This window comes from Gordonia sp. IEGM753, from assembly GCF_050321825.1.
GTDB lineage: Bacteria > Pseudomonadota > Gammaproteobacteria > Pseudomonadales > Pseudomonadaceae > Aquipseudomonas.
Genome location: NZ_JBNQGB010000001.1, coordinates 1,219,232 through 1,449,917 on the forward strand (window position 1 = coordinate 1,219,232; position 230,686 = coordinate 1,449,917).

Genomic DNA, 230,686 nt, shown 5'->3' on the forward strand with positions numbered 1-230,686 from the left:
TGAATGTTTATGGCGGGTACTGGCCGTGTCGCGAGCAAGTTCGTGCTCACAATTGATCTATGCCGCACACAAATCCCTGTGGGAGAGAGCCTGCTCGCGATGGGGGCGACCTGGTCTTTCGGTCGCTAGCGCGGATGCGCTGCTGCCAACAGTTCCTTGGTGTACGGATGGCTGGGCGCATCGAACACGTCATGGCTGGCACCGCTTTCCACAACCCTGCCGTCCTTGATCACGATCATGTCGTGGGCCAGGGCGCGCACCACCGCCAGGTCGTGACTGATGAACAGATACGTCAGGCCATGTTTCTCCTGCAGCTGTCGGAGCAGGGCGACCACTTGTTTCTGTACGGTGCGGTCCAGCGCCGAGGTCGGTTCGTCGAGCAAAATCAGCGCCGGTTTCAGCACCAGCGCTCGCGCAATGGCGATGCGTTGCCGTTGGCCACCGGAGAATTCATGCGGGTAACGATGACGGCTTTGCGGGTCGAGGCCAACCTCTTGCAATGCCCGAATCACTTCGGCGTTGCATTCCTCAGCCGTTAACTGACTGTGTACTTCCAGGCCTTCACTGATGATTTGCGCCACCGACATTCGTGGGCTGAGGCTACCAAACGGATCCTGGAACACCACCTGCATTTTCTTGCGCCATGGCCGCAGTTGCTTCTGCGTCAGGCCATCCAGTGCTTCACCCTGAAAGCGAATACTGCCGTCGGAGTCGAGCAGGCGCAGGATGGCTTGGCCCAGCGTCGATTTGCCGGAGCCGGATTCGCCGACGATGCCCAGCGTTTTACCGCGCTGTACGGTCAGGCTGATGCCGTCCACCGCGCGCAGGTAGGTTTTACGCTGGAACAGGCCGCCGGTGAGCGGGAACTGCACACTCAAATCGACGACTTCCAACACGTTCTCACGTTCATCCCGGGGCAACGCTTCGCCTTCCGGCTCGGCGTTCAGCAGCTCGCAGCTGTAAGGGTGTTTGGGCTCGGTGAACAGCGTTTCACACGGCGCCTGCTCGACGATTTCGCCGGCCTTCATCACGCAGACGCGCTGGGCGATACTGCGCACCAGATTAAGGTCGTGACTGATCAACAGCAGCGACATGCCGAGACGCTGTTGCAGTGACTTGAGCAGCAACAGAATCTTGCGCTGCACCGTCACGTCCAGTGCGGTGGTTGGTTCGTCGGCGATCAGCAATTCCGGCTCGCAGGCCAGGGCCATGGCGATCATTACGCGCTGGCGTTGACCGCCAGACAGTTGATGCGGATAGGCCTTGAGGCGCTCTTTGGGTTTTTGAATGCCCACCAGATGCAGCAACTCAAGAATGCGTTCCCGTGCGACTTTGCCGGTCAGGCCTTTGTGCAGCAGCAGGGTTTCGCCGATCTGTTTTTCGAGGGTGTGCAGCGGATTAAGGGAGGTCATCGGCTCCTGGAAAATCATCGCTATACGGTTGCCGCGCAGCTCGCGCAGAACCCTGCTGGAGGCGCCGAGCAACTCTTTGTCGCGATAACGAATGCTGCCGGTCGACCGCGTGCCGGTCTCTGGCAGCAATTGCAGGATCGAATGCGCGGTGACCGATTTACCAGAACCCGATTCGCCCACCAGCGCCAGGCATTCCCCGGGCCGAATGTCCAGGCACAGGTTGTGCACCACGGTCTGGCCATTGAAAGCGACGCACAGGTCACGGATTTCGATCAGGTTGTGGCTCATGGGAACACTCCGGTTACTGATCTGAGATCAAGACCTGGGATCAAACGCATCACGTAATGCCTCCCCGATGAACACCAATAAAGAAAGGATCAGCGCCAAGGTAAAAAACGCCGTCAGCCCCAGCCAGGGTGCTTGCAGGTTTTGTTTGCCCTGGCCGATCAGTTCGCCGAGCGATGCGCTGCCGGCGGGCATGCCGAAACCCAGGAAATCCAGGGCCGTGAGCGTGGAAATCGCCCCGGTCAGAATGAACGGCAGGTAGCTCAGTGTTGCGTTCATCGCGTTGGGCAGGATGTGCCGCACGATCACTTTGCGGTCGGTGAGGCCCAGTGCACGGGCAGCCTTGACGTATTCCAGGTTGCGCCCGCGCAAGAACTCGGCGCGCACCACGTCCACCAGTGCCAGCCACGAAAACAAGGCCATGATGCCCAGCAACCACCAGAAATTAGGCTCGACGAACCCCGACAGGATAATCAGCAGGTAAAGCACCGGCAGTCCCGACCAGACTTCCAGCAAGCGCTGGCCAATCAAATCGACCCAACCCCCGTAATAGCCTTGCAGGGCGCCTGCGGCGATGCCGATCAGGGCGCTGACAAACGTCAGCATCAGCGCAAACAGAATGGACACCCGAGCACCAAAAATAACCCGCGCCAAGACGTCTCGTGCCTGGTCATCGGTGCCCAGCCAATTGACCTTCGAGGGCGGGCTCGGTGCCGGTTGATTGAGGTCATAGTTCGGTGTGTCGTCGCTGAATGGAATGGGCGGGAAGAGCATCCAGCCGCCGTCTTTCTGAATCAGCTTTTGCACGTAATCGCTGCGGTAATCGGCCTGGAAGGGCAGTTGGCCGCCGAACGCCTGTTCGGTGTAGCGCTTGAACGCCGGGAAGTACAGCGAGCCGTTGTAGCTGAGCACCAATGGCTTGTCATTGGCAATCAGTTCGCCGCCCAGGGTCAGCAAAAACAGGCCGATGAATAACCACAGCGACCACCAGCCACGGCGGTTTTTCTTGAACCGGTCAAAACGGCGGCGTGCCAACGGCGAAAGCTTGAACATCAGGCATTCCTCGCGGCGAAGTCGATGCGTGGGTCAACGAGGGTGTAGCACAGGTCACCGACGAGTTTTATCAAGAGGCCAAACAGGGTGAAGATAAACAGCGAACCAAACACCACCGGGTAATCCCTTGATACCGCCGCCTCATAGCTCATGCGCCCGAGGCCATCGAGGGAGAAGATCACCTCGATCAGCAGCGAACCGGCAAAAAACACGCTGATGAACGCTTGGGGGATCCCCGACACCACCAGCAGCATGGCGTTACGAAACACGTGGCCATACAGCACCCGGCGTTCGCTCATGCCTTTGGCGCGGGCAGTAACCACGTACTGGCGGGTGATTTCGTTGAGAAAAGAGTTTTTGGTGAGGATGGTCAATGTCGCGAAACCACCAATCACCAGCGACGTTACCGGCAGCACCAGGTGCCAGAAGTAGTCGGCAATTTTGCCGACGGTCGACAGCGATTCGAAGTTGTCGGAAACCAGCCCGCGAACGGGGAGCCAGTTCAGCGAAGTGCCGCCGGCGAACACCACAATCAAGAACATCGCAAACAGGAACGCGGGCATCGCGTAGCCGATGATAATCGCGGTGCTGCTCCAGATATCGAAATGACTGCCGTGGTGCACCGCTTTGCGGATACCCAGCGGGATCGACACCAGATAGGTAATCAGCGTCGCCCAAAGCCCCAGGGAAATGGTGACCGGCATTTTTTCCAGGATCAGGTCGGTGACGGTGGCGCCCCGGAAAAAGCTTTTGCCGAAGTCCAGCCGTGCATAGCTCTTGAGCATCAGCCACAAGCGCTCTGGCGCGGGTTTATCAAAGCCATACTGTTTTTCGATTTCTTTGATCAGTTGCGGGTCCAGGCCGCGACTGGCCCGTGAACTGCCGCTGATGACCTCGCCCGAGCCGCCGCCGACACTGGCGCCGCCGATGCCTTGCAGGTGTGCAATCGCCTGTTCCACCGGGCCACCGGGTGCCGCCTGGACGATCACAAAATTGACCAGCAAGATGATCACCAGCGTCGGAATGATCAGCAGCAAACGCCGCAGTATGTAAGCCCACATCAGTGCGGCCCTCCGGGTCTGCCGCGTTTGATCAATTCGGCAGTCATCTGTTGATTGGTCAGTGGCGTGGGGCTCACTTCCCACCAGCTCTCGATGGCTTCGTCATTGGCCGCTTGCACGCTGGGAATGCCGAAACGGTTCCACCACACGGTTGAACTGCCCGGCGGGTAATAGTTGGGGATCCAGTAGTAATTCCATTGCAGCACCCGGTCCAGGGCATGCGCGTAGTGCAACATGTCAGCTTGAGTCGTGGCGCGTACCAAACCGTGTACCAGTGCGTCGACCGCCGGATTTTTCAACACCATGTAGTTGTTCGAGCCGGGATCGTTGGCGGCTGCCGAGCCGAAGTAGTTGTAAAGTTCGTTGCCTGGCGATGTGCTCACCGGGTAACCGGTGATGATCATGTCGTAGTCGCGGCTCATCAGGCGGTTGACGTATTGCGAGGAGTCGATGCGGCGAATATTCAGGTCGATGCCGATCTGTTTCAGCGTGCGCTTGTACGGCAGCAGCAAGCGATCCAGTCCGTTTTGAGTGACGAGGAAGGTGAAACTCAGTGGGTCGCCTTCGGCATTCACCAATGTGTCGCCTTCAGGTTTCCATCCAGCCTGCTCGAGCAACTGCAAGGCTTGCAGCTGTTTATCGCGGATCACGCCACTGCCATCGGTTTTGGGCGCTTCAAAGACTTTGGTAAAGACTTCGTCCGGGACCTGGCCGCGCAACGGTTCAAGGATTACCAGCTCCGCAGCATCCGGCAGGTTGCGGGCGGCGAGGTCGGTATTGGAAAAAAAGCTCTGCTGGCGGATATACAGGTTGCGCATCATCTGCCGGTTGCTCCATTCAAAGTCCCACAGCATTGCCAACGCCTGGCGTACGCGCCGGTCCTGGAACAATGGATTCTGCAAATTGAACACAAAACCTTGAGCCGCTTGTGGTGCTTCTCGGGCCAGATGAGCCTTTTGCAGGCGACCGTCGCTTAGCGCAGGGCTTTCATAGCCAATGGAGTAGCCCGTGGCAGAAAATTCCCGGTTGTAGTCATAAGCACCGCCGCGCAGCACTTGTCGCGCCACATCGGTATCGCCGAAATATTCGATGCTGAAGTGGTCAAAATTGTAGAGCCCGCGACTGACCGGCAGGTCTTTGCCCCACCAATCCGGGTTGCGCTCGAACGTGATGCTGCGTCCGGAGTCGACTTTGCTCACGCTATACGGGCCGCTACCCAGCGGCGCCTCGTAACCGCCACCTCCGGCGAAATCCCGGGTTTTCCACCAATGTTCCGGAAACACCGGCAATGTGGCGATGTCCAGCGGCAAGGCGCGATTCTCGTTGCTTTTGAAGTCGAATCGAACCGTAAGCGGTGATTCCACCACCACGCCTTTAACGTCGGCGAATTGGGTGCGATAGCGCAGGCTGCCTTGAGTCATCAGCAAATCGAAGGTGTAGCGCACATCGTCGGCGGTGATCGGTTTGCCATCGGCAAAACGTGCTTTGGGGTTCAGATAAAAGCGCAACGACAGGCCGTCCTCGGAGCGCTCCATTGTCTGAGCTACCAGCCCGTATACCGTGTAGGGCTCATCCTGTGAGCGCTGAGCCAACGGCGAATAGATCAAACCGTCGACCTGCGACACGCCGATGCCTTTGTCGATGTAGGGGAGGACGTGGTCGAAGTGGCCGATTTCAATCGCCGAACGGCGCATCGTGCCGCCCTTGGGCGCTTGCGGGTTGGTGTAGGCGAAGTGACTGAAGCCGGCAGGATATTTCGCCGGTTCGCCGTACACGGTCAACGCATGTTGCGGTTCAGCGTTCACACCAGCGGCGCTCAACAGCAGAGCCACGGCAGTGAACAATAAAGAAGGGAAAGCCAGTCGCATTGTCAGCCTTAGAGCCGGGTGATCGATATCCGCAATTTGTACTCTACCGGCGCGTCCCTCGCCAGCCGTATCACATCCCCAAAACACAACGGCCCACCTATAGGCGGGCCGTTATGCTTGAAACTCAGGTGCTGATCAGTCCTGGCGGCTGGTCACTTCCAGCAGGTGATAACCGAACTGGGTCTTGACCGGGCCTTGCACCACGTTGATCGGTGCGCTGAAGACGACGGTGTCGAATTCCTTGACCATCTGGCCTGGGCCGAAGGAACCCAGGTCGCCGCCCTGACGGCTGGAAGGGCAAGTGGAGTTGGCTTTGGCAACTTCGGCGAAATCAGCGCCGCCCTCGATTTGGGTCTTCAGTTCGTTGCACTTGTCTTCGGACGCAACAAGGATGTGACGGGCAGTGGCTTTAGCCATGGTGAAAATCTCCAATCAATGTTCAGTAAAGTGCGAAGCCTACCGGATTCAGTAGCCTATTTCTTCCCAAAGTTCCGCCGCATTACAGGCCTGCATTTCTCAAGCGCTGCGCATGCTGTACATAAAGGTCGATGGGGGCGATGCCTTTGCGCACGCAACCAGTGGTCTGAATGAGGGTTTGCAGATGATCCAGCGGATAATCGGAGCGAATCACCTTGCCGAGGTGTGAGCTGAATCGGCCGACCATGCCGTCGTTCTGATCAGACTCGATGGAGAAGTACTGTGAGAAGGCCCGAGAGAAAGCCTGTAGCGGGTCCAGCCCTTCCTCAAGCACGTTTCCCAGGATGCCGCTCCAGGAGTAGTAGCGCACACCGTTGACCAAGTCGGGTCCTTTGCCGCCCCAGGTTTTGGGCAATCCTTGCGGGTATTTGTTGTTGAAGGCGCCGACGCCTTCGGTGGTGAGGGCGTTTAATGCAGCCACGGCGTTTTGCGGCAGGCTACGGTGACCGCTGAGCAACGACAGGAATTCGGCGAACGAAGTCGCGACCGCTTCTGCGACTTTCTCCGGCAAACGTCCAGGCGTCAGCGCCTTGCGCAGAAAGTCGGCCAGCTCCGAACCGTGGTTGGGACCGCTGACAGAGGTCACGGAAGCAATCAGTTGCGGCGCGATGGCCGCAGCATACCGAGCTGCCAGTGCGCCCTGGCTGTGTCCGATCACATTCACTTTGCCTGCGCCGGTGCCGTCCAGCACGCGCTCGACCTGTGCCAGAAGCTGTTCGCCGCGAGCTTCATTGCTGTGAGTGGCGGAAAGGTGCGGGATGAATACCCTCGCACCGGCAATTCTCAGGGCATGTTTAACGTCATGAAAGAGCTCGATCTTGCCGATTCGGTCAAAGCCGAAGAGCCCATGGACCAGCAGGATCGGATACTCAGTGGTTGCATTCCGTTGCATGTTCATACCTTCTGCGCGTGGTTTCAGGAGTGTGTTTGTTCCTCACTCTAAAACACTCTGATGTTTGCCAGATGTATGAAAAAGCCGCTGTAACATGATGAAAACGGAATAGAAAAGGTACGACGAATCGTTAGGCGATACGCTCAGTAAATTTAGTACGTCGACGTCTTTCGGAGGTGGCACCTGGCAAAGCAGAGCGCTACCTCCGACGCCGCGTCAGTGCTTAGTGCTGTTGCGCGCAAAGTCGGTCTGCCGCCTGGCGCAGCAAGTGCTCAGTGGCGGACCAGCCGAGGCAGCCGTCAGTAATCGACACCCCGTATTGCAGTGCCGGGCTCAATGCCTGGCAACCTTCGACCAGGTGGCTTTCGATCATCATCCCGATCAGCGATCGATCACCTTGCAGCCGTTGCTCAAGCACATCGTCAAACACGGCAGGTTGGCGCAAGGGATCTTTGCCGCTGTTGGCGTGGCTGCAGTCGACCATGATCCTTGTCGGGATGTTCAGTTTGGTCAGGTCTGCATTGACCTGAGCGACACTGGCCCGGTCGAAGTTCGGTCCGCGATGGCCTCCGCGCAACACGACGTGTGTATCCGGGTTGCCCGAGGTCTGAATGATTGCCGGATGCCCCAGGCTATCGACGCCAAAGTGGCGGTGAGGGTGAGCCGCTGAGCGCATCGCATCGCTGGCGACACCCATCCCGCCATCGGTGCCGTTCTTGAAGCCGACCGGTATGCCGAGGCCGCTGGCCATTTCCCGGTGGATCTGCGATTCAGTGGTGCGCGCGCCAATGGCCACCCAACTGAGCAGGTCGTCGAAGTAACCGGCGGCGATTGGCTGCAGCAGTTCTGTGGCGATCGGTAAACCAAGGCTGAGCATTTCACGCATCAGCTCGCGGGACAGGGTCAGGCCCGCCGCCATGTCATCGCTGCCATCCAGGTGCGGATCGTAGGCCAGGCCTTTCCAGCCGACGGTTGTGCGCGGCTTTTCTACGTAGGCCCGCATCACCAACAGCATTTCATCGCTCACGTCGGCGGCGAGTCGGGCGAGATGGGCGGCGTATTCGAGTGCGGATTTTGGGTCGTGAATCGAGCAAGGGCCGACGATGACCAGCAAACGGGAGTCTTCACCGTTGAGGATCGCCCGCACTGCATCACGATGGGCGGCGACTTGCCGGGTTAGGGCGTTGCTGAGAGGGAGTTGCTGTTTGAGTTGCAATGAGCTGGGCAGGCGCAAGGTCAGCGCTTCATTGGCAGGACTCAGGGTGGACAGTGGCAAAGCGGTGGCGGAGGCGTTCATATTCAGGTTTCCTGGGCTGGCGGCGGGTATGTTCCCGCGCGCTCGGCCCTACTGGGGTGTTCGACAATTGGCCGGGTTGGCTACGTGTGTGTGCTTGCAACCTGTGGGTGACCGATCGGAGGCGGCAGGCTGTCCCGAGCGGGGGCTGGTAAATCGCCAGGCGGTAAAACTGTCGTAACGGTAATAAGTGGCGTAGTTCATGTGATAAATCCTCAAAGTGTCTGATGTTGCAAAAAATGTAGGGGCCCGAAAAAAACAAAACCCCCGGTCGGGAGGCCGACCGGGGGTTGAGAATTCTCTGGTGGCGACCCGTTTAAAGTGGGCGCCGTGTGGGTATCAGGCGCGCCAGTGGCTAAACCAATACCCAAAATAAAAGCTGACCGGCGCACAAACATCATTCACCCGGGCAGCTGCAACCGAGCGCATTGCGCTAGCGGTATCAAGCTGAGGACGGGTGTTGAGCATGGTGTGTCTCCGATGGATGCGCCGAGCTTACTAGAGGGCGGTAGGCGGTTTCAATCAGAAAATACTATCGGGCATCAGCGCGGTTTCTATTGCTGGCCAGCGTGAATGGTTGTGACACACTTTGCAGTTGCAAACGGCTGCGTCGATAAGGAAGGGCCAGATGGTATTTGAAATGCGTCCCGCGACCTCCCGGGATCTGGTGTTCGCGCGGGAGCTGACGCGTCGCACGATGTTGCGTTATTACCTCCAGCACGACTTGTTATGGCAAGACGAGGCGTTTGATGTGGCCTGGAACGGGCGTGAAAGCTGGCTGATCGTCCGCGACCATAACGTGCTGGGGTATGTCAGCCTGAGTCGCGACGCCAAAGCGCTATACATTCGAGAATTGCACGTGGTTGAGGCGTTTCAGGGGCAGGGCGCGGGATCCTGGGCAATCGATCAGGTATTGGCCATGGCGCGCACGCAACGATGCCCCGCATTGCGCTTGACCGTTTTTGAAAATAACCCTGCGCAAGCGCTCTATAAGAGAAAAGGCCTCGCAGTGGTCGGGCAGGATCAGTGTTTCCTGAGAATGCAGCACGATATCGACCGCCGGCATCGCTGAAACACGCATAGGGCAAGCCTTTCAAGATGTATTGAAACTTTTTATATGACGCTTGCCGCTAGGTCTGCCAGTTGCTTTTTGCTAAGGTGTCCGGCAACCCATAAGACCATATCGCGAGGTGTCTGCTTGATTAGGGTGCTAGTAGTCGATGACCATGATCTCGTTCGTACAGGCATTACACGAATGCTGGCTGACATCGATGGCCTCCAAGTAGTTGGCCAGGCTGAGTCAGGGGAAGAATCCCTGCTCAAGGCGCGAGAGCTGAAACCTGATGTGGTCCTGATGGACGTCAAGATGCCCGGTATCGGCGGTCTTGAAGCCACGCGCAAACTGCTGCGCAGTCATCCGGATATCAAGGTTGTCGCGGTCACTGTGTGTGAGGACGACCCGTTTCCTACACGGTTGCTGCAAGCGGGTGCCGCCGGTTACCTGACCAAAGGTGCCGGGCTGCCCGAAATGGTCCAGGCCATTCGCCTGGTATTTGCAGGGCAGCGCTATATCAGCCCACAGATAGCTCAGCAATTGGCGATCAAATCATTTCAGCCGACCAACGATTCACCCTTCGACGCCTTGTCCGAGCGTGAAATCCAGATCGCACTGATGATTGTTGGCTGCCAAAAGGTCCAGATTATTTCCGACAAACTTTGCCTGTCGCCGAAAACCGTGAACACCTACCGTTATCGCATATTCGAGAAGCTCTCGATCAGCAGTGATGTCGAGTTGACGCTGTTGGCGGTTCGTCACGGCATGGTTGATGCCAGCCTCTGAAAATGACTGAAGTTTTCGATCCAAGCGCGTTTCTGTCGACAGTCAGTGGTCGCCCCGGTGTGTATCGCATGTTCGACATCGATGCGCGGCTGCTTTACGTCGGCAAGGCCAAGAATCTCAAGAGTCGCCTGTCCAGTTACTTTCGCAAAACCGGCCTGGCCCCCAAGACCGCTGCGCTGGTGGCGCGGATTGCCCAGGTCGAAACAACGATTACGGCCAATGAAACCGAAGCCTTGTTGCTTGAGCAGACGCTGATCAAGGAATGGCGTCCGCCGTACAACATCCTGATGCGCGACGATAAGTCCTATCCGTATGTGTTTCTCTCCGACGGCGAGTTTCCGCGTTTAAGCATCCATCGCGGCGCGAAGAAGGCCAAGGGCAAGTATTTTGGTCCTTATCCCAGCGCTGGCGCGATCCGTGAAAGCCTGAGCCTGTTGCAAAAAACCTTTTTCGTGCGCCAGTGCGAAGACAGCTACTACAAGAATCGCACCCGGCCTTGCCTGCAATACCAGATCAAACGTTGCAAGGCACCTTGTGTGGGGCTGGTCGAGCCCGAAGTCTATGCCGAAGACGTTCGTCACTCGGTGATGTTCCTCGAGGGGCGCAGCAATGCGCTGACAGATGAATTGTCGACCGGCATGGAAGAAGCGGCGATCAACCTCGAGTTTGAACGTGCTGCTGAACTGCGTGACCAGATCTCGCTGTTGCGCCGGGTACAAGACCAGCAAAGCATGGAGGGCGGTACGGGCGATGTCGACGTGATCGCAGCCTTCGTCAATCCGGGCGGTGCCTGTGTTCATCTGATCAGTGTGCGTGGCGGTCGAGTGCTGGGCAGCAAGAATTTTTTTCCTCAAGTGGGTATCGACGAAGACGTCTCGGAGGTGATGGCGGCGTTTTTGGGCCACTACTTCATCAGCAGTCCCGAACGCGACCTGCCGAGCGAATTGATCGTCAACGTGGTTCATGAAGATTTCCCGACGCTGATCGCAGCCCTGGAAGAGCTGCGCGGTCGCGAGTTAAGCATCAGCCATCGGGTTCGTGGTACGCGAGCGCGCTGGCAACAATTGGCGGTGACCAATGCCGAACAAGCGCTGAGCGCTCGCCTGGCTAACCGTCAACACGTTGCGGCACGTTTCGATGCCTTGGCAGAGGTGCTCAAGCTTGACGAGCCACCACAGCGCCTCGAGTGCTACGACATCAGTCACTCCAGCGGCGAAGCCACCGTCGCGTCGTGCGTGGTGTTCGGCCCTGAAGGCCCGATCAAGTCCGATTATCGTCGCTACAACATCGAAGGCGTCACCCCGGGCGATGATTACGCCGCAATGCACCAGGCCTTGACCCGACGCTTCAGCAAGCTTAAGGACGGGGAGGGCAAACTGCCGGACATCTTATTGGTGGACGGTGGTAAAGGTCAGTTGTCCATGGCGCGTGATGTGCTTAACGAATTGGCGGTACCCGACCTCATTTTGCTCGGGGTGGCCAAAGGTGCAACGCGCAAGGCCGGTTTCGAAACCTTGTACCTCAACGACGCCGCCCATGAATTCACCTTGCGCGGCGATTCCCCCGCGCTGCATTTGATTCAGCAAATCCGTGACGAAGCTCACCGTTTTGCAATTACCGGGCACCGCGCGCGTCGTGGCAAAACCCGCCGCACGTCGACCCTTGAAGGTGTTGCCGGGGTAGGCCCTACTCGCCGCCGCGATTTGTTGAAACATTTTGGTGGATTGCAGGAGCTGTCTCGTGCCAGCATCGAAGAGATCGCCAAAGCACCCGGGATCAGTAAAAAGCTCGCAGAGTTGATTTATGCAAATCTGCACAGCGAGTAGAATGCCTTTTCACCTCGTAGCCAGTTGTGCCGATGAATATCCCTAATCTGATTACCGTTCTACGCGTCCTGCTCATTCCGATCTTCATTTTACTGTTCTACCTGCCGTATCAGTGGAGCTACATGGCTTCCGCTTCGGTGTTCGCCTTTGCCGCCGCCACGGACTGGCTGGATGGTTACCTGGCGCGCCGCCTGGAACAAAGCACGCCATTCGGGGCATTCCTTGACCCCGTTGCCGACAAGTTGATGGTGGCGGTCGCGCTTGTGTTGCTGGTGCAAGAACACGGCAACCTGTGGCTCACGCTACCGGCCGCCGTGATCATCGGTCGCGAGATTGTCGTTTCGGCATTGCGCGAGTGGATGGCCGAACTCGGTGCGCGTGCGCACGTCGCCGTATCCAACCTGGGTAAGTGGAAAACTGCAGCACAGATGCTGGCATTGGTGATTTTGCTGGCCAATCCGTCAGACTTCACTTTCTGGGTATTGGTGGGTTATGCCTTGTTGCTGATCTCGGCGGGCCTGACGTTGTGGTCGATGGTCCAGTACTTGCGGGCAGCGTGGCCGCATCTGAAGACCGACGTTGAAAAGAAATAAAACTTTTTTGAATCAAGGGGTTGACGGGGCATCTGGATTCTATAGAATGCGCCACACCAAGACGCGGGAATAGCTCAGTTGGTAGAGCACGACCTTGCCAAGGTCGGGGTCGCGAGTTCGAGTCTCGTTTCCCGCTCCAAGTTTGTACGCATTTGTTGTTGTGCTACTGACAGCAAATGTTTGAGGCCGAGTAGCAAAATGGTTATGCAGTGGATTGCAAATCCACCTACGCCGGTTCGATTCCGACCTCGGCCTCCACTATAAACAAGCTCCGTAGATCTATGATTTACGGAGCTTTTTTATTGCAGTCTGACTGCAAGATTTAGTCTTCAAAAACAGGTTTGCGATCTTGCTTCATGGGGGAGGGATGTATATATTTCCACCTCTGCTGAACAAGGCAGACAGCAACAACGCGCTACCGCCCGAATGGCGAAATTGGTAGACGCATGGGACTTAAAATCCCCCGCTCGTAAGGGCGTGCCGGTTCGATTCCGGCTTCGGGCACCAATCTAAAACAAGGGTTTGCGGGCGAAAGCTGATGCAAGCCCTTGTTTGTTTCTGGCTTACTCGTTCTAGTTAAGCCGCCGTAGTTAGTCATCATCATGGACGATTCGCCCCCGGGCAGGATCGCTCATTGCGTCGCTTCGTCCCGTTGAGTACCTCAATCTCACATTGATTTGGACGAAGACGCCCATGAAACAGCGCGAGTCTCTCCTAAGCACCCACCATGGCCTGCAAGTTTGGCCTGCTCGATAATTGTTTTCAGTAGATGACAAATCGGTGAAATCGGAGGGATTTCGCGCTATTGAAGCGGGCTAAATAATTCAATTGATGCGGTTGGTGCGGGTCAGCGGGAATCGCCGGCAGCTGCGTTCTAGATCATCTGCCGGCGATTTAACTGCGATCAGCTTAAACGAACGGTTGGCCGGTAAAGCCGCGGGGCAGTCTTTGCAAACCGGCTATGGCGGTGAGCCGTTCAACCCAGGCTGCGCGCCAGTCATTGGCGGTATGCGTGACTTTAGCTTTGCGCGCGGCCCGGCGCGCTGCGTTGCGCTGGTCTTTGCGTGCATCTTTGAAAGCATCGGTATTGCGGCAGCTTCGGCACTTCACGCGGGTCAGTTCAGTCGTTGAAACCAGGCTTTTACCCTTGTGACCGCAGGCAAGGTGCCCGCTGACTTTAAAGTGAGTAACCATCAGACGTCTCCTGTTTGACGTGTAAGGTTTTGACCTTTACATGGCGCGGACGTTCGCTAAGGGTGCGTGTGGCAAAAAAAAAGCCCGCATGCGGGCGGGCTAAGGGATTCATCTAAGGAGTGGGTCCACAGTAGGGCGCGGCTTGTGAATGTCTTGTGAAAGGTATGTCGCAAAAAAGAAAACCAGCGCATCGGGCTGGTTTCGGAATGTGACGACAATCAGTCAGGCAAGGACGCGCCCGGCGACGGTGATGCCGCCGATCATGCGTCCTGGATCGGGCCTTACCTGCAATCGATTTATCTGAACCGTGGCAACGGCCGATCAAGCGGCTTTAGCGCGGACAGACTGTTGCGGATCAGGGGAGTGTCCTTCTCGATATCGTTCAGTCGGTCACGGATTCTGAGGGCGGTGGGGTGTCCGCCTTGATGATCGACCCAGTCAGCGATTTCCTTGCACGCCGCCGCCAAACGAGCCTGGCGCGAATCGAGCAGAGTGAGCAGCGTGGTGATGGACTCTTTTTCGGACATGAAACACCTCCGTTGAAGAACCTGGCAGATTGCAGCAAAAAGCCCGCGAGGAGCGAGCTTTCTGCCGTTGGGGTTGCTGTTCCTTCAGCTTTTTCAGTATAGACCCGGACTTCAGCCTTGTCGGGCCGTGACGCTGGAGCGGGCGTTGAGTTGTTGGCAGGCCCGCTGGGCGTCCTCTTCCTGATCGTAGCCGTCACCGATAAAGCCACGTGTGCGGGTATCGGCAATGCGATACCACACGGCGGCATCGGGCGGCTGATGACTGACTTCTCCGGCTCGGCGGCCATGGATAATGATTTTGTTGCAACGCTTCACGACAAAAATGTCTTCCATGGCGCCACCGCAGCAGTTTCTTATTCAGAACAACTATAGAAGCCATTTGCAATCGTGCAAAAAATAGACAGCCCGGTTCGTCGGTTGAGCTCCGGATCAACTCGTTACAGGCTGTAAATGCCAGCCAGAGGGCTGCCACTTCAGCGTGTGTGTCGGTGCCAGTGCGTGCAGGAAGTGCTGATCGTGAGAAGCAACGACGATGGCACCCGGGAAACCGCGCAGCGCTGTTTCGAGTGCCTCCACCGATTCGAGGTCGAGGTGATGGGTGGGTTCATCGAGCAGTAACAACTGCGCGGGTGTTCGCCGCCACAGCGCAACGGCGACGGCTGCTTTCAGACGCTCGCCGCCACTGAGCAAACCGCAAGGTTGGGTCACGCGATGCGCGTTCAGTTGCAACTGGGCCAATTGGCTGCGCAAAGCGCCTTCGCTCAGGGGTGTATCGAGAAGGCCCAGTTGTTCGATAACGCTGCAATCATCGTCGAGTAAAGCGAGTTGCTGATCGAGGAAAGCACTGGGTATGTGTGTGATGCAGCGGCCGCTGGCGGGAGAAACCATGCCGGCGAGCATGCGCAACAGGGTTGATTTACCGCAGCCGTTGGGGCCGCTAACGGCTATCCGCACCGGTCCTGCCATGGAAAGGTTTAGCCGGTCCGATTGCCAGGGAAGTTGTGCGTTAATCAGCGTCAGCACCTGTCGTGTCGCGGGTATTCGCGTCCCTGGCAACGTCATCAGCACCGGTTGCTCGCTCAGCATGTTGGCGCCGGCTTCTCGAACCTGCGCATCAAGTGTGCATTTGCGGGTTTGATGCGCTTGCTGGATTGGGCCCATGGCATCCATCGCGGCACTTTTCATTTTTGAGCGTTCGAAACCGGAAACATTGGCTGATTCGGCTTTTTTACGGGCGTTGGCTGCACGTCTCTGCACGCAATCGTGCTCACGCTGAAGCCTGTTTCGCTCGCGCTTACGCTCGATTCTGGCCTGATCATGCACCGCTAACGCAGCGTCTCGATCAATTTTACGCTGCGCCTGAAAAGCCTCGTAGTGACCGCCGTATATTTTTGGGCCGTGGGCTGTCAGTTCGACAATACGCTGCACGCTGTTCAGCAATTGGCGGTCATGGCTGACCACGATCAAACCGTCGCGCCACTGTGCGAGGTTGCTCATCAGCCATTGACGACCTTCGGTGTCGAGATGATTGGTCGGCTCGTCCAGCACCAAAAGCTGTGCTCGGCCAAGAAACGCGCCGATCAATGCGATACGCGCTCGTTGCCCGCCACTCAATGTGTCAGTCAACGTGTGCGGCCCAATATTCAATAGCCCAGCCTGATCCAGGTGCGAGCGCAGTTGGGTGTCCAGGTCCCAGCGATCATCCACGACCTCAAAGTCCTCGGCGCGAGCGCTGCCAAGATTGATCCGCGCCAATGCGTGCAAGGCCTGATCCGTCCCGGTTGCCTGTGCAACGGTCTGGTCAGGACTGGTGGAAAAGATTTGTGGGACATAAGCCACTTTCGCCTGCACGACCACCGAACCGGAGGTAGGTTGCAGTCGCCCGGCGATCAAACGTGCAAGCACGCTTTTGCCGACGCCATTGCGGCCCACGATAGCGGTGTGAAAGCGATCAAAGTGCAGGTTCAGTGAATCGAAAAGTGTCTCGCCGTTGGCGAATTGAAAGCCAATCTGGTTCAAGGAGACGAGTGCACGCAGACGCGTGACGTGAGTCATCGGCACCTCCGGAAAATGTCGAAAAGCCTAACAAGCGCCGCTGGCGGGCTTGTCACGAAAACATTTTTGGAAGGCTTAGTTATTCACGTCGAAGGGCGTCCGCAGGGAAAGTGGTCGATAGCCTACAAGCTGTGAGGGCATTATGGCAAGTTCGGGGATTGCGCTGCCTGCACCATTTTTTCCAGGTACATCGCCAATCCGACTTCTTCGACCCTCAGCCCTTTGCGCACCCTCGGGCGCGGCAATTGCGCCAATGTTCCCAGTAGAAAACCTTCCAGCACGGCTGGGTGGATGTAGCACTTGCGGCAGACGGCTGGGGTATTGCCCAGCTGTTTGGCGACGTCTTTTACCATTGCCACCACGTGCCGCTTTGCATCCGATTCTGGCTCCCATTGCAGTTCGCGCAACACCGACAATGCCAATGCGCTCCCCGCCCAGGTGCGGTAATCCTTGGCAGTGAAATCGGCGCCGGTCAGGGTTTGCAGGTAGGCATTCACGTCGGAGGAACTGACGGTGTGCCGCTCACCGTTTTCATCGAGGTACTGAAACAGATTTTGCCCGGGAATTTCCAGGCACTGTTTGATGATGCGTGCCAAGCGTCGATCTTTGACCGTTATCTGGTGTTCGACGCCGCTTTTGCCACGGAACTGGAACAGGATTGCACTGCCATTGACCTCAACGTGGCGGCTGCGCAGGGTGGTCAGGCCGTACGAACGATTATCCCGCGCATACTGGGTGTTGCCGACCCGAATCAGCGTTGCATCAAGCAAGGTAATGACGGTGGCCATGACTTTATCGCGGCTGAAACCCGGTGCCGACAGCAGCGTTTCCAGTTGCTTGCGCAACTTGGGCAGGGCCAGTCCGAAGTCCCGCAGGCGCGAATATTTATCGGCATCGCGCACTTCGCGCCAACGCGCGTGATAACGGTACTGTTTACGACCTCGCGCATCGCGGCCGGTCGCTTGCAAGTGGCCACGCGGGTCGGCGCAGATCCACACATCGGTGTAGGCCGGCGGAACGGCGAGGGCGTTGATACGTTTGATCTCATCCGGGTCGGTGATCCGCTGGCCTGTCGGGTCGAAGTAATTGAACTTGCCCCGCAGTTTTTTTCGGCTTATTCCGGGTGCAGTGTCATCGACGTAATGCAGGTCGGGCGGTAGCACGTCGGGCAGGGCAGTGTCGGGCATGGCGGTAGTCCTTGGCGGGGTAATCAGGGCCGTTACAGCCATTGACCGCGCGCCGTTGCAGACGTGCCAGCGGATTTACGCGAGCACCGCTACCGCTTTGATTTGCGCCCACAGTTGCTGGCCCGCATGCACGCCCAACTGGTCTCTCGAGTAACGGGTGATCCGTGCCAGCAGCGGCGTGCCGGCAGCATCCAGGCGAACCAGCACATGAGCGATATTGTCTGCGCCCATCTCGCTGATAACCGTCACCGGTAACCGATTGAGGATGCTGCTGTGATCGCTGCTTTGCAGGCTCAGGCTGACGTCCCTTGCCTGAACCTTGAAGCGCAATGGCTGACCCGCGTCCATCGACGTGTGCGCCACGCGAATGTTCAGGCTCGTGTCGGGCAGTTGCAGGGTCAGCAATTGATAGTTGGCGTCATACGCACTGACACGGCCCTCGATCACCACGCCTGCGTCGTCACCCAGCGCCAGCGGCAGGTCCAACCGGGCCAAGGTTTCGCCGATGGGCCCACTCGCCAGAGCCTTGCCGTCGCTGAGCAGGACAATGTGATCGGCCAGTCGCGCGACTTCATCCTGGGAATGGCTGACGTACAGCACCGGGATGTCCAGTTCATCGTGCAAGCGTTGCAGGTAGGGCAGGATTTCACTTTTGCGGCGAGCATCCAGCGCCGCCAGTGGCTCGTCCATCAGCAACAGTTTGGGACTGGTGAGCAGGGCGCGGGCGATGCCGATGCGCTGGCGTTCGCCACCTGACAATTTTTCCGGGTGGCGATCGAGCAGGTGACCGATTCCCAGCAGTTCGGTGGCATGAGCCATGTCGACTCGACGCGCCTGGCGCGCAATGCGCTTGAGACCGAACTCCAGATTGGCCAGCACCGACAAGTGCGGAAACAGGCTGGCCTCCTGGAACACGTAACCCAGCGCACGTTGGTGCGGTGCGACAAAAATCTTGCGGTCGCTGTCCTGCCACACCTCATCATTGATTTGAACAAAACCCTGCTCGGCCTTTTCCAGGCCGGCGATACAACGCAGGCAGGTGGTTTTTCCCGAGCCGGAGTGCCCATAAAGCGCAGTGACGCCGCGCCCCGGCAGTTCCAGGTCTACATCCAGCGCGAACCCTGGATAGGTCAGTTTCAGGCGCGTGTGTATCATCGATCAGCTCCAGCCCGCTTTGGTTTTGCGGCTGGAGTACAACGCCAGCAACACGGCAAAAGAGAACACTAGCATGGCGCCGGACAGCCAATGCGCCTGGGCGTATTCCATGGCCTCGACGTGATCGTAAATCTGCACGGAGACCACGCGGGTTTTGTCGGGAATATTGCCGCCAATCATCAGCACCACGCCAAATTCACCCACCGTGTGGGCGAAGCCAAGAATCGCAGCGGTGATAAAACCGGGCCGTGCGAGCGGCAGGATCACGCTGAAGAATGTGTCCCAGGGATTGGCGCGTAACGTTGCGGCCACTTCCAGTGGGCGGATGCCTATGGCGGAAAAAGCGTTTTGCAGTGGCTGGACCACAAACGGCATCGAGTAAAGCACCGAACCGATGACCAATCCTGCAAAACTGAAAGTGAGGGTGCCCAGCCCCAGCGATTGGGTGAACTGACCGATGAACCCGTGAGGGCCAAGCGCCAGCAACAGGTAAAAACCAATCACGGTCGGGGGCAGCACCAAGGGCAGGGCGACAATCGCCCCGACCGGGCCGCGCAACCAGGAGCGGGTGCGCGAAAGCCATAATGCAATCGGAGTGCCGATCACCAGCAAAATAACCGTCGTCAGGGACGCGAGTTTCAGGGTCAGCCAGATAGCGGCAAAATCGGCACTCGATAACATCATTTAGAGCTGATAACCGTAGGACTTGATGACAGCCGCTGCTTTTGGACCTTTGAGGTAGTCAACCAGTGCTTTGGCAGCCGGGTTGTCCTTGCCTTTGTTGAGGATCACAGCGTCTTGTTTGATGGCGTCGTGCATCTCGGCCGGAACAATCCACGCCGAACCGCTGGTCACTTTGCCGTCCTTGTAGATCTGCGACAACGCCACGAAACCGAGTTCTGCGTTGCCGGTGGACACGAATTGATAGGCTTGGGTGATGTTTTGCCCTTCGACGATTTTGTCTTTGACCTTATCGGTCAGGCCCAGTTTTGCCAGGACTTGAGTGGCAGCCAGACCATACGGGGCAGCTTTAGGGTTCGCGATGGACAAGTGCTGGTATTGGTTCTTTTTCAGCACATCGCCTTTGGCATCGACGTAGCCGTCCTTGGCCGACCACAGGGCCAGCGTGCCAATGGCGTAGGTGAAGCGCGAACCTTTGACGGTATCGCCTTCGGCTTCAAGTTTTTGCGGGGTGGTGTCATCTGCCGAGAGGAACACTTCGAACGGCGCACCGTTTTTGATCTGGGTATAGAACTGGCCAGTCGCGCCGTAGGAAGCGACCAGTTTATGCCCGGTGTCTTTTTCGAAATCGGCGGCTATTGCCTGGATCGGTGCGGTGAAGTTGGCGGCCACGGCGACCGAGACTTCATCTGCCTGAGCAGAACCGAAGGCGAATACGGCGAGAAGACTGGCCAGGCAAGTAGGGGCAAAACGTGAGGCGCGAATAATCATGAAACGGCTCCGTAATAGGCAAAACAACGAGGGGGTGAACGCTATATAGCGGAATATATAGCGAATTGCCTGCAAACGGAACTTATTGGAACAGATTGTATACAACCCGGCGAGTTTTAGCGGCGATTCAGTCGCTCCAACCCTTCTTGCCCGAGACGTCGGGTCAATTCAGCGGTGGTCAATTCGACGCCCAACGGGAACGCCTGTCCAGCCCACAGGTTGCTGAACTGCGTCTCTGCTTGTGCTCGCAAGGGCATCAACGCGCCCCCCGCCAACGGAAACGCCGGCGCTTTTAAGCTCATGGGTCCCAGTTCGCGCATCACCCGGTTCAGAATTCCCCGCGCCGGGCGCCCGGTGAAAATGTTGGTCAGTGCGGTTTGGCCTTCATTCGCGGTGCGCAATGCCTTGTGATGCGACGCGCTGATGTTGGCTTCCGGGGTGAACAGGTAGGCCGTACCTACTTGCACCGCTGAAGCGCCAAGCATGAACGCTGCCGCAACACCGCGTGCGTCGCTGATGCCGCCCGCTGCAATGACCGGTACTTTTACCGCATCGACGATTTGTGGGACCAAGGCAAACGTACCGACCTGGCTGCTGAGATCGTCGCTGAGGAACATCCCGCGATGGCCTCCGGCTTCACAACCCATCGCGATGATCGCGTCACAACCGCGCTGCTCAAGCCAGAGGGCTTCCTCGACGGTGGTCGCGGATGACAAGACCTTTGCCCCGGTCGCTTTGACTCGATCCAGCAGCGATTTTTCCGGCAGGCCGAAGTGAAAACTCACCACGGCAGGACGCGATTCTTCCAGCACTTCACACGCGGCGTTGTCGAACGGAGCGCGATTGGACACCGGCGTTGGCGCATCGAAGTCGACACCCAGTTCGCGATAGTAAGGCTGCAGCAGGTTTTTCCAGTCACGGGCGCGTTGCTCATCGGCGGCGGGAGACTGATGGCAGAAGAAGTTGACGTTGAAAGGACGCTGGCTGTGTTGGCGGATTGTTTTCAGTTCTTCGCGTAGCTGCTCCGTGGTCAGCATTGCGGCTGGCATCGAGCCCAGGCCACCGGCGTTGCTTGCCGCAATCACCATTGCGGTCCCCGTTGCACCCGCCATTGGCGCCTGGATGATGGGCAGCTCGATACCGAGCAGGTCAATGATGCGGGTGTCTGGCCATGCGCTCATTTACAGGTTCTCCAACGTCAAGTGTGCAGCGCGTTTTGTACCAGCATTGCTTGCAGTTAGGCCAGTCGCGTTTTTACCCGTGCCAGGTTTTCAGCGGCGATGAAAACCACCACCACCACCGCCGTTGAAGGAGCGGTTCATGGCCTGGGAAGATCGCTGATAGTTGTTGTAGCGCTCATTGCCCAGGGAGCGCGCGGATGATTCACGATTCAGATTCTGCACCTGGTTGGTATTGACGGGGGCGGTGCGAGTAGCACCACCCTTGACCATGGATTGCCAGCCATCATCGGTTTTTTTGTAAACGTTCCCGTCATGCCCGGCATAAACATTGTCGCCCACTTTGGCGGCGCTGCTGTTACGCCCGCGAACTCCACTGACAGTGGTGGTGTTGCCGGTATTGGGGTTGTAAACGGCGCCACGTCCGGCAGTAACCTGAGTGCCATTACGGGCATTGCCAGCGGTGATTTGTTGACCGGCAATAGCCCCACCATTAGGGCCTACCGCGACGCCGCTGCGACCTGCGGCGTAGTTGCCGGTGTAGGCGTTGTGAACCGCACCGCGCTGGCCTGCTGCGGCGACTCCGGTGCGCGAGTTGTAGGACGCGCCAACCTGGCCTGCCCAGTGATTGCCGGTCCAGGCGTTGTAACCGCCGCCGTAGCGACTGACGGAGGCGCGGTCGCCCCACTGGCGATAAATGTTGCCGGTGGTGCCGGCCCAGCCGCCGGGTCCCCAGGCGACGGCACCGCCGTGATAACCGTAAGCTGCGCCGCCCCAAGGCAGTGGTGCCGGATACAGGCGAGGTCCCCAGGCGTAACCCCATCCGTAATTGCCCCACCACGGGTAAGCGCCCCAGCCCCAGCCCATGGCGGCGGTGCTGCCACCCCAACTCCAACCGAAGCCGAAGCCAAACGTCCAGCCCGTCCATGGCGTGTAGCGAATGGCTACGCCGAAACCGTACGTTACCGGCGGGCCGTACCACACGCTGCCGACCCACGGCGTGTACGGATAGCCGGTGCCGTACACCACCACGCCGGTATTGGGGTCAATGGTCGAACCCTGATACCCCGGCGTGTACCCCACGACCACGGTGTCGCCTTTGGTTTCGTAGATTTTCACGTAGGTGAGGTAGTGCATGGGTGAGCTGGGCGGAATCGAATAAATGACTGCGGGCACCGACGTAGCGACCGCCCACGGCCCCTTGACCGACGTTGCTGTGAACCAGATGCCATTCTCAACCGCGTACCAGCTATTGGTGTCGACCCTGATGATCGGTGTCGCGCTGTTCACCACGTACTGCAGCGGGGTGTCGTTGATTGCCTTGAGCTGCGGTTCGCCGTCGAACTGCGGCGCAGTCATTTTCACCTGGCTTTTTTTAATGGCTGAGGTTTGCGGGATTGTTGCTGCAATCGCCGCTTCCCTGGCCTGCGGCGTTCCGGCTACGGAGGCTTTCACGTTTTCCTTGGTGCTGTCATCGGGAATGTTGGCGAAATCTGCCGGCAGTTTGTCAGCCGGAGCAAAGGTCCAGGGCCCGTTCATGTCCGACGCACTGAACCAGCGACCGGAAATCAATACGTAACTGTCCTGATCACCGATTTCCTTGAAGATATGCCCGGTGGTATTGGTGACATACAGCAATTGAGTGCCCTGAATCGGCTGCCATTGCGGCGCGCCGTCAGTGACGATCAGCTCGGTGGGGACTGTGGCGATATGGATTTGCGGAGTCGGTGGTGTGGCCAGGGTTGGTTTTTTGTCCTTTGGATCGCTTTGGCCGGTCAGCAGGTCGACCTGGCGACTCTGGATCGCGGCTTTTTTGGCTGTTTCAAGATCAGCGGATGGCGATGGCAGCGGCGCATAAGTCCCGTTCAACTGATCCGCCACCATCCAGCCATCGAACACATGCAGGTAATGTTTGCCTTGTTCATCTTTGAGCAGTAGCGGGCGGGTGTTGATCACCCGCTGCAGCGCAGTGCCCTCGACGGGGCGATAGGCCGGCTCACCATCGATGTACACCAGCAAGGCCGGCACATCCGAAGTGATGATCGTGGGGGGCTTGTTTTCAATGGGCGCGCTGTCGGACTTTTGTTCGGCGGCCATTACCCCGACTGCGGCTTCGAGTTGGTCCAGCGAAATGGTTTTTTTACGGTTGGCCGCGTCTTTCTGCAAAGCGGCAACCCAGGTTTTGGACTGCGCCGCGCTGGACGGAAAATCAGCTTTGATCAGTGTGTACTGATCGAGCATTACCCAGCGCGTGGCTTTGTCCACCAGCGTGTGGGCGCTGAATTGCACGATGCCATAAGTGGATTTTCCGTCGGCCCCGGTTGCTTCTACAGCGGCTCGCGCCTGAAGGGTGTAACCGTCCCAACTGTCGAGTTGCGGTTGATAGATCGTCAGTTTGGTGTCGCCGCTGGTCAACACCTGCGGCCAGGTGGGGCTGGCAGCAGCCTGAGCCTGTGTCGCCGCTGGCGTTTTTGCCGGTGCAGCGTGTGCGCCGGTAAACATGAGCAGACATGACATCATCAAAGCCATAAACGAACGTAGGTGAAACATTGTCTGCTCCCTGTGCAGGACCGGTTCCAAGCGCTTTTCAGGTCTGAGGAAAAAAGCATAGTTGGCGGTGATGGAAATGCCCGCTGTTTTGCTTGCTGGCTTAAAGTCCAGTACGGCAGGATCCTGCGCTGTGTTATTTCAACTGCACCACACCTGATTGATTTCACGAGGAGGCGATGATGTTCAAAGGCATCTTGATCGACAAAGATCAAAACGGTTACCGCGCGACACTGCAGGAAATTGAAGACAATCAACTGCCCGAAGGCGACGTGACGGTGCGGGTGGCCTACAGCACGTTGAACTTCAAGGATGGCCTGGCGATTACGGGCAGCAGTCCGGTCGTACGCAAATTTCCGATGGTGCCGGGGATCGATCTGGCAGGCACCGTCGAAACCAGTGAGCACCCAAACTACAAGGCTGGCGATCAGGTGTTGCTCAACGGTTGGGGTGTGGGTGAGGCGCATTGGGGAGGGTTGGCGCAAAAAGCGCGCGTGAACGGTGACTGGCTTATAGCGTTGCCCAAGCAGTTTACTGCGGCCCAGGCGATGGCAATTGGCACGGCGGGTTACACCGCGATGCTTAGCATCCTGGCGCTGGAACACAACGGTGTGACGCCCGATCAAGGCGACATTCTGGTCACGGGCGCCAATGGTGGCGTCGGCAGTTTTGCCATTGCTTTACTGAGCAAGCTTGGCTTTAAGGTCGTGGCGTCGACGGGCCGCACCGCCGAGCACGATTACCTGAAAAAACTGGGCGCGAGTGAAATCATCGACCGCGCCACATTGTCCGAACCGGGCAAGCCTCTGGCCAAGGAACGCTGGGCTGCGGTGATTGATTCGGTCGGCAGTCACACGCTCGCCAATGCCTGCGCCAGCACCCAAGCCAACGGCACTGTGGCAGCCTGCGGTCTGGCTCAGGGCATGGACTTTCCGGCTTCGGTTGCGCCGTTCATCTTGCGTGGCGTGACCCTCGCCGGGATCAACAGTGTTACCCAGCCGACAGCACGTCGTGTGCTGGCGTGGAATCGTCTGGCCAGTGACCTGGATTTCGCCTTGTTGCCGTTGATCAGCACCGAGATTGGTTTGAGTGAAGCCATCGCAGCTGCACCGCGGTTGCTGGCTGGCCAGTTACGTGGGCGGGTCGTGGTCGACGTGAACCGCTGATTACTGCGTTTCCCGTTCAAGCAACTGCCGTTTGCGTTCCACTCCCCAGCGGTAACCCGACAGGTTGCCGTCGCTGCGCACCACTCGGTGGCACGGAATCGCTACCGCCAGATTGTTCGCTGCGCAGGCTTGCGCCACGGCGCGAAAGGCTTTCGGCGAACCAATCTGGTGTGCGATTTCGGTGTAGCTGGCGGTGCTGCCGACCGGAATATCGCGCAGCGCCTGCCAGACGCGTTCTTGAAACGCGGTGCCCCGTACGTCCAGTGGCAGGTTAAGGCCAATGGCCGGGGTTTCGATAAAACCGACCACTTTGGCGATCAATTGCTCGAAATCATGATCGGCGCCGATCAGGTTGGCACGGCGAAATGTGTCCTGCAGATCGCAGACCAATTGATGCGGGTCATCGCCCAGCAGGATCGCGCACACACCGCGCTCGCTTTGAGCCACCAATATGGCCCCCAGTGAACACTGGCCGACTGCAAATCGGATGTCGTTGTTCTGGCCCGCTGCGCGGTAGTCGCCTGGCTTCATACCCAGCAGATTATCCGAGACTTCATAGAAACGGCTGTTGGAATTGAAACCGGCGTCATACAGCGCGGCGGTCACCGAACCGCCCTGTGCGAGGTGCTCGCGTAGCTTGCGGGAGCGGCGGGCGGTGGCGTAACCCTTGGGCGTGAGTCCGGTAACCGTTTTGAATACTCGATGAAAGTGATAACTGCTGAGACCGGCCGCGTCTGCGAGTTCACTCAGTGCCGGCAGGTCATCGGCAGCTTCGATCTGCCGGCAAGCGGCGGCAACGATAGCGGCATGTTGTGCGGCCAGTTCGCTTTGATCCTTCGCTGCGCGTTTGCTGGGGCGGTAACCGGCGGCTTGCGCTTGCTCAGCAGTGTCGAAGAACTCTACATTCTGTGGCTTTGGCAAGCGCGCATGGCTACTCGGGCGGCAATAGATGCCGGTGGTTTTCACCGCGTACACAAATTGCCCATCGGCCCGGGAGTCGCGCGCAACCACCGAGGCCCAACGAGGATCGTTCTCGACGGCGATTTTTATTGAATGAGGCGTCATGGTTTCAACTCCGTTGACCTGTTTCATTCAGATTAATCAGCCGGCTACAGCCTGGCACTCCGGTGCTTGCGGTTGAACTCGAGCGTTCATCCTGCCGTACGAAAGGTGAAGTTGATCCGTTGGCTGCCCATCCGCGCGTGTTCGCCATCCTTGATCGGCAACACGCCGTGGTAGCGCAAGCGATCAACACCGCCCCACACCACAATATCGCCATGCGCGAGCGGCACGCGCTGACTTTTATCGCTGCGCTCAAAGCCGCCAAACAGGAATATCGCCGGTAAACCCAGCGACACGGAAACGATGGGCGCAGCGTAGGAACCTTCGTCCTTGTCCTGGTGCAATGACATCTTGGCACCTGGGACGTAACGGTTGATCAGGCAGGAATCAGGCACAAAGTCGTCGAATCCCGCCTCGCGTGCCGCCGCTTGAGCCAGCTCGAAGAATACCTGGGGCATCGCCGGCCAGGGCTTGTCGGTTTGCGGGTCATGGCGGGTGTAACGATAACCACGGCGATCGGTGGTCCAGCCCAATGTGCCGCAACTGCTCAAGGCCACCGACATGGTAAAACCGCCGGGTGTGACCATCTGCCGAAACGGGGCGGCACCCAGTACGGCCTGCAATGCAGGCAGCAGCTGATCGAGCAGTGGTAGGGCGAAGCCTCTCAGCACGAAGGATTGTTCGCCAAGTTGTTCGCGCCGGGCTTGCTGCTCGGGCGGCGCATCGGCAAACAGATCCAGGGTGAAGGGGCCGCCCATTGCGTTACAGCGCTTTGCTGACGCTGATGTCGCTGATGACGTCTTCGCTTTGGCCATGTATCGCGTCCAGCGCAGTTCTGGCTTCTGCTTCAGTGCCGTTTTCAAGCTGCGCGAATTCGAAACGGCGTTCGCCGTTGAGCTTGTATTTGATGACGTATTTGGTTGTTTGAGCCACGGTCATTCCTGTTTGTCCTGGTATGAGGCCATTTCTCAGCTGAGTTTAGTGCTGGAGCGGCGGACGATCTTGATCGAGTGCGTCAGTGTCGGCTTACGCGTCACGCTGATGGCTTTGCGGCTGACCATGTCGATGGTGATGTTCCAGAAACCCGTGCTGGGTGCAGTAATCCGCGCCGGGAAGGTGTCGAAAGCACCACCGTGATAGGTGTGACGGCCGCCGTTCTTGAAACTGCGGAAGTTGGCGTCGTTCATCAAGCGAATGTTGCAGGTTTGCGAGCATTGGATGACGACGATGTCGTCTTCGTTGAGGTGCTCGCGCTGGTGAATAAATTTCATGAGGCGCCTCCAGAAGGGCTTTTTCTACAAAATCAAAACGATAGCAAGTCGATTGGCGCAGTTTATCAGCCCGAACAGGTTATTATCCGGTCGTAACGGCCCGGTTTGACAATTAAAAACAGATATTCGGAATTCCATGAGCGATAAACGTAGCGCGCCTCGGAGAAAAACAGCATTTGTGCTGTCGGAGGGTCTTTATCGGAGGTTTTTTATGAAGTGGGGTGTGTGGTTCCTGCCATTGGCATTGGCGGTCGGTGGTTGTGCCAGTGTTGAAGAAATCAATGAGACGTTGCCTACCATGAATGTGATTTCAGGCAAGAAGCCCCATGAGTATGCGCAGTGCCTGACCGAAAAACTCGCCAGTAGCCGTGGCGCCTTGCAAGTCCAGCCGCACAAGGACGGCATGCGGGTCATCGTGCCGCAGAAGTTTTACTCGGGCCCGGCCGCCGTTTTCGATATTGAAGATCGCTCCGGCGGCAGCAGCATCAAGCTGCATGAGCGTATTTCCAATGTTCCATTGCGCCCGCGCGATGTGCGTGATGCCGCCACGGCGTGCATTTCCGGCTGATAGACTAATAGCAGTCAGCACCGATGCCGCCAAAGCAATGCTTTGGCGGCATTGTCATTTCTGGAGTGGAGCATGAAGCGAGAGCAAGTACGGGAGCGGCATGCAGAGGGGCTTATTGCGGCCACCCATGTGATTCAGAACCCGGCAAATCCTGGGGAATGGATCGTTTTTTTCAAGAAGAGCGCCGGGCGTAGCTATTTTCTGGTGGATGACAACGATGAAGTGGAGTCCTTCGGTCGTTTGGACGACTTGATCGAGACCGTACGCGGCCTCGGGATCAAATTCGCCGAAATTCACATGTAGGGCAGGGCGCCTTACTTGCAGACCACCACTACGCTGCGGTTTTTGTAATTGCCGACATCAACGCCCAGGGTTTTGTCGCTTTCCTTGGGCGATGGCGTGCCATCGGTGCCAACGATCCGATAGCCGGTACCGGCACACGAGGCATCGGCTTTTTCGTAGCACGTGGCCCAGGAGTTGGCTTCGCCGGAACAGTCGATGGTCAGACCCTTTTCGCCGTTGTTGAGGTAGGTTGTTTCGGAAGTGGCGCAGCCACTCAGGGCCAATATCGCAAGCAGTGGCAAAAATTTATTCATGTGGTTGTCGTCGTCAGGATGATGGGGCTAAACCTGTGACAGCGCGGGAGTCAAAAGGTTATAGCGAATGGCCACGCCCTGCAGGTAATCACAAAAAAACCCTGCGCGAGGCAGGGCTTGGTCATGGTATTCAGGTTCAGATCAAGTCTTGTCTTTGCCGCGGCGTTTAACGGTTGGGTGTTCCAGCTGCAATACGGATGCCACTTCAATCGCCAGCGCTTCGGTCGGGAACGGCCCGGCGATGTTCTCGCCGCCAGTGTTGTCTACCCACCACTGGCCGTCTTTCGCCTGATTGATCAAAAATCCGTTGACGCTTTTTGCTTCCGACATCATCTGCCTCGTTGGCTGGTTCAATTGCTCAATGATAGCGCCAAATGCCCCCGGAAGGTGCCGATGGGGTATGGTGGTTCGGTTAAATCGACGGTGCAGGTCCGGTGAACTCTGCTATCCCTGTTAAAGCCTTTGGAACTATCCGTGAGAATATTTCTCTATGTTGGCATCGGTTAGCCAGTGCGGGGCATTGTAAGGTGCACGCCGCCTGATTAGACTGCGCCGAAACTCGAACACACAGCCCTTTCAAGGACTTTTATGATCAAGAAATGCTTGTTCCCAGCAGCCGGTTACGGTACTCGCTTCCTGCCAGCGACTAAAGCCATGCCCAAAGAAATGCTGCCGGTGGTGAACAAGCCACTGATCCAGTACGGCGTCGAAGAAGCTCTGGACGCTGGTTTGACTGAAATCTCGATCGTTACCGGTCGCGGCAAACGCGCCCTGGAAGACCACTTCGACATCAGCTACGAGCTGGAAAACCAGATCAAGGGCACCGACAAAGAGAAATACCTGGTCGGTATCCGCAAGCTGCTAGACAACTGCTCCTTCTCCTATACCCGTCAAACCGAAATGAAAGGCTTGGGGCACGCGATTCTGACCGGTCGTCCGCTGATCGGTGACGAACCGTTCGCCGTGGTGCTGGCGGATGACTTGTGCGTCAACCTCGACGGTGACGGCGTTCTGACCCAGATGGTCAAGCTGTACAAGCAGTTCCGTTGCTCGATCGTTGCGATCCAGGAAGTCGATCCGCAAGAAACTCACAAGTACGGCGTGATTGCCGGCGAGATGATTCGCGACGACATTTACCGTGTGCACAGCATGGTCGAGAAGCCAAAGCCTGAAGATGCACCGTCCAACCTCGCCATCATCGGTCGTTACATCCTGACCCCGGACATCTTCGACCTGATCGAACAAACCGAGCCAGGCAAGGGCGGCGAAATCCAGATCACCGACGCCCTGATGAAGCAGGCCCAGAACGGTTGTGTAATGGCCTACAAGTTCAAGGGTCGTCGTTTCGACTGCGGCGGTGCTGAGGGCTACATCGACGCTACCAACTTCTGCTTCGAAAACTTCTACAAGACTGGCAAGGCTTACTGATAGCGTTTGCCCCAGTCGATTTGAAAGCCACCTCCGGGTGGCTTTTTCGTTTGTGCGCCCCCCAATTAACGTGCAGCGCTTGCCCAACGGACGTCTGCGGGTATGCTGTTGGCCTGCCGAGGAGATTTGAAATGGCCTATGATTTTGACCTTTATGTGATTGGCGCCGGTTCTGGCGGTGTGCGGGCCGCGCGGTTTGCCGCTGGCTTTGGCGCAAAAGTGGCAGTGGCCGAAAGCCGTTACCTGGGCGGTACTTGCGTGAACGTCGGCTGCGTGCCGAAAAAACTGCTGGTCTATGGGGCCCACTTTGCCGAAGACTTTGAGCAGTCGTCCGGTTTTGGCTGGACGCTTGGCGAAGCCAAATTCGATTGGGCGACATTGATCGCCAACAAGGATCGCGAGATCAATCGCCTGAATGGCATTTATCGCAATCTGCTGGTCAACAGCGGCGTGACCTTGCATGAAGGTCACGCGAAAATTGTCGACCCGCATACGGTCGAGATCAATGGCGAGCGTCACACCGCCAAAAATATCCTGATTGCCACCGGTGGCTGGCCGCAGATCCCGGAGGTGCCAGGTCACGAGCATGCGATCAGCTCCAATCAGGCGTTTTTCTTAAAAGAGCTGCCCAAACGCGTTCTGGTGGTGGGCGGCGGTTATATCGCGGTTGAATTCGCCGGGATCTTCCATGGCTTGGGCGCTGAAACTACGCTGCTGTATCGCGGTGACCTGTTCCTGCGCGGCTTCGATGGCGCAGTGCGCAAGCATCTGCAGGAAGAGTTGACCAAGCGTGGGATGAACCTGCAATTCAATGCCGACATCGAGCGCATCGAGAAACTGGCGGACGGCAGCCTGAAAGCAACCCTCAAGGATGGCCGTCAGCTGGAAGCAGATTGCGTGTTCTACGCCACCGGCCGGCGTCCGATGCTGGACAATCTGGGGCTGGAAAATACCGACGTCAAACTCGACGCAAAAGGCTTTGTCGAAGTTGATGAGCAGTATCAGACGGCGCAACCGTCGATATTGGCGTTAGGCGATGTGATCGGGCGTGTGCAACTGACGCCGGTGGCGCTGGCTGAGGGCATGGCGATAGCGCGTCGCTTGTTCAAGCCTGAGCAATACCGTCCGGTGGATTACAAAATGATCCCGACCGCGGTTTTCAGTTTGCCCAACATCGGCACCGTCGGCCTGACCGAAGAAGAGGCGCGCGATGCCGGGCATGAGGTGGTGATCTATGAAAGCCGCTTCCGCCCGATGAAGCTGACCCTGACCGATTGCCAGGAGCGCACGCTGATGAAACTGGTGGTGGATGCCAAAACCGACAAGGTGCTGGGTTGCCACATGGTCGGCCCGGACGCGGGTGAGATCGTTCAGGGCCTGGCGATTGCGTTGAAGGCCGGCGCGACCAAGCGCGACTTCGACGAAACCATCGGCGTGCACCCGACAGCCGCCGAAGAGTTCGTCACCATGCGTACGCCAGTCGCCGGCTAATCGGCCTTCGCTGCGCCTGGCGCTGATGCAATGACAGCGGCCAGGCGCACGTTTTCCTCCAGGCTCGCCTGAGTCTTCAGTAAATCAATCTCCAGTGTCTTGTTTGCCTGGGACAGTTCCTCGACGGTCTGTTCCAGCGACTTGCTCTCCAGCAGCGCTGTGCGCAGCCGTTCCTGAAGAAGTGTGCGCTCGCTGTCGATGCGGTTGACCTGTTCCAGTAGCTGATCCTGTCGGCTGTGGGTCTGCTTGAGCTGTTCGTGGGTAAGGTTCAGCTCGCGCAGCGTGCCTCGGTTCTCTGTCAGTAAACGTTCGTTGTCACGGTGCAGTTGGGTGATCTCATCCTGGCGCACCAGTGCGCTTTGCTGTGCCTGGCGCAATTCCATCTGCACCTGCTGCACCTGGCCTTCGTGGCGCCGTTGCTCTTGCTCGCGCTGCTCTTTGACAGCGTTGCGGTAATGCTCGAGTGCATCGCGTGCGTGCAGGTGTTTTTCTTCAAGGGAGCGGATCTGCTCGTCCTTGTCTTTCAAGCGTAATTGGAAGTCGGCCAGCGCCTGGTTCAACCCGGCGTTGCGGGTTTGTTCGGTCTGCAACATCGACAGAGTGTTGTGCAGTGCCTCGGATTCCTGGGTCAGGGCGAGTGTCTGAATTTCGTATTGCTGCTGCAATTCGCTGTGGTTGTCTTGCGCCTCCTTCAATTGCTGTTCCAGCGCTTTTCGTTGCTGATCAAACTGCGTGCGTGCCTGATCTATAGGCTCCTGAGCCTGCTCCTTGAGGCGTTGAGCGAGGCGTGAAACCAATCCGGCCAATTCGTCATCAATCGGCTCGGAGGAGGGCGCAACCGCTTCGACGCCCTCGTCCAGCTCCTTCAAATACCGATGAATCGTTGTTTTCGAGCCGGTATTGCCCATCTCGATCCGTACCGCATCAATGCTCGGGTGTTCGCCGCGAGCAAGAATCGCTTTGCGCGCTGTTTGAACCACTGCTTTGTTAATGCCACCGCGAGCCATGTGTTCTCCTACGATTTCGTACTGTGGTACATACCACTAAAGTACACAATGTACCACGCTACAATAAAAGTTAAAATACGTGAGGTATTAAGGCGGGATATACTGGTATTACCCCATGTGATAGGCGCCATGGCGAGATGTCGCCCGCCAACGCAGTACGCCTTTCGAGACCTGAGCCCATGACCGAGCTGGACCGTTACCTGCAAGCCGCCACTCGCGATAACACGCGTCGCAGCTATCGTGCGGCCATTGAACATTTTGAAGTGAGCTGGGGCGGCTTTCTGCCGGCGACGGCCGACAGCGTTGCGCGGTATCTGGTAGCGCACGCCGGAGTGTTATCGATCAATACGTTGAAGTTGCGCTTGTCGGCGCTGGCCCAGTGGCACAGCAGCCAGGGTTTTGCCGACCCCACCAAAGCGCCCGTGGTGCGCAAAGTGTTCAAGGGTATTCGGGCGTTGCACCCGGCTCAGGAAAAACAGGCCGAACCGTTACAGCTTCAGCACCTGGAGCAAGTGGTGGCTTGGCTTGCGCAAGAGGCAAGCGCCGCGCAGGCACAGCATGATCAGCCTGCACTGTTGCGAGCCAGGCGTGACACCGCACTGATTTTGTTGGGCTTCTGGCGTGGCTTTCGCAGTGATGAGTTGTGCCGTGTGCAGATCGAACACGTGCAAGCCACCGAGGGTTCGGGGATTACGGTTTTCCTGCCGCGAACCAAAAGTGACCGCGACAACCTCGGTCACACCTACCAGACACCGGCGTTGCAGCGCTTGTGCCCGGTGCAGGCGTACATCAACTGGATTCGTGAGGCCGAGCTGGTGCGGGGGCCGGTATTTCGGGGCATTGATCGCTGGGGTAATTTGAGCGATGAGGGCCTGCACGCCAATAGCGTGATCCCATTGTTGCGCCAAGCGCTTGGGCGCGCGGGGATTGCCGCTGAGCACTACACCAGTCACTCGTTGCGGCGCGGCTTTGCGACGTGGGCGCATCAAAGCGGTTGGGACCTCAAATCACTGATGAGTTATGTCGGCTGGAAGGACATGAAGTCCGCCATGCGCTACATCGACGCCAATCCCTTCCTCGGTATGGCGCGCCTCGCCGAAAAACCGCTAGCGCCCTAAATCATCTTTTCTTCTATTAATACTGTCGCCTAATAGCGAAAACCAATCGCAAGCATCAGGTTTGCCAATGAGTCATCGGGCGATTGGATAGGTAGTATTCATTCCATCAACTTCTTAACCCCTGACGGAGAGTCAACGATGCCTATCATCAACAGCCAAGTTAAACCGTTCAAAGCAACCGCGTTCAAAAACGGCGAATTTGTCGATGTGACTGATGCCGACCTGAAAGGCAAATGGTCTGTCGTGTTCTTCTACCCAGCCGACTTCACCTTCGTATGCCCAACTGAACTTGAAGACCTGGCAGACAACTACGCCGAATTCAAGAAACTGGGCGTCGAAATCTACAGCGTTTCAACCGACACCCACTTTGCTCACGCTGCCTGGCACAACACTTCGCCAGCCATCGGCAAAATCAAATACACCATGATCGGCGACCCGACCCTGACCATCTCGCGCAACTTCGACGTACTGATCGAAGAAGCAGGTCTGGCTGACCGTGGCACGTTCGTGATCAACCCTGAAGGCCAGATCAAAATCGTTGAGCTGAACGACGGCGGTGTTGGTCGTGACGCTTCCGAGCTGCTGCGCAAAATCAAGGCTGCTCAGTACGTCGCTGCTCACCCAGGCGAAGTGTGCCCAGCCAAGTGGAAAGAAGGCGAGGCCACTCTGGCTCCGTCGCTGGACCTGGTCGGCAAGATCTAAGTCTGTGAAACACATCAGGGCGGGTCTCCGCACCTAAGTAAGCTGCACCGCCCTCAAAAACGCCCGGGCGAGATTCGCTCGGGCGTTTTTTTTAAATGTTCAAAAGGAAATCGCCCGTATGTTGGAAGCCAATCTTAAAGCCCAGTTGAAGTCATACCTGGAACGGGTCACCCAGCCGATCGAGATCGTTGCATCCCTCGACGACGGTGCGAAATCCCAGGAAATGCTCGAACTCCTGAAAGAAGTTGCCAGTCTTTCTACCCACATTACGTTGCTCGATAACGGTGACGATGCACGCAAACCATCGTTTTCGATCAACCGCCCCGGTGCCGACATCAGCTTGCGTTTTGCCGGTATCCCAATGGGCCATGAATTCACTTCGCTGGTGCTGGCGTTGCTGCAAGTCGGCGGCCACCCCTCGAAGGCCAGTGCTGAAGTGATCGAGCAGATTCGCTCGCTCAAGGGTGAGTTCAGCTTCGAGACTTACTTCTCGCTGTCTTGCCAGAACTGCCCGGACGTGGTCCAGGCACTGAACCTGATGGCCGTGCTGAATCCGAACATTCGGCACGTTGCAATCGACGGCGCATTGTTCCAAGCCGAAGTCGATGAGCGTCAAGTCATGGCCGTGCCCAGTGTTTATCTGAATGGGGTGAACTTCGGTCAGGGCCGCATGGGCCTTGAAGAAATTCTCGCCAAGATCGACACCAGCGGCATTGAGCGTCAGGCCGAGAAGATCAGCGCCAAAGACGCGTTTGATGTGCTGATCGTCGGTGGTGGCCCGGCCGGCGCAGCGGCAGCGATTTATGCTGCTCGTAAAGGCATTCGCACCGGTGTCGCTGCCGAGCGTTTTGGTGGGCAAGTACTTGACACCATGGCCATCGAAAACTTCATTTCGGTTCAGGAAACCGAAGGGCCGAAACTGGCCAGCGCCCTGGAAGAGCACGTCAAGCAGTACGACGTGGACATCATGAACCTGCAGCGCGCCACTGCGCTGATCCCGGCAAAAAATCCTGGTGAGCTGCACGAAGTGCGCTTTGAAAGTGGTGCAAGCCTTAAAACCAAGGCGTTGATTCTGGCCACGGGTGCCCGCTGGCGTGAAATGGGCGTGCCGGGCGAGCAGCAGTACAAAGCCAAAGGCGTTTGTTTCTGTCCGCACTGCGACGGTCCGCTGTTTAAAGGCAAGCGCGTGGCGGTGATTGGCGGCGGTAACTCGGGTGTTGAAGCTGCCATCGACCTGGCCGGTATTGTCAGCCACGTAACGTTGCTGGAGTTTGACAGCAAGCTGCGCGCCGACGCCGTGTTGCAGCGCAAGTTGTTCAGCTTGCCTAACGTAGACGTCATCACCAGCGCACTGACCAGTGAAGTCAAAGGTGATGGTCAGAAAGTCACGGGGCTGGTGTTCAAGGATCGCAATAGCGGCGAGTTCAAGACTGTGGATCTGGAAGGGATTTTTGTGCAGATCGGTTTGTTGCCCAACACCGATTGGCTCAAAGGCACCGTCGAGTTGTCGCCGCGCGGCGAGATCATCGTCGATGCCCGTGGTGAAACGTCACTGCCAGGTATTTTCGCCGCCGGCGACGTGACTACCGTGCCGTACAAGCAAATCGTGATTGCGGTGGGTGAGGGCGCCAAGGCTTCGCTTAGCGCGTTTGATCACCTGATTCGCTCTTCAGCTCCGGCGTAAACACCGACGCTGAAAACACAAAACCCCATGAGCGATCATGGGGTTTTTTGTGCGTGGATCAAAAGATTACAGTGGCGCTGGCTGAATGATCTCGACCCAGTAGGCATCCGGGTCCTTGATGAACGCCAGGCTCTTCATGCGTCCGTCGTTCAAGCGCTTCTGGAAATCACAGCCCAGCGCTTCGAAGCGCTCGCAGGCAGCCACGATGTCCGGCACGGAAATGCAGATGTGACCAAAGCCACGCGGATCGGTATTGCCATTGTGGTAAGCAAAATCTGCGTCGTTCTCGGTGCCGTGGTTGTGGGTCAGTTCCAGAATGCCAGGGATCGACTTCATCCATTCGGTGCGCGCTGCAGCGTCAGCCGGGATCTGGTTTTTGTCGACCAGCGCTAGGAAGTAGAGGCTGAATTCAGCTTCCGGAAAATCACGCTTTTCTACCAGCGAGAAACCGAGGACGCGGGTGTAGAAGTCCAGCGATTTGGTGATGTCCTTAACCCGCAGCATGGTGTGGTTGAACACAAACTTTTGGGTGGCAGTGTCAGGTTGAGCGGTGACGCCCGGGAAGGTATTCAGTTCGTGCAGGCTCATGGGCTCTCCAAAAATGGGTGCGGCTAACGTATGGCAACAATGATACGCAAGGCAGTCGACATCACCAAACCCAAAGCGTCGGCTCTTGCCTGACCAGCGGGCGAGGGTCAGACTTTAGGCGTCAACTCGTGAGTGTTTAGTGCAATGATCCGATTCTGTAAATTGACCTTCGTCCTGCTGGGCGTCCTTTCGGCGGTTAGCTACGCCCGCGCCGATGCGCCCGTCGTGACATGGCCAACGGGCTGGGAAGTCGAAGCGATCCCGCAAGATGACGCCAAGCCTGAAGTGTCCCGGCAGCGGGCGGTAAAAAATGACGAGGGTGGCACACCGGTGATGGTGATGGAGTTGACCATGACGCAAGTGGAAAGCGGCCATCAGGTCAATCTGCAGGGGGTGTTGCTGGAGATGCGCAAGTCCGTGCAGAAGGACTTTTTTCAAGGCGGCTATCAAAGTGTCTGCAACAAAATCCACCCGTCTACCTTAAGCCGATTGGAAGCATTGGAAACTACCTGCACCATCACGCAAAACGGTCGTCATGTGCTTTCGCAAACATTGGTTGCGGCCGTTGATGCCGACAAGGCTTATGTTCTTTCCTACGCGGGGCAGGCTGAGGTGTATAAGGCGAGTCAGGATGAAATAGCCGCTGCCCGTAACAGTTTGAAACTTTAGTTCAGATTTCCGGGTCACGTTTCAGCACACTCGTGCCATTTAGATAGCCAAAGGGATTAAGCCTAAAGTTAGTCGGCAAGTAGAATTCAATCGTTGCATTTAGATGCTATCCAAGAAAAAGCCCTGCATGTGCAGGGCTTTTTTATCAGCGCGATTGCTTAGCCGCGTAACCAGGAATCGACGGTGGCTGCACCGTACTGTTCTTTCCAGGCTTTCAGGCCACGGTGGTTGCCGCCCTTGGTTTCAATCAACTCGCCGGTGTGCGGGTTGTGATAAACCTTGACCACGCGAGCGCGGCGGGTTTTAGGCGCGGATGACTGTTGCAGGCCGGATTTCGACGGGTTCGGATCGAGGATGGCGACGATGTCACGCAGGCTTTTGCCGTAGGTTTTCATCAGCCCCTGGAGCTTTTCTTCGAATTCGATTTCTTTCTTGAGCCCGGCATCGTTCTTCAAGGATTCCAGCTGCTTGAGCTGTTCTTGAAGGGCCTTTTCAGCGGCACGAAATTCAGCGAGTCTGGACAATATCTTTACTCCAATAGTGTGTTTGGCTGATACCAACCGCAAACAAAGCTATAAGCCAAGAGCCTTGAAGCGACTCGGTGATAATGGCTCACCTGTCAATCTTGCACAGGCATGAAAAATTGTAGTAGTTAATTGCCCAAGAGTAAATCCTGTCTTTTTCTTCATGTAACAAGAGCGAGTCTCTTGATGCAATTTGGTGCGCTTCCTGGTGCCCCATCGCTTATGCAGAAAGTTAATGATCACTTAATGCATTAATGAAATCAGCACCCGGCATCGGTCGTCCGAAGAGATAACCTTGCAAGTAGTTCACGCCGTGTGCCGTCAGATAATCACTTTGTTCTACTGTTTCGACACCTTCCGCAACAATGCCCAGGTCAAGCTTGGCCGACAGCTCGATGATGGTGTCCAGAATGTGCCGCGACAGGGCGTCGACCCCGATCATTGCGACAAAGCTTTGGTCGATCTTGAGAAAATCCACGTTGAACTGCCGCAGATAACCCAGGCTGGAATGTCCCGTACCAAAGTCGTCAATCGCGATCAATACGCCAAGCGCATGCAGTTGCTCGAACAATTGGTGGGTGATGGCGGTAGGCTCGATCAGTTGGCGTTCGGTCAGTTCCAGCACCAGGCTGATTCCGCCGGGTGGGAAGGCTTGCAAAAACGTTTGGCAATCCTTCACCAGTTCAAGGTCTTTGCAATGACTGGCGGTAATGTTGAAACCGACATGAAACGGCCCGCCAAACGATGCTGATACCGGCGCCAGCAACGCAGCGGTTTGCTGCATCAGCGAGCGGGTCATTGGCACGATCAGGCCGGAATGTTCAGCAAAAGGAATGAACAGGTCAGGGCGCACCAAGCCTTCCTTCGGGTGGTTCCAGCGCATCAATACTTCAGTGCCGGCCCACTGCTTGCTGTCGCCGTGAACCACCGGCTGAAAGTAGGGGATGAACTCGTTGGCCTCCAGCGCTCGATGCATTTCATGCGTCGGCGACGTCGCACGCTTTTGCAGGTAATGCCCAAGGGAACCGGAAATCACCCCGAAAAACATCAGCAAGCTGAACAACGGCGGGTACTCGTGGCTCATGTAGCGCCAGGTTTCGCCGGCCGGATAACCCGCTTCAACGGAATAGGCAAAGTGCACGGACGCTAGCCTGGTTTGCGCCATCGGCATCGCCGGCAACCCGTCTGCATGGAATTGGCCATCGGCGGATAACCAGCTCGGGCCGACTTGCAATATCAGCAGCGTGTTGCGCCCGATCAGCCTCAACATATTAGTCAGGTGATAGCCGTCGAGGGTGCTCATGGCGCCCTTTTTTCCTGCACTCAATCGATAAATCAGTAGTGCGGTTTCCGGCGTTATCGGATTGCCTTTCATCAGCAGCAACTGGCCTTTGGTGTAATCGCCCGGGCTGATTTTTTCGCGGTAGTTACCGAACAATGAGCTGCAATAGATGGCGTCGTCCCACACCATGTTGGTCGAGCGCACAAACGGGCGACGGGTTACTTGTTCGCGTAAGGCCAATTCGATGTCGTTGCAGTCTTGCCCCGCCAATGGCAGCAGTTCACGCGCCGCCTGAGCGGTGTTTTCCAGCATCAGGTCGAACTGGCGAATGGCCTCTTCTGCAGTCAATTGGCTGCTGTGCTCGAGGGCTCGTTCTGCTTGCACATAAAGAATGGCTAAACCGAGCAGTATCGGCAGTAATCCACTCAACAGGGTCACGGCGATTCTGGCGCCGCGTTTGCGACGATTTTTCACACTCAACGGCATTCGTGGGGCCTGTCAACATTCAGTGGGCTCCTAGTGCAGTCAGGCCGACCAAGCGCCAGGCTTCGCAAAAAGAGTTTGGGTTAAGGCCATCATAGTTGGCTAACGGTGCTTGCGCTGACTAACCATAGGTCATGGCGGTCGCCAGTTTGATAAAGGCCAATGCAGCGGGGGAGGCGTGAGATTTGTCGAGGACGGCCAGGGCGACTTGACGCGTGATCGCTGGCGACAATCTTCTTTTCACGTAACCACTGTCAATGGTGTCAGGCAATGAGCCCTCGGCCACCACCGTCACTGCTTCCCCCCGATTGACGATGTCCAGGGTGCTAAGCAATTGCGAGCACCGAAACCGGATGTTGGGTGTGAGCCGGGCGCTGCTGAACATCCTTGAAACCAGTTCTGAAGAGCCTGCCTCGGTCAGTACGAAAGGATCGTGGCACAACTCGCTCAACCTCACGCTGTCGCGATCGGCCAGCGCATGCCCGGCAGGCACCAGCGCGACCATCTGATCTTCGATCAGGGCGAACGTATCGAAACGCTCTTCGGGCAAGACCACGAATCCAATGTCAATGCGGCGCTCTTCCAGCCATTGAATGACCTGTCGGTCCGGTCCTTCATCAATGTGCACTTCGATGCCGGGGTGAGCAGCCCGATAATGCTGCAGAATCTGCGGCAATAGCCTGGTTGACGACGTCGGACCGAACGAGCCAATGCGCAGCGTACCGCGCTTCATGCCCCGAGCATCCGCCGCTTCCTGGCGCATCGTATTCGCCAACCCCAGCATCGCCCGCGCTCGCAGCAGGAGTTGCTGGCCGATGTCGCTGAGTTCCACTTGCGACGAATGACGGCACAGCAAATCCACACCCAATTCCGACTCCAGCGCCTTGATGGCGTGCGAAACAGCAGATTGCGAAATGCCCAGGCGATTGGCGGCAGCGGTGAAGCCACGCAGTTCGGCAACCAGTGAAAAAATGTCGAGTTGGGTCAGGGTCATGAGTAATTGCTCATTTTACGATGACTAGGCATTAGCTAAATCATACGTCATCTCTTCTGACGTGGTGCCCAACATCCATGATGTCTGATGCGCAATATCCAACTCGCGACCTGCCGGTTTATTTAAAACTGGCGGGTGTCACCATGATTTGGGGCGGCACCTTTGTCGCCGGTCGGTATCTGGCGGACAGTCTCAGCCCACTGCTCGCCGCCAGTTTGCGATTCCTGCTCGCCAGTATGGCGCTGCTGCTTTATGTGTTTTTGGCGCGAGTGCCACTGATATGGCCTCGTCCCAGACAATGGCTGCGGCTGGCGTTGCTGGGTTTTTTCGGGATCTTTTTCTACAACCTGTGTTTCTTCTATGGGCTGCACTACATCAACGCATCCCGCGCCTCGTTGATTGTTGCGCTGAACCCGGCGGCGATCGGATTGGCGTCATGGCTGCTGTTCAAGGAGCGTTTAAGCCGAGCCAAAGTCATCGGTATCGCGTTGTGCATTGCCGGGGCGGGTGTGGTTATCGTCAGTCGCAACCCTCAAGTGCTGCTAGGCAGTAGCGAGGCGTGGATAGGCGACCTGTTGATACTCGGATGTGTGCTCGGCTGGGGTGTTTATTCGCTGTTTTCAAACGACCTGAACCAGTCGTTGGGGCCTTTGCAAACTGTGTTGTATTCAATTTTGCTCGGCACCCTGATGCTTTGGCTGACCTGTGCCATGCGGGGTGAGGTGAGTGCTGCGGCCATACTGGAACTGGGGCCGCGTCAATGGTTGAGTTTGTTGTACCTGGGCGTTTTGGGTTCGGCGGTGGCCTACATTGGTTATTACGACGGGTTGCGCAAAATCGGCGCAACACGCAGCGGCGTGTTCATCGCCCTCAACCCGCTGACCGCAGTCGTATTGGGCGCGGTGTTGCTGGGTGAGCCGCTGACGTTGCCGATGTGCCTGGGTGGCGGATTGATTGTGGCGGGGATCATGTTGAGCAATAAAGCCCTTGCGCGAGTAGGGGCAAAGGGGATTTGATACAGAAGGCGGACAAAAGTATTTACGCTGTGTAGAATCCGGTTACGCATACAAGAATAATCGTCTTCTGGCAGCAGAAGCCTCGCCCGCATCAGCCTTGGGTCGACAATGAAGATTTATGGGTTCCAATTGATCTACGGTGACTTTCTCGCCCGCAGCGTGAGGGGCATCTCCTGCGCGCCACCCGCCGTTCTCAGCATTGCTAGCAACTAACCCTGGTTAATTGATAAAAATGATGAGGCGCCAAAATGGCAGATTTATACGAAAACCCAATGGGCCTGATGGGCTTTGAGTTCATTGAATTCGCATCGCCAACCCCGAACACCCTGGAGCCGATTTTCGAGATCATGGGCTTCACGAAAGTCGCGACCCATCGCTCCAAAGACGTGCATTTGTACCGTCAGGGCGAGATCAACCTGATCCTCAACAACGAACCCAACAGCGTCGCTTCCTATTTCGCGGCCGAACACGGCCCGTCGGTGTGCGGCATGGCGTTCCGGGTCAAGGATTCGCAAAAGGCTTACAAGCGTGCGCTGGAACTCGGTGCGCAGCCGATCCATATCGAAACCGGCCCGATGGAACTGCACTTGCCAGCGATCAAAGGTATCGGTGGCGCGCCGTTGTACCTGATCGACCGCTTCGGCGAAGGCAGTTCCATCTACGACATCGACTTCGTGTTCATCGAGGGTGTTGACCGCAATCCGGCGGGTGCAGGCCTTAAAATCATCGATCACCTGACGCATAACGTGTATCGCGGGCGCATGGCCTACTGGGCCAACTTCTACGAGAAGCTGTTCAATTTCCGCGAGATTCGTTATTTCGACATCAAGGGCGAATACACCGGCCTGACGTCCAAAGCCATGACCGCACCGGATGGCATGATCCGTATCCCGCTGAACGAAGAGTCGTCGAAAGGTGCGGGTCAGATCGAAGAGTTCCTGATGCAGTTCAACGGCGAAGGCATTCAGCACGTCGCTTTCCTGTGCGATGACCTGATCAGCACTTGGGATCGCCTGAAGAAAATCGGCATGCGCTTCATGACGGCACCGCCAGAAACCTATTACGAGATGCTTGAAGGCCGTTTGCCGAACCACGGCGAGCCGGTCGAACAGCTGCAATCGCGGGGCATTTTGCTGGACGGTTCGTCTGAGCCTGGCGACAAGCGTTTGCTGCTGCAGATCTTCTCGGAAACCCTGATGGGCCCGGTGTTCTTCGAGTTCATCCAGCGCAAGGGCGATGACGGGTTTGGCGAAGGCAACTTCAAGGCATTGTTCGAATCGATCGAGCGCGACCAGGTTCGTCGGGGCGTGCTGACCGCCGAATAAGTCGCTTCAAGTGTAGAAAAACCCGGTCAGCAGCAATGCTGGCCGGGTTTTTTCATGTTGCATTCAAACTGATTTTTTTCGCTGCCGAACCAGGTGCTTGAACCCTTCAAACATCAATACGACCACGGCCAGCCATATCGGAATATACGTCAACCACTCCCCGGATTTGATGCTCTCGCCCAGCAGCAACGCAACGCCAAGCAACAGCACCGGTTCGACATAGCTCAACAGCCCGAACAGGCTAAAGGGCAGCAATCGGCTGGCGATGATGTAGACCACCAGCGCCGAGGCGCTGATGACCCCCAGTATCGGGATCAACAGTGACAGCCACGGATGTTGATCAAACACCTGGAAACCTTGCTCGCCACTCTGTACGAACCAGAAGGCCAAGGGCAGCGTCAGTGCCATGTCCAGCCACAAACCGCCCAGGTTATCGGTCACCAGACGTTTGCGCAGAACGAAGTAGGTTGGGTAGCCAATGCACACCAGCAGGGTCGCCCAGGAAAAGCCTCCCACCTGATACAACTCGTTGATGACGCCGAGCGTCGCCAAACCGGCGGCGATCTTTTGGAAGTAGGAGAGGCGCTCACCAAAGGCGATCCGCCCGGTCAGGACCATGGTCAGCGGCAGCAGGAAGTAGCCCAGCGACACATCCAGGCTATAGCCGTTGAGCGGCGCCCACATGAACAGCCAGAGTTGCACGCCGAGCAGGGCAGAGGAGATCACCAGGCCGGCAATCAATTTCGGTTTGGCAGCAAAGCGCCGGATAATCTCGATCACACGTTTCCATTCACCGGAAACCACCATGTAAACGGTCATGCACGGCACCGTCAGCAGCATCCGCCAGCCGAAGATTTCTACGCCGCTCAACGGGGTGAGCAACGAGGTGTAGTAGTACATCACGGCGAACAGCACCGAGGCCGTGACCGATAAAGCGATACCTTTAGACAAGCTGTCCTCGCGAGGTTGAACGTGAAACGGGTGGCGGAGGATACGTGGTTTTTGTGCCTGATATTGACCAATCGATCAACATCCAGCGTTTTCGCGAGCGAGCTCGCTCCCACGTAGAACTATTTCGTGTGGAAGAACAGAGTTGTTCCCCTCATTGAATACATTCCCCTGTGGGAGCGAGCCTGCTCGCGAAAAATCTCAGCCCCTGTGCGGTTTACGCCCCGACACAAAGTGACTGACGTCATTGAACCCCCGGCGTCGACGCATGCCCCGGTGTCACCAGCGAATCAATGAACGCTTCATCCTGCGCCGTGATCTGCACAGCCTGCGCCTTGGTATAAGCGTCCCATTGCTCCTCCGTGCGTGGCCCGACAATGGCCGAGGTCACCGCGCTATTGTTCAACACCCAGGCAATTGCAAACTCGACGATGCCCACGCCGCGACCTTGGGTGTATTGCTGGATCTGCTGGGCGATGCGCAGGGATTCGACGCGCCATTCAGTTTCCAGAATGCGCTTGTCGGCGCGCCCGGCACGGCTGTTGGCGTCGGGCTTGGCATCCGGAGCATATTTGCCGCTGAGCACACCACGCGCCAACGGGCTGTAAGGCACTACGCCAAGGCCATAGCTTTGCGCGGCGGTGATTTGTTCGGTTTCCGCCTGACGGTTGACGATGTTGTACAGCGGCTGACTGATAACGGGCCGGTCGACGCCAAGCTTGTCCGCCACACGTATGACTTCGGCGATGCGCCAGCCGCGATAGTTCGACAGGCCCCAATAGCGAATTTTGCCCTGACGAATCAGGTCGCCGATTGCCGAAACTGTCACCTCCAGTGGTGTGCTGTGGTCTTCGCGGTGCAAGTAATAGATGTCGACATAGTCCGTGCCGAGACGCGTCAGGCTGGCGTCGATGCCATTGAAGATGTGTTTGCGGCTGAGGCCACTGCGGTTTGGCACGCCATCGACCGGACCGAAGCCGACCTTGGTTGCCAGCACCCATTCATGGCGGTTGCCGGCAATCGCCTCGCCGACGATTTCCTCGGAGCGGCCCTGGGTGTAGACGTCGGCGGTGTCGATGAAATTGATACCCTGGTCCCAGGCCTTGTCGATGATCCGTAACGAATCTTCAGTGCTGGTCTGTTCGCCAAACATCATCGTGCCCAACGTCAGCGTGGAAACCTGAAGGCCCGAATCACCCAGCGTGCGGTAGCTCATGACGACATCCTTTTACCGAAGGGAAAGGCTCAATCAAATACCAGAACAACCGCACGTGGCAAACACATTCGCGAGAGGTCTGCCACGAGGCTCAGATAGATTGAACGATTTTGTCGTCAGGCTTTAAATGTTGACGCGGCTGGTGCACTTGGTGTCAGCGCCGGACTTGTCGAAAATAATCTCAACGCGAACCTGCGAATAACGCCACGGGGCTTCTACGTGCAAGTTAATTGCATGCCATTGCCCGTCTTGTTTCATTGAATCCGTCGAGTTGTGTTTCTTGCTGCCTTTGCCATTGAAATCGGCAACGGTCATGTTGACGTTGGCCTGATGACGGTTCGAACCCCCGGTTTTGGTGATTCGGTATTCCTTCAGGTAAACACTTTTGTGAAAACCGTAGTCGTAGAAAATGCCTTTTGCTTCGCCCCGAAAGTCCTCGCTTTTGCAGGACACCGAGAACGGTTTGGCAGCGGATTGGGTAGTATTTGGCGATGCCTCGGGTGTTGCGGCATTGGCCAGAATGGGCAAGCAGCCCAACGTAAAACAGGCTGCATAGTTTAGTACCGAAAGTTTAATCACTGTCCTTCATCCTTGTTGGGTGTGTGATGACCTCTTCGAAGTGGTTTGTTCCAACTTGCGATAGTGGAGGCAACGCCAGACTAGCCGCTCGCCTCGGTGGTTTATGTAGGTGTCGACTACAGGTCAGGTAAGAAACCTCTACTTGCCCTGTAGTCGCGCTAATTAACGTTGTAAACAGCTACACCCTTAACGTGCGAGTCATGCGCAATGCGAGCACGCTGCCGCAAACAATCACGCCTGCCAGCAAGTACAACGCTGCATCGGTCGAGCCCGTGCTGTCCTTGACCCAACCCACCAGATAGGGGCTGAGGAAACCGGCCATTTGCCCCATCGAATTGATCAACGCCAAGCCGCCTGCAGCAGCGCCGGCACTGAGCAGCGCGGTCGGCACGGGCCAGAACATCGGCAAACCGGTGAGGGCGCCCATGGTGGCGATGGTCAGACCGAGGATGGCGATGGCCGGCGTGGTGGCGAAATTCACCGCAATCAGCAGACCGACAGCGCCCATCAACATCGGTACCACCAAATGCCAGCGCCGCTCTTTGCGCAAATCGGCGGAGCGGCCGACCAGCAGCATGAACACCGCCGCCAGCAAATACGGAATCGCACTCAACCAGCCAATCACCAGGTTGTCGCTGAAGCCCAGGTTCTTGATGATCGATGGCAGCCAGAAGTTGATCGCGTACACACCGCTCTGGATGCAGAAGTAGATCAGGCCGAAGGCCCAGATCGCTGGATTCTTGAACACCGCAGTGAGCGAATCAGTGGTGGTTTTTGGTTTGTTGGCCAGGTCTTCTGCCTGATCGGCCTCAAGCACCGAGCGCTCGTGAGGCGTCAGCCACTTGGCATGGGCGAAGCTGTCGCTCAGCAGGAAATAAGCCAACACACCGAGAATGACGGTAGGAATGCCCTGCAGCAGGAACATCCACTGCCAGCCGGCCAGGCCACCTTGCCCCGCTGCGAAGTGGTTGAGGATCCAGCCCGAAAACGGGCTGCCGAGCAGGCCGGACACCGGGATCGCCGACATGAACAACGCCATGATGCGGCCACGGCGGAACGTCGGGAACCACTGCGAGAGGTACAACACCACGCCTGGGAAGAACCCGGCTTCAGCGGCACCGGTGAACAGGCGCAAGGTATAGAACCCGGTCGGCGTGGTGACGAACAGCAGGCAGGTCGACAGCGTGCCCCAGACGATCATCATCAAGGCGATCCAGCGTCGAGGGCCGAATTTGGTCAGCGCCAGGTTGCTGGGTACGCCGCACAGCACGTAGCCGATAAAGAAAATCCCGGCACCGAGGCCGTACACGGTTTCGCTGAACTTCAGCGCGTCGAGCATCTGCAATTTGGCAAAGCCAACGTTCACCCGGTCGAGGTAGTTGAACAGGTAGCAGATAAAGATGAAGGGGATCAAACGCAGGGTAATGCGTTTGTAGACGGCGTTTTTATCGTCAGCGATAGCCTGGATAGCTGCGGCGCTCTGTGACATGGCTGAATCTCTCTTTATTATGATTTTTTGCGATGCAAGGTTAACGTTGATCGCCCAGTGAGTCTCGGCCACTGCCCAGGCCATTGTCTTTGTGCCTGAGCACAGGCTTTTCAGCCAAGGCCTGTGCGGGTGAACAACCTGCTTCATCACGTTCTCAAGGAGCCCTTTATGTTCGAACTCGATCACGACCTGGCGCAGGATATCGTCGACCGGGCGATGGCCATTTTGCCGTACAACGTCAACGTCATGGACAGTCAGGGTTTGATTCTAGGCAGTGGCGAGCCAGAGCGCGTCAACACGCGGCATGAAGGTGCGCAACTGGTATTGGCCAACGGACGTGTGGTGGAGATCGACGCGCAAACTGCCATCCACCTCAAGGGCGTACAGCCCGGCATCAACTTGCCGCTCTTGCTGGACCAGCGCTTGATCGGCGTGCTGGGTATCACCGGCGAGCCCGAACTCTTGCGCACCTACGCTGAGCTGGTGCGCATGACCGCCGAAATGCTGGTAGGCCAGCGCAACCAACAAGCCGAGCAGCAATGGCGACGCCAGCGTTGCGATGATTTGCTGGCGCTGCTGCTGAGCGAAGCGGGGGAGTCGCCGCGGCTGATCGATGAAGCGCAGCAATTGGGCCTCAAGCCGCAGATGACCCGCGTGCCGTACCTGTTTGAACTGGGCACAGAACACGGGCCGGGACAAACCGTCGAGGCACTCAGCGCCTGGCTTACCTCGCGTTATCCGGACAGTTGGTGCGTGAGTTCGGCGAAGTCATCCTTATTGTGGTGCCGACCAGCCAGCCAGGTAATCGAGAATGATCGGCTGTTGGAAAAACTTGATGGTGTGGGCTGGAACATTCTGCGTCTGGCGGTGGGCGGGCAGGCTGATGGGTTGGCCGGGTTGCGTCGCTGCTATCGACGCGTCGGCGACTTGCTGGCGTATGGGCGCGATCTGTTGCCCGGCTCGCGTTTGCTGACGTTGAACCGATATCGGTTGCCGGTGATGCTCTGGCGCCATCGCAACGACGATGCGCTGGACGAATTGCTCAAGCCGCTGCGCAAGGTGATCGCCAAGGACGGTAACGGTCAACTGTTGGCCACGTTGCGCAGTTGGTGTGACCACGACGGCCAAAGCCAGGCCTGCGCGGACGCGTTGGGTATCCATCGCAACAGTTTGCGTTATCGAATGGAGCGGATTGCCGAGCTCAGTGGGGTCGATCCGTTAAGGCTGGACGGCATGTTGGCGCTGTATCTGGGTGTGCAATTGCTGCCGCAAAGTGACGCTCAGCAGGGTTGAGTGTTTCAGGCTTGAAGCAATCGCAATGCTTTGAAATATATTTCAGCTTTACCTGCACAAAATCTAAAGTTCGCCGATAACGTGATCAGGCGCACACAGAGATGATTCAACGGTGACGCCAGGCCCAACTGCAGCGATCACAGCATGGATGCTCGCAGCCTTACCTACTCCGAGAACCGTCCTATGTCACTGCGTAATCTGAACATCGCACCGCGTGCTTTCCTGGGTTTTGCCTTCATCGCTTTGATGGTTATCGTGCTGGGTGTGTTTGCGGTAAACCGCATGTCGATCATTCGCCAAGTGTCGGTCGACATGGAAAGTAACCAATTACCGAGTGTCGGTTTTCTGGGTAACCTGACTGAAAACGTCCTGCGGCTGCGTATTCTCTCGTTTCGGATTCTGACCAACCGCGATGCGGCGAGTTTGCAGGAAGCCGATTCGCGCATTGTCGTGCTGGTGGACAAGGTCAAGCAGGCACAGGCCAGTTACGCCGCATTGCCGGCCGGTAGTGAAGAGGCTGCGCTGTACAAGACGTTCGCCGCCACACTCGACAGCTACCTGCAAGCGCAGCGCGAAATGATGGACCTGTCGCGGCAGAACAAGGTTGATGACATGCGCACCTTGATCAATACACGGATCAAGGACGGCACCGACCGAATGGGCGAGCAACTCAACCAGTTGATCGCCATCAACAAAGCCGATGCCACCGCTGCCGATGAAGAGTCCAGCGATCAATATGCCTTTGCCACCAACGGCATTATCGTGGTCTCGGTAATTGCCGCGCTGGCCACCGTGCTGCTGGCCTGGTTGTTGACACGCAGCATTGTCACCCCGTTGAACCGTGCGGTGCTGGCGGCTGAAACCATTGCTGGCGGCAACCTGACCAAAACTATCGAAATCGACGGTAAAGACGAACCGGCACGGCTGTTGACTGCCTTGTCGGTGATGCAAGGCAACCTGCGTAAAACCATTGAGCAAATCGCAGGTTCTGCCACGCAACTGGGGGCTGCCGCCGAAGAATTGAGCACGGTCACCGAAGAGGCGTCTCGCGGCTTGCAGCAGCAGAACAACGAGATCGAACAGGCTGCCACCGCGGTTAACGAAATGACCGCTGCGGTAGAAGAAGTGGCGCGCAATGCGGTATCGACTTCCGAGGCTTCCAGCCAGTCGACACAGGCTGCTCGCGAAGGGCGTGATCGGGTGGTGGAGACTGTCGGGGCGATCCAGACCATGACCCAAGACGTGCAAGCTACTTCGGTGATGATTGAAGGCTTGGCCGCACAGGGCCGTGACATCGGCAAGGTTCTGGATGTAATTCGGGCCATCGCCGAACAAACCAACCTGTTGGCATTGAACGCTGCGATTGAAGCTGCTCGTGCCGGTGAAGCAGGGCGCGGTTTTGCGGTGGTGGCGGACGAGGTTCGGGCGCTTGCACACCGCACGGCGCAATCGACCCAGGAAATCGAAAAAATGGTCGCCGGTATCCAGAGCGGCACCGGGGACGCCGTGTCGTCGATGCAGCAAAGCAATCAACGCACCCAGTCCACACTGGAAATGGCCCGCGCTGCAGGTGTCGCGCTGGAGCAGATCACCCAGTCGATTCATATGATCAACGAACGTAACCTGGTGATCGCCAGCGCCTCCGAAGAACAGGCCCAGGTGTCGCGCGAAGTGGACCGTAACCTGGTCAATATTCGCGATCTGGCAACCCAGTCTGCCGCAGGTGCCAACCAGACCAGCGCCGCCTCCCACGAACTGTCGCGCCTGGCGGTGGATTTGAATGCGATGGTGTCGCGCTTCGTGATTTAACCGCACTCACCTTCAATCCGTAGGAGGCTGGCATGCCAGCGATGGCGTTTTCAGCATCGCCATCACCGGCAAGCCGGTTTCCTACGGGTTTGCGTTAACGGTATAAATCCGGGAATCACCACCGACCTGTAGGAGCCTGGCTTGCCAGCGATGGCGGCCGCGAGATCGCCATCACCGGCAAGCCGGTTTCCTACAGGTTTGCGTTACGGCATAAATCCGGGATTCACCACCGACCTGTAGGAGCCTGGCTTGCCAGCGATGGCGGCCGCGAGATCGCCATCACCGGCAAGTCAGTTTCCTACGGGTTTGCGTTAACGGTATAAATCTGGGATTCACCGCGAGTCCGTAGGAGCCTGGCTTGCCAGCGATGGCGGCCGCGAGATCGCCATCACCGGCACGCCGGTTTCCTACGGGTTTGCGTTACGGCATAAATCCGGGAATCACCACCGACCTGTAGGAGCCTGGCTTGCCAGCGATGGCGGCCGCGAGATCGCCATCACCGGCACGCCGGTTTCCTACAGGTCTGCTCTAACGCCATCACCGGCACGCCGGTTTCTGTGTGTTTGTGAAAATGAACAATAAACGCCATCGCCGCTTGTGCAGCGGACTGGCGTTATTGTTCATGCCTGCTGGCAGCATGAGGCTATTGGAACTGGAGAATTCGCATGAAAATCGTCATAGCCCCCGATTCGTTCAAGGACAGCCTGAGTGCTCAAGGCGTGGCGGATGCCATTGCCCTCGGGTTGGCTGACGTCTGGCCCGATGCGCAGTTGATCAAATGCCCAATGGCCGATGGTGGGGAAGGGACGGTCGAGGCGATTCTGGCCGCGTGCGATGGCGAACTGCGCCGTAATCACGTGCGCGGGCCGCTGGGCAAAACAGTCGATGCCGCGTGGGGATGGCTGCCCCAAAGCCACACCGCGATCATAGAAATGGCCGAGGCCAGCGGTTTGCAATTGGTGCCGCTCGATCAGCGCGATGCCTGCATCAGCAGCACCTTTGGCACCGGTGAATTGATTCGGGCAGCACTCGATGCCGGTGCGCAGCGAATCATTCTGGCAATTGGCGGCAGTGCCACCAATGACGGCGGTGCAGGGGCGATGCAGGCCTTGGGCGTGACGTTGCTCGATGCTCACGATCAGGTCCTGGCACCCGGTGGACTGGCCTTGGCGCAACTGGCCAAAATTGATCTGTGTGGCATCGATCCGCGCCTGACCCAAGTACGTTTCGACATCGCCGCCGACGTCAACAATCCACTGTGCGGTCCTCACGGTGCGTCGGCTATTTTCGGCCCGCAAAAAGGCGCTTCACCCGAGCAGGTCCAGCAATTGGATCACTCGCTTGGACACTTTGCCGAACACTGCGCGCGAGCCTTGAACAAAGACGTGCGCGATGAACCGGGTAGCGGTGCGGCCGGTGGTTTGGGGTTTGCCGCCAAGGCGTTTCTCGGCGCGCAATTCAAGGCTGGGGTTGAAGTGGTCGCGGAGTTGGTTGGCCTGGACGATGCGATCAAAAATGCCAATCTTGTGATTACCGGTGAAGGTCGTTTCGATTCGCAAACCCTGCGCGGCAAAACGCCATTTGGTGTCGCAACGATCGCTAAACAACATGCGGTTCCGGTCATTGTTATCGCAGGCACCTTGGGGGATGGATACCAGCAGATGTATCAGCATGGCGTCGATGCCGCGTTTGCCCTGACTTCTGGCCCGATGACGCTTGCGCAAGCGTGCGCCGATGCACCACGTCTGTTGCGTGAACGGGCAGGTGATCTGGCGCGAGTCTGGCGAGTTGCTCTCGGAGACTGAGTAAAAATGCCATGTCTTTTTTAGGGGGGGTGGCCACTACTGTATGCACAACCACCTGTCATCTCTGACAGTATCGCGATTCGAATAACTGTTGCTTAATTCGCTCAAGGCCTTAGTGGTCCCGCAGAGCGAGGGGATGAGTGTTGCCGTTCCCGACCGTATCGACCTGCCAACAGACTTGATAGTCATTGAATGTGCAGTGGCTAAAACGATACGAGTTGGAGAGCGATAACATGGCAAGTGACGGCAGAAAACAAAAACTTCCCTCCTGGAGCCAACGGGTACCCGGGCGGGCCGATCCGGGATCGTTTCCCGCTCCGGACATCAGCGCGGTGACACTGCCTGGACTACCGGAAGGATTGTTTCCAAGGGCTGCGCTTGATACTGGGGTCACACTGGAAGTCCCGCGTTGGCAGACTATTCCAACGGATCCAGACGACTATGAAACGATCACGCTCCAATTCGCCGCTCCGGGCGGTGCCAATTATGTAGATGTAGTGAAGGCCGACTACGTCCCTGGTACAACCGATCTTCCCGTCAAAATCACCATTCCCTCCGAATTTTTGTTGAAAGACGAAAATGAAGGCGCATTCAACATGCGCTATGAGCATGAGAACTACCTTGGCACCAAAGGTTATTCCGACGACGTCCTGGTTTTCATCGACAAAGTCCCTCCCAATGGCACTGCTGCGCCTGGGAAGCTCACCTATACGATCACCCCACCCTTTACAGACGCTAATCTGACGGGAACCGATGTCGAATGTGTCGTCCCGGTATGGACCGGTGCAGCGCCAGGCGATTTGGTCGCATTTGCATGGATCAAGGATTCCGTGCCCGAAGATCCCGATGACATCGTGCCCATCGCTGTGGTCACGCTGGGGACTGACCGGGTGGTGAAGATCCCGGTCGCGCTCATCCGGTCATTAGGCGATGGCAACTTCTGCGCTGTTTATACCGTTTTCGACAAGGCCCTGAACCGCAGTCGAATTTCGCAATATGACGTGATTCCGGTCGCAATCGGTGAGTTTCCCCCGATGCCATACCCGGCACTGAACGTGCCCGAGGCGGATGATGGTCAAGTGACCCGAGCCGACGCCCTGCAAGGCGTATTTGTCGAGTTTCAAAGAATTTTGCATGCTAAACCTACCGACCAGATAGCGATCATCTGGGGCGGGAAGGAACTGTCTTACCGCACCCCCGTGGGTTCCAACCCTCCCAGCCGAATGAGCGTTGCAGTCGATTGGGCGCACATGAGGGATGTGTACGGAGCCGCCGTTTTACCAGTCTTAACCTCTGTCGAGTACACGTTGTACCGTGGCTCAGTGGCGTTGGGTGGGGCGTCCGACGATGTCCTCGTCGATTTCTCCATGACAGGCCCGGTGAACCCAAATCCAGAGCCAGGCAACCCGAGCCTTCATCAGCTGGAGGTGCTGGGTGAGAGCGACACGCCAAACGTGTTGATCGCCAGTGATGAGAACAAGCCCATCGTCGCCAAGATCACACTTTATGATCCTCTGACTGCTGGTGATGTCCTCCAGGTGTATTGGAATAAAAAGCCTATCGGAACGCCTTACTCAGTGAAACCGTTGCCCCTGACGAAGTAGAGTTCGAAGCTACGCGTTGGTATGAGTATTTCCTGACATCACAAGATGGGCAGCAGGCGAGTCAAGTGGTGATCGATGTTAAAGGGGTGAAAACAAGAAGCCTTGTCGATGGACTCAGCCGCCCGGTATACGAAGAGCGTCAAGACGCGGACAACCCGTTGCGCGCTGCGCAATACCGGCAAACCTGGTCAGCCCGGTACACCGATGTACTGCAGCAGGTTCAGACGTACACCTATGACACCGCGGGTCGCCTGGAACATACCCGCTTGGGCACCACGTCTTCGAGCTTTACCTTTGATAGCCTCGGGCAGTCGAGCACGATCAACACTCAAGACAGCGCCAGCGGCCAACAGGTGACAATCACTCTGGAACACGATGGATTGGGACGTGAGACAAAACGGACTTTTGACCTGGATGGCGTCGAGCAGGATTTGAATCAGGTCTATAACGAGGTCGATTTACTGGTTCGTCGAACGCTGCGGACGGGCGGGACGTTGTTGCGCGATGAAACCTATGATTACGATCCCCGTGGACGCCTGGTGCTTTATCAATGCCAAGGCAGCCAGCCGCCGGTAGACCCTTATGGCAAGGCCATTGTCAGCCAGCTGTTCAGATTCGATGTGATTGATAACCTGATCCGCGTGACTACCACCTATCGCAGCACGGGCGATACCAACAGTACCAATATCGCTGTCTACAGTTACACGGGGGTCGACCCCGCGCAGCTGACTAAAGTAACCAACTCAGCGTCGGGTGACGGATATCCTGCGGTCATCGAACTCGCGTACAACGCTGACGGCCACATGACTCGGGATGAAGAAAACCGCGTTCTGGAATACGACACCTTGGGCCGCTTGATTCATGTCAGTGCCTCGCCGGGTGGAGAATCGGGGACTTATAACTACGACCCGCTGGACACGTTGTCCGGGCTTGATGACGGTGATGGCGCAGAGCGGCGCTTTTATCGTGATGGCGAACTGGCCAATCAGATCAAAGGGGCTAACAGCAGCACCTTCATGCGTGGCGATGGAGTTGTGCTCGTCGAGCACCAGGCAGGTGCTGACCCAAAGTCGTTGATGCTGGTCAGTGATGCCAGTAGCAGCTTGATCAGTGAAGTCGCCAATGGTGGCGTGAACTCCATCAACTACACGGCCTATGGGCATCGCACGGGTGAACATCCGGTCAACTCGCAGGTGGGCTACAACGGTGAAGTCAAGGAACTCAAGACCAATTGCTACATGCTGGGCAATGGTTATCGGCAGTTCAGTCCGTCGCTGATGGTGTTTTTCAGTCCGGACAGTCTGAGTCCGTTTGGTGTGGGCGGGATCAATGCTTATGCCTATTGCGAGGGGGACCCGATAAATAATGTGGATGAAACGGGGCACATGCCGCGGCGAGTGAGTTTTGTGCCAGCGCAGGCCGCGCCCCTGAGGCCAATTGACGCGCGCTTCGAGGCGATAGCGGAAAACTTAAAGTTCAACCGCCGCGCTGAAGTATCTCCCTCGCAAGCGGCACGCTCGAGGTTAACCAGGGATATTGCCTTGCTAACACCGGGTACCGCTGAGTCAGCCGTTCGTGTACGCCGTAGAGCACCGTCGCCGGCGCCGCAGGAGCCGCCACCGGATTATGATAGTGATACTGGGCCGGCGGCGGTGAAGTCAATCTCAAGCAGGCGCGCAAAAAGTGATCCTGTCGTTCCAGGCGCATCGGGTTCGACAGTCGAGGCCCGACCAGCGAAATCAGGAAGACCGTCGTCCGCCAGAACCCACGTGCCAAAACCACGCGAATTGACCGAAAAAGAAAGGGAAAAAGCTTTAAGCGCCAGGATCGAGGAGATCAGGGCACTTCACGGTAAACGGCTATGAACCGAACATTTTACTGTGTACGCCAGGGTTCTGATTCGTTAACCCGTTAACGCTTGATAATTGCACCCACCTTGCGCCATGGCCAAGTCCGACTTGCCCATGGCGGTTTTCTTTTGCCGACAGATGGTTTTTCACGGCCAAGGTTTGTGCGCAAAGCATTCGCTAATGAAGGGCTGAGTAAACGTCGGCGCTTGTGCGCGGCGTGAAAGGATCGCTTGAGGTCGTTAAGTGCACTGTGGAAGACCGATGACCTCGACCGCGTTCTGAGCCTGAGCAACATTAGGCAGGATGTCGCCGATAGCCATTTAAGAGCTAGTCAGTACCACGGGTGAGGTCGAAGGGTAGTGAATACAGCGTCTATTCCAGCTTCATGAGATTTTTCGACAGGGGGAGCAACGAAGCGCAGGTCGCTGAAGGACGTTGATTCAAGGCGATTCGATCAACCCTTGTTCTTTCGCCATCAACATGGCAATCCAGCGCGACCTCACGCCGAATTTTCGGCGAATATTGCAAAAGTGATAATTCACACCTGCTTCGGTGCAACTGATAATCCGCGCGATTTCCCAGGATGACTTACCCAAGGCGCTCCACTGCAAAATTTCTTTTTCCCGGGCCGTCAGCGATATCGCCACGGATTCTTTCGCCTCGTGCACCGGGTATTCGATCGGGATGGGCCATGGTCGAACTGGAAGGTCGTTGGTGGGGTACATAATTTGATCTCCGATCCATCATCATTGACGGCGGGGGCGCGGCATAATCCTACAATTGCTGTAGGGCATGTGCCGCACCGCCGTCCTGCAGATTCCCGTATCAGGGCTGAAGGTACGATTTCTTATAGCGCGAAACGGCCAGATAAGAACCTGTCACAAATTACAGGTTGCCGACTTTAATAAGACGTTGGAGAAAGCGCACTCGACAAACCATCATTAGCATTGCAGGCGAAATCTCTGAGTTGAATTTTCTGCAATCGATCTGGTAATTATCTGATTGATTTAGGGTTTTATCAGGCATTGATGTGCCCATCACAACACCCGGGCAGCGGTCAGAAGGGTGCTCGAGTCGCTTGGTTTTCTGTGTTTCACAACCGTTTCCGTCCGTCGTTTTTCAAACGGCGCTGGCACGCTGGGTAATTTGAGATACGGTTGAAGCCTGGAACCCGCGCGACTGGAGAAATGCATGCGCTACTCAGCTTTGACCAAACGAATCGCCGGTGACGGAGCGGCGGCGTGGCACATTCATGACCGAGCGCTGCAACTGCGCGAACAGGGTGTCGATGTGTTGCTGCTGTCGATCGGCGATCCGGATTTCGATACACCGAAACCCATCGTCCAGGCAGCCATCGACAGCCTGCTGGCCGGCGATACTCACTACCCTGAAGTACGTGGCAGCCGGGGCTTGCGCGAGAGCATCGCCCGTCGTCACCGGCAACGCAGCGGCCAAGTGGTGGATGCCGAGCATGTGATTATTTTTCCCGGTGCTCAATGCGCGGTGTATTCGGTGGTGCAATGCCTGCTTGATCCGGGGGATGAGGTGATCGTCGCCGAGCCGATGTACGTGACCTATGAAGGTGTGATCGGCGCATGCGGGGCGACAGTGGTGCCAGTGGCGGTTCGCCCGGAAAACGGCTTTCGGGTCGATCCGGCGGATGTAGCGGCATGCATCACTCCCAAGACCCGCGCCATTTTGCTCAACAGTCCGAACAACCCCAGCGGCGCCAATTTGTCGCTGATGATCTGGCAAGAACTCGCATCGCTGTGTATTCACCACGACTTGTGGCTGATCAGCGACGAGGTTTACAGCGATCTGCTGTATGAGGGCGAGCACATCAGCCCGGCGAGCCTGCCAGGCATGGCCGAGCGCACCGCGACCATCAACAGCCTGTCCAAATCCCACGCCATGAGCGGTTGGCGGGTGGGCTGGACGATCGGCCCGAAACCCATGGCCGAGCATTTGGTGCATTTGTCATTGTGCATGCTGTTTGGCATTCCGGATTTCATTCAAAACGCTGCGCAGTTGGCACTGGATGAAGATTTGCCCGAGGTGGCGCTGATGCGCGATGAGTACCGCCAGCGTCGCGACCTTGTATGCGAGAGCTTGAACCACTGTCCGGGCATCCGCGCCATTCGCCCGGACGGTGGCATGTTCGTGATGGTCGATGTGCGTCAGACCGGGTTATCGGCCCAGCAATTCGCCGAGCGATTACTCGACGGGTATGGCGTTTCGGTATTGGCGGGTGAGGCGTTCGGGCCGAGCGCGGCGGGGCACATCCGGCTCGGATTGGTGGTGGATCAACAGAAACTCGCGGATGCCTGTCAACGAATTGTGTTGTGCGCGACGGATTTGCTGGAGGCGCGCCGGGCCTGATTTCTTAAGCCTTCCACGCCTGCGTGTTCACCAAATTCATCGGCCGCTCACCCGCCAGCGCGGCCAGCAAATTGTCCACCGCACAGGTCGCCATCGCCTCACGTGTTTCATGCGTTGCCGAACCGATGTGCGGGGTCGCCACCACATTGCTCAACTGCAACAGAGGCGAATCATGGTTCAGCGGTTCGCGTTCGAATACATCCAGGCCTGCCGCGCGAATCTGTCGTGAACGCAGCGCCTCGATCAGCGCCGCTTCATCAACGACTTTGCCCCGGGAAATGTTGATGAAAATGGTGTCGGGGCGCATCTGGGCAAATTGCTCTGCGCCGATCAAACCTTCGGTTTCTGCGGTGAGCGGCAGGGTCAGGCAAACGAAATCAGCCTGCTGCAACAGGTCGGGCAAGGTCCGATACTGCGCATTGAAGCGCTGCTCTACCGCAGGTTTTGGCGAATGACTGTGGTAGATCACCGGCATGTTGAAACCGAAATGCCCGCGTTGGGCGAGTGCCTCACCGATGCGCCCCATGCCAATAATGCCCAACGTCTTGCCGTGTACATCGCTACCGAAATGCGCGGGGCCAATGTTGCGACTCCACTGACCGCTGCGAACCATGTTCGCCAACTCCACGACTCGCCGGGCCGTTGCCAGGATCAGCGCGAAACCGGTGTCGGCGGTGGTTTCAGTGAGCACATCCGGCGTATTAGTGAGCAAAATCCGGCGCTCGGTCAGGTAGTCGATGTCGTAGTTGTCGACGCCCACCGAGACGCTGGCGATGGCCTCTAGATCAGGCGCCAGATCGAGCAACGTAGCGTCCAGTTTCAGGCTGGCACCCAGCAAGCCGTTAGCACGCGGCAGGGCATCACGTAGTTGCGCCAGGCCTTCGGCATTGAGGTTGTTGATCAACGTGACTTCGGTCTGCTCGTGCAGTCGAGCCATCAACGTCGGCGAGAGTTTTTTGTACAGAACGACCTGCTTTTTCATCGGAGTGATCTCAACATCAATTCATGGGTGGGCCGCGGTGCGACGGTTCAACGCGACGGCGGGACGCTCACGGTCACTGGCGCCAGGCTTGAGGCAAATCGTCAGCACGACCGACAGCATCAACGCGCCGCTCATCAACAAATAGGACGCACCCGGGGATCCGGTGGAGCTGTTCAGGTAACCCACCAGGTACGAACCGCCAAATGAGCCGAGCGCGCCCATGCTGTTGATCAATGCCATGGCGCCACCTGCGACGTTGGCTGGGAGAATCTCCGGGATGATCGCGAAGAAGGGGCCGTATGGCGCGTACATGCAGGCCCCGGCGATCACCAGCAGGGTGTATGACCACCAGAAATGTTCGGCGCCCAGTGCGTAGGAGCCGTAAAAGGCAATCGAGGCGATCAGCAGGGGTGGCCAGACGAAGCGTTTACGTTTTTGCAGCTTGTCCGAGCCCCACGACACCAGCAGCATGCCAATCACCGCTGCCAGATATGGCAGCGCCGACAACCAGCCTGCTTCGACCATGTCCATTTGCGCGCCGGCCTTGAGAATCGACGGCAGCCACAGCACGAAGCCGTAGACGCCAATGCTCCAGCAGAAAAACTGCAAGGCCAGCAGGATCACTTTGGGCGAGCGAAAGGCTTCGGCGTAGTTTTTCACTGCTTTGATGCCGACTTGTTCAGCCGCCAGTGCGCTTTCCAGGTCCTGTTTTTCCTGGTCGGTCAGCCACTTGGCCTGAGCCGGACGATCATCGGCCAGACGCCACCAGATAAACGCCCAGAGCACTGCCGGTAGGCCTTCGATAATAAACATCCAGCGCCAGCTGTAATGCTGCACCAGATAGCCCGACACCACCGACATCCAGAGCATGGTCACCGGGTTCCCGAGGATCAGGAACGTGTTGGCGCGCGAACGTTCGGCGCGGGTGAACCAATGGCACAGGTAGATCAGCATCGCAGGCATCACGGCGGCTTCGACCACGCCGAGCATGAAGCGAATGACGATCAGCCAGTACGCATTGGAGACGATTCCGGTCAATGTCGCCAGGCCACCCCAGAGAATCAGGCTGACGAAAATCAGCTTCTTCACGCTGTGTTTTTGCGCGTAGATCGCGCCCGGCACCTGAAAGAAGAAATAGCCGAGAAAGAACAGTGCGCCAAGCATCGACGACAGGCCCGGCGTGATCATCAGGTCGGCGGCCATTCCGGAAGCGGCTGCAAATCCGTAGTTGGCGCGGTCCAGATACGCCAGGCTGTAGGTGATGAACACGATGGGCATGATGTACCACCAACGGCGGGCGGCGAGTGTTGCAGTTTTCATGAGGATGCTCCTGAGCTTGTTGTTTTTGTCGCAGCAGGTAACGGGTTAGGTCTTCAGTGTCTGGGCGGGTCTCATTGCCAGCAGACTGGCTCCCACACGGGGCGCGGTGGCGCTTTTGTGGAGGCGGGTTTGCTCGCGAAGGGTGGCCTCGAATTCGGCGGCCATTTCAGCCCGGGTCGGCAAACCTTCCATGTCCCCACGGCTCTGCACCGCGCGGCTACCCATCCAGTTGGCGCGTTTCACGGCGTCGGCAAAGCTGTGGTTTTCCAGCAGGGCGCTGATCATGCCGACGGCAAAACCATCGCCAGCACCGACGGTGTCGACCACCGTTGCCACCGGCACGCCTGCCACAAATCCTTGGTCGAGGTGGGTGCGGTAATACGCCCCGTGCGGCCCGAGTTTGATGGCCACCGCTTCGGCACCCTGATCCAGGTAAAACGCCGCAATATCGGCCGGGTCTTCGAAGCCGGTCAGCAAACGTCCTTCACTCAACCCCGGCAGCACCCAGTGGGCGAGGGCGGCGAGGCGGTTGATCTCGCGAATCATCTGTTGCTCGCTGGCCCACAAATTCGGACGCAGGTTTGGATCGAATGAAACGCTGCGCCCGGCATCGCGCATGCGGGTCATCAATTCGAAAGACATCTGCCGTGCGGTTTCAGAGAGCGCCGGGGGAATGCCGGTGGCGTGCAAATGCTTTGCGTTGAGCCATTCGGGAATGATCGAATGCACCGACAAATGACTCGCCGCCGAACCGCGCCGAAAATATTCAACGACGGGGTCGCTGCCATCGTCGGTGCGGGACTTGAACTGAAAACCGGTTGGATGCACAGGGTCGATATCGACGTGGCGGCAATCCAGGCCTTCCTTTTCCAGGCTGTCGACCACGAAACGGCCCAGTGAATCGGCGCCCACCCGGCTCAACCATGCAACGTTGAACCCCAGCCGCGACAAGCCGATGGCGACGTTGCTGTCAGCCCCGGCAATGCGCTTATGGAACCGGGTGACGTCGGCCAGATCGCCGCTCTGCTCAGCAACCAGCATCGCCATGGTTTCACCGAACGACAAAATATCGATGTCAGACATCAGCGCTCTCCAGCCGCGATTGACCCAGGCGGGCGAGGGCAGCAACGTGCTCGGTAGTGAGCTGAACCAGGTCGTCGCCTTGTAGCGGATATTCCGCCGCGCGCATTACCCCTTGGGCCATGTGCCGCAGCAGTTGTTCCCATTCATGCAGGTCACTGGCAGCAGGCGCGATGGCGACCAGTTTGCCGTCGGCGCGGCGCTCAACCGCTTTGCAGTGCACGTAGCCGACGTGACGCCCCAACAATCGCGCGGCGCTGGCGGCAGACTGGTCTTGCCAATGCCAATTGCCGATATCAAACGTCATCTTGATCGGCAGGTTGTGTTGTTCCACTTCAGCGAAAAAGCGCTGAAAGGGTTCGATGCGGCCGCCGTGCAGGGTCTGGTCATTTTCCACCAATAACTGCACTGCACTGTCGCCGATGACCCTGGCCAGGGTTTGCAGGTCGCTGTTGTCGGTGAAGTAACCCAACGACACTTTTAGCCATTTAGCGCCGAACGCCGCTGCGCGTTGCAGCGCGGGGGCCAGTTCAGGATTGGGTTTCGATTGGCCGGCCAGCCATAATTCAAGCGGTGAGGAATACACACTTTCCAGGCCGTGGGTGTGGGTGTCTCTGGCCAGTTGCGCAGGGTCTTCAACGGTCAGCAACTCTTCGCGCCATTCGATGCGCGTGGCGCTGGCGGCGGCGAGTATTTCGATAAACGAGCCTTGGCCACATTGGCGTACGAGGTCTGCGCCGTAGCTGGACAGGCTGATGGAAACGGGTGGTTTATTCATTGTTCTAGACCTCTGAAACCGGTTTCATTTTTGTTCAAAAAAAGTCTGTGGTCTTGAGGGCCTCTGCGCGAGCAAGCCACTTCCACAAGGATCTCTGGGGTACACAACATTTGTGAAGGACACAAACACGGTGGGAGCGGCCTTGATCGCGAGGGGGCCAGACCCGTCACCGAAAACTTCCACGCGTAGACCCTCGCACCACCAACCGCGCCGAAAAATCCAGGGTCCGCATCGCCCCGACATCCCCACGCAGCCGCTTGAGCAAACACTCGAAGGCACTCGCGCCGATCTCGGCCGTCGGCTGGGCGAGGGCTGTGATACCGCTGCCTACCAGCGGGTACCAATCCAGGTCATCGAGGGCGATCAGGCCGATATCCTCAAACAGGTTGCAGTTGAGTTCACGCAATGAATGGGTGCTGGCCAGGGCGGCGATCCCGTTTGCGCAAAACAGTGCTTTCGGGCCGGGGCCGGGTGTATCGAGGAAGGTTTGCAGATTGGCCGTGAGGTCGCTGCCGGTTTCGATGACGGCCCCGTGAAGCGATGGCCGCTGCTCGATTTGGGCCTTGAAACTGCTGACCCGCTCGATCCGAGAACTGGTGCCATCGAACGGTTCGGTGACCAGCAACACATCGCGATACCCGCGCTGCTCAAGGTGATTGAGGGCAATGTCGATGGCTTGCGGGTTGTTCAGCCCCACTCTATCGCTTTCCAGGTGCTCGACCTTGCGGTCCACCGACACCAAGGGCATTTCACGGTGCAGTTCTCGAAGTTCGTCACGGTGATGGCCGAGGGTGTTAACGATCAATCCTTCGATGTTGTATGAGCGCAGTAACGCCAGGTGCTGGCGTTCCTGCTCATCATCGCGGTCGGTGTTGCACACCACCAGGCTGTAGCCGTGCTGACGGCAGGCGGTTTCCACCCCGTGCATCACGGCAATCGAATAAGGGTTGCGGATATCGGCGACCAGCATGCCGATCAGGCGGGTTCGCCCACGTTTCAGGCCGCGCGCCATCTGGTTCGGGCGGTAGCCCAGTTCGGCAATCGCCTGTTCGATGCGCAAAGCAATCGCATCGGAGAGCAGGGCGCGGTCATCGCCGATGAAACGCGACACGCTCGCCTTGGAGACTTTGGCGTGTTCGGCGACATCAAGCATGGTGACGCGGCTGCGCTGGGCGGCGGAAAAATCGTTCACGGTCTGAAACCTTGTTATTGGATTTATAGGGTTGCGTGCATTGCACTGAAACCGGTTTCAGAAGACACCAGAAACGAATCCCTCGTCAAGTACTTGTGTTGATACAGGCCGACCAGCGGTGCTCAAGCCAGCACACTCCACCACGCGCAAACCAGCAGCAACAACGCCATGCACCGATTGAACCGCTGCATCGCGAGCGGTGAGCGCAACCACCGTGAGGAGCCCATGCCGAGCAACGCCCACATGCCCAAGCAGGGCAGCGAGATCAGGAAAAACGCCAGCGACAAATACGCCACGTGCAGCAGTCGCTGTTCACCGCCACCGGCAAATATGCTGACCACTGCCAGCGCCATCATCCAGGTTTTGGGGTTGATCAATTGCAAACTTGCGGCGCCCATCATCCCCAGTTTCGATTCAGGGCCGTGGGTGTCGAGCGCTTCGGCTTGGGCATTGAAAATCTGCCAGGCCAGGTAACTCAGCCAGGTTACGCCGACCCATTGCATGGCCGTTTGCAGAGCCGGCAAGGCAATCAGCGAAGAGCCGGCTCCGGTGCCCACCAACAGCACAATCGTTGCCGCACTGGCACAAGCGCCAAAGATGATCGGAACGGCAGCCGCCAAGCCATATCGAGCGCTGTTGCTCAGCACCAGAATGTTGGTGGGCCCCGGTGTGATCGATGCCACAAAAGCAAACAGGAGAAACGGCAGTAACGTCGGGAAAGTACAGAACATCGCAGGCAAACTCCGCTGAAGATCATTCATTACGATCTTCACAACCCACGGTGTTACCTGTCTGGAAGATTTGAGCAACGCTTGCGATACAGCGCTGGCGTCAGGCCGTAGGCACGCACAAACCAGCGGCCCAAATGGCTCTGGTCGGCAAACCCCAATTGCATGGCGACGGTCGCCGGTTGTTCGCCGCGGGCCAACAACCGGCGTGCGGTGGCCAACCGTAGTTGCACCAGATAGGCGTGAGGTGCCAAACCATAAGCAGCCTTGAACGCACGGGTCAGCCGAAAGCGGTCAACCCCCGCCGCAGCGGCCAGTTGGTCGAGGCCGAGGTCGTGGTGAGCATGGGCATGCAGGTACTCGCGAGCGATGTGTGCCACGCGTGGCAGGCGCGGGTCTTCGCCATAGCGGGCACGCCAATGCAAATGGCTGGTCAGGCGTTCGAGTAAACCGTCGAGGGCGGTCTGACGGACGATTTTCAACTCTGCGTCGTGCAGGGTTTGAAAGGCAACGCTGGTCGCGTGGGCCAGCCGCGCATCGGTCGTCAGGGTGTTGGCAAAACTCAACTGGCTGTTATCGGGCGCGTTATCAAACACGGCGCTGAGTTCGCGTTTCAGCCACTGCGGGTCGAGGTACAGCATGCGATAGGTAAAACCGTCTTCGGTCGGTGCCTCGCCGTCATGAATATCCCCCGGCTCCAGCAAAAACACCTTGCCTGGTGTGCTCTGGTGCTTCGCCCGTCGACAGTTGAACTGCTGAACCCCTTGCTCTGTGACACCCACCAGATAGCTGTCATGCCAATGCGGATCGTAGGCATGCCCTTCGAAATGCGCGCGCAGCGTCTCAATGCCAGTATCGGCGTCCTGGGCCAGATCGATCCAGTTGTGAGTGGTCATGCCGCACCTTTCAGGCTGATTGCGTCGGTATTTAACGTTGGGAAGCAGGCTGTTGAATAGAACGTTTGTGCACGGGCGTTTCACGTAATCATTTTGAATCTACGCCATTGGTATTGCCACTATCAGTTCTGACAGTGGAATTACCGGCTTTGATGGATTCAATATGCCGCACAGCCAATAGGATGTGTGCAACGAGGCAGACCCAATGAGTAATTTGATTCCTGGCAGACCCGGCAAGCCAAATGTTGTACCTGGCGTCGACTCACTGAGAGTCAGTTGGGCGTGGGGCAGCAGTTTCATTCGCTTTGAAGTGGCCTATGCCCGCGACGATCAATGGCCGAATGGCATTCAGAGGGCCTACACCCAATATTTGAATCACAACATTACCGGATTGCAGCCTGAAACCAAGTACTACATTGAGCTTCGGGTGGAGACTGTCGACGGTCAATCGGAGCCAGCGCAAGGCAGCGGCACCACCAGGGCTGGAGCGGCGACGCCTGCTACACCGACCGGACTTACGGCGGCTGCGACAAAAAGCAGTGTGGTATTGACCTGGTATAAGTCCATTCTTGCCGCCGGTTACAAGGTGAGCTACGGGTTTGTGTCCAGTGGCTCGATCATCAATACGATCCCGACGTCGGCCGAGACTTGCAACGTTTCTGGCATGCAGTCGGGCACGGCCTATTTCTTCGACGTTGTGGCCTATAACGCGGCAGGTGATTCACCTCCTGTGCGTACAACGGCTACCACGCTGTTGGTTCCTGCCGCCCCGACCGGTCTAAGTGCCACATCGACGATGCAGTCCATGGACCTGATGTGGACAGCCTCTGCAGGGGCGAACAATTATGTCATCCGCTACGGTATCGAGCCTGGTGGCGCGGCGCAGACTCAAACCTCGACAGCCCCCGGATTAACGCTGACGGGGTTGAGTAAGAACACACAATATTTTATCCAGGTCAGTGCCGCCAACGGTAACGGTGAGTCGTCACCGACGCGCATTGTCAAAGCGACTCTGGACGGGCCGGCATTGCCTTCCAGACCCGGCGCACTGCACATCACTGCTACCCACGCCACTGCCCGTATCAATTGGGGGCCTCCGCAGTCGCCGCAATACAAGGTGAGTTACGGGCTGGACAATGCTGAGCATAAGGTCATCAGAACTGAGACCACGCCACACTTGAACTTCCTGTTTGCGGATTTATTGCCCAGCACCCGGTACTTTTTCGAGGTCCGTGGTACCCATTCCGGCGGCGACTCGGAACCTTCCGTTGGTACTGCCACAACTGCGGTTTTTGCAGCACCGCGCGACCTTGTCATCGGTGACCTCACCGACGAATCGGTCGTTTGGCAGTGGAGTGCAGGCTAAGGTTACTCAGGCGAAATACACTACGAAATTTACCTGGGTGATCAGCATCGGCAGACCATCAGTGGCACTCGCTACGTAGTCCAGGGGTTGATTGAAAACACCCAATACCTGTTCAAAGTTCGTGCAAGGGGCGGTGCAGGGTATGTATCGGGTTTTGCATCGGGCAGCTTCACCACTCGACCGTACCTAGGGCAGATGATCTGTGCCCCGGGTTATATGAGAGGCACTCGCAGCACTGCCACTGCTGCGTTGTTGACGTGGGACGAGCCTTACGCCACCTGCCTGTTATGCCCCAACGCGCAGGGTTATGAAATATCCGGGGCGGGAATCGAGACCTTTGAGGTCGTTCGCCCACCTTGCGAGGTAACAGGTTTGAATGCAGCCCTCGAGTATCACTTAAAGGTTCGTGCGAAAGGTGGAGGCAATAACATTTCGGCTGCAAGCTCAGTGTTTATCAGCCGTGAGCCGGCAGCCAAGTGAGTGCACGTCACCCAAATAATCCGGCCGCAATGTTGATCGAGAACCCAAGTATCGCGGTATTGAACAGGAACCCGATCAGCGACTGCGCCAGCACAATCTTGCGCATGCTGCGGGTTGCCACGCCGACATCCGAGGTCTGTACCGCCACGCTGATGGTGAAAGAGAAGTACAGGAAGTCCCAGTAATTGGGGGTTGTCAGGCCTTCGGCGAAGCGCAGCGCGGTGTCTTTGCCGTCCCAGGTGTAGAACAGCCGGGCGTAATGCACGCTGAATATCATGCCGATGAGTAGCCACGACCCGATGACCGTCAGCGCGGTGAACCCGTAATGCATCAGCTTGCGCGTGGTTTCCAGGTCTTTGGTGCCGGCCAGCTCCAGGGTGATGGTCGCCAGACTGGCGATGGCTGCGATGCACACCACCAACAGCACCAGTCCGGCGTTCTCGTCCTCAACCTCGGCAATGCGCTTTACGTCCGGGGCCTTGGCACGAATGGTCAGCCATAGCATCAACACCAGGTACGTCCAGACTCCGGCGTTCCAGCCAATGAGGATTTTGCTGAGGAGTGTGTCGGCTGGAGCCAGAATGCCAACGGCAATGCCGAGTACTGCAGCGGCAGAGAGGCGAGGGTGGGTGCGGGCGAGAAAGGGCATGGAAGCTCGATGCGTCAGGATGTTGCAATCACCTTAGCCCAGCGTGATCGTGTATGACCACAACTTGAGGAAAATGCAAACCCCTGTCGGGGCGAGCAGGCCCGCGCCTACAGATCGGTAGTGATGCGGCAACTCATGAAGCCGGCGCCAACCCCGTAGGAAATCGGCTTGCCGGTGATCGCTATTTCCGCGAATGCAAACGCTGGCAAGCCTGTTTCCTACAAGGGTTTCGATGCTACTTTTTGCTATGGCGTTTACCGACCAGTTTCATCACCACCACAAAAAACACCGGCACAAACACGATTGCCAGCGTTGCGGTGATCATTCCGCCGATCACCCCGGTGCCGATGGCTTGTTGGCTCGCCGAGCTGGCGCCGGTGGCAATTGCCAGCGGTACCACGCCGAGGATGAACGCCAGCGACGTCATCACAATCGGTCGCAATCGCAGGCGCGCCGCTTGCAGCGTGGCGTCGATCAGGTCATGCCCTTCGTCATACAAACTCTTGGCAAACTCGATGATCAGGATCGCGTTCTTCGCCGACAAACCGATGATGGTGATCAGCCCGACCTTGAAAAACACGTCATTGGGCATGCCACGCAACGTTACGGCCAACACCGCACCGAGCACGCCTAATGGCACCACCAGCAGCACCGAGGTCGGAATCGACCAGCTCTCATACAGCGCGGCCAGGCACAGGAACACGATCAGCAATGACAGCCCGAGCAGAATCGGTGCCTGGCTGCCGGATAACCGCTCTTGCAGCGACAATCCGGTCCATTCCTGACCCAATCCGGCAGGGCCGAGTGCTACCAGACGTTCGATTTCCACCATTGCCTCGCCGGTGCTGTGGCCCACGGCGGGCTCACCGGAAATACTGATCGCGGGGTAACCGTTGTAGCGGGTCAATTGCGCCGGGCCCTGTGTCCATTCGGCCTGAGCGAACGCCGACAACGGCACCATTTTCCCAGCGTTGTTACGCACGTGCATTTTCATCAGATCGGCAACCTGACTGCGTTGATCGCCTTCTGCCTGCACCACCACCCGTTGCATGCGCCCCTGATTGGGGAAGTCATTGACGTAAGTCGAGCCCACGGCTGTGGAGAGCACGTTGCCGACATCGGCAAACGACACGCCTAGCGCATTGGCTTGCTTGCGGTCGACGATGAGTTGCACTTGGGGGGCTTCGGCCAGGGCACTTTCGCGCACGTTCATCAGGATCGGACTTTTCTGCGCAGCCGCCAGCAATTCGCTGCGCGCCTGCATCAACCTGGCGTGGCCGAGGCCGCCACGGTCCTGCAGGCGGAATTCGAAACCGCTGGAGGTGCCCAGGCCATCAACCGGTGGCGGCAACACCGCGAAAGCCACGGCGTCTTTGATCTGGCTCAGGGCGATGTTGGCGCGGTCCGCTATCGAGCCTGCCGAATCCTGGCTGCTGCGTTCGGACCAGTCCTTCAACGTGGTAAATGCCAACGCGGCGTTTTGCCCGCTGCCGGAGAAGCTGAAGCCGAGAATTACCGTACTGTCGCCAACCCCCGGCTCTGTCGCGTTATGCGCTTCAATCTGCTCCACGACCTGCACCGTGCGGTTTTTGCTTGCACCCGGCGGCAATTGAATGTCGGTGATGGTGTAGCCCTGATCTTCCACCGGCAGGAACGAGGAGGGCAGACGACTGAAGCACACAACCAGACCTATCAGCAGCACGCCGTAGATCAGCAGGTAACGACCGCTGCGTTTCAGGGCGTAGGCAACCCAGCCTTCATAGCGTTCGGTGAGTTGCTCGAAGCGTTTGTTGAACCAGCCGAAAAACCCACCCTTGGCGTGATGTTCACCCTTGGCGATCGGTTTAAGCAGCGTTGCGCACAGTGCCGGGGTCAACGTCAGGGCCAGGAACGCCGAGAACAGGATCGAGGTTGCCATCGACAGCGAGAACTGTTGATAAATGACCCCGACCGAACCTTGCATGAACGCCATCGGGATAAACACCGCCACCAGCACCAGCGTGATGCCGATGATTGCCCCGGTGATCTGCTTCATCGCCTTGCGCGTTGCCTCTTTGGGCGAAAGGCCCTCGGTGACCATGATCCGCTCGACGTTTTCCACCACCACAATCGCGTCATCCACCAGGATCCCGATGGCCAGCACCATGCCGAACATGGTCAGCACGTTGATCGAAAACCCCAGCGCCAACATGGTCGCAAAAGTGCCCATCAGCGCCACCGGCACGACAAGCGTCGGGATCAGTGTGTAGCGGATGTTTTGCAGGAACAGGTACATCACTGCAAACACCAGCAGCATTGCCTCGCCAAGGGTGTAAACCACTTTGGTAATCGAGACTTTGACGAAGGGCGACGTGTCGTACGGGATCTTGTATTCGACCCCGGCCGGGAAGTAACGCGACAGTTCATCCATCTTCGCCCGCACCAGCGTCGCGGTGCTTAGCGCGTTGGCGCCGGGTGCCAGTTGCACGCTGACGGCGGTGGATGGCTTACCGTTCAGGCGCGTGCCGAACTGATATTCCTGGCTTCCGATCTCCACGCGCGCGACGTCGCCGATGCGCACCGTGGAACCGTCAGGGTTAGCCTTGAGCACGATGTCGGCGAATTCTTCCGGCGTCGACAATTGGCCTTTGACCAAAATCGTTGCGGTGATTTCCTGGGTGCTGCGCGTCGGTAGATCACCGATGCTGCCCGCTGAAACCTGTGCGTTCTGCGCAACGATGGCGGCGTTGACGTCGGCTGGCGTCAGGTTGAAGCCGATGAGCTTCTGTGGGTCGATCCAGATCCGCATCGCCCGCTCGGCGCCATATAACTGGGCTTTGCCGACCCCGTCCAGGCGCTTGATTTCGTTCATCACGTTGCGCGCCAGGTAATCGCTGAGCGCCACTTCGTCGAGCCTGCCGTCCATGGACGTCAACGTGATCAGCAACAGGAAGCCTGAGGAGACTTTCTCGACCTGCAAACCCTGTTGGTTGACCGCTTGCGGCAAACGCGACTCCACCACTTTCAGGCGGTTTTGCACATCGACCTGCGCCAGTTCCGGATGAGTGCCCGGCTGAAACGTTGCCTTGATGGTCGCGCTGCCCAGGTTGCTTTGGGATTCGAAATACAGCAAATGATCGGCGCCGTTGAGCTCTTCCTCGATCAGGCTGACCACGCTCTCGTCAATGGTCTGCGCTGAAGCGCCGGGATACACGGCATAGATTTCGATTTGCGGCGGCGCGACGTCGGGGTATTGCGCCACCGGCAACTGTGGAATGGCCAGTGCGCCGGCGAGCAGGATGAACAGGGCGACCACCCAGGCGAACACCGGGCGATCGATAAAGAACTGCGGCATAAAAAAGCGTCCTGCTTACTGACCAGAAACCTGGGCAAGTGGAAGAGGGGTGTCGTCGACCTGTACTTTTTCGCCGGGTTTGGCGTGTTGCAGGCCTTCGATAACGATGCGGTCGCCAGGTTTGAGGCCGCCCGTAACGATCCAGCGGTCATCCTGAACAGCGCCGAGCACGACCGGTTGCTGGCCAACACGTTGTTCGGCGTCAAGCAACAACACTTGAGCGACGCCGGCGCTGTCGCGTTGGATGGCACGCTGCGGCACGCTGATGCCTTGCTTGTCGACCGCTTGTTCAAGCCTTACGCGCACAAAACTGCCCGGGAGCAAATCGAGGTCGGGGTTCGGGAATTCGCTGCGCAGGATGATCTGGCCGGTGCCAGGGTCGACAGTGATGTCGGTAAACAGCAACTTGCCCGGTAAAGGGTACAGGCTGCCGTCGTCCTGAATCAGCGTGGCTTTGGCCTGATCCTGGCCCACCTGCTGCAATTGGCCGGAGCGGAAGGCGCGGCGCAATTCGTTCAGCTCGCGGGTCGATTGGGTCAGGTCTGCGTGAATCGGGTTCAGTTGCTGGATCAATGCCAATGGCGTGGTTTCGTTCTGCCCCACCAATGCGCCTTCGGTGACCAGGGCACGACCGATTCGCCCTGAAATCGGCGCGGTCACCGTGGCATATCCAAGGTTGAGTTTCGCGCGTTCGACAGCGGCCTTGTTGGCGGCAACCTCGGCTGCGGTTTGGCGGGCGCTGGCGCGGGCGTTGTCGTAATCCTGGCCGCTGATGGCATTGCCCTCGATCAACTGGGCGTAACGTTGCTCCTGGAGTTTGGCCTGGAACGCATTGGCCTCGGCTTTACGCAGTGAGGCTTCGGCGCTGTCCAGGTCAGCCTTGAACGGCGCGGGATCAATGCGAAACAGCACGTCGCCTTTTTTGACATCACGGCCTTCATGGAACACACGCTGCAACACAACGCCGGCCACGCGGGCGCGGACTTCGGCAACACGTGGTGCAGCAATCCGCCCGCTTAACTCACTGCTGATGGACAGTGGTCGAGCAACGATAGTCTCGATCCTGACGGTGGCCAGCGGCGCTTGTTCTGCGGTGTTCGAGGACTTGTCACAAGCGCTCAGCGTCAATGCCAGTGCTATCAGGCTAAGCTTGGCAAGCAGATTATTCGACATGTAATACCCCAATAATGACCCCAGCATCCTACGGGGAGCGGAAGAGCCTAGCGGTGAAGCTTTGTAGGCGCTGTGTGAAATTGTGTAAGGGTTTTACTCAGGCACGCGTGAGGGCGTATATCCTTCACGCCTTGATTCTTTCAGCGCCCGTAATGTCGTCATCGCTAGCAGGCTAGCTCCCACAGTAGATTGGGGAAGTTCACAAAATCTGCGCTCACATCAAACCCTGTGGGAGCTAGCCTGCTAGCGATGGCCGCATAACCGGCGCCAATGCACTTTCTGGAAACACCCATGCCCAACATCCTCCTGGTCGAAGACGACACCGCGCTCTCCGAACTGATTGCCAGCTACCTGGAACGCAATGGCTATTCGGTCAGCGTTATCAGCCGCGGCGACCACGTGCGCGAGCGTGCACGGCTTAATCCACCGGATCTGGTGATCCTCGACCTCATGCTGCCGGGGCTGGACGGCTTGCAGGTCTGTCGTCTGTTGCGCGCCGATTCGGCAACCTTGCCGATCCTGATGCTGACGGCGCGCGACGACAGCCATGATCAGGTGCTGGGCCTGGAGATGGGCGCCGACGATTACGTCACCAAACCTTGCGAGCCGCGTGTACTGCTGGCCCGTGTACGCACGTTGCTGAGGCGTAGCAGCCTAGGCGAACCGCAAACCGTCAACGACCGGATCCTGATGGGCAATCTGTGCATCGACCTGTCCGAGCGTACCGTGACCTGGCGCGACCAACTGGTGGAGTTGTCCAGCGGCGAATACAACTTGCTGGTGGTGCTGGCCCGGCATGCCGGTGAAGTGCTCAGCCGCGACCAGATTCTGCAACGCCTGCGCGGTATTGAATTCAACGGCACCGACCGCTCGGTTGACGTCGCTATTTCCAAGCTACGCCGCAAATTCGACGACCACGCTGGCGAGGCGCGAAAGATCAAGACTGTTTGGGGCAAAGGCTATCTGTTCAGCCGTTCCGAGTGGGAATGCTGAGCTGATGTTCCGAATTCTGTTTCGCTTGTATCTGGTGACGATCGTTTCGTACAGCGCGGCGATATACCTGGTGCCGGACCTGGTGGTCAAACTCTTCCAGGAGCGTTTTGTCACCTACAACCTGGATTACTCCCGGGGATTGCAAACCCTTATCGTCAAACAGTTTCATGCCGTACCGTCGGAGCAGTGGCCGGCACTGGCGGCGCAAATGGACAAGGATTTCCAGCCGCTGGGCATTTTGTTGGCGCGTAACGACGACGCCGGTTTCACCCTGGATGAACAAGAGCGCCTGCAGCGGGGCGAAAACCTGGTGCGCATCGGGGACTGGGGCTGGCGCACCTTGGCAGTGGCACCGTTGAACCGGCAGATGGTGGTGAAAATGGTCGTGCCACCAGACCCGCTGGACGTCAACCTGTTGTACTGGAGCATCAACGTGCTGATCGGTGCGACCATGCTTGCTTGCCTGCTGCTTTGGTTACGTCCGCACTGGCGCGATCTGGAGCGACTTAAAGGTACGGCTGAACGTTTTGGCAAAGGCCATTTGAGCGAGCGCACGCGAATTTCCCAAAGCTCCAACATCGGCAGCCTGGCCAATGTATTCGACACCATGGCGGGTGACATCGAGAGCCTGCTGAATCAGCAGCGCGATTTGCTCAACGCGGTGTCCCATGAGTTGCGCACGCCGCTGACACGATTGGACTTCGGGCTGGCGCTGGCGCTGTCAGACGATTTGCCCGCCGCCAGTCGCGAACGTTTGCAGGGGTTGGTCGCGCACATTCGCGAGCTTGATGAGCTGGTGCTGGAATTGTTGTCCTATAGCCGCTTGCAAAACCCCGCGCGGTTGCCAGAGCAGGTCGAGGTGTCGCTGGACGAATTCATCGACAGCATTCTGGGCAGTGTCGATGAAGAGCTGGATTCACCGAATATCGTCATCGACGTGTTGCTGCATGGCCAACTCGAACGCTTCAGCCTTGACCCGCGCCTGACGGCTCGCGCGATCCAGAACCTGCTGCGCAATGCGATGCGCTATTGCGAAAACCGGATTCAAATCGGCGTGCAAGTGTGCGCCAAGGGCTGCGAAATATGGGTCGATGACGACGGTATCGGCATTCCGGATGATGAGCGCGAGCGGATATTCGAACCGTTTTATCGGCTGGATCGCAGCCGTGATCGGGCAACGGGCGGGTTCGGCCTGGGCCTGGCAATCAGCCGCCGTGCGCTGGAAGCCCAAGGTGGCACGTTAACCGTCGAAGCTTCACCCCTTGGCGGCGCACGCTTCAGGTTGTGGCTACCCACAACAGCCTGAGGCGTTGCCACACGTTGACCTGTCAAATGTGACAGTAGTCATGAGCCTCACTTGGGTGTTTCATGTCGCTATTCAGGTGGCACTCATCAAGTGCAAGGAGCCAGAGGTGAAACAGTCTGCGGTGACAAGCGTCGGCAAGGGCACCATCGGCGCGATAACAGTGGTTGAGGTGGGGCATACGCCGACTCGATTCGCCATGGTCGTGCCCAGTGGTTGCGTTTCCAAACTCGCGATCAGGATAGGCACTAACCTCACGTGTGCAGGCGAATCCTGCTTCTGCGTGGGAGATGAAGTGCAATACCACGTGATCACCGGCGCGATAGGCGAGCCGCCTCAAATACATAACCTCATGAAACTTGGCTGTAGCAGCGAGTAGAAACTGCCTCGCTATCGAATGCCACCTGAATAAACGCAATCTCTGTGGCGAGGGGGTGCACCCCCATTTGGCTGCGCAGCGGCCCCGGCGTTTCTCATTCAAACGGCGTCGACAGCACTTGTTCCTGCTACAGCATCAGGCATTGAGTCGGTTGCGCAACAGTTTGGCCATCTCATCGAGCTCCGGCACCGGGTTATGCCCGATCAGCATCCAGGCATGCTCATTGTCCGACCAATACACCACGTTCATCTCATGCCGGCGTTCTCGGGCGAAATCATGGCTGCCGCTGTTGGAACGGGTGATGCACAGCGCCAACGGGCCGTGAACCGGGTCGAGGTAGGTGATCTGGGCGATGGGCACGCCGTCGTATTCGAGGATTTGCGCGCGCCGGAAGGCAGGACGTGGCAGTGCCAGTTGGGCCGGCATCAGCTTCAACCCCAGGCGCTCATCGACGATCCGCAACTGGGCGCGTTGCGAGGCTTCGTCGGAGGGCAGTTGTTGCAGGGTTTGTGGCACGTACAGCGACATGTAATCAGCCACTAATCCGCGCCAGTTGTTTTTTTGCTGACTCGATTGCCAGCCAAGGAACAAGCGATCTGCCAATACCCCGCTGACAACCAGGCCGGCCGCCGCCGTCAGGAACCAGCGCCGGTTCATGGAAGGGCGTTCGGGTGAGGGCAGAGTGTCGAGCATGGACTGCAAGCGATCCATCGGCGCTTGCTGGCCCAGTTCGTCATAGGCCTGCTTGAACGGCAGGCTGCTGCGGGCCAGCCATTGCAAGCGCAGGTTGAGCAGCGAATCTTCGGCAAGGGCCAGGTCAATGCGGCGGCGTTGTTCTGTGTCGAGCTGGTCGTCGAGGTAAGCCACCAGTTGCTCATCCGAAGGTGTCGTCGGGCTGGTGCGATCATTCATCGACGTTCTCCAGTTGATGGATTCGGTACGGTTTGCAACGGTGGATACTCGGCCAGTTTCAGGCGGGCAGCGGCGAGGCGGCTCATGACGGTACCGATCGGCACTTGCAGGACCTCAGCGACTTCGCGATACGAGAGCCCTTCTACATAGGCCAGAAATACTGTTTCGCGCTGGGCTTCGGGCAACGCATCGACACGACGGATCACTTGCACGGCAAGCACGTGGGTGTGCGCCGCATATTCGCCGTCATACGACAGCGCCTTATCGGCATCGACCAGCCCCTGGCCTTGTCGCACCCGGCGCGCCCGCACTTCGTTGAGCCAGATAGAGTGCAAAATACTCAACAGCCAGCGATCCATTCGGCTGCCGGGCACAAATTGCCCGGCACGTTCGAGCGCCCGCACGCAGGTTGCCTGCACCAGGTCTTCGGCGACATGCCGTTGCCGGGACAGCAACAGGCCGTAACGCCATAACCGCGCCAGGTGCTGTCCCAGTTCTGCCCGTATTGCCTGATCGCTGGCGATGGCGACCTCCGCGAGTGTTCGATATCAGGTTTTTGATGAGTCGTTGATGGCTTCCGCCAGGTCCTGGTATTCCTCACAGGTGCTGCCGCAGATCGACTTGATGCGCTGCAATTGTTCCTGGGCCAGGTCCATTCGTCCTTTGATCACATAGGCCTCGCCGAGGTATTCGCGAACTTGTGCGTATTGCGGGTCGAGTTTGACCGACTGCAGGTAGTAACCGATGCCTTCGTCGGTTCGCCCCAGTTTACGCGTGGCATAACCGCGATAATTCAGGGCCTTGGCGGTATTCGGGTTTTTCAGGGTGTCGAGCAGTGCCAGCGCTTCTTCGTAGCGACCGTCCTTGGCCAGGCGATAGGCGTAGTCGGTGCGGTCTGCATCCGGTACCAGGCTGCTGGTCTGCATCACGCATTTTTGCGTCTTGGTGTCGAAGACCTGGCCTTTCGGACAGTTGGGTTTGGCAGGGGCGTCGTCATCACCGTTCGCCAGTGCAAGGGAACTGGATAACGCGACGGCCAACAACAGCGGGGCAGTGTAAACAGCGAAACGGGTGTTCATGGGCGGTACTCCACAGGTGTTTACGTTTCAGTTTGAACCACGCCCCGGCAACATGCGGCGCAGGGTGTTATCACGCAGGCCGTAATGGTGAACCAGCGCCATCACGGCATGCAGTCCGGCCAGGATGATGATGGCCCAAGCCACTTGTTCGTGCAGGCCGCCGAACACCGACTTCATGCTTTTATCGAAGGTGATCAGGGTTGGGACATCGAACAATCCGAAAAAGTTGAAAGGTTCGCCCTGAGCCCAGCGAAAAAGAAACCCGAGCACAATCTGAGTCAGCAACAAAACGTACAGCAGCCAGTGCGCAGCCTTTGCCACGATGTTCATCAAGCCGTTATTGACCGGCGGCAAACGACGGCCGCGGGACAGTCGCCAAAGCAGTCGGCCGATGACGATCACCGCCAACAGGATGCCGCAGGAAATGTGCAGCGCTTGCAGTTCCTTGCGCAAAGGCGTGCCTTTGGCCAGGCGTTCCCAGACCTGTGCACTGGCGAACATGCCGATCACCAGCACGGCAGTCAGCCAGTGCAGGCTCATGGTCAGGCGATCGTAGCGGGACGGCGAATCTTGATCTGGATTAGTCACGGTCAATCCTCATGGGCTATGGGGAGTGAACACTACAGCGTAAACATTTATTCATTTCTTTTTGTTGCTGTTTTTTAAGGGGGCACGAACCGAGGCGCTATGCTCGTGGGCATTCGCAGTCGATCTGGAGCATCGCCATGAAAGATCAGGTCCATCACTCTGCCGCGGCGGGCTACAAAACCGGCGCCGATACCTACGTTCGCGGGCGTCCGGATTATCCGCCGCAGGTAGCCGATTGGCTGACGGACACGTTGGGTTTGAACGCCAACGCCACCGTGATCGATTTGGGCGCCGGCACCGGCAAGTTCACGCAACGGTTAATCGCAACCGGAGCACAGGTGATCGCTGTGGAGCCCGTGCCACAGATGCTGGAGAAACTGTCGTCGGCGTTTCCCGAGGTGCTGGCGGTCAGCGGCACGGCAACGGACTTGCCGCTGCCGGACGCTTCAGTTGACGTGGTGATTTGCGCCCAATCCTTTCACTGGTTTGCCAGTGTCGAGGCGTTGACCGAAATTGCCCGGGTCCTGAAGCCCGGCGGCAAACTGGGGCTGATCTGGAACCTGCGCGATACCCAAACCCATTGGGTGCCCAAACTCGATGCCATCGTCAATGCACTGGAGGGCGATACGCCGCGCTATTACACAGGTGCCTGGCGTCGAGCGTTTCCCCATGCTTCGTTCGGTGCATTGCAGACTCAGCAGTTCAGCCATGGACACACCGGGCCGCCGGAAGATGTGATTTTCAACCGCGTGCGTTCCACCAGTTTTGTGGCTGCACTGTCAGCGGTAGAGCGAGCAAAGGTTGATCAGCAGATCAGTGCACTGGTGGCTGACGAGCCCGACCTACGCGGTAAAGAGGTGGTGACGGTGCCGTATGTGACAGCGGCATTTGTGGCGGTGAAGGGCCGTTGAATGCAGCGGTAGTTGGCGCCTGGCTTGCCAGCGATGGCATTTTTGGAATTGCCATCACCGGCAAGCCGGTTTCCTACGGGATTGCGTTAACGCCATCAATGTCGGCATGCACCACCGAACCGCGTTAATGCCATCAATGTCGGCATGCACCACCGAATCGCGTTAATGCCACCAATGTCGGCATTCACCACCGAACCGTAGGAGCCTGGCTTGCCAGCGATGGCGTTTTTGGAATTGCCATCACCGGCAAGCCGGTTTCCTACAGGTCTGCGTTAACGCCATCAATGTCGGCATACACCAGCGAATCGCGTTAATGCCAACTATGTCGGCATGCACCGCCGAACCGTAGGAGCCTGGCTTGCCAGCGATGACGCCTTCGGAATCGCCATCACCGGCAAGCCGGACTATTGCTGATTTGTAGGGGATGCGAACATCAGCTCAGCAGCCGGATCGGCGTCCCGGCGGACCATGCCTGAATATCCTCGATCATCTGCGAAAAAAACTGCTGATAGTTGTGTTGGCTGACGTAACCGACATGAGGCGTTGCCAGTACGTTGTCCAGCGTTCTGAATGGATGATGAGCGGGCAAAGGTTCTTCGTCGAATACGTCCAGCGCCGCGCCTGCCAACCTGCGTTTTTGCAGAGCCTTGATCAACGCCGACTCATCGACAATCGGCCCGCGAGCGGTGTTCACCAGCAGCGCCGTCGGTTTCATCCAGCCCAGGGCCTGTGCATCAACCGTGGCGCGGCTGCGGTCACTGAGCACCAGGTGCACCGAAAGCACGTCGGCTTGTTCAAACAACTGCTGCTTGTCGACATAAGTCACGCCCACCTCTGCGGCACGTTCGGCGGTGAGGTTTTCGCTCCAGGCAATCACCCGCATGCCAAACACCTGGCCGAACTGGGCAACGCGTTTGCCGATGCTGCCCAAACCGAGAATGGCCAGGGTTTTACCGTGCAGGTCGCCGCCCAGGCCTTGTTGCCATTGGCCTGCGCGAACGGCGTTGGCTTGCGCCACCAGGTTACGGGTTGCCGCCATGATCAGCGCCCAGGTCAGTTCTGGCGCTGCATGTTTATAGCTGTCGGTGCCACACACCTGAATGCCCAGCGTGGCGGCCGCTTTCAAGTCCAGTGCGGCATTGCGCATACCGCCGGTCACCAGCAGTTTCAGCTTGGGCAGGCGCCGCAACAGGTCCTCATCAAACCGGGTGCGTTCGCGCATCACGCAAATCACCTCGAAGTCGGCCAGACGTTTCGACAGCGTTGCGTTATCGGCCGGAAAGTCATGCACAAAACTGACGTCGCCGATGGCGTCCAGCATCGACCAGTCCACCACGTTCCGGGCCACGTCCTGCCAATCATCGATCACCGCAATCTGCACCGCCATCAGTCTTTCCTCATCAATGAACCGGGTTGGTTTTGTTCAGCCAGCTCAGCAACGCCTGGTGGAATTGTGCCGGCTCTTCCATCTGCGGCGCGTGGCCCATGTCGGGAAATTCAACCAGTGTCGATTGTGGAATCAATTTTGCGACTTGCTTGCCAAGGACATCGTAGTGGCCAAGTTTCGCCTTGACCTCAGGCGTCGCGATATCACTGCCGATGGCGGTGGTGTCGGAGGTGCCAATCAGCAGCAGGGTCGGCATCTTCAGGTTCTTGAATTCGTAGTACACCGGTTGAGTGAAGATCATGTCGTAGATCAGGGCCGAGTTCCACGCCACGGCTTTGTGTCCGGGGCCTTTGTTGAGGCTGGCAAGCATGTCCACCCAGCGATCGAATTCCGGTTTCCAGCGGCCACCGTAATAGGTATTGCGCTCATAGGTGCGAATGCTGTCGGCAGTCAGTTTCAGCTCTCGTGCATACCATTGATCAACGGTGCGATACGGCACGCCAAGGGCTTTCCAGTCTTCGAGGCCGATGGGATTGACCAGCGCCAGTTGTTCAACCTGTTCCGGGTATTGCAGGGCGTAACGGGTGGCGAGCATGCCGCCCGTGGAGTGACCGAGCACGCTGGCCTTCTGAATGCCGAGGGCTTTCAGCAATTGCTGGGTGTTGGTGGCGAGCTGCTGGAAACTGTACTGATAGTTGTCTGGTTTGCTGGAGGTACAAAACCCGATCTGGTCGGGGGCGATAACGCGGTAACCGGCGTCACTAAGGGCTTTGATCGAGCTGTCCCACGTGGCGCCGCAGAAATTCTTGCCGTGCATCAACACAATGCTGCGCCCGTTGGCCTTGCCATTGGCTGCGACGTCCATGTAACCCATTTGCAAGGATTTACCTTGAGATTGAAAAGAGAAGTGCTTGACCGTGTAGGGGTAGTCGAAACCTTGTAATTCCTGCCCGTATTCCGGACCTTCGGCATGAGCGATCAGGGGCAGTGCGGCAGTCAACAACAGGCCGGGCAACCAACGGGTGAGGGCGAGGGACATGGTGGTACTCCAAAGGTAATCGTCCCATGCTGGATTGGCATGATTAGGACGACATTAAGCACAGGCAATCACCGTGCATGATCGTTCAACCCATCCAGCCCAGGGTCGCCATGGCCAACACGCCATAGCGGGTACCTTTGGCGAAAGTCACGATCAGCAGGAATCGCCACAGCGGTTCGCGCATGACGCCGGCCACCAGTGTCAGCGGATCGCCGATAACCGGCACCCAACTCAGCAGCAATGACCAGTGGCCGAAACGTTGATAGTGCAATCGGGCTTTTTCCAGATTAGCCAGGCTCACTGGAAACCAGCGTTTGTCTTGAAAGCGCTGGATGCCTCGGCCAATCCACCAGTTCACCACCGATCCCAGGACATTGCCTGCCGTGGCCACCGCGAGCAGCGCCCACAGCCAATACCGGTCGCTGACGATCAGCCCCACCAGGACCGCTTCCGATTGCAGCGGCAGTAACGTGGCGGCACCGAATGCCGCAAAAAATAGCCCGAAGAAGGCGCCGAGCATCAATGGGCGGGGTAATCCGCCACCACCACGTCAGTGCCATCCTTTTTCAGGCCGATAACCTGATAGGCGTCGCTCATGCCGTCCATTTCCATGCCGGGTGAGCCCATTGGCATGCCCGGTGCGGCTACGCCCAGCAGGTCGGTACGTTTGCTGAGGGCCAGTACCTGATCCGCCGGGACATGACCTTCCACGAATTTGCCATTGATCAGGGCGGTGTGGCAGGAGGCCAGGCGTGGCGGTACGCCGTGTTGTTGCTTGAATTCACTCATGTTGGCTTCGACGTGATCTTCAACTTTGAAGCCGTTGGCTTCGAGGTGGCTGATCCATTTTTTACAGCAACCACAGTTGGCATCGCGATGGACTTCAATGGGGATCAGGTCCGCCGCCTGAGCCAGCGAGGAGATGAACAGAGCGCTCAGGGCGATCAGACGCAGGTGGGTTCGCATGGGGGGTCTCGTCTTGAGTAGCGGGCAAAAAAAGCATTTTGCCTAGTTTAGCCAACGATACCGGGAGAGTTTGTTTCCAAGTGCTACTGGGTTGATGCGCCTGGAACCGAGCTACGTGGCTTATCTACGCCGCTAAACGCCAGTGAAAACGGGCACTTGGTGCTTTGTATCTAAAATGTACAAGAATTGTAAGATGCTGAAATAATTGTTGGTGGTACGCTTCCGCGCGTCGATACTCAGCGGCACTTAACTCGGTTAAACAAGGAGTTTTTATGGTCGTTTCAAAAGGATTTCGGTCATGACTATCGGTTACACCGGCGGCTGGACCCCAAAAGCGGGTTTGCTGGTTCAGGATACCGGCAGCAGTAGCAAACCTGTTTCCCAGAGTGCCAAGGTCCGGCAGATGCTGGCACTGGTAGGCACCGATCCAAACGCGCTGGACACGGCGAAGATGGACAAGCAGCAGTTGCACAAAAATATCAAAGGCTTCGATCCGTCGAATGTGACGGCCAAATCTTTGGGCAGCCTGAGTACTTTCTTGAAAGATCGCGGTTTGATCAGCGATGTGACCGCGGTGACGTTGAGCAACGCCGGTGACAAGTTCGACCGGTTTGGCATTCCGAATGATCCGGACGCCAAGTTCAATGCGCTTGAGTACTTCGCCACGCAACTGGACAACATCCAGAACAACAACATCAAGGGCAACAAGTACGCCAACTACCTGATCCCCGAGTACAAAAAAGCGATCTACGTGCTGCAGAACCTTCAAAACTACGGTAAGGGCAACGGCACTACGCTGCCGACCGACAAGAATGTTTCCGCCAAAGCATAAATAAATAGCTGTCAGCCCGTTTCGGCAATCGAACGGGCGAGCCGTTGTTTAGCGGTCGAGCAACTTCATGACTTCTTCCGTCTAGCGCGAACCTGCAGTCGCATCGGCCGGGAAGAATGCCTCCAGCGCCTGCCATTCCGCACGGCTGAGTTTCACGTCCAGTGCGGCCACGTTTTCTTCAAAGTATTTGCGTTGCTTGGTCCCTGGAATCGGGATCAGGTAGTCACCCTGTGCAAGCACGATGAGGTGAAACAGGTGCGCTCCGCCACTTTTAGCGGCGGTACGGGAGTTATCGACTGGAGGGCGGAGCGCAACAACCAGCCGATACTGACGACGTCAGAGCAGCGTCAAACCTCTGGTTGCGGGTTATCGATGTTGGTTGTAACCGGGACCGCCATGATCATCATAGCGGTCGTGATGCCATCCACCGCCGTGGGGGAAAAAAAAGCAGCCACTCAAGGACAGAATGGCGAGCAGGGGAATCAGCATTGTGATTCGACGGAACATTTGAAAATCCTCATGGTTAGAGCCGCAATGAAGCCAAAACTCTTCATCGGCTGTAACATGAGACCCCGTGCGCAGCGCCCCATTTCCAGAGAAGGGTAGTGGCTTGGCATGCGTTCAGATACAAGCCGGATACATTTTCAGGTTCAGGAAATTCGCAATGACTCAGTCGCAACGTTTGAAATATTCGATTCTGATCTCGCTGGTGGTATTGGCGATCATGTTTGGCCTTTCCTGGCTGCAAAACACCGGCACCATCAGCGAAAAAATGTTCCAGTACATCGCCATTGGCGTGGCGGTGATCGTGGTGGTGGTCAACGGTGTGATGCGTCGCAAGGTCAAGCCTTAAGCGACGCGCCGGCAGTGCTTATTCGCCGTGCAACGCGGCGAATGCCTGTGGGTTCAGGCTGTAGCTTTTGTCCGGGTTCAAGGTGATGACACCTTCGCTGCACAAGCGTTTCAACACTTCGCGCACGCTGAGAAAGGACAATGGAATATCCAGCTCCAGCAGGTGGCTGTGTACGCCGCGCACGCCGAGACTGCGGTCGCTTTCGGCGGCGGTCAGCAATGCGTCGATGACTTTTAGTCGAATCAGGCTGGTGCGCAGGCCAAAGCTCTTGAGCAAAACCCTGATGCGTTCGTTAACGTGGCGCTCGGTACGCTGATCGAAAACGCCGGAGCCCATGGTATTAGCCATTGGCGCGTTGCTACCGTCCGTTGGTAGTTGCGAGTTGTACATGCAAAAACTCCTTTTCAGAGCTTGATCCGGAAAATGTAATGGCTGCTCTTACACAATAAGACGTATGAGCCGGGCAAATCATGAAGCCTGTGATGTAGAAAATTTGTCGCCAACATGTCGATGCCGGGTCATACGCCGTAAAATCGGTAGTCCAATCCATTAATTTTTTGTCATCTGATTCGTGCCCAGGCAGGCACATTGCGTGCGTTCGTGCAGAATGCCCTTCGTTCTTTCGATCGGGCGCGCGCGTGATTACTCCAGGCCGTTAACCAGGCTAGGCCGTGCAGGTTTGAGGGTTGGCGTTGGTCGCGCTGCAACCGCCCTGAGCCCGCCGGATCAGGCTGCTGCCGGTGGGGTCAGGGAGGCAAGGGCCAGGGCTTTCAGATTTTTGGCGCCAGTTGCGCAATGGAGTTGAGCACCGGGTTGCCGTCCTTGTTACGAGTGACGTACACCGGCAGCACTTTGGGCAGCGTCGCCACCAGGGTGTGGAGCTCTTTGATGTTGTAGATGCCACCGAGCCGGATCGACCCCGTCTTTTGGTCAGCCACCATCACCGGTTTATCAAGGTAACGATTGATCAAGGGCAGGGCGTCGGACAGCGCAAGGTTGTCCAGCACCAGTTTGCCGCTGCGCCAGGCCAGCGAATTATCGTTGGCGTAGGTCTGGCTGATTTGAGGTGCGTAGTCGCCATGTTTGTAGCGAGCCTGCATCGCAGGTTCCAGACGCCAACCATCCCCCGGCAAATCGTTGTTACTGGTGACCAGCACTGATCCTTCAATCAAGTTCACCCGGACTTCATTTTCGTACATCCAGACATTGAACCGGGTCCCGGTAACCCGGATTCTGCCGTCCGCTGCTCGCACAATGAACGGGCGGCTGGTGTCGTGGCTGACGCTGAAAAAAGCTTCGCCTTTATCCAAAGTGACCCGGCGCTGATCTTTGTAATTGCTGAACGTCAACTCACTGCCAAGATTCAGTTCGACCTGACTGCCGTCACCCAGGGTGACTTGGCGCACCGTGTCGCTGGCCTCGAAATGCTGGTAGGCATTGGGCAGCCAGCCCAGGTTCCAGCCGCTGTACGCCGCCAGCGGCAATGCCAGGGCGCACACGGCGGCAGCGATGCCGAACGTGCGCCATGGCGTTACCGGGTTTACTTGCGCAATGGGTGGCGGGCGAGGCAAATCCCCGGCGACGTCCCAGATCTCAAGCATTGCTTCGTACTCGACCGCGTGCAGTGGATGAGCGTCACGCCATTGTGCAAAATCTTGTCGCTCTTGCGCAGTGCAATCAATCGCGTGCAGGCGCATACACCAATGCGCGGCGGCATCGGTGATAGCGTCATCTTCGGCTTGCGAGTGAGGGTTGTCGGTCATTGACTCATCCTGATTTCCTGCATTCTAACCGTTACAGGAAGTCTGCGAGAACAGCGTCATGGCAATTGCCCATCAAACGGAGATCGAAGGTGTTCATTCAGGGTGTGACGACATGCAATCGGCGACCTAATCGGGTAATCAACAAGGTCAGGCTGTCGGCATTTGCCAGTTGTACTGCAAACCTTGCTGTGGAGTTGGACATGAAGTGCGTGCGGGCATCGTCCAACGTTGACTGGCCGGTTAATTGCAGAACACGTTCGGCAACCCGGTCGGTATTTTCGTAAGTGGTTTCGCCAAAATCTTCCCAGACATCGGCAACCGGGTTGTGCATACAAAACAATCGCTCCAGCGGCGTGAAATGCGACAGGCCAGTGGTTTGAACGGTAACCAATTCGTTTTTCAGCGCTTTTGCGTGGGCACTGAACGTCTCGATCAGATCGGTATAGGGCCTGCCTGAGTCCAAGTAGTCTATGTCCTCGGTACTGCTGACAATATGGGTTATTTCATGAATAAGCGTTGTGGCGCGAGCATGGGTATTGATGGGGAAAGCAGGATCTGTCATGTAATTGCGGTAATGGTCTATTAGGGGCAGAAAGAATTTGTCTGCGAGGTAGATTTTCCCCCTCTTGTCACCTGGGACGGTAAAGGCGAACGTTGTTTCTCCATATTGAAGAGCGCGCCCCACGACAAAACGCTTTGAGTTTGCGTGTCTGAGTGTCGGATCCAGCAAGCCTGCAAATACTTCTTCAACTGCCTTTTCGAGCATTTGTACATGTTCGGGTGACAGGTTCTGTACGCCGATAAAATCCATGAGTAATTGATGGACTGGGGTGATCTTGCTTCCAGGGTCTTTAAGAAGTTGCAAGTTGCGAAAGCTGTTCCAGGCGTAAGTTGTCGCAAGATCGAGCGCCTCATCAATCAATCGCGCCTTGACGGGGAACAGCGAACGGATTTCAGGCAGTCCTTTTGCCTCGACGTTCATGCCTCCATTGACCGCAATCGAGATCTTGAGTCGGTTGATCATGCTGTAGCGTGGCGCCGGCATTGGGGGATCTATCCGCCATTGTTTCGAGGTGCTTTGCTCAACATGCGGACCTGTGGAGCTGTTGTCGGCGATACGCCAACGATCCCCTTCTTTTCGCAGCGGATAGACTTTGCCTTCGACGGGTGCATACAGTTTTTTAGTGTCGGGATGGGTAAACAGTCCAATGGCGGGGTTCAATGTCATGGAACTCAAGTCGACATCAGGTTGTTCGCAAGTCTGCAGTTCAGTACGGCGTGGGGCCGTTATATCGACGTCTTGCCACTTGAACCGAGATTTGGTTACTTCTTTGGCTGCCTCACTTGTGTCTGTAGAGAGTGACGGCGGGCCTCCCATGGACTGGCGCAGTGATGCCAGTTGCGCGATGCCGCTCACAAACGCGGTAACGGCCTGCGCCCATTTGTGCGATTGCAAGTCGTCGGCAGAGTGTTTGATTTCCCGGTAGCTGCGCCACACCGTCATTGGATAGGCCAATTTACCCATGCACAACGAGTAAGCCTCGTGCAGGTCTTCGCCCAATACATGCTTGATGGATGCCCATTCACGCGCTGACTTAACGTCTGTTTGGGTGCCCAGCAATCGAGCGAGTAGCGCCACATTGTCTTTGAACAAATGTGTGAGAACGTTCCCCCTGATCGGAGTAGACCCCAAGCTCACCGCAGGCAAGCGATCGTTGGTAGTTGCCATGCGGTTTTCCACTTGAATGCGTGCCGGTTGTGGCAGGTTCATCAGCACCCAATCGTGCAGCTCACTTCGGGTCTTCATTTCGGTCAGCAATTGCTCCGGGTTTTTATATTCCCGAATGCCGTGCTTCGGGCTATACGGAGCAATGAGTACCTGTGGCCCCTCGTTGTAAGGCGTTGCGCCAATCAGGTACATGCCCGGCACCTTGATCGTCGCAAGACCTGGTATTCCTATGAACTCTAACGGTCGGATGATCGCATTAGCCCCGTCAACGGCTTCACGAGCGACGGCATCCGGCATGTTCATGATCTGTCTAATCAAATCAAAAGCCGATTCGCTGAGGCGCTCCTGCAGTTTTTCGGTGTGAGCGTAATGCAGGATTTGCCAAGGCAATTGGCAGGAAAATGTGTATTTTCGATCGGCTATGCCAACGCTGGTATCCGCCAATGCACTGTCGAGTACTGCTTGTTGAAGTTGACCGATGTTCACGCTGCGGACCAGCGTCTTGACGTAGCTTTCGTCCATTCCTTGGGGAATCGGGGTTTCATTCAATGTCTGCAGTTTGATGGGAACAATATCGATGTCCTGAAGCTGACCCAGTGCAAATTCGGTCAGGGTCAGGCTGAAGGTGCCAGACATCAATTTAGGGCTTGTTTTTATCTGGATGTGATCCGGGTCGACGTCGTAACCGTCAGCTTTCAGGCGTTTGTGAAGCTCATCATGTGCAGTGCGCTGCAACGGCTGAATACCGCTCAGATAGTCTTTGTCGTCGCTGACATTGTTCAAGTATTGCTGAAGCAACTCCGCCTGCAGGACCTGATCTTCGACGGATGCCTTTGCCAACCAGGCGGGCAGCATTTGCTGGGTGATCAACGATTGGGCGATAGCGCTCGCGTGGTTTAATCCGGCCTCGGGTTTGCGCAGGGCTACCAGTGAAAGCAGGCTGGACAATAGGGTTGTCGGCATTGGCGATGACAGTGCGTCAATGACGTGAGTCTGATCCAGTTGAACGAAGGGTTTTTGCAAATGGTCCAGAAAGTGCCCGGTCAACAATTTCAGCGGAGCAAGCGTAAATGCCAGTGCAGGCCGGTATTCACTGCCGGCCAGATTCTCCAGCAGAGCGGGGCGTTCATCGTGATTGCCCAAGCGCCTTCCAAGCTCGGTCAGTAACGGTGTCAATGAAGAGAAACTTTCAAAGCCGCGCGCAGGTGTCCACACGATGGTTTTTCCTGAGTGCCAAGGGTCAAGTCCGCCTCGCTCGGTCATGACAAAACAACTTGCCAGTTCCAGCAAGTTGCTGGAGTTGCTCGCGTGGAGGGCGAGGGAAAACACATCGGGAAGAAAGCCATTTAATGCCGACCGTTGCACACGGACGGGACTATCCAGCACAGTTTTGATTATCTCTTGAGCCCTGACGTCAAGTGTGCGGGCAACGCTGTGCAGTGTCAGCTCGCTTCGCAGGGCAGTAGACAACGTGTGAGTAAACATCGACTGCAAAGCCGTCAGCGAGCCCACTATCACGCTTTGCACTAAGGCGGCGGTGCTTGCGGAGGATGGAATCATCGGCAACTGTTCGATCCGTTGTGACAGGGCATCTTCGACGGTTGAAAGGAGTGCCAACTGTTTCTTCGCTGCTTCAGCGCGTACGGTCGCCGGTTGTGCGTTCCAACGCTGGTCAGCTTGCGTGCTCCAGCGTCCTTGAGCCGCAGTGCTCAATAGGCGCTCGTCAATCAACCCGCGTATATCGAGGGCTTTATCGACCAGGGCATCAACGTCCAGGTTGCCCTGGCTTTCACGAAATCGGTCAAGGGCATAACTCAGGTTTTGCAGTTGTTTATCCTGGATGTCATCCATCAACTGCTCAAATACCGGGCCGATAATCGGCTCGCCCGAAATGATTCGTTCGTTGGGTTGCAATGACAGAAATGCACCACGTTCATCCAGCGACAAGAAGTTGAGCAACGTGTCTTCGTGACCCTCACTCTTGAACATGTTCCACACTAGATTGCGAAGTGCAGCCATGTCGTGGGTGACCTCAATGCCTCTGGACGGGGTGTAAAGGTAACCGAGCGTGTTGTTGTTGCCGATCATCAACGTCGACGCCAGTTGCGCTGTGGCCTTGTAAAGGCCACTGACCCGCACTTTTTCTACATGAACCGGATTGCGTTGGGTGGGTAGCGCGGCCGTGCCTGCAAGACCGATGGTTTTAAGCCGCAGGTATTCAGGCGTGGTCAGAATTCCTTGCTGGCGTTTAAGTAACAGGTCAACGTCGAACGCGTCACTCATGCATTGGGCAATAAACGCTGATCGAGACATGCCATTGCTGATTGCGGTATTCCAGAATGTCTTCAGCAAACTTCTGAGGCGCGGCGTGAAACTTTGCGAGATCTTGATGATGGCCGACCTCCACGCCAGGTTGTCGGCGCTGGTTGAGAGGGCGTGTCGAGGGTTGGAGAACACCAGGGTGGCGGTATCTGCATTTGGCCACTGGCTGGTGAGGTAGTGCTGCAGCAAGGCATCGCTTAACGTCACTGAAGATGCATTGGCGCGGTAATGAGCGTCGTCACTTGCCGTCATCAGAGCTTCCATGCGTGTCTGGCCTTGATCCAGTCTTGGGAAGCGTTCGGCCAGAACCTGATTGAGCACCTCCACCAGCATTGTGCGCAGGGTCGGCATCCTCAGCAGTTCAACCGTCATCGCCTGGGCGTTGCGCGCGCGATTAGCTTCTATGATCAATGCCTGATCATCGAATACCGCCCCTTCGATTGCCTGCGCAGTGACCACGACCGAGGGCGCCGCCAGCACGGCATCACGTTGCTCAATGGACAAATAACGCAGCAGCTCACGTTTGCCGGATGCTTGCTCCAGCCATTCATCCATCGCGGTGTGCAGATCGTCCATGTCGGCGAATTTGATCAGGCCTTTCCAGGGTGTATATAACGTGACCTCTCCCGTGTCCGGCCTGCTCATGGCAAATGCCCCGGCCAATACAATATCGACCCCGGCCAAGGTTAATACCACGCGCTCTGCAAACATGGGTGTGTGACTGGTTTCGCGTTCCGAGCGCGTACGCAAATGCACGACGTTCAACCATTTCAGATCATTCAGGGACAGGTTCAGGGCTTTTTCCCGGTCACCGGGTTGCTTTCCATTGGACGCAATGTCTGCTTCGTCGAAAAAATAGGGAATGGTCATGAGGCTCCTCGATGCGCTGCGATCCGTCGCAGATCGTTAATTCGAGGAAAAAGGTAAAGTCAAAGGAAGGTTGAGGTGCGGTACATATTGCTCACTGCCATGTCGCGCTAGAGCCTTGACAGGACGCCGGTGTAACAGCGCTTAATCAGCCCATATTTTAAGGTTGCCGTGCAACCTCGTTTCCCCTGTTGCCCATATTCAACAATAAAACGGGAGCTACAGATGACCGCAACGCCCGAAGTGGCCGTCAGTTCGAACACACAAAAGCTCGATTTTGACGCGCTTGTTTTACTGCTTGAACAGGTTTTCCTGCGCCACGGCACCTCTGCCGATGTCGCCCATACGCTGGCCCTTAACTGCGCCGGCGCCGAGCGCGATGGCGCCCACAGTCACGGCGTGTTTCGTATACCGGGTTACGTGTCGACGCTCAACAGCGGTTGGGTCAATGGACAGGCAGTGCCAGTGGTCGAGGATGTGGCTTCAGGGTTTGTGCGGGTCGATGCCGGTAACGGATTCGCTCAACCGGCCCTTGCGGCCGCCCGGGCGTTACTGGTGGCAAAGGCTCGCAGCGCCGGCATTGCCGTTCTCGCTATTCGTAACTCGCATCACTTCGCAGCGTTATGGCCGGACGTCGAGCCGTTCGCCTATGAGGGGTTGGTGGCGTTGAGTGTGGTCAATAGCATGACCTGCGTCGTACCACACGGCGCCGACCGGCCACTGTTCGGGACCAATCCGATAGCGTTCGCCGCGCCGCGTGCCGACGGTGATCCAATTGTTTTCGACCTGGCGACCAGCGCCATTGCCCACGGTGACGTGCAGCTTGCGGCGCGCAACGGAGAGCGTTTGCCTGTGGGGGTCGGCGTGGACAGCCTGGGTCAGCCGACGCAAGATCCGAAAGCGATTCTGGAAGGTGGCGCATTGCTGCCTTTTGGTGGGCACAAGGGCTCGGCGCTGTCGATGATGGTGGAACTGTTGGCAGCAGCGTTGACCGGCGGCAATTTTTCATTCGAGTTCGACTGGTCGAATCATCCGGGGGCCAAAACGCCCTGGACCGGGCAACTGCTGATCGTGATCGATCCGAGCAAAGCGGCCGGACAAAATTTTGCTGAACGCAGTCAGGAACTGGTCAGGCAAATGCACGGTGTGGGATTAAAGCGTTTGCCGGGTGATCGACGCCATGGTCAGCGCGCCAAAGCGGCTGCCGAGGGCATTGTGCTCGACGCGCAGACGCTTGCGGGTTTGCGAGAACTGGCCGGCCTGTGAAACCGGTCAATCCCTTGCGGGCATGAAAAAGGCGAGCCCGAAGCTCGCCTTTTTCTGTGTGGCGCAGCAGCGCTTATCGCCGGCCCAGCAGCAGGCCGACAACCAAGCCGAAGCCTGCGGAGATCGCCACGGTTTGCCACGGATGACCACCGATGTAGGTTTCGGTCGCTTCAACCGCAGGTTTGGTGCGATCACGCACGCTGGATACCGAATCCAGCGCCTGCTGCAGCTTTTGGGCAATTTGCCCACGCAGGGTTTCCGCTTCCTCTCCAACCAGTGAAGCGCTGCTCTTCAGCAGTTTGTCGGACTCTTCAATCAAAGCCTGTAATTCGCTGAAGGCCTGATCCTTGATCTGATCTTCGACGTTTTGCGCGGCGGTTTTCCGGGCCATTGAGGTACTCCTTACTGATGGATTGACAGTGAACAATGGAGTCCGCCGTCACTGAAAAAGTTGCAGTCATTTTGCGTGAAGACGTCATGCTGCTGAAAAATCCCGCGCAGGACATTTCCTCCTACAGTGTAAGATGTTGCCTAATTTACACAGCAGGTAATTCCATGAGCTTCAATCTGGCCGACAAACCCCTTGCCGAGCGCGCGGCGCTTGAAGATGAAAAATCCCGACTGTTCGATCTGTGGCAATCCAACCTCGGTAAATCCAAAGGTGAGGCCGCACGATTATTTGGCGAGCGTGCCAAGCGCAAGGGTAAATGGGCGGAATGGGTACGTGCCGAACTGGATACGATGTCACCGCCCGAATACGCCAATATGGTGCGCAGTGAAGTCAACCGGCTGATGACTGCCAAGTAAGACAACGGTTGTTCGACACCGTGGGGCTGGACTAGTAGCCGGCCGTCGAACCCGGCAGGCTGAGCGTGCCACTGTCGACGAAACGCATCGTGCCAAACACACCGCCTGCGAGCTTGCCGCGCAAAACGTAGGGCAGGTTATTCAGGCTCTGGGTTTGACTCAGGCCCAACGTTTGACGCAATACCGAGAAAGCCGAGACGCTGACAGGCACGGTCAGCACGGTTTCTGAAAAGCGCGCAATCGACCCCGACTGATCACTGACGCCGGAGGCGAGTGGCTGGCCATTGACCGCCAGGTCCAACGACACACCGCTGTAATCGATAGGCGTTTCGTTGGGGTTTTGCACACGGATTTTCACGGCGAACCGCACTTCCATATCCTGGCTTTGCAGCGGCTCGATCCCGACCACGCTGATGTTCAGCGGATCGCGATTGGGGAAGAGGGCGCATGCACTGAGGCAGAGCAACAGCGCACTGAGGATGACGGCTTGAACACGGCGCATGGGCAGGCTCTCTTGAAATAAAGGGCTGAACCGCGCCGGCTCAACCCTCAAGCCTTTTCAGCGGTTCAATGATGCGACAGTGGACACCGGGGCGGGTTCACCTTTGGCCGGCATGTCCGGGTTTTCCATGACCGTGAGGATCGAGGCCTCGGGGTCAAAGTCGTCCTCTTCCAGCTCAATGAATTCTTCGGGAAGGAAGATATTCAGCACGATAGCGCACAACGCGCCCACGGTGATCGGCGACTCGAAGATGTTGTGCAGCGCCTTCGGCAGCTCGCGCAGGACTTCCGGCACCGCTGCGACGCCCAAACCCATGCCGATGGAAATCGCCACGATCAACATGTTGCGTCGGTGCAGGCCCGCTTCGGCGAGAATCTTGATGCCGGCGACCGCCACGGTGCCGAACATCACCAGTTCCGCGCCACCGAGCACCGGTTTCGGCATCAGTTGCAGCACCGCGCCGATCATCGGGAACAGCCCCAGCAACACCAGCAGGCCGGCAATGAAGAAAGCCACGTAACGGCTGGCGACGCCGGTCAACTGGATGACGCCGTTGTTTTGCGCAAAAGTGACCATCGGCATGCTGTTGAACACTGCCGCCATGGCCGAGTTGAGACCATCGGCGAGCAGCCCGGATTTGATCCGGCGGATGTAAACCGGGCCTTTCACCGGTTGCCGGGAAATCATCGAGTTGGCGGTCAAGTCGCCCGCGGCTTCAAGCGGCGAGACCAGGAAAATCACTGCCACCGGCACAAACGCTACCCAATCGAAGTTGAACCCGTACTTGAACGGCACGGGCACGCTCATCAGCGGCACGTCGGGCATGCCACTGAAATCCACGGTGCCCATCAGCCACGCCACGACATAGCCCAGTGTCAGCCCGATGACGATCGCGCCCAGGCGCAGGAACGGCACGTCGACCCGATTCAGTACCACAATCGTGCCCAATACCAACGCCGCCAACGCCAAGTGGCTGGCCGCACCAAGGTCGGTTGCGCCGAAGCCGCCAGCGATATCGGTCATCGCGACTTTGATCAGTGACAGGCCCATGAGCGTGATGATGGTACCGGTGACCACCGGCGTGATCAGCATCCGCAGTTTGCCGATGAACTGACTCAATACCACTTCGATGAACGCCGCGAAAAAACACACACCGAAGATGGTCGACAAGATCTCGTCGGTGCCGCCGCCGCGTGCCTTCACCATGAAACCGGCGCTGAGAATGACGCTGATAAACGAGAAACTGGTGCCTTGCAGGCATAACAGCCCGGAGCCGATGGGCCCGAAGCGTCGCGCTTGTACGAAAGTGCCCAGCCCCGACACAAACAGCGCCATGCTGATCAGGTAAGGCACTTCGCTTTGCAGGCCAAGGGCGCCGCCCATGATCAGGGTTGGCGTGATGATGCCCACGAAACTGGCGAGTACGTGTTGCAGGGCTGCGAACACTGTGGCGGTTAAATGAGGACGGTCGTTAAGGCCGTAGATCAGGTCGTTGTTGCGCGCAGCGGGGGCTTTTTCAGAGGCGGTCATGATTGTTGGCGTGCCGAAAGGCGGGCCCGGTCAGAAAATGGAGGCGCAGGATGCCAGAAACACTATTTTGTGGCGAGCGCGAGTCACGTCCCCGGTACGAATATCAGGTGAAGGCTGCCAGCAAATCTTCTTCAAACGCCTTTTGCGCATCGCCCGGTACCTGGGCGCGATGCCGCGCGAGGTGGAAGGCGACTTCGAAACTCATATCGGCCGGGCGCACGGCCCTCAACAACCCCTTGTCTTCCCAATGACGGGCAAAGTGCGTGGGCAGGTAACCCACATGTTTGCCCGACAAAATGAAGGCGAGGGTGCCTTCAACCTGTTCCGAGCGCGCTGAACACACCTTGCCTTGGAACGGCTCGTCGGTGCGCAAAAAACGGTAGGGATGGTCCACGCGGTCGTGCGCCTGCAAGGCATGATCATCCGGTGAATCGTGGTTGAACAATGGGTGGCCCGGCGCGCAGTACAAATGTTGCGTTTCGGTAAACAGCTCGCGGTAGTCAAAGGCGCTTTGCACCTGCGAGAAATAGCCAATTGCCAAATCCAGCCGTTGCTGCAACAGCAAACGCTCCATTTCGCCTGGCATCGCACTGATCAACTCAATGCGTACTGACTGGTCGCGCTCGCGAAAACGCCGAATCGCGTCAGCCACCTGTAGCACCACCGATTGATCCAGCGCTTCGGACAAGCCCAGGCGCACTTCACCGATCAGGCGTCCGGCCACGCCGTTGGATTGATGACGAAACAGTTCGATGGATTCGAATAACCCGCGAGTAGCCATTAGCAGCTGCTCGCCCTTGGGCGTGATCTTGAAGCCTCCCTTGCCGCGACTGCATAACCGATACCCCAAGCGAGTTTCAAGTTTGGCCATTTGCTGGCTGATGCTCGATTGGCTCAAGCCCAATTCACCCTGTGCCGCACTGAAGCCGCCGCACTCCACCACATTGATAAACAGCCGCAGCAGTTGCAGGTCCACATCGTGAAGTTGGCCAAGCATCAATCATTACTTCCGGATAATGTCAGGTTAATAAACTATGTATTTTGCCAATGTATCCGATGAAGCATCCTGCAGCCACTCCCTCGGCTCAGGTGTTCGTGATGGCTCCGCTATTCAAGCTCTGTTTACCCGCACTGTTTATCGCAATGGCGTTGCCGGCCCAGGCCGAAGAAAAAATCCTCAATCTGTACAGCTGGCAGGAGTATTTCGCACCCGAAGCCATCCAGCAGTTCGAGCAGGAAACCGGTATCAAGGTGCGTTACGACACCTTTGACAGCTCTGAAGTCCTGGAAACCAAACTGCTTACCGGCCGCAGCGGTTATGACGTGGTCGTGCCGTCCTCCAGTGTTTTGGCACGAGGTATCGCCGCGAACGCGTTGCAGGAGATACCGTTGCAGCGCTTGAAGGGCCACGACAACCTTGACCCCGACTTGCTGAAAAAAGCAGCGGCGATTGATCCCGGCAACCGCTTCGGCGTGCCTTACACCTGGGGCACACTGGGGCTTGGCTTGAACGTCGAAGCCGTGCAAAAACGTCTGCCAGGTGTGCCGTTGAACAGCCTTGACCTGCTGTTCAATCCGCAATACGCCAGCAAACTCAAGGACTGCGGGATCGCCATCATCGATTCCCCTCAGGAAGTGATTGGGCTGGCGTTGCACTACTTGGGTAAAGATCCCTACAGCACTGACAGCAAAGATCTGGCCGCCGCCGAGGCGCTTCTGCATCAGCTGCAGCCCTCTGTGCTCTACGTCGCCACCGGTCGGCAGATCAACGACCTCGCCAACGGCAGTGTGTGCCTGGCATTGACCTACAACGGTGATGCGAGCATGGCAGCGGATCAGGCGCTTAAAGCCAATAAACCGTTTGAGGTGACGTACCGCATTCCGAAAAACGGCACGCTTGTGTGGCAAGACAACCTGGCCATTCCCAAAGACGCACCGCACCCCGAAGCGGCGCGAGCCTTTGTCGAGTTCATGCTGCGCCCTGAATCTGTCGCCGGCCTGACCAACAGTCTGTTTTTCGCCAACGCCAACCAGGCCGCCACGCCATTGGTGGATGAAGCCGTGCGCAACAACCCGGATATCTATCCCGCGCAAGAGATGCGCAGCCAGTTGTACGCAGACAAAAGCATGAGCCTCAAGGACATGCGTCAGCGCACTCGCTTGTGGACGACGTTCCGCAGCCGCCAGTAATCAAGTGCCAGTCCATAACTATAAAGAGGAGAACCTGATGGACGTCCCAGCCCATAACGATCAAGCCATGACCCGTGACAGTCTTTACGGCACCAGCGCCGAAAGCACCTACGCCGGTATCACCAGTTTCATGCGCCGTCGCTACAGTCGCGACCTGCGCGGTGTGGATGTAGCCGTCAGCGGCGTGCCGTTCGATACCGCCACCAGTAACCGCCCGGGCGCGCGTTTCGGGCCGCGAGGGATTCGTGCCGCGTCTGCCGGCATCGCCTGGGAACGTCACTGGCCGTGGACGTTCGACCCGTTCGATCATTTGGCCGTGATCGATTACGGCGATTGCGACTTCGATTACGGTTCGCCGCATTCGGTGCCGGAAGCCATCGAAGCGCATGCCGAGCACATCCTGAGTGCAGGTGCTGCAATGCTGACCTTTGGCGGCGACCACTTCATCACTTATCCGCTACTGAAGGCGCACGCCCGTCAACATGGTGCGCTGTCGCTGATCCACTTTGATGCTCACAGCGACACGTGGCCGGATGAAGAGGGCAAGCGTGTCGATCACGGGACCATGTTCTGGCATGCGGCCAAGGAAGGGTTGGTTGATCCGGCGCGCTCGGTTCAGGTTGGGCTGCGCACCACCAATGATGACCACCAAGGCTTTCAGGTGCTGGATGCGCGCCAGGTTCACCGCCAAGGGGTTGATGCGATTGTCGCAGCGATTCGGGCGCGGGTCGGCGATAACCCGGTGTACCTGACGTTCGACATCGATTGCCTCGACCCGGCGTTCGCGCCCGGCACCGGAACCCCGGTATGCGGTGGTTTGAGCACGGTGCAAGCACTGGAAATCCTGGGCGGCCTGCGTGGCATCAACCTGGTAGGTATGGACGTGGTGGAGGTGGCTCCGGCGTACGACAATGCGGAAATCACCTCACTGGCGGCGGCGACGCTGGCCATGGAAATGCTGTGTTTGTACGCCGCTAAACATAAAGTCGATCAGTAAGGCGTTCTCCAGCGACCGGCTCTGCAGGGCGCTGGGTCGGTGTGCTGGCGTTGGTTTATCACGCGACGGGAATCAACGGCAGGTCCAGCGTTTCAGTGCCGGTATAGCGCGTCATGGAACCGGCAACGGTTTCATGCGGTACTCCCTTCGGCACCGCACTGACCCCGTCCAGCCGCGACAGTTGGTCAGCACTCAATTGCACTTGCAGTGCGCCCAACGTGGCGTCCAGTTGCTCACGCGTGCGCGAGCCCAGAATCGGGATCAGCGCGGTGGTCGAACGTTTGGCCTTTTCTCGAAGCCAGGCAATGGCCACGTGCGTCGGGCTGGCGTCCAGTTCTGCAGCGACGGCGAGCAACGTGTCGAGGAGGGCGGTTTCACGGGCGCTTTTCTCTGCATGGATCAGCATGCCGAGCTTGGCGGCACGGTTGTCGCCATCGTTATTACGGTACTTGCCGGTGAGAAAACCACCCCCCAGCGGCGACCATAATGTGGCGGCCAAACCCAATGCTTCAGCCATGGGCAGTTGTTCGCGTTCGGCAGTACGTTCCGCCAGGCTGTACTCGATCTGGATCGCTGCAATCGGCGAAAATCCGCGAACCTCGGCCAGCACGTCAGCGCGAGCGATGCGCCATGCCGGAAAATTGGACAGTCCTGCGTAGTGAATCTTGCCGGCGCGCACCAGGTCATCGAAGCCGCGCAAGATCTCTTCCATGGGCGTCACGCCGTCACTCATGTGCGCCCAGAACAGGTCGAGGTGGTCTGTATTGAGGCGTTTCAGACTTTCCTCCACGGCGCGCACCATGTTCTTGCGGTTGTTACCGGTGTGAGAAACGCCTGCCGATGGTGTCGTTCCCAAGGTGTATTTGGAGGCGATTACCAGGTGATCACGCTCGGAAGCAATGAACTCGCTGAGCATCACTTCCGACTGTCCGGCCTGATAGCCGTTTGCGGTGTCGATAAAATTGCCGCCTGCTTCCAGGTAGCTGTCAAAGATCCGTTTCCCTTCCTCGCGCTCTGCGCCATGCCCCCAACCGGTGCCAAAATTGCCACCGCCTAGCGCCAGCTCGGAAACCCGCAAACCGGTTTTACGCCCGAAAATTTTGTAGTGCATGGGAATCACTCCTGTAGGAACGCGACGCTTACCATTTAGATGTCTTTCATCATGTATTTAATATGATGTGAGTAATATATTCCGTCAAGGTGTCATTACCGGCGAATCCGCTCAACGGCAGTCATGGCATACTGCCGCGCATGAATCTCGAATCTCCGCTCAGCGCCTGGCAACGGGCCATCGAACAGAAAGGTTTCGTCCAGGACGAAGCCCAGGAACATGCCGTGTGGGCGTTGCAGAAATGCTACGAAGCCTTGCACGAGGGGCGCGCGCCGATCACCGGTGTTTACCTTTGGGGCCCGGTCGGGCGCGGCAAGACCTGGCTCATGGACCAGTTTTATCAAAGCCTGAGGGTCCCGGCCCGACGTCAGCACTTCCATCACTTCATGGGTTGGGTGCATCAGCGGTCGTTTCAGTTGACCGGCACGGCTGACCCGCTGCAGGCCTTGGCCCGCGAGCTGGCCGAAGAAGTGCGGGTGCTGTGTTTCGATGAACTGTTCGTCAACGACATCGGCGACGCGATCATTCTCGGACGCTTGTTTCAGGTGATGTTCGAGCAAGGTGTGGTGGTGGTGTGCACATCCAACCAGCCACCCGATCTGCTGTATGCGGACGGCTTTAACCGGGATCGGTTCGTGCCCGCCATCGAAGCCATCAAAAAACACATGCAAGTGGTCGCCGTGGATGGCGGCGAAGATCACCGACTGCACCCAGGCACAGGCTTGCAACGTTATTGGGTAGCTGAGCCAGGTAAACCCGGGGCGTTGAGCGAGGTATTCAAGACGCTGACGGTTGGCCAATCAGTTGCAAGCGACCCGGTCAAGGTTGGCTATCGCTCGTTGAGCGTGGTGCAAGCCAGCGCAACCGTGCTGTGGACGCGTTATGCCGACCTCTGCGAGCAACCTTTTGCGGCGATGGATTTCATGGCGTTGTGCGACGCTTTCAGCGCTATTCTTTTAAGTGACGTGCCAAACCTCAGCGCGCAAAAGCGTGAAGGGCGCATTGCCCGAGGCACTGAAGACGCGGCCGTACAGGTGGAGGCCGGTGATCGCGAACTGCCGCAGTTGTCGGTGCATGACGACGGCGTTCGGCGGTTTATTGCGCTGGTAGACGAATGCTATGACCGTAAAGTGCCGCTGTACATAGAGGCGCAGGTGCCCATGACTTCGCTTTACACGGACGGTTATCTGGAATTCGCGTTTCGGCGCACCCTGAGCCGGCTACAGGAAATGCAGTTGCAACGTTTTGCCGAGAGTTGAAGTCGGGAGAAGCGCATGACTCACGCTCTGTCGCATCATTTGCTGACCATGGCCTACCAGAATGCCTGGGCCAACCATCGTCTCGCCAAGGCCTGGACGCAGCTCACTGCTGATGAGCTGGCAGCGCCGCGGGTCAGTTTCTTTCCCAGCGTTGGCGCGACTCTCAAGCATATTTTGACCTGCGACTGGTTTTACGTGGATGCACTGGAACGTGAACTGCGCGGGGATGAGCCGCATCCTCATTGCGAGGTTTTTTTCTCCACCGGGCAACCGTGCTCAACCGGCACAGAACTCAAGCGTGAGCAGGCATTGGTCGACCGTCGCCTGATCGCCTATTGCGAGCAAATGCGCGACCCGGACCTGGTAAAAGTCGTCACCATTGCCCGTGAAACGCCGCAGCATGACAGCCGTTTACGCATGCTGTCCCACCTGTTTGAACACCAGATTCACCATCGCGGCCAAGTGCATTCGATGCTGAGCGGTACGTCGGTCAAACCGCCGCAGCTCGATGAGTTTTTCTGTGTCGGCGAGGCCCATTTACGGGCCCAGGACTTTGCCGAGCTGGGTTGGACCGAGGCCTTGATCTGGGGCTCCGGCATTTAGAATTTGCAGCTTGAGCGACCCTCGCGATAGGGTGGACGACCTTACTTTTAGTGTGATCGAGAATGGAAATGGAATCCGCGGACATTCAGGTGTTTCAAGCCAATTACGCCGACCCGGTGCACGCCGAGGCTATCAGCCTGGTGTTGAACCACTATGCCGAAGACCCGATGGGTGGCGGTCACTCTTTGCCTGCTGAGGTGTTGGCACAACTTCCAATCGAGCTGGCCAAACGTCCCCACGCATTTAGCGTGCTGGCCTTTGTCGGAGGTGTGCCTGCGGGGCTGGTCAATTGCTTTGAAGGGTTTTCGACGTTTGCCTGTAAGCCACTGGTCAACGTGCACGATGTGATGGTCGTAAAGTCGTTTCGAGGCTTGGGCCTGAGCCAGCAGATGCTGCAAAAGGTCGAAGAGATCGCCCTTCAGCGTGGGTGCTGCAAGATCACTCTGGAAGTGCTTGAGGGCAATGACGTTGCACAGGCGTCCTACAGCAAGTTTGGTTTCGCTGCCGGCATGTTCGACCCCGCGCACGGCCGAATGCTGTTCTGGACCAAACCCCTGTAGGAAATTACGAAGACGCCATCGCTGGCAAGCCAGACTCCTACGGTTCGGGGGGGATGCTGGGTCAGATGTCTATAGCGCAGAACCCGTAGGAAACCGGCTTGCCGGTGATGGCGATTTCAAAGACGCCATCGCTGGCAAGCCAGGCTCCTACGGTTCGGGGTGATGCTGGGTCAGATGCCTATAGCGCAGAACCCGTAGGAAACCGGCTTGCCGGTGATGGCGATTCCGAAGACGCCATCGCTGGCAACCAGACTCTGCGGGCGCATTTTTCGTCATTACGGTTTGTAGTGTTCTGTCACTTGCGCGGTTTGATCGTTCGGCACGCGGACTTCCGTGGTTTTGCTCGCGCTGGCATTACTTTGTGTGTGCAAGGTCTCGAAGTAATAGTGCATGCGTTCTGCGCCACCCTCGGCGAAAGCAGCGGTCGAGCCCAGCATCATCAGCCCGGCAAGGATCAGCGTCGTACGTTTCATGGTGTGCCTCCAACAACAGATTTCGGGTGCTTGTCGTCCATGCAGCAATGACGAGGCAACATTATCTGCCGAGGCGGTTAACCGGGAATTAACGGTGGTTATGCGCTGACACAGGAAAAGGGGCCGGAACCGGCCCCTTAAGGTATTACTGCTGGACCACGGCGGGCGGCACTTTGGGCTTCATCAAGCTGAAGTCAATCAGTGGGCGTTGCTGGCGCTCGTATGGGTTACCAATCAACAATGGGCGGGCCTTGAAGCTGTCGCTGACCAGGCTTTTGCTGCGGTCGAGCTCATCGAAGCTCAACCCGGCCAGATCAGCCCACGTGTGAATCAACTGCGAACTGCTGTACGGCCGGCTCAAGTCAGCAGCGAAACTCCAGTCGTGGGTTTCGCGCCACTTCGGCGAAGCCCATGCCATGAACGGAATGGTGTACATCGGCGCGGTGGGTTTGTTTTCGTTGCGCCCCAGGGTGTTATGGCCAGCGGAATCGAACACATCTTCACCGTGGTCCGAGAGGTACAGCAGGAAACCGTTCGGATCAGATTTCGAGTAGTCCTTGATCAGGCTCGACACCACGAAATCGTTATACAGCACGGCGTTGTCGTAGCTGTTATAGGTAGGCACCTGATCGTCGCGAACGCCGTCAGGCACGCCTTTGCGATCCTTGAACTTATCGAAGGTGGACGGGTACCGATACTGGTAGCTCATGTGCGTACCCAGCAAGTGCACAACAATCAGTTTGCGCGGTGCGGCGTCGGCCAGGGCCTTGTTGAACGGCTCGATCACATCGCCATCGTATTGGGCAGCGTTCTGGTTACGGTTGTTGTTGAGGTACACCTGCTGATCGGCCTGTTCGGAAAAGGTCGTCAGCATGGTGTTGCGCTTGGTCATGGTCTGTTGATTGGTGATCCAGAAGGTTTTGTAACCTGCCTGTTTCATCATGCTGACCAGTGACGGCGTGGTCAGGTACAAGTCCGGGTTCTCTTCGTCGGCGAACGTCAGTACCTGTTGCAGCGCCTCGATGGTGTAAGGGCGCGGGGTAATGACATTGTCGAAGATCGCCAGTTGGTCCTTGAGTTTGTCGAGTTCGGGCGTGGTCTCGCGTGGGTAGCCGTACAGGCTCATGCGCTGACGGTTGGTCGACTCGCCGATCACCAGTACTAGCGTCGCAGGCTGATTGGCCATCGAATCTTTCAGGTTGTGCAACGGCGGTATCTTGCTCGCGCTGTCGAGCATGTCCTGCATGCCGGCCAACGTATCGAGATAACGATGGTAAGCCACGGCCATTTGCCAAGGCACGGCGGGTTCGATACGGGTTTCGAACTTCTCGAAACCTTGGGCGAAGCTGCCCATGCGCGCGGTTTGTTTGATCAGCGGGTAGCCGATCACGGCAACCAGGATCACCGTGGCGGCAATCAGCGCACGGCCACGAGGCATGTACACCGGGCGCAAACGTGTCCACAGGAAGTAAGCGAACAGGGTGTGAGCGAGGAACGCCGCCACCATCCACCAGGCAAAATACTGGGTCATGTATTCGCCGGCTTCAGAGATGTTCGATTCGAACATGATGAAGATGACGCTTTGCGAAAATTCCTGCTGATAGATGAAGAAGTAGCCAAGGCTGGCCATCGAGCAGGCCCATAACACCACGCCTATCAGTGCGGCCATGACCCGGGTGTGTCTTGGGAACAGCAACATCGGTGCGAGCCAGATCGCGCTCATCACAAAGGCCTGGCGGAACCCGCTGAAACCAGAGGTGCCCGTCAGTTGAATCAGCAGTTGGGTGATTCCGGAGAAGTACCAGAAGAATACAAACAGCCAGATAAACCCGGCCCAATCAAAACCTTTCGCAGACGTATTGCTGCGTTTGAACAAAGCCATTCAGCGCTCCAACCTGATGATCATCAGCCGATGGCACTTCGCATTTTCCCGACGAACGGGCTGAGCGTAGACACCAAACGGCCACAATGAGCCGGAGTATCACCAAATGTGTGTGAAAACTTTGTTAGTTGCAACGAATGTTAAAGCACTGAATCGTAGCGGAAACAGCGGTGCGCTGTTTCCGGTTCGAGCGAGGAGGTGTCAGGCGTGCGGAGCGCGCTGGGTGATCGGCAACGGCTGGGCCTGTTGGCCTTGTGTGAGCTGACGCAGTTGCGCGAGTTCCTGTTTCAGCAGGTCGCGTTCTTCTTTCAACTGGCGTAATTCGTCGCGACGGATCGTGACGTACAGGGTTTGTGCTGGCCGTGCTGCTTGTACTGTACCCATTGCTCACCTCGCAAATGGCGTGTCTCAACTGTAGATCGCTCCCCGACATCGGGCAGTTACCTACTATCGGCGCCAATTTTGATTTCTTTTGCCTGCGAAGGGAACTTTTTTATTTTTCATGGTCGGTGTGTCTTCTCTGCGATAACCGACGTTATCAATCAGGATCGGGCACAATGCCCGGAAACTTCAACCCAGCGCTCTGGACTAACCTTCATTGGTCGCGTTGGGCTATAACCTTTGACACACTTTTTATTTGCAGTAGGGAGCATCAGCACATGCAACTCGGGATTATTGGACTGGGCCGCATGGGCGGCAATATTGCGCGGCGCCTGATGCTCAACGGTCACACCACCGTTGTTTATGATCGCAATGCCGCCTTCGTCGAGACCTTGGGCAAAGAGGGCGCTACCGGCGTCGCCGATTTGCAGGCCCTGGTGGCGGGTCTCGCCAAACCACGCGCAGTGTGGGTAATGCTGCCCGCCGGTGGGCCAACCGAAGACACCATCGACACCCTGAGCACCTTGCTTGACGCCGGCGATACCATCATCGATGGCGGCAACACCTTTTATAAGGACGACATTCGCCGTGCTAAAACCCTGACGGAAAAAGGCCTGCATTATGTTGACGTCGGTACTTCTGGCGGCGTCTGGGGCCTGGAGCGCGGCTACTGCATGATGATCGGCGGTGAAGCCGATGTGGTTAAGCGTCTTGACCCGCTGTTCGAAAGCCTGGCACCGGGCCTGGGCGACATCCCGCGTACCAAGGACCGCCAATCGGCGGATGACCGTGCAGAGCGCGGCTACATCCACGCAGGCCCTGCGGGTTCCGGGCACTTTGTGAAGATGATCCACAACGGCATCGAGTACGGAATGATGCAGGCCTTCGCCGAAGGCTTCGACATTCTGAAAACCAAATCCAGCGAAAACTTGCCGGAAGACCAGCGCTTTGACCTCAACGTCGGCGACATCGCCGAAGTGTGGCGTCGTGGCAGCGTGGTGTCCTCCTGGTTGCTCGACCTGACCGCCGACGCGTTGGCCAGCGACCCTAAACTCGACGGCTATTCCGGTGCTGTGGCAGACAGCGGTGAAGGCCGCTGGACCATTGAAGCGGCCATGGAGCAATCGGTTCCGGTCCCCGTGCTGTCGAATTCGTTGTTCGCCCGTTTCCGTTCCCGTCAGCAAAGTACTTACGGCGATAAATTACTCTCCGCCATGCGCTTCGGCTTCGGCGGCCACGTAGAGACTCCGAAAAAATGACCCAGACGATCCGCAAGAAATCCAAGGTAGAACCCGCTCCACCGACCACGCTGTTTCTGTTCGGTGCCCATGGTGACCTGGTCAAGCGTTTGCTGATGCCGGCGCTGTATAACCTGAGTCGCGACGGTCTGCTGGGCGATGGATTGCGGATCGTCGGCGTTGATCACAACGCCATCAGCGACGAAGCCTTTGCGCAAAAGCTCGAAGATTTCATCCGCACCGAAGCAGCGACCAAAGTGGGCAAGGGCGATACTGCCCTTGACCCGGATTTGTGGGCGCGGCTGGCCAAAGGCATCAGCTACGTCCAGGGCGACTTCCTGGACGACAGCACTTATCAAGCGCTGGCGGCGAAAATTGCCGACAGCGGAACCGGCAATGCCGTGTTTTACCTGGCAACTGCGCCACGTTTTTTCAGCGAAGTGGTACGCCGTCTCGGCGCTGCCGGTTTGCTTCAGGAAACTCCCGAAGCGTTCAGAAGGGTGGTGATCGAAAAGCCATTCGGTTCCGACCTGCAAACGGCCGAAGCCTTGAACGCCTGCTTGCTCAAGGTCATGAGCGAAAACCAGATCTATCGCATCGATCATTATCTGGGCAAGGAGACCGTGCAGAATATTTTGATCAGCCGTTTCTCCAACAGCCTGTTTGAAGCGTTCTGGAATAATCACTACATCGACCACGTGCAAATCACCGCCGCCGAAACCGTTGGCGTGGAAACCCGTGGCAGCTTTTATGAACACACCGGCGCCCTGCGGGACATGGTGCCCAATCACCTGTTCCAATTGTTGGCGATGGTCGCGATGGAGCCGCCGGCAGCGTTTGGCGCCGATGCGGTGCGCGGCGAGAAGGCCAAGGTCGTGGGCGCTATTCGTCCCTGGTCGGTGGATGAAGCACGGGCCAACTCGGTGCGCGGCCAATACGCAGCGGGTGAAGTCGACGGCAAGTCGTTACCCGGTTATCGCCAGGAAGGCAATGTAGCGCCCGACAGCACCACCGAAACGTACGTTGCACTCAAGGTGATGATCGACAACTGGCGTTGGGTCGGCGTGCCATTCTATCTGCGCACCGGTAAGCGCATGAGCGTGCGCGATACCGAGATCGTTATCTGCTTCAAACCCGCGCCGTATGCGCAGTTCCGCGATACCGAAGTCGATGAGTTGCAACCGACTTATCTGCGTATTCAGATTCAACCCAACGAAGGCATGTGGTTCGACCTGCTGGCCAAGCGGCCAGGCCCTGCGCTGAATATGGCCAACATCGAGTTGGGGTTCGCCTACAAGGATTTCTTTGAGATGCAGCCGTCTACCGGCTACGAAACCCTTATCTACGATTGCCTGACCGGTGATCAAACGCTGTTCCAGCGTGCCGACAATATCGAAAACGGTTGGCGTGCCGTGCAGCCGTTCCTCGACGCCTGGCAACAGGATTCGAGTGTGCAAAGTTACCCGGCAGGCGAGGACGGGCCGCAGGCGGGCGAGGACCTGCTGACCCGTGATGGCCGCGTTTGGCATAGCCTCGGATGAGTAACGCTGCGCATCAACCCATCCGTTTTTTGCTGTGTGACATGGACGGCACGTTGCTGTTGCCCGATCACAGTTTGAGCCAGCGCACCATTGACGCTGTTCATGCGTTGCGTAAGGCCGGCGTGCTGTTCAGCCTGGCCACGGGCCGCCCTCCGAAAGCCATGTTGCAGCAGATCGAGGCCTTGGGCGTCGATTTGCCGACCGCAGCGTTCAATGGCGGCACCATCACCAAACCGGATGGCAGCCTGTTGGTCGCGCATTATTTGCCGGCGACCGCAGCCCTGACGGCATTGGCACTATTTGCCGACCGGCCGGACATTGAAATCTGGGTGTTCAGCGGCGGCGACTGGCTGCTCAAGGATCCGCACGGGCCGATGGTTCCCAGAGAGCAACATGGCCTGGGTTATCCGCCGGTGGTGGTGGAGAGTTTTGAACCCTACCTTGAGCGCATCGACAAGATTGTCGCGACCAGCAATAACACCGACCTGTTGATCGAGCTGGAAGCGCTGTTACTGCCAACCGTCGAAGGGCAGGCACAGGTCTCGCGTTCGCAGCCGATTTATCTGGATGTGACCGCGATGCAAGCCAACAAAGGTGCGGCGCTGGCGACACTGGCCGAGTATCTGGGTGTGCCGCTGCACACTACGGCAGCCATGGGTGATGGCGGAAATGACCCGGCCATGTTTCATCGCTCGGGGTTATCGATTGCGATGGGGCAGGCCGAAGAAACGGTGAAACGTCAGGCTGATGTGGTGACCGGCGCTAACACCGAAGACGGCGCGGCTCAGGCAATTGAGCGGTATATCCTGGGCGCGGGTTAGCCGCGTTATGGCGCCGCGTCATGGCCGTTGAGATAGCGCATCACGATTGCGCGGTAGTTTCCGTCCAATGAGTAACCGCCCACCACGATTGCGCCGTCGGCCTGCACCGCTACTGAAGTAGCGGTGTCGAGGCTGCGCCCCAACCGGGTTCGCACCCAGCCATTGCCGTCGCCAAAGCGTTTGTCGAGGTTGCCGTCAGGCAAGTAGCGGGCGATAAGAAAGTCGGCTTCAACGCCGCCAATGGTTGCTCCCACCGTTAACACGCATCCGTCGCTTAAGACTTGGGCAGCGCTCCATTGGCAGCCACTGTGGCCGATTTCCAAAAGCTGCGGCAGACCCGCGTTCCAATGCATATCTGCACGGCCATTGCCGTGTATTTTCAGTGCCATGCAATGCATGGGGTCACGGCTGCTGCCGTAACACAGCAGGTCGCCGTTTTCCTGTTGGGCAATCGCGCTGACCTGGGTGTTGTGTCCATGCGCCTTGAAGGTCATGAAGCCGTCCAGGGCAAAATGATCGTCCAGGCCGCCATCGGACTGATAGCGGGCCAACAGGCCTTCCTCTGGAAAGTTGATCGAGCCGCCCACCAAAATTCGACCGTCAGGCTGCACCAGCAGGCTGCTGAGCCATGTGTTCATCAGCAGATGGCGGACGATCACGAAGCCACGACTGTTGAAGGTGCCGTCGAGCGAGCCGTCTGCATTTAGCCGTATCAGCAGGCCGACATGATCGGCCAGTTCGAAATGATGGTTGGCCAGCAGCACGATTCGATCGTCCTCCTGCACGCAGGCATCACAGGCTTCGGCGCCCGGGACGCCTGGCGGTAACCAGGTGTCGCGTAAGCCCATCGATAAGTCGCCCGCCAGCCGCACCACGCAACACCCATTATTGCCAAAGCCTGCGACTGCGTTTCCCTGTGGGTCGAACATCGCCAGCGCGGGCAATGTTCGACGCGCATTTTCGTAGTGCAGTCCAACCATCAGAATGTGCCCGTTGGGCAATACGATGATTTTGCCTGCGGTGGCTTCAAAGCCCGGCTCGAACTGCCCCAGAACGCTGCCGTGATGACCAAACGAGAGGTCGGCGGATCCGTCTTCAAGCAAGCGGGCAATGCCAAACCAGCTACCGTCAGGCATGCCGACTTTCGCAGCTATCAGCAACTTGCCAAACGAATCCACGGCGATGCCATTCACCAGGCTTGAAGTGCTGCCTGCGAAGTACACCTGAGTGATGCCGTTTCCGGCAAAGGAGGGGTCGAGTTTCCCGGAATTATTCTGGGCTATGGGTAAGGCGAAAACGTTCTGGTTTGACATACACGCATCTCCCTGCGAGTCGTCCATATCCAGTGGCGGGTGGCGACTTTATTAGCAAGCCATTCAATCCCTGAATACCGAAGTACACAACTGACTGAAATAACAGGTGGAGGGTCGTTGTGTGCCAGAACAGTGTCTTTTCGAACCACTGCAAAGCGTGCCAAGTAGTTGGCAGCGTTAACGTACAAATAGCAGGCGTCATCAGTGAAGTAGTAGCGTGGGCTACTGACTAATAACGTCGGGGAGGGCGCGGATTACACGCTAGTAATCCGCACAGAACTTAGTGCGGCATTTTCCACGAGTGCAAGGTGTAACCTTCCTGGCTCAACTCGGCGCGTGCTTGTTCAAGCAGCATCTCAAGTTGTGCGGGATCGGTATAAGCACTGCTCGGGATTTGTGTGCGACCAATGTTGCACTGGGTGCGGTCGATGACGGTCAGGCTGAGTTCGCCGTTACCGTCTTGTGGGGCCCAGGCGACGCATTGGAACGGCAGGAATGCGCGGTCGGCAATCAAAAGAGCTTCGTTGATACGGAGCGGGGCGGTCATGGGGTCTTCTCTCTATATGCCCAATCAAGTGATGTGCCGTCGGTTGGGCTTACCGTTCGGCTGGTTACTTGTACTGATGCCCTCAACCGGGGTTCGGGTCACACTTGGGCAGAAAAAATTTTAACTTTCTTTTATACGTTCAACCGTCGTACAGGGTTTGAAAGCCTGGTGAAAGGAAGAGTCGTTAGGTAACTATCAAAGTCACTTCTTATAACTAGTTAACGCGTAGCCCTATAATCAAACGGTACAAGGCGCTGTCAAATTCTTGCTAATGTTACAGCCAGGTCTGCCAAATGACTGTTTTTAATAATATTTCCCATATTTTGGCGCCAAGGAACAGTCATGATCGAAGCGCCCGCGTTACGACGTCTATTGGTAGTGGATCCTTGCGACGACTGCCATCGCTTGCTGCCGGGTCTGCGCGCTGTTGGATGGGACGTTGACAGCTGTACGCTGGAAAATGCCGCTGACAAAACCTGCGACGTGGGTTTACTGCGCTTACAGCCTTATCACCTGGAACGACCGGATGCGGTCAAGGAGCTGATCAGCCGCAGCGGTACCGAATGGATTGCCGTTTTGAATCAGGAAGTGTTGCGCCTGCAGAACGTCGGGGACTTTGTTTGCGAGTGGTTTTTTGACTTCCATACATTGCCTTTCGATGTCTCCCGGGTGCAAGTCACTCTCGGCCGTGCGTTCGGCATGGCGCGTTTACGCGGGCAAGGAACGGTTCACATCGACCAGCCTGAGCATGAACTGCTCGGCGACAGCAAACCGATTCGGGAACTGCGCAAACTGCTGAGCAAATTGGCGCCCACAGAATCTCCGGTATTGATACGTGGCGAAAGCGGCACCGGCAAAGAGCTGGTTGCACGCACGCTGCACCGCCAGTCTCAACGGCACAGCAAGCCTTTTGTTGCGATTAACTGCGGGGCGATCCCTGAACACTTGATCCAGTCGGAACTGTTCGGCCACGAAAAGGGTGCCTTTACCGGCGCGCACCAGCGCAAGGTCGGAAGGATCGAGGCGGCACATGGCGGAACCCTGTTTCTCGATGAAATCGGTGATCTTCCGCTGGAGTTGCAGGCGAATTTGCTGCGTTTCTTGCAGGAAAAACACATTGAGCGCGTCGGCGGCAGTCAGCCGATCCCGGTGGATGTTCGAGTATTGGCGGCGACTCACGTCGATCTTGAAGCCGCTATCGAGAAGAAACGCTTTCGTGAAGACTTGTACTACCGACTTAACGTCTTGCAGGTAATTACCGCGCCATTACGTGAGCGCCATGGCGATTTGTCGATGCTTGCCAATCATTTTTCGCATTTCTACAGTCATGAAACCGGTCGGCGCCCGCGCAGTTTTAGTGAGGATGCGTTGATTGCGATGGGTAAACATGACTGGCCAGGGAATGTGCGTGAGTTGGCCAACAGGGTTCGTCGTGGCTTGGTGTTGGCTGAAGGACGGCAGATCGAGGCAAGGGACCTTGGCTTGATCAGTCAACAGGCAGTCACCTCGCCGATGGGAACCCTTGAGGACTATAAGACGCGTGCCGAGCGCCAGGCATTGTGTGATGTGCTGAATCGTCACAGTGATAATTTGAGTGTGGCGGCCAGGGTCTTGGGTGTTTCACGGCCCACTTTTTATCGGTTATTGCACAAACATCAAATTCGTTAGCCCTCCCAATCGCCATCACCGGGAAGCCGGTTTCCTGCGGGTTCGCGTTAACGCCATCCATTTCGGCAGGCCGCCGAGGGTTTTCGTTGAAGGCATCAAGCAAAAGACCCGCCACGATTAAAGTCGTGGCGGGTCTTCACTTTGTTAAACGCTTTTAGAAGTAGTAAGGGAATTTCAGGCTGAACGTGAAGTCTGGCGCATCGTCTGTCATGCCGATCGACAAGTTGGGCACAATCGTCAGGTTGTCGGTGGCGGCAATGGTCATCCCGATATTGAAATACCCGGCGTTGGCGTCACTGGACACCACCGACTGCCAATCCCCACCGTCCTGTTTCAACTTGCTTTTGCGCTGCACCAGGTCAGACACCGAGAACGACATACTCATCTTCTCGTTCAGTGCAAACGCAACACCGGCACCGATCTGGAAACTGTCGCCTATGCGCACCTCCCCGGGTGTCTTCTGGTTGACGGTAGAACTGATGTCATCGAACGATTCCTGCAAATTGTGCGTGTAGGAAAGGCTACCGAACAGTACCGCTGGATCGTAGGTTTTAACCAGAGAGATACCCGGCGTGATCGACCACACGCCGTTGCCGGTGGGCAACGTATCGGGCACGAACAGGTTGTTGTTGGAGTCGCTCGCGCGCAGCTTGATACCGAACGGGTCTTTGCCGGTCGGTGCCTTGACGCGCAGAGTGACGACGGCATCCGGCGAGTTGACCGACTCGTCCAGGAATTTGTAAGCGATGCCAAAGTTGACGTCGCCGATGGTCGGGTCTCGCGTGACGTCGTTTTCGGTCGTTACGCCGCTGGCACCACCGTTGCCGCCACCGGATTGATACGTCGAGTCGCGATAAACCACCGGCACGTTCACGTCGAACTGCCAGCGATTGTTGAAGTTGTAGCGGCCCGTGAGGTCAAGCGTCCAGGTATCAGCCTTGATCCGGTCCAGGTTGATGTTGCCCAGAAAGATCGAGTCCAGTGCAAGGAAGCCGTTGAGAATCAGCTGGCGGGTGTCGTACCGGGAGTAGGTGATACCGGTTTCGAAGCTGAACTTGCCGCCACCGAAGAACCCGCTGGCCTCATCGTAAAGGTTGGAAACGCTTTGCGCCGGCTGAGAGTCATCAGCCAGCGATTGCCCGTAGGAACTACCACCACCGCCTGCGGCTCCCCCTGAAGCCGCTTTGGCACCCGTACCGGTTGCCACTTGTGCGTTGCCTTTCATGTCTGCTGGCGACTTGGCCAAGCGTTTGGGTTGTGGTGTGGCTGGCTGATCTTCAACCTGGCGGACTCGCTGTTCGAGTACCGCCAGTGCTTTTTGTTGTACTTCGTATCGTTGCTTTAATTCCAGAAGCTCCTGTTTCAGGGTCTCTATATCCGCATCGGGAGCTGCTTGCAGCATCGCTGCCGGAAATAGAGTGCTCAAACATACAACTGCCCGCAGTGATACTGATCGGTACATGAAATAAGCCGTCCCTTTAAGCCCAGTGGTCGAGAATCAGCGTAGTTCAATATCCCAAGCTGCGTAGTCCTTTAAGTTGCGTCAGATTGGCGTCCATTGCGCCGGCGCTGGGAGCATTATTGTTAAGCATCACGTTGAGTTGCGTCATGTTGTTAACCAGATTGCTACTGCCCAACAGACGGGTGTTCTGCAGCAGGCCGCCCTGGGCTATCTGGTTCATCGCGGTGCCTTGGTTATTGTTGGCCAGGATTGCCATTTGTACGCCGCCGCCCGTTGCAGAGACGGCAATGCTACCGGCGGCATTGCTACCGGAAATGGTTTGCCCGGCCATCAACGCCTGACCTTGTTGGGGAACCAGTGCGGGCGCCGTGCTGCCTTGCGTGACGTTGATACCAACATTGTTGTAAGCGCTGTTGCTGTCGCCAGCAGCGCGCACACTTTGGGTAACGCCTTGGGTCGTGTTCAAGCCAGCGCCGCCAATGACGTTGCCGGTGCCTTGGCCTGGCGTAGCGCCATTCCCGGCCTCGCTGAAAGTGGATACGTAAAATTCTGGTTTGATGGTTGCTGCCTGGATCTGCATGGACGTGGTCGCCCCGATCAGATCACCGCTGGCGTTGCGCCAGGTACTGCTCATGACAATACCGAAGCTGATAATCCGCCCCGGCATCACGTAACGACCGCGAAGTTGTGAAAGTTCCTGATCTTGCAATTCGATGGGTGTAAAACCGTTGGCGTAGCCTGAAGCGCTCGCTGCCAGGCAGGCGGCGGCCAGCCAGTATGAGGTTTTCATCTGCTGCTCCCGGAGCATCCTGCCCCAAAATAATCTTCTGGCGATTAAAAGAAGTCGCTCTGTATGAAGCCAAAGTCCATCAATTCAGCGTCTCTGACAGGGTTGAAGTTATCCAGCTTGTTTTTGGCGGTCAGGGGTTCCGGTGGGCTGCGTAATGCGTTTGCCTTGTCGTAACCAGGACCGACCACAGCGAAAACAATGCCATTCCAACCTTTGACAAAGTCATCGTGGGAGAAACGTTTGTGACCAAGTACCGGGTCGCCGATGTAGACCCATTTCTTGTCCGCCCGCTGCAACACCACGAAGTGCTTGTAGCCGCGAATTTCCATCAGTACCACCACCGGAATAGTGACTGCGTCGAGCTTTTCTGGCGGAATTTTGTAGCCACGGGCGCGCATGCCGATGCTTTCTATGTAGCGCTTCATGTCGAGCATGGAAAAACCTTGAGTACGAACAAGGTTCTGGTCAGCGTTGACCAGCATGCCTTTGATGATGTGCTCCTCATCGACGTCGAGCCAATAGGCCTGGCGCAAGACCGTTGCCAGAGCGGCGGCGCCGCAACTGAAATCGGTTTTTTGTTCGACGATGTCGCTGAACTTGCGCTCGCGCACACTCTGAACTTGCTTGTACACCAGCACGCCACCCGGCAAGGCAGCCACGGGCATCTGTGCGGCCTGCGTCAGGCCAGACAAGCAGATGAGTGCAAAAAGGGCAGTTTTACGCATGATCGATACGCCTTTTCGGACTGTGGAAAAGCCCCGTTGCCGGGGCTTTCATTTCGATCGCGATTACATGCTGGTTTTGGTACCAGCCGAGATGGACAGCGAGTTGCTTTGTTGGTTGCCCACACCAGACGAGATGTTGGCGCCGCCGTTGCCGGAGAAGCCGTTCATCGAGTTGGTCATTGTTGCAGTGTTGGTTACAGGGTTTTTCCAGCCATCGGGGGTCATCACTTGTTGAGTGGTTACGCCGGCCAGGCCGAATACACCTACAGCAACAAAGTCAGACTTGTCGCTGCCGCCGTTGTTGCCACCGTTACCGCCGTGGCCTCTGTCGTTGCTGTTGCTCCAACCGCCATTACCGCCGCCATGGCTGTCTTCACTGGTTGCAGTACCTGCGGCGACGAATACGCCGGCGGCATTGATGGTGCCTGTAAGGGTCGTTGTTTTGTAGGTTTGAGTGGCGTTGTTGGCAACCACCAGCCCACTGGTGCTTTGGTTAGCCGACGCAGCAGCTTGTGCTACACGACCGCCCGATACAGCGATAGCCAGGTTGTTTTTCTGTTGGTTGAAGTTGCCGGCAGTGACGTTGATGCCGATATTGCCGGAACCGCTGTTACCTGCGTTGTTAAGCGACGCAGCGTTGGTGTTGGAGTAGTTGGCAACCTGGTTTCCAGCGTTGTATTGAGTGGCGCTGGAGGCTGCAACAGCCGTACCAAAAATGAAGCTTTCGTCAGCAGTAGCGATAGCAGCCGCGTTGTCTTGTTGGTTGCCGTCACCGGCTGCAACGTTGGCGCCCATGTTGCCGTTGGAACCGTTCAGAGAGCTGTCGACTGCAGCACCATTTTTGGTGCCCAGGTTAACCACTGAGTTGCCAGAGTTGCTTTGTACGTCCAGCACGGAGGCCCCAGCACCCGCGCTGATCTGCAGAAGTTGCTCCAGCGTTGGACCTTTTGGTGGAGGAGGCTGGTGGCCATGGCCGCCATTATTGCCATGATCGTCATTGCCGGCCTGTGCTGCCATTGCCATCACTGCTGCCAAAGCGAAAACCAGTGGTTTAAGTGCCATTGTAGGTTTCATGGTGTTTCTCCGTGCTTATTAGTTGGTTAAGTGTTGGTACTTTCTAATCGCACTGCGTTTTGGGTCAGTCAGCGACCCGGATGCTCAGGGTGTTAGCCATTCGGTTCCCCACCCCGGCACTCTGGTTCACCTGAATTACTCCCCGGCTGCCGGTGAAGGCCTGGTCGCTGGTAACGACCTGGCGGCTGCCTTTTGAAGCATCAGTTGCTCCTGAGCTTGGTAACAACGCCACGTTCTGTTGAGACAGGGCGCTATCGTCAACGCTTTGCGGCTGAGCACTGATGCTGATGCGCATGGCGTTGGCCATCTGGTTGTTAGCCCCGGCGCCCTGGTTGACTCCCAGCACTCCGTTGCCATTACTGAATGAGGTGCCGCCGATGGTGGCCGTCGCGTTCATCGACGGGTTGGCGGGTGTATTAAGACGCTGGATCACGCTGGTGGTAGCGTTGGCTTCGGTGCCAATGGCGATAGCGCGAACGTTGGTTTGCTGCTGTTGATCACCGGCCGCCTGGTTGACGCTGAGATTGCCTTTGTACTGGCTACCCGAGTTCTGAATACTGGCGCTGTCGACAGTGCTGACACCGGAGTCGGCCATGGCGCTGGTGCAGCCGAGCACGGCAAGTAAAATCAGGGAGCGATGCATGTCATTGCCCTCCAGCCAGTCTGCCTAGTGGCGCAAGGCCGGTACTCAAGGCGCGGTTGATGGTTCCCGAGATCGCACCGCCGGTGCCATTACCGTGGGCTGCATTCATGCCAGGCATGCCGTTGGGATTGGTCACCACGTTCATGCCGGGCATGCTGTTCTGGTTGATGTTGTTGACGCGGATGGAAGAGCCGCTGGCAATGTTGGCGAAGTCGCCATCGCTCAGTTCGGTACTGTTAAGGGTTGAAGTGATCTGTGACGAAGGGTTGGCATTCACAGTGGTCGGATAGGGGTCTTTACCGCCGTTGCGGCCGATAGCCACAGGCTGGACATCGCGATTCAACACGATCACGCCATTGCCGTCGGCATAGGCATTGAAACTGGTTACCGAGACGACGGCACATCCGATCAGCAGTAGGTGTGTCACACCTTTATTGAAAGTCCCCACGGCGCAATTCCTTCTTATTGTGGGCTGGCCCTAGTCAGCGTTGTGAAGGAGATAGCGAAAGCTGTGCCGTTTTTTGAATAGCGATTTAATTCAACGGCTTAGAAAATATGCCGAGAATCGTTGCTTTTTAAGTGTTCCAGGTTTGAGACGGTACGAAGGCCTGATGGCCTTGAAATACGCTCGAAACGCTCTGGATCAAGCGTTTGCGGGGGGGTGTATCATCAGGTTGACAGGACAGCCGACCAGAGAAGGTAGAGCGTTGAAACCGGCTGTTTGCGAGCAGCCGGGTGTTTCAAGGGTGGACACTTTTTATTCGAAATTGCGGCGCGTCATCAGAAAAACCCTGTAAATGCGCAGTTATGAAGGCAATAACAGCGTTACCGCCTCAAAGGCGAGTCGCCGACGCTCGGCCCAATCGCCTTGTACTATTTGAACGGTTTGCCCATGGCGCTCCAGCCATTGCAGGGTGGCGTTGAAGAAGGCCCGTCGTTCATTCAGGTCAGGCTGACAGCGTTGACCATCGTCGGTCCAGTCAACGTTTTCGGGGGACAACAGCAAGTGCAAATCGTAATGGCGAGCCAACAGTGCGTGCTCGATCCATGGTGGGCAATCACCGAACAGGGTCTGGCTCCACAGAATGTTGCTTAACAGGTGGGTATCCAGAATCAGCAACGGTGGTTGCAGGGCACGCGCCGCGTCCTCCCACATCAACTGCCCGCGGGCAATGTCCGTGATGTCCTCCAGGCAGGTGTCGCGAGGGTTCTGTTCGATGAACCAGCGCACGTATTCGTCGACCAACACGGCGCCGAAATGCGTTTTAAGCTCAGCCGCGAGCCAGCTTTTGCCGCTGGATTCAGGACCGGTGAGTACCAGGACCTTCATGTGCGCAATGCCGGATCGGCGCGCCATTCACGAAACCCCTGCACGGCGATCAGGGTAAATAGCGCGTAGAGCCCTGCGGTTAGGTACAGGCCCTTATAGATGAAGAGGCCGACGAAAATCACATCCAGCGCGATCCACAGCGGCCAGCATTGCACGCGCTTTTGCGCCATCCAGAGTTGGGCGACCAGGCTGAAACCGGTCAGCGCGGCGTCCAGCCAAGGCTGTGCGGCATCGGTCCAGTGCGCCATCGCGGCCCCCAGCAACACGCTGCCGATGGCGCCAATTGCCAAGCTGAGCACGATGGATTTTGTGTCGAGCCGGCTGACTTGCCGCCCTTGCTGAGCCTCACCCGCACGCGTCCATTGCCACCAGCCATAAAGCTGCAATGCGGCGTAGATAACCTGCAGCAGCATGTCGGAATACAGCTTCACTTCAAAAAAGATCCAGCTATACAGCAGCACCATGACCAGGCCAATCGGCCAGCACCAGGGGTTCTGTTTAACCGTCAGCCACACCGCAATCACGCCTAAGGCTGCAGCAAACAGTTCAAGCCCGGACATGGGGGTTCCTTGGGTAAGTCGAAGAGGGGGCGGATTGTAACCACAGAGGCATATCGTGGCGAGGACGCTTGCTCGCGCTCGATTACATAGCTGGCGTAATGCCCAACATCGCGGCAGCGTTTATCAAACTTGTCTGATAGGATTTCCGGCCCGCATGGAAAAACCTGAGTCCAGGTTGATTTTTCACGGAATTTTTACGGTTTCGTGTGGATCCTGTGCGCGCCAGACGTCAGCTACGCTGATCGCAGTGAACGCTCTAAAAAATATTATCGGGGCATGCCGCGTGCATAGCTTCTTGGGGGATTGATGGATCTTTGGACCGCCTTGCAGGCAGTGATTCTTGGTGTTGTAGAAGGGCTGACTGAGTTCTTGCCCATTTCGAGTACCGGACACCAGATTATCGTGGCCGACTTGCTCAACTTCGGCGGCGAACGAGCCATCGCATTCAACATCATCATTCAGCTCGGGGCGATCCTGGCGGTGGTGTGGGAATTTCGGCGCAAGATTCTTGATGTAGTGACCGGTTTGCCGACGCAGCCAAGTGCTCGTCGCTTCACCGCCAACCTGCTCATTGCGTTCATGCCGGCAGTGGTGTTGGGCGTGATTTTCTCCGACTTGATTCATGAGTACCTGTTTAACCCGATTACCGTCGCTGCGGCGTTGGTCGTGGGCGGGGTCATCATGTTGTGGGCCGAGAAGCGTCAGCATGCGGTGCACGCTGAGACGGTCGATGAAATCACCTGGAAAGATGCGTTGAAAGTCGGCTTTGCGCAGTGCCTGGCAATGATTCCCGGTACTTCGCGTTCCGGTTCGACCATTATTGGTGGCCTGCTGTTCGGCTTGTCGCGCAAGACCGCTACCGAGTTTTCGTTCTTTTTGGCAATGCCGACCATGGTCGCGGCGGCCGTGTATTCCGGTTTCAAATACCGGCACCTGTTTGTACCGGCAGATTTCCCGGTATTCGCGATTGGCTTTGTGACGGCGTTCATTTTCGCGATGATTGCGGTCAAGGCATTGCTCAAGTTCATCGCCACGCACAGCTACGCGGCGTTCGCCTGGTACCGGATTGCATTCGGGTTGTTGATTCTGGCGACCTGGCAGTTTGGTTGGGTCGATTGGGCAGCCGCACGCGCATGAACGACGGTGGCGCACGCAGCATTCCCCGGCGCAAGTCCGGGGGACAGGTGCAGAATCCTCGGCTGAAATTGCTGATTTTTGCGGTGGTGTGTGCGCTGCCTTTATATGGTTCCTTGTCGTTTTGGTGGCGCGCGATTTCCGTGATTCCCCTGGCGGCCTACGGTGTGATCAGTGTGCTGGCGTTTTTCCTGTACTGGCGCGATAAACGCAAAGCACGCGAGGCCCATTGGCGTACACCGGAGAACGTGTTGCACGCGGTGGAACTGGCAGGTGGCTGGCCGGGCGCGCTGATTGCCCAGCAGCTGTTCCGGCACAAGACCCGCAAGATTTCCTTTCAATTGATATTCTGGGCCATCGTGCTGATGCACCAGGTGTTCTGGATCGATCAGTTGTTTATTGGCGCGCAGTGGTCTTCATTGTTCTGAGCGCTCAAAGCAGCAGCCCCACTTGAGTGCGCTTGGGCAACCTGCTCACCACCAATTGGTGTGAACGTTGCAATAAACCTTGCAGTTCTTCGGCGCCCAACGGGTAGGGCGTTTGCATGATGATCCATTGCGCACGTGCCAGATAAGGCGCCGGGTGAATTCCTGGGCGGTCGCAATGCCCCAGAAACAAATTCTTGTCGACCTTGAACGCCAACGACTCGCCACGCAGGTTCTGCAGCGCGAACATCTTGTTTCCGGCAATCGAAAACACGCGCACACCTCCCCATTTATAGTCTTCGCGTGCGCCGGGCAGCCCCAGGCAAAATGCCGCGACCGCTTCTTCGCTCATGCGTCCAGCCTTCATAACAGTCGGTCCCCGCAGGCATTGAATGATTCGATCAAATGGTCGAGCCAGGCGCGCACGGCCGGCATCACTCCGCGTCGATGCGGGTATACCGCTTGCAGCCAGCCACCGGGCAACGACCAGTCGGGCAACAATTGCACCAGCGAGCCATTTTCCAGCTCCGGCTCGCAGTACATCATCGGCAACATGGTAAAGCCCTGGCCGGCGAGTGTGCAGGCCTTGCGCACGATAAAGTCGTCGATGCCCAACCTTGCCTCCAGGGCCAGCTCGACGCTCTTGCCCTGCTGATCAAGCATGCGGATGTGCACCATTCGGTCGGGCTCAAGTGCGCCCAGTACCGGCAGGTTTTTCAGGTCTTCCGGGTGATTGATTTCGCGCCCCTTTAGAAAGGCCGGGCTGGCGACCATCGCCATTTGCGCCTGTCGCAGGCGTCGCGTGACCAGCAGCGGGTCTTCATCGCCCAATTCCCGTACCCGCAGAGCGACGTCAACACCTTCAGTGACCAGGTCGACGCGGCGGTTGATCAGCAGCACCTCAAGTTGCACTTTGGGAAATTTCTCGAGGAAGTCGCTGATCACCGACGGCAGGATTTCGTGCGCCAGGCCCACCGGGCACGACACGCGCAATCTCCCGCGAGGTTCACTGGACATGCTGGCCACGGCTTCGTCGGCCATTTCGGCCTCCAGCAACATCGCCTGACAGTGCCGCAGGTAACGCTCACCGACCGCCGTCAGCTTGAGTTGCCGCGTAGTGCGTTGCAGCAAACGTGCACCGAGGCGTTCTTCCAGTTCAGCAATGCGCCGCGATAATCGCGATTTGGGAATGCCGAGCAAGCGCCCGGCCGCCGCAAAGCCGCCAGCTTCGACGACTTTGGCAAAATAGTAGAGATCATTGAGGTCTTGCATGATGAGTGTCCAGCCGTTCTATCAGTGGGACGAACTATCGCATTGTTGCCGGCTAATCAGCTATTGGTTTCACCTGTAGGATTCTTCTCATCAGGTCGCCGGGTGGCGATCCTCACCTTGGAGATCCCTTATGAAACTGTTGCATATCGATTCGAGCATTCTGGGTGACAATTCGGCATCCCGTCAGTTGAGCCGCGAAGTCGTCAACGCCTGGCAAGCAGCCGAACCTTCGGCGGTCGTGACGTACCGTGACCTGGCCACTGACGCCATCAGCCATTTCTCGGCACAAACGCTGGTCGCTGCGGGCACCTCCGCCGAACTGCGCAACGCCGCGCAGCAGCATGAAGCCGAACTGAGCGCCACTACATTGGCCGAGTTCCTGGCCGCCGATGCGGTCGTAATCGCCGCCCCAATGTACAACTTCACCATTCCAACCCAGCTCAAGGCCTGGATCGACCGCATCGCCGTTGCCGGTCAAACCTTCCGATACACCGAAGCGGGCCCTGAAGGCCTGTGCGGTGGCAAGAAATTGGTGATTGTGTCTACCTCGGGCGGCTTGCATGCCGGCCAGGCTTCGGGCGTGGCGCACGAAGAATACCTGAAGCTGCTGTTCGGCTTCCTTGGCATCACCGACATCGAGTTCGTTCGTGCCCAGGGCCTGGCGTACGGTGACGAAGTGCGCACCAAGGCCATGAGCGATGCTCACGCGCAAATCAGCGAGCAATTGTTTGCCGCTGCGTAAGGCTTTCGTAAAGTCTTTAAACTGAACGAACAGCACCCAAAAAACTCTGTATTCTGAATACGCAAGTATCAGATACGGAGTTTTTTGTTTCTGCCCATTTCTGATGATGTCAAAATTGTGGCCCGGGTTATGCAGTAGAGGGTTAACGTCTCCGGTCAAGTAACAAGGTTGGGCATCCCATGGTGCGTCTTTGTGCAACATTACTGATTTGCCTGCTCAGCAGCCTGAATTCAGTGCACGCCGCGCCTGCGCCACGCCCGCATTGGAGCGTCGGCTACCACGAAATGACCTTTCTCGATCCATTGGATTTGCAACCGATGCGCGCCATCGCGTTCTACCCGTCGAGCGAAACTGAACACACCAGTAAACTTGAGGGTTACACGGTCGAGGCGGGCGCAGACACGCGTGTCGCTATTGGCCGTTTCCCGATGTTGATGCTGTCTCACGGCAATACCGGCACCCCGATCGCGCTGCACGATCTCGCGACTTCACTGGCGCGCAAGGGTTTTGTGGTGGTGGCGGTGATCCACCCCGGTGACAACTCCAAGGATCACAGTCGCCTCGGTACTTTGAGTAACCTTTACGGGCGGCCTATCCAGATTTCCGAAGCCATCACTGCCACCTTGGGCGATCGCATGCTGGCGCCTTACGTCAACGCTGATCAGGTTGGCGTGATCGGCTATTCGGCGGGGGGTGAAACGGCGTTGATTTTGTCCGGCGCGACACCCGATCTGGATCGTTTGCGGCGTTACTGCCAGGAACGCCCGGATGATCGCGATGCCTGCAACACCAAGGGCGAGTTGATCGTTGATCGTGATGACTTGCAGCCCGTGGCCGACCCGCGCGTGCATGCCCTGTTGCTCATGGCGCCATTGAGTTTGAAGTTTGGCCGCCACACGCTGGCTGACGTGCATGTGCCGGTGCTACTGTATAGCGGCGACGGCGACAAACTGGTGGCCTTCGACAAGAACGCCGCTGCACTGGCGCGCAAACTGCCAACGGCCCCCGACTTCAAGTTGCTGGCCGGTGCCGGGCACTTTGTGTTCATGGCGCCTTGCAATGCAGAGCAGATTGCTGCGATGCCGGCGTTATGCACGGACGCCGATGGCGTTGATCGCGAAGACATCCATCGCAACCTGATCTCCGAGGCCGGTCGGTTTTTTTCGAATGCACTGGGCAAGCCGAGCAGGGCGGGCATGCAAACCGCAGATCAGTAGCGGTGGGCGCAGGCTTGCTCGCGAATGCGGTTCTTCATTCAATACCAATAAGGCTGACACGCCCCTTTTGCGAGCAAACCCGCTCCCACGTGAAGGGTGTGCAGTTACACCATTGCACGGCGTTTAAGCAGCAACGTCAGGCCTAAACCGGTGACTGACAACAGCGCTGCACTGAAGAATATCCACGAATACCCCAAATTCAGCGCCACCGCCCCCATCAATGGCCCGGCAATCGCCAGCGCCAGGTCAAAAAATACCGCATAGGCACTCAACCCGGCGCCACGACTGGAGTTAGGCACCTGCTTGATCGCTTCCACTCCCAGTGCCGGATACACCAGCGACAGGCCAAAACCGGTCAGGCCCGCACCGATCAACGCATAAGTCGTCGACGGGGCCAGCCACAGCATCACCAGGCCCAGGGTCTCGATGCTCATGCAGGCAATCGCCGAGGTGAACCCGCCAAAACTGCTGATCGCTGAGATAAACAGCAGGCGCGACAGAATGAAGCACACCCCGAATACCGTCAGGCAATAGGCGGCGCCGGTCCAGCCGCGGCTCAGGTAATACAAGGTGATGAAGGTTGTCAGGGTGCCGTAGCCGATGGACGCCAGGCTCAGGCTTGCGCCGAACGGAGCAATACGTCCGAACACCGCCCAGAAGGGTAGGCGTTCACCCCGAATGACCGGTACCGAAGGTTTGTTGCGGATCAACCAGAGTGCCGCAAGTGCTAATACCGACAGCGCTACACCCAGGCTCGCAAAGCCATATTGATCGACCATCACCACGCCCATCGGTGCGCCGATGGCAATCGCGCCATAGGATGCGATGCCATTCCAGGAGATCGATCGCGCGGTATGTTCGGATCCGACCTGGCCCATGCACCAACTAATGGTGCCGACGCCAATCAAGCCTTGGGCGATCCCGAGCAACAAGCGGGCGCCAATCAATATGAACAGGCTGAGCAACGGAAAGGTTTCCAGCAGCGTCGAGATCAGCGTCAGTGCACCGCTCAACACGATGCCCGACAACCCGTAGACGATGGCGCGCTTGGTGCCCACGTTGTCCGACATGCGCCCGGCCATCGGGCGGCTGAGTAATGTGGCCAGGTACTGCGAACCAATGACCAGCCCTGCGATTATTTCGCTGAAACCCAATTGTTCGTGGACGTAACCGGGCAACACCGCAATCGGCAGGCCGATGCAGAGGAAAGCGATAAAGGTGTAGAACACGATGGAAACGATCTGCAGAGTGATCGCCATGGAGCTTTGCGGGGGCAGTTGCTGCGCAGACATGAGGGCTCGTTCGCGGGCGGCGGTGGGAGACCTGCATCATGGCGCGGGCGTCAAATAAAAGAAAGCAGGCTAACGATACTCCTTGAGCGCCAGCCTGCTCGCGATCATATTTGAACCCATGAACAGTCGCCCAAAAATGCAAAAAGCCCTGTCGCCAGGACAGGGCTTTAACGTGCGGCTTGCAGCTTGAAACTAATAGCTGCTCTTAAAACACCACGCCTTGGCTGCGCAGGTAATCGTCGTAAGTACCGCTGAAGTCGATCACGCCACTTGGGCTCAACTCGATAATACGGGTGGCCAGCGAGGAAACGAACTCACGGTCGTGGCTGACGAAAATCAGCGTGCCCGGGTAGTTTTCCAGCGCCAGGTTCAGCGCCTCGATGGATTCCATGTCCAAGTGGTTGGTCGGTTCGTCCATGATCAGCACGTTTGGCTTTTGCAGGATCAGCTTGCCGAACAGCATGCGACCTTGCTCACCACCGGAAATGACTTTGACCGACTTGAGGATCTCGTCGTTGGAGAACAGCATCCGGCCGAGGGTGCCGCGAACGATTTGCTCGCCGCCCTGGGTCCACTGGCCCATCCAGTCGAACAGGTTGCAGTCGTCTTCGAAGTCATGCGCGTGGTCCTGAGCGTAGTAGCCCAATTCCGCAGCATCGGTCCACTTCACGGTACCGGCGTCCGGGGTCAGTTCATTGACCAGGGTGCGCAGCAGGGTGGTTTTACCGATACCGTTCGGGCCGATGATCGCGACGCGCTCGCCGGCTTCAACCTGGAAGCTGAAGTCCTTGAACAGCGTCTTGCCGTCGAAGCCTTTGGCCATGCGCTCGACGATGACCGCTTGGCGGTGCAGCTTCTTGGTTTGTTCGAAACGGATGAACGGGCTCACACGGCTCGAAGGCTTGACCTCGGCCAACTGGATCTTGTCGATCGCCTTGGCGCGGGAAGTAGCCTGCTTGGCTTTCGAGGCGTTGGCCGAGAAGCGGCTGACAAACGACTGCAATTCCGAGATTTGCGCTTTCTTCTTGGCGTTGTCCGACAGCAGCTGTTCGCGGGACTGGGTCGCCACGGTCATGTACTCGTCGTAGTTGCCCGGGAACAGACGCAACTCGCCGTAATCCAGGTCAGCCATGTGTGTGCACACGCTGTTCAGGAAGTGACGGTCGTGAGAGATGATGATCATCAGGCTGGAGCGCTGGGTCAGAATGTTTTCCAGCCAGCGGATGGTGTTGATGTCCAGGTGGTTGGTTGGTTCGTCGAGCAGCAGCACTTCAGGATCGGAAAACAGCGCCTGAGCCAGCAATACACGCAGTTTCCAGCCTGGAGACACTTCGCTCATCGGGCCGAAGTGTTGCTCGATGCCGATACCCAGGCCCAGCAACAGCTCGCCAGCACGGGATTCGGCCGTGTAGCCGTCCATTTCGGCGAACTCGGTTTCCAGCTCAGCCACGGCCATGCCGTCTTCTTCGGTCATTTCCGGCAGCGAGTAGATACGGTCGCGCTCGGCCTTGACCTTCCACAATTCCTCATGGCCCATGATCACAGTATCGATCACGGTGAATTCTTCGTAGGCGAACTGGTCCTGACGCAATTTACCCAGACGTACGTTTGGCTCAAGCATGACCTGGCCACCGGACGGCTCCAGGTCGCCGCCGAGGATTTTCATGAACGTCGACTTGCCGCAACCGTTGGCGCCGATCAGGCCGTAGCGGTTGCCCGCGCCGAATTTGACCGAGACGTTTTCGAATAGCGGCTTGGCGCCGAACTGCATCGTGATGTTAGCTGTAGAGATCAAAGGTTTTTCCTGCGAAGCATTCAGAGTAGCCAGGGTTGCGGCAGTACCGATTCAGTACCCAATAGGGTTATTCAATCCACGGGAAATTCATCCCGGTCAGAAGCGGAAGGTCCATTTGGCAATAAGTGGACAGCTGCGTACGGAGCGCTTGGCCCGAGTGAAAGCGCGCTGAGGCGGGGTTAATTCCCGTCATCAACCAAGGGGGGCGCGTAATGTTTGGCGGCGATTGTACTGGTCTGGCTCTTTAAACGATAGGGCGTTGAGTTCGCTGGCGTGCTTTGGCGCGATCACCGGACAGATTTTCACATTTGCAGGTTAACTATTGGTTACAAACTATGGCTAAAATGCCATCTATCAACCCGACGTCGAAAACCGGCACACGCTGAAAAAGCGTGCCATCGGGCCCGCTGTTTTGTATTCAGACGCTGCGCAAGACCCCTGATCCGCTTGGCTGGCAGGGAGGCAGTTTGTTCACTTCTGACGTGTGACGATTTCCGTGAAACTGATCATTGCCGCTGTTTACGTTGTATCCATTGCTTACGTTCACCTGCGCGGTCGCGTTCGCCACAAACTGGGACGTCAACTGAGTGACCACTCGACGTTCCTGGCACCCATCAATTGCTTCCTTTATTTGTTCTCGAAACTACCGGGCAAGCCTTACCTGGACCCCGCCGAGTTCCCCGACCTGAGTCCGTTGCAGGAACATTGGGAGGACATCCGCGCCGAGGGCCAAAGCCTGATCCGCGCCGGTGAGATCAAACGCTCCAATCAATACGACGATGTGGGGTTCAACTCGTTTTTCAAGTCAGGCTGGAAGCGCTTTTACTTGAAATGGTATGGCGATAGTCATCCGTCGGCCATGAAACTCTGCCCGCGCACTACCGAGCTGGTGCAAAGCATCGGCTCGATCAAGGCTGCGATGTTTGCCGAGTTGCCACCCGGTTCGAAATTGGTCCGTCACCGCGACCCTTATGCGGGTTCTTACCGGTATCACTTGGGACTGGAAACGCCGAATGACGCCGGTTGCTATATCAATGTCGATGGCGAGGACTACCACTGGCGCGACGGCGAAGCGGTGATGTTTGACGAGACCTTTATCCATTACGCCGAAAACGCGACGCAGCAGAACCGCATAATTCTGTTCTGCGACGTAGAGCGGCCGATGAAGTATCGCTGGGCGGCGGCGTTGAATCGTTGGTTCAGTCGCAATGTGATGTCGGCCGCCGGCGCGCCGAACGATGCGGGCGACAGGACGGGCGGCATCAATCGTCTGTTCACCAAAATCTACAAGATTCGCTTGCGCGGCAAAGAGCTGAAGAAGCGCAACCGCACCCGTTATTACCTGGAGAAGTGGGCGATTTTTGGCGGGTTGCTGGCAGTGTTTGTGCTGATCTGAAGCTTTCTATATAGCCAGTGCCCCATCGCGAGCAGGCTCGCTCCCACAGGGGCGTTGCGAGCGCCACATAACTCCTGTGGGCGCGAGCCTGCTGGCGATGGGCCGTATCAGCCACGAGAAGTCTTCGTGGCTTTTTTACGCGCGGCCGGTTTGGCTGACGGTTTGGCTTTGGTCGTGCTCTTGCCACCCAAACTGCGTTTAAGCAGCTCAGTCAGATCAATTACATCTGCTGTTTTGCGTTCTTCCTCACCGGTTGCGGTTTCCACATCTTCAATCTTGCCTTCATTGGCTTTTTTCTCGACCAGCGCCATGATCTTGTCTTGGAAGCTGTCGCGGTAATCCTCAGGCTTCCAATCGGCGCTCATGTCCTGAACCAGGCGCTTGGCCATCTCCAGTTCGCCCTTGGCTAACTCCGGTTTAGTGACCTCGGTGCCCAGCTCCAGCGTATCGAGGCTGCGCACCTCAGCAGGCCAGCGCAACATCACCAACACCATGGCAGACTCCAGCGGCATCAATGCCGCGAGATGCTGACGCGTGTGCAACACCACATGGGCCAATGCGACTTTGTTGGTTTTGCTCAGGGTTTCGCGCAGCAGCGCGTACACCTTTCCGCCACGCTTATCCGGTGCGAGGTAATAGGGTGTGTCGATGTTCTGCAGCGGAATCTGCTCACTGTCGACGAAGGCAAATATGTCGATGGTCTGGGTCGACATCGGGTGCGCGGACTTTATCTCGTCCTCGCTGAGCACCACATATCGACCTTTTTCATACTCCACGCCTTTGACGATGTGTTCCTTGGTGACTTCCTTGCCAGTGACCTTGTTCACCCGCTTGTAACCCACCGGGTCCATGCTGCGGCTGTCGAGCCAGTCAAAATCCACGCCTTGGGATGACGTTGCCGACACCAGCGCCACCGGGATGTGTACCAAGCCAAAACTGATTGCGCCTTTCCATATTGCACGTGGCATCGTCGTCTACTCGCAAGTGATGATCAGGTGACCTGTGCCGATGCGTAAAAGTTTCGACGCGCCGAGGCCCGGTCTGCGGGCAGCCAGGGCGGGCGGTCAACTCGTGTTACATGTTGTGAACCAGGTTTTAGTTAACAAAACAGAACCCCGGGCGTAGCGTGATATCGAAGACTCTATCCACGCTAACGTCTCGAGGCTTTCCGATGAACAGATTCATGCTTGGCGTCACCGCGCTGTGGTTGAGTGGCGTGCTAAGCACTTCGGCCCAGGCAAGCGACGCATTGCCAGCGTCAACCTGGTTGCTGGCGCAAAGCCCGACGGGCAGCACCAGCAATCCCTACAACAGCCCGATTCGCCGGGCCAACCCCAATAGCATGCAAGGCACGCAGCCCAATGCGCCGGTCATTCGCGGGCCGAATACCGTGCCCACGCCGCGACCTTCGACCATCGATAACGGAGGCATTGGCAATCGCTATCCTCAGAACAAATCAACTCCAGCCAGTCCTCCCACCTTCATTCCCAATCCGCCTCCCCGGGACTCCGGCAGCAATACGCGTTAAATCCGTCTTTTTTATGAAAGGAAGTGTGCATGTTGCGTAAAACCCTTCTGGCCACTGTTTGCGCCAGCACGTTATTCACGGCTGCATTGCCGGTCTTCGCGGCATCTGTACAGGAACTCAAAAGCGAACAAGGCACCTTGGAAGTCACACAGATAGCCAAAGGGCTCGAGAACCCATGGGCCCTGGCATTTTTACCCGATGGCAAGGGCATGCTAGTCACCGAGCGGCCCGGCAACCTGCGCATTGTCAGCGCTGACGGCAAACTTTCAGCACCGCTGAGTGGCGTACCCGAAGTCTGGGCCAAGGGCCAGGGCGGGTTGCTGGACGTGGTGCTGTCGCCCGATTTCAAGCAAGACCGCACGGTGTATCTGTCTTATGCCGAAGGCGGTGGCGAAGGTGGCAAGGCCGGAACAGCGGTAGGGCGCGGCCAGCTCTCGGAAGACCTGACAGCCCTCAACAACTTCAAGGTGATCTTCCGTCAGGAGCCGAAACTCTCAGTCGGTAACCATTTCGGCTCTCGTTTGGTGTTCGACCGTGATGGCTATCTGTTCATTACCCTTGGCGAAAACAATGATCGGCCCACGGCGCAAGACCTCGACAAGCTGCAAGGCAAGGTTGTGCGGATCTTCCCGGACGGCAAAATACCGGACGATAACCCTTTCGTCGGGCAGGCCGGTGTGCGTCCGGAAATCTGGTCCTATGGTCACCGAAATCCGCAGGGCGCGGCCCTCAATCCGTGGAGCGGCACACTGTGGGAAAACGAGCACGGGCCGCGCGGTGGTGATGAGATCAACATTGTCGAGCGCGGCATGAACTACGGTTGGCCGCTGGCAACGCATGGCATCAATTATTCTGGCCAGCCGATTCCAGAAGCCAAGGGCAAGACCGCCGAGGGCACCGTCGCCCCGCACCATGTCTGGGAGAAATCACCCGGTGTCACCGGCATGGCGTTTTACGATGCGGACCGCTTCAAGGCCTGGCAGCACAACGTGTTTATCGGAGCACTGGTCAGCCAGGAACTCATTCGTTTGCAGTTTGACGGCGATAAAGTCGTGCACGAAGAGCGTTTGATGGGCGAGCTCAACAAGCGCATTCGGGATGTGCGTCAGGGCCCGGATGGTTATTTGTATGTGCTGACCGATGAGCGCGACGGCTCGCTGTACAAGGTTGGCCTCAAGTAATCCACGGCATTCAACCAGCATTGACCTAGCCTGACCCACCGCTATCGCGAGCAGGCTCACTCCCACAGTAAATCGGGCCCGTACTCCAGTTATGCGCCTGACCAACATCCCCCTGTGGGAGCGAGCCTGCTCGCGATGGCGGAATAACATTCAACATTGATCTCGCCTGACTCACCGCTATCGCGAGCAGGCTCACTCCCACAGTTAATCGGGCTCGTACTCCAGTTATGCGCCCGACCAACATCTCCCTGTGGGAGCGAGCCTGCTCGCGATGGCGGAATAACATTCAACATCGATCTCGCCTGACCCACCGCTATCGCGAGCAGGCTCACTCCGACAGTTAATCGTGCCCGTACTCCAGTTATGCGCCTGACCAACATCCCCCTGTGGGAGCGAGCCTGCTCGCGATGGCGGAATAACATTCAACATCGATCTCGCCTGACCCACCGCTATCGCGAGCAGGCTCACTCCCACAGTTAATCGGGCCCGTACTCCAGTCATGCGCCCGACCAACATGCTCCTGTGGGAGCGAGCCTGCTCGCGATGGCGGAATAACATTCAGCATTGATCTAGCCTGACCCACCGCTATCGCGAGCAGGCTCACTCCCACAGTAATAAATCGTGCCCGTACTCCAGTTAGGCGCCTGACCAACATCCTCCTGTGGGAGCGAGCCTGCTCGCGATGACGGAATAACATTCAACATCGATCTAGCCTGACCCACTGCTATCGCGAGCAGGCTCACTCCCACAGTAAATCGGGCTCGTACTCCATTTATGCGCCCGACCAACATCCCCTGTGGGAGCGAGCCTGCTCGCGATGGCGGAATAACATTCAGCATTATTGGCGGCACACCCATCCTGACCGTTTGAAATATTGAGCATTGACTTGCGATTGGCTCCCGGCTAATTTCTGTGCATGACTTCCACCGTTTTGCGCTGCCAGCCAAGCATTATTACCGCCATTCCTTATTTGGCGGGCTAGCTCACGACTGCAGCACCCAACCCGCCCTAGAGGCGGGTTTTCATTTTCTGTCTCCTGGGTACTTGAACTGTCAGGAGACGACCATGAACACCACGCCAGCCCAGCAAGCCTTGCTTGAGCACTACGTGAAAAAAATCCTTGCCGCGCCCGTGTACGACTTGGCAGTGCGGACGCCTTTGCAGGCCGCACCGGCGCTGTCTGAAGCGCTTGGCAATCAGGTCCTGCTGAAGCGCGAGGATTTGCAGCCGACCTTTTCCTTCAAAATCCGCGGTGCCTACAACAAATTGGTGCAGTTGAGTGATGCACAGAAAGCGCGCGGGGTGATTACCGCGTCTGCTGGCAATCACGCTCAAGGGGTGGCGCACGCGGCCCGTGCTTTAGGCATCACCGCCACTATCGTCATGCCGAGCACGACCCCGGAATTGAAAGTGCTAGGCGTGCGAAGTCGCGGGGCCGATGCGGTGCTGCACGGGGAGAGTTTTCCTTTCGCACTGGAGCACGCGTTGGCCTTGGCCCAGGAAACCGGCCGCACCTTCGTCTCGCCGTTTGACGACCCTGACGTGATCGCCGGGCAGGGCACGGTGGCCATGGAAATCCTGCGCCAGCATCAAGGTTCGCTGGACGCCATCTTCGTTCCTGTCGGTGGTGGTGGCTTGATTGCCGGCATTGCGGCCTACGTCAAATACTTGCGACCGCAAGTGCGCATCATCGGTGTCGAGTCGCAACACTCCGCGTGCTTGCAAGCGGCGCTTCAGGCAAACGAACGCGTTGTGCTACCCAGTGTTGGCACCTTCGCCGATGGCGTGCGGTCGCGCAAATTGGCGCCTACGGTTTTGAGGTTTGCCGTTTCTGTGTCGACGAAGTGTTGACCGTCAGCAACGACGAGTTGTGCGCCGCCATCAAGAATATCTACGACGATACCCGCTCCATCACCGAACCTTCCGGCGCGTTGGCCGTGGCCGGCATCAAGAAATATGTTGCCCGCACCCGGGTACGAGGCCAGACGCTGGTGGCTATCGATTCAGGAGCCAACATCAATTTCGACAGCCTGCGGCACGTTGCCGAGCGAGCGGCATTGAGCGGCTCACCGGCATGATGCCCGGAGCCTAAGTCCGCCGACTGAAGCGTGCAAAATGCACAGGAGAAATAGCCATTTTCGGCATATTGCACGAGGCCATTTGCTGGCATGCTCGCTAAAGCGTTGATTTGCCGACGAGCAACACGGCGGATTTCTAGGCATGTTTTATGCTGTAGTTGTTCTTTAACCGGCCAGGGATTTTATGAGCCGGCGTAATCCCTTATTGGCAATCTCACATAAAGGAGAGGGTCGCCATGTTTTTGTCTGCCTTGGAACTCCGCAATATCATTGAAAGCAGTTTTTTGCCGAAACGTTGTCTGTGTACGCTGTCGCCTGACCTGTCGATGACCGTGAAAGTTTTTTCGGACCGCAAAACCGATCAACTGGATCTTATGGTCACCGGTATCAATGCCAAACATCTGAATGGCAGTCGCCAAATCAACGATCTGATCGCTGGTTTGCGCTCCGACCTGCAGCACCGGGCAAGCATTGTGCCGTTGCATCCTGACCGGCGAGCACTTTGATTCAAGGTTTTAACCACGTAAAAATACGCTGGGTCTGAAAAAATCAGACCCAGTTGCATTTTTATCAGCGGTTAACTCTGATAACTGCACGCATCGGACAACTTGCGGTAAGTAATTTCTTTGGCGCTACCGGTGCTGTCGATGTACTTCATGTCCGCCGTAATTACCTTGCATTCCAGCGTAGAAGGTTCGCTCAGCGAAACAACCTTCGCAACGTGCAGTGGCATTCCATATTGGTAAGGCACGGCTTGAGAACTCGCGGTGTCGTTGGCTTGCGCCAAACCGGTGAACGCGGTGCAGGCGAGGGCGGTTGTCAGCAGCAATGTGCGAAATTTCATGAGTAATCTCCAGTGCGGGCGGAATATAAGCTCGGCGCATCAAGCGTCGAACCTGCCGCACTGGGCGTCAGAAAAAGTCTGAGGGCGTGCGGTCCAGTAAAGTGTTGGACAGCAGGATTAATCGAAGGTTAAACCTTGTAAGTACCGGCTATCGGCTGCGTTTTTAACCTGCGCGAATCAATGTTCGCCCCGCATTACCAGTTATAGCTGACAGTACTCACCAGTTGACGCTCGTCGCCATAGCGGCAGATGGCGAACTCGCAATAGGTATAACGCTTGTTGGTCAGGTTGTTGGCATTGAGTGCCACTTCCCAGTTATCGCCGATTTCATAACTGGCACGAGCGTCGTACAGCATGTAGGCCGGCATGTCCGACGGCACACCGGACGCTTGCGTCGTGCCCTTGTAACGCGCGCCTCCGCCAATTCGAAGTTTGGGCAGGCCAAGTTCGGTCAATAGGTAATCAGTCCATAGCGCGGCTTGGTGGTAAGGGGTGTCTTCACTGCGTTGACCTACTTCGGAGGCGATGTTGCTCTGGGTAATTCGCGCGTCGATGTAAGCGTAAGAGGCGATTACGCTCAGGTTCGGCGTGATCTCGGTCTTGGCTTCCAGCTCCAGGCCCCGTGAGCGAACTTCACCGGTCTGTACGTTGAAGTTAATGTCGCTGCGGTCCTGGGTCAGCACGTTTTTCTGGGTCAACTCGTAAACCGCGGCACTCAGCAACGTGGCGCTGCCCTCAGGCTGATAGCGAATACCCACCTCGTATTGCTTGCCCTCGGTTGGCACAAACGCCTGCCCGGACTTGTCGGTGCCCGGCACCGGGAAGAACGATTCGCTGTAGCTGATGTAAGGCGCAAGCCCATTGTCAAACTTATAGACCAACCCGGCGCGCCAAGTGGTGGCCTCGTCACTCTGACTGCTGCGCGAAGCATCACGGAAGGTCTCGGTGTTTTGGTCAGCCCAGTCATGGCGACCGCCGAGCAACAGAATCCAGTGTTCGTCGAACTTGATCTGATCTTGCAGGTAAATGCCTTTTTGCAAGGTGTCGACTTGTGAACCACGGTCCAGCAACGGGTTTTTGTTCACCACAACAGGTTGGCCATAGTTGTAGGTATTGAGGTTCAACGATGGCGCATTACCGCGAAAGTTATGCGAGTCGTAACTGGTGTCATAGCCATCGAAACCCAACAGGAAGGTGTGCTGCCAGTTGCCGAACGCCCATTTACTTTCGATGTTGGTATCGCTGGCCAGACCGCGCGAGCGTTCTTCGCGATCACTGTATTGACGCCGCAAAAGGCCAGAGCTCAAGGACTGGGCCAATGTTGCCGGCGTGACGTTCACCTGCAAATATCGCCAGGTGACATCGGACTGGTAATACCGCAGCTTGTTGCTGATGCGAGTGTGTTCGTCAAAACGGTGTTCGAACTCATAGCCGAGGGCCGACATTTCGCCGTCCATCTTGTCGTAGTCCGGCTCTCCGATGAAGTCGTGACGTCCGATCTGAAAACGGTTTTCTCCGACGCCTTTGACGAACTGGTACGGCAGCGGGGCCGAGAAGCCGGTTTTGGTTTTCTGGTAGAACGACAGCAGCGTCAGCGACGTGTCCTCGTCGGGGCGCCAGGTCAGTGCCGGCGCCACGTAGATTTTGTCGTTATCGATGTGGTCGGCAGAGGTCTGGCTGTCACGATCAAGCAAGGTCAATCGGTAGCTCAGCGTATCGCTGTCACCCAAGGGGCCGGTGAAGTCGGCGGAAATCTGCTTGCGGTCATTCTGACCAGCCTGCACGTTTACTTCATGGTAAGGCGTCTGGCTTGGACGTTTGCTGACGGTGTTGATCATGCCGCCGGGCGATAACTGGCCATACAACACCGACGCCGCCCCACGAATGACTTCTGCACGCTCCAGGCCATAAGGTTCCTGAACGCCATCATAGGAATTGTTTTGCAGGCGCAGACCATCGCGCAGCGAGCCGCCGGTGGCCGATTCGACGTCAAAACCACGAATGCGGAAACGGTCCGAAGTGCGGTTGAAACTGGTGGGCTGGCTGGTAAAACCCGGTGTCATGTCCAGGGTTTGTGACAAGGTTTCGGATTGGCGATCGCGAATTTCATCACGGGTCACCACCGATAACGACTGCGGGGTTTCGATGATCGGCGTATCGGTTTTGGTTGCACTCAGGCTGCGTTTTGCCACATAGCCTTCGACGTGTGCCAGCGCATCGTCGTCTTCCAGACCATTGATCGCGGTCGGGCCGAGTTCCAGCGCGCCTTTGTTGACCGGGGCGGCTGTCAGGACATAACCGTTGCTGCCTTTGTCTGCTTGATAACCGCTGCCCTGAAGGATTTGCGCGAAGCCTTCAGCGATGCCGACCGTACCTTTCAGACCTTGGCTGTTCAGGCCGGCGACGCGGTTGGCGTCGAACAGAATGGCGACCCGCGACTGCTGGGCAAACAGGTTCAGCGTCTGCCCCAAAGGCCCGGCCGGAATTTTGTAACTGAGTGGCGCGCCACTGCCGCTTTGCGCCATCGCCTGTGTTGGCAGTACCAGCCCCAGCAGAGCCATGACTGACAGGTTCACTGCCAGGGCCAAGGGAGCGAGTGTGACGCGAGGGTGTTGAAGTGAGGGCAGCAAAGCGGTGTCCGGCGGCATGAAGGAGGGTCCTGTGATGAGTGTGCTTACCTTCCTTGACGGGCGAGCTGAAAAAAGCGGAACCGCGTGCCCCCACTGTTTGATTCAGGGTTTGCGATCTACCCAGACCAGCCACGGCGTGAACTGCCGAACGCGCACCGGGAGCGCGTCGGCAATCAGTTTGAGCGCGCGATCCGGGTCATCCAGCGGCAACACCGCACTGACACGCAAATCCGCAAGACCGGTGCGATCAAACTGCACACGGCCGCTGATTTGCCGGGTGATTTCGTCGAGTACTTCCGGCAGCGGCCGATCCTCAATCACCCATTGGTGCTGCTGCCAGGCTTGCTCTCGTGTGCGAGGTTCGACATCGCCCAGCCGTTGCACCGCCAGCGCCGTAATGCGCACTTGTTGACCGACCTTGACCTCGGTGACAGCCGCAGACTCGCTGCCCTTGGCGGCCACCGTCGATTCGAGCATGGTCAATACGGTGGAATGTTCATCGAGGCGCACGGTAAATCGCGTCCCCAGCGCGCGCATTTGCCCGTCTTCGGTCATCACCGTGAACGGACGATGTGCGTCGTGAGCCACTTGCACCAGAATTTCGCCGCGCAACAACACAACCTGGCGTTGCGCGCCGGTGAAACGCACGTCCACCGCGCTGTTACCACTCAACGTGATGTGCGAGCCATCTTCCAAGCGTTGGCTGCGCCATTCAGCTGGCGCCGTGCGCACGTCCGCCAGCCAGTAACCCGGCGGATAGCTGTTTAACCAGACGCCCAATGGCAGGGCCAGCAACAAGGTCAACGCGGCGCCCGCGCCCAGCACTCGGCGTGCTCCCCGGCGCTCGACGAATGCCGCACCCAAGGCTGCCTGCACCGACGCCTGCTGCGGTCGAAGTGCTTGCAAACGTCCGACAAACGCCTGCAAGCGTTCGGCCGCTGCGGCATGGCGCGGGTCCTGGTTTTTCCAGGTTTCGAAATGCTGGCGTTCCTGGTGGTCGATATCGGCCTCGTTGAGACGGATCAACCAATGGGCGGCTTGTTCATCGATGGAGCGTTGTGGGTCTGTCATCGAAAGTCAGACGTCCAGCGCGTGGTTGCAGTGCAGCAGGGCGCTCATCAAATACTTGCGCACCATGCGCTCCGACACGTCGAGGCGCAGTGCGATCTCGCCTTGACTCAAGCCTTCCAGAAAGTACATCAGGAACGCCTGCTGCGCCTTTTGCGCCAAACCGTCGAGCACGAAGGCGATCTGCTCCAACGCCTCCAGCGTCAACAGAATCTGCTCTGGCGATTGTTGGTAGTTCTCAAGCATCTCGACCGTCAGCGCCAACTCGCGCAGGTACGCGTCCTCGATTTGCCGTCGCCGCGCCCGGTCGATGATCAAGCGGCGCGCCGTCGTCGTCAGATACGCACGAGGCTCGCGCAAGCTGCCCAGGGCATCACGCGACGTCAGAATTCGCAGGAAAGTGTCTTGCGATACATCGGCCGCGTTTTGCGGGCAGCCCAGTTTTTTCCGCAGCCAGCCGAACAGCCAGCCATGGTGCTCGCTGTAAAGATCATGAACAGTCTGTCGCAAAGGACGCGTGGCGGCCGGCATGGGAAGTATCTGCGGATAAGAACTATTCGCAAGATTAGCGGGGAGGTGTGGAAGAAAGCAAGTGGCCAACAGGGCTTAGGTGGCGAGAATAATCTCGCCACGCCCCACGTGTGATTCACCTTCAGTCGAGCTGATGCCGATAGGGCAAATCCGGCCCGGTCTTGCTGCACGTGAGCGCTGCGGCTTGCACGGCGAACCTCAGCATCGCGTCAATCTGTTCGCGACGGAGGTGCTGCACGCCCTCGACCGAATCCAGTTGCTGCTCGGTCAGCCAGGTAATCAATGCCGCCTGGAAGGTATCGCCGGCGCCGACAGTGTCAGCAATCTTCACCGTGCGCGCAGGCACCGACCACGAACCATGAGCGCGGCTGAACACGGTGGCGCCGTCGCCACCACGGGTCAGAAACACCAACTGACAGCGATGCTGCAACCAGCCTTCGATCACGGGTTGCGGATCCTGGTCGGGGTATAGCAGGCGTAAGTCTTCATCACTGACCTTGATCAAATCAGCGTGCTCCACCAGCGTCGCGATGCGTGAGCGCCACAGTTCAATGTCGGGCTGCGGGTTAAGGCGCACATTGGGATCGAGGCTGATCAGGCGTTTGCCGCTTTCCCGGCGTACCAGCGTCAGTAGCGTGTCGGCAATCGGTTGCACCACCAGTGAAAACGAGCCGATGTGCAGGCCGCGCACCTCAGGCCCCAGCAGTGGCAAATGCTCCACTTGCAATTGCCGGTCTGCGCAGCCTTCGCCTCGAAAGCTGTAGTGCGGCGAGCCATCGGCGCCGACCGCTACCATCGCCAACGTGGTGGGGGCCGCGAAGTCCACCAGGTAGTCCGCGCTGACGCCCTCATCCTGCAACACCCGCTGCAGACGGCGGCCGAGATAGTCGGTGGATAAACCGGCAAACAACCCCGATTCAACCCCCAGACGCCGCAAACCGACCGCCACATTGAAGGGTGAACCACCGGCAATGGCCTTGAAATTTACTTTCGAAGCCAGACCGCTGACATCGTCTTCGCTGAAAAAATCAAACAAAGCTTCGCCACACACCAGGTACATAATTGTTCGCTCTTTATAGGGTTGCAACATGCTGTTGATAGCGTTCATAGGCCTGCTGAAAAGCCGCCACATTGGCTGCATTCGGCAGGGTTTCAGTGGTTGGATCAAGCCTTACGCAACGTTCGCAAAGATCCGCCAGGCGCTCTTCGTTCCCATTCGCCCAGGATTTGCACCATGCGGCCTGAATCGCTGCGCCGAGGGCGGCCGCTTCACTTTGCTCGGTACAGACCAGTGGGGTGTTCATGATATCGGCGACGATCTGTCGCCACACCTGACTTTTTGAGCCACCGCCAATCAGGCAGATGCTCAGGCTTTGCAAACCGTTCTGACGCAGCAGGTCCAGGCCGTAGCGCAAACCAAATGTGGTGCCCTCGACCACGGCGCGACACAGATTGGCCTGTGTCAGGTTGGTCATGGTCAATCCCACCAGGCTGCCGGTGGCGTGGGGCAGGGCGGGAACCCGTTCGCCATTGAGAAACGGCAGCATGCACACACCTTCGGCGCCGATGGGGGCTTGGGCCACGAGTGCGTTGAACTGCTCGATATCCAGCTCGAACAATTCGCGGATCACGCCGGTGGCATTGGTCAGGTTCATGGTGCAAATCAGCGGCAGCCAACCACCACTCGATGAGCAGAAGGTTGCGACCGACGCGTCCGGGCTGACCTGCGGTTGGTCGGCATAGGCGTAAACCGTGCCCGATGAGCCGAGGCTCATGGTTATCGCACCAGGCTTGATGTTGCCGGTGCCGATGGCGCCCATCATGTTGTCACCGCCGCCGCTGGACACCAGCGCCTGCGGGTTGATACCCAGGTGTTCGGCAATGGACGGCAGAACAGTACCGACGCCTTGATGGGCATCGATCAGCTCTGGCAGGGCGGCTTGCAAGCGACCGCTGGGGTCGATGTCGCGCAGCAGTTGCAGGTCCCACTGGCGGGTGCGCACGTTGAAATAACCGGTGCCCGAAGCATCGCCATACTCACTGCAACTGCGCCCGGTTAGCCAACAATTCAGGTAATCATGGGGCAGCAGCATGCGCGCTATACGGCTGAAAATGTCCGGGTGCTGTTCTTTGGTCCACAGCAGTTTGGACACTGTATAACCCGGGGCGATAACCACGCCCAGGCGCTCGAGCGAACCCTTTTCGCCGCCCAGGTGTTTCAGTAAGCGATCGTTCTCGGGCGTCGACTCGGTGTCGCACCAAAGTTTGGCCGGGCGCAATACCTGGCCCTGATCATCCAGCAGCACCAGGCCATGCTGCTGGCCGGAAACACCAACACCGAGGATGTCCTGACCAGAAACTTTGGCCGCCAGCAATGCCGCGCGGGTAGCCAGGGTCAAGGCCTCGAGCCACTGCGCGGTGTCTTGTTCGCGTCGGCCATTGGCGCCGCTGATCAAGGTGTGCGGCGCGGCACCGTGGCCCAGAACGTCGCCACTTTGAGCATCGAGGACGATGGCTTTGGTGCCTTGGGTACCGCAGTCGATGCCCAGGAATAGTTGTTGGTTTGCCATTGGATGTCCTTGAAGTCTCAGGTCGATCCTGGTGAAGCCAATCGCGAGCAGGCTCGCGCCCACGGGGAACTCAATGAATACAGATTTTGTATCGCCCGGCGATTCCAAGTAGGAGCGAGCCTGCTCGCGAAGGCCGCGGCAGGATCACCTGTCGATTAAGCCAGCACCCGTTCTAGGGTCCGCGTCACGCCCACGTCTCGCAAGCTGTTGCAGCACCATTCGAACGCCGCCACAAATGCTGCCGAGCGCGGGATTGCCGTGCCAAAAATCTCCTCCACTTCCAGTAAGCGCTGAGTGATCAGCGCATCATCCGCCACCAGCGCCTGACAGAATGCCGCGCGCGGATCCGGGATGCTGTAGGTGTCGCCATTCTCGTCAACACCCTTGAGGTACAGGGCCCACGCCGCGACGACCAATGCCGCGCGTTTGGTTTCCTGGCCATCGGCAATCAAGCGATTGATTGTGGGCACAGTGAACTTCGGAAACTTCGACGAACCGTCCGAGCACACGCGCTCCAGTTGATCGGCAATCGCCTGGTTGGAGAATCGGTCCACCAGTGTTTGCTTGTAGTCGGTGAGGTTGATCCCCGGCACCGGCGACAGTTGCGGGGTCACGTCGAGGTCCATGTAGGCGCGCATGTAACGCACGAATAACGGGTCGTTCATGGTCTCGTGGACAAAACGATAACCCTTCAGGAACCCTAGATAGGTCAACGCCAGATGACTGCCGTTAAGCAGTTTGATTTTCATCTCTTCGTACGGCGTCACGTCATCTGTGAATTGCACGCCGACCTTTTCCCACGCCGGACGCCCATTGACGAATTTGTCTTCCAGCACCCACTGCACAAACGGCTCGCAGACCACCGGCCACGCGTCGTCAACCGCGTGTTTATCGGCCAGTTGCAGACGATGCTCAGTGCTGGTCATGGGAGTAATGCGATCCACCATGGCGTTGGGGAAACTCACGTTCTGCGCGATCCAGTCGTGCAAGTCGGCGTCGCGCAAGGCTGCGAAAGCCAACAGTGCCTTACGGGTGACCGCGCCGTTGTGCGGCAAGTTATCGCAAGACATTAACGTGAACGCAGGCGTGCCGGCGGCGCGGCGCTTGGTCAGCGCGGCACAGAGAAAACCGAACACGGTTTTCGGTGCATCCGGGTGCGCCAAATCGTGCTGGATCTGCGGCAGGTGAGCCATGAACTCGCCGTTGCTGTCATCGATGCAGTAGCCACCTTCGGTGATGGTCAGCGAAACGATGCGGATCTGCGGGCTGGCGAGTTTGTCGATCAGTGCGCTGGCGTCATCTTCGGCCAGCAGCATGTCGCGGATAGCGCCAATCACCCGCACCTCGGTGTCGTCGGTGTCGCCCAGTTCGAACAGGGTGAACAGGTAATCCTGCTCTTTCAGGTCGTCCCGGGCGCGGCGGTCTTCGGCACGCAGGCCTACGCCGCAGATGGCCCAGTCCAGGCCCTCACCGGTATTCATCAAGGCGTCGGTGTAATACGCCTGATGCGCGCGGTGAAAACCGCCAACGCCGATGTGCGCGATGCCTTGGCGGGTGTCGTCCAACGCATAGGCGGGCAGGGCAACTTCAGGGGCGAGGCGGTTGAGGTTCTGTTTGTTGAGTTTCATCACAAGGTCTCGCAATCAGGCGGCGGCGCGCAATGGGCGGGTGAGCGCCACGCCGTCGGCATCAAATAAATGGCAGTGTTCGGCATCCAGTCGCAGGCTGAGCGACTCGCCATAACGGCTGGCCAGGTCACCGCGAACACGCATGGTCAGTGCTTCGCCGGACGAGGTCACGACGTGGCAGAAGGTGTCGCTGCCCAAGCGTTCGCTGACGTCGGCGGTTACCTGCAAGGTGCAGTCGCCTGCTTGTGCCAGTTCCAGATGTTCCGGGCGAATACCCAGCGTCACGGCGCCGCCGACACTAAGACTGGCGCCACTGAGCGGCAACGTGATGCGCGTACCGGCATCCAGTTGCACTTCGCAGCTCTGGCCGTCGAGCCGGGTCACGCTACCCTTGAGGAAACCCATTTTCGGGGTGCCGAGAAAGCCTGCAACAAACAGGTTGGCCGGTTGGTGATACAGGTCCAATGGCGAACCGACCTGTTCGATCTTGCCGCTGTTGAGCACCACGACTTTGTCGGCCATGGTCATTGCTTCAACCTGGTCGTGAGTCACGTAGATCATTGTTGCTTGCAGTTCTTTGTGCAGGCGCAACAACTCAAGGCGCATCTGCACGCGCAGCGCGGCATCGAGGTTGGACAGCGGTTCGTCGAACAGGAATATTTTCGGGTTGCGCACAATGGCACGGCCAATCGCCACGCGCTGGCGCTGGCCGCCGGACAGTTGCTTGGGCTTGCGCTCCAGCATCGGGCCCAGTTCGAGAATGCGTGCAGCTTCGCCGACTTTCTTTTCGACTTCGGCTTTTGGCACACCCGCCAGGTCGAGTGCAAACGACATGTTCTTTTTCACGGTCATGTGCGGATACAGCGCGTAGGTCTGGAACACCATCGCCAAATCACGTTTGGCTGGGCTGACTTCGGTGATGTCTCGACCATCAAGTTCTATAGTGCCGCCGCTGACTTCTTCCAGCCCCGCGATCAACCGCAGCAACGTCGATTTACCGCAGCCTGACGGCCCTACGAACACGACGAATTCCTTGTCATTCACTTCCAGGTCAATGCCCTTGATGATGGAAAAACCTTCGAAGCCTTTTTGCAGATTCTTGATTTTCAGGTTGGCCATGGTGGCACTCCTTTTTTGCTTATTCTTTGAGGGCTATTTCACGGCGCCGAACGACAGACCGCGGACCAATTGTTTCTGACTGATCCAGCCGAAGATCAGGATCGGCGCACAGGCGAGCGTCGACACGGCCGACAACTTGGCCCAGAACAATCCTTCAGGGCTTGAGTACGAGGCGATCAACGCGGTGAGTGGCGCAGCTTTTGACGACGTCAGGTTCAGCGACCAGAACGCTTCGTTCCAGCACAGAATCAGCGACAGCAGCACCGTGGACGCCAGGCCGCCCTTGGCAATCGGCAACAGCACCCGCACCATTTCCTGCCACAGCGTGGCACCGTCGAGGCGCGCGGCTTCGAGGATGTCTTTGGGAATGTCTTTGAAGTAGGTGTAAATCATCCAGACCACGATCGGCAGGTTGATCAGCGTGTAAATAATGATCAGCGCGGTGCGCGTATCGAGCAGGCCAAAGCTCTTGGCCAGCAGGTAGATCGGCATCAGCACGCCCACTGGCGGCAGCATTTTGGTGGAGAGCATCCACAGCAGCGTGCCTTTGGTGCGTTTGGTTTCATAGAACGCCATCGAGTAGGCCGCAGGCACTGCTATCAGCAGGCACAACGCCGTGGCGCTGAACGAAATCACCACCGAGTTCCAGGCAAAGCTGAAGTAATCGCTGCGCTCGTTGATGTGCAGGTAGTTTTCGAGCGTCGGCGTGAAGATGAACTGCGGCGGTGTCGCGAACGCATCGATTTCGGTTTTGAAACTGGTCAGCACCATCCAGAAAATCGGGAAGAAAATCAGGATCGCGATGGCCCAGGCCAGCGTGCCCAGCAGCAGGCTTTGCAAACGGCGAGATTGTTGAAGGGTCATGGCGCAGGCCTCAGGCTTTGTCTGTCAGGTTTTTGCCGATCATGCGCACCAGCACGATGGCCGCAATGTTGGCAATCACCACCGCGATCAAACCGCCAGCAGACGCCATGCCGACGTCGAACTGCACCAGCGCCTGGTTGTAGATCAGGTACGCAAGGTTGGTCGACGCGTAGCCGGGGCCACCGTTGGTGGTGGTGAAGATTTCGGCGAATACCGACAGCAGGAAGATCGTTTCGATCATCACCACCACGGCAATCGGCCGCGCCAGATGCGGCAGCGTCAGGTGCCAGAAAATCGCAATCGGGCCGGCACCGTCCAGACGTGCCGCTTCTTTCTGTTCCTGATCGAGGGACTGCATGGCAGTCATCAGAATCAGGATGGCGAAGGGCAGCCATTGCCACGACACAATGATGATGATCGACAGCAGCGGGTAATGAGCGAGCCAGTCCACCGGTTGTGCGCCGAACAGGCGCCACACGTAGGCGAGAATCCCCGACACCGGATGGAAAATCAGGTTTTTCCAGATCAATGCGCCGACGGTGGGCATGATGAAAAACGGCGAAATCAACATGACCCGCACGATGCCGCGACCGAGAAACTCGCTGGCCTCGAGCAACGCGCTGATCAACACGCCAAATACCACGCTGATCAGCAATACGCTGCCCACCAGCAACAACGTGTTGGTGGCCCCGGGCAAGAAACCCGAATCGGTCAGGAAGTAGGTGAAGTTTTCCAGGCCTACAAATTCGTTCTCGCCCGGGTTGAGCAAGTTGTAGCGGATCATTGAGAAGTACAGGGTCATGCCCAGCGGCACGATCATCCACAGCAGCAACAGGGCCACCGAGGGGCTGACCAGAAACCAGCCGGGATTGGCCAGCCGGTTTTTGCGTACCGGCTGGGGAATGTCCAATTGTGCTTTGGCAGTTGAAGTATTCATGGCGATCAGAACCGATTCATGCAGATCTACGCAGATCTAATGTGGGAGCGGGCTTGCTCGCGAAAGCGTTGTGTCAGGCAATACTCATGTTGAATGAGCCGGCCTCTTCGCGAGCAAACCCGCTCCCACAGTGATTGTGTTTAACCCGTGGGAGCGCGGTTTTACCCGCAAATGGGGTTACTTGGGATAACCAGCGCGCTTCATCTCGCGTTCAGTGGTTTGCTGAGCCGCGGCCAGGGCCTGGTCAACCGTGGTCTGACCGATCAGCGCAGCCGAGAACGACTTGCCCACCTGCGTGCCGATCCCCTGGAACTCGGGAATGGTCACCAACTGAATGCCGATGTAAGGCACAGGCTTGAGCGTCGGTTTGCTCGGGTCTGCGGCTTTCAGCGATTCCAGGGTGACCTTGGCGAACGGCGCCGCGCTCATGTAAGCGTCGCTGTAGGTCGAGGCGCGAGTGCCTGGCGGCACGTTGGCGATGCCATCTTTTTCGGCGACCAGTGCGCCGTATTCTTTAGAGGTTGCCCAGGCGCTGAAGGTTTTAGCCGCGTCCTTGGCTTTGGAACTGGTCGGAATCGCCAGTGCCCACGAATAGAGCCAGGCTGAGCCTTTATCCGTTACCTGATGTGGCGCGAAGGTGAAGCCCACGTGGTCGCTGACTTTGCTTTGGGTTTTGTCGGTCACGAATGAGCCGGCGACGCTGGCGTCGACCCAAATCGCGCATTTGCCGCTGTTGAACAGCGCCAGGTTTTCGTTGAAACCATTACTCGACGCACCCGGCGGGCCGGATTTTTTCATGGTGTCGACGTAGAAGTTCAGCGCGTTTTTCCACTCGGGCCCGGTGAATTCAGGCTGCCACTTTTCATCGAACCAGCGCGCGCCATAGGCGTTGGCGATGGTGGTGATCAGCGCCATGTTTTCGCCCCAGCCAGCCTTGCCGCGCAGGCAAATGCCGTACTGCTCTTTATCCTTGTCGGTGAGTTTGCTGGCGAATTCGGCGATTTGCTCCCACGTCGGACGTTCAGGCATGGTCAGCCCGGCGTTCTTGAACAGGTCGGTACGGTAATAAGTGATGGAGCTTTCGGCGTAGAACGGCAGGGCGTACAACGTCCCTTTCACCGACAAGCCTTCACGCACCGACGGGAACACATCGTCGAGGGCATAAGAGGCCGGCAGGTCTTTCATCGGTTCCAGCCAACCCTTGGCGCCCCACAGTGCCGCTTCGTACATGCCGATGGTCAGCACGTCGAACTGCCCGCCCTGGGTGGCGATGTCGGTGGTCAGGCGTTGACGGAGGACGTTTTCTTCGAGCACTACCCAATTCAACTTGATGTCCGGATGCTCGGTCTCGAAGGTCTTCGAGAGCTTTTGCATGCGGATCATGTCGCTGTTGTTGACGGTGGCAATGGTCAGGGTTTGAGCGCCGAGGCTGACGCCGCTGAGGGTCATGCAGGTGAAGGCAAGCAGAGCTTTTACAGAACGTTGCATCGTGCACTCCTTTTCTGAACCCAAGGGGTTGCAGAAGGACGGTTATTGTTTTTGTGTCTTCCGAAGGCAAGGAAGAATGTGCACTGATTACAGCCTTCAATTGGCGATGTGACAAATCATCCATCGCACTTTAATCGATACTATTTTGCACTCCAATTATTGTCCAGAGGCGCAGAGAACGGCTTTCTTGCCGTTGATCCGCATTGATTGCGTACAGGTTTTCGGCGTTTAGCCCAGATTTTGCTCAGTCAATCGCTGCACCGCCAGCCGCCGATAATGCGATGGCGTCATGCCTTTCAGTTGCTGAAAGCGGCGGTTGAAGTTGGAAATATTATTGAAACCCGATTCGAAACAGACATCAGTCACCGCTTTGTCGCCATCGGCCAGCAATTCGCAGGACTTGCTGATGCGCAGGCGATTAACGAACTCAATGAAATTGCGCCCGGTGGCTTGCTTGAACACCCGGCTGAAATAGGTCGGTTTCATGCCCAGGTATTCAGCGACTTCTTCCAGCGGCAAATCGCGCGCGTAATGAGCAAAGATGTAGTCGACTGCCCGGTTGGTGCGATCTACGTTGTGCTCGTCCGCCAGTTGCGCGGTCGTGGCGCCCGACAGCAACTGATAGTCGTCAGAGGCCGCGAGCAATTCCAGCAGAATGAAAAAGTGCCCGAGCCGGGTGACACCTTTTGTATCGGCAATCCGCTGCATCAGGTGTGTGGCCTGGCGGATGGTGCGTTTGCAACGAAACTCGATGCCGTACTGAGCCCGCTCCAGCAACGGCGCCAAGGTCTTGAGTTCGGCAAATATCAAATGACCTGCGTCGAACAACTCGTCAGTGAAGTTGACCAGCATGTCGCGCTTGGGCACCACTTCGTCCTCAGCGACCTGGCTGATCCAGTTGTGGGGGAGGTTGGGGCCAGTGAGGAACAGCGTTTCGGGGTAAAAATTGCCTATGTAATCGCCGATGAACACCTTGCCGGAGCTGGCGACGATCAGGTGCAACTCGTACTCCTTGTGGAAGTGCCACCGCACCAATGGGCACGGGAACCCGTGCTGACGGTAGATGATCGACAACCCGTTATGGTCGTCCATCAGCTCATATGAAGGGTCGGTGACTCTGGCTACTCGGGTCATGACAGGCAACTTGTGTTGTTATCGCAACCTGATCATGCCTCTTTGTGCCCCGTGAATGCCAGCGTGCCCGGCAGGCGTTTCACCCTCAAACCGAATCTTTATGGCGGTTTTTCGCTTCTATCCATTGCGACATGTACCGCGTGCTCTTGTGTTGGTGATGGCGCAGCATGCTGCCGGTGAAGTTGTCTCGTCTCAGTGTCGATAAGTGCTGCTGGTGATGCTCGAGTTGCTTGATCAAGGCTGGACCATGCCGGTTTTTTTGGTAGCGATCGGCCAACAGCGCCAGGCCCGCGTTTTGTGCATTTAGCCACAATGATTTGTCTTGGTAGAGCTGCACGGCGCTGTCGGCGAATGCCTGTGCGGTGCTGCACACAGCGCCGGGCCATGGCAGATCGCCGTGCATGGCTTCTGCTCCCACGGGCGTGGTTACATTGGGTGTGCCACAGAGCATCGAGTCAATGAATTTGCCCTTGATGCCCGCACCGAACCTCAGCGGTGCCAGGCACACACGCGCTGCTGACATCACCTGCAATGCATCCTCGGCCCAGTTCATCACGTGAAAGCCTTGCGCCACATTGTGCAAGGCAGTCGCTTTGGGTGGCGTGTAGGCCCCGTAAACATGCAATTGTGCGCCCGGCAATTGCGCACGAATCAGTGGCCATATCGTGGTTTTCATCCAGAGCACCGAATCCCAGTTAGGCGCGTGACGGAAGTTTCCGATACTCAAGAAGTGCGCCCGTTGTTCAAACCCTGCAGGCGCACTAGTGGTTTGATCGACCATTAACGGGCACCAATGCAACAGGCTGCGTGGCACCTTGAACTGCTCGACCAGCAATTCGATTTCCACCTCCGACACCATCAAGCTCAGGTCGCAACGATAAATAGCCGCGATCTCGCGTTGCGCCAGGTCGGTCTCGGCCATCAGTTCGAATTCTTCGCGCAGTGCCGGCACAAACAGATCACTGAAGTCGTTGGCATCATCACTGGCTTTCAAACGATCTTTCAGGCGTTGATGCCGGGCATGCCGCAGGCACTGCAGGTCACTGGTTTCCAGTACCCGAAGGGCGTGAGGGCAATTGGCTTCCACCCGCCAGCCAAATTGCTCCTCCATCATGAATTGATCGAACAGCACAATGTCGGGTGCCAACTCGCTGATAAACGCATCGAAGCTGCTGTTGTTCAGCTCGATTGGCACTTGGCGAATGCCCAATGCCGCGAGGTCCGCCGGGTGTTCGCCAGCACCGGCCGGGCTGCTGAAGGTGATGTCCCAGCCTTGCTGCAAGAACGATTCGAGGATTTGCATCACGTGCCCACCGGCGGCAGAAGAACGCGGCTCGGGCCAGACGTAACCAATGACCAGAAGACGGGGGGTACGGGGTTGGCTCATCGGGTGGAGTTCCTGGAGGCTGGCAAGGAGTAGATGCTTATGACAAGACCCAATTAAACCATAGGCCTTACAGAGTTCTTAGGGAGCAGAGGAGATTTGGATTCAAACGCATTGAAGAGTGCGAAACTCCGTGATTTGAGTCTCGCACCTATGACTACGTCGAAAGCAGAGGACGCAGGCTCATGTTATCTCGGAAATTTCGGGCCTTTGTATAAACCATCAGTCCATACGGGATCGGTAGCATCCCTCCATCTGCTTGTGTGAGCGACTCGATCGTGAGTAAGAACTTTTTTATTTCCGGCTTTCCAACGGGCCATTGTTTGAGCAAGTTGGTCAATGTAATCCTTGGCTTCGCACGTTATTTCTGCCCATACATCAACCACCCAGGCGTTGGCGTAAGCAGCTTCCTGAAAATTCACAGTAGGTACTACATTTCCCTGTGGCCCCCCTACCAATGTAAAAGTATGACCAGGCATTCCCCAAACCCTGGACGCGCCGCCGTTTTTCAAGATGATTTGATCGGCGACAAGGGCCATTTGATCGCAGTTTCCCGCTCCGGATTTCAGTATGACCTCGGCGGTATTGGGTGGGTATCCTCTGTCGTACTCCCACATTACTAACGGACGAGCATTGGACAGACGCGCACCTTCGTTGAAGTCGTTCGCGTCCAGTAGATTAGCCATTTTAACCCCGGTTGCATCAATTTGTTTTTTTACCTGGGCTGTTGCGATATTGGCGAACCACTTATTTTGTTCCGATTTAGACAAGCTGCCCCATAAAGCCAGTTTCGTTTCCACTTCGATTTTTATTGCCGGTAGTGCGATGATGGTCGTTAAACTACCTTTTCTTTCCAAATGGGCTACCAGTAATTCTCGTTGCTGCTCTTCACTTAAGCGCTGGACAGTTTTTTTAATTGTCTCAATGTCCGAATCTTTCATTCCCGATAGTTTCAAGTCAGCATATAAAGTGTGCAGAGAGGGGAGTAAAATGAAGTCCGAATTAGGGATCGATCCAGCCGCCCTCAGGTAGGTGTCTTTAAGTCGGTGGTGCGAGCGAGTGAGTGCATTGCCAAATGGCTCATCATATTCGACTTTTTTGAAATCAATGCCCGTGCTTGCTCTGCCATCGTACTCGCAGTGATAAAAGAGGCCCGTATCAACTTCAGCCACTAAGTATTTTATATTGGACTTGGGGTCTGGGCTGTTGACTATGAACGCTCTTACTTCTCGGCTATCACCTCCTTGTTCAATAATCTCGTCAACTCGGACAACTCGAGTTTCTGTATTTATCCTGGGGTCAGAGAATTTTCCCGGAAAACCAAAATGCTCATTCGCTATAATTTTGCCCTTGGTGGAAGCTTTGAATTGCAAGGGTACGGTCAACTCTGTAGGTTTACAATTTACTAACGTAAAGTCGCAATTGTATAAGCGCCGTTCATGAACAATCCAGGGCGCCACACCCTCTTTGTTGGTCGAGGGAAACAAACGCTTGTGTTCTAGCGCTTGCATTCGCATTTTATGCGGGTCTTTTAACAGAGGGTTGATTTTTTTTGAGAAGCAATTAGACGTTCGCTTGGCTATCCCCCCTCTACCGCATACTGCGTCGAAGCCCGCCAAGTCCTTGAAGTAAACAGGTGATGCCAAGTCGGTTAGGGCCTCGGGATTGTCAGGATCAAATCTGTAAACCGTGTCGCCAACGACTACATCTATATCCCCGGACCCGCGCCGGATCGTGTGTGCTTCAGTCTCGAAAACTTTCGTCGGTGCAAGTGGACTCGTTCCGTCGGCTAACGGCGTGCGTTGTAACGGGATGGAGCTGGCAGGAATGAAATTGACAAGAGGTGCGCCGTACGGTCGGTTGCGAGCCGTATCAAAAGCATACCAATTGCCGTTTTTAAATAACGCAGTGGCGGCGTCGGCCTGACCATTGATTGACGCAGCTTTAACGGTTCCTTTAGCAATGTCTGCGCGTTTTGACAGTGCGATGGGGTCAATGGCCTTGGTCACGCGAAACAGTTTTTTGCTTTGATCTATTCCGTAATTGGCCGCGCGAAAAGTGCCCATGCCCAGTTTGTAGACCGCGTTATTAAAACCTGACAAGCTGTCTAACGGATTGGCTGAGGACGCCAGGGCTCTGCTGGTAATCCAGTTTATTTTTAGCGCTTTAGTTATAAGCGACGCACCGGACTTGCCGATTTTAGCGATTTTACCTGCTGCCCCAACCCCTGGAATAATGAAACCCAATGCATCGAGCGCGCAGTCCACGGCCGCGCCGAAAGCGTCACCTTTTATAGCGTTCTCAATGCATGTTTTAAACGGTATTACACCCAAGAGGAACTCGTTTATCTTTCGGTCCGTGTCAGCTATTTGTTCAGAGTGAGTGGCGCCTCTGAGAATATTATATAACTCATCGCGTCCCGGCATGAAATGTTCTTCGACTAACGTTTTAGCAATGAAACCCACATTGGAGTCAGCGAGGTGCATGTTGGCAACGGCATTGCTATCAAAACCTTCCGGCTTGAATGATGCCCGTTTCGCCGCAGGGATTAGTTCTTCTATAATGACACTTGATTGCACTCTGTCTCTTGGCGGCGTGCCTTGGCTGTACGCTGTCCAGTCGAATGGTTGCGGTGTTGCAATTTGCGCTTTTACAACGTGTGCAGCGCTGTTTGAGGCGCGTACATTTTTTATCTTTCCATTCAGTTCCAGGTTGAGCGGAAGGTCTGTACGTGGGCGGATTATTCCGGCAGTCGGAAAAATTTCGTAATAGGTTACTTTATTTCCCAGTTCGGAGCGGATCAATACACCGTGGTGAGCAACAAGCGGTTTTATTGTAGCCTCCGTTTGTAGATTCCACGGTACGATCGCTGCACTCCTCAGCGTAAAGAACCGCTGCTTGCCATATTGGAGACTCTTGCGATCCTCCGAGGGCAAGTTGGAAATAAGTTCTTTGATCGCTGTTATTGACCCGGTGCGAGCATTGCCAAAGTAATCAGTAAATGATTTTTCGAATGTAGGACTGACTGGCTGCAGCAGGCTTAACCTCGATTTGAATTGCGCGAAAGGCAAACTGTCACGGGTAGAGTGATACTCAAATTCATTCAATTGGCCAGTGGTATGGAGGTCCAGCATTGAGTAATAAATTTCTGTTTCACTTCCCGGGCGATTTGTTTTTAAAAGCACTCGCTCCTCGAACGGATAGTCTCCGAATACCCGGGTCAGGTCCGCCTTCGCGATATCGATTCTCGAAGGGATCGGCGCTGTCAGGTGCTCTTGGGCCGAGGCGAGTTTTTCTGAGTTTTTTTGAAAGTTTTCACCTGCGGTTTGCAATTGCTGCGGTGAATACACCTCATTCGGGTTTTGCTTGATAACGCCTTGTGATATCGCCCAATCGATAATCGGGTCCACCGACACCATTTGCGTAACGATTTCTTCACCCACGTTAATGGGGTCGGTTGCGCCATACGCCATGACTTGCTCAAAGGTCATTTCAGGTACAGCGCCCGGGCTGATCTGCTCAATTCTGGCGGCTGCGATTCGCAGTGTTGTCCATGTATCCGACCCACACACCAGGTTGTCAGGGATGTTCTTGACAAGAAATTCGGGTGCGTTGGCCACTAACAAATGGTGGGCGGCGACAGGTGCCATCCTGAAGGAGACTTTACCTGTGTCCGCAAGATGGTCTGCTATGCGACTGACAACCGTGGACGGTTTTGCGCCCCAGTTAGCTTCCTGAGTCAGGTTGTAGCCACCCACATGGTTACGCGGCGTGCCCGGGACAGGATCCAGATGGAGTAGCAATGCAGCCATCACCCATTCTTTATCACTGGACGGTGTCGTAACAGCGTCTAGTTTCATCCCCAGCGCACGGCCTAGCAGGGCGGATGTTTCACTGTTTACAAGCTGCTGTAATGCTGTCGAAGGGGAGGCTGGCAGTACGCCTGGCAACAGGTAGTCGTATAGGCTGGCGAAAGAATCTGGCTTAAGCTCATCAGCGGTGTCGCGAATGACTTGTAACTGCTCAGAAGTGAGCGCGCGCGGATTACCCAACGCGCCACGGAAGTTACGATGTTCGAGATCTTCGGGCAGGCTGAATGTCACAACTGTAATCAGATTGCGCACCTCGTCTACGGTTTTAGGCAATTTCCAGGGCACGTCGCTGATGAATCGTCCCACGCTGATCGAGCGCAGGGCTTCTTCCGGATACTCTTTGGCGAATGACGAATCTGGACTAACGGGCATAAAACAATCGTCAAGGTTTACGACTGTCCAGTCTGCCTTGTCTTTTATGTATTCAGCCAAACTACCCACCAGATAGCTGTGGTTATACACATCACCCACTTGCTGCTTCATGCGGTCAGATGACGCTTGCGATCTGGGGTCGTCTGCATTGATGTGCGAAAACGACTTGGCGGCATTCAGTTCGCTGACGCGCTTGTTCGCCTCAGCGAGGCTTAGCGGCAGGCTTTCTCCGTAATAAGCGCTGATCAGCGAGAGTGGAGCCTTTGAATCTATCGGGTAATGTATGAGTTCGTTGTTCGGGTTTATGTCTTTGAGTGGGCTGAATATAGGACCCGCAACCTGAGCCCATCCAGAGTTGTCAGTCAATGAACACGCGTAGGGCGTACCGTTCGCTATCCCTGTCAAGGTGCGGTCAAGTGGGTTTATACGCACCGTCTTAACGTCCAAACCAATCCCATGGGCCCAGTCCGAGAAGAATGGGTTTCTGAAGGCTTTAAAAAAGCTCATCCAGCCCTGACCAAAGTGTGAATGTCTAGGCGCGGCAATGTAGGGTGGATTATCAGGCTCGCTGACAAAGCTCAGCAAAGCACGGGTGTAACCGGGAATCAGCTCTCGATCGCCCGCTGCCCGCGATGCATCCATCCAGCCTACATTTCGTCGCTGGCGTATCGTGCGTATCACATCCATAGCGGCATCTGTCGCCAAGTCGCCAGTTTCTTCTTCGACTGCAAGGTCAACCTCGGCCTTAGTCGCCTGTAGCGCCTCCATCTTTTTGATGTAATCGGTTAAAGCCGCCAGTACTTCGTCAGGACCAATTTTTTGGTCGGCGTCGAGCGCAACAAGCTCCGCTGTCGTGTCGCGTTTAACCCGATGAGTGCCTGTCGAATCATCCAGCGCTCGAGCAGTCGCTTCATGTTCATGGGTTACCTGCTGCGCTTCATGGATCAGTTGCGCATAGGTTTTGTCGTGGGCTTGCGGGCCAGGTTGTCGTAACAGCTGACTGACCCGATTGATCAACTGCGCGTCTTTGAGCAGGTCATTTTCTGGAGATTCGTACATTAGCTGCACAATCTCGTCTAGCAATGTTGGCCCCTGCACAGGACCACGCAGCTGCAGGATCGCCTCTAGCGCGTCTGCTATCCGCTCTTGGTGCAATGCCGCGCTTTCAACCTCTTCGATAAGTGCAGAGTTGCTTTGATGGGGCTGTAAGGATGACGGGGCCGAATAGCGTTGGTGCAACTCGTTATAGAGCGCTGATAGTGCAACAAAAGCTGCCGTGACGGCCGTCCGCGGATTGGCCTGGGCAAGCTGGGTTGCTGTTGCACCGGCCCCTAAAGCATAAGCGGGCAATATCGCAGACAGCCTGGCAATCGTGTCGACGATGGAAGGCGCAACGCTTTCCCACCATGAGGGGACAGTTTCAACGGTTTGTCCATAGACTGATTTCGTCGATAACTCGAGCATTTCCCTTTCCAGCGTCTCAAGGTGGAGTAACGGTTGGTTACCTTCAAACGCGGCCGCCAACGGTGGAAAGGTTGTTGCTTTCGTCAAAAGAGCATCAATGGATGCCAGCGCCTCGCGGATTGATTTTTCCAGTTGCGCTATCGAGGTTGGGATCGTAACGGCGGACGCAGCCTGAAAGGCCACCGTCGGCGGCGGTTCGGCGCCGTTGCCTGGGGAGACACTCAGGTCACCGTGGGTGCCGTCGGGTGTGCCGGACTGTGTCGGGTCAGCAAGTAAATCAATTGCATCGATTACATGACCGGTGACGGCGCGCGCGAAGGATTGCCCGCCAAGTCCATTCAATGCGTTAAGTGCGTATAAAAATTTTCCCGAAATGCCGCCTTCGAAATGCAGTGGCTGGACGTTGATGTTGTAGTTAAAACTTGAGGTTTTCTCGATCAGTTGCATGTCCAGAAGTAAGGATGGCTTCTTGGCCTTATCACCGATTACGAAGTTTGCCTTGGCGGGGACTGATGGTTGATGATCGTCGACCACTTCAATCGAATCGAAATGCTTGTTGGTCGTCTGCAGCAGGTTTAGAAAAGGAAACGACCAGGTTTCTTGCTCGTTCTCACGGGGCTCTCGCAAGGCTTGGGCTAGCTCGGCCATCAACAGTTTGGCTTCTTTGGACGAAGGCCTTATTTCGTTAAGGTCTTCGAGTTTTCGCAAGGCTTCGTCCAGCGGCCCCTCACTCGTGGGCAGAATGTGCTCGCGTGCCACACGGGTGAAGTCACGGAGCGTATTACGGGAATCATCATTGAGTAATTCCCCGGTGTTTATCTGGTGCGCTTCCTGTGCCCTGGACTGATTCACTTGTAACTGTACAAACCGACTCACTTTTTGCAGGTTATGGCCGGTGTTGATGTCCCCGTCGTTTGCGAATGAGCTTGCCCACTTTTCGGGTGGCAGGTGAAACAGGGTGTCGAAAAAGTGACGCACTTGTTGTGCATCAGACTCGCCCACGCGTGTGACTGTGTTCATCACAGCGTCGACAAGTAACGGGGTTAGCACCTTGCCCGTATCGGTTTGCAGAATGCCGGATTGCAGAATATGGAGTACATCCCGATCCGACAGTGGTCGGGTATGCAGTTGGTCTTGTATGGAAGACCACTTTGCTTCCAGTGATGCCTGGCTATTCACGGCGAGCTTTTGCGATGACTCGGCGAAGGCATCGGCGAGCAGCGCGCGCGTGTAGGTCGGCGGTGGAATTGGAACAGCCGGGTTAACGCGCGTATTGGGTATAACGAGAGCGCCGTGCTCAGGCACTAGTTCGAACTGTTTACCCTCGGGAGTTGAGCGGGTAAAAGTTGAAGAGAGACTGCTGGCTGGAAGCGAATGTGTTGAACTGAAGGGCTTTAAAGTTGAGTGTGTTGCGGCAGTTCCGTTGACAAATGGCATGAAGACCCTTTTCGACACAGGAGATGCAAATCCTTGGCCTGTTCTTTAAAACAGGCAATCAAGGCATCGGGCCGTGAACGATAGGTGATCCGTTTATTTGAAAAATGATGGAAATGTGAGTGGGTTCGCGGGTGTTATCCCGGCAGATGACTGCTGCCAGCGCCTGAACACGTAAACCGGGCGCTCAACTGCCCAGAATACTTTTGACCTTGTCGCGCAATTGATCGATGGAAAATGGTTTGCCGATAATAAACATGCCGTCCGGTACTTCAATGCTCTCGGCGTAGCCGCTGGCAAACAGAATGGGCAGTGCAGGGCGTAATTCCCGTGCCTTCAGAGCCAACTGCCGCCCATCCATGCCTGGTAAGCCGACATCGGTCATCATCAGGTCTATGCGTTGGTCTAAGGCTTTTAAAATCGCCAGCGCCTGCTCACTGCCATCCGCCTCCAGCACCTTGAACTCCAGTTCTTCCAGTACATCGACGATCAGCATGCGCACGATGGCGTCGTCTTCAACGACCAGAATGATGGAGGAGGTGGTGGACATGGCGGGGGTTCCCAAAGGTTGAATTCGTGGTGGCCGGTCGATCGAAATCACCGGGGTATTGCTTGAGTAAGTCGCGCAACCCTACTAGTTCCCCGCACAGCTAAAAAAAGAATAGCGGTACAGACGCTGGCAAGGATAACCGTATCGTTGTCCTGGAGCAGCTCAATGTAGGATTTTGCGCAAAAACACGTCAGAAAATTGGATCAAAGTCGCAGTTTTGGGGCAAACTCCGTGGTTTTCACCAGTTCGACAAGGCTTCCCAATGACATCTTCGTCTTCGGTTGATGAGCAACGATTCCGCAAACTCCTGAGCCGTAACATTAGCCTGCCGCTGGGCGTCGGTTTGCTCAGTGCGGTTTTCTTTGTCTCGCTGATCACTTATCTGCTGTCGGTGATCCAGTGGGTCGAGCACACCGACCGGGTGATCAATAATGCCAATGAAGCGGTGAAGCTGACCGTCGATCTGGAAACCGGTATGCGCGGGTTCCTGCTCAGTGGCGACGAGCATTTCCTGGACCCGTATGAGACGGCCAAGCCAAGAATCGCAGTGGCCCTTAGTACGTTGCTCGAATTAACCGCTGACAACCCGATTCAAACCGACCGTTTGCGTCGCCTGCAAGCCTTGCAGGTTGAGTGGGCCAACTACGCGCAGTCGATGATCGATTTACAGCGCTCAAGCGGTGATTATCGTGGGGCGGTCAAGGCCGGACGCGGTAAGCGGTTGACCGACGAAATTCGCAAACAATTCGATGACGTGATTGAAATGGAGCAGCAGTTGCGCACCACGCGCAACGAGGAAGTGCGCCGTACCACGATCTGGAGCATTTCCCTGTACCTGCTGTTTATTGCAGCTATCAGCGGATTGCTGGCCTACGTCGGCCGTCGTGACTTGTTTACGCTGTCAGAAAGTTACAGCAAGAACCTGACTGCGCAACAGGCCAGTGCTCATCGCCTGGAACAGCAAGCCTGGTTGCGAAACGGCCAGACCGAACTCGCCGAGCAAGTGTTGGGTCAATTGAGCCTGAACCTGCTGGGTCGCAATATTCTGCAGTTTTGCGCGCAATACCTTGGCAGTGCGGTGGCCGCTATTTATGTGCGTGAAGAACACGGCGGCCTGAAACGCGTGGCGTCTTACGGTTTCTCCCGCGAGCAGGAAGAACGCGAACAACAGATTTACAACGGTGAAGGCATCGTCGGCCAAGTGGCGCAACAGGCTCGCCTGATCCGACTGGATCAAGTGCCGGGGGATTATTTCAAAGTCAGCTCTGGCATTGGTGAAGGCCTGCCGCACAGTGTGCTCGTGGTGCCCACCACCGATGACGATCGGGTCAATGGCGTGATCGAACTGGGTTTCTTGCGTCCGTTGTCCGACCGTGACATCGAATTGCTGGACCTGATCGCCGGTAATATTGGCACCTCCATCGAGGCCGCCCGCTATCGCCAACGCTTGCAGGAAGTACTGGCGGAAACCCAGCAGCTCAATGAAGAGCTGCAGGTTCAGCAGGAAGAGCTGAAAACTGCCAACGAAGAACTGGAAGAGCAGTCGCGGATTCTCAAGGAATCCCAGGCGCATCTGGAAACCCAACAGGTGGAGCTGGAGCAAACCAACGAGCAACTGGCCGAACAGGCGCAAGTGCTGGCCGATCAGCGCGACGCCATGGACCAGAAGAACACCGAACTCAACCTGGCCCAGACACAGCTCGAAGAACGTGCCGATGAGTTGCAGCGGTCCAGCAAGTACAAGTCCGAGTTCCTTGCCAACATGTCCCACGAGCTGCGCACGCCGCTGAACAGTTCGTTGATTCTGGCCAAGTTGCTGGCAGAAAACCCTCAGGAAAACCTCAGCGCCGAACAGGTCAAGTTTGCCGAGTCGATTTACTCTGCCGGCAATGACCTGCTGAACTTGATCAACGATATTCTCGACATTTCCAAGGTCGAGGCCGGCAAACTCGACATGCGTCCGGAGAACACCAGCGTCGCGCGTCTGGTAGACGGTTTGCGTGGGATGTTCCAGCCGCTGGCGAAAGACAAGCAACTGGATTTCCAGGTAGATCTGCAGCCCGGCTCACCGATGATGATTTACACCGACCGTCAACGCTTGGAACAGGTGATCAAGAATCTGCTGTCGAACGCGGTCAAATTTACCGAAAAAGGCATTGTCAGCCTGACCGTCGCCAGTCAGCCGGGCGAAGGCATTGCCTTTGTGGTTCGCGATTCGGGGATTGGCATTGCGCCGGACCAGCAAGAAAGCATTTTTGAAGCGTTCCGTCAGGCGGATGGCACCACCAACCGCCGTTATGGCGGCACCGGGTTGGGCCTGTCGATTTCGCGTGATCTGGCAGCGCTGCTGGGCGGTTCGATCAGCGTGACCAGCGAGCCGGGGCAGGGCAGTGTGTTTACGCTGGTGTTGCCGCAGCAATACATCGAGCCAGGCGAAGACCCTGTGCCGGCGATGACCGCGACACCGATAGCAATGGCTACTCGCTCGGCGGAGCCGGCATTGATGCCGCTGATCGCTGAGGTCGATATCCCGCGTTTCGACGACGATCGCAGCAAAGCGCCGTTTACCACCCGCTGCATCCTGGTGGTTGAAGATGAGCCGAACTTTGCGCACATCCTCTACGATCTCGCGCACGAATTGGGTTACCAGTGCCTGGTGGCGCATGGCGCGGATGAAGGCTACAACCTGGCCGCAGAGTTCTTGCCAGACGCCATTTTGCTCGACATGCGCCTGCCGGATCATTCCGGTTTGACCGTATTGCAGCGCCTGAAAGAACATGCCGAGACCCGGCACATTCCGGTCCACGTGATCTCGGTAGAGGACCGCGTCGAGGCCGCCATGCACATGGGCGCCATCGGTTATGCGGTCAAACCGACCACGCGTGAAGAACTCAAAGACGTGTTTGCCCGCCTCGAGGCGAAGCTGACGCAGAAGGTCAAACGCATCCTGTTGGTTGAAGACGACGATTTGCAGCGCGAAAGCATTGCCCGGTTGATTGGCGACGAAGACATCGAAATCACCGCGGTCGGCCTGGCGCAAGACGCGCTGGACATGCTGCGCACCACGATCTTCGATTGCATGATCATCGACCTGAAGCTGCCGGACATGCTCGGCAACGACTTGCTCAAGCGCATGTCCACCGAAGACATCTGTTCGTTCCCGCCAGTAATCGTCTACACCGGACGCAACCTGACCCGTGACGAAGAGGCCGAGCTGCGCAAGTACTCGCGCTCCATCATCATCAAGGGCGCGCGCTCGCCAGAGCGATTGCTGGATGAGGTCACACTCTTTCTGCACAAAGTTGAATCCAAGTTGTCCCATGAACGGCAGAGGATGCTCAAGACTGCGCGTAGCCGCGACAAGGTCTTCGAGGGTCGAAAAGTGCTGCTGGTGGACGACGATGTACGCAATATATTCGCCCTCACCAGTGCGTTGGAGCAAAAAGGTGCAGTCGTGGTCATTGGCCGGAACGGCCGTGAAGCGATTGAAAAACTGAATGAAGTCGAGGATATCGACCTGGTGTTGATGGACGTGATGATGCCGGAGATGGATGGTTTCGAGGCTACAGCCTTGATCCGCAAAGACCCGCGCTGGCGCAAGTTGCCAATCATTGCGGTGACGGCCAAGGCCATGAAGGACGATCAGGAGCGCTGCCTGCAGGCTGGCTCCAACGATTACCTGGCCAAGCCCATTGACCTGGATCGCCTGTTCTCGCTGATTCGTGTGTGGTTGCCGAAGATGGAACGCATTTAGTGGAACGTATTAACCCGGGTGAACGAAACAGCGAAATCGAAATACGGCTGCTGATCGAGGCGATTTACCTCAAGTACAGCTATGACTTTCGTGACTACTCCGGCGCGTCCATCAAGCGCCGGGTGCAGCACGCATTGAGTCAATTCGAATGCGCGACCATTTCGGCCCTGCAGGAAAAAGTCTTGCATGACCCGACAGCGTTCATGCAGTTACTGCAACTGCTGACGATCCCGGTCAGCGAAATGTTTCGTGACCCTTCGCACTTTCTGGCCATTCGCCAGGAAGTGGTGCCGCTGCTCAAGACCTATCCCTCGATCAAGATCTGGATAGCCGGTTGCAGTACCGGCGAAGAAGTCTATTCGATGGCGATTTTGCTGCGCGAAGAGGGCTTGCTCGATCGCACCATCATCTACGCCACCGACATCAACCCGCGCTCGCTGGATAAAGCCAAGCAGGGGATTTTCTCCATGGAGAATGTCCGGGCCTATACCGCCAATTACCAGAAAGCAGGCGGGCAGCGTTCGTTCGCCGATTACTACACCGCAGCCTATGGTTACGCGATTTTCGACAAGTCGTTGTGTGAGAACGTGACGTTCGCCGACCACAGCCTGGCGACCGATAGCGTGTTCTCCGAAACTCAATTAATTTCGTGCCGTAACGTACTGATTTACTTCAATAAGAAACTTCAGGATCGAGCCTTTGGTCTGTTCCACGAATCACTTTGTCATCGTGGGTTCCTGGTGCTGGGCAGCAAGGAAACGCCGGATTTTTCGGCGTTCGGCAACCAGTTCGAACCCTTGGTAAAACAAGAACGGATCTACCGTAAATCATGACCAGTGCAGCGGATTTGCCCACTGTGGACGCTATTGTGATCGGTGCCTCGGCCGGTGGTGTGGAAGCACTTTTGAGCATCCTCGGGCCGCTGCGCAAAGGGTTTGCGTTGCCGATCATCGTGGTGTTGCACCTGCCTGACGAACGCCGCAGCCAGCTCGCGGAAGTGTTTGCACGGCGCGTGTCGATGCCGGTGCTGGAGGCTCACGACAAAACCGTGGTGGAATCGGGAACGCTGTATTTCGCGGCTCCGGGTTATCACTTGTCGGTTGAGCAGGACCGCACGTTCTCGTTAAGTCTCGAAGACCGTGTGCATTACTCCAGGCCTGCCATCGATTACCTGTTCGAGTCGGCTGCCGATGCATACGGTCCCAAACTGGCGGCGGTGCTGCTGACGGGCGCAAACCGCGACGGCGCACGCGGCCTGGCCCAGGTCAAAGACCGGGGCGGGCTGACCATCGTGCAGGATCCGAATGATGCACAGGTGGCGATCATGCCCCAGGCTGCGCTTGAAGCGCATCAGCCAGACCACATTCTCCCTATAAGCGGCATCGGCCGTCTGCTTGTCGAGCTGGAACGAATCGCATGCTAAGTAATATTCAAGCCAAACTGCTGATCGTCGATGATCTGCCGGAGAACCTGCTGGCGCTCGAAGCGTTGATCAAGCGTGAAGACCGCATGGTCTACAAGGCATTGTCCGCCGATGAGGCCTTGTCGCTGTTGCTGCAACATGAATTTGCCATGGCCATTCTCGACGTGCAGATGCCCGGCATGAACGGCTTTGAGCTGGCCGAGCTGATGCGCGGTACGGAAAAAACCAAGAATATTCCCATTGTCTTCGTCAGTGCTGCCGGTCGCGAACTGAATTACGCGTTCAAAGGCTACGAAAGCGGCGCCGTCGATTTCCTGCACAAGCCGCTGGACATTCACGCGGTCAAAAGCAAGGTCAATGTGTTCGTCGACCTGTTTCGACAAAGCAAGGCCATGAAGCAACAGGTAGAAGCCCTGGAAGAAAGTCGCCGCGAGCAAGAGGCGCTGCTCAAGCAACTGCAGAATACTCAGCAGGAACTCGAGCAAGCGGTGCGCATGCGCGATGATTTCATGTCGATCGTGGCCCATGAGGTGCGCACACCGCTCAACGGTTTGATCCTCGAAACGCAGTTGCGCAAAATGCATTTGGCCCGGGACAACGCTTCCGCTTTTACCCTGGACAAGATGCACGCGATGGTCGATCGCGACGAACGCCAGATCAAAAGTCTTATTCGCCTGATCGAAGACATGCTCGACGTGTCTCGAATCCGTACCGGCAAGTTGTCGATCCGACCCAGTCGAGTCGACCTGTCTGCGCTGGTGCGCGGTGTACTGCTGAACTTCGCCCCGCAAATCGATGCCGCCGAGTCCTCGGTCACGCTTGAGGCCGAGCAACCGGTAGAAGGGCGCTGGGATGAGTTTCGGATCGAGCAGGTGATCTCCAATTTGCTGACCAATGCCTTGCGTTACGGTGCCAAGAGCCCGATCAGCGTGAAGGTGTACAGTGAGCAAGGTCAGGCTCGGGTAGAAGTGCGCGATCGAGGGATCGGCATTGGTGAAGAAAACCAGAAGCGTATTTTTCAGCAGTTTGAGCGCGTGACGGCCAAGCATGCCGTCGCCGGGCTGGGCCTGGGCTTGTTTATTTCAGAACAGATTGTGACCGCCCATGGCGGCTCTATAACCGTCGAAAGCCGGATTGGCGAAGGCGCCTTGTTTCGCGTTTGTCTGCCGCTGTAGGAAAACAGCCAGATAAACGCAACCTCTGATCGACCTCACGGTCGTATCAGCAGCTAATGACTGAACAAAGGCTTCCCATGAGTGAAGATGCACAAGACGTGGTATTGATCGTCGAAGATGACCCTTCGATTTTGATGGTGCTGTCAGCCTATCTGTCGGGCGAGGGTTATCGCGTGTTGCAGGCCGAAAACGGCGAGCAAGCGTTCGAGATCCTCGCGAGCAAGCCCCACCTGGACATGATGATTACCGATTTTCGTTTGCCTGGTGGCATTTCCGGCGTGCAGATCGCCGAGCCCGCTGTCAAGTTGCGACCGGAGCTGAAGGTGATTTTTATCAGCGGTTACCCGCAGGAAATTCGCGAGACCGATAGCCCGATCACGCGCAAGGCGCCGATTCTGGGCAAACCGTTCGATCTGGATGTGTTGCAGGAATTGATGCAAGACATGCTGTCGTAAAGGGTCCAGCGGCCCGGTATTACGCCGGGCAAAGAGCCCGTAGGGCTGTCTTCGCCGCTTCAGATGCTGATCATCTCCCGCACTTTCGCGGTCAACAGGTCGAAGGTGAAAGGCTTGGTGATCATCTGCATGCCCGGGTCCAGAAAACCGCCGCGTACCGCTGCGTGCTCTGCATAACCGGTTATGAATAATACTTTGAGCTGCGGCCGGTATTGCCGGCCGATCTCGGCCAGTTGCCGTCCATTCATGCCGGGCAAACCGACATCACTGATCATCAGATCGATACGCTGCGCCGAGTTCAGAATCGGCATCGCGCTGTCGGCATCTCCAGCCTCAAGGAACGCGTAACCCAGGTCACTCAGTACTGTGCTGACCAATACGCGCACCGCTGGGTCGTCTTCCACGATCAAGACTGTTTCACCGTTCTGCGCGAAAGGGGCGTGCGAGATGTCTGCGGGCGAGTCCAACGGCAGATCACCGCCGAAGCGCGGCAAGAACACACTGACCGTCGTGCCTTCGCCGAGAATGCTGTCGATGGCGACGTGGCCGCGCGACTGCTTGCTGAAGCCATAGATCATCGACAACCCAAGGCCCGTTCCCTGACCAATCGGCTTGGTGGTGAAGAACGGATCAAACGCCCGGTTGATCGTGCTTTGCGGCATGCCGCAGCCGTTGTCGGTCACACTTAACACCACATAATCGCCAGGAACGACGTTGCCATGGGCTTCGGCGTCCGTGGCATTCAGGTATTTATTGCTGGTTTTAACCAACAGATTGCCGCCATTGGGCATGGCGTCCCGTGCGTTGATCACCAGGTTGAGCAGGGCACTTTCCAATTGATTGGGGTCTGCTTCAGCGACCCACAACTGCTCGTTCAGCTGCATGTCCAGTTGAATGCTTTCATTGATGCTGCGCGCGAGCAATTCGCCCATCGACACCACCAGCGTATTCATTTCGACCGGTTTGGAATCCAGCGATTGGCGCCGTGAAAAGGCCAATAAACGATGCGTGAGGCCGGCGGCGCGATTGGCCGAGGTCACGCCAAGGTCGATCAGGCTGTCGAGGTCTTCGGTGCGTCCACGCGCCAGACGACGACGCAATAACTCCAAGCTGCCAATAATGCCGGTCAGCATGTTGTTGAAGTCGTGGGCGATACCCCCGGTGAGTTGACCGACCGCTTCCATTTTCTGCGATTGGCGAAGCACTTCTTCGTTATGGCGCAATTGAGCCGTGCGCTCCTCGACCTGCTGCTCCAGCGTTTCGAGAGTGGTTTGCAGCCGCAGCTCACTTTGGCTAAGGTCGATCAACCGGTCCCTGGCTTCATATTGTCGTCGTCGCCCGCGCAATGCGGTCGTCACCAGACTGATCAGTGTGACGGGGTGAAAAGGGCGCTCAAGAAAGGTCACGTTGCCCAACTGCAGGCTATACCGGGAGGCAGGATTTTGTTCTGGCCCACCATGGTGTGTGAGCAAAACGATGGGCAAATCCGACCAGGCAGGTTGTTGCTCGATCAGGCTGATCAGCGGCTCGATGTCGCTGCCCAGCAGGGCTTCCGAGGACATCAGCAACAAGCCGGCACCTTGCCCCAGCTCGCCGCACAGACCGTTCAGGTCACGCGTTACCACGCCGTCGAAACCGGCCTCATTGAGCATCATCAAAGCAATCTGGCTGTCACGTCCCAGCGGCGCGAGAATAATCGCGCGCTCGGACATCGGTTCTCGAACAATCACGGAAATTCATCCCCGAGCAACGGTTTGCTGGCACCGAGGTAAGTGGGCACGCCGCGCAGCACACCCTGGAACGCGTCCAGCGGTTGACCGATGGTCATGCCCTTGGAGCTTATGCGGTATTCACGAATGGTCGACTCGTGGCTGCCCGTGCGCTTCTTGATGATGGAAATGGCGCGGCGAACCTTGCCCAGTGCTTCGAAGTAGCGCAGCAGAATCACCGTGTCGGCCAAGTAGGTAATGTCCACCGGCGCTTGCATGTCGCCGACCAGGCCATGTTGCGCCACGGTCATGAAGGTCGCAGCGCCTTGGCGGTTCAGATACAGCAGCAACTCGTGCATGTGCAGCACCAGCGCATTTTCCTCGGGCATCGCGGCCTGATAACCATTGATGCTGTCGATCACCACTGTCTTGATGCCACGCTCATCGACGCAACGGCGAACGCGGTGAGAAAACTCGCCGGGGGACAATTCGGCGGCATCGACCTGTTCGATCAGCAGGTTGCCGGTGTCTTGCAGGGCTTTCAGATCGATGCCCATGTTTTTCATGCGCTCGAACAGCAAACCGAGTTCTTCGTCGAAAATAAACAGCGCGGCTTTTTCGCCCCGGGACACAGCGGCGGCGGCAAACACCATCGAGATAAGCGATTTACCGGTACCGGCGGGGCCAAGAATCAACGTGCTGGACCCGGTTTCGATACCGCCGCCGAGCAGGGCGTCCAGTTCCGCGATACTGCTGGTCAGTTGGGTACGAGTGTATTTGCCGCGGTGCTCCGCGGCCACCAGGCGCGGGAACACATGCACGCCGTCACCCATGATGGTGAAGTCGTGAAAACCACCACGGTATTTTTGCCCTCGGTATTTCACCACCCGAATCCGCCGGCGCTCGGCGCCATAGTTAGGCGTCAGCTCTTCAAGGCGAATGACGCCGTGGGCAACGCTGTGCACGGTTTTGTCGAGGGATTCGGTGGTCAGGTCGTCGAGCAGCACCACCGTCGCGTTGTAGCGCACAAAGTAGTGTTTGATCGCGAGAATCTGGCGCCGGTAGCGCAGGGAGCTTTGGGCCAGCAGGCGAATCTCGGAGAGGCTGTCGAGAACCACCCGGGTCGGCTTGACCCGTTCAACTGCTTCGAAAATCTGTCTGGTGGCTTCGCCCAGTTCAAGGTCCGAAGAATACAGCAGGCTTTGCTGGTGTTCGGCGTTGAGCAGGCTTTCCGGTGGAGTCAGTTCGAAAATATGGATGTTTTCATCCAGCTCCCAACCGTGGGACAAGGCGCCTTGGCGCAATTCGCGTTCGGTTTCGGACAGCGTGATGTACAACGAGCGCTCGCCGGCTCGCGCGCCGGCTAACAGGAAATGCAAAGCAACGGTGGTTTTACCGGTTCCGGGCTCACCCTCCAGCAAAAATATATGTCCGCGTGACAATCCACCGGCCAGGATGTCATCCAGACCTTCAACGCCGGTGGCGGCTTTCGCACTGAACAACTCGTTAGATGTCGACAAAAAGAACCCTCTCATGACTAGGGGAAGCGATACAGCAGGTCTGAAGTGCCTAATTGCACTGCCTGATCACTTGACCTTTCACCGCGCCGAGCGTTCCACGAAATTTGCAGGATTTACAGGCCTTGCTGCAAAGCAGGATCGTCCGGATTGAGTTGCTCAAGTTGCGCCAATAAAATCTGCACGTTTTGCAGCTGGCCGCTTTCTTTCCAGTAGTTGATCAACAAGACCCTGGCCTTGCGATCGGCCGGGTGGCGCTGGACGATTTCCTGCAGTTGTTTTTGCGCCGCTTCCAGCTCCTGCTCGTCATGCAGCGTGGTAGCGAGGTCGTAACGGTATTCCTTGTTGTCCGGCTCCAGCTCCACAGCTTTTGATAACCCAAGCAACGCGTACTCACTTTGCCCGTGATGCAGCAGCCACAGCCCGAGCGCATGTTGCAGATAGGCGGAATTGGGTTGAGTTTGCAGCTGTTTGGCCAGTAATAACCGCGCGGCATCGGTTTGGCCCTGGCGGTCCAGTACATCGATTTGCATCACCAGTGCCGGCAAGTTGGCAGGGTCCAGGCGCAATGTATTTTCGAGGGCCTGCTGCGCCTGTTTAAGCTCGGCGTTGTGCAAGTGCAGGCGCGCCAACTGGTACTGATTTTCTGCGGTTTCAGGCTGGTTTTTCAGGTCCTGTTCCCACGCATCGATCGCTTGCTCCAACGGGCCGAAGTACAAACCCAGGTCATCCGGCGACAGCCCGAGCAAGGCATTGATGGCGGCGTAGCGCACGTGCTGATCGCTGTCATCCAGCAGCGGCCCCAGCAACAGGCTGCGTTGCCCGTTGGGCACTAGTCCGCTGATGCTTCTGATGGCGGCGATGCGTACCTCGGGCGACTCGTTTTGCAGGTCGGCATCCGCCAGTTTCAGCGCCTGTGGGCTTGGGTAATTCGGCAATTCGGCCAGCAACCAGATGCGGCGTTTGGGAGAGATATCCGGGCGTCCGAGTTGCTGATACAGCACGCGGGCCGCGCCCGGTTTGCCCGAGCGTGCCTGGTCCAGCGCCTCGCTGAATCCACGCTTGATGGCTTCCGGGACCACTGGCGTGGTGCTGCGCAGGAAAAACCAGGCAAGACCGATGGCAAGCAGGATGCACAGGCTGATGATCAGGTAGCGGCGGGGCTGAGACATGCATTATTCCGGCAGCGGGCAGGCTTTGGCAAAGTGGCCAGCTTCGGTCAGCTGAGGCTGTGAGTCAAACCCCGACTCAGTTCAACACATACTCTTGCGGCTCCAGAGGCGGCGGCAAATTAGTCTCGCCCAACGCTGCCAGCACTTCACGCTCCACAGTGCGCAAAATCGCATTGCACGGCAGATCGTTCTCATCGAACCCAAACGGGTCTTCAAGGTCATCGCCGATTTCGTCGAGACCAAAAAACGTGTAACTGACGATGGCGGTGAACAAGGGTGTCAACCAGCCCAGCGGTTCGGCCATGGCGAATGGCAAGAGGATGCAGAACAGGTAAATAGTACGGTGCAAAAGCAGCGTGTAAGGGAAGGGCAGCGGCGTGCTTTTGATCCGTTCGCAACTGGCCTGCACCTGGCTAAGGCTGACCAGGCGCGCCTCCAGTTGGGTATACCGCCATTCGCTGATCTGCCCGCACTGAGCCAGCTGCGAGCATTGCACGCCGATTCGTTGCAGCACGGCATCGGTGATGTTCGGATGCCCGGGGTCTATCGGCTGCTGCACCCAGGGGGAAACTGCGACCCGTTCATTTTCAATGCGCAGTCGCGCAATCAGGCCATGGGCAAAACCACAGAGGTCGCGCAATAAAAACTGCCGCTGTGAGGGGTCCATCAATCCCTGGGTTTGGCGAATCAACGAGCGCACCTCGATGATCAATTGCCCTAATTGCTTGCGGCCCTCCCACCAGCGGTCGTAGCAGGCATTGTTACGAAAACTCATGAAGATCGATAACGACAAACCCAGCAACGTGAAAGGCGTGGCGCTGACTTTCGAGAAATAGGCCGGGTGCCAGGTTTCGACCAGCACAATGACCGAGGCCAATAGGGTCACCAGCAGACTGCGCAGTGCAATCCGTTTGGCAATCGAGCCTTTAAGGGAAAACAGGATGCCGATCAGGTTTGGCTTGGGGCGAACGATCATGAGGTGGACTTATTGAGAGTGGCGCTTTCGCAGCTGTTTCAGCCTAAGAGGGTTGTTCAAGTCTGTCCAATTGCTATGAATGAAAGGTTGATAGAGCGCATTGATCGCCAGCGCTTTAATCATCGAGGTTTTTCGCTGAGTCTTCTTTAAAAAGGCAAAAAAAACCCTGCGACCGAATGAGACGCAGGGCTAAAAAATTGGTTGGTTGCGGCCAACCAAAGGAGCGCTTTAAAAGGTTACTTGCTGGCGACCGTTTCCGGAGCCCAGCCGCCGCCTAGGGCTTTGTAGATGGCGACGATGCCGCGATACAGGTCTACCTCAGCCTGAGCTTGGGTATCTTCTGCAGCCAAACGTTCACGTTGGGCGTCGAGCAAAACAAGGAAGTCGACGGTGCCTTCTCGGTAGCGAATCTGCGCCAGGTCGGCCGCCGCGCGGCTGGATTCACTCTGACGAATCAGCGAGATCAACCGTTGCTGGCGTTTGCCGTAATCGCTGAAAGCATTTTCCGACTCTTCCAGCGCCAGCAGCACTTGCTGTTCGTAGGTGGCCAAAGCGCCTTCTGCATCCGCGTCGGCGCCACGCAAACGGGCTCGTACGCTGCCCAGGTCGAACGCGGCCCAGGTAATGCTAGGGCCGAGTGCCCAGGCGTTGGCTGCGGACGAACCGATCTGTGAGCCACGCCCGGCGGTAAAGCCCAGGAAGCCACTGAGGCTGACTCGCGGGAACAGATCAGCCTTGGCCACGCCGATACGGGCGGTGGCAGAGGCCAGTTTGCGTTCGGCGCTAAGAATGTCCGGACGACGTTGCAGCAGTTGCCCCGGGTCGCCAATTGGCAGTGCCTTGGCAATGGCGGGCAAGTCTTTGGGGCTCAGGTCGACGGTCAGTTTGTCCGGGCGCTCACCCAATAAGGTGGCGATGCGGTTCTTCTGGCGTACCTGCTCAGCCTGCAATTGCGGCACGCTGGCTTCAACCGAAGCCAGGCGCGCATCGGCGCGCACCACATCAAGCTGATCGCCAACGCCGGCATCACGCAGGCTGATGGTGATTTTGCTCGACTCCTGCTGGTTTTGCAGGTTGGCCAAGGCAATCTTTTCACGCAGTTGGGCGCCGCGAAGCTGACCGTAAGCATCCACCAACTCGGCAATCATGGTGACTTGCAATTGGTAGAGGTCAGCTTCGACCGCTTGTTGCTCAGCGTCGGCAGACTCCAGGTTGCGCTGTATCCGGCCAAACAGGTCGATCTCCCACGCCATGTCCAGGCCCAGGTCATAGCGTTCGCTATTGACCCGTTGGGTGGTCTGGCCAGGAATCTGACCTTTGGCCAAGTCACTGCTGGCGCGGCTGGTAATGGTCGGCATGGCGTCGTTGCTGACGTCATCACGAATTGCCCGGGCGGCTTTCCAGCGAGCGAAAGCAACGCGCAACTCTCGGTTACCTTGCAGCGATTGCATGACCAACTGGTTGAGGGTCGGGTCTTCAAACTGCTGCCACCAGATGCCTTCGAAACGGCTGCGGTCGAAGTTTTTCTGACCGGCAGCGCCATCGGTAGCGGCGGTGATATTGGCCGCCGCCGTGTCCGGAGTTTTGTAGTCCGGGCCAACGGCACAGGCGCTCAGGGCCAGTACCAGAAGGCTCGGCAGGAAGGCTTTCAGGCTCATTGTTGCGCCTCCATAGGCTTTTGAAGCGTCAGCGCCTTGGCTGCTTTGCGCGCTTCACCGCGTTCCACAAAGTTACGAATCAATACGTAGAACACCGGCGTCAACAACAGACCGAAGAAGGTCACGCCAAGCATCCCGGAGAACACCGCTACACCCATGGCGTGACGCATTTCAGCACCGGCACCGCTGGAGAACACCAGTGGTACAACACCCATGATGAACGCGAAGGAGGTCATCAGGATCGGCCGCAGACGCAAGCGGCATGCTTCGAGCACCGCGTTGAGCGGGCTCATGCCTTCGTCCTGCTGTTTATCCTTGGCAAACTCGACGATCAGAATCGCGTTCTTACAGGCAAGTCCCACCAGTACGATTAATCCGATCTGGGTGAAGATGTTGTTGTCGCCTCCCGATGCAATCACACCAACAATGGCCGACAACAGGGTCATCGGTACGATCAGGATGACCGCCAGTGGCAGGCTCCAGCTTTCGTATTGAGCGGCGAGTACCAGGAACGCCAGCAGTACGCAGAGCGGGAACACGAACAGCGCCGTATTGCCGGACAGAATCTGCTGGTAGGTCAGGTCGGTCCACTCGTAGACCATGCCATTTGGCAATTCGTCCTTGAGCAGTTTCTCAATGGCTTGTTCGGCCTGGCCGGAGCTGTAGCCGGGCGCCGCTGCGCCGTTGATTTCAGCGGTAATGAAACCGTTGTAGTGCATGACGCGGTCCGGGCCCGAGGTGTCGCTGACCTTGATGAAGGTCGCCAACGGGATCATCTCGCCCTTGTTGTTGCGCACTTTTAGCTGGCCGATTTGGTCAGGCTCGAGACGGAACTGTTGCTCGGCCTGAACGTTGACCTGATAGGTACGGCCGAAGCGGTTGAAGTCGTTGGCATACAGCGAACCCAGGTAGATCTGCAGGGTGTCGAAGATGTCGCTGACAGCCACGCCGTGGGTCTTGGCTTTTTCACGGTCGATAGCGGCATCGACCTGGGGCACGTTCACGGTGTAGCTGGTGAACAGGCCGGCCAGTTCAGGCACGTTGTGGCTCTTGTTGATGATGTTCATGGTTTCTTTGTACAGCTCGTCGTAGCCCAGGTTGCCCCGGTCTTCGATCTGCAGGCGGAAGCCGCCAATGGTGCCCAGGCCTTGTACCGGCGGCGGCGGGAAGATCGCCATATAGGCTTCCTGAATACTGGCGAACTGGCCATTCAACGCACCGGCAATTGCACCAGCAGACATGCTTGGGTCTTTACGCTCGTCGAACGGTTTCAACGTCACGAACACGATGCCGGCGTTAGGACTGTTGGTGAAGCCGTTGATCGACAGGCCAGGGAAGGCCACGGCGCTTTCCACACCTGGCTGTTTCAGTGCCAGGTCGGACATGCGTTTGATCACGTCTTCGGTACGGTCCAGGCTCGCCGCATCCGGCAGTTGGGCGAAGGCCACCAGGTATTGCTTGTCCTGGCCGGGTACGAAACCGGTCGGGGTGTGGGCGAAACCGAAGAAGGTCAGCACCATCAGGCCTGCATACAACAGCAGGGCGATACCACTGCTGCGGATAACCCGCGCTACGGTGCCGACATAGCCATGGCTGGCGCGTTCGAAGAATCGGTTGAACGGACGGAACAGCCAGCCGCCCAGTAACTTATCAAGCACTTTGGTGAAGCGGTCTTTCGGCGCGTGGTGGCTCTTGAGCAGTACCGCGGCCAGGGCAGGGGACAATGTCAGCGAGTTGAACGCCGAGATCACGGTCGAGATGGCAATGGTCAGGGCAAACTGTTTGTAGAACTGGCCCGTGAGTCCGGAAATGAACGCCGCCGGGATAAATACCGCACACAGCACCAGCGCCGTCGCGATGATCGGCCCGGTCACCTCACGCATGGCTTTCTTGGTGGCCTCTACGGGCGTCTCTCCCAGCTCGATGTGCCGCTCGACGTTCTCCACCACCACGATGGCGTCGTCCACCACGATACCGATGGCCAATACCAGTCCGAAGAGTGATAGCGCGTTCAGCGAGAAGCCGAACAGGTGCATCACGGCAAACGTACCGATCAACGAAACCGGCACCGCCACCAATGGAATGATCGAGGCACGCCAGGTTTGCAGGAACAGGATCACAACCAAGACAACCAGGATCAGCGCTTCGAAGAGTGTGTGAACCACCGCCTCGATGGAGCCGCGCACGAAGATTGTCGGGTCATAGACGATGCTGAAATCCATGCCTTCCGGGAAGCTCTTCTTCAGCTCGGCCATTTTTTCGCGAACTTCATTGGAGATCTGAATCGCGTTGGAACCGGGGCGTTGGAAGATCGGGATTGCAACCGCTGGCTGGTTGTTCAGCAAGGACCGCAGTGCATATTGGCTGGAACCCAGCTCAACACGAGCGATGTCTTTGAGGCGGGTAATTTCACCATTGTCGCCGGAGCGAATGATGATGTTCTCGAACTCTTCCTCAGAAACCAGGCGACCTTGAGTGTTCACCGACAGCTGGAACGCAGTTGCGTTAGGCGCAGGTGGCGCACCCAAGGCACCGGCAGCCACTTGACGGTTTTGCTCACGAATCGCATTGACCACATCGGTCGCTGTCAGGTTGCGCGAAGCAGTCTTGTTGGGATCGAGCCATACCCGCAGCGAGTAGTCGCCCATACCGAACAGCTGCACATCACCGACACCGCCCAGACGCGCCAGCTCATCCTTGATGTTGAGCAGGGCGTAGTTGGACAGGTACAGCATGTCGTAGCGTTTGTCCGGCGAGGTCAAGTGCACAACCATGGTCAGGTCGGGCGAAGCCTTGTCGACGGTGATACCGATGCGCGTCACTTCCTCTGGAAGTTTGGGCTCGGTACGGGTCACCCGGTTCTGCACCTGCACCTGCGCGTTATCCAGGTCAGTGCCCAGTGCGAAGGTAATGGTCAGGGTGATTTTGCCATCGGCGGTGGATTGCGAGGACATGTACAGCATGTTCTCGACGCCGGTAATGGCTTGCTCCAACGGAGCGGCCACGGTTTCACCGATGACTTTAGGGTTGGCTCCGGGGAAGTTCGCACGCACCACAACGGTCGGCGGAACCACTTCCGGGTATTCGCTGATCGGCAACTGGAACAGCGAGATGGCACCGGCGATCAATATCAGCAGCGACAGTACCGCTGCGAAGATCGGCCGGGATATGAAGAATTGGGAAAAATTCATCGGAGTTGTCGTCCCTTAACCGCGTGGAGTCGCGGCGGCCAGTTTCACAACCGAACCCGGCGCGACCTTGGCAGGTGCGACTTGGGGCAGGTTGCTGGCTTCCAGCGCTTGTCGTTGTTGTGCGAGTGCCGCGAGGGTTTGTTCACTGGCCATCGGGATCACTTCAGGCGTTACCGGCGAACCCGGACGAACGCGCTGGAGGCCTTTGACGATGACCGTGTCATCCTTGCTCAGCCCGTTGCGCACGATGCGCAAACCTTCAATTTTCGGCCCCAGTTCGACGGCGCGATAGGCCGTCTTGTTGTCGGCATCCATCACCAGTACGAACTTCTTGCCCAGGTCGGTGCCGACCGCTTCATCGTTGATCAGCACGGCGGCGTAGGTGCCGCTGCCAACCAGTTTCAGGCGTGCATACAGGCCTGGGGTGAAGGTGCCGTCGCTGTTGTCGAATACCGCGCGACCGCGAATGGTGCCGGTTTTCGGGTTGACCTGGTTGTCGACGAAGTTCATCACGCCTTGGTGCGGGTTGCCGTCTTCGTTGGACAAACCGAGGTAAACCGGGGTGGTAGCGCCGCGTTTGCCCTGGCGAGCCAGTTGTGTGTATTTGAGGAATACACGTTCATCAGCGTCGAAGTAGGCGTACACCTTATCGGTGGAAACCACGCTGGTCAGCGCGGTGGTATCGGCTGTCACCAGGTTGCCGGCGGTGATTTCTGCACGGCTGACACGGCCACTGATTGGCGAGGTCACGCGGGTGAAACTGAGGTTTAGCTTGGCCAGGTCCAACTGCGCCTGCAACGCACCGACGGCAGCGCGGGCTTCTTGCGAAGCACTGGTGCGCGAGTCGGCCAGTTCGGCGGAGATGGCATTGCTGGTACGCAGGCGTTCACCGCGTTGAGCTTCGTTTTCACTGCGGGTGGCGTTGGCACGGGACTGGGCAACCAAGGCTTCAAGGCGACGCACTTCAGCCTGGAACGGACGCGGGTCGATCTGGAACAGCACGTCGCCTTTCTTGACCAGTGCGCCTTCAGTAAAGGCTACGTCGTCGATTTGCCCGGAGACCCTTGGCCGAATCTCTACGGTTTCTGGTGCTTCAAGCCGTCCGGTAAATTCATCCCATTCGTTGACCGGTTGTTCCAGCACCTTCGCCACGCTGACCTTGGCTGCGGGCATGGTGGCGGCAACGTCCGGAGTCTTGCCGCAGGCGCTCATCACCAGTACGGCCAATAAGGCCAACGGGAAGCGCAAATGTTTAAGTGACTGTTCCATGGATGCATCCGCCAATGTATTAAGAATGGGCGGATGATGAGCGGCGAGGTGCTATCGCACGAATCGAACGGGGCAAAGGTAACTATCATTCGGAATGATATAAGCCCGTGACAAGCCCTCTAGCATGCGGCTTTCGTTAGGGTGCTATCAATATCGCTGATGACAATTCAGTGTTGCGGGGACTGTAAAGGTCGGCTGGATTGAAAGCATTGTCAAAGGCTCAAACAAAGAGGCGGCCATTGCGGCCGTCTCGATGTCAGGGGTGCGGGGCGATCATTGTCAGCCCTCAAACAATACCGTCAATCACGATGTGCCGTTGCCCGCGACTGCATTGCTCAATCCGCGCTTCAACTTTATAAACGCTGCGCAGCATCCATTCGGTTATCACCTCGTGACTCGGGCCGCTGCCTTGCGCGGTGCCGTCGGCAATCACCAGAACCTGATCGGCGAAACGCAATGCCTGATTCAAGTCATGGAGGGCGATGAACACAATGACTTCGCGTTTTCGGGCCAGGCTGCGCATGAAGTTCAGCACCTGAACCTGGCGATGCATGTCGAGGGCGCTGGTCGGTTCGTCCATCAGCAGTATTTCCGGTTCGCGCACCAGAGTCTGCGCGATGGACACCAACTGTTGCTGGCCTCCGCTGAGCTCGCCGAGGTTGCGAAAGGATAATCCGGTGATGTCCAGCGCCGCGAGAATTTCGTCCACCCGTTTCAACTCGTCGTTGTGAACCACCCATCCCGGCGCCAGTTGCTTGCGTGCCAGCAGCACTGATTCGTACACCGTCAACCGCGCACTGGCATTCAGCCCCTGAGGCATGTAGCTGATGCCAGCGGGGCCTTTCTTGGAATCCTGCAAAATCACCCGTCCAGGGCCGTCGATCAGCCCGGCCATGCGTTTGAACAGCGTCGACTTGCCGGCCGCATTGGGACCGACCACGGCGACCACCTGACCGCCAAAAAAAGTCGCCGTCGAAACACCGCGAATGATCTCGCGCTGGCCGTAGCGGGCACCGAGATTTTCCAGCTGCAACTTCACCATGAGTTTTTCTTCCCGCCGAGGATCAAGGAAATGAAGAACGGCACGCCGATCAGTGAAGTGACCACGCCGATGGGGAAGATCGCGCCAGGGATCAGGGTTTTGCTGACCACGGAGCTGGCCGACAGAATCAACGAGCCGGTCAGCAGCGAGGCCGGCAGAAAGAACCGCTGGTCTTCCCCGATCAGCATGCGGGCAATGTGCGGGCCGACCAGGCCGATGAAGCCGATGGTGCCGACGAAAGCCACCGGAAACGAGGCCAACAGGCTGACCATGATCAATGTCTGAAAGCGCAGGCTGCGCACGTTGATGCCGAAGCTGGCAGCCTTGTCGTCGCCCAGGCGCAGGGCAGTCATTGCCCACGCGCGTTTGGCGAAGATCGGCAGGGTGATGAGAATGACCAGGCAGATCACCCCGAGTTTCGGCCAGGTGGCTTTGGTCAAGCTGCCCATGGTCCAGAACACCACAGCGGCTACCGCTTGCTCGGTGGCAAAGAACTGCACCAGCGCCAGCAGTGCGTTGAAGGTGAACACCAGCGCAATGCCGAGCAGCACGATGGTTTCGGCCGTCACGCCGCGCCGCATGCTCAGAAAATGAATCAACAGTGCCGACAGCATGGCCATGATGAACGCGTTGAGTGGCACCATGAATTGCGCTGCCAGCGGAAACAGTGCGACGCCGAACGCCAGCCCCAATGCCGCACCGAAACTGGCAGCGGCGGAAATGCCCAGTGTGAACGGGCTGGCCAGCGGGTTGTTAAGGATGGTCTGCATTTGCGCGCCCGCCAGCGACAACGATGCACCGACCGCAACGGCCATCAACGCAACGGGCAGGCGAATGTCCCACATGACCACGCGCACTTGCGGCGCAGCGCTGTCCGGCGAAAAAAGCGCGCCGAGCACTTCATTGAGGCTATAGCTCGCCGGGCCGAGCGCCAGGTCGAGCAGCACGCTGCACATCAACAAGATCACCAGCCCGGCCAGAATCAGGCGTTTACGCAGCACCAGACGGCGATAGGTTTCGCGCTGCACGAGCACGGCGTCGGTCAACGAGCTCATGGCTTGACCCCGAGCGCAGGCAAACTGACGAAGTAGCCCGGCTCATATGGCACTGGCAGGAAGCGCTCGTGCAGTTCGCGAAATGAGGCCTCCGGATCCAGATCAGCAAACAGGTCCGGGTGAAACCATTTCGCCAATTGCTGGATGGCCGCGAACTGGTAAGGACTGTTGTAGAACTGGTGCCAGATGGCATGGAAAGCCTGGTTGTCCTGAGCCTTGATACCGGTGTAGGCGGGCCGCCGGGTGTACCACGCCAGTTTTTTTCGGGCTTGAGCCATGTCCGCGCCGGGGCCGACACCCACCCAATGGCCGCCGGGTGCAAAAGCTTCCCAATTGGCGGTGGTGACCACGATATGCGCCGGGTTGGCGACGATGACTTGTTCGGGGTTCAACTGGCCGAACGTGGTGGGAATGATGCCTTTGGCGATGTTGTTGCCCCCGGCCATCTCGACGAACAGGCCAAAGTTTTCATTGCCGAAGCTCAGGCAGCAATCATCGGTGTAACCGCCGATGCGTTCGATAAACACATTGGGGCGGGGCGGGTGTTGTTTCTCGATGACATCGGTAACGCGATGAATTTGCTGGTTACGGAAATCGATGAAGTCTTCAGCTCGTTGCTCTTTGCCGAACAGTTGGCCGAACAGGCGCATCGTCGGTTCGGTGTTCTGCATCGGATTGTTGCGAAAGTCGACGTACACCACCGGGATTCCCAGCGCGTCGAGTTTCTCGATGTAGCGCGCATCTTCGGTGGCGTGTTGCGCCTCGATGTTGAGGATGATCACGTCCGGACGCTGCGTGATGGCCTGCTCGATGTCGAAGGTGCCTTCTTCAAAACCGCCGAAAGTGGGGATTTTGGCGATGTCGGGAAATTTGCGCAGGTAGGCGTTGTAGGTGTCCGGGTCTGACTGGATCAAGTCCTTGCGCCAGCCGACGATGCGTTCGATGGGGTTTTGTGTGTCCAGTGCGGCGACCAGGTAAAGTTGTCGGCCCTCACCAAGAATCACACGCCTGACGGGCAGGTGCACCTTGACCTTGCGCCCCAGCAAGTCGGTTACTTCGGTGCGTACTGCATCGTCCTCGGCGGCGTGGGCACTGAGCGGTACCAAGGTAAACAGACTCAGCAGTCCTGCCAGTAGCAGCGCAGTAAAAGCGACGCTGCGTCGATCAAAAATCACCATGGTCAAAGCCTTTGCAAAGTCAGATCGGTCAACGGTTCACACCGTCATCCGGCTGAACGTTTTAGAAATCGACAGTCGCCGACAGTAATAGGGTGCGCGGCGAGCCTTGGGAGAATGCGCCGTAGGAGGCCACACCCGACCAATACTCGTGGTCGAACACGTTTTGCACAGTGGCGCGAAACGTGGTCGGTCGTTCATCAATGCGGGTGGTGTAGCGCGCGCCGACATCGAAGCGGGTCCAGTCATCGAGTTTCTGGGTGTTGGCCTGGTTCACGTACTGGCTGCCGGTATGAATGGCACCACCGGTCAGCGTCAGGCCTTCGACCCACGAGGTATCCCATTCAGCCCAAAGATTGGCTTGTACTGGCGGCACCCCAACCGGTTTATTGCCTCGGTTGGCGGCAACACTGGATTGGGTCAGTTCGGCATCAAGCAGGGTCACGCCACCCAGCAGGCGCGTGCCGTGGGCCACTTCACCGAACACGCTCAGCTCCAGGCCGCGGTTGCGCTGTTCGCCCTGCACTGAAAACACCCCGGAGGCGAGTTCGCCGCTGGGTTTGGTAATTTGAAACACGGCCAGGGTGGAGGTGAAGGTGCCGTAATCGACCTTGACTCCCAGTTCGTGCTGGCGGGAAATGTAAGGGGCAAAGATCTCGCCCGCGTTGGCGGCGGTGGAAGGCGCGATGTCGCCTTTACTCAGGCCTTCGATGTAGTTGTAGTAGAACGAAACGTGGTCCCAGGGTTTGGCCACCGCGCCGAACAGTGGCGTGGTGCGGCCGTCATCGTAGGAAGCGGTGACCAACCCGGCCGCGTTGTAGTTGTCGGATTTGATGTTCTGTTTACGCAGGCCAAGGGTCACTTGAATGCGTTCATCCAATATCGACAGCGTGTCGGCGAGCGCCACGCCGGTCAGTTCGCTCTCGGACACTTTGGGCGTATCCGGTTTGGGAATGACAGGTTCGGGGCGATCCACCGGGTGATAAATATTCGACAGGATCGGTGCGCCGGAAATAATCCCCCGTGACAATACATCGCGATAACGACTGACTTGCAGGGCGGTGCGATGGCTAACGGGCCCGGTGTCGAAGCGCAGGCGTGCACCGGCGTCGACCGTGTAGCGCTCGACTTCGAATTTGTAATAGCCGGGGATTGAAGAGGTGTCGCCCGCCGCATTGATGATGGTCGGGGTCTGGTCGGACATCCGCGCGACATCCGATTTGCCGCCACCGGCATGGGCGAAAACAGTCAGCGCATCGCTGAGGTCGTACTCGCCGCTCAGCAGGGCTGATTTGTCACGGGTCTCGGACCAGCCCCACGCCTGGCTCACGTTAATCCGGCCATTGGCGGCCGGGGGGATTTCGACGCCTGCAGCGATCAGAAACGGCCGGGACGCGGCGTCGAATGTCTCTTTCTGGTTGAGCAGATCCAGGCTGGTGCGCAGACGTTCGCCTTGATAATCGAGGGAAATGGCGCCGATATTGGCGTTGCGCGATTGATCGTCGATCACCGTGTCGCCGAGTTGAGTGCTGCCGTTGATGCGCAACCCAAACCGGCGATCCTCGCCAAAGCGCCGACTGACGTCGATGTGGCCGCCGAGCTGGGAATTCATGGCGTAGCTGGCCGTGAATCGGGTCAGGTCCTCATCGAGTGAACGCTTGGGCACCACGTTGATAACACCGCCGACGGCGTTATTGGGTGACATGCCGTAGAGCAGGGCGCCGGGGCCTTTGACCAATTCGATGCGCTCGGCGTACTCGGTGAACACTCGATAGTTGGGGGCTACGCCATACACGCCGTCGAATGCCAGTTCGCCGAGGTTGCCTTCACCTACCGGAAAGCCACGGATAAAAAACGAGTCGACAATGCCTCCGGTCTGGCCCGTTGAGCGCACCGACGAATCGCGCTCCAGCACATCGCCTACGGTCACCGCCTGTTGATCCTTGATCAGCGCCGACGTGTAGGTGCTGACGCTGAAGGGCGCGTCCATCACGTCGGTGTTGCCGAGAATGCCCAGGCGCCCGCCGTTGGCAACCTGCCCGCCGGAATACACGGAAGGCAGGGCATCGGGGCGCTTGTCGGCGCCTATGATCGAGGTCTCATCCAGCGTCACCCGGCGCTGGGCCAGGGTGTAACTGCCGTCGCTGCGCATCACCATTTCCAGGCCACTGCCTTGCAGCAAGCGATTGACCGCCTCCTGTGTGGAGAAATTGCCGATCAGCGCAGGACTGGCCAGGCCCTCGGTCAAGGAAGGTTGGAACGACAGGGCGATACCGGCGTCGACGGCAAAACTCGACAGGGTCGCACCCAGCGGCCCTGAGGGAATGTTGTAGGCACGGGACGCGACAGAGTCCAGCGGCACAGGCACCACGGCCAAGGCAAGCGGGCAAAGGGTGCCAATCAGGACAAGGCTTAGCAACGCACTGCGAATAACTGGTTTGAGCGGACGATCCGGACGCAGATGGCGTGCAGCAGGCATGAATGGATGGACCTATAAACAGGACGGTAAAGTTGTTCTCCCCAATAGCCAGCCGAAATAAAAAAAAGTATCACCTGTGCGGCGATTTTTTTTCGGCTCAGGCGGGGGAGAGCATGACCCAGAAGCCATTCAAATGGCCGCTGACAAGAATCGGGTAGGTCTGGGCCAGCATGTTCAATGTGCGCTGGGTGTCGCTGATGGGATACGCGCCGGAAATGCGCAGGTTGGCAAGTGCAGGATCGAGGCGCACGAAGCCCCGGTGATAGCGCGTCAGTTCGTCGACGAAGTCGGCCAGTCGCATCTTGTCGGCCATCAACATGCCTTGCGTCCAGGCGCCGATATCGCGATTCGCGGCCGTGACCTGACCAAACGTGTGGGCAGAAAAATCGGTACGTTCGCCGGCATTGATGATCAGCGGTGTGCTCTGGTGGTTTTCCGCCAGCTCAACCCTCACTGCGCCTTCCAGCACTGCCAGGTGAGTGCGTGGTTGCAGTTCGCGAACGGTGAAGCGTGTACCCAGCGCCTGCATCAGACCCTGGCGGGTGCTGACCAGAAATGGCCGGGGCACCGGAGAAATATCCAGTGCGGTTTGCACCAGTATTTCGCCTTCGCGCAGATGAATGAGCCGTTGGTTGGCGTCGAACAGCACGTCGATGGCGGTGTCGGTATTGAGGATGATTGTCGAGCCGTCGGCCAGGGTCAGCTCGCGCCGTTGGCCAACGGCGGTGCGATAGTCGGCTGACCACTGCTGGGATTGCGCCAGTTTCCAGCTGCCCCAGCCGGCCGGCATGATCGCCAGAATCATCGCCAGTTTACCCAGCGCCGCACGGCGATCCGGGCTGCTTGGGCGATCAAGTGCCGACATCGCCAGTGACGGCGGCAGGCCACAGAGTTTGTTCTGCAACAACTGCGCCCGGGCCCAGGCACGACCGCGCTCGGGTGTACTGGCTTTCCAGCATTCCCACTCGGCGCGTTCAGCGTCACTTAATCCGCCTTCACTCAAGCGGATCAACCAGTCGGCCGCCTCCTCAAGGGTCTGGTAATCGAGGCGCGGCTCATTGCTATGTGTAAGCACTCACTCCACCAGCAACAGGCACTGCACGAAGGCCTGCTTCATGTAGCGTTTGACGGTGATCAGCGATACGCCCAGTTGCTCGGCGATGTCGTCGTACTTGAGGCCGCTGATCTGCGACAGCAGGAACGTGCGTTTGACCAAAGGTGGCAAGGCGTCAAGCATCGCGTCGATTTCGTGCAGGGTTTCCAGCACCATAAAACGCAATTCCGGCGAAGGCGCCTCCGGTGCAGGAACATGGGCGAGCGCGTCCAGATAAGCGCGCTCCAGGGCCTTGCGCTGATACCAGTTGACCAAAATGCCTTTGGCCACGCAGCTCAGGTACGCCCGTGGTTGTTCAATGACGGTGACTTGGGAGGCGAGGATGCGGGTGAAGGTGTCCTGCGCCAGATCCGCCGCGTCCATGGCGTTACCCAGTTTTTTTCTCAGCGTAGCGTATAGCCAGCCGTGATGGCCGCTGTACAGGGCTTCGATCGCGCGCAGGTGAGGGTCGTTGTTCGCTGGAAGGGGTTCGCTCATGGCTGCAGATTTTCATGCAATTGAGAAGTATTCCCAATGCTAGTTTACAAACCGACTGCGACGCAAGCGCCGATTCGAATCCCTTTCAGGCGTTCGGGAGCCGGCTCAGCGCTGCAATCATCGTGTCGATTTCGGCTTCGGTGTTGTACGCGTGGAGCGAGGCGCGGCTGACCTCCAGCAAGTCCCTGTTTTGCATATCAAGCAGGGTCGAACGGTACGTCGAGGTGCTGACGTTGATGCGTTTATCCTGGTCGGCCAGCCACTGTTGAACCTGCGCGGCGGTGCTGCCTCGATGGGTGAAGGTCACGATGCCTGAGTTGAGTGTGCCCAAGTCTCGCAGCGTGACCCCCGGAATGTCCGTCAGTCTCTGACGCAAGTCACCCGCCAATCGTTGAATTCGCAGCCACATCGGTTCGATGCCTTGGGCCAGCGCATACTCCACGGCGGCACCCAGGCCCAGTTTGGCGGCGACGTTGCACTCCCAGTTCTCGAAACGGCGCGCATCGGCGCGGATTTTAAACGTGTCGGATGTCAGTAGGGAGGCGGCATGCAGGTCAAGAAACGCCGGTTCCAGGTTCTGGCACAGAGATCTTTCGACATACAAAAAACCCATCCCGCGAGGCCCGCGCAAATATTTGCGGCTGGTGGCGGCGAGCATATGGCAACCGATTTTCTGTACATCAATCGGCATTTGCCCGACACCCTGGCAGGCATCAAGCAGAAACAGCACGCCGGCCGCGCGGGCGAGGGCGCCGATTTGCTCAATGGGCTGCACCGGTCCGCCGTTGGTGGCGATCACAGGCAAGGAGATCAGCGCGACGCGATCATCATCGAGCATGTCTTTCAGCGTCGGTAAACAGACCTGGCCGTATTCATCGTTGGGGATGACGCGGATTTCAATGCCGCGCTGCTGCTTCAGTTGCAGGTAAGGAATGTAGTTGCCCGCGTATTCGGTGGTTGAGGTGAGCACCACATCGCCGGCTCGCAGTGGCAATGAATAGAAGGCCATGTCCCAGGCGCGAGTCGCGTTTTCGATCACTGCGATTTCATCAGGCCTGGCATTGATAAGGCGACCGATGGCGCCATACACATTGTCCAGTTCGGTGGACTGCTCTGCGGCCGCTTCATATCCGCCAAGGCTCGCTTCGAGCTGAAGGTGGCGGGTCATGGTCTCGATCACTGGTGTGGGCATGAGCGCCGCGCCAGCATTATTGAAGTGGATCAGTTGCGCGACGGCAGGTGTGTCAGCGCGCAGTTGTTCAATGTTCAAAGCAAAGGCTCCTTGATCAATCGCCGGGTGGGGCAGCACTCGGCTGCATCGCTGCAGGCCAGTAACGCAGCGCGATAATCGGGATCAGCGTGACGACATAGGCCAGGCAAACGAACAGGTAGGTGTATTGCAAGCCATAAACCTGGCTGAGCAAACCACCGGCCGAGATGCCGGCAATCGATGCGAATTGCGCGGTGCCCTGGGCGATCCCCAGCACATGGCCCTGTTGCGAGCTGTCAGCGGTTTTCGAGATCAGCGCCATCAGCACCGGGGTCGTAGCCCCCAGCAATACACCCCAGATGAAGTAGACGACGACAAACACCACGGGATTGCGCGTGATACCCGCCACCGCGGTCAGCGCGATGCATCCGATGACGACGTAGGTAATACGCTGCAGGGTTTCCTGTTGGCTACGGTGTTCGAAGTAGCGCGACCAGGCCGTGGCCGAAAGAATGAAACCCAACGCCAGCAAGCCATAGCACAGGCCGACCACCGAGTTGCTGACCTCGAACACCGAGCTGACATACAGCGAGAAGGAGGTCTGTGGCAGCATGCGCGCGAGCAGCAAAATGCCCATCACGCCAAGCAACGACAGCAACGGCGAGCCTTGCCAGAGACTGCCTGAGCCACGTGCGGGGGTTGCCTTGTCCGCAATCGGGGCTTTCTTCACCGGCGGTACGTCCGGCAAGGTGACGGCGGCAATCACCGTACACACCGCGCACAACACCGCAGCGGTGATGTTGATCCAGAAAAACGTCGCGTAATCGAGGATCAATCCACCGAGCACCGCGCCTAGCAACGAACCAACGTTGGTCGAAATTTGCAGGATGGCGAACAGCCGCGCCCGCCGTGACGGGGCCTCTATGCTGACGCCATAAGCCTGGGCCGGGGCGATGTACCCGGCGAACGCGCCTTGCAGGAAACGCAGGATCAGAATGACCCAGATATCGCTGAACAGGGCCAGCCCGAGTTGGGTCAATGACAATCCGGCGAGGGCGCGGATCATCATCAACTTGTGGCCATAGCGATCACCGATGCGGCCCCAGAATGCACTGGTCAGAATAATGCCCAGCATGGGGCCGACGTATACGGCAATGCTGGCGAAGCTGAAAACCGACTCGGAGGACGCCAGCCCACGCAGGTGGACGGGCCAGAACGGCCCGCTCATTTCCATCGCGCCCATGGACACCAACTGGATCGCAAATAGAAGATAAATCAGGATTTTTACTCTTGAACCCTGGATGACACCTGCATGGGACATGAGTCGGCCTCGGTTAAGCGCTGGCGAGCGGATTGGTCAGGGTGTGCTGCAAACGATAGTTGGAGTACTGCATCAAGTGCATGCGCAACAACGAACGGGTGGGCCATGGATCTTCGACAAACGCCTTATGTTCGGTTTCCCATAGCGCCGGCGCGACACGATCGCGCACGGTCTCGAACGCGAGGTTGGTCTCTTCGCGCAAAACTTCCCACAACCGTGTGTTGTTCAATCCGTATTCCTTGGTCAGCCACAGGGCGATTTCATGCAGATGGGTGAGGAACGCTGCGTCGAGTACAAACATGCGGACCGGCTCGATATCCCCCGAGAATACCGTCGGCAGAATGCCTGGCTGCACATGAGGTTGCAGGCTGTAGCCACGCTCTTCCAGCAACGGCGCGTACGTGCGGCCATCGCCGAAATCGCGGATCAGCAGACTACGTGCTTTGCCGTCGGGGGAAAACAGCACCATGGTGTTTTGCTGATGCGCTTCAAGGCCGATGCCATAGAGCAGATAAATCGCCACCACCGGGTGGGTGACCACTTTGGCGTATGCGCGGAACCAGGTTTCAACCTGCCCAGCATTGGCCCGAATGCCATCGCGTTCGATCAGGTCGGTGAACAATGGGCGACCACTGCCTGGTAAACGAGTGAACAGCGACGCCACGGTAATCGGCAAGCAATCGTCACTGCGTTCGAACGCTGGCCGACTGGCGCGATAGACCACGGACAAATGACGGCCCGGATGATCGTCCTGAGTGACAGCGTTTTTGTACCGCACGCCGATTTCTTCAGGGAAGATCTCCAGGCGCCGGTCGAAGCCGTTCTCGGCGCGCAAGATCTTGCTGATCACCGTGCTGATGCGCGGCCCCATGTGAATCGACTTGGCCTGCAGGCTGCGCAGCTCGCTGGTCATCCACACCGCAATCGGCAATTTGATCAGCGGCGCGCATTCGTCCAGCACCGGCATCATCGTGCGGTACGACATGGTGGGCAGCGTCGCAAGGTCCGGGCCATCGGTGATCAGAATGCCTTCTTCGATTTCCGCCGCGAACGTCTTCAGCACGTAGGCCTGCAAATGCCACGCGTGAATCGGCAGCGGCAGCCACTGGGTTTCGTCCAGCCCTTTGTCGTTAAGCGAGGCCTTCCATTGTTCCCACTGCGCCGGGAAGTTGCTGGCGAACCAATCGTGGTAACTGGTGACGTGGGGCATGCTTTCGCTCTTTGCGTTGTCGGCGCGCAACGCGGCGATGCGCAGCGGTACTTGAGCGTTGAACTCGGGCGACAGTTGCTCGACTTCGGTATCGCTCAGTCCCGGGCGGGACTTCCATGTCGGGTAATACGGATGGCCTTCCAGCGAACCCCATTGGTCGAGCAGGATGGCGGCGTCCTTGGTCTTGGCGTGCTGGCGCAGGTAATCGGTGAAGCTGTTGAGCCCCTGGTCCTTGGCGGCTTGTTGCAGCCGGGCGTTCCATTGTTGGCGATGCTGACGGGCGTGGGCGTCGTTGGTCAGGCTGTTTTCGATGTCGGACTTGATCCCGGCGACGCCTGCGTCAGTGGGCTCGAAATCGAAGCTGTCGCGCAGCACATCCAGCATGTCCTGATGGCTGGTGATGACTTGGCGCAAGCCTTCGTCGGTCACCAGTATCACCTCACCGTCATTCACCACGGTGTCGGCGGGGCCTTTGGCAATGTCGGAGAAAAACAGGTGGGCGCGACCACCCTTGAGCGGGTAAGTGGCCTGATTTTTGTCGATGGAAAAGCTCAGGGCCGAACGGTCGAGGATGTTTTCCGCGAAAAGGCAGCGGACCAAGCGCCGCATGGCGTTTTTACGGGAGTAGGCGATCAGTGTCTTGAGGTCATCCATATCAGCGGTCTGCTCGTCGAAAATTGAATAAAGAGATCAAGCGGCGGCGCTTGCCGTGCGAGGCCATTGGCTTGGGAAGTAATCGAGTGCCGAGTCGCGCAGGCCTTGCATGTAGGCAATGCTCCACTGCAAGACTTCTTCGATGTAGGGCACCTTGAGGTCGAGGCGCTTGGCCATTTCCACCAGCAGCACCAGGCCATAGGCGACGTCTTCGTTGAAGGCACGGCTCTCGCGCTCAATCACGTAACCGGCGCGGTTGTCGGCGGCCGGCACCATCGGCGCAAGAATGTTGTTGTAGGCCTGATTGGTACGCAGAATCGACAGCATGCTGCTCTGGTCGCGAATCTGGTCGCCGTAGGCCTCGACGATTTCCTGTTTCAGTGATTTGACCGAGGACAGGTCGATGCCCATGCGCTGGCTGATGACTGTGCACAGGTCCTGGCTTTCCTGATCCATTCGCTCGAGGTAGTAGGCGCCAAGTTCCGGGCACTCGGTCCACCAGCACATGCGTTGCGGGAAGATCTTGCGATGCCACTGGCCGTAGGGGCCGATCAACCCGTAGATCACCGAGCTGTGCATGATCGGATTGCCCGGGGTCAGGGTGATTTCCAGGTAGTTGTCGAGCATCGTCACGCACGGGCCGTACAACCGGGACAGCCATTGCTGAAGCTGCAGACGGGAGGCTTGCGTCTCGCGGGCGTGGGTCGCCACATACAACTGGCTCTTGCCGCCACCCATTTTGATCGAGCGCCCCGCAATCAGCTCGAACGCGGTATGTGGCACATCCTTCATGCCCCAGATCACCAGGTTCGGACGATCGGGCAGGGTGGCTTCGGCCAGCCAGTCAAAACCGCAAAATCCGGGGATCGCGCCGATATACACCGGTTTGCTCCTGCTTAGATGTGGCGCGATGGCTTGCAGCGTTTGCGCACGGGCATGGGCGGGCACGGTGATGATGACGATGTCGGCATCTTCAACGGCAGTACAGGCATCGGTCGCTGCCCGATCCAGCCGAGCCTCCAGCGTCGAACCATCGGGCAACAACGCCTGCATGGGGGTTTTGCGAGCGTGCTGCTGGATGATGTCCAGATTGCTGGTGAGCATCGAAACCTGAACATTGGGCAGTTGCTTGAACAGGATGGCGTTGAGATGGCCGGTCCTGCCTCCACCACAAATGGCGACTTTCAACAGATTCATCGAGAAGCGTTCCTGTGTCGTGGGCGGGTCAAGCGACGCTCAATTGCAGCGGCGCGGAAGCGGATTCCAGCCATTGGCTCTTACCCAGCCAGGCATCGAGTTGTGGTGCGACGCTCGGGTCGAGCAGATCACGCTCCTGCAGCCATTTATCGTCAAACACGGTGTGCAGGTATTTCTCGCCGCCGTCGGCGATGGGCACCACCACGTTGCCGGTCAGCACGCCTTTGTGAATCAGCTCCAAAGCCTTGAAAATCGCACCGCCGGTCGAACCACCCACCAGCAGCGCGTGGTTGCGGGCGATGTAGCGGGCGGTTTCGAAAGCCTGGGAATCGGAGACCTGCACGCCCAGATCGATGCAGCTGTAGTCGAGCACCAACCCCACGGTGTCACCCGCCGGGGTGCCGGTGCCCGATTGATAGTAGGGATAGCCGGGATGGCCGAAGACGATGGAACCGGCCGGTTCGACCGCAACGGTTACGGTGTCGGGGTTATGCAGTTTCAAGCCGCGGGCGATGCCGGTCATCGATCCGCCGGTGCCGACACAACCGACATAGGCGCCGATAACTCCTTCGGCCTGGGCAATGGTTTCGCGAACGAACTCGCTGTAGCCGCCAGCATTGGCCGCGTTATCGGACTGATTCATGAACACGGCACCTGGAATTTCGCTGGCCAGTTCAGCTGCGAGTCGTTGGCGTTCAACGACCGCGACTTCGTCTTCGCGATAGGTGCCTTTCACGAACCGAATGTCGGCGCCGAGCGCTTTCATCACCGCGATCTTGTCTTGCGCGGCGTGATGATCGACCACAGCAATGAAATGCAGTCCGAATTCGACGGCGGTCATGGCCAGGCCGATCCCGGTGTTGCCGGAGGACGATTCGATCACCACGCCACCGGGTTTCAGGCGACCGGACTTGAGCGCGGCAAGCACCATGTTGCGCGCCATGCGATCTTTGATACTGCCACCGGGGTTGTTCTTTTCAATCTTGAGCAATAAGCGAGCATGGGTGTCCGGAACATCAATGCCCAACATCGGAGTATTACCAATAAGGTCTGAAACTTTATTTAATATCATCTTGATTGTTCCCTTTAGTAGTCAGGTGAAAACGCATAGTTACCTTCCGTACAACAGGTGGCCATCAACCGCCGGGGCAGGGGATGGCGATGAAATTCGTTCTCCAGCAAATCCATCTGATAGCCGGCGGTATTGACGTAGACCAACAAGTCGCCGGATTGAGGGGTTGTCGCAAAGTTGATCAGCCGATGAGTGATCACGTCATCGTCCAGGCAACTATGGCCGGCGATGTACGCCTGGCTCGGGGTGTTCGGGAGTTCGTGTGTGCCGATAAGGATCGGATCAACAAGGTATTCAGATGCAAACCATGTTTCGCAGGCGCTGAAACTACTGCCTTCTACAAACAGGACGGTCTTATTGTCGTTCAGCTTTTTTGTGCGGGTTATCCGGAATATGGAAATGGCTGCCTGGTCCACCAGGCAGCGCCCGGGTTCCAGTGCCAGGGTGATATGTTGCTCTCGCAAATAACTGGCAATCGAGCGGCCGGGTGATTGTTCAGCGTCGAGTAACAGGATCAGCCATTGCGTTGCGGTTAGTTCGCCACCATAAGGATAATAAGCGTCCGGCACTCGTTGGTTGTAATAGTGGCTGGGTTTATTATCGTTCTGCATAAACTGACGATAAGATTCAGTCTCGACATAACGAATCGGCAATCCGCCGCCTATATCGATCAGGCCGGGATTCAATCCCATTTCCCGAGCGGCGTCGACAAAGGCAGTCACCTCTCGAAAGGCTTTTACCCGCGACTCGTATCCATAACCACCGAGGTGGAAATGGAAACCTTCGAAGTGAAAAAAACCAGTCTGTTGCGTTAATCGAATCAGGCATTCGAGCAGGTCTTGCGCACCCATTCCAAAGCGGCTTGTTGAGCAGCTTTTGGGTCTGTAGCGCAGTAGAACCCTTGCGTTTACGGCGACTGGCTGCGCTTGGATCAACGTCTTCAGGTGATCGAACTCCTCCAGCGAGTCCACGCTTATCAGTGACCCTGCGTTGACGAGTGCCTGATGAAACGCGGCCGTTTTTGCCGGTCCCGTGGCGCATATTTTTGCCGCCGGCGTACCTGCCCGCAGCGCGGCTTCCAGCTCATGAATACTCGACACATCGACGCCGATTGCCGAATCTGCCGCAGCGCTAAGCATGCTCTGGGACTTATTTGCCTTGGCGCCGTAGAAGATCGCGTGAGGCACTTTGCATCGATTAAATACTGCCTGCAGTGCCTGCGTGTTTGATTTAAACGCATGGGGCCAAACAAGGTTTAGCGGCGAACCATGCTGTTTAACCAAGTCCATCAGCGTGCCCGGGAAGTTATTAATCAGCGTTGAAATAACCGGGTCGATCAGGGGTGTCAGCATGTGCGGTTGATAAACTTCTAATCGCTTTTCAACAGGTGGCGCATTTGTTGTAAGCATAGTTAACCCTTGGCGTCGAAAATAACGTCACCCTTGTTGGATCGATAACGAGTTGTTAACGATTAAGTTGGTCTTTTTTACTCGTCAGCGCCGAGTTTTCAAGCGTGCCGGAGGCGGGTGCCAAGCGAAATCCGAAGTTGATCCGCTCACGCGAGTCTTCATAAATGTCACGAAAAACAATTGCATGAGAACTCCCTCCCATCGGTGTGTACGGACGTTCTAACTGGCCACTCATTTGAAAACGGCTGCATGTAAGTGGCCAGTACCTGATGTTTAAGTGATATCACTGGCGTGTGCTTCCCGTGACACTGAGCGTGTGCTTTGAAACAAGGAAAGTTTCTGTTCGCGGCGTGAACCATATTGCTAACGCGAACGATTATCAAGTAAGGTTTTGAAATATTTTTAAATGAAGACCCGCGCAGGGCCACCACATGAACGTGTATTTACACGCTCAAGTACCCGTTCATCCGTACATAAATAAATCCCTTAAAACCTTGATCAATAAGGCGTTAAGGCGAATGCGAATAGTGCTGGCAAGGCGTTGAAAATCGCCGTTACCAGGCCTGGATTTTTTTAGAAAACACGACTGATTCACGTCAAGGAGTAACGCCATGAAACCCGAACCACTCCGTAGCAAAATCCCACTCTCGATCAGCTACCTGTTCGTGCCGGGTAATCGCCCCGAGCGGTTTTCCAAAGCCGTTGAAGCGGGGGCGAACGCAATCATTCTCGACCTTGAGGACGCCGTTCACCCAGACAGCAAAGCAGCGGCTCGTGCCGCCATCTGGGCCTGGCAGGAGAGCACACCGCAGGTTTCCTGCGAGCGTTACATCCGCCTGAACAGCGTCAGCAGCTCGCTGTTTCACCAAGACCTGAAATGGCTCGGCGACATGCGCTTTCCCGAACGTTGTGACGGAATTTTTCTGCCCAAGGCCGAAGGCCCCGAAGCGTTGGCGCGAGTGGTCGAGCGCTTGCTCGAATGGCAACCCCAGCTGAAGATCGTGGCGATTATCGAGACCGCCAAGGGGCTGCAACAGGTCGAGTCGATCGCGGCAATTCCGGGCCTGGCGCGGCTGGCGTTCGGCTCGCTGGATTTCTCGCTCGATATCAACTGCAGCCAGACGCCGGAGGCGTTTCTCTTAGCCCGCAGCCGCATCGTGCTGGCGTCGCGCTCGGCGGATCTGCCTGCACCAATCGACGGCGTCACGCCGGCGATCAGCGATCTGGCGGTGGTCACCAGCGACTCGCATTACGCTCGCTCGCTGGGGTTCGGCGCCAAGTTGTGTATCCACCCCTCGCAACTGGTTTCGGTGCAGCGCGCTTTCCTGCCGGATTCGCGCCAACTGGCGTGGGCCGACAGGGTGATGAGGGCCGTCGCCACGGGCAGTCATGCGGTGCAAGTGGATGGCGAAATGGTCGACTTACCGCTGATTGAACACGCGCAACGCCTGCTCGATGTGGCCAGCCAATACGCGCCGGTTGCCCGTGCCGATGCCTGCTGAGTGCCCGGCGAATCAGGAGAATAACCATGAAGCATGGGTATCAGATTGCGTTGCGGCCGTTGTGCGAAGTGCTGCAATCGGAGCAGGTCGACCCGGCCAACGTGGCGATGTTGCGCGAGTCGATTATCCGTGCCGGGCATTGGCTGGAGCCGATCATCGTCGAGCGCTCGCTGGGCATCGTGATGGACGGCAATCACCGCTTCAACGCGGCGTTGCAGTTGGGCTTGAAACGCGTGCCGTGCATCCAGCTCGATTACACCGATCCGCGGGTGTGCGTGCGGCATTGGCAGACCGGGCAGGCGTTCGAAGTGGCGTGGATTTTCACCACGATCGCCCGTGGCGAGATCTTTCCCTACAAAACCACCCGGCACGCGTTTGACCCCGCGTTGCCGCGGGTTTCTGTCCCGCTGGAACGCCTGTATGCCTGACCCAAACCTGGCCACATCAAAAAAACTTTACGGAGGGTGATACTTTTTCGCAGATCGACTGGCAATAGGAGTGATTACCATTTTCTTTTGTCGAGAAGGATCTACACGTCATGCCTGTTGTCAGTCGTCCTTGCGGTGAGCGCTTGTTAACGCTCGCCATTCGCACCGCCATGCTCAATTTTGTTTTGGTCGCAGGAAGCGCCAACACCTGGGCCGCGAGCCCCGAGCAACAAGAGCTTGCCACCGACCAGAGTTCGAACATTGCGCCAGCGATGCCAACCGACGACAGCCCTCAGGCGCTGACGCTCGACACAACCAATGTCAACGCCCATTACAACGGCCCGACTGCATTGCCCGGGGTGCTCGCCGGTGGCCAGGTCGCGCGGGGTGCCCGGTTGGGCATGATGGGCAACAAGGATGTAATGGACACCCCGTTCAGTGTCACCAGCTACACCGCCAAGACCCTGGCCGATCTGCAAACTGTGACCGTGGCCGATGCACTGGAGCGTGACCCTTCGGTACGCTCCACCGGTCAGACGGGCGGCATTGTCGACTCGTTTTTCATTCGTGGCTTTCCTGTCGGTGAAGGCAACCTGGGGGAGTTGGCGTTCGATGGGGTGTACGGCGTCGCGCCCAATTACCGGGTGTTCACCGAGTACGCCGAGCGCGTGGAAGTCCTCAAGGGGCCGGGCGCGCTGATGTACGGCATCTCGCCGAACAGCGGCGTCGGCGGTGTGATCAACATCGTTCCCAAGCGTCCGTTGGACGAAGACCTGACCCGGGTGACCACCAGCTACGCCTCGGATTCGCAAGTGGGCGGTCATCTGGACCTCAGCCGACGCTTCGGCTCGGAAAATCAGTTCGGCGTGCGCTTCAATGGCAATCTGCAAGGCGGCGATACCGCCGTTGACGATCAACACCGGGACGTTGGAATCGGCGCCATTGCGCTCGATTATCGTGGCGAGCGCTTGCGCTTGAATCTGGACTACATCAGTCAGAAAGAAAGCTATGAGGGCGCCTCAAGACCCTTCACCATCGCCCCGGGCGTCGATGTGCCTTCCGCGCCGAATGGCCGCACCAGCCTGCCACAGAAGTGGGGATGGTCAGACACCAAAGAGCAGTCGGCGTTGCTCGGTGGCGAATATGACCTGAGCGACACGCTTACGGTATTTGCCCATGCCGGTGGCGGCAAATCGGACGTCAAGCGGATGTCCGACCAGGTACCGAGAATCCTCAACGAGGCCGGTGATACCTCCAACATTCCGGGTTACTACAAATTCAACGTCGATCGCTCGACGGCCGATGTCGGCGTCCGCGGTGTTTTCGCTACAGGTCCGATTACTCACACGACCACGCTGATGGCGACGCGGTACCAGGATGAACTGTCCCGAGGGATCAACAACGGTACCGAAATCCGTTCGAACATTTACCACCCGATTGATGCGCCCAAGCAATACATCAACTCGCCGAAGGTATTGCGCATATCCGAATCGGATCTGTCCGGCGTTGCGTTGACTGACACCTTGTCCATGCTCGATGACCGCTTTCAGTTGACCCTCGGTGTACGTCGTCAGGACATCGAATCACGCAACTACAACGCCGCAGGTTCGGTCAGCTCGAAATACAACGACAGTGCCACGACGCCACTGGTCGGCGTGGTGGTCAAGCCCTGGGAAGATGTCTCGCTCTACTACAACTATGTTGAAGGCTTGAGCAAAGGAGACATCGCACCGGGCACGGCGGCCAACGCCGGTGAGACGTTCGCCCCCTACGAATCGAAGCAACATGAACTCGGCGTCAAATATGAACACGGTACGTTCATGACCACGCTGGCGTTGTTCCAGATCGAGAAACCGAGTGGTGAAGTTGGCGTGGGCAACGTGTTTTCGGTGCAGGCCGAACAACGCAACCGCGGTATCGAGTTGAGCATGTTTGGCGAAGTGGCGCCGGGCACGCGCTTGATGGGCGGCGTGACGGTGCTTGACGGCAAACTGACCGACTCGGCCACGGCGGCCAACCGCGGCAATAAACCGGTGGGTGTGCCAGACGTGCAAGCCAACCTTTGGGCCGAATGGGATACACCCTGGCTTGAAGGCTTCACCCTAACTGGTGGTGCTATTTATACCGACAGCCAATACGTTAATCAGGCCAATACCCAAGAGCTGGATTCCTGGACCCGATTCGACGCCGGTGCGCGTTATGCCACCAAGATCGAAGGCCGGCCGACGACGTTCCGGGCCACTGTGCAGAACGTGTTTGATCGTGAGTACTGGTCGGGCGTTGCTTCCTACGGTGCATTCTCCCCGGGCTATCCGCGGACCTTGCAACTGTCGGCCACTGTCGATTTCTGACGAACGCGCGAAGGGTTGCTACGCCAGACGCAGCAACCCTCTCTCAACATGGCGAAAAGGGAGTTTCGCCTGTTGAGCAACTCAGGTTCTGGGTTAGTAATTGCACCATCAGCGTTTCGGACAGCGACCCTTCAGTTGGCGTTCGTCTGCTCGAAGCCGCCGAGAGCTACCGTATCGCCGACGGTAGCGCGGGAGGCCAGACTCAGGAAACCCAGGACTTGATATCTGAAATCAGTTCTGCGGTTACCTGTTCGGCTGCCTCGAATGAAGCCATCGCTGTGTACAGAACATTAAATCCGCGTGATCGCTTGGCCATGTCATCCGCGTTCGCCGCGCGCTCCTCAGCAGAGGGCACAATTGCAATCATGGCTGCACACCGCCCAGGCAGCAGATGGCGGTGTTTCTTGAACCAGATGCCTCGAGTGCGAAAATCTTCGTCCGTTTCGTTAAGTGTCCCTGGCTCGAATGCAACCACGAACAGGCGGTTGCTATCGAGCAGGGCATCCATTTCTTTGCCCCATTGTTCAGCATAGCCAGGCAGGCAGTGATCGGAGCGCAGCGCCACAAAAGGAAATTCAGACACGTCGTGCAAGTAAAAACCCATGATATCTCCCGAGGCTGACAGGCCTCGTAAAACCGGTAATGCATAGATCCTAACATCCCATCTTTGTGTTGGTCGATGAGATTTATTCTCAGTTGATCAAGGGTCTTTCCTTTCAAGTAGAGGCGCATGAAATTCAAAGTCCGGCTGACTGTTTAAGAATATATCTCATTGTCGAGCTAAACATGGGATGTTAGGATCATCCCAGTCAGCATGGATTATTGATAGGGTCCCGCAGGCTCAGATTCGGTCAGCAAGTCTGTGAAGCCGTGGGCCGGTATTTGTAATCAACGCTTAAGCAGCGAGAGCTGCGAACTCTCCGTGGCAAAGCGCCTCGGCTTATTGTGGGTATGAACATGGCCAGAATGATCTTTTCCATCAACCAGTGCTCGCCCATTGAACTGCGTTTGCTTAAGGCGCTCAGGGCGTTGAATTGGGAGGGCAGCTGGCCAGCTCAGGCCGGTTTTTTTCTTGAAGAAATGGGCCTGAACTCGGCCCAGGCATTCGTGTTTGCTGACCTTGTGGCTACCATTGTCACGGCAGATCCTGACTTTTATTTGTTGGGTCCTTTATCTCCTTATGTTTCGCGCGACGAGCTTAATTTACTAGCCGTTTTGGGCCGCGCCTCACGCAAGTCCGGCTACAACGCGGACCCAGTCGCTTGTGACTTGACGCCCGTGTTCAGGAATCTGGTGGACAGTTGCGGGGCAGCGCTGAGAAAGGCGCAGATCAAGATGAGGACTCGCTCGCCGTTGCAAACAGGAAGAATCGTGCCGGGTGCCGCGTCGCAGGTTTTGCAGTTCCAGGACGACAAAACGATTCGTAAGGTAAAGGTCATCTCGGTGCACAAGCCTACTGCGCAAGTACGGCGGATCGTTCTGGGTGGGCACTCGCTCAAGTCGTTCGACACTGACCTGCCAGCGCAATGGGTGAAAATCTTCCTGCCCGATGGAACCGCGCAGCCAGTAGGGCGTGCCTTCACGATTCATACGTTTGACGCTGTCAAAAAAGAGCTCACTTTTGATATCGCCTTGCACGAAGGCGGCCCCATGTCAGATTGGGCATTGACGGCAGAGGCGGGCAATGAATTACAGCTCGCGGGGCCGAGGGGCGGTTTTAAAGGGGTAACGCCTGGATCTTGGTTACTGATGGCCGCGGATGAAACGGGCTTGCCAGCGATTGCCGCCATTATTCGTCAGTTGCCAGTTGATCTGGATGTTCACGTGTTCGTCGAGGTCTCGGATGAGACCGAGAGGCAGTTGCTAGCGATCCGGCCTAACGTTCGGGTGCGCTGGATCTACCGAAATGGTTGCGCAACGCAGGAACCCGAAACCCTCAGTGAAGTCCTGCGCTACAGTCCGCTTCCGACGACGGAGGGCGATGCGTGGATCGCCGCCGAAGCGTCAGTGATTCGAAGTATTCGCACTCAGCTACTGCGTGATCGTGGCTTTGAACTGGGCCGGGTGCAGGCGGCCGGTTACTGGAAACGAGGCGAGCAGGACCATCGAGACCTGGCCGCCGGCTAACAAAATATCGGGGTTTGAACCCAGGCGTACTCATGGTGCTGGCGCCCACCAAGATAGTGCCTGATCTATCGCCAACCGGTGCAGTGACGTCGATTTCACCAAACAAGCCCCGAACCACTGGGTGTGCCTTACCGAAAGGTTCTAGTTGCGACCGAACAGGTTGCGCTGGACCTGTAACAGGTGAGCTTCGATCAGATCGCGTGAGAGCTTCTCGTCGCGGTCGCGCAGGGCATCGACAATTGCCCGATGCTGCTCTTCGTACTGACTGCGCCGTTCGGGGGTCAACGAATTTTTCTTCAGGCGACCCCATTCACCTTCTTCGCGGATTTGCGTGGTGAGCTCAAGGATTTTCAGGAAGAGGCTATTGTGAGTGGCTTCAGCAAAAGCCTGGTGAAGGGCGCCATCCCAATGCTCGAACTCCTCAATGGTGGTGGCGGCTTCCGAACGGATGATGCACTCGTCCATCTTCTCGAAGTCCGTTGCCGTGGCATACCGAACGATCAGGCTGGGCATCTGGGTTTCGATCAGAAGACGCGCTTCCATCAACTCTGCGGGGCTAGTCTGCACGGCCGAAATACGGTGCTCACTGACGGGCGCCACCAAGCGCACATTCTCGGAAACAAAGGTGCCGCTGCCTACAGTTTGAGTGATCAGCCCCATTTCCTTGAGATTGGACAGCACGCGCCTGACAGAACCCCTGGACGCTTGAAAGGATTCACTCAGTTCTCTTTCAGCAGGTAATTTTTGTCCTGCCGCCAGTCGGCCGCTCTCGATCTCTTCGACCAGGTATTTGGCCAAGCTCCGTGCGCCATCGGCACGAACGGACTTTTGAGCCACTGCTTCACTCACACTGAAAGCCTTTCTGTATGGAGGGGTAAGGGGGTATTAGAGAGAAAGGTATACCAATTGGTCTAATGCTGCAAAAAAATGGTTGCATTGGTTCTTGTGTGGTCCTATATTTTGTTCCAGTTGAACCAAACATAGACCGTAAGAGGACCAATAACAATGAAACTCGCAACCATTGAAAACGCCGCCGGCGAACTGTCTGTTGTACTCGTGAATAGCGAAACCGAACGCTTCTGGCCTGTTTCCGAGCTGATCTCCGGCTTCGCGGGTGACATGAACCAATTGGTACTACAGTGGGATCAGCTGAAGTCTGATCTGGTACCGAGCGGTGAGGGTCAATCGCTGGAAGATGTGACGCTTAAGGCGCCGCTGCTGCCGCGTCGCAATCTGTTCTGCGTGGGTAAGAACTATCACGAACACGCTGCAGAGTTCAGCAAGTCGGGTTTTGACCACAGCGCTAAAGAAGGCGAGATCGCACCTGAATTCCCGGTCGTCTTCACCAAGACCCCAGACACCGTCATTGCCACCAATGACAAAATCCCTCGTCACGCTGATGTGACCGACCAACTCGACTATGAAGCCGAGTTTGCCGTGATCATCGGTAAAGGTGGGCGTGGCATCTCTAAAGCCGACGCCTACGCTCACGTATTTGGCTACACCATCGTCAACGACATGACCGCCCGTGACCTGCAGAAAAACCACCGTCAATGGTTCCTGGGCAAGTCCCTTGATGGCTTTGCACCGATGGGCCCATGGATTTCCACCGTTGACGAAGTCAATGTCACTGATGCAACCATTCAATGCTGGGTCAATGGCGAGCTGCGTCAGAACTCCAATATCGGTCAACTGATCTTCGACATCCCTCATCTGATCGAAACCATTTCGGCAGGCATCGAACTCAAGCCGGGTGACGTGATCGTGACCGGTACTCCAATGGGCGTGGGCATCGGCTTCACTCCGCCACGCTTTCTGCAGTCGGGTGATGTCGTACGTATCGAAATCGCCGGTATCGGCGCTCTGGAGAATGAGGTGGCAGAGTGACTACCCAGATCCTGAATGGCATTGCCGTCGAGGTTTCAGGGGAGGGCAGCCCACTGTTGTGTATTCATGGCTTGGGTGGCTCTTCCAACACCTGGACCTCCGTTTTGCCAGCCTTTGAAGGCTTCAAGGTTATCCGCTTCGACCTTCCTGGCAGTGGACGCTCCGCATTGGGCAGTACTGCTCTCTCAATCGAGCTTTATGTGCAGACGGTTGAGCAAGTTCTGGAGGCGTTGGGCGTCGACAAGGTTCATGTTGTCGCGCACTCGATGGGCACAATCGTCGCGGCACATTTTGCTGCACGACATCCCCAAAGGATCAACAGCCTGGCGTTGTTTGGTCCGCTGCTTGCGCCCCCTGATGCCGGTCGCGCCGGTATCAAGGCGCGGGCCGATCTAGCTCGCAGCGGCGGTGTCGAGGCAATGCAGGAAATTGCCGACGCGATCGTAAAAGGCGCCACAGCCCGGCAAACCAAAGACAGCCAACCTGCGGTTGTCGCTTTGGTGCGCGAATGCATCATGCGTCAACCTGCCGAGGGCTACAGTCAGAGTTGTGAGGCTTTGTCGAAAGCCCAGCCCGCCGCCATCGAGAACATCACTGCGCCGGTGCTGTTGGTGACCGGAGACCAGGATGGGGTCGCACCCGTGGCGGCTGTCGAAGCCTTTACGGGTCGTCTGGCCAACGGCCGCATGGTGACGTTCGAGGCGTGTGGACACTGGACCACGTTTGAAAAGCCAGAGCAATGCATGGCCGAGCTCAAGCAGTTCTATCAGTCAATCGCGTGATCGTCGTGGCGGTCGGACTTCGCCTGAGTCCGACCACCATGATTTAAACAGGAGAGTCACTACAGCTGCCCAACCGTTTCGGCGCTGTGTAACCCTGACAAAAGATTTCGGAGAATTCAGATGCATAACAATAAGATTGCATTCACGAATGTCACCATTTTCGACGCAAGCGGTGACAAGCCTTACAAAGGCAGCCTGCTGGTTGAGGACAATCGCATCAAGCGGATTGTCCGGGGCAATGCCAAGCTTCACGACCTCGATGCGCAAACCATCGATGGAAAGGGCGCATTTTTGATGCCCGGTATGACCGAAGCGCACACCCATTTTTCATGGAATGACCAGCCTTCACTTGCCGCCATCCAGATGATGCCACCCGAAGAGCATATCCTTTGGTGCGTCAGCGTCGCCAAGCGCTATCTGGACATGGGATGGACCTCTTGCATCGGTGCTGCAGCCGCGAAGGCGCGTCTTGATGTTGTGCTGCGTAACGCCATCAACTCGGGTCAATTTCCAGGCCCACGCTACCTTGCGGGTAGCCAGGAAGTTTCGACCATCGGGGCGCTGGGGGACAATACGCTGCCGCACCTGCCATTTCCCGAGCTCAACTTCGGCGCGTTGTGCTGTGGCCCTGAAGAGATCCGCAAAACCGTGCGGACGTTCATCAAGTACGGCGTCGACCACCTGAAAATCAACCTCTCTGGCGAGTACATTGCCGGTATTGCGGCGGAGACTTCGCCGTTCGCCGAGGAAGAAATCGCCATGCTGGTGTCCGAGGCCAAGCGTTTCGGTAAACGCGTCGCTGCGCATGCGCGCTCGGCGGAATCGGTCAAGCAGTGTGTGCGTTACGGCATCGACATGATCTACCACGCCAGCTTCGCGGACGAAGAGGCCTTGGATATGCTCGAAGCCAACAAGGAAAAGCACTTCGTCGCGCCTGGTCTGGCCTGGTTGATCCGTACCACCTACCACGCCTCTGACTACGGTATTACCCCGGCGATTGCGGAAAAAATGGGTTACAAGCGCGAGCTGGAAGCGGCCTGCGAAACCCTGCAAAAAATGCACAAGCGGGGTATTCGGGTCTTGCCCGGCGGTGACTATGGGTTTGCCTGGATGCCTCACGGCACCAACGCCATGGACCTCGAGTACTTCACCACCTATCTGGGCATGACCAACATGGAAGCCCTGATCGCGGCGACTCGTTACGGTGGTCAGATCATGATGCAGGGCGGTGAACTGGGCCAGATTAAAGAGGGATTTCTGGCTGACTTGATGTTGGTCACCGGCAACCCGCTTGCAGATATCAAGGTGCTGCAAGACCCTGAAAAAATCGCGCTGGTCATGAAAGACGGCGCTGTGCACAAAAGCTCTTTTGCGATCCAGCCTCCGAGAGCCGTCGTCCATCGCCTGCCTGTCCATAAAACCTCAAGGACAGCAGCGCACTCCTGATCCAGGGCGCCTCAGGGCGCCTTGATTCAATTCATCAGGTAAACCGGCACTGATCACATGATCAGGGTCTTGAAACTCCTTTGCCTAAAGCTCGCCGATCTCTTCTGCGTGCGGCGTAGCTGTGTGTCTCCATAAAAACAACAATCGAGATAGACCATGAAAAAAGTAATAATTCCCGCTGCAGTGCTGTGTGGTTTCCCCGTGTGCTCGTACGCTGCTGACTTCCTCGAATTCAATATCAACGTGCTCAGTGTCATGGCCACGGGAAACTCCAAGGCTGATCCCATTCTTGGAACGGGTACATCAGACAAAAACCTGACGACCTACCAGTTTGAACACTTCAGTACCTTCAAGTACGGCGATATTTATCTGGATGCGGAGTTGTACAAAGGTGATGACGTAGGAGGAGAGGGCGCTGCTTCCGGTGGCTCAGGCAAAGACTCTCAGAACTTGCTGGTCGCCAACCCAAGGCTAAGCCTGGGCAAGATGACAGGCCGCTCGTTTGCATTTGGGCCAGTGACCGATGTATCGCTGATCGCCCGTTGGGAAGACGCCAGCTATGGCGATTTCCGTTCAAGAAACTACGGACTTTCGCTCAACTTCGACGTACCTGGATTCGCCTATTTTGAGTCGGGGTTGTTGCAACGCACCACTAATTACAACGACCCGACCTGGCTGTGGCGCTCCTACCTGATCTCAAAGCCTTGGGACATTGCAGGTCAGCAGTTCAACTTCACGTTGTTGTCATTGATCAACGGTACAGATCACAACGGCACGGAGTATTTCACACGCCCCGAGGTGCTGTGGCACGTTGACAAAGCCGGCGCCTTTCAATTGGGTGTAAGGGTTGAGACCCATAATTATGAGATTGGCGGAGACCGCTACGAGCGAATCTCTCCTAACATCATTTTCAAATGGTTCATGTAACGGTTACTTCCAGAACGTAGCGCCGATTCGATTGATCCACTTGGCATTGCCCGGGCCTGTGCCCAGCAACGCGTCGAGTTTATCGATCAGCGGCACAAGCATGTTGCGCGCCGCGAAGGCGGCAGCCTCTTCGTCACCTGCAACGATCGCATCGAGGATGGCGTGGTGATCAGCGAGGCTTGGCTCTGGAAGATCAGCATCTGAAAAAATGCTTTTTGTATGGCTGTGAATAGAGGCGGTGAAATAGGCATACAGCGCCTGCAAGGCATCATTGTGTGAAGCGGTTGCGATCGCGACATGGAAGTCGCGGTCACGATCCAGGAAGTCGTCGAGAATGCTTTCAGGCGTGTACTCACCGCGAACGTCGAGGGCGGCCTTGAGGCGCGCGATATCTTCAGGGGTACGACGCCGGGCAGCAAATCGAGCCGCCTCGGACTCCAGCAGGCATTGCAATTCTATGTGGTCGCGCAGACCGGAGCGGTTCAGCTTGCTGACCGTTTGGGCAGGGTCAAGCTCACGACGCACATAGGTCCCATCGCCTTGGCGAACCTCCAGCATGCCCGAGTGCGAAAGCACGCGTATTGCTTCCCGGACGGTATTGCGCCCAACCGCGAATTGTTCGGCGAGCTCCGCTTCCTTGGGAATGCACTCACCGACCTTCCAGACGCGCTGATCGATCAGCGAACGAATGGTTTCAATAGTGGATTCAACCAAAGAGAGGCGCGGGACGGGGGTTTGACCGGGTTTTGCCATTAATTGATTCTCGACTGACGCAATAGATCCTGAGATCCCATGTTTTCCATTATACACAGAGCGGTTTGGCTAACGCCGAAGCACGAGGTCACCGTGAGCGACTCGGTGAGACTGGAGCGCCAGGCTGATTCGCAAACCTCAAGCGCTTTTGTAAGAAGTCGGCCAATGCGCGTACCCGCTCGGGAATGTACCGAGTGGGCGGAAAAACCAGGAAAAACTCGAATTCGTCCTCGGATTGCCAGTCGTCAAAAATCGGAATCAGTTCCCCATGCTGGACTTCATCATCACCGTAATAGCTGGGCACCTGGATGATCCCCAGGCCGCTGCGTGCTGCCGCGACCAGCGCCAGGCCATTATCGCTGCCGACCCGTCCCCCCGGCTGTAAGTGATGCACGTTTTTGCCTTTTCGAAAGCTCCAGCGTCGGCTCAGTAATGAAAGACACAGCGCTGGCGGCAGCTCTCCAGGATGCTTGCAGCCTGACACCGACGTCATCAGGGAAGGGGCGATCAGTGTGCGAAGAGGAAACGTGATGAGTCGCCTGGCGATCAGGTTCGAGTCGGCAAGTGGACCGAGCCTGACGCTTATATCGACGCCTTCGCTGACCAGGTCGACATTGCGCGCAGTGACATTGATAAACAGGTGTATGCCCGGATACGCCAACGCGAACTCTGCCAACAATGGCGGCAGCGTGGTTTCTGCGAAATGCCCCGCCAAACTGATTTTAATATTCCCCCTCAGTTGCGAACGACCCAGGCGAACCTCATCGTGAGCCTCTTCAATCCCGTCCATCAGCCCGCGGCATTGCTTGTAGAAGGCCTGTCCTGCTTCTGTCGGTATGCAGCCGCGCGCCGTGCGTTGCAACAATTGCTGCCCCAACCTGCTTTCCAGCGCTCCCACCTTGCGGCTGAGGTTTGCCACTGATGAGTCCAGGATCTTCGCTGCCGCACTGAAGCTTCCTCCCTCGACAGTGGCAACAAGCTCCGGTATTCCATCGAGTATATTTGGCTTTCCCATGGTGCAAAGCTGCTTCTCTTTTATGGATCTACCTAGTCATTTTTCGTAAGCATACGCTAACGCCTGCTTAACGTATGCGCTTTGCCGGGAACGCATCTCGCTTCTCGGCATGCCATGAAGATTGGGAGAACCTGTATGTCATACCAAGGCAAAAAAGTAGTCATTCTCGGCGGCGGTTCCGGTATGGGCCTGGCGTTGGCCAAAAAGCTGATTTCCTCCGGCGCAACGGTCGTCATCGGTGGTCGCAATGCCGCCAAGCTTGAGAACGCGGTAACGATGCTCGGTGATAGTGCGAGCTATATGGCGTTTGACTTGGGGGACGAGGCGGCGGTCAAAAAAGCGTTTGAGAGCATTGGAGCGTTCGATCATTTGGTAACAACGGCAGCTGAGCTGACGTTCGCTGCGGTTTGCGACCTCACGACAACGCAAGTCGAATCGATGCTCGCCTCGAAGTTTTGGGGGCCTTTTTACGCCTCGAAATACGCTGCACCCCACCTGGCCAAAAACGGTTCGATCACCTTCTTTTCGGGTCTGGCTGCCTATCGTCCAGCCCCTGGGGCGTCAATTGTTGCAGCGTTGAATGCAGCGCTGGAAGGTTTTGCCATGACGTTGGCGCTGGAGATCAAACCCGTGCGGGTCAATGTCGTGTCGCCAGGCGTTGTCGATGCGCCAACGTGGGACTTTCTGGGCGCCGATGACCGCCAAGGCTTGTTCGATAGCGTAGCGAGCAGCCTTCCGGTCGGCCGTGTCGGTCAGGTTGACGATCTCGCAGACGCGGCGCTGTCGTTGATGGGCAATGGTTTTATCAACGCCACTGTTCTGCATGTCGATGGCGGTGGCCGCATTGCCTGATGCCAACGCTTTTCACTTCACAATGAGGGCTTTGAAATGAGCGATAAACACGTAGCACTGGTCGTGGGTTCGAGCGGCATTATCGGCAGTGCACTGGTGGAAACGCTGCTCGGCGCATCTGACTGGACCGTGCGCGCCCTGCGTAAAACCAGCGTTGCCGGCGTTGAGGCCATCGATTGCGATTTGAGTGATGCCAAGGCAACCCGGCAAGCCCTTGCAGCCGCCTCTGATACAACCCACGTCTTTTATGCCGCGTTGCAGACAGATCCGGATTTGGCGCGTGAGTCTGAAATCAACACCGTGATGCTGCGTAACGTACTCGACGGATTAAAGGCAAACGGTGCACCCCTGAAACGGATCGTGCATTACCAGGGCGCCAAGGTTTATGGCGTTCACCTGGGGGCTTGTGTCGCACCTTTTTATGAAGATGACCCTCGGCACATGACGGCCAATTTCTACTACGCCCAAGAGGACTTGCTCAGGGAAAGGCAGGCCAGTGATGGCCTCGACTGGAGCATCTTGAGGCCCGATGTGGTGGTAGGCGATATCGCCGGCAACCCGATGAACATTGCGATGGTGATTGGCGTCTTCGCCGCGCTGAGCAAGCAGGCCGGTGTTCCTTTGCGGTTTCCAGGCTCCATGCGGACATACCGCGAGGTTGTCGCTCAATTGACAGATGCCCACTGGCTGGCACGTGCAAGCTTGTGGGCTGCGCTGGCACCGAATGCGCGTAACGAAGCTTTCAACCTGGTGGGTGAGCCTTTTCGCTGGGAGCGCATTTGGGTCAAGATTGCCCAGGCGCTGGAGATGGACGTTGCCACGCCTCAGCCGTTTTCCCTTGCCCGGCATATGCCGGGTAAGGCGCAGGACTGGGAGCGGCTGGCGGGCGAACACGGCCTGAACACATTGCCCTATGAAAAACTGGTCGGCTGGCCGTTTGGTGATTTCATTTTCAACACCGAGTTCGACATGATTTCCGACATGAACAAGATCCGTCGTGCCGGGTTCACCGAGGTCGTGAACAACGAAGATATCATGGTTGATGCGTTGAAATGGCTTGCGGATAAGGGATTCATACCGAGCAGTGCTGCTGGTTGAACCCAGCAAGCCACCGTTGCTACGGTAACTGGAAAGCGGCTCAAGTTTTTTGAGCCGCTGTCGCTACTTTGGGACACGCAGGACGTCTCCTGTCCTGCGGCGCTGCCTTCGCGCAGGGACATGACGGCATTCGCACACCCAGGCCCGTTCTGGCGATTTTTAGCCGATCAAAGACTGTCCGGGTCGCCAAAAAACATTTTGACTTGGCTCTAGCACCGTGTTTTCAAGCGCAGAAAATTCAAATGTGCCCCCAGTTTTGCCCCCACTCGCGCGCCTTAGACGAGCGATCGCGGATGGCGATTTTTTTGGGGGGGGCTGGTATTAAGCGAGCCTCCTCATGCTAGAGACAACCCGTATCTGGCAAATCCTTAGCCGTTCAGAAAAGGGAATGTATGTGTCGATACCGTAGGCGAGGAGGCGTATTACCTTTGCTTTCGCTGGTCAGTTAGCGTTTTGGCTAGGTCGCTGGCCAGTCGTTTGGCAAGTGCCGATGCACGTCCATGGCGTCATGAAGGAGTCTGATGACCTCAATCACGTCGTCGCTTGCCACGCGATAAAACACGATATGGCGTGGGCTTTTGACCATTCCAGGGGGGGGCTCGCTTGCTGACGTGAATAGATGAGGTGATAGCTGCGAAGACGAGGTTTGAGGTCATCACGGTCGTGGCTGCCGATGCTTAAGCGCCTTCACAGCAAGCTCAACGGGCAAGGGTTATACGATCTGGAAACCTGGATGACTGATTCCACTGCCGTAAGAGCAACCCGAGTCTCTTCTGGTGCCGAGGCTGTTTGGCCGTCCCAAGTACCGGCAGCGCAATAACATCGAACGTATGTTTGGCCGGCTAAAGGAGAACCGCCGCATCGTAACGTGCTTAGACAAGCTCGCGAAAAGTTACGGGGCGATGGTTTCGCTGGCTGTGCTATGCGGTGTTTACGACATTACTTTTCGTACAGAGCCTAGACATCAGTCTGTAAACCTCTATCAACCAGCGAAACAGGGCAGGCTCGTCTCGCATCACTTGATGCATTCATGTATCGGCCTGTAGTTTCTAGTATCCTGTCTCGGAAATAAGCTGTTCAATTTTGTTGGCCTCTTGGGCGCCCGGCCAGCGTTGCCACTTCTCGCCATAGCCCTGCTATGACTCGTCGTGTCGCCCTGGGCGAACACCCAAGCCACTAGCCAAGAGAGAACGTATTTCCTAGACAGGACACTAAATTGCGACGCCATTGAGGCTGTCCCCCCCCAAAAAAATCATCACATCTGTAAGTTGAGAGTATGACAAACGGACACGTCACCCAAAACCTGGACCTTTACCTGAAACGTTCGGAGCCCGACTACGCTGTACTACTGAGAGGGAGGTGGGGTTGTGGGAAAACACACTTTATCAACCAGTACATTGAACATCGTTCCGGCAAGGGTCGCACACTCGTAAAAGTCAGCCTTTTTGGCCTTTCAAAAGTCTCGGACATTGAAGAATCCATCTTTCAGGAGCTTCATCCAGTGCTCGGTTCGAAAGCCGCCAGGCTATTGACTGCAACAGTCAAAGGCGCACTTAGCTCCACTCTGAAAGTTGATATTTTCGGAGACGGCGACCGAGAAACCGAATTCAAAATCAGCGCGAATGGCTTCAGTCTTCAGGAATTTCTTTTCAAAAACGACAATGACATCTGCCTGATACTGGATGACCTTGAACGAACACGCATACCACTCGAGGATATTCTTGGCTATATCAGCCATGCTGTTGAAATTTCAAAGATCAAAACGATCGTCATTGCCAACGAAGAAAAACTGACCGAAAAAGAAACGTATATAACCTTCAAGGAAAAGGTAATTGGCAAGACATTTGACATTACCCACGACAGCGACACCATCGTCCAAGAATTACTGGGCAAAACCTCTGCAAGTCAACTCCGCGATCACCACCAGCATGTTCATGATGTATACCTGACCTCCGGCCAGCAGAATATTCGAAACATACGATCCGCCATCGAGAGCTTCGAACCTCTGAGTCGCACTTTAGAAAACAGGATACTAAACAACTCACAGTTTATTCCTATATTTATTCGTAGCTACTTTGCCCTTAGCCTGGAACAACTTTCAGGCAACCTAAAAGAAGAGCAGCTTCGCTCCGAAACGCTGTACAGCAAGGGCAAGGAGTCTTGGCTCGAGAAAAAATACTTCGTTAAACACAGCCTCATCTTTGATGGTGCGCTTTGGGCAGACATCTTGTTCAGGAATATCACCGCCAATCTCAATGAGCGCACATTGGAACTTAATTACTTCCGAGACTCATCTGCCGATACCCCAGATTACTGGGAAACGCTTAGCGACTTTAAAAGACTGGAACATACACAGCTCAACGCAGAGCTCCCAAAGCTCATTGACGACATTACAAACCACCATGAAAAACGACTTCCCGTTTACCTAGACAAACTGCTGCTGCTTTGCTTCCTGGCTGAAAAAAACATCATAAGCATCAGAAACAGCCAGATCACGAATTTTGCAAAAGAGTACACAGAGACTCACAAAAACTCCGAATACTGGAAAACTCACCTCACTTCGGATAGCAGTTACTACGGCTCACGGCTTGACCTGAAAAGCGAGATGTTCAACAAAATCAAAAGCCAGTTGATCCAAGCCAATCAAGTCGTGTACGAGCGTGCACAGCAAGACCGAGCCGCCGAGCTAATACAAACCCGCGAGCGCGATTTCTACAACGCATTGATAGAAGGCGACATCCCATACGTCCGGCATGAGCTTCATAAAAAGCACGCGCACAAGCATTTCTTTACAACTTTCAACCCCGAAGACTTAGCCAATGCACTGCTTTCCTCAAAAAACGCCACGCTGCAAGACGTTTCAACCATTCTGTTCGAGCGGTACGCACTCAATCATTTTATTGACAGGCAAAGCTACGCAGAAAACTTGATCGGCGAATTGCCTCTTTGGATCGACGTTTCTGTGGCATTTGAAGCTCACTTAGAGTCGATCGACTGTCGCTTCCAGAAATATATTCGCCATGAGTTCAGCAGGCAAACACTTTTCCGCCTGATCAATCTGCTTGAGGACCTGAAGTAACCCTATACACACTCTGAAATATCCATGGCAGGCCGCGGTTACAGCCAGTTCTCACTAGTGGCCTGTCCCGGAAATACGTTCTTTTTTGACGGTGTCTAGTGTACCCGGTTGGCGTTGGTATCCGATGTCTAACGGCTGGATGCTTCCAAACGACAAGCATGCGGTCGGCAACCGTGAATGCTGTCATAGGAGGCCGTGTATGGTGAAACCTGCTGTGACATAAGGGCTGGAGAGCATTCCAACCTCTGGAGCGCCTGATATCCGCTTGAGAGCCTCAGCATGAAGCGATGCAGGGAGGTTATTTATTAGGATACTGGTCACAGATGTAAGCGTGCTCATACGAACTTTCGCAACCGCCCTCGCCACCGCAATGGAGGGCTCAAGCCCGAGTTTGAGCCCTTCGCCTACCAGGTATGTAAGTGTGAAACATGCAGTGTCAGATATCTTCCAAGTTCCAGCCAGCGCGATGGCTTTTCGATTGAGCAAAAAGAGGTTAGGTAATGCAACAGAGTCACTCGTACGAAACCTCTTTTAGAAATTGCGCGATGACCTTGAACCAGAGAAGCACGTGTTTAGTAATGCTAAGCGCAGTTGAAGATTTGGTGCGGCCACCTGCATAGCCGCAACGCTAATCGGGTGAATCGTCCCGGGTTTCGTAGACACCTCTTTGCCTTAAACTGAAGCCAATTAGGAGGTGCTATGAGCAACCCGCGTTACCCCGAAGAATTTAAAATTCAAGCAGTCAATCAAGTGACCGAAAAGAAGCTGCCTGTCGCTGAGGTAGCGGCCCGTCTTGGCGTGTCGACGCATAGCTTCTATGCCTGGATAAGGCGCTACAGCAAACCTCAAGAAGAACGGCAGCAGGATGAAGATCAGCATGCTGAACTGCGTCGTCTGCCAGCGAAACTCAAGCGCGTCACTGAAGAGCGAGACATATTAAAAAAGGCCGCCGCGTACTTTGCCAAGGAGTGCGGCTGAAGTACGCCTTTATCAAGCAGCGCGCGGGCGACTATTCGATTCGACGGCTTTGCCTGACGCTTAAAGTCCATCCCAGCGGTTATTACGCCTGGCAATCTGCACGCGCTAAAGACGACCAGCGATTGCTGGGCTTGATCAAGCATTCGTGGCTGGAGAGCGGCGGCGTTTATGGCTATCGCAAAATTCATGACGATCTGCGCGAGGTCGGTGAGGATTGTGGTCGTCATCGTGTTGCGAGGCTGATGCGTCTCGATGTTGTGGAACCCAACAAGGTTTGGGTCACCGACATCACCTACATTCGTACGTATGAAGGCTGGTTGTATTTGGCGGTGGTGCTTGATCTGTTTTCTCGTCAGGTCATTGGCTGGTCAATGAAGTCGCAAATGACCAGTGATTTGGCCATTGATGCGTTATTGATGGCGGTTTGGATGCGTAAACCGAAGCAAGAGGTGATGGTTCATTCCGACCAAGGCAGCCAGTACAGCAGCTCCGATTGGCGCAGCTTTTTGAAGGCAAACAATTTGGTTGCCAGCATGAGTCGCCGAGGCAACTGTCATGACAACGCCGTGGCCGAGAGTTTTTTCCAGCTTCTGAAACGGGAACGGATCAAGCGAAAAATCTACACCACGCGGGAAGATGCTCGGAGTGATGTGTTCGATTACATCGAGATGTTCTACAACGTAAAACGCCGCCATGGTTTCAACAATCAGCTGTCACCGGTAGAGTTTGAAAAGCGTTACGCAATGAGCTTGCAAGGTGTCTAGAGAGTCCGGGGCGATTCAACGTGACCTTCTGCGACGGGCCGAGTGGATATCACCAGATGGATGTGATGGGGGAAGCCCTGTCGATTTCTCGCGCGCAAATGTTTCGGCTTGCCGAGGAAGCCGAGGTGCCCCCGGACGTTGCCGGCAGAATGATTGACGGCATTTGCGATGTGGCGAGCCGGTTTGCAAGCATCGCCGAGAACCTATGCCCACAGGTTATTACTCGAGACACCTTGCGCACGATCCAAGGCCGCATCGATCAGAACGTAGCTCAGTTACACCACGGTCATGCGGGCAGCAGTCGCCGCTGAAGATCGGGAGGAACGGGCGACTCCCATAATCAATGCTGCCGTGTGCTTCAAGCACCTAGGGCCCTGTGCCGCCGAAGACGTGGGTGTTGCCGGATGACCAAGGCTTGGTATTGATTTGAGCCTTAAACTCACCTGATTGGGTTGGGATATCGCCTTGGTACACACAGTGAGCGTCGCCGCTACCGTTGACGCTTCATTCCTTGGCTAACACCAGCTCTGATCCGAAGTCACGAATGTTGGATCGGAAGCGAACCTCAAACACGCCTTGCGACATAGTATGTTCCTGCATCTTTGGGTAGCCACGCTAGGGTGGCTATCCCAATGTGCCAATCGCGGCGCTGACCATTTGTCCAAAATAATACAATTTTGTACTGACTTGTTGCCCTTACCTGTGCGCATTGGCATTATTTAGCCATCACTCGATGCCGGCGCAGGGATGGCCGCGACACGCTGCCTATTTCTGTGCGCCTAATTTGGCGCCAGCCTAGTGCTCATCTATCTCTGCATACCCCCCAATGTCTAACCTTTTGCGGTTCTATAAATGAGTTTCTTTCGAAAGCTCTTGGCTTTCATTGTCCAACTATTTTAGTCGGAAGGATGAGCCTGATAGCGATGTATTGCCGAAAATTGATCCTGAGAAAATCCAAAAAGAGCTGCGCGTCGTTGAGCTGGCGCGGCTTCGCGGAGCTGCCGGAGTACCCTCCAGTACTGCGACGCAGCTTTCAGATGTCGAGCACAGCATTCGGGGCAAATTGGGCGGAATGCGTGAACAGATACTCAAGTACGGTGAGCGATCCCTAAAAAGCGCCGACAACCGCTTGGACTCCATTGACGTGACCCGCGACATCAAACGCACTATCGCACTTGGCGAAGAGTTTGAGCGAAACGCCGATCAGGACATTTCCAAAATGGATGGCGAGTTGACGGAGCTTCAGCAAGCCGCCGGAGACAAGGCCCATGCGCTCGAAACTTTTCGTGAGCAAAACAAGTTGCAGCACAGGACTGCTGATGCTGCTGATGGGGATGCCAAATGGAAGAGCGGTGGCTTGCTGTTTGCGATGACGGTGGCCGAAGGCTTTGGAAACGCCTTTTTGTTTTCTGAGGGTATGGCCAGCGGATATGTGGGTGGGTTTGTCACCGCATTAATGCTGTCAGCGTTCAACGTGCTTGTATGCTTCTTTCTGGGCAGAGCCAGCGCCTATAAAAACCATGTCAAACCGTCCTGGATGTTCGCAGGCTATTTTGCGTTCAGTGCGGCTGTTCTCAGCATGGTCACTGTTGGCTTAGGAACTGCCTATTTCCGTTTTGTCCTGCCTCAGCTTGAAGATGAATCGCAATCAGCTGTCGAGTTGATTCGTGCTTATTTACATGATTCGATCCTTCCATTTCAGGACATCAGCTCATGCGGCTTATTTGCGCTGACGGTCATTTTTGGAGTGGCAGCAGTCTATAAGGGCTACACCTGGACTGATCGTTATCCAGGGTACGCGAGGGTTTACCTGGCTTACGAAGACGCTCAACGCCGCTATGTCTTTGCTATTGAGGCGCTGCGGCATGTGCTGGAACAGCGCAAGCTTGAATCCCTGCTCCTGATCGATCAGAACGTTGATCGTGCAGCGGCAGCCATCCAGAATTTCAAGCGCAGCATGAGCCAGAAAACGGTCATCAAGAAAGTCGTGGATGAGCGGATGGTACTGGCCGACGAAACGCTCACTAACTTGGTCCGTAAGTATCGGATTGAAAACGAAATGGCCCGCCCTCGCGATAATCCGCCGCCGGCCTATTTCGACGAGCCGGTGACATTTGTTGATGTCACCATGCCTGACTTCGGCACCGAGAAGGATGAGATCAAGCTCGCTGAGCAGGAACGCTTAATGAACGAAATGATCGCCAGCCTGGAGACGATAAGGGCGCGAATTCAATCGTCGTTTAATCAGAAATACGATCAAGTACAGCCGCTGCAGCAAATCGTTTTAGGGAGAGCATGATGGCAATTTATGCCCAGAAAAAAGGGCTTTCCGGTAAAACTTTCGGGTTGCTGGTTGGTGGTGTCGCTGTAGCTGCGGCTGCCTTGATGTTTTATTTCAATGCCACGCGTGAAACCCTCGATAAGGAGACGCTTTGCCCGTCCACAGGTCCCAAAGGGCAATACGTGGTGCTTATTGATAACACCTCACCTTTCCCGTTTACTCAGAAAATCGCTTTAGGCCAACGGCTTAAAACGATGGTCAATGAGGAACTCCCCGAAGGCTACCTGCTCTCCGTGTTTCTTCTCGGTGAAGATTTTAAGAACAATGAGAAGCCGTTATTTGAGCGCTGCAATCCTGGTCAGTGGAAGGACAGGAATCAGCAGATGAGCAACAAGAAATTTGTCGAGCGCGACTTCAACCAGAAATTCGTAAAGCCGTTTGACGACATCGTGCACAAAATCTCGCTCGAAGAACGTAGCAAGAACTCCCCCATTTTCCAGATGCTGCAGCTAGTTGGCATCAATGGGTTTGAGCGCGCGCATGTGTCGGGTGAGCGCAGGCTGGTGATTTACTCTGACATGCTGGCGAACATGCCGGAGTTCAGCATGTATAAGGCCAACCTGCCGCCGTACGCGGATTTTCGTAAGACCGCTTATGGGCAAAATGCAGTGGCACCGGGCCTGCAAGGCAGCAGTGTAGCCATCAACCTGCTGGCAGCTGATCAGAAAGCCCTACAGAACACCAAGCTCTCCATGTTCTGGGAGCAATACTTTCAAGATAACGGCGTATCTGTGGAAGGTTTTTCCCGGGTCGAGGGGCTATAAGTGGACGTCAATAAATCGATCAAGCGCGTCAGCACCTACTTTGCGCTCGCGGTGCTGCTGAAAATCAGTTTGTCCGTCGCCAGCCTGAAGTTAAATGACCCCTTTTGGCTAGGGTTGGTCTTTCCTCTGGCGGTAATGATTGCATATTGGATTGTCGGCTATCTCGTTCGAGAAAAATGGGACAAGCAACTCACCGTAGCTAAGTTTGCCGATTCGGTTTACTACTTGGGCTTCCTGTTCACTGTCGCCAGCATCATTATCTGCTTGCTCGACATTGAGAGCATGGGTGACAACCTTAATGGTATGGCAACGCGATTCGGTGCCGCGATGGTTAGTACCGCGTTGGGTATGCTGGCGCGGATTATTCACACAGGGTTTCGTATCGACGCTAATGATGCGGTCCGAAGTGTCGAAGAACGTGCGATTCACGCGGCCGAAAACCTGGCTATCTCCTTTGACAACACTTTTCAACAGCTTGAAGTCTTCCGGGACAAGGTAGACGTCGCTTCTCGCGAAGCAGCGCAGAGTGTGAAGGAGCAGGTCAAGGCACTTTACGAACACAACATCAGTGCCACCGACGCTTACTTTGCCAATGCTACGCAGCAGAGCAATGAAGCCTTTGCTCTGATACTTGAAAACACCCGGCAATCCAGCGACAACTTGTTGAGCACGATCAATGAGCTGACCGAAAAGAGCGCGATTACGCTACGGCAGATGGAAGATACCAGATTTTTAAGTTAACCCATAAAAATCAGGCGTTGAATGAAAAAATGTTGGCCTTCCAGGATCTGGATGTACGTGAGAATGCGATCAACAAGGCGGCCGAGGCACTGAAAGCGCGGATGACTGCGTTAGGCGTGCGTAAGCCCGATGAGATCATCAGCAAGCTGGTGGACGCATCGAAAGCGACTGCAGAGCTGGATCGCTTGAAAGTACTCATGACCCAAAAAGATCAGGAGCTGACTGCACTCGCGGCAATCGAAAAGGCCTTGATAGAGGTTGCTGGGCAGAAAAAAGGCGCCGACGCCAAACAGCTCATTTTAGAAACGATGATGTCGTTTGAGCAGCTAAAAAAGCTGGTCGTCGATCCTGCTGATGAAAGCGGCGTACAGCCTACGGATGTGGTGAAACGCGTCGCGGCGCTCAAGGCTCAGGACGACATGCTGGCGGCTGCATTCGGGACAAACGTCGACCAAACGAAGGACCAGCTCCAAGAGGCGATCAAGCACGCCGTTGCCATCGCACAGGCGGAAAAAAGCGGTACGAGTCCAATTGAATTACAGAAGGCCAATAAAGACTTACGAGGCCAGGTTCAGTTCTTGCAGAACCGCTTGAATAAGGGCCGGGGAGGTGACCTTCCGCCGTGTTGGGTGAATGAAGTCACCGGTAAAGCGGAGATGTTTCTCACGGTAAAACTGAGTGAAAACAATCTCTCATTCGAACCCGCATGGCCGCCAGCGCGTCAGGAGGATGCGATGGCGTTGCCAGGTATTACAGAACTGATGGCCAATACCACGCGTACGTATGAAAGCTTTTCTCAAGCGGCCAAGCCGGTGTCCGATTTGGGCACACAAAAAGAGTGCAAGTACTACGTGCGATTGGTGAGCCAGATTCAAGATGCGGTTACCTCTGATCGGCGCCGACTTATGGTTGAGAATTTGTTTTACAAGGTTGAAGTCAGGCGATAGGGGCGTGTTGGCGAAGTAAGGGGGTGTGCGTCCGCGCAGGTATCTACGTAGGCGTTACCTGAGCAAACGGTAGATACGCCTACTGAACGCCAGAATTAAGGTCGATGGTGTCCGCCTGTTTTAGACCTGGGGGCATCCTTTTCAAACCATCCATAGCATGCCCTCAGATATGCCCCCAGATGCCTCGTACTCTGGCAATGGGTAGATCTCCATGGCCTATGAAAAGCCGGAAATGATCAGGCTGAACAGCTTCCCGACGACGCCTAAAGGCTCTCAGGATCGCCAAAAAACATCTGAATCCGCGACCGCAACCAACGTTCTCCCGGGTCGTTATCCTGCGAACCACGCCAGGCCATGTGCAGCTCGAAGCTGCGCACCGGCAGCGGTGGGTCTTCGGCGCGCACACCGCCTGCAGCGGTCAACGCTTCGGCCGTGTAATCGGGCACAGTGGCCACGATATCGGTCCCGCTGATGAGCGTACTCAGTCCGTTGAACTGCGGCACTGCCAGCACCACGTGACGTTTGCGCCCGAGTTTCTCCAGTTCTTCATCTATGAAACCACTGAGATCACCGGCGAAAGACACCAGTGCATGCGGGCGTGCGCAAAAGTCATCGAGGCTAAGCGGGCCGGGCACCGTATCGGCGCGCAGCAGCTTGGGCAGGCTGCGGCGCAGCACTTTGCGCTTGGCGTTGGCCGGCAAGTCGGCGGTGTAGCTGACGCCGATTGAAATCTCACCCGAGGCCAGCAAATTTGGCATCAAAATGTAGTTGGCACGGCGCACCACCAGCACAATGCCGGGTGATTCCGCGCGCAAGCGCTTGAGCAGCATCGGTAGCAGGGCGAATTCGACGTCGTCCGACAGGCCGATACGGAACACCGCGGTGCTGGTTGCCGGGTCGAATTCGGACGCACGACTGACCGCCGTGGAAATCGAATCCAGGGCAGGCGAGAGCAGGGCGAAGATTTCGACCGCCCGCGCAGAAGGCTCCATGCTGCGCCCGGTACGCACAAACAACGGGTCATCGAACAGGCTGCGCAGGCGTGAAAGCGCCGCACTGATGGCCGGTTGGCCCAAAAACAGCTTTTCCGCCGCGCGGGTCACGCTGCGTTCGTGCATCAATGTTTCGAATACGATCAACAGGTTCAGGTCGACACGACGCAGGTCATTACGATTCATCTGGAGTCCTGGCAGAGTCAGCAAGCTTGACGAGAGCGGCCACATGGGAACAATGACCGGCGTGAATATTACGGGGAAAGGCTGGTACTCTGCACCGGGTAATTCAGTTTTCCTGAAATGGCTGCTTCGGTTTTTACGGCATTAGAGGATGTCGCCGGTGCTGCGGAATCAATGACAGGCATGTCGACTATTAATAGCCACTGATGGTCTTGGGTAGAAAGCCCGTATAGAGTTCAGGGCATTAGAGGTTACTTTGACGAGGTTTGCGATGTCCCGCACGATCCGTTTTCACAAGTTTGGTCCAGCCGAGGTGCTCAAATGCGAAGAGCATGCGGCCGCTCTCCCTGCGCCGGGCGAAGTGCAGGTGCGCGTCGAAGCGATTGGCATCAGTTGGTATGACATTCTCTGGCGCCAGAACCTGGCGTCATCCCATGCTCGTCTGCCTTCAGGCCTCGGCCATGAAATGTCGGGCGTGGTCACCGCTGTCGGCGACGGCGTTGAAGACCTGGCCGTCGGTGACAAAGTCGCCAGTTTTCCGGCTGAAAGTCCCAACGACTACCCGGTTTACGGCGAACAAATTGTGCTGCCGCGCTCGGCACTGACCCGTTATCCGGACGTGCTCAGCCCGATCGAAGCCAGCGTGCATTACACGCCGCTATTGATAGCCTATTTCGCCTACGTCGATCTGGCACGGGTCAAGCCCGGGCAATTCGCCTTGGTCACAGATGCCAGCCACTGCGCCGGGCCTTCCTTTGTCCAATTGGGTAAAGCGCTGGGTGTACGAGTGATTGCCGCCACTAAAACAGCGGAAGAACGCGAGTATTTGCTGTCGCTGGGTGCCGAAAAAGTCATCGTTACCGAGGAACAGGATCTGCTCATGCAGATCAACAAGATCACCGATAACCGCGGTGTCGATGTGGTGTTCGATGGTCTTGGTGGCCCGCAGATGTCCTTGCTCGGGGATGTGCTTGCACCTCGTGGCAGCCTGGTGTTGTATGGCCTGCAGGGCGGTAACCAGACGCCATTCCCGGCTTGCGCTGCGTTCCAGAAGAATATTCAGTTCTTTGTGCACTGTATTGGCAACTTCACCGGCAAACCGGAACTGGGCATCGTTCAGGACCAGGTCGCATTGCAGCGAGCCTTGCGCGATATCAACCAGTTGACCGCCGATCGCGTTCTGTTGCCGCTTAAGACTCGGGTTTTCCCGTTTGCGCAGTTTGTCGAAGCGCACCGCTACATGGACGAATGCCCATGCCGCGAAAGGGTTGCCCTGCAGGTCGAGCCTGCCTAAGCCACCCCGAAAAGTCCGTGCCTGCACGGACTTTTTCATGCCCCCTGCAAAAACATCAAACGCCTTATCGACCTGTTGATGAGCCAGTTCTGCAACTGAACTGGTTTTTGCTTTCAATCTGTATCTTCTAATCAGCTTATAAGCCTTGATAATTGAATGACCACTTTCATCTCAAGGAATGAGTCATGGCTTATTGTCAGGCTGATGCTGTTCAGCACCTACTGTTGATATCTGTCGGACAAACAGTTCGTCGTTGTACTGTTGCGAGTAAAACACGGGTAACTTCCTTCTCTATTTCTTGTACTAAACGTCTGTGGGACGTTGTCGGAAATTTCCTAGGAAGCCACTTTTTTTGGCTGCGGGCCAATGAAGCCGGGGTATTTGGCGCTGAGCTTGAACAGCATCACGTCTGTCTCGCATGAATGTTTCAAATAATTACGAAAAATTTAAGTGTTAGCATTTGGACATAGAGCCCGGCACTTCTATCGCCGCAGGCAACGTGTTGCGCAGGCATTTTTTGTTCGCGTGATATTGAACTAACAAGTATCAGGTAAATAAAAATGACCCATATTCATGATCAAGCGATGAACCATGTCTATCAGCAGGTATTGCAACGCTTGTTAAGCTTTTTTTCTCGCGCCGAGCGCACAGCGTTGCAACTGTTGATTCAACGGCTGGTCGTTTACGCGGGAGGAATCGAGCGAATTGGCGACTACAAGGTGTTGGTTATTCAGTCAGGCACACGCGACAGCTGCTACACGCTGGCGTTGCTGCGCGCAGCCCAACTGAGTATTGCCTGCAAGGCGCCGGTGACGTTTCAGCTGCGGGTGGTGACCTTGCGCCTGAATGGGGTCACGACCACCACCCTGGAAAACATCCATCGCAGTAACAGCGCCTTGTTTCTCTACGACGATCCACGCGTCGACCTATTGATGGTCGATAACCGGGAAGTCTTGCCGTTCAATCATCTGACGGCCATTTCCCATGCCGGGCATGAGGCTAATCGTCTCAACCTGCTGATGGTTGGGCATCGCAGCGCCAGTAGTGACTCGTCTGATTTATGGGATGACGGTTATTTGGCCAGTGCCGCGTTCTATGGCCAGATATCTCGCTGGGACAATGGTGTTGATGCATTGATCAGCAGCGACACGCCGCGTCAGCAACGCAAGTTTCTCGATGGTTTGAAACGTGCCGCTGCCAAGGCTGGGCTCACGTCCACCGCACGCACTGAGAAGGGTTACGAGGTTCTGTTTGCGCTGATCGATGAATTGGGTTGCGACTACTACGACACCTTTTTTCCGGAGCGCAGCCAAGCAGAATGGCGTCCTGCAGGGCGTTTTGAAGCATGCCGGCGCACCACATTCATCGATATTCACGACATGCTGGTCAGCAGTCTGGACGAACGCTGGCCGCTGCTGACCGAGTTCCTCGGTTATCAGTCCGATGAATTGGCTGCCCACCTCAGCGACAATGAATTTGTCAGTTTCAGCATCTCTGCGCATGTTCGCGGTTTGCAGGCGTGTTTTGCACACGGCGTGAGCTACGAGGCCGGCGTCGCAGAATATGTGCAACGCGCATTGGTGATGATGCGGCGCAGGAGGCTTCCTGAACAGCTGTGCGAACACGCGGTGCAAGTGTTTGGCAACCAAGCCAACCAGGTGGGTCGCCGCCAGGCAGCTGCAGCGCAAGCGAAACAAAACCTCGGCTTGAGCGAAGCGCAACTGGTGTGCCTGTTGTTTGCGCCGTTTGTGGGTAAGGGGGCTGCGCTTGAGCGCTTCCTGCGCCAGTGTCATCCCGGCATGCTGGTGGCAATCCCGGATTTGCACCGGGCAATGCAGGGGCATGTCGTTCCCGAGCAGGTTCTGCAGTGGATGGTTGATGTCAGCGGTTTGCCCGTCAGCCTGATCGGCAGGCTGTATGACATGGAGCTGCTGCAAAATGCAGGTCCTGATGAAGTGAGCGTGCACGTGATAGCCGAGAAGCGTCAGGAGGTCACGGTTACCGCGAGTGAATTGTCTGCGGAGCGCTAACAGTGGGTGAATCGAGCAGCGTCGACATTCAAGCATGAGCGGCCCGCGTACTAGCGACTTCGCGTATCAAGCCGTTTACCGGTACCTGGCTCATCTGATCAACGAGTCGGCCACGGATGATCGAGTCCGTTTGCCTTCGTTGCGACACTTGGCAGACCGTTTGAACGTGTCGATCTCGACCATTCAATACGCCTATTCGTTACTGGAGAAGGAGGGGCGCGTTTACTCGGTTGCCAAATCCGGTTACTACGCGCTCCCCGTGTCGTCGTTTACGCTGCTCGGTAATGGCAATGACCTGCTCGAAGCGGTGTATGTCAACGCCCGGCGGCCCGGGATGCTGGTGCTCAGCGCCGATGAGCCCGCATTGCTGCAGCCTCTCGACAGCCCATTGTTACTCTTGGAGCGAGCGCTTCTGCGCCAATATCCGCGCCAGCCGCAATCATTCTCCCAGCCCTGCGGAGAGCTCGAGTTACGTCAGGCCCTGGCCGCGCGATACACCACTTCACCCCTGCGATGCTGGCATGCCGATGACGTCTACATCGGTGCCGACCTGCGTGCGGTACTTGAAATACTGATCACGGTGCTGAGCCTGAAAGACGCGACAGTGTTGGTCGAATCACCCTGCGACTGGGCAATATTGCGACTGTTTCAAGCTGCAGATGTGCAAGTCATCGAACTGGAGATTCAGCCGGATGGGGCTGTGGATCTGCAACGGCTTCAGGAGTTGCTCGACACTGCACCGGTGCGCATGGTGATGCTGTCCTCGGGGCTGAGCATGCCCAGAGGCAGTGTGGCGCCGCTCGACAACCGGCGCTGCGTGGCACAGATGCTGGAGCGTCATGGCAGTTGGGTACTGGAGAACGACTGTTATGGCGAACTCTGCTTCGAGCCGCACGGGCCGCGATTACGTGACCTGTTGTCCCCGGACCGCTTGATTGTGTTTTCCACCTTCGAAAAAATCATCGGTGCAGAAGCACCTTTCGGCTACCTGATTTCGCGGCAACTGCGCACGGAGCTGCAAAGGCACCTGTTGCTGCGCTCGTTTTGCTTGTCGCCCATTCGCCAGAAAGCCATTGCCCGTTTGTACCGTAACGGGCGGGTCGACCAGCATCTGCAGATTTTGCGTCGGTTGTTAAAAGACCGCAAAGCACACATGACGCAGTTGTTGGAGGAGCGTTTGGGCGATGCCCTGCATGTTGTCGAACCGCAAGGCGGCGCGACGCTGTGGGTTCGCTCGCTGCGCCCGGTGAATGTACGTCGCGTGTTTCAGAGGTTGCTCAAGCAGCACATGCTGGTTGCACCGGGAGAGCTGTTCAGCCTTGAAGGTTTGCACGCTCAACAGCTGCGCCTGAGTCATACCTTCAGTGGTGATCATGACCTGGGTGCGGCACTGGGCTTGCTGGGGGATGCGTTGCGCATGGAAGCGCTCGATTGAGCGAGGCCGACAGCGCTCTTCGATGAGAGTGGATCGATCCCATCGCGCTGCGGTCAAACTGCCAGTAAACTCCCCATCTACTCCTGAACCACTCTATTCCAGAGGTTTTTGCATGACACTCAGTCCTTTTGCGGGCAAACCGGCACCAGCAGAGTTGTTGGTAGACATCCCGCGACTGGTAACGGCCTATTACACCGGCCAGCCTGACGCCGCCATTTCCACACAGCGCGTGGCGTTTGGCACGTCCGGTCACCGAGGCAGCTCGTTCGACTTGAGTTTCAACGAATGGCACGTTCTGGCGATCAGTCAGGCCATCTGCATGTATCGCGAATCCCAGGGCATTGACGGCCCGCTGTTTGTCGGCATCGATACCCACGCATTGTCCACGCCGGCCGGCGCCAGCGCTCTGGAAGTACTGGCCGCCAATGGCGTAACAGTCATGATTGCCGAAGGCGACGAGTACACGCCGACGCCAGCGATTTCCCACGCGATTCTCTGTTACAACCGTGGCCGCACCTCGGGCCTGGCGGACGGCATTGTCATCACGCCGTCGCACAACCCGCCACAAAGCGGTGGCTACAAATACAACCCAACCAACGGCGGCCCCGCCGACACGCATATCACCAAGTGGATCGAAGCCCGCGCCAATGAGTTGTTGGCAGCCAAGCTTACCGGCGTGAAGCGCATCAGCTACGAGCAAGCGCTGAAAGCCAGCACTACGCATCGCCACGACTACCTGAACACCTACGTCGCTGATCTGATCAACGTGATCGACTTCGACGCCATTCGCGATGCAAAACTGCATCTGGGCGTTGATCCGTTGGGCGGAGCAGGGGTGCGCTACTGGTCGGCAATCGCCGAGCATTACAAACTGGACCTGGAAGTGGTTAACACCCAGGTCGATTCGACCTTCCGCTTCATGACTGTCGATTGGGACGGCCAGATCCGCATGGACCCTTCATCGACTCACGCCATGCAGGGCCTGATCGGTTTGAAAGACCGTTTTGACGTGGCCTTCGGCTGCGACCCGGACCACGACCGGCACGGCATCGTCACGCCGTCCGGAGGTTTGCTGGCACCGAACAATTACCTGGCGGTTTCGATTGATTACCTGTTCCAGAATCGCCCGCAGTGGCGCGGCGATGCAGCCGTCGGTAAAACCGTGGTCAGCAGTGGCCTGATCGACCGTGTGGCCAAACGTCTGGGCCGACGCTTGTACGAAGTGCCGGTAGGCTTCAAATGGTTTGCAGATGGCCTGTTCGACGGTTCGTTGGGCTTCGGCGGCGAAGAAAGCGCCGGCGCTTCGTTCCTGCGTAAGGACGGCGGCGTCTGGAGTACCGACAAGGACGGCCTGATCCCGGCACTGTTGGCCGCCGAGATGACCGCCCGCACCAGTCGCGACCCAAGCCAGGCCTATCGTGCGCTGACCGATGAGCTGGGTGAGCCGTTCTCGGTACGGGTCGACGCCAAGGCCAACCCGGAACAGAAGGCACTGCTGAGCAAACTGTCGCCGGATCAGGTCAAGTCAACGCAACTGGCTGGCGAAGCGATCCAGAGCATTCTCAGCCACGCACCGGGTAACGATCAGGCCATCGGTGGTCTGAAAGTGATGACTGAGAATGGCTGGTTCGCCGCGCGCCCATCGGGCACTGAAGACATTTACAAGATTTACGCCGAGAGTTTCATCAGCGACGACCACCTCAAGCAGTTGGTAGCCGAGGCTCAGACCCTGGTGGATGGCGCTATTTCGGCGAAGTGATTGATGGCCTCTTCGCGGGCAAGCCCGGCTCCCACAGGGTCGCGGCCTCTTCGCGGGTAAACCCACTCCCACAGGGTCGCGCGAGACCCTGTGGGAGCGGGCTTGCTCGCGAAGGCGTCAGCACCGGCACCTTCGAGCAAAAAAAGGGACGACCATAATGGTCGTCCCTTTTTTTGTCCGGCGTTTAACGAATCAAGCCAAATCCACCAAAACGATTTCGCTGTCCTCTATGGCTGTTACCCGCAACACCTGCTCATCAGCAATGGCTACACCGTCTCGAGCTTGTGCGCGTAAACCATTGATTTCTATAACTCCGGTTGCCGGGACCAGGTAAGCGCGTCGACCATCGTCCAGGCGATACTCGGCAGATTCTCCGGCCTTCAGATTGGCTGCCACCAGACGCGCATCGGCACGAATACGCAGGCTTTGATCGTCGCCAGCCTTGCCGCTGGCCAATGTTACAAAACCTTCACGCTGACCTCTCGGGAATGGCTTGGCGCCCCAGGACGGTGCCGAACCCGCCTCGTTCGGGATGATCCATACCTGGAAGATCTTGGTTTCGCCAGCCTCCAGGTTGTACTCGCTATGAGCGATACCGGTGCCAGCGCTCATGACCTGTACGTCGCCGGCTTCAGTGCGACCTTTGTTGCCAAGGTTATCTTCGTGAGTAATAGCGCCTTCACGCACATACGTGATGATTTCCATGTCCCGGTGCGGGTGTTTAGGGAAACCGGTACCGGAGGCAATCACGTCGTCGTTCCACACCCGCAAGTTGCCCCAGTTCATGCGTTTCGGGTCATGGTATTCAGCGAATGAAAAGTGGTGGTGAGCATCCAGCCAGCCATGATGAGCGCCGCCCAGGGAGTTGAAGGGTCTGAGTTCGAGCATGATCGTCTCCTGAAAAGGGTGGTTGATGGCGTGTATCATCTATCAACTAATAATCGATAAAAAGCGTAAAAAGTGCCGAGATAGCATCGAAAAAATAGATCAATTGCGCGCTTTCAATAGTCTCATCGGGCCTTCACTTCATCGCATAAGCCAATGACCTGTAAGCATTTCACTAGAACTCAACGCCAAATGCAGACACCATAGCCCTCATCAGCCTCACACCCTGGAGTCCGTCCGCGTGCCGCAACACACCCCCGATCTTCCTCCTGAGCTTCGCCCCCTCGCCGACATGCCATTGCTCAAGCGCCTCGCCGCGCGATTCTTCGGCCATGGGCTGACTCGGCTGCGCGCGCAACACCGTGCATCCTGGTTGCACGGTCAGGCCGATGGTTTTCGAAGCGGGCACAGCGCCGGTGTTGATTACGGCTTCAAGGAAGGCAAGCTTGAGGGTCTGGAGGAAGGTCGCCAGGTGTTGCTGATTCGCGATTCGCGCTCAACCGAACACCGGCCGCCCAGCGTTGATGATCATTTGTTCGATGACTGGCGCTTGCCGCTGAGCGCCGAGCTGAAGAAGCGCATGAAGAGCGATGTGGCTCGGCTACTGCCAGCGCACGCACAACCCAGCGCTGCGCAATGGAAAATGATCTTCAGCGATACGCCGTCAACTTCAGTGATCGCCGGGGCGGGTGCGGGCAAGTCGACCACCCTGGTGCTGCGCATTCTGTTGCTCTGCCATTACCTCGGTTTTGAGCTGAGTTCCATGACCGTCGTGACCTTCACCCGTGAGTCGCGCAAAGACTTCATCAACAAACTGATCGAGCTGTTTGCGCTCTGGGGTCGAGTCATCAGCCTGAAAGAGGCGCGTGACCTGGTGCGCACCTTCCATTCCCGCATTTTACCAATGGTGCGCAGCCTTCCAGGTTTTGAGCGCCTGCAGGCCTTCGAAAACCTGAGCAACCGCCCTCAAAACGTTGACGAGGAGGTCGACAGCAATCCTTTCGACCTGCGCATCAACGATGCCCAGCGCCAGCAACTCAACAGTTGTTATCACAGCCTGCATACGCGCGATGAGCGTTTTCGCGACCTGATCAAACCGCTGTCACGCCACGCCTTGCAGCTCAAGGAGCTGGAGCGCGATCATCCGGACGTGCAAAAGCGCATGGCGGTGACCGTATTAGCGGCCAAGCGTGATGAAGAACTGTGCGATACGATTGAAGACTTGTGGTTTCGGGCGGGCGCCTGGCCGATAAAGGGTATTGAACCCAACCGGCAAACATTCGATATCAACGGCTCGACATTTCATTGTCATGGCTATATTCCGAGCCTGGACGCTTGGGTGGTGTTGGGTTTCGATCCCAGGGAAAACCCGCAGCTGAGCCGGCCCAACGCCAAATTGTCGTTGCGCGCAGAATGGGCCGTGAAGCGCACCTTGTTTCAAGCTTTCTGTCGTAAGCCATTGATATGGTTAGATAGCTATGACGCTTCGAAACGTGTATTGGCGTCTCTGGCCGGTGACGCCAGTGCCGGGCCAGGCTTCGATTACAAGGTAAAAGGTGAGTTGGGCTCAGCGCCTTTACTGGACTGTTTTGTTGCAGCGGCCGGTTTTATCGAAAACCTTGGGCTGGACGTTCCAGCCGCCGTGGGCCAGATGAGTTTCGCCAAGGACGATCCAGACCGGTTTTTCTTCGAAGCATTGAGCCTGTATTGGCGCGCACTGGAAGATCATCTGCTGGATCAGAAACCGCCGGTCATGACCTACAGCCGCATGTTTGCGCTGTTCAGTGAGCACTCACCGGAAAACCTCAAACTGCTGAGTGATGAGCTGCTGCGTCCGCTGTCGCATCTGATGATCGACGAATTTCAGGACGTATCGCCGCAAATCGTCTCTTGGATTCGTGCCAGCCTGGCTGAGATTCGTAGCCGCGGGCCAGCAATGCACGTAGGACGTGGCGCCCAGCGGTCCTCGTTACTGTGTGTCGGAGATGACTGGCAATCGATTTATGGCTGGCGGGGCAGTTCTCCGACGTATTTCATGGAGTTCAACAAGGAGTTTCCGTCTCCGAGCACTACGAAAGTCATGCTCAGTGACAACTACCGCAGTCACCAGCACATCATTGATGCTGCGGAACACATCGTTCGCGCCGCTCCAGCCATTGCGGGCAAGAAGGCCCGCGCCAGCGGAGAGCCGAAGGCGCTGTTGCCGGTGAATGTGCTGGATCGCGACGACCCAGGCATGGCCCAGCGTCTGATGGAGCATTACAGGCAAGGCGATTCAATCCTCATGCTTTATCGAAAAAGTAGCGATAAGTTATTGATTGAGCAGCATATTCAATCTGTAGTTAATGTGGATTCTAGCTTGCCGTATGAGTCGCGACGGTTAAAACAACTGACCTACCACAGCGCCAAAGGCCTTCAGGCAGATGCTGTGTTTCTTCTCGGCGATTGTCAGCACCTCACCAGTTCGCGTTACAAGAATCAGGTGTACCGCATGGCGGGACTCGGCAAACAGGGTGACAGCGAGGCGTATGACAGTGCACAGAGAGACGAGATATTGCGCCTGGCTTACGTGGGCATCACGCGGGCTGTGAGCCATTGCTATTGGTACGTTGATGGCCAGGACACCCAGGCTGCCAACATGCCCAAAGCCTCTGATCGCATCGGCAAGGGCAAGGCCTTTTTTATCGATCATCGCACGGGCAAGGCGTCCTGATTTCCTTGGTAAAAAGCACCCATTAAAAAGCCCACTGAACGTGGGCTTTTTAGTAACTGCGAGCACTCAGGCGTAATTTCTGAGGGCCACCGGTGGGATAAAAGCTTCAAGCTCATCTTCCACCGCTTCAATTATTCGTTCTACGTCGGCGGCATTCATGACTGTTGCGCAGGGAATGCCGGCAATGGCGATCATGGTCTCGCCGCTGGCCCGATCAAACAAACGGGCGATCATGCTGCCCGGTGCGTCCATGCTCGCCTCGAATCCCATGGGATGAAAATGCCAGCGCATCAGCTGGCAGGCGTTTGGAAAGGTGACTTTACTCGACCCTTTATTCATGTGTAGCCCGCCTTCTTCATCGAGCGCTTCCTTTAGCTCATGTTAGGTGGGAAGAGCCTTCATTGGCTCAACCGATGTCTGCCATTAAAAGTAGCATTCAGATGTGAAAATAATGTGGATATTCTCAGTCCGTTTAGCGATTGCTTCGGTTCTTTTGATACAGGTCACGCTACGGACTGTATTTGGGCCATGTGCCATTAGTGCTTGGCCATTGAAGCCAAGGCAGAACTTGGGCAAAGTCGTTTTTTTTCGTCGAGACGTGTATGCAAGCCGATGATGATGGTCCGCTGCAAACCCGCGCTACCCGCGAGGCGGTCACGCGTTACCACCTGTGTTGGAAGCACCGTGATCTCGACGGCGTCATGGCGCTTTATCACCCGGATATCCAGTACAACGATTTCTTCCAGAACCGGGTCATGGGGCTCGGGGAGTTGCGCGACTACGTGCGCGACAGCATGCCGCGTAACCCGGACGAAGCACTGGAACACTCGGATCGTCTTCGGTTTGACGGCGATACAGCGTTTATCCAGTACCAAATGACGTTGCGCGGCAGTGAAGGGCTGGTGTCCTTCCGCTCCAGTGAAGCGATTACCGTGCGTGACGGGCTGATCTGGCGAGTGAACGAATATGCATCGCTGGTGCGTGAACAACCGGCCAGCAATTGCGCTACAGACCCGCGCCCGGCGGCCAGTCGGCTCGGTTTATCCCCGCGCCAGTTGAGTTTTATGGCCGAAGACCTTCAACACTACTTCCAGCGTCAGCAACCGTACCTTGACCCCGAACTCGACCTGCAGCGGGTGGCCAAGGAGTGCGGGTACAGCCGCAATCAGATCTCGTACCTGCTAAACCAGGTGCTGGGTCAGAGCTTTTACCGCTACGTCAATCGCGCACGCTTGCAACATCTGCTGGCTGCGCTGGACGCTGCGACACCGCCGATCAGGGTTGATGAACTGGCGTTTGCGGCCGGCTTCAATTCTCTTTCGGCGTTTTATAGCTGTTTCCGCCAGCACACGGGCCTGTCACCGAAGGCTTACGCCAAACAAATTTCTTTGCGTGCACGCGCGCAAGACAGTCTCTGACCCCACGCACTAGGATCCACGCCAACGAAGTTTGATTGGCGGAGATGTACATGCCTGCGTGGCGAACGATCAGTTTGTGGATGGACCAACTTGACGAGCCTTTAGTGGCGCGCCCGGCGCTTGCCCAGGATCTGGACGTCGATGTCGCCATTATCGGCGCGGGTTACACCGGGCTCTGGACCGCTTATTACCTCAAACAACTGGCGCCGGGCCTGAACATTGCCATCGTTGAGGCACAGACCGCAGGTTTTGGTGCGTCTGGCCGCAACGGTGGCTGGCTGATGGGCAATTTGCTGGGTGAGGATCGCTTGCTGGCCGGTTTATCGCCTGAGCAGCGGCGTGCTTCTTTTGACCTGTTGCACAGCATTCCCGATGAAGTCGAAACGGTCATCGAGCGTGAAGGCATTAACTGTGATTATCGCAAGGGCGGGGTGCTGTATTGCGCCGCGCGCTATCCAGAGCAGGAAGCCAGCCTGCGTGAGTACCTGGACAGCTTGTATCGCCAAGGGCTGACCGAACGTGATTACCGCTGGCTGAGCCCGGATCAGTTGGCGCAGCAAATCAGAATTGCCAAACCGTATGGCGGCATTTACGCACCGCACGTTGCCACTATTCATCCTGCAAAACTGGTGCGAAGCCTGGCGCGAACGGTCGAACGTCTGGGCGTCAAGATTTACGAGAACAGCCCGGTAACGCATTGGCAATCGGGCAGCCTGCGGACGGCCAACGCTCAGGTCCGTAGCCGTTGGATAGTGCCCGCGGTCGAAGGGTACGCGGTCGATTTACCGCCACTGGGCAAATATCAATTGCCCGTGCAAAGCCTGATCGTCGCCACCGAGCCGTTGCCTGCCACCGTTTGGGACGAGATAGGCCTGAGCCGTGGTCAGGCGTTCGGTGAAAGTAGCCGCCAGGTTACTTATGGACGGCGCACGGCGGATAACCGCTTGGTGTTCGGCGCACGGGGCGGCTACCGCTTCGCCGGCAAATTACGCAATAACTTCGATTTGACCACCAGCGAAGTGGCGCTGCGGCGCTATCTGTTCAGCGAACTGTTCCCGCAATTGAAGAACGTGCGGATTACCCATGCCTGGGGCGGCAACCTGGGCATGTCGCGCCGCTTCAAACCGCACATGCTTTGCGATCAGGCCAGCGGTATCGCGCTGTCCGGCGGTTATGGCGGGGAGGGCGTGGGCGCCAGCAACCTGGGCGGCCGCACACTGGCTGACCTGATTCTGCAGCGCGACACCGAACTGGTCCACCAGCCCTGGGTGCTGCAGCAGCGCGGCCTCGATGCCCTGAAGGCGTGGGAGCCGGAACCCTGCCGTTGGCTCGGTTACAACGCAATCATCCGCAGCTTCGTCCACGAAGACCAGACACTCGCCAACCCGGCCACTGCGCCGTGGCGCCGCAAACTGGCCAGCGGCATGGCGCAGTTCATGGAAGGTTTCATGCACTAAACAGCGTTCATCAATCGACAGGTACTCCCATGGGCATTACCCAATTCAAAAACACTGCAACCCTGAAACTGGAAGCGTCGAACCCGGTCGCCGTTCCCATCGGCACGCCCGTGTCCGTGGCGTCGACCACCAGCGTGGAACGCGACGACGGCGTCGAAACCGGTGTCTGGGAATGCACGCCGGGCCGCTGGCGGCGGCAGATCGTGGCTCAGGAATTCTGCCACTTCATCCAGGGGCGCTGCACCTTTACCCCGGATGACGGCGAAACATTGCACATAGAAGCGGGCGACGCACTGATGTTGCCAGCCAATAGCCTCGGGACTTGGGATATCCAGGAAACCGTGCGCAAGACCTACGTTTTGATTTTTTGATCTTCTGATTGCCTGCCAACAAAAAGAACCCTATTCAGGAATCGACTCATGATCCGAAAAACGCTGACTCTGGCTCCGCTAGCACTCTTCGTGACACTCAGCCACGCCGCCGAAACCGTAAAGATCTATAACTGGTCTGACTACATCGCACCGGACACCACCAAGGATTTCCAGAAAGAAACCGGCATCGGTTTCAGTTACGACGTCTATGACAGCAACGAAACCCTGGACGGCAAGTTGATGACCGGTAAATCCGGTTACGACGTGGTGTTCCCGTCCAACCACTTCATGGCACGCCAGATTCAGGGCGGCGCGCTGAAGAAACTCGACAAAAGCCAGTTGCCGAACTGGAAAAATCTGAACCCGGTATTGCTCAAGGCCTTGCAGACTAACGATCCCGGCAATGAACATGGTTTCCCTTATCTGTGGGGCAGCACCGGTATCGGCTACAACATTGCCAAGGTCAAAGCGGTGTTGGGCGATAACGCGCCGGTCGATTCCTGGGACCTGATTTTCAAACCGGAGAATATGCAAAAGCTGCAAAAGTGCGGTGTGGCGATTCTCGACAACGGTCCGGAGCTATTGCCGGCCGCGCTGAACTACCTGGGCTTGCCGCCGCACAGCAAAAACCCGGAAGACTACAAAAAAGCTGAGGCGTTGTTGATGAAGGTCCGGCCTTATATCAGCTACTTCCACTCCTCTAAATACACCAGCGACCTGGCCAATGGTGATATTTGCGTAGCGGTTGGTTTCTCCGGTGACATTCTGCAAGCAGAGAATCGCGCCAAGGAGGCGAACAACGGCGTCAATATTGGCTACAACATTCCCAAGGAAGGCGCCGCGATCTGGTTCGACATGGTCGCCATGCCCGTGGATGCTCCGGATGAGAAGGCCGGATACGCTTTCATGAATTACCTGCTGCGCCCGGACGTCATGGCCAGCATCAGCAATTACGTCAAATACGCCAACGGCAACGAGAAGGCCGACAGCCTGATCGACCCGGCCATCAAGAACGACACCAAGATTTACCCGAGCCCGGAAATGATGGGCAAATTGTTCGCACTGGAAGCCATGCCGCTCAACATCGATCGGATACGCACACGTGTGTGGAACAAGATTCGTACGGGGAGTTAAAACCTTGACCGGTGTGCCCTGATTCACACCGTTTTGGTAGACGTCTGGCTTGCCAGCGATGGCGATTTTGAGGGAGCCATCACCGGCAAGCCGGTTTCCTACAGATCTGCGTTAACGGAAAAATCCGTGATCCACCAGCGAGCGATCAAATTACGGGCTGAATCATCGATCGGTGGGGGCTGGTCTGCAGGGCTCAATCTTCCTTGCGCACTGTCGCGACTTCGTCGGACTTGACCTTCACTTTTGCGCCGGAGATGTCTTCGAATTCATAGAAGCCATCCTTGGTTTTGGTTTTCGGCATGTCCTTGGTCAAATACTGGGTGCCGTTCTGCAGGGTGACCACGGTGGGGGTGGAGCAACCGGCCAGCGCCAGAAACGCTGCAACCGCCAATGGCAAACCCAAAGTCTTGATATTCATAACCACCTCAAAAATGTGAAACCTCTACCGCGGTTGGTGCGGCAGAACGTCAGAAAGTTCGATAGCCCTTCAAAAAATCCAGGAATACGCCGCCGCTGATCATTTTTCGTTTGCGTGTAGCAGGGCGCAGCTGGTATCTGTACGCATAACCAGTACTCGCTCGCCATGGCTCTTTTTCCCTGTGACTGCAAATCCTCTCGACGACCCGTTCTATTACTTGAACAACTTCACGCAAGTGCTTGATTGGCTTGAACATCGTTATGCCGATGTATTAAGTGAGGATGAGCAACGGTTCATTCGCGCCTTCAACCATTTGCCCCAGGCGTCCAAAGCGCTGCTGGTTCGATTGGTGATGCGCAAGGGTGTTCATTTCAGGGCGAGCAAACTGCATTACCTCGAGATTGGCGATATTCACCTGGCCGCTGACCCGTTGACGGCGTTGGGCTGGATTGACGACCAATGCCCGCTGAGCCTCGACGAGTTGTTCGAGGTGTTGCTGAAAGCGGAAATTGTGCAGTGTTTTGGCGCAGCCATCGAGCAACCCAAGGGCAAGAAGGCTGATTGGCTGCCGTTACTGAGCGAGCAGTTTCCGATGGCTCAGTGCTTTGTGGATTGGTGCCGGCCGCTGGAAGATCGGCTGTTCAGCCTGACCATCATGGGCCTGTGTGATCGCCTGCGCTTGATGTTTTTTGGCAATCTTTACCAGGACTGGTCCGAATTCGTATTGGCCGACCTGGGTATCTTCACCTATGAAAAAGTCGAGTTCTGCGCCGAGTCACGGGGCTTGCGCAGCCGCGAAGACGTTGATGCCTGCCTCTTTCTTTATCAGTGCCAGGAGCGCTTCGAAACGGGCGAAGCGCTGGGCGACATTCTCGACAACATTAACGGGCTGACACTGACTAATCCCTGGTTGCAACGACGTCGCGGCAAGTTGCTGTTTCAGATGGGGCAACACTGCGAACGCACTGCCGATTTTGCCACTGCCCTGACTATTTACCGTGATTGCGCTTACCCCGGCGCCAGGGTGCGGTTGATCCGTGTGCTGGAACGCTGCGCCGAGTATTCCTTGGCGCTGGAGCTTGCGGTGCAGGCCGAGCGATGCCCGGAAAGCGCTGCCGAACAGCAACAACTGCTGCG

The 230,686-nt window shown here is 57.0% G+C and carries 199 protein-coding genes, 3 tRNA genes and 2 pseudogenes (1 of these 204 only partly in view); 84 read left to right on the forward strand and 120 right to left on the reverse strand.

Annotated features, from left to right (window positions below):
• Window positions 1-125: 125 nt before the first annotated feature.
• The 7 genes from ACQR3R_RS05645 to ACQR3R_RS05675 all read right to left on the reverse strand — a co-directional run bounded on the left by ACQR3R_RS05645 (window position 126) and on the right by ACQR3R_RS05675 (window position 8,345).
• A complete protein-coding gene (locus tag ACQR3R_RS05645; RefSeq protein ID WP_428271031.1) occupies window positions 126-1,700 on the reverse strand; it encodes a dipeptide ABC transporter ATP-binding protein in 1,575 nt (524 codons plus the stop codon).
• Between the two features lie 27 nt (window positions 1,701-1,727).
• Window positions 1,728-2,750, reverse strand: coding sequence for a microcin C ABC transporter permease (locus ACQR3R_RS05650; RefSeq protein WP_428271032.1), 1,023 nt, complete (start codon window positions 2,748-2,750; stop codon window positions 1,728-1,730).
• Window positions 2,750-3,811 carry a microcin C ABC transporter permease YejB gene (locus ACQR3R_RS05655; RefSeq protein ID WP_428271033.1) on the reverse strand — a complete coding sequence of 354 codons (1,062 nt, stop codon included), beginning with the start codon at window positions 3,809-3,811 and terminating at the stop codon, window positions 2,750-2,752. Before ACQR3R_RS05655 ends, ACQR3R_RS05650 begins: the two co-directional genes overlap by 1 nt.
• Entirely contained in the window at window positions 3,811-5,643 is a 1,833-nt protein-coding gene (locus ACQR3R_RS05660) for an ABC transporter substrate-binding protein (RefSeq protein WP_428271034.1), read from the reverse strand. The genes ACQR3R_RS05655 and ACQR3R_RS05660 overlap by 1 nt, the downstream gene beginning before the upstream one ends.
• A 171-nt stretch (window positions 5,644-5,814) precedes the next feature.
• On the reverse strand, window positions 5,815-6,096 hold the full coding sequence (locus ACQR3R_RS05665) for a peptidylprolyl isomerase (protein ID WP_028622714.1): 282 nt from the start codon (window positions 6,094-6,096) through the stop codon (window positions 5,815-5,817).
• Window positions 6,097-6,178: 82 nt separating this feature from the next.
• Window positions 6,179-7,048: an alpha/beta fold hydrolase gene (locus tag ACQR3R_RS05670; protein ID WP_428271035.1), complete on the reverse strand. Its 870-nt coding sequence runs from the start codon at window positions 7,046-7,048 to the stop codon at window positions 6,179-6,181.
• Window positions 7,049-7,271: 223 nt separating this feature from the next.
• Window positions 7,272-8,345, reverse strand: a complete 1,074-nt coding sequence (locus tag ACQR3R_RS05675; RefSeq protein WP_428271036.1) for a 3-deoxy-7-phosphoheptulonate synthase — start codon at window positions 8,343-8,345, stop codon at window positions 7,272-7,274.
• 637 nt (window positions 8,346-8,982) lie between these two features.
• On the opposite strand from ACQR3R_RS05675, the gene ACQR3R_RS05680 reads away from it, so the two are divergent.
• The 7 genes from ACQR3R_RS05680 (at window position 8,983) to ACQR3R_RS05710 (ending at window position 13,108) form a co-directional block, all read left to right on the forward strand.
• Window positions 8,983-9,414, forward strand: coding sequence for a GNAT family N-acetyltransferase (locus ACQR3R_RS05680; RefSeq protein ID WP_428271037.1), 432 nt, complete (start codon window positions 8,983-8,985; stop codon window positions 9,412-9,414).
• 126 nt (window positions 9,415-9,540) lie between these two features.
• On the forward strand, window positions 9,541-10,182 hold the full coding sequence (gene gacA, locus ACQR3R_RS05685) for a response regulator transcription factor GacA (RefSeq protein ID WP_047529704.1): 642 nt from the start codon (window positions 9,541-9,543) through the stop codon (window positions 10,180-10,182).
• A 2-nt stretch (window positions 10,183-10,184) separates the two neighbouring features.
• Window positions 10,185-12,008 (forward strand): excinuclease ABC subunit UvrC, encoded by a 1,824-nt coding sequence (uvrC, locus tag ACQR3R_RS05690; RefSeq protein WP_428271038.1) that lies wholly within the window; start codon window positions 10,185-10,187, stop codon window positions 12,006-12,008.
• A 32-nt stretch (window positions 12,009-12,040) separates the two neighbouring features.
• A complete protein-coding gene (gene pgsA, locus ACQR3R_RS05695) occupies window positions 12,041-12,601 on the forward strand; it encodes a CDP-diacylglycerol--glycerol-3-phosphate 3-phosphatidyltransferase (RefSeq protein WP_428271039.1) in 561 nt (186 codons plus the stop codon).
• Window positions 12,602-12,664: 63 nt separating this feature from the next.
• Window positions 12,665-12,740: transfer RNA gene (locus tag ACQR3R_RS05700), tRNA-Gly, on the forward strand.
• Window positions 12,741-12,785: 45 nt separating this feature from the next.
• Window positions 12,786-12,859 (forward strand) — tRNA-Cys (locus ACQR3R_RS05705).
• A gap of 162 nt (window positions 12,860-13,021) precedes the next feature.
• Window positions 13,022-13,108, forward strand: a tRNA-Leu gene (locus ACQR3R_RS05710).
• 402 nt (window positions 13,109-13,510) lie between these two features.
• Here the strand turns inward: ACQR3R_RS05710 and ACQR3R_RS05715 are convergent.
• The 10 genes from ACQR3R_RS05715 to ACQR3R_RS05760 all read right to left on the reverse strand — a co-directional run bounded on the left by ACQR3R_RS05715 (window position 13,511) and on the right by ACQR3R_RS05760 (window position 23,866).
• Window positions 13,511-13,795 carry a hypothetical protein gene (locus ACQR3R_RS05715; RefSeq protein WP_428271040.1) on the reverse strand — a complete coding sequence of 95 codons (285 nt, stop codon included), beginning with the start codon at window positions 13,793-13,795 and terminating at the stop codon, window positions 13,511-13,513.
• A gap of 296 nt (window positions 13,796-14,091) precedes the next feature.
• Window positions 14,092-14,322: a hypothetical protein gene (locus ACQR3R_RS05720; protein WP_428271041.1), complete on the reverse strand. Its 231-nt coding sequence runs from the start codon at window positions 14,320-14,322 to the stop codon at window positions 14,092-14,094.
• A 111-nt stretch (window positions 14,323-14,433) separates the two neighbouring features.
• A complete protein-coding gene (locus ACQR3R_RS05725; RefSeq protein WP_428271042.1) occupies window positions 14,434-14,655 on the reverse strand; it encodes a hypothetical protein in 222 nt (73 codons plus the stop codon).
• A gap of 96 nt (window positions 14,656-14,751) precedes the next feature.
• Entirely contained in the window at window positions 14,752-16,377 is a 1,626-nt protein-coding gene (locus ACQR3R_RS05730; RefSeq protein WP_428271043.1) for an ATP-binding cassette domain-containing protein, read from the reverse strand.
• 140 nt (window positions 16,378-16,517) lie between these two features.
• Window positions 16,518-17,564 carry a DNA topoisomerase IB gene (locus ACQR3R_RS05735; RefSeq protein ID WP_428271044.1) on the reverse strand — a complete coding sequence of 349 codons (1,047 nt, stop codon included), beginning with the start codon at window positions 17,562-17,564 and terminating at the stop codon, window positions 16,518-16,520.
• Between the two features lie 75 nt (window positions 17,565-17,639).
• Window positions 17,640-18,719: a molybdenum ABC transporter ATP-binding protein gene (gene modC, locus ACQR3R_RS05740; RefSeq protein WP_428271045.1), complete on the reverse strand. Its 1,080-nt coding sequence runs from the start codon at window positions 18,717-18,719 to the stop codon at window positions 17,640-17,642.
• A 3-nt stretch (window positions 18,720-18,722) separates the two neighbouring features.
• Window positions 18,723-19,403 (reverse strand): molybdate ABC transporter permease subunit, encoded by a 681-nt coding sequence (modB, locus tag ACQR3R_RS05745; RefSeq protein WP_428271046.1) that lies wholly within the window; start codon window positions 19,401-19,403, stop codon window positions 18,723-18,725.
• Window positions 19,404-20,171: a molybdate ABC transporter substrate-binding protein gene (gene modA, locus ACQR3R_RS05750; RefSeq protein WP_428271047.1), complete on the reverse strand. Its 768-nt coding sequence runs from the start codon at window positions 20,169-20,171 to the stop codon at window positions 19,404-19,406.
• A 116-nt stretch (window positions 20,172-20,287) separates the two neighbouring features.
• The gene (locus tag ACQR3R_RS05755) at window positions 20,288-21,352 is read right to left on the reverse strand and encodes a DUF561 domain-containing protein (protein ID WP_428271048.1); all 1,065 of its coding nucleotides are present in this window, start codon (window positions 21,350-21,352) and stop codon (window positions 20,288-20,290) included.
• A 90-nt stretch (window positions 21,353-21,442) separates the two neighbouring features.
• A complete protein-coding gene (locus ACQR3R_RS05760; protein WP_428271049.1) occupies window positions 21,443-23,866 on the reverse strand; it encodes a hypothetical protein in 2,424 nt (807 codons plus the stop codon).
• Between the two features lie 212 nt (window positions 23,867-24,078).
• Between ACQR3R_RS05760 and ACQR3R_RS05765 the strand changes: the two genes are divergently transcribed.
• The gene (locus ACQR3R_RS05765) at window positions 24,079-25,062 is read left to right on the forward strand and encodes an acrylyl-CoA reductase (NADPH) (protein ID WP_428271050.1); all 984 of its coding nucleotides are present in this window, start codon (window positions 24,079-24,081) and stop codon (window positions 25,060-25,062) included.
• Here ACQR3R_RS05765 and ada read toward each other — a convergent pair whose 3' ends face one another.
• The 4 genes from ada to ACQR3R_RS05785 all read right to left on the reverse strand — a co-directional run bounded on the left by ada (window position 25,063) and on the right by ACQR3R_RS05785 (window position 27,395).
• Entirely contained in the window at window positions 25,063-26,127 is a 1,065-nt protein-coding gene (ada, locus tag ACQR3R_RS05770; RefSeq protein ID WP_428271051.1) for a bifunctional DNA-binding transcriptional regulator/O6-methylguanine-DNA methyltransferase Ada, read from the reverse strand.
• Between the two features lie 86 nt (window positions 26,128-26,213).
• Window positions 26,214-26,882: a DNA oxidative demethylase AlkB gene (gene alkB, locus ACQR3R_RS05775; protein WP_428271052.1), complete on the reverse strand. Its 669-nt coding sequence runs from the start codon at window positions 26,880-26,882 to the stop codon at window positions 26,214-26,216.
• Between the two features lie 4 nt (window positions 26,883-26,886).
• On the reverse strand, window positions 26,887-27,057 hold the full coding sequence (locus ACQR3R_RS05780; RefSeq protein WP_428271053.1) for a hypothetical protein: 171 nt from the start codon (window positions 27,055-27,057) through the stop codon (window positions 26,887-26,889).
• Between the two features lie 35 nt (window positions 27,058-27,092).
• On the reverse strand, window positions 27,093-27,395 hold the full coding sequence (locus tag ACQR3R_RS05785) for a DUF1883 domain-containing protein (RefSeq protein WP_428271054.1): 303 nt from the start codon (window positions 27,393-27,395) through the stop codon (window positions 27,093-27,095).
• Between the two features lie 211 nt (window positions 27,396-27,606).
• Between ACQR3R_RS05785 and ACQR3R_RS05790 the strand changes: the two genes are divergently transcribed.
• Both ACQR3R_RS05790 and ACQR3R_RS05795 read left to right on the forward strand, forming a co-directional pair.
• Window positions 27,607-27,963, forward strand: coding sequence for a hypothetical protein (locus ACQR3R_RS05790; protein WP_428271055.1), 357 nt, complete (start codon window positions 27,607-27,609; stop codon window positions 27,961-27,963).
• A gap of 72 nt (window positions 27,964-28,035) precedes the next feature.
• Window positions 28,036-28,266 carry a hypothetical protein gene (locus tag ACQR3R_RS05795; protein WP_428271056.1) on the forward strand — a complete coding sequence of 77 codons (231 nt, stop codon included), beginning with the start codon at window positions 28,036-28,038 and terminating at the stop codon, window positions 28,264-28,266.
• Between the two features lie 11 nt (window positions 28,267-28,277).
• Here ACQR3R_RS05795 and ACQR3R_RS05800 read toward each other — a convergent pair whose 3' ends face one another.
• A complete protein-coding gene (locus ACQR3R_RS05800) occupies window positions 28,278-28,559 on the reverse strand; it encodes a hypothetical protein (protein ID WP_428271057.1) in 282 nt (93 codons plus the stop codon).
• A gap of 141 nt (window positions 28,560-28,700) precedes the next feature.
• Window positions 28,701-28,889, reverse strand: coding sequence for a hypothetical protein (locus tag ACQR3R_RS05805; protein WP_428271058.1), 189 nt, complete (start codon window positions 28,887-28,889; stop codon window positions 28,701-28,703).
• 258 nt (window positions 28,890-29,147) lie between these two features.
• Between ACQR3R_RS05805 and galU the strand changes: the two genes are divergently transcribed.
• Complete coding sequence (gene galU, locus ACQR3R_RS05810) at window positions 29,148-29,987, forward strand: UTP--glucose-1-phosphate uridylyltransferase GalU (protein ID WP_428271059.1); 840 nt, start codon at window positions 29,148-29,150, stop codon at window positions 29,985-29,987.
• Window positions 29,988-30,118: 131 nt separating this feature from the next.
• Window positions 30,119-31,477, forward strand: coding sequence for a glutathione-disulfide reductase (gorA, locus tag ACQR3R_RS05815; protein ID WP_428271060.1), 1,359 nt, complete (start codon window positions 30,119-30,121; stop codon window positions 31,475-31,477).
• On the opposite strand, the gene ACQR3R_RS05820 is transcribed toward gorA, so the two are convergent.
• The gene (locus ACQR3R_RS05820; protein ID WP_428271061.1) at window positions 31,474-32,484 is read right to left on the reverse strand and encodes a DNA-binding protein; all 1,011 of its coding nucleotides are present in this window, start codon (window positions 32,482-32,484) and stop codon (window positions 31,474-31,476) included. The two genes, gorA and ACQR3R_RS05820, sit on opposite strands and share 4 nt — an antisense overlap.
• Before the next feature lie 179 nt (window positions 32,485-32,663).
• On the opposite strand from ACQR3R_RS05820, the gene ACQR3R_RS05825 reads away from it, so the two are divergent.
• The 3 genes from ACQR3R_RS05825 to ahpF all read left to right on the forward strand — a co-directional run bounded on the left by ACQR3R_RS05825 (window position 32,664) and on the right by ahpF (window position 35,988).
• On the forward strand, window positions 32,664-33,602 hold the full coding sequence (locus tag ACQR3R_RS05825; protein WP_428271062.1) for a tyrosine-type recombinase/integrase: 939 nt from the start codon (window positions 32,664-32,666) through the stop codon (window positions 33,600-33,602).
• 138 nt (window positions 33,603-33,740) lie between these two features.
• Window positions 33,741-34,304, forward strand: coding sequence for an alkyl hydroperoxide reductase subunit C (ahpC, locus tag ACQR3R_RS05830; RefSeq protein ID WP_428271063.1), 564 nt, complete (start codon window positions 33,741-33,743; stop codon window positions 34,302-34,304).
• Between the two features lie 118 nt (window positions 34,305-34,422).
• Window positions 34,423-35,988 carry an alkyl hydroperoxide reductase subunit F gene (gene ahpF / locus ACQR3R_RS05835; RefSeq protein WP_428271064.1) on the forward strand — a complete coding sequence of 522 codons (1,566 nt, stop codon included), beginning with the start codon at window positions 34,423-34,425 and terminating at the stop codon, window positions 35,986-35,988.
• Between the two features lie 66 nt (window positions 35,989-36,054).
• Here ahpF and gloA read toward each other — a convergent pair whose 3' ends face one another.
• On the reverse strand, window positions 36,055-36,576 hold the full coding sequence (gloA, locus tag ACQR3R_RS05840) for a lactoylglutathione lyase (protein WP_428271065.1): 522 nt from the start codon (window positions 36,574-36,576) through the stop codon (window positions 36,055-36,057).
• A 162-nt stretch (window positions 36,577-36,738) separates the two neighbouring features.
• On the opposite strand from gloA, the gene ACQR3R_RS05845 reads away from it, so the two are divergent.
• Window positions 36,739-37,245: a DUF4946 domain-containing protein gene (locus tag ACQR3R_RS05845; RefSeq protein WP_428271066.1), complete on the forward strand. Its 507-nt coding sequence runs from the start codon at window positions 36,739-36,741 to the stop codon at window positions 37,243-37,245.
• A gap of 158 nt (window positions 37,246-37,403) precedes the next feature.
• Here ACQR3R_RS05845 and ACQR3R_RS05850 read toward each other — a convergent pair whose 3' ends face one another.
• The 3 genes from ACQR3R_RS05850 to ACQR3R_RS05860 form a co-directional block, all read right to left on the reverse strand.
• Entirely contained in the window at window positions 37,404-37,769 is a 366-nt protein-coding gene (locus ACQR3R_RS05850) for a histone-like nucleoid-structuring protein, MvaT/MvaU family (protein ID WP_428271067.1), read from the reverse strand.
• A 232-nt stretch (window positions 37,770-38,001) separates the two neighbouring features.
• A complete protein-coding gene (locus ACQR3R_RS05855; protein WP_428271068.1) occupies window positions 38,002-39,537 on the reverse strand; it encodes an EAL domain-containing protein in 1,536 nt (511 codons plus the stop codon).
• Between the two features lie 118 nt (window positions 39,538-39,655).
• Window positions 39,656-40,528: a LysR substrate-binding domain-containing protein gene (locus tag ACQR3R_RS05860; protein WP_428271069.1), complete on the reverse strand. Its 873-nt coding sequence runs from the start codon at window positions 40,526-40,528 to the stop codon at window positions 39,656-39,658.
• Between the two features lie 77 nt (window positions 40,529-40,605).
• On the opposite strand from ACQR3R_RS05860, the gene ACQR3R_RS05865 reads away from it, so the two are divergent.
• Together ACQR3R_RS05865 and hppD are read left to right on the forward strand one after the other, a co-directional pair.
• Entirely contained in the window at window positions 40,606-41,544 is a 939-nt protein-coding gene (locus ACQR3R_RS05865; protein ID WP_428271070.1) for an EamA family transporter, read from the forward strand.
• Between the two features lie 248 nt (window positions 41,545-41,792).
• Window positions 41,793-42,869, forward strand: a complete 1,077-nt coding sequence (hppD, locus tag ACQR3R_RS05870; RefSeq protein WP_428271071.1) for a 4-hydroxyphenylpyruvate dioxygenase — start codon at window positions 41,793-41,795, stop codon at window positions 42,867-42,869.
• Between the two features lie 63 nt (window positions 42,870-42,932).
• On the opposite strand, the gene rarD is transcribed toward hppD, so the two are convergent.
• The 4 genes from rarD to ACQR3R_RS05890 form a co-directional block, all read right to left on the reverse strand.
• Window positions 42,933-43,820, reverse strand: coding sequence for an EamA family transporter RarD (gene rarD / locus ACQR3R_RS05875; protein ID WP_428271072.1), 888 nt, complete (start codon window positions 43,818-43,820; stop codon window positions 42,933-42,935).
• 241 nt (window positions 43,821-44,061) lie between these two features.
• Entirely contained in the window at window positions 44,062-45,033 is a 972-nt protein-coding gene (locus ACQR3R_RS05880; protein ID WP_428271073.1) for an aldo/keto reductase, read from the reverse strand.
• Window positions 45,034-45,156: 123 nt separating this feature from the next.
• Complete coding sequence (locus ACQR3R_RS05885) at window positions 45,157-45,612, reverse strand: hypothetical protein (RefSeq protein ID WP_428271074.1); 456 nt, start codon at window positions 45,610-45,612, stop codon at window positions 45,157-45,159.
• A 178-nt stretch (window positions 45,613-45,790) separates the two neighbouring features.
• A complete protein-coding gene (locus ACQR3R_RS05890) occupies window positions 45,791-47,101 on the reverse strand; it encodes an MFS transporter (protein ID WP_428271075.1) in 1,311 nt (436 codons plus the stop codon).
• Between the two features lie 168 nt (window positions 47,102-47,269).
• On the opposite strand from ACQR3R_RS05890, the gene ACQR3R_RS05895 reads away from it, so the two are divergent.
• The 5 genes from ACQR3R_RS05895 (at window position 47,270) to ACQR3R_RS05915 (ending at window position 55,477) form a co-directional block, all read left to right on the forward strand.
• On the forward strand, window positions 47,270-48,394 hold the full coding sequence (locus tag ACQR3R_RS05895) for a sugar diacid recognition domain-containing protein (protein WP_428271076.1): 1,125 nt from the start codon (window positions 47,270-47,272) through the stop codon (window positions 48,392-48,394).
• A 183-nt stretch (window positions 48,395-48,577) separates the two neighbouring features.
• Entirely contained in the window at window positions 48,578-50,203 is a 1,626-nt protein-coding gene (locus ACQR3R_RS05900; RefSeq protein ID WP_428271077.1) for a methyl-accepting chemotaxis protein, read from the forward strand.
• A gap of 665 nt (window positions 50,204-50,868) precedes the next feature.
• The gene (locus ACQR3R_RS05905) at window positions 50,869-52,008 is read left to right on the forward strand and encodes a glycerate kinase (protein ID WP_428271078.1); all 1,140 of its coding nucleotides are present in this window, start codon (window positions 50,869-50,871) and stop codon (window positions 52,006-52,008) included.
• 233 nt (window positions 52,009-52,241) lie between these two features.
• Window positions 52,242-53,612 carry a hypothetical protein gene (locus ACQR3R_RS05910; protein WP_428271079.1) on the forward strand — a complete coding sequence of 457 codons (1,371 nt, stop codon included), beginning with the start codon at window positions 52,242-52,244 and terminating at the stop codon, window positions 53,610-53,612.
• 65 nt (window positions 53,613-53,677) lie between these two features.
• Window positions 53,678-55,477 carry an RHS repeat-associated core domain-containing protein gene (locus tag ACQR3R_RS05915; RefSeq protein WP_428271080.1) on the forward strand — a complete coding sequence of 600 codons (1,800 nt, stop codon included), beginning with the start codon at window positions 53,678-53,680 and terminating at the stop codon, window positions 55,475-55,477.
• 425 nt (window positions 55,478-55,902) lie between these two features.
• Here ACQR3R_RS05915 and ACQR3R_RS05920 read toward each other — a convergent pair whose 3' ends face one another.
• Window positions 55,903-56,187, reverse strand: a complete 285-nt coding sequence (locus ACQR3R_RS05920) for a LuxR C-terminal-related transcriptional regulator (RefSeq protein ID WP_428271081.1) — start codon at window positions 56,185-56,187, stop codon at window positions 55,903-55,905.
• Between the two features lie 466 nt (window positions 56,188-56,653).
• Between ACQR3R_RS05920 and ACQR3R_RS05925 the strand changes: the two genes are divergently transcribed.
• Complete coding sequence (locus ACQR3R_RS05925) at window positions 56,654-57,841, forward strand: aminotransferase class I/II-fold pyridoxal phosphate-dependent enzyme (protein ID WP_428271082.1); 1,188 nt, start codon at window positions 56,654-56,656, stop codon at window positions 57,839-57,841.
• 4 nt (window positions 57,842-57,845) lie between these two features.
• Here ACQR3R_RS05925 and ACQR3R_RS05930 read toward each other — a convergent pair whose 3' ends face one another.
• The 7 genes from ACQR3R_RS05930 to ACQR3R_RS05960 form a co-directional block, all read right to left on the reverse strand.
• Entirely contained in the window at window positions 57,846-58,823 is a 978-nt protein-coding gene (locus ACQR3R_RS05930; protein WP_428271083.1) for an NAD(P)-dependent oxidoreductase, read from the reverse strand.
• 21 nt (window positions 58,824-58,844) lie between these two features.
• Entirely contained in the window at window positions 58,845-60,143 is a 1,299-nt protein-coding gene (locus ACQR3R_RS05935; RefSeq protein WP_428271084.1) for an MFS transporter, read from the reverse strand.
• A gap of 45 nt (window positions 60,144-60,188) precedes the next feature.
• Window positions 60,189-61,226 (reverse strand): PfkB family carbohydrate kinase, encoded by a 1,038-nt coding sequence (locus tag ACQR3R_RS05940; protein ID WP_428271085.1) that lies wholly within the window; start codon window positions 61,224-61,226, stop codon window positions 60,189-60,191.
• Window positions 61,219-62,001, reverse strand: a complete 783-nt coding sequence (locus ACQR3R_RS05945) for a TIM barrel protein (protein ID WP_428271086.1) — start codon at window positions 61,999-62,001, stop codon at window positions 61,219-61,221. The genes ACQR3R_RS05940 and ACQR3R_RS05945 overlap by 8 nt, the downstream gene beginning before the upstream one ends.
• A gap of 166 nt (window positions 62,002-62,167) precedes the next feature.
• Window positions 62,168-63,193 carry a substrate-binding domain-containing protein gene (locus tag ACQR3R_RS05950; protein ID WP_428271087.1) on the reverse strand — a complete coding sequence of 342 codons (1,026 nt, stop codon included), beginning with the start codon at window positions 63,191-63,193 and terminating at the stop codon, window positions 62,168-62,170.
• Between the two features lie 122 nt (window positions 63,194-63,315).
• Window positions 63,316-63,954, reverse strand: coding sequence for a LysE family transporter (locus tag ACQR3R_RS05955; RefSeq protein WP_428271088.1), 639 nt, complete (start codon window positions 63,952-63,954; stop codon window positions 63,316-63,318).
• A 23-nt stretch (window positions 63,955-63,977) separates the two neighbouring features.
• Complete coding sequence (locus tag ACQR3R_RS05960; RefSeq protein WP_428271089.1) at window positions 63,978-64,817, reverse strand: AraC family ligand binding domain-containing protein; 840 nt, start codon at window positions 64,815-64,817, stop codon at window positions 63,978-63,980.
• 205 nt (window positions 64,818-65,022) lie between these two features.
• On the opposite strand from ACQR3R_RS05960, the gene ACQR3R_RS05965 reads away from it, so the two are divergent.
• Window positions 65,023-66,183, forward strand: coding sequence for a fibronectin type III domain-containing protein (locus tag ACQR3R_RS05965; protein ID WP_428271090.1), 1,161 nt, complete (start codon window positions 65,023-65,025; stop codon window positions 66,181-66,183).
• 487 nt (window positions 66,184-66,670) lie between these two features.
• Here the strand turns inward: ACQR3R_RS05965 and ACQR3R_RS05970 are convergent, their stop codons facing one another.
• The 3 genes from ACQR3R_RS05970 to ACQR3R_RS05980 all read right to left on the reverse strand — a co-directional run bounded on the left by ACQR3R_RS05970 (window position 66,671) and on the right by ACQR3R_RS05980 (window position 71,819).
• Window positions 66,671-67,312, reverse strand: a complete 642-nt coding sequence (locus tag ACQR3R_RS05970) for a DUF1345 domain-containing protein (RefSeq protein WP_428271091.1) — start codon at window positions 67,310-67,312, stop codon at window positions 66,671-66,673.
• 235 nt (window positions 67,313-67,547) lie between these two features.
• Window positions 67,548-70,646, reverse strand: coding sequence for a multidrug efflux RND transporter permease subunit (locus ACQR3R_RS05975; RefSeq protein WP_428271092.1), 3,099 nt, complete (start codon window positions 70,644-70,646; stop codon window positions 67,548-67,550).
• A 15-nt stretch (window positions 70,647-70,661) separates the two neighbouring features.
• Complete coding sequence (locus ACQR3R_RS05980; protein ID WP_428271093.1) at window positions 70,662-71,819, reverse strand: efflux RND transporter periplasmic adaptor subunit; 1,158 nt, start codon at window positions 71,817-71,819, stop codon at window positions 70,662-70,664.
• A gap of 291 nt (window positions 71,820-72,110) precedes the next feature.
• Here ACQR3R_RS05980 and ACQR3R_RS05985 point away from each other — a divergent pair, with 291 nt between their 5' ends.
• Genes ACQR3R_RS05985 through ACQR3R_RS05995 form a run of 3 tightly spaced genes read left to right on the forward strand, consistent with a single transcriptional unit; the run spans window position 72,111 to window position 74,494 of the window.
• Window positions 72,111-72,812 (forward strand): response regulator, encoded by a 702-nt coding sequence (locus ACQR3R_RS05985; RefSeq protein WP_428271094.1) that lies wholly within the window; start codon window positions 72,111-72,113, stop codon window positions 72,810-72,812.
• A 4-nt stretch (window positions 72,813-72,816) separates the two neighbouring features.
• Window positions 72,817-74,118 carry an ATP-binding protein gene (locus ACQR3R_RS05990; RefSeq protein ID WP_428271095.1) on the forward strand — a complete coding sequence of 434 codons (1,302 nt, stop codon included), beginning with the start codon at window positions 72,817-72,819 and terminating at the stop codon, window positions 74,116-74,118.
• Between the two features lie 40 nt (window positions 74,119-74,158).
• Window positions 74,159-74,494, forward strand: coding sequence for a hypothetical protein (locus tag ACQR3R_RS05995; protein WP_428271096.1), 336 nt, complete (start codon window positions 74,159-74,161; stop codon window positions 74,492-74,494).
• A gap of 135 nt (window positions 74,495-74,629) precedes the next feature.
• Here ACQR3R_RS05995 and ACQR3R_RS06000 read toward each other — a convergent pair whose 3' ends face one another.
• From ACQR3R_RS06000 to ACQR3R_RS06015, 4 genes are read right to left on the reverse strand one after another with little or no spacing between them, the layout of a single operon-like run.
• Window positions 74,630-75,406 (reverse strand): anti-sigma factor family protein, encoded by a 777-nt coding sequence (locus tag ACQR3R_RS06000; RefSeq protein ID WP_428271097.1) that lies wholly within the window; start codon window positions 75,404-75,406, stop codon window positions 74,630-74,632.
• Complete coding sequence (locus ACQR3R_RS06005; protein WP_428272596.1) at window positions 75,403-75,930, reverse strand: sigma-70 family RNA polymerase sigma factor; 528 nt, start codon at window positions 75,928-75,930, stop codon at window positions 75,403-75,405. The genes ACQR3R_RS06000 and ACQR3R_RS06005 overlap by 4 nt, the downstream gene beginning before the upstream one ends.
• Window positions 75,931-75,954: 24 nt before the next feature.
• Window positions 75,955-76,485: a tetratricopeptide repeat protein gene (locus ACQR3R_RS06010; RefSeq protein ID WP_428271098.1), complete on the reverse strand. Its 531-nt coding sequence runs from the start codon at window positions 76,483-76,485 to the stop codon at window positions 75,955-75,957.
• Between the two features lie 27 nt (window positions 76,486-76,512).
• Complete coding sequence (locus ACQR3R_RS06015; protein WP_428271099.1) at window positions 76,513-77,073, reverse strand: cytochrome b/b6 domain-containing protein; 561 nt, start codon at window positions 77,071-77,073, stop codon at window positions 76,513-76,515.
• Window positions 77,074-77,210: 137 nt separating this feature from the next.
• On the opposite strand from ACQR3R_RS06015, the gene ACQR3R_RS06020 reads away from it, so the two are divergent.
• Complete coding sequence (locus ACQR3R_RS06020) at window positions 77,211-77,984, forward strand: methyltransferase domain-containing protein (protein WP_428271100.1); 774 nt, start codon at window positions 77,211-77,213, stop codon at window positions 77,982-77,984.
• Between the two features lie 433 nt (window positions 77,985-78,417).
• On the opposite strand, the gene ACQR3R_RS06025 is transcribed toward ACQR3R_RS06020, so the two are convergent.
• The 4 genes from ACQR3R_RS06025 to ACQR3R_RS06040 form a co-directional block, all read right to left on the reverse strand.
• A complete protein-coding gene (locus tag ACQR3R_RS06025; protein WP_428271101.1) occupies window positions 78,418-79,371 on the reverse strand; it encodes an NAD(P)-dependent oxidoreductase in 954 nt (317 codons plus the stop codon).
• Window positions 79,372-79,384: 13 nt separating this feature from the next.
• Window positions 79,385-80,410: an alpha/beta fold hydrolase gene (locus ACQR3R_RS06030; protein WP_428271102.1), complete on the reverse strand. Its 1,026-nt coding sequence runs from the start codon at window positions 80,408-80,410 to the stop codon at window positions 79,385-79,387.
• A gap of 85 nt (window positions 80,411-80,495) precedes the next feature.
• Window positions 80,496-80,930, reverse strand: a complete 435-nt coding sequence (locus ACQR3R_RS06035) for a VTT domain-containing protein (protein WP_428271103.1) — start codon at window positions 80,928-80,930, stop codon at window positions 80,496-80,498.
• Window positions 80,930-81,376 carry a DUF411 domain-containing protein gene (locus ACQR3R_RS06040; protein WP_428271104.1) on the reverse strand — a complete coding sequence of 149 codons (447 nt, stop codon included), beginning with the start codon at window positions 81,374-81,376 and terminating at the stop codon, window positions 80,930-80,932. Before ACQR3R_RS06040 ends, ACQR3R_RS06035 begins: the two co-directional genes overlap by 1 nt.
• A 298-nt stretch (window positions 81,377-81,674) precedes the next feature.
• On the opposite strand from ACQR3R_RS06040, the gene ACQR3R_RS06045 reads away from it, so the two are divergent.
• A complete protein-coding gene (locus tag ACQR3R_RS06045; RefSeq protein ID WP_428271105.1) occupies window positions 81,675-82,208 on the forward strand; it encodes a hypothetical protein in 534 nt (177 codons plus the stop codon).
• 81 nt (window positions 82,209-82,289) lie between these two features.
• On the opposite strand, the gene ACQR3R_RS06050 is transcribed toward ACQR3R_RS06045, so the two are convergent.
• A complete protein-coding gene (locus ACQR3R_RS06050; RefSeq protein WP_428271106.1) occupies window positions 82,290-82,448 on the reverse strand; it encodes a hypothetical protein in 159 nt (52 codons plus the stop codon).
• 424 nt (window positions 82,449-82,872) lie between these two features.
• Here ACQR3R_RS06050 and ACQR3R_RS06055 point away from each other — a divergent pair, with 424 nt between their 5' ends.
• Window positions 82,873-83,061: a hypothetical protein gene (locus ACQR3R_RS06055; protein ID WP_428271107.1), complete on the forward strand. Its 189-nt coding sequence runs from the start codon at window positions 82,873-82,875 to the stop codon at window positions 83,059-83,061.
• Window positions 83,062-83,079: 18 nt separating this feature from the next.
• Here the strand turns inward: ACQR3R_RS06055 and ACQR3R_RS06060 are convergent, their stop codons facing one another.
• The 3 genes from ACQR3R_RS06060 to ACQR3R_RS06070 form a co-directional block, all read right to left on the reverse strand.
• On the reverse strand, window positions 83,080-83,451 hold the full coding sequence (locus ACQR3R_RS06060; protein WP_428271108.1) for a hypothetical protein: 372 nt from the start codon (window positions 83,449-83,451) through the stop codon (window positions 83,080-83,082).
• A 380-nt stretch (window positions 83,452-83,831) separates the two neighbouring features.
• Window positions 83,832-84,824 carry a FecR domain-containing protein gene (locus tag ACQR3R_RS06065; protein ID WP_428271109.1) on the reverse strand — a complete coding sequence of 331 codons (993 nt, stop codon included), beginning with the start codon at window positions 84,822-84,824 and terminating at the stop codon, window positions 83,832-83,834.
• A gap of 97 nt (window positions 84,825-84,921) precedes the next feature.
• Window positions 84,922-89,745 carry a hypothetical protein gene (locus ACQR3R_RS06070; RefSeq protein ID WP_428271110.1) on the reverse strand — a complete coding sequence of 1,608 codons (4,824 nt, stop codon included), beginning with the start codon at window positions 89,743-89,745 and terminating at the stop codon, window positions 84,922-84,924.
• A gap of 222 nt (window positions 89,746-89,967) precedes the next feature.
• On the opposite strand from ACQR3R_RS06070, the gene ACQR3R_RS06075 reads away from it, so the two are divergent.
• Window positions 89,968-91,008: an Ldh family oxidoreductase gene (locus ACQR3R_RS06075; protein WP_428271111.1), complete on the forward strand. Its 1,041-nt coding sequence runs from the start codon at window positions 89,968-89,970 to the stop codon at window positions 91,006-91,008.
• A 73-nt stretch (window positions 91,009-91,081) separates the two neighbouring features.
• On the opposite strand, the gene ACQR3R_RS06080 is transcribed toward ACQR3R_RS06075, so the two are convergent.
• The gene (locus ACQR3R_RS06080) at window positions 91,082-91,399 is read right to left on the reverse strand and encodes a DUF883 family protein (protein WP_428271112.1); all 318 of its coding nucleotides are present in this window, start codon (window positions 91,397-91,399) and stop codon (window positions 91,082-91,084) included.
• A gap of 35 nt (window positions 91,400-91,434) precedes the next feature.
• On the opposite strand from ACQR3R_RS06080, the gene ACQR3R_RS06085 reads away from it, so the two are divergent.
• Window positions 91,435-91,815 (forward strand): hypothetical protein, encoded by a 381-nt coding sequence (locus ACQR3R_RS06085; RefSeq protein ID WP_428271113.1) that lies wholly within the window; start codon window positions 91,435-91,437, stop codon window positions 91,813-91,815.
• 31 nt (window positions 91,816-91,846) lie between these two features.
• Here the strand turns inward: ACQR3R_RS06085 and ACQR3R_RS06090 are convergent, their stop codons facing one another.
• The 3 genes from ACQR3R_RS06090 to ACQR3R_RS06100 all read right to left on the reverse strand — a co-directional run bounded on the left by ACQR3R_RS06090 (window position 91,847) and on the right by ACQR3R_RS06100 (window position 94,844).
• Window positions 91,847-92,317 carry an LEA type 2 family protein gene (locus ACQR3R_RS06090; RefSeq protein ID WP_428271114.1) on the reverse strand — a complete coding sequence of 157 codons (471 nt, stop codon included), beginning with the start codon at window positions 92,315-92,317 and terminating at the stop codon, window positions 91,847-91,849.
• Between the two features lie 57 nt (window positions 92,318-92,374).
• The gene (locus tag ACQR3R_RS06095) at window positions 92,375-93,847 is read right to left on the reverse strand and encodes a solute carrier family 23 protein (protein ID WP_428271115.1); all 1,473 of its coding nucleotides are present in this window, start codon (window positions 93,845-93,847) and stop codon (window positions 92,375-92,377) included.
• 103 nt (window positions 93,848-93,950) lie between these two features.
• Window positions 93,951-94,844 carry a LysR substrate-binding domain-containing protein gene (locus ACQR3R_RS06100; RefSeq protein WP_428271116.1) on the reverse strand — a complete coding sequence of 298 codons (894 nt, stop codon included), beginning with the start codon at window positions 94,842-94,844 and terminating at the stop codon, window positions 93,951-93,953.
• 101 nt (window positions 94,845-94,945) lie between these two features.
• Here ACQR3R_RS06100 and ACQR3R_RS06105 point away from each other — a divergent pair, with 101 nt between their 5' ends.
• Both ACQR3R_RS06105 and speB read left to right on the forward strand, forming a co-directional pair.
• Window positions 94,946-96,037 (forward strand): extracellular solute-binding protein, encoded by a 1,092-nt coding sequence (locus tag ACQR3R_RS06105; protein ID WP_428271117.1) that lies wholly within the window; start codon window positions 94,946-94,948, stop codon window positions 96,035-96,037.
• Window positions 96,038-96,074: 37 nt separating this feature from the next.
• Window positions 96,075-97,034 (forward strand): agmatinase, encoded by a 960-nt coding sequence (gene speB, locus ACQR3R_RS06110; protein WP_428271118.1) that lies wholly within the window; start codon window positions 96,075-96,077, stop codon window positions 97,032-97,034.
• A 58-nt stretch (window positions 97,035-97,092) separates the two neighbouring features.
• Here the strand turns inward: speB and ACQR3R_RS06115 are convergent, their stop codons facing one another.
• Window positions 97,093-98,145 carry an aldo/keto reductase gene (locus ACQR3R_RS06115; protein ID WP_428271119.1) on the reverse strand — a complete coding sequence of 351 codons (1,053 nt, stop codon included), beginning with the start codon at window positions 98,143-98,145 and terminating at the stop codon, window positions 97,093-97,095.
• Between the two features lie 140 nt (window positions 98,146-98,285).
• Here ACQR3R_RS06115 and zapE point away from each other — a divergent pair, with 140 nt between their 5' ends.
• From zapE to ACQR3R_RS06130, 3 genes are all read left to right on the forward strand, one after another.
• Complete coding sequence (gene zapE, locus ACQR3R_RS06120; RefSeq protein ID WP_428271120.1) at window positions 98,286-99,404, forward strand: cell division protein ZapE; 1,119 nt, start codon at window positions 98,286-98,288, stop codon at window positions 99,402-99,404.
• Window positions 99,405-99,419: 15 nt separating this feature from the next.
• Window positions 99,420-100,007, forward strand: coding sequence for a DinB family protein (locus ACQR3R_RS06125; RefSeq protein ID WP_428271121.1), 588 nt, complete (start codon window positions 99,420-99,422; stop codon window positions 100,005-100,007).
• A gap of 68 nt (window positions 100,008-100,075) precedes the next feature.
• The gene (locus tag ACQR3R_RS06130; RefSeq protein ID WP_428271122.1) at window positions 100,076-100,567 is read left to right on the forward strand and encodes a GNAT family N-acetyltransferase; all 492 of its coding nucleotides are present in this window, start codon (window positions 100,076-100,078) and stop codon (window positions 100,565-100,567) included.
• Window positions 100,568-100,842: 275 nt separating this feature from the next.
• Here the strand turns inward: ACQR3R_RS06130 and ACQR3R_RS06135 are convergent, their stop codons facing one another.
• From ACQR3R_RS06135 to ACQR3R_RS06145, 3 genes are all read right to left on the reverse strand, one after another.
• A complete protein-coding gene (locus tag ACQR3R_RS06135; protein WP_428271123.1) occupies window positions 100,843-101,040 on the reverse strand; it encodes a hypothetical protein in 198 nt (65 codons plus the stop codon).
• Between the two features lie 145 nt (window positions 101,041-101,185).
• Entirely contained in the window at window positions 101,186-102,922 is a 1,737-nt protein-coding gene (locus ACQR3R_RS06140; protein WP_428271124.1) for a phosphoethanolamine transferase CptA, read from the reverse strand.
• A gap of 201 nt (window positions 102,923-103,123) precedes the next feature.
• Window positions 103,124-103,306, reverse strand: a complete 183-nt coding sequence (locus ACQR3R_RS06145; protein WP_428271125.1) for a DUF6026 family protein — start codon at window positions 103,304-103,306, stop codon at window positions 103,124-103,126.
• A gap of 275 nt (window positions 103,307-103,581) precedes the next feature.
• Between ACQR3R_RS06145 and gnd the strand changes: the two genes are divergently transcribed.
• From gnd to ACQR3R_RS06160, 3 genes are read left to right on the forward strand one after another with little or no spacing between them, the layout of a single operon-like run.
• Entirely contained in the window at window positions 103,582-104,562 is a 981-nt protein-coding gene (gene gnd / locus ACQR3R_RS06150; RefSeq protein ID WP_428271126.1) for a phosphogluconate dehydrogenase (NAD(+)-dependent, decarboxylating), read from the forward strand.
• The gene (zwf, locus tag ACQR3R_RS06155) at window positions 104,559-106,082 is read left to right on the forward strand and encodes a glucose-6-phosphate dehydrogenase (RefSeq protein ID WP_428271127.1); all 1,524 of its coding nucleotides are present in this window, start codon (window positions 104,559-104,561) and stop codon (window positions 106,080-106,082) included. The genes gnd and zwf overlap by 4 nt, the downstream gene beginning before the upstream one ends.
• Window positions 106,079-106,903 carry a Cof-type HAD-IIB family hydrolase gene (locus tag ACQR3R_RS06160; protein ID WP_428271128.1) on the forward strand — a complete coding sequence of 275 codons (825 nt, stop codon included), beginning with the start codon at window positions 106,079-106,081 and terminating at the stop codon, window positions 106,901-106,903. Before zwf ends, ACQR3R_RS06160 begins: the two co-directional genes overlap by 4 nt.
• Before the next feature lie 5 nt (window positions 106,904-106,908).
• Here the strand turns inward: ACQR3R_RS06160 and ACQR3R_RS06165 are convergent, their stop codons facing one another.
• Both ACQR3R_RS06165 and ACQR3R_RS06170 read right to left on the reverse strand, forming a co-directional pair.
• Complete coding sequence (locus ACQR3R_RS06165) at window positions 106,909-108,216, reverse strand: hypothetical protein (protein WP_428271129.1); 1,308 nt, start codon at window positions 108,214-108,216, stop codon at window positions 106,909-106,911.
• Window positions 108,217-108,496: 280 nt separating this feature from the next.
• Window positions 108,497-108,763: a hypothetical protein gene (locus ACQR3R_RS06170; protein ID WP_428271130.1), complete on the reverse strand. Its 267-nt coding sequence runs from the start codon at window positions 108,761-108,763 to the stop codon at window positions 108,497-108,499.
• Between the two features lie 342 nt (window positions 108,764-109,105).
• Here ACQR3R_RS06170 and ACQR3R_RS06175 point away from each other — a divergent pair, with 342 nt between their 5' ends.
• Complete coding sequence (locus ACQR3R_RS06175) at window positions 109,106-110,431, forward strand: sigma 54-interacting transcriptional regulator (protein WP_428271131.1); 1,326 nt, start codon at window positions 109,106-109,108, stop codon at window positions 110,429-110,431.
• Between the two features lie 154 nt (window positions 110,432-110,585).
• Here ACQR3R_RS06175 and ACQR3R_RS06180 read toward each other — a convergent pair whose 3' ends face one another.
• The 8 genes from ACQR3R_RS06180 to pnuC form a co-directional block, all read right to left on the reverse strand.
• On the reverse strand, window positions 110,586-111,857 hold the full coding sequence (locus tag ACQR3R_RS06180; RefSeq protein WP_428271132.1) for a hypothetical protein: 1,272 nt from the start codon (window positions 111,855-111,857) through the stop codon (window positions 110,586-110,588).
• 82 nt (window positions 111,858-111,939) lie between these two features.
• Entirely contained in the window at window positions 111,940-112,683 is a 744-nt protein-coding gene (locus ACQR3R_RS06185; RefSeq protein WP_428271133.1) for a hypothetical protein, read from the reverse strand.
• Between the two features lie 44 nt (window positions 112,684-112,727).
• Complete coding sequence (locus ACQR3R_RS06190) at window positions 112,728-113,408, reverse strand: cysteine peptidase family C39 domain-containing protein (protein ID WP_428271134.1); 681 nt, start codon at window positions 113,406-113,408, stop codon at window positions 112,728-112,730.
• 63 nt (window positions 113,409-113,471) lie between these two features.
• Complete coding sequence (locus ACQR3R_RS06195; protein ID WP_428271135.1) at window positions 113,472-114,482, reverse strand: hypothetical protein; 1,011 nt, start codon at window positions 114,480-114,482, stop codon at window positions 113,472-113,474.
• Window positions 114,483-114,546: 64 nt separating this feature from the next.
• Window positions 114,547-115,125 carry a hypothetical protein gene (locus tag ACQR3R_RS06200; RefSeq protein WP_428271136.1) on the reverse strand — a complete coding sequence of 193 codons (579 nt, stop codon included), beginning with the start codon at window positions 115,123-115,125 and terminating at the stop codon, window positions 114,547-114,549.
• Window position 115,126: 1 nt separating this feature from the next.
• Window positions 115,127-115,573, reverse strand: coding sequence for a hypothetical protein (locus ACQR3R_RS06205; protein ID WP_428271137.1), 447 nt, complete (start codon window positions 115,571-115,573; stop codon window positions 115,127-115,129).
• Window positions 115,574-115,930: 357 nt separating this feature from the next.
• A complete protein-coding gene (locus tag ACQR3R_RS06210; RefSeq protein ID WP_428271138.1) occupies window positions 115,931-116,482 on the reverse strand; it encodes an AAA family ATPase in 552 nt (183 codons plus the stop codon).
• Window positions 116,452-117,015 carry a nicotinamide riboside transporter PnuC gene (gene pnuC, locus ACQR3R_RS06215; protein WP_428271139.1) on the reverse strand — a complete coding sequence of 188 codons (564 nt, stop codon included), beginning with the start codon at window positions 117,013-117,015 and terminating at the stop codon, window positions 116,452-116,454. Before pnuC ends, ACQR3R_RS06210 begins: the two co-directional genes overlap by 31 nt.
• Window positions 117,016-117,321: 306 nt before the next feature.
• Between pnuC and ACQR3R_RS06220 the strand changes: the two genes are divergently transcribed.
• Complete coding sequence (locus ACQR3R_RS06220) at window positions 117,322-118,152, forward strand: undecaprenyl-diphosphate phosphatase (RefSeq protein ID WP_428271140.1); 831 nt, start codon at window positions 117,322-117,324, stop codon at window positions 118,150-118,152.
• Window positions 118,149-118,577 carry a DUF1294 domain-containing protein gene (locus ACQR3R_RS06225; RefSeq protein ID WP_428271141.1) on the forward strand — a complete coding sequence of 143 codons (429 nt, stop codon included), beginning with the start codon at window positions 118,149-118,151 and terminating at the stop codon, window positions 118,575-118,577. The genes ACQR3R_RS06220 and ACQR3R_RS06225 overlap by 4 nt, the downstream gene beginning before the upstream one ends.
• Before the next feature lie 4 nt (window positions 118,578-118,581).
• On the opposite strand, the gene ACQR3R_RS06230 is transcribed toward ACQR3R_RS06225, so the two are convergent.
• Together ACQR3R_RS06230 and ACQR3R_RS06235 are read right to left on the reverse strand one after the other, a co-directional pair.
• On the reverse strand, window positions 118,582-118,926 hold the full coding sequence (locus tag ACQR3R_RS06230) for an MmcQ/YjbR family DNA-binding protein (RefSeq protein ID WP_428271142.1): 345 nt from the start codon (window positions 118,924-118,926) through the stop codon (window positions 118,582-118,584).
• Between the two features lie 11 nt (window positions 118,927-118,937).
• The gene (locus tag ACQR3R_RS06235; RefSeq protein ID WP_428271143.1) at window positions 118,938-119,846 is read right to left on the reverse strand and encodes a LysR substrate-binding domain-containing protein; all 909 of its coding nucleotides are present in this window, start codon (window positions 119,844-119,846) and stop codon (window positions 118,938-118,940) included.
• 130 nt (window positions 119,847-119,976) lie between these two features.
• Here ACQR3R_RS06235 and ACQR3R_RS06240 point away from each other — a divergent pair, with 130 nt between their 5' ends.
• Together ACQR3R_RS06240 and ACQR3R_RS06245 are read left to right on the forward strand one after the other, a co-directional pair.
• Window positions 119,977-120,588, forward strand: coding sequence for an NAD(P)H-dependent oxidoreductase (locus tag ACQR3R_RS06240; protein WP_428271144.1), 612 nt, complete (start codon window positions 119,977-119,979; stop codon window positions 120,586-120,588).
• A gap of 179 nt (window positions 120,589-120,767) precedes the next feature.
• Complete coding sequence (locus ACQR3R_RS06245; protein ID WP_428271145.1) at window positions 120,768-121,805, forward strand: alpha/beta hydrolase family protein; 1,038 nt, start codon at window positions 120,768-120,770, stop codon at window positions 121,803-121,805.
• Between the two features lie 104 nt (window positions 121,806-121,909).
• On the opposite strand, the gene ACQR3R_RS06250 is transcribed toward ACQR3R_RS06245, so the two are convergent.
• Together ACQR3R_RS06250 and ACQR3R_RS06255 are read right to left on the reverse strand one after the other, a co-directional pair.
• Window positions 121,910-123,097 carry an MFS transporter gene (locus ACQR3R_RS06250; protein ID WP_428271146.1) on the reverse strand — a complete coding sequence of 396 codons (1,188 nt, stop codon included), beginning with the start codon at window positions 123,095-123,097 and terminating at the stop codon, window positions 121,910-121,912.
• A gap of 205 nt (window positions 123,098-123,302) precedes the next feature.
• Window positions 123,303-124,892 (reverse strand): ABC-F family ATPase, encoded by a 1,590-nt coding sequence (locus ACQR3R_RS06255; RefSeq protein ID WP_080943075.1) that lies wholly within the window; start codon window positions 124,890-124,892, stop codon window positions 123,303-123,305.
• A 496-nt stretch (window positions 124,893-125,388) separates the two neighbouring features.
• Here ACQR3R_RS06255 and lpxO point away from each other — a divergent pair, with 496 nt between their 5' ends.
• Window positions 125,389-126,288 (forward strand): lipid A hydroxylase LpxO, encoded by a 900-nt coding sequence (gene lpxO, locus ACQR3R_RS06260; RefSeq protein WP_428271147.1) that lies wholly within the window; start codon window positions 125,389-125,391, stop codon window positions 126,286-126,288.
• 107 nt (window positions 126,289-126,395) lie between these two features.
• On the opposite strand, the gene ACQR3R_RS06265 is transcribed toward lpxO, so the two are convergent.
• Window positions 126,396-127,256 carry a non-homologous end joining protein Ku gene (locus ACQR3R_RS06265; RefSeq protein ID WP_428271148.1) on the reverse strand — a complete coding sequence of 287 codons (861 nt, stop codon included), beginning with the start codon at window positions 127,254-127,256 and terminating at the stop codon, window positions 126,396-126,398.
• Window positions 127,257-127,459: 203 nt separating this feature from the next.
• Between ACQR3R_RS06265 and ACQR3R_RS06270 the strand changes: the two genes are divergently transcribed.
• The 4 genes and pseudogenes from ACQR3R_RS06270 to ACQR3R_RS06285 all read left to right on the forward strand — a co-directional run bounded on the left by ACQR3R_RS06270 (window position 127,460) and on the right by ACQR3R_RS06285 (window position 131,581).
• Window positions 127,460-127,816, forward strand: a complete 357-nt coding sequence (locus ACQR3R_RS06270; RefSeq protein ID WP_428271149.1) for a hypothetical protein — start codon at window positions 127,460-127,462, stop codon at window positions 127,814-127,816.
• A gap of 29 nt (window positions 127,817-127,845) precedes the next feature.
• Entirely contained in the window at window positions 127,846-128,997 is a 1,152-nt protein-coding gene (locus ACQR3R_RS06275) for a PQQ-dependent sugar dehydrogenase (RefSeq protein ID WP_428271150.1), read from the forward strand.
• 1,065 nt (window positions 128,998-130,062) lie between these two features.
• Window positions 130,063-131,075 (forward strand): annotated as a pseudogene (ilvA, locus tag ACQR3R_RS06280) (threonine ammonia-lyase, biosynthetic).
• 236 nt (window positions 131,076-131,311) lie between these two features.
• Entirely contained in the window at window positions 131,312-131,581 is a 270-nt protein-coding gene (locus tag ACQR3R_RS06285; protein ID WP_428271151.1) for a DUF1652 domain-containing protein, read from the forward strand.
• Between the two features lie 71 nt (window positions 131,582-131,652).
• On the opposite strand, the gene ACQR3R_RS06290 is transcribed toward ACQR3R_RS06285, so the two are convergent.
• The 15 genes from ACQR3R_RS06290 to ACQR3R_RS06360 all read right to left on the reverse strand — a co-directional run bounded on the left by ACQR3R_RS06290 (window position 131,653) and on the right by ACQR3R_RS06360 (window position 154,964).
• A complete protein-coding gene (locus ACQR3R_RS06290) occupies window positions 131,653-131,919 on the reverse strand; it encodes a DUF2790 domain-containing protein (RefSeq protein ID WP_428271152.1) in 267 nt (88 codons plus the stop codon).
• 194 nt (window positions 131,920-132,113) lie between these two features.
• Window positions 132,114-134,567, reverse strand: coding sequence for a TonB-dependent siderophore receptor (locus tag ACQR3R_RS06295; protein ID WP_428271153.1), 2,454 nt, complete (start codon window positions 134,565-134,567; stop codon window positions 132,114-132,116).
• Window positions 134,568-134,651: 84 nt separating this feature from the next.
• Entirely contained in the window at window positions 134,652-135,620 is a 969-nt protein-coding gene (locus tag ACQR3R_RS06300; RefSeq protein ID WP_428271154.1) for a FecR domain-containing protein, read from the reverse strand.
• A gap of 6 nt (window positions 135,621-135,626) precedes the next feature.
• Entirely contained in the window at window positions 135,627-136,148 is a 522-nt protein-coding gene (locus ACQR3R_RS06305) for a sigma-70 family RNA polymerase sigma factor (protein WP_428271155.1), read from the reverse strand.
• A gap of 121 nt (window positions 136,149-136,269) precedes the next feature.
• A complete protein-coding gene (locus ACQR3R_RS06310) occupies window positions 136,270-137,208 on the reverse strand; it encodes a PfkB family carbohydrate kinase (RefSeq protein ID WP_428271156.1) in 939 nt (312 codons plus the stop codon).
• 13 nt (window positions 137,209-137,221) lie between these two features.
• Window positions 137,222-138,718 carry a xylulokinase gene (gene xylB, locus ACQR3R_RS06315; protein WP_428271157.1) on the reverse strand — a complete coding sequence of 499 codons (1,497 nt, stop codon included), beginning with the start codon at window positions 138,716-138,718 and terminating at the stop codon, window positions 137,222-137,224.
• A gap of 155 nt (window positions 138,719-138,873) precedes the next feature.
• Window positions 138,874-140,346 carry a mannitol dehydrogenase family protein gene (locus ACQR3R_RS06320; protein WP_428271158.1) on the reverse strand — a complete coding sequence of 491 codons (1,473 nt, stop codon included), beginning with the start codon at window positions 140,344-140,346 and terminating at the stop codon, window positions 138,874-138,876.
• Window positions 140,347-140,361: 15 nt separating this feature from the next.
• Window positions 140,362-141,465, reverse strand: coding sequence for a sn-glycerol-3-phosphate ABC transporter ATP-binding protein UgpC (locus ACQR3R_RS06325; protein WP_428271159.1), 1,104 nt, complete (start codon window positions 141,463-141,465; stop codon window positions 140,362-140,364).
• A 33-nt stretch (window positions 141,466-141,498) separates the two neighbouring features.
• Window positions 141,499-142,329: an ABC transporter permease subunit gene (locus tag ACQR3R_RS06330; protein ID WP_428271160.1), complete on the reverse strand. Its 831-nt coding sequence runs from the start codon at window positions 142,327-142,329 to the stop codon at window positions 141,499-141,501.
• Between the two features lie 10 nt (window positions 142,330-142,339).
• Window positions 142,340-143,266 carry an ABC transporter permease subunit gene (locus ACQR3R_RS06335; protein ID WP_428271161.1) on the reverse strand — a complete coding sequence of 309 codons (927 nt, stop codon included), beginning with the start codon at window positions 143,264-143,266 and terminating at the stop codon, window positions 142,340-142,342.
• Window positions 143,267-143,443: 177 nt separating this feature from the next.
• Window positions 143,444-144,754 (reverse strand): extracellular solute-binding protein, encoded by a 1,311-nt coding sequence (locus tag ACQR3R_RS06340; protein WP_428271162.1) that lies wholly within the window; start codon window positions 144,752-144,754, stop codon window positions 143,444-143,446.
• A gap of 228 nt (window positions 144,755-144,982) precedes the next feature.
• A complete protein-coding gene (locus ACQR3R_RS06345; protein WP_428271163.1) occupies window positions 144,983-145,888 on the reverse strand; it encodes a helix-turn-helix domain-containing protein in 906 nt (301 codons plus the stop codon).
• An 85-nt stretch (window positions 145,889-145,973) separates the two neighbouring features.
• Window positions 145,974-147,275 (reverse strand): glycosyltransferase, encoded by a 1,302-nt coding sequence (locus ACQR3R_RS06350; protein WP_428271164.1) that lies wholly within the window; start codon window positions 147,273-147,275, stop codon window positions 145,974-145,976.
• A 185-nt stretch (window positions 147,276-147,460) separates the two neighbouring features.
• Window positions 147,461-154,417 (reverse strand): hypothetical protein, encoded by a 6,957-nt coding sequence (locus tag ACQR3R_RS06355; protein WP_428271165.1) that lies wholly within the window; start codon window positions 154,415-154,417, stop codon window positions 147,461-147,463.
• Window positions 154,418-154,601: 184 nt separating this feature from the next.
• Window positions 154,602-154,964: a response regulator gene (locus tag ACQR3R_RS06360; RefSeq protein WP_428271166.1), complete on the reverse strand. Its 363-nt coding sequence runs from the start codon at window positions 154,962-154,964 to the stop codon at window positions 154,602-154,604.
• A 262-nt stretch (window positions 154,965-155,226) separates the two neighbouring features.
• Here ACQR3R_RS06360 and ACQR3R_RS06365 point away from each other — a divergent pair, with 262 nt between their 5' ends.
• The 5 genes from ACQR3R_RS06365 to ACQR3R_RS06385 all read left to right on the forward strand — a co-directional run bounded on the left by ACQR3R_RS06365 (window position 155,227) and on the right by ACQR3R_RS06385 (window position 161,771).
• Window positions 155,227-158,718 (forward strand): response regulator, encoded by a 3,492-nt coding sequence (locus ACQR3R_RS06365; RefSeq protein ID WP_428271167.1) that lies wholly within the window; start codon window positions 155,227-155,229, stop codon window positions 158,716-158,718.
• On the forward strand, window positions 158,718-159,551 hold the full coding sequence (locus ACQR3R_RS06370; RefSeq protein WP_428271168.1) for a CheR family methyltransferase: 834 nt from the start codon (window positions 158,718-158,720) through the stop codon (window positions 159,549-159,551). Before ACQR3R_RS06365 ends, ACQR3R_RS06370 begins: the two co-directional genes overlap by 1 nt.
• The gene (locus tag ACQR3R_RS06375; protein WP_428271169.1) at window positions 159,548-160,141 is read left to right on the forward strand and encodes a chemotaxis protein CheB; all 594 of its coding nucleotides are present in this window, start codon (window positions 159,548-159,550) and stop codon (window positions 160,139-160,141) included. Before ACQR3R_RS06370 ends, ACQR3R_RS06375 begins: the two co-directional genes overlap by 4 nt.
• Window positions 160,135-161,316, forward strand: a complete 1,182-nt coding sequence (locus ACQR3R_RS06380) for an ATP-binding protein (protein WP_428271170.1) — start codon at window positions 160,135-160,137, stop codon at window positions 161,314-161,316. Before ACQR3R_RS06375 ends, ACQR3R_RS06380 begins: the two co-directional genes overlap by 7 nt.
• 77 nt (window positions 161,317-161,393) lie before the next feature.
• Window positions 161,394-161,771 (forward strand): response regulator, encoded by a 378-nt coding sequence (locus ACQR3R_RS06385; protein WP_010460444.1) that lies wholly within the window; start codon window positions 161,394-161,396, stop codon window positions 161,769-161,771.
• Between the two features lie 59 nt (window positions 161,772-161,830).
• Here the strand turns inward: ACQR3R_RS06385 and ACQR3R_RS06390 are convergent, their stop codons facing one another.
• The 19 genes from ACQR3R_RS06390 to ACQR3R_RS06480 form a co-directional block, all read right to left on the reverse strand.
• The gene (locus tag ACQR3R_RS06390) at window positions 161,831-163,501 is read right to left on the reverse strand and encodes a response regulator (protein WP_428271171.1); all 1,671 of its coding nucleotides are present in this window, start codon (window positions 163,499-163,501) and stop codon (window positions 161,831-161,833) included.
• Window positions 163,498-165,000: an ATPase domain-containing protein gene (locus tag ACQR3R_RS06395; protein WP_428271172.1), complete on the reverse strand. Its 1,503-nt coding sequence runs from the start codon at window positions 164,998-165,000 to the stop codon at window positions 163,498-163,500. The genes ACQR3R_RS06390 and ACQR3R_RS06395 overlap by 4 nt, the downstream gene beginning before the upstream one ends.
• A 113-nt stretch (window positions 165,001-165,113) precedes the next feature.
• Window positions 165,114-166,169, reverse strand: coding sequence for a tetratricopeptide repeat protein (locus ACQR3R_RS06400; protein WP_428271173.1), 1,056 nt, complete (start codon window positions 166,167-166,169; stop codon window positions 165,114-165,116).
• 76 nt (window positions 166,170-166,245) lie between these two features.
• Window positions 166,246-167,145, reverse strand: coding sequence for a bestrophin family protein (locus ACQR3R_RS06405; RefSeq protein ID WP_428271174.1), 900 nt, complete (start codon window positions 167,143-167,145; stop codon window positions 166,246-166,248).
• Between the two features lie 236 nt (window positions 167,146-167,381).
• Window positions 167,382-168,803: an efflux transporter outer membrane subunit gene (locus ACQR3R_RS06410; RefSeq protein ID WP_428271175.1), complete on the reverse strand. Its 1,422-nt coding sequence runs from the start codon at window positions 168,801-168,803 to the stop codon at window positions 167,382-167,384.
• The gene (locus ACQR3R_RS06415; protein ID WP_428271176.1) at window positions 168,800-171,994 is read right to left on the reverse strand and encodes a multidrug efflux RND transporter permease subunit; all 3,195 of its coding nucleotides are present in this window, start codon (window positions 171,992-171,994) and stop codon (window positions 168,800-168,802) included. The genes ACQR3R_RS06410 and ACQR3R_RS06415 overlap by 4 nt, the downstream gene beginning before the upstream one ends.
• A gap of 15 nt (window positions 171,995-172,009) precedes the next feature.
• A complete protein-coding gene (gene mexE / locus ACQR3R_RS06420) occupies window positions 172,010-173,263 on the reverse strand; it encodes a multidrug efflux RND transporter periplasmic adaptor subunit MexE (protein WP_428271177.1) in 1,254 nt (417 codons plus the stop codon).
• Between the two features lie 286 nt (window positions 173,264-173,549).
• Window positions 173,550-174,305 (reverse strand): ATP-binding cassette domain-containing protein, encoded by a 756-nt coding sequence (locus tag ACQR3R_RS06425; RefSeq protein ID WP_428271178.1) that lies wholly within the window; start codon window positions 174,303-174,305, stop codon window positions 173,550-173,552.
• Window positions 174,299-175,360 (reverse strand): iron chelate uptake ABC transporter family permease subunit, encoded by a 1,062-nt coding sequence (locus ACQR3R_RS06430; protein ID WP_428271179.1) that lies wholly within the window; start codon window positions 175,358-175,360, stop codon window positions 174,299-174,301. Before ACQR3R_RS06430 ends, ACQR3R_RS06425 begins: the two co-directional genes overlap by 7 nt.
• Window positions 175,357-176,538 carry an ABC transporter substrate-binding protein gene (locus tag ACQR3R_RS06435; RefSeq protein WP_428271180.1) on the reverse strand — a complete coding sequence of 394 codons (1,182 nt, stop codon included), beginning with the start codon at window positions 176,536-176,538 and terminating at the stop codon, window positions 175,357-175,359. The genes ACQR3R_RS06430 and ACQR3R_RS06435 overlap by 4 nt, the downstream gene beginning before the upstream one ends.
• Before the next feature lie 61 nt (window positions 176,539-176,599).
• Entirely contained in the window at window positions 176,600-179,014 is a 2,415-nt protein-coding gene (locus tag ACQR3R_RS06440; protein WP_428271181.1) for a TonB-dependent siderophore receptor, read from the reverse strand.
• Window positions 179,015-179,111: 97 nt separating this feature from the next.
• On the reverse strand, window positions 179,112-180,089 hold the full coding sequence (locus ACQR3R_RS06445; RefSeq protein WP_428271182.1) for a FecR domain-containing protein: 978 nt from the start codon (window positions 180,087-180,089) through the stop codon (window positions 179,112-179,114).
• Window positions 180,090-180,605: a sigma-70 family RNA polymerase sigma factor gene (locus tag ACQR3R_RS06450; protein ID WP_428271183.1), complete on the reverse strand. Its 516-nt coding sequence runs from the start codon at window positions 180,603-180,605 to the stop codon at window positions 180,090-180,092.
• An 85-nt stretch (window positions 180,606-180,690) separates the two neighbouring features.
• Window positions 180,691-181,875 (reverse strand): aminotransferase class V-fold PLP-dependent enzyme, encoded by a 1,185-nt coding sequence (locus ACQR3R_RS06455; RefSeq protein ID WP_428271184.1) that lies wholly within the window; start codon window positions 181,873-181,875, stop codon window positions 180,691-180,693.
• Window positions 181,876-181,891: 16 nt separating this feature from the next.
• Window positions 181,892-183,136 (reverse strand): MFS transporter, encoded by a 1,245-nt coding sequence (locus ACQR3R_RS06460; protein ID WP_428271185.1) that lies wholly within the window; start codon window positions 183,134-183,136, stop codon window positions 181,892-181,894.
• 13 nt (window positions 183,137-183,149) lie between these two features.
• Entirely contained in the window at window positions 183,150-185,000 is a 1,851-nt protein-coding gene (locus tag ACQR3R_RS06465; RefSeq protein WP_428271186.1) for an IucA/IucC family protein, read from the reverse strand.
• A gap of 36 nt (window positions 185,001-185,036) precedes the next feature.
• Window positions 185,037-186,197 (reverse strand): NAD/NADP octopine/nopaline dehydrogenase family protein, encoded by a 1,161-nt coding sequence (locus tag ACQR3R_RS06470; RefSeq protein ID WP_428271187.1) that lies wholly within the window; start codon window positions 186,195-186,197, stop codon window positions 185,037-185,039.
• 28 nt (window positions 186,198-186,225) lie between these two features.
• Window positions 186,226-187,269, reverse strand: a complete 1,044-nt coding sequence (locus ACQR3R_RS06475; RefSeq protein WP_428271188.1) for a pyridoxal-phosphate dependent enzyme — start codon at window positions 187,267-187,269, stop codon at window positions 186,226-186,228.
• A gap of 14 nt (window positions 187,270-187,283) precedes the next feature.
• Window positions 187,284-188,678: a hypothetical protein gene (locus tag ACQR3R_RS06480; RefSeq protein ID WP_428271189.1), complete on the reverse strand. Its 1,395-nt coding sequence runs from the start codon at window positions 188,676-188,678 to the stop codon at window positions 187,284-187,286.
• A gap of 611 nt (window positions 188,679-189,289) precedes the next feature.
• On the opposite strand from ACQR3R_RS06480, the gene ACQR3R_RS06485 reads away from it, so the two are divergent.
• From ACQR3R_RS06485 to ACQR3R_RS06495, 3 genes are all read left to right on the forward strand, one after another.
• Entirely contained in the window at window positions 189,290-190,180 is an 891-nt protein-coding gene (locus tag ACQR3R_RS06485) for an aldolase/citrate lyase family protein (protein ID WP_428271190.1), read from the forward strand.
• 26 nt (window positions 190,181-190,206) lie between these two features.
• Entirely contained in the window at window positions 190,207-190,608 is a 402-nt protein-coding gene (locus ACQR3R_RS06490; protein ID WP_428271191.1) for a ParB N-terminal domain-containing protein, read from the forward strand.
• 110 nt (window positions 190,609-190,718) lie between these two features.
• Entirely contained in the window at window positions 190,719-192,959 is a 2,241-nt protein-coding gene (locus tag ACQR3R_RS06495; RefSeq protein WP_428271192.1) for a TonB-dependent siderophore receptor, read from the forward strand.
• Between the two features lie 202 nt (window positions 192,960-193,161).
• Here ACQR3R_RS06495 and ACQR3R_RS06500 read toward each other — a convergent pair whose 3' ends face one another.
• Window positions 193,162-193,563 (reverse strand): hypothetical protein, encoded by a 402-nt coding sequence (locus tag ACQR3R_RS06500; RefSeq protein WP_428271193.1) that lies wholly within the window; start codon window positions 193,561-193,563, stop codon window positions 193,162-193,164.
• Window positions 193,564-193,916: 353 nt separating this feature from the next.
• Between ACQR3R_RS06500 and ACQR3R_RS06505 the strand changes: the two genes are divergently transcribed.
• Window positions 193,917-195,086 carry an SIP domain-containing protein gene (locus ACQR3R_RS06505; protein ID WP_428271194.1) on the forward strand — a complete coding sequence of 390 codons (1,170 nt, stop codon included), beginning with the start codon at window positions 193,917-193,919 and terminating at the stop codon, window positions 195,084-195,086.
• A 141-nt stretch (window positions 195,087-195,227) separates the two neighbouring features.
• Here ACQR3R_RS06505 and ACQR3R_RS06510 read toward each other — a convergent pair whose 3' ends face one another.
• Window positions 195,228-195,884, reverse strand: coding sequence for an FCD domain-containing protein (locus ACQR3R_RS06510; protein WP_428271195.1), 657 nt, complete (start codon window positions 195,882-195,884; stop codon window positions 195,228-195,230).
• Window positions 195,885-196,091: 207 nt separating this feature from the next.
• Here ACQR3R_RS06510 and ACQR3R_RS06515 point away from each other — a divergent pair, with 207 nt between their 5' ends.
• The 4 genes from ACQR3R_RS06515 (at window position 196,092) to ACQR3R_RS06530 (ending at window position 200,128) form a co-directional block, all read left to right on the forward strand.
• Window positions 196,092-196,973 (forward strand): fumarylacetoacetate hydrolase family protein, encoded by an 882-nt coding sequence (locus ACQR3R_RS06515; RefSeq protein ID WP_428271196.1) that lies wholly within the window; start codon window positions 196,092-196,094, stop codon window positions 196,971-196,973.
• Window positions 196,970-197,755: an alpha/beta fold hydrolase gene (locus tag ACQR3R_RS06520; RefSeq protein ID WP_428271197.1), complete on the forward strand. Its 786-nt coding sequence runs from the start codon at window positions 196,970-196,972 to the stop codon at window positions 197,753-197,755. The genes ACQR3R_RS06515 and ACQR3R_RS06520 overlap by 4 nt, the downstream gene beginning before the upstream one ends.
• Before the next feature lie 120 nt (window positions 197,756-197,875).
• A complete protein-coding gene (locus tag ACQR3R_RS06525; RefSeq protein WP_428271198.1) occupies window positions 197,876-199,201 on the forward strand; it encodes an amidohydrolase family protein in 1,326 nt (441 codons plus the stop codon).
• Window positions 199,202-199,357: 156 nt separating this feature from the next.
• A complete protein-coding gene (locus ACQR3R_RS06530) occupies window positions 199,358-200,128 on the forward strand; it encodes a hypothetical protein (RefSeq protein ID WP_428271199.1) in 771 nt (256 codons plus the stop codon).
• Between the two features lie 3 nt (window positions 200,129-200,131).
• On the opposite strand, the gene ACQR3R_RS06535 is transcribed toward ACQR3R_RS06530, so the two are convergent.
• Window positions 200,132-200,938, reverse strand: coding sequence for an FCD domain-containing protein (locus ACQR3R_RS06535; RefSeq protein WP_428271200.1), 807 nt, complete (start codon window positions 200,936-200,938; stop codon window positions 200,132-200,134).
• A 31-nt stretch (window positions 200,939-200,969) separates the two neighbouring features.
• On the reverse strand, window positions 200,970-201,896 hold the full coding sequence (locus tag ACQR3R_RS06540) for a LysR substrate-binding domain-containing protein (protein ID WP_428271201.1): 927 nt from the start codon (window positions 201,894-201,896) through the stop codon (window positions 200,970-200,972).
• A 135-nt stretch (window positions 201,897-202,031) separates the two neighbouring features.
• Between ACQR3R_RS06540 and ACQR3R_RS06545 the strand changes: the two genes are divergently transcribed.
• The 10 genes and pseudogenes from ACQR3R_RS06545 (at window position 202,032) to ACQR3R_RS06590 (ending at window position 213,460) form a co-directional block, all read left to right on the forward strand.
• Window positions 202,032-202,748 carry an SDR family oxidoreductase gene (locus ACQR3R_RS06545; RefSeq protein WP_428271202.1) on the forward strand — a complete coding sequence of 239 codons (717 nt, stop codon included), beginning with the start codon at window positions 202,032-202,034 and terminating at the stop codon, window positions 202,746-202,748.
• A 36-nt stretch (window positions 202,749-202,784) separates the two neighbouring features.
• Window positions 202,785-203,846 (forward strand): NAD-dependent epimerase/dehydratase family protein, encoded by a 1,062-nt coding sequence (locus tag ACQR3R_RS06550; RefSeq protein WP_428271203.1) that lies wholly within the window; start codon window positions 202,785-202,787, stop codon window positions 203,844-203,846.
• 776 nt (window positions 203,847-204,622) lie between these two features.
• Window positions 204,623-204,807: pseudogene (locus tag ACQR3R_RS06555) on the forward strand (IS5/IS1182 family transposase); the annotation flags it as partial.
• A gap of 315 nt (window positions 204,808-205,122) precedes the next feature.
• The gene (locus ACQR3R_RS06560; RefSeq protein ID WP_428271204.1) at window positions 205,123-206,925 is read left to right on the forward strand and encodes a P-loop NTPase fold protein; all 1,803 of its coding nucleotides are present in this window, start codon (window positions 205,123-205,125) and stop codon (window positions 206,923-206,925) included.
• A gap of 699 nt (window positions 206,926-207,624) precedes the next feature.
• Window positions 207,625-208,667 (forward strand): IS3 family transposase gene (locus tag ACQR3R_RS06565; protein ID WP_428271205.1). Its coding sequence is split into 2 segments (ribosomal slippage): window positions 207,625-207,871 and window positions 207,871-208,667, totalling 1,044 coding nucleotides; the frame shifts between segments, so codons are not numbered across the junction.
• Between the two features lie 20 nt (window positions 208,668-208,687).
• Window positions 208,688-208,978, forward strand: coding sequence for a hypothetical protein (locus ACQR3R_RS06570; protein ID WP_428271206.1), 291 nt, complete (start codon window positions 208,688-208,690; stop codon window positions 208,976-208,978).
• A 572-nt stretch (window positions 208,979-209,550) separates the two neighbouring features.
• On the forward strand, window positions 209,551-210,966 hold the full coding sequence (locus tag ACQR3R_RS06575; protein ID WP_428271207.1) for a hypothetical protein: 1,416 nt from the start codon (window positions 209,551-209,553) through the stop codon (window positions 210,964-210,966).
• Window positions 210,966-211,772, forward strand: a complete 807-nt coding sequence (locus ACQR3R_RS06580) for a hypothetical protein (RefSeq protein ID WP_428271208.1) — start codon at window positions 210,966-210,968, stop codon at window positions 211,770-211,772. Before ACQR3R_RS06575 ends, ACQR3R_RS06580 begins: the two co-directional genes overlap by 1 nt.
• Window positions 211,773-212,513 carry a hypothetical protein gene (locus ACQR3R_RS06585; protein WP_428271209.1) on the forward strand — a complete coding sequence of 247 codons (741 nt, stop codon included), beginning with the start codon at window positions 211,773-211,775 and terminating at the stop codon, window positions 212,511-212,513. It begins immediately after the preceding gene.
• A gap of 29 nt (window positions 212,514-212,542) precedes the next feature.
• Entirely contained in the window at window positions 212,543-213,460 is a 918-nt protein-coding gene (locus ACQR3R_RS06590; RefSeq protein ID WP_428271210.1) for a hypothetical protein, read from the forward strand.
• Window positions 213,461-213,723: 263 nt separating this feature from the next.
• Here the strand turns inward: ACQR3R_RS06590 and ACQR3R_RS06595 are convergent, their stop codons facing one another.
• Window positions 213,724-214,638, reverse strand: a complete 915-nt coding sequence (locus ACQR3R_RS06595) for a LysR substrate-binding domain-containing protein (protein WP_428271211.1) — start codon at window positions 214,636-214,638, stop codon at window positions 213,724-213,726.
• A gap of 268 nt (window positions 214,639-214,906) precedes the next feature.
• Here ACQR3R_RS06595 and ACQR3R_RS06600 point away from each other — a divergent pair, with 268 nt between their 5' ends.
• The 4 genes from ACQR3R_RS06600 to pgm all read left to right on the forward strand — a co-directional run bounded on the left by ACQR3R_RS06600 (window position 214,907) and on the right by pgm (window position 221,153).
• Window positions 214,907-215,929: a zinc-binding dehydrogenase gene (locus ACQR3R_RS06600; RefSeq protein ID WP_428271212.1), complete on the forward strand. Its 1,023-nt coding sequence runs from the start codon at window positions 214,907-214,909 to the stop codon at window positions 215,927-215,929.
• A gap of 560 nt (window positions 215,930-216,489) precedes the next feature.
• A complete protein-coding gene (locus tag ACQR3R_RS06605) occupies window positions 216,490-217,959 on the forward strand; it encodes a hypothetical protein (protein WP_428271213.1) in 1,470 nt (489 codons plus the stop codon).
• A gap of 34 nt (window positions 217,960-217,993) precedes the next feature.
• Complete coding sequence (locus ACQR3R_RS06610) at window positions 217,994-219,394, forward strand: aminotransferase class I/II-fold pyridoxal phosphate-dependent enzyme (protein WP_428271214.1); 1,401 nt, start codon at window positions 217,994-217,996, stop codon at window positions 219,392-219,394.
• Between the two features lie 112 nt (window positions 219,395-219,506).
• Complete coding sequence (pgm, locus tag ACQR3R_RS06615; RefSeq protein ID WP_428271215.1) at window positions 219,507-221,153, forward strand: phosphoglucomutase (alpha-D-glucose-1,6-bisphosphate-dependent); 1,647 nt, start codon at window positions 219,507-219,509, stop codon at window positions 221,151-221,153.
• Between the two features lie 192 nt (window positions 221,154-221,345).
• Here pgm and ACQR3R_RS06620 read toward each other — a convergent pair whose 3' ends face one another.
• Window positions 221,346-222,041, reverse strand: a complete 696-nt coding sequence (locus tag ACQR3R_RS06620) for a pirin family protein (protein WP_428271216.1) — start codon at window positions 222,039-222,041, stop codon at window positions 221,346-221,348.
• Window positions 222,042-222,279: 238 nt separating this feature from the next.
• Between ACQR3R_RS06620 and ACQR3R_RS06625 the strand changes: the two genes are divergently transcribed.
• Window positions 222,280-224,751 carry a UvrD-helicase domain-containing protein gene (locus ACQR3R_RS06625; RefSeq protein WP_428271217.1) on the forward strand — a complete coding sequence of 824 codons (2,472 nt, stop codon included), beginning with the start codon at window positions 222,280-222,282 and terminating at the stop codon, window positions 224,749-224,751.
• Between the two features lie 66 nt (window positions 224,752-224,817).
• Here ACQR3R_RS06625 and ACQR3R_RS06630 read toward each other — a convergent pair whose 3' ends face one another.
• A complete protein-coding gene (locus ACQR3R_RS06630; RefSeq protein WP_428271218.1) occupies window positions 224,818-225,090 on the reverse strand; it encodes a DUF1652 domain-containing protein in 273 nt (90 codons plus the stop codon).
• Between the two features lie 263 nt (window positions 225,091-225,353).
• Here ACQR3R_RS06630 and ACQR3R_RS06635 point away from each other — a divergent pair, with 263 nt between their 5' ends.
• From ACQR3R_RS06635 to ACQR3R_RS06650, 4 genes are read left to right on the forward strand one after another with little or no spacing between them, the layout of a single operon-like run.
• Complete coding sequence (locus ACQR3R_RS06635; RefSeq protein ID WP_428271219.1) at window positions 225,354-226,169, forward strand: helix-turn-helix domain-containing protein; 816 nt, start codon at window positions 225,354-225,356, stop codon at window positions 226,167-226,169.
• A 50-nt stretch (window positions 226,170-226,219) separates the two neighbouring features.
• Window positions 226,220-227,626, forward strand: a complete 1,407-nt coding sequence (locus ACQR3R_RS06640) for an FAD-dependent oxidoreductase (protein ID WP_428271220.1) — start codon at window positions 226,220-226,222, stop codon at window positions 227,624-227,626.
• 29 nt (window positions 227,627-227,655) lie between these two features.
• A complete protein-coding gene (locus ACQR3R_RS06645) occupies window positions 227,656-227,997 on the forward strand; it encodes a cupin domain-containing protein (protein WP_428271221.1) in 342 nt (113 codons plus the stop codon).
• A 48-nt stretch (window positions 227,998-228,045) separates the two neighbouring features.
• Window positions 228,046-229,131: an extracellular solute-binding protein gene (locus ACQR3R_RS06650; protein WP_428271222.1), complete on the forward strand. Its 1,086-nt coding sequence runs from the start codon at window positions 228,046-228,048 to the stop codon at window positions 229,129-229,131.
• A gap of 193 nt (window positions 229,132-229,324) precedes the next feature.
• On the opposite strand, the gene ACQR3R_RS06655 is transcribed toward ACQR3R_RS06650, so the two are convergent.
• Window positions 229,325-229,549, reverse strand: a complete 225-nt coding sequence (locus ACQR3R_RS06655; RefSeq protein ID WP_428271223.1) for a YgdI/YgdR family lipoprotein — start codon at window positions 229,547-229,549, stop codon at window positions 229,325-229,327.
• 181 nt (window positions 229,550-229,730) lie between these two features.
• Between ACQR3R_RS06655 and ACQR3R_RS06660 the strand changes: the two genes are divergently transcribed.
• Window positions 229,731-230,686, forward strand: the 5' portion of a protein-coding gene (locus tag ACQR3R_RS06660; RefSeq protein ID WP_428271224.1) for a VRR-NUC domain-containing protein. It continues 697 nt past the right edge of the window; the window shows 956 of its 1,653 coding nt (coding positions 1-956); its start codon is at window positions 229,731-229,733; its stop codon lies off the right edge, out of view.

What these genes read in the sequence shown, in the direction of transcription:
- ACQR3R_RS05645 (WP_428271031.1), bottom strand. Translation starts at nt 1,700, where the DNA reads ATGAGCCACAACCTGATCGAAATCCGTGACCTGTGCGTCGCTTTCAAT.
- ACQR3R_RS05650 (WP_428271032.1), bottom strand. Translation starts at nt 2,750, where the DNA reads ATGTTCAAGCTTTCGCCGTTGGCACGCCGCCGTTTTGACCGGTTCAAG.
- ACQR3R_RS05655 (WP_428271033.1), bottom strand. Translation starts at nt 3,811, where the DNA reads ATGTGGGCTTACATACTGCGGCGTTTGCTGCTGATCATTCCGACGCTG.
- ACQR3R_RS05665 (WP_028622714.1), bottom strand. Translation starts at nt 6,096, where the DNA reads ATGGCTAAAGCCACTGCCCGTCACATCCTTGTTGCGTCCGAAGACAAG.
- ACQR3R_RS05670 (WP_428271035.1), bottom strand. Translation starts at nt 7,048, where the DNA reads ATGCAACGGAATGCAACCACTGAGTATCCGATCCTGCTGGTCCATGGG.
- ACQR3R_RS05675 (WP_428271036.1), bottom strand. Translation starts at nt 8,345, where the DNA reads ATGAACGCCTCCGCCACCGCTTTGCCACTGTCCACCCTGAGTCCTGCC.
- ACQR3R_RS05680 (WP_428271037.1), top strand. Translation starts at nt 8,983, where the DNA reads ATGCGTCCCGCGACCTCCCGGGATCTGGTGTTCGCGCGGGAGCTGACG.
- uvrC (WP_428271038.1), top strand. Translation starts at nt 10,185, where the DNA reads ATGACTGAAGTTTTCGATCCAAGCGCGTTTCTGTCGACAGTCAGTGGT.
- pgsA (WP_428271039.1), top strand. Translation starts at nt 12,041, where the DNA reads ATGAATATCCCTAATCTGATTACCGTTCTACGCGTCCTGCTCATTCCG.
- ACQR3R_RS05715 (WP_428271040.1), bottom strand. Translation starts at nt 13,795, where the DNA reads ATGGTTACTCACTTTAAAGTCAGCGGGCACCTTGCCTGCGGTCACAAG.
- ACQR3R_RS05720 (WP_428271041.1), bottom strand. Translation starts at nt 14,322, where the DNA reads ATGTCCGAAAAAGAGTCCATCACCACGCTGCTCACTCTGCTCGATTCG.
- ACQR3R_RS05725 (WP_428271042.1), bottom strand. Translation starts at nt 14,655, where the DNA reads ATGGAAGACATTTTTGTCGTGAAGCGTTGCAACAAAATCATTATCCAT.
- ACQR3R_RS05730 (WP_428271043.1), bottom strand. Translation starts at nt 16,377, where the DNA reads ATGACTCACGTCACGCGTCTGCGTGCACTCGTCTCCTTGAACCAGATT.
- ACQR3R_RS05735 (WP_428271044.1), bottom strand. Translation starts at nt 17,564, where the DNA reads ATGCCCGACACTGCCCTGCCCGACGTGCTACCGCCCGACCTGCATTAC.
- modC (WP_428271045.1), bottom strand. Translation starts at nt 18,719, where the DNA reads ATGATACACACGCGCCTGAAACTGACCTATCCAGGGTTCGCGCTGGAT.
- modB (WP_428271046.1), bottom strand. Translation starts at nt 19,403, where the DNA reads ATGATGTTATCGAGTGCCGATTTTGCCGCTATCTGGCTGACCCTGAAA.
- modA (WP_428271047.1), bottom strand. Translation starts at nt 20,171, where the DNA reads ATGATTATTCGCGCCTCACGTTTTGCCCCTACTTGCCTGGCCAGTCTT.
- ACQR3R_RS05755 (WP_428271048.1), bottom strand. Translation starts at nt 21,352, where the DNA reads ATGAGCGCATGGCCAGACACCCGCATCATTGACCTGCTCGGTATCGAG.
- ACQR3R_RS05760 (WP_428271049.1), bottom strand. Translation starts at nt 23,866, where the DNA reads ATGTCATGTCTGCTCATGTTTACCGGCGCACACGCTGCACCGGCAAAA.
- ACQR3R_RS05765 (WP_428271050.1), top strand. Translation starts at nt 24,079, where the DNA reads ATGTTCAAAGGCATCTTGATCGACAAAGATCAAAACGGTTACCGCGCG.
- ada (WP_428271051.1), bottom strand. Translation starts at nt 26,127, where the DNA reads ATGACGCCTCATTCAATAAAAATCGCCGTCGAGAACGATCCTCGTTGG.
- alkB (WP_428271052.1), bottom strand. Translation starts at nt 26,882, where the DNA reads ATGGGCGGCCCCTTCACCCTGGATCTGTTTGCCGATGCGCCGCCCGAG.
- ACQR3R_RS05785 (WP_428271054.1), bottom strand. Translation starts at nt 27,395, where the DNA reads ATGAAATTTATTCACCAGCGCGAGCACCTCAACGAAGACGACATCGTC.
- ACQR3R_RS05790 (WP_428271055.1), top strand. Translation starts at nt 27,607, where the DNA reads ATGAAGTGGGGTGTGTGGTTCCTGCCATTGGCATTGGCGGTCGGTGGT.
- ACQR3R_RS05795 (WP_428271056.1), top strand. Translation starts at nt 28,036, where the DNA reads ATGAAGCGAGAGCAAGTACGGGAGCGGCATGCAGAGGGGCTTATTGCG.
- ACQR3R_RS05800 (WP_428271057.1), bottom strand. Translation starts at nt 28,559, where the DNA reads ATGAATAAATTTTTGCCACTGCTTGCGATATTGGCCCTGAGTGGCTGC.
- ACQR3R_RS05805 (WP_428271058.1), bottom strand. Translation starts at nt 28,889, where the DNA reads ATGTCGGAAGCAAAAAGCGTCAACGGATTTTTGATCAATCAGGCGAAA.
- galU (WP_428271059.1), top strand. Translation starts at nt 29,148, where the DNA reads ATGATCAAGAAATGCTTGTTCCCAGCAGCCGGTTACGGTACTCGCTTC.
- gorA (WP_428271060.1), top strand. Translation starts at nt 30,119, where the DNA reads ATGGCCTATGATTTTGACCTTTATGTGATTGGCGCCGGTTCTGGCGGT.
- ACQR3R_RS05820 (WP_428271061.1), bottom strand. Translation starts at nt 32,484, where the DNA reads ATGGCTCGCGGTGGCATTAACAAAGCAGTGGTTCAAACAGCGCGCAAA.
- ACQR3R_RS05825 (WP_428271062.1), top strand. Translation starts at nt 32,664, where the DNA reads ATGACCGAGCTGGACCGTTACCTGCAAGCCGCCACTCGCGATAACACG.
- ahpC (WP_428271063.1), top strand. Translation starts at nt 33,741, where the DNA reads ATGCCTATCATCAACAGCCAAGTTAAACCGTTCAAAGCAACCGCGTTC.
- ahpF (WP_428271064.1), top strand. Translation starts at nt 34,423, where the DNA reads ATGTTGGAAGCCAATCTTAAAGCCCAGTTGAAGTCATACCTGGAACGG.
- gloA (WP_428271065.1), bottom strand. Translation starts at nt 36,576, where the DNA reads ATGAGCCTGCACGAACTGAATACCTTCCCGGGCGTCACCGCTCAACCT.
- ACQR3R_RS05855 (WP_428271068.1), bottom strand. Translation starts at nt 39,537, where the DNA reads ATGCCGTTGAGTGTGAAAAATCGTCGCAAACGCGGCGCCAGAATCGCC.
- ACQR3R_RS05860 (WP_428271069.1), bottom strand. Translation starts at nt 40,528, where the DNA reads ATGACCCTGACCCAACTCGACATTTTTTCACTGGTTGCCGAACTGCGT.
- ACQR3R_RS05865 (WP_428271070.1), top strand. Translation starts at nt 40,606, where the DNA reads ATGATGTCTGATGCGCAATATCCAACTCGCGACCTGCCGGTTTATTTA.
- hppD (WP_428271071.1), top strand. Translation starts at nt 41,793, where the DNA reads ATGGCAGATTTATACGAAAACCCAATGGGCCTGATGGGCTTTGAGTTC.
- ACQR3R_RS05880 (WP_428271073.1), bottom strand. Translation starts at nt 45,033, where the DNA reads ATGAGCTACCGCACGCTGGGTGATTCGGGCCTTCAGGTTTCCACGCTG.
- ACQR3R_RS05890 (WP_428271075.1), bottom strand. Translation starts at nt 47,101, where the DNA reads ATGTCACAGAGCGCCGCAGCTATCCAGGCTATCGCTGACGATAAAAAC.
- ACQR3R_RS05895 (WP_428271076.1), top strand. Translation starts at nt 47,270, where the DNA reads ATGTTCGAACTCGATCACGACCTGGCGCAGGATATCGTCGACCGGGCG.
- ACQR3R_RS05900 (WP_428271077.1), top strand. Translation starts at nt 48,578, where the DNA reads ATGTCACTGCGTAATCTGAACATCGCACCGCGTGCTTTCCTGGGTTTT.
- ACQR3R_RS05905 (WP_428271078.1), top strand. Translation starts at nt 50,869, where the DNA reads ATGAAAATCGTCATAGCCCCCGATTCGTTCAAGGACAGCCTGAGTGCT.
- ACQR3R_RS05910 (WP_428271079.1), top strand. Translation starts at nt 52,242, where the DNA reads ATGGCAAGTGACGGCAGAAAACAAAAACTTCCCTCCTGGAGCCAACGG.
- ACQR3R_RS05920 (WP_428271081.1), bottom strand. Translation starts at nt 56,187, where the DNA reads ATGTACCCCACCAACGACCTTCCAGTTCGACCATGGCCCATCCCGATC.
- ACQR3R_RS05925 (WP_428271082.1), top strand. Translation starts at nt 56,654, where the DNA reads ATGCGCTACTCAGCTTTGACCAAACGAATCGCCGGTGACGGAGCGGCG.
- ACQR3R_RS05930 (WP_428271083.1), bottom strand. Translation starts at nt 58,823, where the DNA reads ATGAAAAAGCAGGTCGTTCTGTACAAAAAACTCTCGCCGACGTTGATG.
- ACQR3R_RS05935 (WP_428271084.1), bottom strand. Translation starts at nt 60,143, where the DNA reads ATGAAAACTGCAACACTCGCCGCCCGCCGTTGGTGGTACATCATGCCC.
- ACQR3R_RS05940 (WP_428271085.1), bottom strand. Translation starts at nt 61,226, where the DNA reads ATGTCTGACATCGATATTTTGTCGTTCGGTGAAACCATGGCGATGCTG.
- ACQR3R_RS05945 (WP_428271086.1), bottom strand. Translation starts at nt 62,001, where the DNA reads ATGAATAAACCACCCGTTTCCATCAGCCTGTCCAGCTACGGCGCAGAC.
- ACQR3R_RS05955 (WP_428271088.1), bottom strand. Translation starts at nt 63,954, where the DNA reads ATGAATGATCTTCAGCGGAGTTTGCCTGCGATGTTCTGTACTTTCCCG.
- ACQR3R_RS05960 (WP_428271089.1), bottom strand. Translation starts at nt 64,817, where the DNA reads ATGACCACTCACAACTGGATCGATCTGGCCCAGGACGCCGATACTGGC.
- ACQR3R_RS05965 (WP_428271090.1), top strand. Translation starts at nt 65,023, where the DNA reads ATGAGTAATTTGATTCCTGGCAGACCCGGCAAGCCAAATGTTGTACCT.
- ACQR3R_RS05970 (WP_428271091.1), bottom strand. Translation starts at nt 67,312, where the DNA reads ATGCCCTTTCTCGCCCGCACCCACCCTCGCCTCTCTGCCGCTGCAGTA.
- ACQR3R_RS05975 (WP_428271092.1), bottom strand. Translation starts at nt 70,646, where the DNA reads ATGCCGCAGTTCTTTATCGATCGCCCGGTGTTCGCCTGGGTGGTCGCC.
- ACQR3R_RS05980 (WP_428271093.1), bottom strand. Translation starts at nt 71,819, where the DNA reads ATGTCGAATAATCTGCTTGCCAAGCTTAGCCTGATAGCACTGGCATTG.
- ACQR3R_RS05985 (WP_428271094.1), top strand. Translation starts at nt 72,111, where the DNA reads ATGCCCAACATCCTCCTGGTCGAAGACGACACCGCGCTCTCCGAACTG.
- ACQR3R_RS05990 (WP_428271095.1), top strand. Translation starts at nt 72,817, where the DNA reads ATGTTCCGAATTCTGTTTCGCTTGTATCTGGTGACGATCGTTTCGTAC.
- ACQR3R_RS05995 (WP_428271096.1), top strand. Translation starts at nt 74,159, where the DNA reads ATGAGCCTCACTTGGGTGTTTCATGTCGCTATTCAGGTGGCACTCATC.
- ACQR3R_RS06000 (WP_428271097.1), bottom strand. Translation starts at nt 75,406, where the DNA reads ATGAATGATCGCACCAGCCCGACGACACCTTCGGATGAGCAACTGGTG.
- ACQR3R_RS06010 (WP_428271098.1), bottom strand. Translation starts at nt 76,485, where the DNA reads ATGAACACCCGTTTCGCTGTTTACACTGCCCCGCTGTTGTTGGCCGTC.
- ACQR3R_RS06020 (WP_428271100.1), top strand. Translation starts at nt 77,211, where the DNA reads ATGAAAGATCAGGTCCATCACTCTGCCGCGGCGGGCTACAAAACCGGC.
- ACQR3R_RS06025 (WP_428271101.1), bottom strand. Translation starts at nt 79,371, where the DNA reads ATGGCGGTGCAGATTGCGGTGATCGATGATTGGCAGGACGTGGCCCGG.
- ACQR3R_RS06030 (WP_428271102.1), bottom strand. Translation starts at nt 80,410, where the DNA reads ATGTCCCTCGCCCTCACCCGTTGGTTGCCCGGCCTGTTGTTGACTGCC.
- ACQR3R_RS06035 (WP_428271103.1), bottom strand. Translation starts at nt 80,930, where the DNA reads ATGCTCGGCGCCTTCTTCGGGCTATTTTTTGCGGCATTCGGTGCCGCC.
- ACQR3R_RS06040 (WP_428271104.1), bottom strand. Translation starts at nt 81,376, where the DNA reads ATGCGAACCCACCTGCGTCTGATCGCCCTGAGCGCTCTGTTCATCTCC.
- ACQR3R_RS06045 (WP_428271105.1), top strand. Translation starts at nt 81,675, where the DNA reads ATGACTATCGGTTACACCGGCGGCTGGACCCCAAAAGCGGGTTTGCTG.
- ACQR3R_RS06055 (WP_428271107.1), top strand. Translation starts at nt 82,873, where the DNA reads ATGACTCAGTCGCAACGTTTGAAATATTCGATTCTGATCTCGCTGGTG.
- ACQR3R_RS06060 (WP_428271108.1), bottom strand. Translation starts at nt 83,451, where the DNA reads ATGTACAACTCGCAACTACCAACGGACGGTAGCAACGCGCCAATGGCT.
- ACQR3R_RS06065 (WP_428271109.1), bottom strand. Translation starts at nt 84,824, where the DNA reads ATGACCGACAACCCTCACTCGCAAGCCGAAGATGACGCTATCACCGAT.
- ACQR3R_RS06070 (WP_428271110.1), bottom strand. Translation starts at nt 89,745, where the DNA reads ATGACCATTCCCTATTTTTTCGACGAAGCAGACATTGCGTCCAATGGA.
- ACQR3R_RS06075 (WP_428271111.1), top strand. Translation starts at nt 89,968, where the DNA reads ATGACCGCAACGCCCGAAGTGGCCGTCAGTTCGAACACACAAAAGCTC.
- ACQR3R_RS06080 (WP_428271112.1), bottom strand. Translation starts at nt 91,399, where the DNA reads ATGGCCCGGAAAACCGCCGCGCAAAACGTCGAAGATCAGATCAAGGAT.
- ACQR3R_RS06085 (WP_428271113.1), top strand. Translation starts at nt 91,435, where the DNA reads ATGGAGTCCGCCGTCACTGAAAAAGTTGCAGTCATTTTGCGTGAAGAC.
- ACQR3R_RS06090 (WP_428271114.1), bottom strand. Translation starts at nt 92,317, where the DNA reads ATGCGCCGTGTTCAAGCCGTCATCCTCAGTGCGCTGTTGCTCTGCCTC.
- ACQR3R_RS06095 (WP_428271115.1), bottom strand. Translation starts at nt 93,847, where the DNA reads ATGACCGCCTCTGAAAAAGCCCCCGCTGCGCGCAACAACGACCTGATC.
- ACQR3R_RS06100 (WP_428271116.1), bottom strand. Translation starts at nt 94,844, where the DNA reads ATGCTTGGCCAACTTCACGATGTGGACCTGCAACTGCTGCGGCTGTTT.
- ACQR3R_RS06105 (WP_428271117.1), top strand. Translation starts at nt 94,946, where the DNA reads ATGGCTCCGCTATTCAAGCTCTGTTTACCCGCACTGTTTATCGCAATG.
- speB (WP_428271118.1), top strand. Translation starts at nt 96,075, where the DNA reads ATGGACGTCCCAGCCCATAACGATCAAGCCATGACCCGTGACAGTCTT.
- ACQR3R_RS06115 (WP_428271119.1), bottom strand. Translation starts at nt 98,145, where the DNA reads ATGCACTACAAAATTTTCGGGCGTAAAACCGGTTTGCGGGTTTCCGAG.
- zapE (WP_428271120.1), top strand. Translation starts at nt 98,286, where the DNA reads ATGAATCTCGAATCTCCGCTCAGCGCCTGGCAACGGGCCATCGAACAG.
- ACQR3R_RS06125 (WP_428271121.1), top strand. Translation starts at nt 99,420, where the DNA reads ATGACTCACGCTCTGTCGCATCATTTGCTGACCATGGCCTACCAGAAT.
- ACQR3R_RS06130 (WP_428271122.1), top strand. Translation starts at nt 100,076, where the DNA reads ATGGAATCCGCGGACATTCAGGTGTTTCAAGCCAATTACGCCGACCCG.
- ACQR3R_RS06135 (WP_428271123.1), bottom strand. Translation starts at nt 101,040, where the DNA reads ATGAAACGTACGACGCTGATCCTTGCCGGGCTGATGATGCTGGGCTCG.
- ACQR3R_RS06140 (WP_428271124.1), bottom strand. Translation starts at nt 102,922, where the DNA reads ATGGCTTTGTTCAAACGCAGCAATACGTCTGCGAAAGGTTTTGATTGG.
- ACQR3R_RS06145 (WP_428271125.1), bottom strand. Translation starts at nt 103,306, where the DNA reads ATGGGTACAGTACAAGCAGCACGGCCAGCACAAACCCTGTACGTCACG.
- gnd (WP_428271126.1), top strand. Translation starts at nt 103,582, where the DNA reads ATGCAACTCGGGATTATTGGACTGGGCCGCATGGGCGGCAATATTGCG.
- zwf (WP_428271127.1), top strand. Translation starts at nt 104,559, where the DNA reads ATGACCCAGACGATCCGCAAGAAATCCAAGGTAGAACCCGCTCCACCG.
- ACQR3R_RS06160 (WP_428271128.1), top strand. Translation starts at nt 106,079, where the DNA reads ATGAGTAACGCTGCGCATCAACCCATCCGTTTTTTGCTGTGTGACATG.
- ACQR3R_RS06165 (WP_428271129.1), bottom strand. Translation starts at nt 108,216, where the DNA reads ATGTCAAACCAGAACGTTTTCGCCTTACCCATAGCCCAGAATAATTCC.
- ACQR3R_RS06170 (WP_428271130.1), bottom strand. Translation starts at nt 108,763, where the DNA reads ATGACCGCCCCGCTCCGTATCAACGAAGCTCTTTTGATTGCCGACCGC.
- ACQR3R_RS06175 (WP_428271131.1), top strand. Translation starts at nt 109,106, where the DNA reads ATGATCGAAGCGCCCGCGTTACGACGTCTATTGGTAGTGGATCCTTGC.
- ACQR3R_RS06185 (WP_428271133.1), bottom strand. Translation starts at nt 112,683, where the DNA reads ATGAAAACCTCATACTGGCTGGCCGCCGCCTGCCTGGCAGCGAGCGCT.
- ACQR3R_RS06190 (WP_428271134.1), bottom strand. Translation starts at nt 113,408, where the DNA reads ATGCGTAAAACTGCCCTTTTTGCACTCATCTGCTTGTCTGGCCTGACG.
- ACQR3R_RS06195 (WP_428271135.1), bottom strand. Translation starts at nt 114,482, where the DNA reads ATGAAACCTACAATGGCACTTAAACCACTGGTTTTCGCTTTGGCAGCA.
- ACQR3R_RS06200 (WP_428271136.1), bottom strand. Translation starts at nt 115,125, where the DNA reads ATGCATCGCTCCCTGATTTTACTTGCCGTGCTCGGCTGCACCAGCGCC.
- ACQR3R_RS06210 (WP_428271138.1), bottom strand. Translation starts at nt 116,482, where the DNA reads ATGGCGCGCCGATCCGGCATTGCGCACATGAAGGTCCTGGTACTCACC.
- pnuC (WP_428271139.1), bottom strand. Translation starts at nt 117,015, where the DNA reads ATGTCCGGGCTTGAACTGTTTGCTGCAGCCTTAGGCGTGATTGCGGTG.
- ACQR3R_RS06220 (WP_428271140.1), top strand. Translation starts at nt 117,322, where the DNA reads ATGGATCTTTGGACCGCCTTGCAGGCAGTGATTCTTGGTGTTGTAGAA.
- ACQR3R_RS06225 (WP_428271141.1), top strand. Translation starts at nt 118,149, where the DNA reads ATGAACGACGGTGGCGCACGCAGCATTCCCCGGCGCAAGTCCGGGGGA.
- ACQR3R_RS06230 (WP_428271142.1), bottom strand. Translation starts at nt 118,926, where the DNA reads ATGAGCGAAGAAGCGGTCGCGGCATTTTGCCTGGGGCTGCCCGGCGCA.
- ACQR3R_RS06235 (WP_428271143.1), bottom strand. Translation starts at nt 119,846, where the DNA reads ATGCAAGACCTCAATGATCTCTACTATTTTGCCAAAGTCGTCGAAGCT.
- ACQR3R_RS06240 (WP_428271144.1), top strand. Translation starts at nt 119,977, where the DNA reads ATGAAACTGTTGCATATCGATTCGAGCATTCTGGGTGACAATTCGGCA.
- ACQR3R_RS06245 (WP_428271145.1), top strand. Translation starts at nt 120,768, where the DNA reads ATGGTGCGTCTTTGTGCAACATTACTGATTTGCCTGCTCAGCAGCCTG.
- ACQR3R_RS06250 (WP_428271146.1), bottom strand. Translation starts at nt 123,097, where the DNA reads ATGTCTGCGCAGCAACTGCCCCCGCAAAGCTCCATGGCGATCACTCTG.
- ACQR3R_RS06265 (WP_428271148.1), bottom strand. Translation starts at nt 127,256, where the DNA reads ATGCCACGTGCAATATGGAAAGGCGCAATCAGTTTTGGCTTGGTACAC.
- ACQR3R_RS06270 (WP_428271149.1), top strand. Translation starts at nt 127,460, where the DNA reads ATGAACAGATTCATGCTTGGCGTCACCGCGCTGTGGTTGAGTGGCGTG.
- ACQR3R_RS06275 (WP_428271150.1), top strand. Translation starts at nt 127,846, where the DNA reads ATGTTGCGTAAAACCCTTCTGGCCACTGTTTGCGCCAGCACGTTATTC.
- ACQR3R_RS06285 (WP_428271151.1), top strand. Translation starts at nt 131,312, where the DNA reads ATGTTTTTGTCTGCCTTGGAACTCCGCAATATCATTGAAAGCAGTTTT.
- ACQR3R_RS06290 (WP_428271152.1), bottom strand. Translation starts at nt 131,919, where the DNA reads ATGAAATTTCGCACATTGCTGCTGACAACCGCCCTCGCCTGCACCGCG.
- ACQR3R_RS06295 (WP_428271153.1), bottom strand. Translation starts at nt 134,567, where the DNA reads ATGCCGCCGGACACCGCTTTGCTGCCCTCACTTCAACACCCTCGCGTC.
- ACQR3R_RS06300 (WP_428271154.1), bottom strand. Translation starts at nt 135,620, where the DNA reads ATGACAGACCCACAACGCTCCATCGATGAACAAGCCGCCCATTGGTTG.
- ACQR3R_RS06305 (WP_428271155.1), bottom strand. Translation starts at nt 136,148, where the DNA reads ATGCCGGCCGCCACGCGTCCTTTGCGACAGACTGTTCATGATCTTTAC.
- ACQR3R_RS06310 (WP_428271156.1), bottom strand. Translation starts at nt 137,208, where the DNA reads ATGTACCTGGTGTGTGGCGAAGCTTTGTTTGATTTTTTCAGCGAAGAC.
- xylB (WP_428271157.1), bottom strand. Translation starts at nt 138,718, where the DNA reads ATGGCAAACCAACAACTATTCCTGGGCATCGACTGCGGTACCCAAGGC.
- ACQR3R_RS06320 (WP_428271158.1), bottom strand. Translation starts at nt 140,346, where the DNA reads ATGAAACTCAACAAACAGAACCTCAACCGCCTCGCCCCTGAAGTTGCC.
- ACQR3R_RS06325 (WP_428271159.1), bottom strand. Translation starts at nt 141,465, where the DNA reads ATGGCCAACCTGAAAATCAAGAATCTGCAAAAAGGCTTCGAAGGTTTT.
- ACQR3R_RS06330 (WP_428271160.1), bottom strand. Translation starts at nt 142,329, where the DNA reads ATGACCCTTCAACAATCTCGCCGTTTGCAAAGCCTGCTGCTGGGCACG.
- ACQR3R_RS06335 (WP_428271161.1), bottom strand. Translation starts at nt 143,266, where the DNA reads ATGAATACTTCAACTGCCAAAGCACAATTGGACATTCCCCAGCCGGTA.
- ACQR3R_RS06340 (WP_428271162.1), bottom strand. Translation starts at nt 144,754, where the DNA reads ATGCAACGTTCTGTAAAAGCTCTGCTTGCCTTCACCTGCATGACCCTC.
- ACQR3R_RS06345 (WP_428271163.1), bottom strand. Translation starts at nt 145,888, where the DNA reads ATGACCCGAGTAGCCAGAGTCACCGACCCTTCATATGAGCTGATGGAC.
- ACQR3R_RS06350 (WP_428271164.1), bottom strand. Translation starts at nt 147,275, where the DNA reads ATGAGCCAACCCCGTACCCCCCGTCTTCTGGTCATTGGTTACGTCTGG.
- ACQR3R_RS06355 (WP_428271165.1), bottom strand. Translation starts at nt 154,417, where the DNA reads ATGCCATTTGTCAACGGAACTGCCGCAACACACTCAACTTTAAAGCCC.
- ACQR3R_RS06360 (WP_428271166.1), bottom strand. Translation starts at nt 154,964, where the DNA reads ATGTCCACCACCTCCTCCATCATTCTGGTCGTTGAAGACGACGCCATC.
- ACQR3R_RS06365 (WP_428271167.1), top strand. Translation starts at nt 155,227, where the DNA reads ATGACATCTTCGTCTTCGGTTGATGAGCAACGATTCCGCAAACTCCTG.
- ACQR3R_RS06375 (WP_428271169.1), top strand. Translation starts at nt 159,548, where the DNA reads ATGACCAGTGCAGCGGATTTGCCCACTGTGGACGCTATTGTGATCGGT.
- ACQR3R_RS06380 (WP_428271170.1), top strand. Translation starts at nt 160,135, where the DNA reads ATGCTAAGTAATATTCAAGCCAAACTGCTGATCGTCGATGATCTGCCG.
- ACQR3R_RS06385 (WP_010460444.1), top strand. Translation starts at nt 161,394, where the DNA reads ATGAGTGAAGATGCACAAGACGTGGTATTGATCGTCGAAGATGACCCT.
- ACQR3R_RS06400 (WP_428271173.1), bottom strand. Translation starts at nt 166,169, where the DNA reads ATGTCTCAGCCCCGCCGCTACCTGATCATCAGCCTGTGCATCCTGCTT.
- ACQR3R_RS06405 (WP_428271174.1), bottom strand. Translation starts at nt 167,145, where the DNA reads ATGATCGTTCGCCCCAAGCCAAACCTGATCGGCATCCTGTTTTCCCTT.
- ACQR3R_RS06410 (WP_428271175.1), bottom strand. Translation starts at nt 168,803, where the DNA reads ATGAGCCTGAAAGCCTTCCTGCCGAGCCTTCTGGTACTGGCCCTGAGC.
- ACQR3R_RS06415 (WP_428271176.1), bottom strand. Translation starts at nt 171,994, where the DNA reads ATGAATTTTTCCCAATTCTTCATATCCCGGCCGATCTTCGCAGCGGTA.
- mexE (WP_428271177.1), bottom strand. Translation starts at nt 173,263, where the DNA reads ATGGAACAGTCACTTAAACATTTGCGCTTCCCGTTGGCCTTATTGGCC.
- ACQR3R_RS06425 (WP_428271178.1), bottom strand. Translation starts at nt 174,305, where the DNA reads ATGGTGAAGTTGCAGCTGGAAAATCTCGGTGCCCGCTACGGCCAGCGC.
- ACQR3R_RS06430 (WP_428271179.1), bottom strand. Translation starts at nt 175,360, where the DNA reads ATGAGCTCGTTGACCGACGCCGTGCTCGTGCAGCGCGAAACCTATCGC.
- ACQR3R_RS06435 (WP_428271180.1), bottom strand. Translation starts at nt 176,538, where the DNA reads ATGGTGATTTTTGATCGACGCAGCGTCGCTTTTACTGCGCTGCTACTG.
- ACQR3R_RS06440 (WP_428271181.1), bottom strand. Translation starts at nt 179,014, where the DNA reads ATGCCTGCTGCACGCCATCTGCGTCCGGATCGTCCGCTCAAACCAGTT.
- ACQR3R_RS06450 (WP_428271183.1), bottom strand. Translation starts at nt 180,605, where the DNA reads ATGAGCGAACCCCTTCCAGCGAACAACGACCCTCACCTGCGCGCGATC.
- ACQR3R_RS06460 (WP_428271185.1), bottom strand. Translation starts at nt 183,136, where the DNA reads ATGTCCCATGCAGGTGTCATCCAGGGTTCAAGAGTAAAAATCCTGATT.
- ACQR3R_RS06465 (WP_428271186.1), bottom strand. Translation starts at nt 185,000, where the DNA reads ATGGATGACCTCAAGACACTGATCGCCTACTCCCGTAAAAACGCCATG.
- ACQR3R_RS06470 (WP_428271187.1), bottom strand. Translation starts at nt 186,197, where the DNA reads ATGAATCTGTTGAAAGTCGCCATTTGTGGTGGAGGCAGGACCGGCCAT.
- ACQR3R_RS06475 (WP_428271188.1), bottom strand. Translation starts at nt 187,269, where the DNA reads ATGATATTAAATAAAGTTTCAGACCTTATTGGTAATACTCCGATGTTG.
- ACQR3R_RS06480 (WP_428271189.1), bottom strand. Translation starts at nt 188,678, where the DNA reads ATGCTTACAACAAATGCGCCACCTGTTGAAAAGCGATTAGAAGTTTAT.
- ACQR3R_RS06485 (WP_428271190.1), top strand. Translation starts at nt 189,290, where the DNA reads ATGAAACCCGAACCACTCCGTAGCAAAATCCCACTCTCGATCAGCTAC.
- ACQR3R_RS06490 (WP_428271191.1), top strand. Translation starts at nt 190,207, where the DNA reads ATGAAGCATGGGTATCAGATTGCGTTGCGGCCGTTGTGCGAAGTGCTG.
- ACQR3R_RS06495 (WP_428271192.1), top strand. Translation starts at nt 190,719, where the DNA reads ATGCCTGTTGTCAGTCGTCCTTGCGGTGAGCGCTTGTTAACGCTCGCC.
- ACQR3R_RS06500 (WP_428271193.1), bottom strand. Translation starts at nt 193,563, where the DNA reads ATGGGTTTTTACTTGCACGACGTGTCTGAATTTCCTTTTGTGGCGCTG.
- ACQR3R_RS06505 (WP_428271194.1), top strand. Translation starts at nt 193,917, where the DNA reads ATGGCCAGAATGATCTTTTCCATCAACCAGTGCTCGCCCATTGAACTG.
- ACQR3R_RS06515 (WP_428271196.1), top strand. Translation starts at nt 196,092, where the DNA reads ATGAAACTCGCAACCATTGAAAACGCCGCCGGCGAACTGTCTGTTGTA.
- ACQR3R_RS06525 (WP_428271198.1), top strand. Translation starts at nt 197,876, where the DNA reads ATGCATAACAATAAGATTGCATTCACGAATGTCACCATTTTCGACGCA.
- ACQR3R_RS06530 (WP_428271199.1), top strand. Translation starts at nt 199,358, where the DNA reads ATGAAAAAAGTAATAATTCCCGCTGCAGTGCTGTGTGGTTTCCCCGTG.
- ACQR3R_RS06540 (WP_428271201.1), bottom strand. Translation starts at nt 201,896, where the DNA reads ATGGGAAAGCCAAATATACTCGATGGAATACCGGAGCTTGTTGCCACT.
- ACQR3R_RS06545 (WP_428271202.1), top strand. Translation starts at nt 202,032, where the DNA reads ATGTCATACCAAGGCAAAAAAGTAGTCATTCTCGGCGGCGGTTCCGGT.
- ACQR3R_RS06550 (WP_428271203.1), top strand. Translation starts at nt 202,785, where the DNA reads ATGAGCGATAAACACGTAGCACTGGTCGTGGGTTCGAGCGGCATTATC.
- ACQR3R_RS06560 (WP_428271204.1), top strand. Translation starts at nt 205,123, where the DNA reads ATGACAAACGGACACGTCACCCAAAACCTGGACCTTTACCTGAAACGT.
- ACQR3R_RS06580 (WP_428271208.1), top strand. Translation starts at nt 210,966, where the DNA reads ATGGCAATTTATGCCCAGAAAAAAGGGCTTTCCGGTAAAACTTTCGGG.
- ACQR3R_RS06590 (WP_428271210.1), top strand. Translation starts at nt 212,543, where the DNA reads ATGTTGGCCTTCCAGGATCTGGATGTACGTGAGAATGCGATCAACAAG.
- ACQR3R_RS06595 (WP_428271211.1), bottom strand. Translation starts at nt 214,638, where the DNA reads ATGAATCGTAATGACCTGCGTCGTGTCGACCTGAACCTGTTGATCGTA.
- ACQR3R_RS06600 (WP_428271212.1), top strand. Translation starts at nt 214,907, where the DNA reads ATGTCCCGCACGATCCGTTTTCACAAGTTTGGTCCAGCCGAGGTGCTC.
- ACQR3R_RS06605 (WP_428271213.1), top strand. Translation starts at nt 216,490, where the DNA reads ATGACCCATATTCATGATCAAGCGATGAACCATGTCTATCAGCAGGTA.
- ACQR3R_RS06610 (WP_428271214.1), top strand. Translation starts at nt 217,994, where the DNA reads ATGAGCGGCCCGCGTACTAGCGACTTCGCGTATCAAGCCGTTTACCGG.
- pgm (WP_428271215.1), top strand. Translation starts at nt 219,507, where the DNA reads ATGACACTCAGTCCTTTTGCGGGCAAACCGGCACCAGCAGAGTTGTTG.
- ACQR3R_RS06620 (WP_428271216.1), bottom strand. Translation starts at nt 222,041, where the DNA reads ATGCTCGAACTCAGACCCTTCAACTCCCTGGGCGGCGCTCATCATGGC.
- ACQR3R_RS06630 (WP_428271218.1), bottom strand. Translation starts at nt 225,090, where the DNA reads ATGAATAAAGGGTCGAGTAAAGTCACCTTTCCAAACGCCTGCCAGCTG.
- ACQR3R_RS06635 (WP_428271219.1), top strand. Translation starts at nt 225,354, where the DNA reads ATGCAAGCCGATGATGATGGTCCGCTGCAAACCCGCGCTACCCGCGAG.
- ACQR3R_RS06640 (WP_428271220.1), top strand. Translation starts at nt 226,220, where the DNA reads ATGCCTGCGTGGCGAACGATCAGTTTGTGGATGGACCAACTTGACGAG.
- ACQR3R_RS06645 (WP_428271221.1), top strand. Translation starts at nt 227,656, where the DNA reads ATGGGCATTACCCAATTCAAAAACACTGCAACCCTGAAACTGGAAGCG.
- ACQR3R_RS06650 (WP_428271222.1), top strand. Translation starts at nt 228,046, where the DNA reads ATGATCCGAAAAACGCTGACTCTGGCTCCGCTAGCACTCTTCGTGACA.
- ACQR3R_RS06655 (WP_428271223.1), bottom strand. Translation starts at nt 229,549, where the DNA reads ATGAATATCAAGACTTTGGGTTTGCCATTGGCGGTTGCAGCGTTTCTG.